The organism is Levilactobacillus sp. (assembly GCF_022646225.1).
GTDB lineage: Bacteria > Bacillota > Bacilli > Lactobacillales > Lactobacillaceae > Levilactobacillus > Levilactobacillus suantsaiihabitans.
Genome location: NZ_JALCJA010000001.1, coordinates 1 through 230,686, shown reverse-complemented (window position 1 = coordinate 230,686; position 230,686 = coordinate 1). Strand labels below are relative to the sequence as shown.

At 53.1% G+C, this 230,686-nt stretch carries 216 protein-coding genes, 18 tRNA genes, 2 rRNA genes, 1 other RNA gene, 3 pseudogenes, 1 CRISPR repeat array, 1 riboswitch and 2 other annotated features (1 of these 244 cut by a window edge); of the genes and pseudogenes, 52 read left to right on the top strand and 188 right to left on the bottom strand.

The window, feature by feature from the left end; genetic code table 11:
- Both xerS and LKH74_RS01185 read left to right on the top strand, forming a co-directional pair.
- On the top strand, positions 1-805 hold the 3' portion of the coding sequence (gene xerS, locus LKH74_RS01190; protein WP_287707913.1) for a tyrosine recombinase XerS. The gene continues 260 nt to the left of window position 1, outside the view; only the last 805 of its 1,065 coding nucleotides appear in the window; the start codon falls outside the window, past its left edge; it ends in the stop codon at positions 803-805.
- Positions 806-873: 68 nt separating this feature from the next.
- A complete protein-coding gene (locus LKH74_RS01185) occupies positions 874-1,851 on the top strand; it encodes an aldo/keto reductase (RefSeq protein ID WP_287707914.1) in 978 nt (325 codons plus the stop codon).
- 266 nt (positions 1,852-2,117) lie between these two features.
- Here LKH74_RS01185 and LKH74_RS01180 read toward each other — a convergent pair whose 3' ends face one another.
- Entirely contained in the window at positions 2,118-2,615 is a 498-nt protein-coding gene (locus tag LKH74_RS01180; RefSeq protein ID WP_287707915.1) for a cysteine hydrolase family protein, read from the bottom strand.
- Positions 2,616-2,950: 335 nt separating this feature from the next.
- Between LKH74_RS01180 and LKH74_RS11975 the strand changes: the two genes are divergently transcribed.
- Together LKH74_RS11975 and LKH74_RS11920 are read left to right on the top strand one after the other, a co-directional pair.
- Positions 2,951-3,184 (top strand): ATP-binding cassette domain-containing protein, encoded by a 234-nt coding sequence (locus tag LKH74_RS11975; protein WP_287707916.1) that lies wholly within the window; start codon positions 2,951-2,953, stop codon positions 3,182-3,184.
- Positions 3,172-3,786: an ATP-binding cassette domain-containing protein gene (locus LKH74_RS11920; RefSeq protein WP_434737628.1), complete on the top strand. Its 615-nt coding sequence runs from the start codon at positions 3,172-3,174 to the stop codon at positions 3,784-3,786. Before LKH74_RS11975 ends, LKH74_RS11920 begins: the two co-directional genes overlap by 13 nt.
- A gap of 181 nt (positions 3,787-3,967) precedes the next feature.
- On the opposite strand, the gene LKH74_RS01165 is transcribed toward LKH74_RS11920, so the two are convergent.
- Positions 3,968-5,131: an alpha/beta hydrolase gene (locus tag LKH74_RS01165; RefSeq protein WP_287707918.1), complete on the bottom strand. Its 1,164-nt coding sequence runs from the start codon at positions 5,129-5,131 to the stop codon at positions 3,968-3,970.
- Between the two features lie 224 nt (positions 5,132-5,355).
- Here LKH74_RS01165 and LKH74_RS01160 point away from each other — a divergent pair, with 224 nt between their 5' ends.
- The 3 genes from LKH74_RS01160 to LKH74_RS11915 all read left to right on the top strand — a co-directional run bounded on the left by LKH74_RS01160 (position 5,356) and on the right by LKH74_RS11915 (position 6,326).
- Positions 5,356-5,883 (top strand): TetR-like C-terminal domain-containing protein, encoded by a 528-nt coding sequence (locus LKH74_RS01160; RefSeq protein WP_287707919.1) that lies wholly within the window; start codon positions 5,356-5,358, stop codon positions 5,881-5,883.
- Between the two features lie 75 nt (positions 5,884-5,958).
- Positions 5,959-6,162, top strand: coding sequence for a hypothetical protein (locus LKH74_RS01155; RefSeq protein ID WP_287787931.1), 204 nt, complete (start codon positions 5,959-5,961; stop codon positions 6,160-6,162).
- 77 nt (positions 6,163-6,239) lie between these two features.
- A complete protein-coding gene (locus LKH74_RS11915) occupies positions 6,240-6,326 on the top strand; it encodes a hypothetical protein (protein ID WP_434737631.1) in 87 nt (28 codons plus the stop codon).
- A 216-nt stretch (positions 6,327-6,542) separates the two neighbouring features.
- Here the strand turns inward: LKH74_RS11915 and LKH74_RS01150 are convergent.
- The 6 genes and pseudogenes from LKH74_RS01150 to mazE form a co-directional block, all read right to left on the bottom strand.
- Positions 6,543-6,803, bottom strand: a pseudogene (locus LKH74_RS01150) (oxidoreductase); the annotation flags it as partial.
- 296 nt (positions 6,804-7,099) lie between these two features.
- Positions 7,100-7,564 carry an IS200/IS605 family transposase gene (tnpA, locus tag LKH74_RS01145; RefSeq protein ID WP_287707922.1) on the bottom strand — a complete coding sequence of 155 codons (465 nt, stop codon included), beginning with the start codon at positions 7,562-7,564 and terminating at the stop codon, positions 7,100-7,102.
- Positions 7,565-7,777: 213 nt separating this feature from the next.
- A pseudogene (locus LKH74_RS01140) lies at positions 7,778-8,123 on the bottom strand (type II toxin-antitoxin system YafQ family toxin).
- Between the two features lie 2 nt (positions 8,124-8,125).
- Positions 8,126-8,390: pseudogene (locus tag LKH74_RS01135) on the bottom strand (type II toxin-antitoxin system Phd/YefM family antitoxin).
- Positions 8,391-8,708: 318 nt separating this feature from the next.
- On the bottom strand, positions 8,709-9,053 hold the full coding sequence (locus LKH74_RS01130; RefSeq protein ID WP_135367881.1) for a type II toxin-antitoxin system PemK/MazF family toxin: 345 nt from the start codon (positions 9,051-9,053) through the stop codon (positions 8,709-8,711).
- Positions 9,047-9,292 carry a type II toxin-antitoxin system PemI/MazE family antitoxin gene (mazE, locus tag LKH74_RS01125; protein ID WP_287707925.1) on the bottom strand — a complete coding sequence of 82 codons (246 nt, stop codon included), beginning with the start codon at positions 9,290-9,292 and terminating at the stop codon, positions 9,047-9,049. The genes LKH74_RS01130 and mazE overlap by 7 nt, the downstream gene beginning before the upstream one ends.
- Positions 9,293-9,390: 98 nt before the next feature.
- On the opposite strand from mazE, the gene LKH74_RS11910 reads away from it, so the two are divergent.
- Both LKH74_RS11910 and LKH74_RS01120 read left to right on the top strand, forming a co-directional pair.
- Complete coding sequence (locus LKH74_RS11910) at positions 9,391-9,477, top strand: AraC family transcriptional regulator (protein ID WP_353845507.1); 87 nt, start codon at positions 9,391-9,393, stop codon at positions 9,475-9,477.
- Positions 9,478-9,842: 365 nt separating this feature from the next.
- The gene (locus LKH74_RS01120; RefSeq protein WP_287707926.1) at positions 9,843-10,346 is read left to right on the top strand and encodes an LURP-one-related/scramblase family protein; all 504 of its coding nucleotides are present in this window, start codon (positions 9,843-9,845) and stop codon (positions 10,344-10,346) included.
- 3 nt (positions 10,347-10,349) lie between these two features.
- Here the strand turns inward: LKH74_RS01120 and LKH74_RS01115 are convergent, their stop codons facing one another.
- The 3 genes from LKH74_RS01115 to LKH74_RS01105 are packed head-to-tail and all read right to left on the bottom strand — an operon-like array spanning position 10,350 to position 11,817.
- A complete protein-coding gene (locus LKH74_RS01115; RefSeq protein WP_287707927.1) occupies positions 10,350-10,970 on the bottom strand; it encodes a serine/threonine protein phosphatase in 621 nt (206 codons plus the stop codon).
- The gene (locus tag LKH74_RS01110) at positions 10,942-11,151 is read right to left on the bottom strand and encodes a hypothetical protein (RefSeq protein WP_287707928.1); all 210 of its coding nucleotides are present in this window, start codon (positions 11,149-11,151) and stop codon (positions 10,942-10,944) included. Before LKH74_RS01110 ends, LKH74_RS01115 begins: the two co-directional genes overlap by 29 nt.
- Before the next feature lie 15 nt (positions 11,152-11,166).
- On the bottom strand, positions 11,167-11,817 hold the full coding sequence (locus LKH74_RS01105) for an endonuclease III domain-containing protein (RefSeq protein ID WP_287707930.1): 651 nt from the start codon (positions 11,815-11,817) through the stop codon (positions 11,167-11,169).
- Positions 11,818-11,973: 156 nt separating this feature from the next.
- On the opposite strand from LKH74_RS01105, the gene LKH74_RS01100 reads away from it, so the two are divergent.
- Together LKH74_RS01100 and LKH74_RS01095 are read left to right on the top strand one after the other, a co-directional pair.
- Positions 11,974-12,414 (top strand): SRPBCC family protein, encoded by a 441-nt coding sequence (locus tag LKH74_RS01100; protein WP_287707932.1) that lies wholly within the window; start codon positions 11,974-11,976, stop codon positions 12,412-12,414.
- Positions 12,407-12,544, top strand: coding sequence for a hypothetical protein (locus LKH74_RS01095; protein WP_287707934.1), 138 nt, complete (start codon positions 12,407-12,409; stop codon positions 12,542-12,544). The genes LKH74_RS01100 and LKH74_RS01095 overlap by 8 nt, the downstream gene beginning before the upstream one ends.
- A gap of 142 nt (positions 12,545-12,686) precedes the next feature.
- On the opposite strand, the gene LKH74_RS01090 is transcribed toward LKH74_RS01095, so the two are convergent.
- A complete protein-coding gene (locus LKH74_RS01090) occupies positions 12,687-13,535 on the bottom strand; it encodes an alpha/beta hydrolase (RefSeq protein ID WP_287707935.1) in 849 nt (282 codons plus the stop codon).
- 129 nt (positions 13,536-13,664) lie between these two features.
- Complete coding sequence (locus LKH74_RS01085) at positions 13,665-15,194, bottom strand: endonuclease MutS2 (RefSeq protein ID WP_287707936.1); 1,530 nt, start codon at positions 15,192-15,194, stop codon at positions 13,665-13,667.
- Between the two features lie 704 nt (positions 15,195-15,898).
- Here LKH74_RS01085 and LKH74_RS01080 point away from each other — a divergent pair.
- Genes LKH74_RS01080 through LKH74_RS01070 form a run of 3 tightly spaced genes read left to right on the top strand, consistent with a single transcriptional unit; the run spans position 15,899 to position 19,293 of the window.
- Positions 15,899-16,639: a WxL domain-containing protein gene (locus LKH74_RS01080; protein WP_225428688.1), complete on the top strand. Its 741-nt coding sequence runs from the start codon at positions 15,899-15,901 to the stop codon at positions 16,637-16,639.
- Between the two features lie 36 nt (positions 16,640-16,675).
- On the top strand, positions 16,676-17,812 hold the full coding sequence (locus LKH74_RS01075; RefSeq protein WP_287707938.1) for a DUF916 and DUF3324 domain-containing protein: 1,137 nt from the start codon (positions 16,676-16,678) through the stop codon (positions 17,810-17,812).
- 14 nt (positions 17,813-17,826) lie between these two features.
- On the top strand, positions 17,827-19,293 hold the full coding sequence (locus LKH74_RS01070; protein WP_287707940.1) for an Ig-like domain-containing protein: 1,467 nt from the start codon (positions 17,827-17,829) through the stop codon (positions 19,291-19,293).
- Positions 19,294-19,609: 316 nt separating this feature from the next.
- Here LKH74_RS01070 and LKH74_RS01065 read toward each other — a convergent pair whose 3' ends face one another.
- Positions 19,610-20,443, bottom strand: coding sequence for a class I SAM-dependent methyltransferase (locus tag LKH74_RS01065; RefSeq protein ID WP_287707941.1), 834 nt, complete (start codon positions 20,441-20,443; stop codon positions 19,610-19,612).
- Between the two features lie 225 nt (positions 20,444-20,668).
- Here LKH74_RS01065 and LKH74_RS01060 point away from each other — a divergent pair, with 225 nt between their 5' ends.
- The gene (locus LKH74_RS01060) at positions 20,669-21,181 is read left to right on the top strand and encodes a VanZ family protein (RefSeq protein ID WP_287707942.1); all 513 of its coding nucleotides are present in this window, start codon (positions 20,669-20,671) and stop codon (positions 21,179-21,181) included.
- Between the two features lie 160 nt (positions 21,182-21,341).
- On the opposite strand, the gene LKH74_RS01055 is transcribed toward LKH74_RS01060, so the two are convergent.
- The 6 genes from LKH74_RS01055 to LKH74_RS01030 form a co-directional block, all read right to left on the bottom strand.
- On the bottom strand, positions 21,342-21,788 hold the full coding sequence (locus LKH74_RS01055; protein WP_135367892.1) for a GtrA family protein: 447 nt from the start codon (positions 21,786-21,788) through the stop codon (positions 21,342-21,344).
- 277 nt (positions 21,789-22,065) lie between these two features.
- Positions 22,066-22,608: a folate family ECF transporter S component gene (locus tag LKH74_RS01050; RefSeq protein WP_135367893.1), complete on the bottom strand. Its 543-nt coding sequence runs from the start codon at positions 22,606-22,608 to the stop codon at positions 22,066-22,068.
- 24 nt (positions 22,609-22,632) lie between these two features.
- A riboswitch (THF riboswitch) is annotated at positions 22,633-22,730 on the bottom strand.
- A 698-nt stretch (positions 22,731-23,428) separates the two neighbouring features.
- Complete coding sequence (locus tag LKH74_RS01045; protein ID WP_135367894.1) at positions 23,429-24,295, bottom strand: DegV family protein; 867 nt, start codon at positions 24,293-24,295, stop codon at positions 23,429-23,431.
- A 61-nt stretch (positions 24,296-24,356) separates the two neighbouring features.
- Positions 24,357-25,604 (bottom strand): MFS transporter, encoded by a 1,248-nt coding sequence (locus tag LKH74_RS01040; protein ID WP_287707943.1) that lies wholly within the window; start codon positions 25,602-25,604, stop codon positions 24,357-24,359.
- Positions 25,591-26,895, bottom strand: a complete 1,305-nt coding sequence (locus tag LKH74_RS01035; RefSeq protein ID WP_287708061.1) for an alkaline phosphatase family protein — start codon at positions 26,893-26,895, stop codon at positions 25,591-25,593. The genes LKH74_RS01040 and LKH74_RS01035 overlap by 14 nt, the downstream gene beginning before the upstream one ends.
- A 133-nt stretch (positions 26,896-27,028) precedes the next feature.
- Positions 27,029-27,457 carry a MarR family winged helix-turn-helix transcriptional regulator gene (locus tag LKH74_RS01030; RefSeq protein ID WP_287707944.1) on the bottom strand — a complete coding sequence of 143 codons (429 nt, stop codon included), beginning with the start codon at positions 27,455-27,457 and terminating at the stop codon, positions 27,029-27,031.
- Positions 27,458-27,656: 199 nt separating this feature from the next.
- Between LKH74_RS01030 and LKH74_RS01025 the strand changes: the two genes are divergently transcribed.
- Entirely contained in the window at positions 27,657-29,363 is a 1,707-nt protein-coding gene (locus LKH74_RS01025; RefSeq protein ID WP_287707945.1) for an NFACT RNA binding domain-containing protein, read from the top strand.
- A gap of 373 nt (positions 29,364-29,736) precedes the next feature.
- On the opposite strand, the gene LKH74_RS01020 is transcribed toward LKH74_RS01025, so the two are convergent.
- The 5 genes from LKH74_RS01020 to lspA all read right to left on the bottom strand — a co-directional run bounded on the left by LKH74_RS01020 (position 29,737) and on the right by lspA (position 35,476).
- Entirely contained in the window at positions 29,737-32,313 is a 2,577-nt protein-coding gene (locus LKH74_RS01020; RefSeq protein ID WP_287707946.1) for an ATP-binding protein, read from the bottom strand.
- A gap of 2 nt (positions 32,314-32,315) precedes the next feature.
- Positions 32,316-33,395: a carbamoyl phosphate synthase small subunit gene (locus LKH74_RS01015; protein ID WP_135367900.1), complete on the bottom strand. Its 1,080-nt coding sequence runs from the start codon at positions 33,393-33,395 to the stop codon at positions 32,316-32,318.
- A gap of 24 nt (positions 33,396-33,419) precedes the next feature.
- A complete protein-coding gene (gene pyrR / locus LKH74_RS01010) occupies positions 33,420-33,953 on the bottom strand; it encodes a bifunctional pyr operon transcriptional regulator/uracil phosphoribosyltransferase PyrR (protein ID WP_125576944.1) in 534 nt (177 codons plus the stop codon).
- A gap of 135 nt (positions 33,954-34,088) precedes the next feature.
- Positions 34,089-35,012, bottom strand: coding sequence for an RluA family pseudouridine synthase (locus LKH74_RS01005; RefSeq protein ID WP_287707947.1), 924 nt, complete (start codon positions 35,010-35,012; stop codon positions 34,089-34,091).
- On the bottom strand, positions 35,012-35,476 hold the full coding sequence (lspA, locus tag LKH74_RS01000; protein WP_135367902.1) for a signal peptidase II: 465 nt from the start codon (positions 35,474-35,476) through the stop codon (positions 35,012-35,014). The genes LKH74_RS01005 and lspA overlap by 1 nt, the downstream gene beginning before the upstream one ends.
- A gap of 234 nt (positions 35,477-35,710) precedes the next feature.
- On the opposite strand from lspA, the gene LKH74_RS00995 reads away from it, so the two are divergent.
- Positions 35,711-36,469 (top strand): alpha/beta hydrolase, encoded by a 759-nt coding sequence (locus LKH74_RS00995; RefSeq protein ID WP_287707949.1) that lies wholly within the window; start codon positions 35,711-35,713, stop codon positions 36,467-36,469.
- 586 nt (positions 36,470-37,055) lie between these two features.
- On the opposite strand, the gene LKH74_RS00990 is transcribed toward LKH74_RS00995, so the two are convergent.
- Positions 37,056-38,714: a formate--tetrahydrofolate ligase gene (locus tag LKH74_RS00990; RefSeq protein ID WP_287707950.1), complete on the bottom strand. Its 1,659-nt coding sequence runs from the start codon at positions 38,712-38,714 to the stop codon at positions 37,056-37,058.
- The gene (locus tag LKH74_RS00985) at positions 38,714-39,130 is read right to left on the bottom strand and encodes an EbsA family protein (protein WP_135367905.1); all 417 of its coding nucleotides are present in this window, start codon (positions 39,128-39,130) and stop codon (positions 38,714-38,716) included. The genes LKH74_RS00990 and LKH74_RS00985 overlap by 1 nt, the downstream gene beginning before the upstream one ends.
- Before the next feature lie 36 nt (positions 39,131-39,166).
- On the opposite strand from LKH74_RS00985, the gene LKH74_RS00980 reads away from it, so the two are divergent.
- On the top strand, positions 39,167-39,571 hold the full coding sequence (locus tag LKH74_RS00980) for a ribonuclease HI family protein (protein ID WP_135367906.1): 405 nt from the start codon (positions 39,167-39,169) through the stop codon (positions 39,569-39,571).
- Here the strand turns inward: LKH74_RS00980 and LKH74_RS00975 are convergent.
- The 4 genes from LKH74_RS00975 to LKH74_RS00960 all read right to left on the bottom strand — a co-directional run bounded on the left by LKH74_RS00975 (position 39,547) and on the right by LKH74_RS00960 (position 43,925).
- The gene (locus LKH74_RS00975; protein ID WP_135367907.1) at positions 39,547-40,671 is read right to left on the bottom strand and encodes an NAD(P)/FAD-dependent oxidoreductase; all 1,125 of its coding nucleotides are present in this window, start codon (positions 40,669-40,671) and stop codon (positions 39,547-39,549) included. The genes LKH74_RS00980 and LKH74_RS00975 overlap by 25 nt on opposite strands.
- Positions 40,672-40,939: 268 nt before the next feature.
- A complete protein-coding gene (locus LKH74_RS00970) occupies positions 40,940-41,542 on the bottom strand; it encodes a nitroreductase family protein (protein WP_135367908.1) in 603 nt (200 codons plus the stop codon).
- A gap of 103 nt (positions 41,543-41,645) precedes the next feature.
- Complete coding sequence (locus LKH74_RS00965) at positions 41,646-43,154, bottom strand: carboxypeptidase M32 (protein WP_287707951.1); 1,509 nt, start codon at positions 43,152-43,154, stop codon at positions 41,646-41,648.
- Between the two features lie 246 nt (positions 43,155-43,400).
- The gene (locus LKH74_RS00960) at positions 43,401-43,925 is read right to left on the bottom strand and encodes a TetR/AcrR family transcriptional regulator (protein WP_287707952.1); all 525 of its coding nucleotides are present in this window, start codon (positions 43,923-43,925) and stop codon (positions 43,401-43,403) included.
- Positions 43,926-44,115: 190 nt separating this feature from the next.
- On the opposite strand from LKH74_RS00960, the gene LKH74_RS00955 reads away from it, so the two are divergent.
- Positions 44,116-44,781: a CPBP family intramembrane glutamic endopeptidase gene (locus LKH74_RS00955; RefSeq protein WP_287707953.1), complete on the top strand. Its 666-nt coding sequence runs from the start codon at positions 44,116-44,118 to the stop codon at positions 44,779-44,781.
- An 85-nt stretch (positions 44,782-44,866) separates the two neighbouring features.
- Here the strand turns inward: LKH74_RS00955 and LKH74_RS00950 are convergent, their stop codons facing one another.
- The 5 genes from LKH74_RS00950 to LKH74_RS00930 form a co-directional block, all read right to left on the bottom strand.
- On the bottom strand, positions 44,867-45,211 hold the full coding sequence (locus LKH74_RS00950; protein ID WP_135367912.1) for a hypothetical protein: 345 nt from the start codon (positions 45,209-45,211) through the stop codon (positions 44,867-44,869).
- A gap of 133 nt (positions 45,212-45,344) precedes the next feature.
- Positions 45,345-45,818 (bottom strand): 8-oxo-dGTP diphosphatase, encoded by a 474-nt coding sequence (locus LKH74_RS00945; RefSeq protein WP_287707954.1) that lies wholly within the window; start codon positions 45,816-45,818, stop codon positions 45,345-45,347.
- Positions 45,773-46,891: an acyltransferase gene (locus LKH74_RS00940; RefSeq protein WP_287707955.1), complete on the bottom strand. Its 1,119-nt coding sequence runs from the start codon at positions 46,889-46,891 to the stop codon at positions 45,773-45,775. Before LKH74_RS00940 ends, LKH74_RS00945 begins: the two co-directional genes overlap by 46 nt.
- Before the next feature lie 141 nt (positions 46,892-47,032).
- Entirely contained in the window at positions 47,033-47,227 is a 195-nt protein-coding gene (locus LKH74_RS00935; RefSeq protein ID WP_135367915.1) for a hypothetical protein, read from the bottom strand.
- Between the two features lie 171 nt (positions 47,228-47,398).
- Positions 47,399-48,736 (bottom strand): ammonium transporter, encoded by a 1,338-nt coding sequence (locus LKH74_RS00930; protein WP_287707956.1) that lies wholly within the window; start codon positions 48,734-48,736, stop codon positions 47,399-47,401.
- A 409-nt stretch (positions 48,737-49,145) separates the two neighbouring features.
- Here LKH74_RS00930 and LKH74_RS00925 point away from each other — a divergent pair, with 409 nt between their 5' ends.
- The 3 genes from LKH74_RS00925 to LKH74_RS00915 are packed head-to-tail and all read left to right on the top strand — an operon-like array spanning position 49,146 to position 50,555.
- Positions 49,146-50,030 carry an AraC family transcriptional regulator gene (locus tag LKH74_RS00925; protein ID WP_287707957.1) on the top strand — a complete coding sequence of 295 codons (885 nt, stop codon included), beginning with the start codon at positions 49,146-49,148 and terminating at the stop codon, positions 50,028-50,030.
- A gap of 39 nt (positions 50,031-50,069) precedes the next feature.
- Entirely contained in the window at positions 50,070-50,354 is a 285-nt protein-coding gene (locus tag LKH74_RS00920; RefSeq protein ID WP_135367918.1) for a hypothetical protein, read from the top strand.
- Between the two features lie 24 nt (positions 50,355-50,378).
- Positions 50,379-50,555: a hypothetical protein gene (locus tag LKH74_RS00915; protein ID WP_167850159.1), complete on the top strand. Its 177-nt coding sequence runs from the start codon at positions 50,379-50,381 to the stop codon at positions 50,553-50,555.
- Positions 50,556-51,247: 692 nt separating this feature from the next.
- Here the strand turns inward: LKH74_RS00915 and LKH74_RS00910 are convergent.
- From LKH74_RS00910 to LKH74_RS00890, 5 genes are all read right to left on the bottom strand, one after another.
- Positions 51,248-51,637, bottom strand: a complete 390-nt coding sequence (locus LKH74_RS00910) for an HIT family protein (protein WP_287707958.1) — start codon at positions 51,635-51,637, stop codon at positions 51,248-51,250.
- Between the two features lie 4 nt (positions 51,638-51,641).
- Entirely contained in the window at positions 51,642-52,784 is a 1,143-nt protein-coding gene (locus tag LKH74_RS00905) for a THUMP domain-containing class I SAM-dependent RNA methyltransferase (RefSeq protein ID WP_135367920.1), read from the bottom strand.
- 213 nt (positions 52,785-52,997) lie between these two features.
- Positions 52,998-53,377, bottom strand: an RNA gene (gene rnpB, locus LKH74_RS00900) — RNase P RNA component class B.
- Between the two features lie 19 nt (positions 53,378-53,396).
- Complete coding sequence (gene gpsB, locus LKH74_RS00895; RefSeq protein WP_135367921.1) at positions 53,397-53,750, bottom strand: cell division regulator GpsB; 354 nt, start codon at positions 53,748-53,750, stop codon at positions 53,397-53,399.
- Between the two features lie 55 nt (positions 53,751-53,805).
- Entirely contained in the window at positions 53,806-54,375 is a 570-nt protein-coding gene (locus tag LKH74_RS00890) for a DUF1273 domain-containing protein (RefSeq protein ID WP_287707959.1), read from the bottom strand.
- A gap of 263 nt (positions 54,376-54,638) precedes the next feature.
- Here LKH74_RS00890 and recU point away from each other — a divergent pair, with 263 nt between their 5' ends.
- Together recU and LKH74_RS00880 are read left to right on the top strand one after the other, a co-directional pair.
- On the top strand, positions 54,639-55,241 hold the full coding sequence (gene recU, locus LKH74_RS00885) for a Holliday junction resolvase RecU (RefSeq protein WP_287707960.1): 603 nt from the start codon (positions 54,639-54,641) through the stop codon (positions 55,239-55,241).
- A gap of 43 nt (positions 55,242-55,284) precedes the next feature.
- Positions 55,285-57,612, top strand: a complete 2,328-nt coding sequence (locus LKH74_RS00880) for a transglycosylase domain-containing protein (protein WP_287707961.1) — start codon at positions 55,285-55,287, stop codon at positions 57,610-57,612.
- Positions 57,613-57,883: 271 nt separating this feature from the next.
- On the opposite strand, the gene LKH74_RS00875 is transcribed toward LKH74_RS00880, so the two are convergent.
- The 4 genes from LKH74_RS00875 to LKH74_RS00860 all read right to left on the bottom strand — a co-directional run bounded on the left by LKH74_RS00875 (position 57,884) and on the right by LKH74_RS00860 (position 63,252).
- The gene (locus LKH74_RS00875) at positions 57,884-58,588 is read right to left on the bottom strand and encodes a DnaD domain-containing protein (RefSeq protein ID WP_135368654.1); all 705 of its coding nucleotides are present in this window, start codon (positions 58,586-58,588) and stop codon (positions 57,884-57,886) included.
- A gap of 69 nt (positions 58,589-58,657) precedes the next feature.
- The gene (locus LKH74_RS00870) at positions 58,658-59,839 is read right to left on the bottom strand and encodes a pyridoxal phosphate-dependent aminotransferase (RefSeq protein ID WP_135368653.1); all 1,182 of its coding nucleotides are present in this window, start codon (positions 59,837-59,839) and stop codon (positions 58,658-58,660) included.
- A 20-nt stretch (positions 59,840-59,859) separates the two neighbouring features.
- Complete coding sequence (locus tag LKH74_RS00865; protein ID WP_135368657.1) at positions 59,860-60,363, bottom strand: cell wall elongation regulator TseB-like domain-containing protein; 504 nt, start codon at positions 60,361-60,363, stop codon at positions 59,860-59,862.
- A gap of 48 nt (positions 60,364-60,411) precedes the next feature.
- On the bottom strand, positions 60,412-63,252 hold the full coding sequence (locus tag LKH74_RS00860) for a helicase C-terminal domain-containing protein (protein WP_287707962.1): 2,841 nt from the start codon (positions 63,250-63,252) through the stop codon (positions 60,412-60,414).
- Between the two features lie 671 nt (positions 63,253-63,923).
- Here LKH74_RS00860 and mvk point away from each other — a divergent pair.
- From mvk to fni, 4 genes are all read left to right on the top strand, one after another.
- Entirely contained in the window at positions 63,924-64,871 is a 948-nt protein-coding gene (gene mvk / locus LKH74_RS00855; protein WP_287707963.1) for a mevalonate kinase, read from the top strand.
- Positions 64,868-65,839: a diphosphomevalonate decarboxylase gene (gene mvaD / locus LKH74_RS00850; RefSeq protein WP_287707964.1), complete on the top strand. Its 972-nt coding sequence runs from the start codon at positions 64,868-64,870 to the stop codon at positions 65,837-65,839. Before mvk ends, mvaD begins: the two co-directional genes overlap by 4 nt.
- 96 nt (positions 65,840-65,935) lie before the next feature.
- Complete coding sequence (locus tag LKH74_RS00845) at positions 65,936-67,009, top strand: phosphomevalonate kinase (protein WP_135368649.1); 1,074 nt, start codon at positions 65,936-65,938, stop codon at positions 67,007-67,009.
- A gap of 13 nt (positions 67,010-67,022) precedes the next feature.
- Positions 67,023-68,060, top strand: coding sequence for a type 2 isopentenyl-diphosphate Delta-isomerase (gene fni, locus LKH74_RS00840; RefSeq protein WP_287707965.1), 1,038 nt, complete (start codon positions 67,023-67,025; stop codon positions 68,058-68,060).
- Between the two features lie 87 nt (positions 68,061-68,147).
- On the opposite strand, the gene LKH74_RS00835 is transcribed toward fni, so the two are convergent.
- Both LKH74_RS00835 and LKH74_RS00830 read right to left on the bottom strand, forming a co-directional pair.
- A complete protein-coding gene (locus LKH74_RS00835; protein WP_287707966.1) occupies positions 68,148-69,173 on the bottom strand; it encodes a hypothetical protein in 1,026 nt (341 codons plus the stop codon).
- Positions 69,174-69,651: 478 nt separating this feature from the next.
- Positions 69,652-71,028, bottom strand: coding sequence for an RsmF rRNA methyltransferase first C-terminal domain-containing protein (locus LKH74_RS00830; protein WP_287707967.1), 1,377 nt, complete (start codon positions 71,026-71,028; stop codon positions 69,652-69,654).
- Between the two features lie 223 nt (positions 71,029-71,251).
- Between LKH74_RS00830 and LKH74_RS00825 the strand changes: the two genes are divergently transcribed.
- Positions 71,252-72,064 (top strand): Cof-type HAD-IIB family hydrolase, encoded by an 813-nt coding sequence (locus tag LKH74_RS00825; RefSeq protein WP_287707968.1) that lies wholly within the window; start codon positions 71,252-71,254, stop codon positions 72,062-72,064.
- 372 nt (positions 72,065-72,436) lie between these two features.
- Here LKH74_RS00825 and LKH74_RS00820 read toward each other — a convergent pair whose 3' ends face one another.
- The 4 genes from LKH74_RS00820 to LKH74_RS00805 all read right to left on the bottom strand — a co-directional run bounded on the left by LKH74_RS00820 (position 72,437) and on the right by LKH74_RS00805 (position 76,587).
- Positions 72,437-73,585: an ArgE/DapE family deacylase gene (locus LKH74_RS00820; protein WP_287707969.1), complete on the bottom strand. Its 1,149-nt coding sequence runs from the start codon at positions 73,583-73,585 to the stop codon at positions 72,437-72,439.
- 167 nt (positions 73,586-73,752) lie between these two features.
- Complete coding sequence (gene glpK, locus LKH74_RS00815; RefSeq protein ID WP_287707970.1) at positions 73,753-75,255, bottom strand: glycerol kinase GlpK; 1,503 nt, start codon at positions 75,253-75,255, stop codon at positions 73,753-73,755.
- Between the two features lie 175 nt (positions 75,256-75,430).
- Positions 75,431-75,655, bottom strand: coding sequence for a 2-hydroxymuconate tautomerase (locus LKH74_RS00810; RefSeq protein WP_263854501.1), 225 nt, complete (start codon positions 75,653-75,655; stop codon positions 75,431-75,433).
- Between the two features lie 35 nt (positions 75,656-75,690).
- Positions 75,691-76,587, bottom strand: coding sequence for a YitT family protein (locus LKH74_RS00805; RefSeq protein ID WP_287707971.1), 897 nt, complete (start codon positions 76,585-76,587; stop codon positions 75,691-75,693).
- 261 nt (positions 76,588-76,848) lie between these two features.
- Here LKH74_RS00805 and LKH74_RS00800 point away from each other — a divergent pair, with 261 nt between their 5' ends.
- From LKH74_RS00800 to LKH74_RS00785, 4 genes are all read left to right on the top strand, one after another.
- Complete coding sequence (locus tag LKH74_RS00800; protein WP_287707972.1) at positions 76,849-78,264, top strand: C69 family dipeptidase; 1,416 nt, start codon at positions 76,849-76,851, stop codon at positions 78,262-78,264.
- A gap of 56 nt (positions 78,265-78,320) precedes the next feature.
- Entirely contained in the window at positions 78,321-79,832 is a 1,512-nt protein-coding gene (yjeM, locus tag LKH74_RS00795) for a glutamate/gamma-aminobutyrate family transporter YjeM (RefSeq protein WP_287707973.1), read from the top strand.
- Positions 79,833-79,984: 152 nt separating this feature from the next.
- Positions 79,985-80,938, top strand: coding sequence for an alpha/beta hydrolase (locus tag LKH74_RS00790; RefSeq protein WP_287707974.1), 954 nt, complete (start codon positions 79,985-79,987; stop codon positions 80,936-80,938).
- A 358-nt stretch (positions 80,939-81,296) separates the two neighbouring features.
- Positions 81,297-83,165 carry a DUF5776 domain-containing protein gene (locus tag LKH74_RS00785; protein WP_287707975.1) on the top strand — a complete coding sequence of 623 codons (1,869 nt, stop codon included), beginning with the start codon at positions 81,297-81,299 and terminating at the stop codon, positions 83,163-83,165.
- Positions 83,166-83,501: 336 nt separating this feature from the next.
- Positions 83,502-83,896: a CRISPR direct-repeat array (repeat unit 28 nt; unit sequence GGATCACCCCCACACCTGTGGGGAATAC).
- Between the two features lie 171 nt (positions 83,897-84,067).
- Here the strand turns inward: LKH74_RS00785 and LKH74_RS00780 are convergent.
- Positions 84,068-86,056 (bottom strand): KUP/HAK/KT family potassium transporter, encoded by a 1,989-nt coding sequence (locus tag LKH74_RS00780; RefSeq protein ID WP_287707976.1) that lies wholly within the window; start codon positions 86,054-86,056, stop codon positions 84,068-84,070.
- Between the two features lie 170 nt (positions 86,057-86,226).
- Between LKH74_RS00780 and LKH74_RS00775 the strand changes: the two genes are divergently transcribed.
- Positions 86,227-87,051, top strand: a complete 825-nt coding sequence (locus LKH74_RS00775) for a helix-turn-helix domain-containing protein (RefSeq protein ID WP_287707977.1) — start codon at positions 86,227-86,229, stop codon at positions 87,049-87,051.
- Here the strand turns inward: LKH74_RS00775 and LKH74_RS00770 are convergent.
- The 21 genes from LKH74_RS00770 to LKH74_RS00670 all read right to left on the bottom strand — a co-directional run bounded on the left by LKH74_RS00770 (position 87,048) and on the right by LKH74_RS00670 (position 111,196).
- Entirely contained in the window at positions 87,048-87,332 is a 285-nt protein-coding gene (locus LKH74_RS00770; protein ID WP_287707978.1) for an LlsX family protein, read from the bottom strand. The two genes, LKH74_RS00775 and LKH74_RS00770, sit on opposite strands and share 4 nt — an antisense overlap.
- 283 nt (positions 87,333-87,615) lie before the next feature.
- Positions 87,616-88,071 carry a hypothetical protein gene (locus LKH74_RS00765; RefSeq protein WP_287707979.1) on the bottom strand — a complete coding sequence of 152 codons (456 nt, stop codon included), beginning with the start codon at positions 88,069-88,071 and terminating at the stop codon, positions 87,616-87,618.
- Positions 88,072-88,246: 175 nt separating this feature from the next.
- Entirely contained in the window at positions 88,247-88,603 is a 357-nt protein-coding gene (gene rplS / locus LKH74_RS00760) for a 50S ribosomal protein L19 (RefSeq protein WP_048736156.1), read from the bottom strand.
- Between the two features lie 112 nt (positions 88,604-88,715).
- Positions 88,716-89,495 (bottom strand): tRNA (guanosine(37)-N1)-methyltransferase TrmD, encoded by a 780-nt coding sequence (gene trmD / locus LKH74_RS00755; protein ID WP_135368634.1) that lies wholly within the window; start codon positions 89,493-89,495, stop codon positions 88,716-88,718.
- Entirely contained in the window at positions 89,495-90,013 is a 519-nt protein-coding gene (gene rimM, locus LKH74_RS00750; RefSeq protein ID WP_135368633.1) for a ribosome maturation factor RimM, read from the bottom strand. Before rimM ends, trmD begins: the two co-directional genes overlap by 1 nt.
- An 82-nt stretch (positions 90,014-90,095) precedes the next feature.
- On the bottom strand, positions 90,096-90,356 hold the full coding sequence (locus LKH74_RS00745) for a KH domain-containing protein (protein ID WP_135368632.1): 261 nt from the start codon (positions 90,354-90,356) through the stop codon (positions 90,096-90,098).
- A gap of 9 nt (positions 90,357-90,365) precedes the next feature.
- Positions 90,366-90,641, bottom strand: coding sequence for a 30S ribosomal protein S16 (rpsP, locus tag LKH74_RS00740; RefSeq protein WP_024525325.1), 276 nt, complete (start codon positions 90,639-90,641; stop codon positions 90,366-90,368).
- 87 nt (positions 90,642-90,728) lie between these two features.
- Entirely contained in the window at positions 90,729-91,019 is a 291-nt protein-coding gene (locus tag LKH74_RS00735) for a hypothetical protein (protein WP_287707980.1), read from the bottom strand.
- Complete coding sequence (locus LKH74_RS00730; RefSeq protein ID WP_287707982.1) at positions 91,016-92,338, bottom strand: vWA domain-containing protein; 1,323 nt, start codon at positions 92,336-92,338, stop codon at positions 91,016-91,018. The genes LKH74_RS00735 and LKH74_RS00730 overlap by 4 nt, the downstream gene beginning before the upstream one ends.
- Before the next feature lie 3 nt (positions 92,339-92,341).
- Entirely contained in the window at positions 92,342-93,517 is a 1,176-nt protein-coding gene (locus LKH74_RS00725; RefSeq protein ID WP_287707983.1) for an AAA family ATPase, read from the bottom strand.
- Positions 93,518-93,653: 136 nt separating this feature from the next.
- On the bottom strand, positions 93,654-96,302 hold the full coding sequence (locus tag LKH74_RS00720) for a cation-translocating P-type ATPase (RefSeq protein ID WP_287707984.1): 2,649 nt from the start codon (positions 96,300-96,302) through the stop codon (positions 93,654-93,656).
- 420 nt (positions 96,303-96,722) lie between these two features.
- Positions 96,723-98,168 carry a signal recognition particle protein gene (gene ffh, locus LKH74_RS00715; RefSeq protein WP_135368627.1) on the bottom strand — a complete coding sequence of 482 codons (1,446 nt, stop codon included), beginning with the start codon at positions 98,166-98,168 and terminating at the stop codon, positions 96,723-96,725.
- 19 nt (positions 98,169-98,187) lie between these two features.
- Positions 98,188-98,529, bottom strand: a complete 342-nt coding sequence (locus LKH74_RS00710; protein ID WP_125575166.1) for a putative DNA-binding protein — start codon at positions 98,527-98,529, stop codon at positions 98,188-98,190.
- Positions 98,530-98,736: 207 nt separating this feature from the next.
- Entirely contained in the window at positions 98,737-100,281 is a 1,545-nt protein-coding gene (gene ftsY / locus LKH74_RS00705; protein ID WP_287707985.1) for a signal recognition particle-docking protein FtsY, read from the bottom strand.
- Entirely contained in the window at positions 100,281-103,835 is a 3,555-nt protein-coding gene (smc, locus tag LKH74_RS00700) for a chromosome segregation protein SMC (RefSeq protein ID WP_287707987.1), read from the bottom strand. Before smc ends, ftsY begins: the two co-directional genes overlap by 1 nt.
- A gap of 12 nt (positions 103,836-103,847) precedes the next feature.
- Positions 103,848-104,543, bottom strand: coding sequence for a ribonuclease III (rnc, locus tag LKH74_RS00695; RefSeq protein ID WP_287707989.1), 696 nt, complete (start codon positions 104,541-104,543; stop codon positions 103,848-103,850).
- Positions 104,544-104,741: 198 nt separating this feature from the next.
- Entirely contained in the window at positions 104,742-104,993 is a 252-nt protein-coding gene (acpP, locus tag LKH74_RS00690) for an acyl carrier protein (RefSeq protein WP_125575170.1), read from the bottom strand.
- 117 nt (positions 104,994-105,110) lie between these two features.
- Positions 105,111-106,145 carry a phosphate acyltransferase PlsX gene (gene plsX, locus LKH74_RS00685; protein WP_287707990.1) on the bottom strand — a complete coding sequence of 345 codons (1,035 nt, stop codon included), beginning with the start codon at positions 106,143-106,145 and terminating at the stop codon, positions 105,111-105,113.
- An 858-nt stretch (positions 106,146-107,003) separates the two neighbouring features.
- A complete protein-coding gene (gene recG, locus LKH74_RS00680; protein ID WP_135369009.1) occupies positions 107,004-109,037 on the bottom strand; it encodes an ATP-dependent DNA helicase RecG in 2,034 nt (677 codons plus the stop codon).
- A gap of 72 nt (positions 109,038-109,109) precedes the next feature.
- The gene (locus LKH74_RS00675; RefSeq protein ID WP_287707991.1) at positions 109,110-110,801 is read right to left on the bottom strand and encodes a DAK2 domain-containing protein; all 1,692 of its coding nucleotides are present in this window, start codon (positions 110,799-110,801) and stop codon (positions 109,110-109,112) included.
- Between the two features lie 32 nt (positions 110,802-110,833).
- Positions 110,834-111,196: an Asp23/Gls24 family envelope stress response protein gene (locus LKH74_RS00670; protein ID WP_135369007.1), complete on the bottom strand. Its 363-nt coding sequence runs from the start codon at positions 111,194-111,196 to the stop codon at positions 110,834-110,836.
- Between the two features lie 232 nt (positions 111,197-111,428).
- Between LKH74_RS00670 and rpmB the strand changes: the two genes are divergently transcribed.
- The gene (gene rpmB / locus LKH74_RS00665; protein ID WP_125575175.1) at positions 111,429-111,614 is read left to right on the top strand and encodes a 50S ribosomal protein L28; all 186 of its coding nucleotides are present in this window, start codon (positions 111,429-111,431) and stop codon (positions 111,612-111,614) included.
- A gap of 246 nt (positions 111,615-111,860) precedes the next feature.
- Here the strand turns inward: rpmB and LKH74_RS00660 are convergent, their stop codons facing one another.
- The 11 genes from LKH74_RS00660 to gmk all read right to left on the bottom strand — a co-directional run bounded on the left by LKH74_RS00660 (position 111,861) and on the right by gmk (position 124,992).
- Positions 111,861-112,535 (bottom strand): thiamine diphosphokinase, encoded by a 675-nt coding sequence (locus tag LKH74_RS00660; RefSeq protein ID WP_135367929.1) that lies wholly within the window; start codon positions 112,533-112,535, stop codon positions 111,861-111,863.
- A complete protein-coding gene (gene rpe, locus LKH74_RS00655; protein ID WP_135367930.1) occupies positions 112,535-113,188 on the bottom strand; it encodes a ribulose-phosphate 3-epimerase in 654 nt (217 codons plus the stop codon). The genes LKH74_RS00660 and rpe overlap by 1 nt, the downstream gene beginning before the upstream one ends.
- A 12-nt stretch (positions 113,189-113,200) precedes the next feature.
- Positions 113,201-114,097 (bottom strand): ribosome small subunit-dependent GTPase A, encoded by an 897-nt coding sequence (gene rsgA / locus LKH74_RS00650; RefSeq protein ID WP_287707992.1) that lies wholly within the window; start codon positions 114,095-114,097, stop codon positions 113,201-113,203.
- Positions 114,098-114,909: 812 nt separating this feature from the next.
- Positions 114,910-116,946 (bottom strand): Stk1 family PASTA domain-containing Ser/Thr kinase, encoded by a 2,037-nt coding sequence (gene pknB / locus LKH74_RS00645; protein WP_287707994.1) that lies wholly within the window; start codon positions 116,944-116,946, stop codon positions 114,910-114,912.
- On the bottom strand, positions 116,946-117,692 hold the full coding sequence (locus tag LKH74_RS00640; RefSeq protein WP_287707995.1) for a Stp1/IreP family PP2C-type Ser/Thr phosphatase: 747 nt from the start codon (positions 117,690-117,692) through the stop codon (positions 116,946-116,948). The genes pknB and LKH74_RS00640 overlap by 1 nt, the downstream gene beginning before the upstream one ends.
- A 12-nt stretch (positions 117,693-117,704) precedes the next feature.
- Entirely contained in the window at positions 117,705-119,048 is a 1,344-nt protein-coding gene (gene rsmB, locus LKH74_RS00635; RefSeq protein WP_287707996.1) for a 16S rRNA (cytosine(967)-C(5))-methyltransferase RsmB, read from the bottom strand.
- Positions 119,048-119,992, bottom strand: a complete 945-nt coding sequence (gene fmt / locus LKH74_RS00630; RefSeq protein ID WP_135367935.1) for a methionyl-tRNA formyltransferase — start codon at positions 119,990-119,992, stop codon at positions 119,048-119,050. The genes rsmB and fmt overlap by 1 nt, the downstream gene beginning before the upstream one ends.
- Before the next feature lie 439 nt (positions 119,993-120,431).
- On the bottom strand, positions 120,432-122,849 hold the full coding sequence (gene priA, locus LKH74_RS00625) for a primosomal protein N' (protein WP_287707997.1): 2,418 nt from the start codon (positions 122,847-122,849) through the stop codon (positions 120,432-120,434).
- An 11-nt stretch (positions 122,850-122,860) separates the two neighbouring features.
- Complete coding sequence (coaBC, locus tag LKH74_RS00620; RefSeq protein ID WP_287707998.1) at positions 122,861-124,072, bottom strand: bifunctional phosphopantothenoylcysteine decarboxylase/phosphopantothenate--cysteine ligase CoaBC; 1,212 nt, start codon at positions 124,070-124,072, stop codon at positions 122,861-122,863.
- An 86-nt stretch (positions 124,073-124,158) separates the two neighbouring features.
- Positions 124,159-124,374: a DNA-directed RNA polymerase subunit omega gene (rpoZ, locus tag LKH74_RS00615; protein WP_061776946.1), complete on the bottom strand. Its 216-nt coding sequence runs from the start codon at positions 124,372-124,374 to the stop codon at positions 124,159-124,161.
- A gap of 3 nt (positions 124,375-124,377) precedes the next feature.
- Positions 124,378-124,992: a guanylate kinase gene (gene gmk / locus LKH74_RS00610; protein WP_135367938.1), complete on the bottom strand. Its 615-nt coding sequence runs from the start codon at positions 124,990-124,992 to the stop codon at positions 124,378-124,380.
- Positions 124,993-125,409: 417 nt separating this feature from the next.
- On the opposite strand from gmk, the gene LKH74_RS00605 reads away from it, so the two are divergent.
- Positions 125,410-125,736 carry a hypothetical protein gene (locus LKH74_RS00605; RefSeq protein WP_135367939.1) on the top strand — a complete coding sequence of 109 codons (327 nt, stop codon included), beginning with the start codon at positions 125,410-125,412 and terminating at the stop codon, positions 125,734-125,736.
- Positions 125,737-125,794: 58 nt separating this feature from the next.
- Here the strand turns inward: LKH74_RS00605 and LKH74_RS00600 are convergent, their stop codons facing one another.
- The 23 genes from LKH74_RS00600 to LKH74_RS00490 all read right to left on the bottom strand — a co-directional run bounded on the left by LKH74_RS00600 (position 125,795) and on the right by LKH74_RS00490 (position 146,171).
- Entirely contained in the window at positions 125,795-127,501 is a 1,707-nt protein-coding gene (locus LKH74_RS00600) for a SpaA isopeptide-forming pilin-related protein (protein ID WP_287707999.1), read from the bottom strand.
- A 171-nt stretch (positions 127,502-127,672) separates the two neighbouring features.
- Positions 127,673-129,388, bottom strand: a complete 1,716-nt coding sequence (gene recN, locus LKH74_RS00595) for a DNA repair protein RecN (RefSeq protein ID WP_287708000.1) — start codon at positions 129,386-129,388, stop codon at positions 127,673-127,675.
- A gap of 74 nt (positions 129,389-129,462) precedes the next feature.
- Entirely contained in the window at positions 129,463-129,918 is a 456-nt protein-coding gene (locus tag LKH74_RS00590) for an arginine repressor (RefSeq protein ID WP_125575189.1), read from the bottom strand.
- 92 nt (positions 129,919-130,010) lie between these two features.
- Positions 130,011-130,826, bottom strand: coding sequence for a TlyA family RNA methyltransferase (locus LKH74_RS00585; protein WP_135367942.1), 816 nt, complete (start codon positions 130,824-130,826; stop codon positions 130,011-130,013).
- Positions 130,827-131,729: a polyprenyl synthetase family protein gene (locus LKH74_RS00580; protein WP_287708001.1), complete on the bottom strand. Its 903-nt coding sequence runs from the start codon at positions 131,727-131,729 to the stop codon at positions 130,827-130,829.
- Positions 131,719-131,967 carry an exodeoxyribonuclease VII small subunit gene (locus LKH74_RS00575; protein ID WP_135367944.1) on the bottom strand — a complete coding sequence of 83 codons (249 nt, stop codon included), beginning with the start codon at positions 131,965-131,967 and terminating at the stop codon, positions 131,719-131,721. The genes LKH74_RS00580 and LKH74_RS00575 overlap by 11 nt, the downstream gene beginning before the upstream one ends.
- Positions 131,960-133,312, bottom strand: coding sequence for an exodeoxyribonuclease VII large subunit (gene xseA, locus LKH74_RS00570; protein WP_287708002.1), 1,353 nt, complete (start codon positions 133,310-133,312; stop codon positions 131,960-131,962). Before xseA ends, LKH74_RS00575 begins: the two co-directional genes overlap by 8 nt.
- A complete protein-coding gene (locus LKH74_RS00565) occupies positions 133,299-134,165 on the bottom strand; it encodes a bifunctional 5,10-methylenetetrahydrofolate dehydrogenase/5,10-methenyltetrahydrofolate cyclohydrolase (protein WP_135367946.1) in 867 nt (288 codons plus the stop codon). Before LKH74_RS00565 ends, xseA begins: the two co-directional genes overlap by 14 nt.
- 575 nt (positions 134,166-134,740) lie before the next feature.
- Positions 134,741-135,169 (bottom strand): transcription antitermination factor NusB, encoded by a 429-nt coding sequence (gene nusB, locus LKH74_RS00560; RefSeq protein WP_135367947.1) that lies wholly within the window; start codon positions 135,167-135,169, stop codon positions 134,741-134,743.
- Entirely contained in the window at positions 135,166-135,609 is a 444-nt protein-coding gene (locus tag LKH74_RS00555) for an Asp23/Gls24 family envelope stress response protein (RefSeq protein WP_125575196.1), read from the bottom strand. The genes nusB and LKH74_RS00555 overlap by 4 nt, the downstream gene beginning before the upstream one ends.
- 39 nt (positions 135,610-135,648) lie before the next feature.
- On the bottom strand, positions 135,649-136,209 hold the full coding sequence (gene efp / locus LKH74_RS00550; RefSeq protein WP_125575197.1) for an elongation factor P: 561 nt from the start codon (positions 136,207-136,209) through the stop codon (positions 135,649-135,651).
- A 76-nt stretch (positions 136,210-136,285) separates the two neighbouring features.
- Positions 136,286-137,350, bottom strand: a complete 1,065-nt coding sequence (locus tag LKH74_RS00545; RefSeq protein WP_287708003.1) for a M24 family metallopeptidase — start codon at positions 137,348-137,350, stop codon at positions 136,286-136,288.
- A gap of 98 nt (positions 137,351-137,448) precedes the next feature.
- Positions 137,449-137,742 carry a 50S ribosomal protein L27 gene (gene rpmA, locus LKH74_RS00540; protein ID WP_125575279.1) on the bottom strand — a complete coding sequence of 98 codons (294 nt, stop codon included), beginning with the start codon at positions 137,740-137,742 and terminating at the stop codon, positions 137,449-137,451.
- Positions 137,743-137,766: 24 nt separating this feature from the next.
- Positions 137,767-138,105 carry a ribosomal-processing cysteine protease Prp gene (locus LKH74_RS00535; RefSeq protein ID WP_135367949.1) on the bottom strand — a complete coding sequence of 113 codons (339 nt, stop codon included), beginning with the start codon at positions 138,103-138,105 and terminating at the stop codon, positions 137,767-137,769.
- A gap of 27 nt (positions 138,106-138,132) precedes the next feature.
- Complete coding sequence (rplU, locus tag LKH74_RS00530; RefSeq protein WP_011667708.1) at positions 138,133-138,441, bottom strand: 50S ribosomal protein L21; 309 nt, start codon at positions 138,439-138,441, stop codon at positions 138,133-138,135.
- A gap of 21 nt (positions 138,442-138,462) precedes the next feature.
- Positions 138,463-138,541: a sequence feature (ribosomal protein L21 leader region), on the bottom strand.
- A 48-nt stretch (positions 138,542-138,589) separates the two neighbouring features.
- Positions 138,590-139,261, bottom strand: a complete 672-nt coding sequence (locus tag LKH74_RS00525; RefSeq protein WP_225428693.1) for a TetR/AcrR family transcriptional regulator — start codon at positions 139,259-139,261, stop codon at positions 138,590-138,592.
- A gap of 377 nt (positions 139,262-139,638) precedes the next feature.
- A complete protein-coding gene (locus tag LKH74_RS00520; RefSeq protein ID WP_287708007.1) occupies positions 139,639-140,181 on the bottom strand; it encodes a dUTPase in 543 nt (180 codons plus the stop codon).
- A 10-nt stretch (positions 140,182-140,191) separates the two neighbouring features.
- Positions 140,192-141,133, bottom strand: a complete 942-nt coding sequence (locus tag LKH74_RS00515; protein ID WP_287708008.1) for a hypothetical protein — start codon at positions 141,131-141,133, stop codon at positions 140,192-140,194.
- The gene (locus LKH74_RS00510) at positions 141,126-142,004 is read right to left on the bottom strand and encodes an exonuclease SbcC (protein WP_135367952.1); all 879 of its coding nucleotides are present in this window, start codon (positions 142,002-142,004) and stop codon (positions 141,126-141,128) included. Before LKH74_RS00510 ends, LKH74_RS00515 begins: the two co-directional genes overlap by 8 nt.
- Positions 142,005-142,617: 613 nt before the next feature.
- Positions 142,618-143,958: a type I glutamate--ammonia ligase gene (gene glnA / locus LKH74_RS00505; protein WP_135367953.1), complete on the bottom strand. Its 1,341-nt coding sequence runs from the start codon at positions 143,956-143,958 to the stop codon at positions 142,618-142,620.
- A gap of 41 nt (positions 143,959-143,999) precedes the next feature.
- Positions 144,000-144,380: a MerR family transcriptional regulator gene (locus LKH74_RS00500; RefSeq protein ID WP_287708009.1), complete on the bottom strand. Its 381-nt coding sequence runs from the start codon at positions 144,378-144,380 to the stop codon at positions 144,000-144,002.
- A 109-nt stretch (positions 144,381-144,489) separates the two neighbouring features.
- A complete protein-coding gene (miaA, locus tag LKH74_RS00495; RefSeq protein WP_287708010.1) occupies positions 144,490-145,419 on the bottom strand; it encodes a tRNA (adenosine(37)-N6)-dimethylallyltransferase MiaA in 930 nt (309 codons plus the stop codon).
- A complete protein-coding gene (locus LKH74_RS00490) occupies positions 145,416-146,171 on the bottom strand; it encodes a glycerophosphodiester phosphodiesterase (protein WP_287708011.1) in 756 nt (251 codons plus the stop codon). Before LKH74_RS00490 ends, miaA begins: the two co-directional genes overlap by 4 nt.
- 844 nt (positions 146,172-147,015) lie before the next feature.
- Here LKH74_RS00490 and LKH74_RS00485 point away from each other — a divergent pair.
- On the top strand, positions 147,016-147,192 hold the full coding sequence (locus LKH74_RS00485) for a DUF3042 family protein (protein WP_125575207.1): 177 nt from the start codon (positions 147,016-147,018) through the stop codon (positions 147,190-147,192).
- Positions 147,193-147,388: 196 nt separating this feature from the next.
- On the opposite strand, the gene LKH74_RS00480 is transcribed toward LKH74_RS00485, so the two are convergent.
- From LKH74_RS00480 to LKH74_RS00450, 7 genes are all read right to left on the bottom strand, one after another.
- On the bottom strand, positions 147,389-147,799 hold the full coding sequence (locus tag LKH74_RS00480; RefSeq protein ID WP_135367957.1) for a rhodanese-like domain-containing protein: 411 nt from the start codon (positions 147,797-147,799) through the stop codon (positions 147,389-147,391).
- Positions 147,800-147,828: 29 nt separating this feature from the next.
- A complete protein-coding gene (locus LKH74_RS00475; protein WP_135367958.1) occupies positions 147,829-148,800 on the bottom strand; it encodes an ROK family glucokinase in 972 nt (323 codons plus the stop codon).
- Between the two features lie 4 nt (positions 148,801-148,804).
- Positions 148,805-149,035, bottom strand: coding sequence for a YqgQ family protein (locus LKH74_RS00470; RefSeq protein WP_135367959.1), 231 nt, complete (start codon positions 149,033-149,035; stop codon positions 148,805-148,807).
- A gap of 42 nt (positions 149,036-149,077) precedes the next feature.
- Complete coding sequence (locus LKH74_RS00465) at positions 149,078-149,758, bottom strand: rhomboid family intramembrane serine protease (RefSeq protein ID WP_135367960.1); 681 nt, start codon at positions 149,756-149,758, stop codon at positions 149,078-149,080.
- 15 nt (positions 149,759-149,773) lie between these two features.
- Positions 149,774-150,325: a 5-formyltetrahydrofolate cyclo-ligase gene (locus LKH74_RS00460; RefSeq protein WP_287708013.1), complete on the bottom strand. Its 552-nt coding sequence runs from the start codon at positions 150,323-150,325 to the stop codon at positions 149,774-149,776.
- Between the two features lie 58 nt (positions 150,326-150,383).
- The gene (gene rpmG, locus LKH74_RS00455) at positions 150,384-150,533 is read right to left on the bottom strand and encodes a 50S ribosomal protein L33 (RefSeq protein WP_081721478.1); all 150 of its coding nucleotides are present in this window, start codon (positions 150,531-150,533) and stop codon (positions 150,384-150,386) included.
- A 781-nt stretch (positions 150,534-151,314) separates the two neighbouring features.
- Complete coding sequence (locus LKH74_RS00450) at positions 151,315-153,426, bottom strand: peptidoglycan D,D-transpeptidase FtsI family protein (RefSeq protein ID WP_287708015.1); 2,112 nt, start codon at positions 153,424-153,426, stop codon at positions 151,315-151,317.
- A 678-nt stretch (positions 153,427-154,104) separates the two neighbouring features.
- On the opposite strand from LKH74_RS00450, the gene LKH74_RS00445 reads away from it, so the two are divergent.
- The gene (locus LKH74_RS00445; protein WP_287708016.1) at positions 154,105-156,738 is read left to right on the top strand and encodes a YfhO family protein; all 2,634 of its coding nucleotides are present in this window, start codon (positions 154,105-154,107) and stop codon (positions 156,736-156,738) included.
- Positions 156,739-157,304: 566 nt separating this feature from the next.
- Here LKH74_RS00445 and LKH74_RS00440 read toward each other — a convergent pair.
- The 9 genes from LKH74_RS00440 to LKH74_RS00400 form a co-directional block, all read right to left on the bottom strand.
- A complete protein-coding gene (locus tag LKH74_RS00440) occupies positions 157,305-157,613 on the bottom strand; it encodes a HesB/YadR/YfhF family protein (protein WP_135367963.1) in 309 nt (102 codons plus the stop codon).
- A gap of 220 nt (positions 157,614-157,833) precedes the next feature.
- Positions 157,834-158,310: a transcription elongation factor GreA gene (gene greA, locus LKH74_RS00435; protein ID WP_125575216.1), complete on the bottom strand. Its 477-nt coding sequence runs from the start codon at positions 158,308-158,310 to the stop codon at positions 157,834-157,836.
- A 99-nt stretch (positions 158,311-158,409) separates the two neighbouring features.
- Positions 158,410-159,093 (bottom strand): uridine kinase, encoded by a 684-nt coding sequence (gene udk, locus LKH74_RS00430; RefSeq protein WP_135367964.1) that lies wholly within the window; start codon positions 159,091-159,093, stop codon positions 158,410-158,412.
- A gap of 3 nt (positions 159,094-159,096) precedes the next feature.
- Positions 159,097-160,230, bottom strand: a complete 1,134-nt coding sequence (mltG, locus tag LKH74_RS00425; RefSeq protein ID WP_135367965.1) for an endolytic transglycosylase MltG — start codon at positions 160,228-160,230, stop codon at positions 159,097-159,099.
- 796 nt (positions 160,231-161,026) lie between these two features.
- Entirely contained in the window at positions 161,027-163,435 is a 2,409-nt protein-coding gene (gene pheT, locus LKH74_RS00420) for a phenylalanine--tRNA ligase subunit beta (protein ID WP_287708017.1), read from the bottom strand.
- A 9-nt stretch (positions 163,436-163,444) separates the two neighbouring features.
- On the bottom strand, positions 163,445-164,491 hold the full coding sequence (gene pheS / locus LKH74_RS00415; protein WP_287708019.1) for a phenylalanine--tRNA ligase subunit alpha: 1,047 nt from the start codon (positions 164,489-164,491) through the stop codon (positions 163,445-163,447).
- A gap of 332 nt (positions 164,492-164,823) precedes the next feature.
- Positions 164,824-165,192, bottom strand: coding sequence for a winged helix-turn-helix transcriptional regulator (locus LKH74_RS00410; RefSeq protein ID WP_125575221.1), 369 nt, complete (start codon positions 165,190-165,192; stop codon positions 164,824-164,826).
- Positions 165,193-165,225: 33 nt separating this feature from the next.
- A complete protein-coding gene (locus tag LKH74_RS00405) occupies positions 165,226-165,723 on the bottom strand; it encodes an HD domain-containing protein (protein WP_125575222.1) in 498 nt (165 codons plus the stop codon).
- Between the two features lie 291 nt (positions 165,724-166,014).
- Positions 166,015-166,785 (bottom strand): TrmH family RNA methyltransferase, encoded by a 771-nt coding sequence (locus tag LKH74_RS00400; protein WP_135367968.1) that lies wholly within the window; start codon positions 166,783-166,785, stop codon positions 166,015-166,017.
- Between the two features lie 113 nt (positions 166,786-166,898).
- Here LKH74_RS00400 and LKH74_RS00395 point away from each other — a divergent pair, with 113 nt between their 5' ends.
- Both LKH74_RS00395 and yidC read left to right on the top strand, forming a co-directional pair.
- Positions 166,899-167,171 carry an acylphosphatase gene (locus tag LKH74_RS00395; protein ID WP_287708020.1) on the top strand — a complete coding sequence of 91 codons (273 nt, stop codon included), beginning with the start codon at positions 166,899-166,901 and terminating at the stop codon, positions 167,169-167,171.
- Positions 167,172-167,277: 106 nt separating this feature from the next.
- Positions 167,278-168,192: a membrane protein insertase YidC gene (yidC, locus tag LKH74_RS00390; protein WP_135367970.1), complete on the top strand. Its 915-nt coding sequence runs from the start codon at positions 167,278-167,280 to the stop codon at positions 168,190-168,192.
- A gap of 557 nt (positions 168,193-168,749) precedes the next feature.
- Here yidC and LKH74_RS00385 read toward each other — a convergent pair.
- The 3 genes from LKH74_RS00385 to LKH74_RS00375 all read right to left on the bottom strand — a co-directional run bounded on the left by LKH74_RS00385 (position 168,750) and on the right by LKH74_RS00375 (position 171,720).
- Positions 168,750-169,154, bottom strand: a complete 405-nt coding sequence (locus LKH74_RS00385; protein WP_287708021.1) for a YxeA family protein — start codon at positions 169,152-169,154, stop codon at positions 168,750-168,752.
- A gap of 212 nt (positions 169,155-169,366) precedes the next feature.
- Positions 169,367-170,968: a HAMP domain-containing sensor histidine kinase gene (locus LKH74_RS00380; protein WP_287708022.1), complete on the bottom strand. Its 1,602-nt coding sequence runs from the start codon at positions 170,966-170,968 to the stop codon at positions 169,367-169,369.
- Positions 170,969-171,033: 65 nt separating this feature from the next.
- Positions 171,034-171,720 (bottom strand): response regulator transcription factor, encoded by a 687-nt coding sequence (locus LKH74_RS00375; RefSeq protein ID WP_020090053.1) that lies wholly within the window; start codon positions 171,718-171,720, stop codon positions 171,034-171,036.
- A 414-nt stretch (positions 171,721-172,134) separates the two neighbouring features.
- Here LKH74_RS00375 and adhP point away from each other — a divergent pair, with 414 nt between their 5' ends.
- On the top strand, positions 172,135-173,151 hold the full coding sequence (gene adhP / locus LKH74_RS00370) for an alcohol dehydrogenase AdhP (RefSeq protein ID WP_135367973.1): 1,017 nt from the start codon (positions 172,135-172,137) through the stop codon (positions 173,149-173,151).
- Positions 173,152-173,519: 368 nt separating this feature from the next.
- Here adhP and LKH74_RS00365 read toward each other — a convergent pair whose 3' ends face one another.
- The 30 genes from LKH74_RS00365 to LKH74_RS00220 all read right to left on the bottom strand — a co-directional run bounded on the left by LKH74_RS00365 (position 173,520) and on the right by LKH74_RS00220 (position 203,071).
- Positions 173,520-174,155, bottom strand: a complete 636-nt coding sequence (locus tag LKH74_RS00365) for a matrixin family metalloprotease (RefSeq protein ID WP_287708023.1) — start codon at positions 174,153-174,155, stop codon at positions 173,520-173,522.
- Between the two features lie 113 nt (positions 174,156-174,268).
- Positions 174,269-174,925 carry a matrixin family metalloprotease gene (locus tag LKH74_RS00360; protein ID WP_135367975.1) on the bottom strand — a complete coding sequence of 219 codons (657 nt, stop codon included), beginning with the start codon at positions 174,923-174,925 and terminating at the stop codon, positions 174,269-174,271.
- Between the two features lie 340 nt (positions 174,926-175,265).
- On the bottom strand, positions 175,266-175,442 hold the full coding sequence (locus LKH74_RS00355; protein ID WP_167850160.1) for a hypothetical protein: 177 nt from the start codon (positions 175,440-175,442) through the stop codon (positions 175,266-175,268).
- Positions 175,443-175,535: 93 nt separating this feature from the next.
- Positions 175,536-176,360, bottom strand: coding sequence for an HAD family hydrolase (locus tag LKH74_RS00350; RefSeq protein ID WP_287708024.1), 825 nt, complete (start codon positions 176,358-176,360; stop codon positions 175,536-175,538).
- A 494-nt stretch (positions 176,361-176,854) separates the two neighbouring features.
- Positions 176,855-177,043, bottom strand: a complete 189-nt coding sequence (rpmF, locus tag LKH74_RS00345; RefSeq protein ID WP_125575232.1) for a 50S ribosomal protein L32 — start codon at positions 177,041-177,043, stop codon at positions 176,855-176,857.
- Between the two features lie 66 nt (positions 177,044-177,109).
- The gene (locus tag LKH74_RS00340) at positions 177,110-177,661 is read right to left on the bottom strand and encodes a DUF177 domain-containing protein (protein WP_135367977.1); all 552 of its coding nucleotides are present in this window, start codon (positions 177,659-177,661) and stop codon (positions 177,110-177,112) included.
- A 73-nt stretch (positions 177,662-177,734) separates the two neighbouring features.
- Positions 177,735-178,883 carry a nucleotidyltransferase gene (locus LKH74_RS00335; protein WP_287708025.1) on the bottom strand — a complete coding sequence of 383 codons (1,149 nt, stop codon included), beginning with the start codon at positions 178,881-178,883 and terminating at the stop codon, positions 177,735-177,737.
- Between the two features lie 2 nt (positions 178,884-178,885).
- On the bottom strand, positions 178,886-179,629 hold the full coding sequence (locus tag LKH74_RS00330) for a class I SAM-dependent DNA methyltransferase (protein ID WP_287708026.1): 744 nt from the start codon (positions 179,627-179,629) through the stop codon (positions 178,886-178,888).
- Positions 179,626-179,982: a ribosome silencing factor gene (rsfS, locus tag LKH74_RS00325; RefSeq protein WP_287708027.1), complete on the bottom strand. Its 357-nt coding sequence runs from the start codon at positions 179,980-179,982 to the stop codon at positions 179,626-179,628. Before rsfS ends, LKH74_RS00330 begins: the two co-directional genes overlap by 4 nt.
- Before the next feature lie 11 nt (positions 179,983-179,993).
- Positions 179,994-180,602, bottom strand: a complete 609-nt coding sequence (yqeK, locus tag LKH74_RS00320; RefSeq protein WP_287708062.1) for a bis(5'-nucleosyl)-tetraphosphatase (symmetrical) YqeK — start codon at positions 180,600-180,602, stop codon at positions 179,994-179,996.
- A complete protein-coding gene (locus tag LKH74_RS00315) occupies positions 180,592-181,224 on the bottom strand; it encodes a nicotinate-nucleotide adenylyltransferase (protein ID WP_287708028.1) in 633 nt (210 codons plus the stop codon). Before LKH74_RS00315 ends, yqeK begins: the two co-directional genes overlap by 11 nt.
- Positions 181,225-181,239: 15 nt before the next feature.
- The gene (locus tag LKH74_RS00310) at positions 181,240-181,548 is read right to left on the bottom strand and encodes a YhbY family RNA-binding protein (RefSeq protein WP_135367983.1); all 309 of its coding nucleotides are present in this window, start codon (positions 181,546-181,548) and stop codon (positions 181,240-181,242) included.
- A gap of 18 nt (positions 181,549-181,566) precedes the next feature.
- Positions 181,567-182,709 (bottom strand): ribosome biogenesis GTPase YqeH, encoded by a 1,143-nt coding sequence (gene yqeH, locus LKH74_RS00305; RefSeq protein WP_135367984.1) that lies wholly within the window; start codon positions 182,707-182,709, stop codon positions 181,567-181,569.
- Positions 182,690-183,232, bottom strand: coding sequence for a YqeG family HAD IIIA-type phosphatase (locus LKH74_RS00300; RefSeq protein ID WP_125575241.1), 543 nt, complete (start codon positions 183,230-183,232; stop codon positions 182,690-182,692). Before LKH74_RS00300 ends, yqeH begins: the two co-directional genes overlap by 20 nt.
- A 776-nt stretch (positions 183,233-184,008) precedes the next feature.
- Complete coding sequence (gene rplT / locus LKH74_RS00295; protein ID WP_125575242.1) at positions 184,009-184,368, bottom strand: 50S ribosomal protein L20; 360 nt, start codon at positions 184,366-184,368, stop codon at positions 184,009-184,011.
- Between the two features lie 70 nt (positions 184,369-184,438).
- Positions 184,439-184,633: a 50S ribosomal protein L35 gene (rpmI, locus tag LKH74_RS00290; RefSeq protein WP_287708030.1), complete on the bottom strand. Its 195-nt coding sequence runs from the start codon at positions 184,631-184,633 to the stop codon at positions 184,439-184,441.
- A gap of 50 nt (positions 184,634-184,683) precedes the next feature.
- A complete protein-coding gene (gene infC, locus LKH74_RS00285) occupies positions 184,684-185,208 on the bottom strand; it encodes a translation initiation factor IF-3 (RefSeq protein ID WP_125575282.1) in 525 nt (174 codons plus the stop codon).
- 403 nt (positions 185,209-185,611) lie between these two features.
- Complete coding sequence (thrS, locus tag LKH74_RS00280) at positions 185,612-187,552, bottom strand: threonine--tRNA ligase (RefSeq protein WP_287708031.1); 1,941 nt, start codon at positions 187,550-187,552, stop codon at positions 185,612-185,614.
- A 579-nt stretch (positions 187,553-188,131) separates the two neighbouring features.
- Entirely contained in the window at positions 188,132-189,058 is a 927-nt protein-coding gene (gene dnaI, locus LKH74_RS00275; protein ID WP_287708032.1) for a primosomal protein DnaI, read from the bottom strand.
- 3 nt (positions 189,059-189,061) lie between these two features.
- Positions 189,062-190,423 (bottom strand): replication initiation and membrane attachment family protein, encoded by a 1,362-nt coding sequence (locus LKH74_RS00270; RefSeq protein WP_287708033.1) that lies wholly within the window; start codon positions 190,421-190,423, stop codon positions 189,062-189,064.
- A 3-nt stretch (positions 190,424-190,426) separates the two neighbouring features.
- Complete coding sequence (gene nrdR / locus LKH74_RS00265; protein ID WP_135367989.1) at positions 190,427-190,933, bottom strand: transcriptional regulator NrdR; 507 nt, start codon at positions 190,931-190,933, stop codon at positions 190,427-190,429.
- Positions 190,933-191,562: a dephospho-CoA kinase gene (gene coaE, locus LKH74_RS00260; protein ID WP_287708034.1), complete on the bottom strand. Its 630-nt coding sequence runs from the start codon at positions 191,560-191,562 to the stop codon at positions 190,933-190,935. Before coaE ends, nrdR begins: the two co-directional genes overlap by 1 nt.
- Positions 191,555-192,415, bottom strand: a complete 861-nt coding sequence (gene mutM / locus LKH74_RS00255; RefSeq protein ID WP_287708035.1) for a DNA-formamidopyrimidine glycosylase — start codon at positions 192,413-192,415, stop codon at positions 191,555-191,557. Before mutM ends, coaE begins: the two co-directional genes overlap by 8 nt.
- 21 nt (positions 192,416-192,436) lie before the next feature.
- Positions 192,437-195,097, bottom strand: a complete 2,661-nt coding sequence (gene polA / locus LKH74_RS00250; protein WP_287708036.1) for a DNA polymerase I — start codon at positions 195,095-195,097, stop codon at positions 192,437-192,439.
- Between the two features lie 386 nt (positions 195,098-195,483).
- A complete protein-coding gene (locus tag LKH74_RS00245; RefSeq protein WP_135367993.1) occupies positions 195,484-196,188 on the bottom strand; it encodes a Bax inhibitor-1/YccA family protein in 705 nt (234 codons plus the stop codon).
- Positions 196,189-196,341: 153 nt separating this feature from the next.
- Positions 196,342-197,079: a nicotinamide riboside transporter PnuC gene (gene pnuC / locus LKH74_RS00240; protein WP_135367994.1), complete on the bottom strand. Its 738-nt coding sequence runs from the start codon at positions 197,077-197,079 to the stop codon at positions 196,342-196,344.
- Positions 197,080-197,326: 247 nt separating this feature from the next.
- Positions 197,327-198,658 (bottom strand): UDP-N-acetylmuramate--L-alanine ligase, encoded by a 1,332-nt coding sequence (gene murC, locus LKH74_RS00235; RefSeq protein WP_287708037.1) that lies wholly within the window; start codon positions 198,656-198,658, stop codon positions 197,327-197,329.
- A gap of 137 nt (positions 198,659-198,795) precedes the next feature.
- On the bottom strand, positions 198,796-201,840 hold the full coding sequence (locus tag LKH74_RS00230) for a DNA translocase FtsK (RefSeq protein ID WP_287708038.1): 3,045 nt from the start codon (positions 201,838-201,840) through the stop codon (positions 198,796-198,798).
- Positions 201,841-202,077: 237 nt separating this feature from the next.
- Entirely contained in the window at positions 202,078-202,716 is a 639-nt protein-coding gene (ytpR, locus tag LKH74_RS00225; RefSeq protein WP_135367997.1) for a YtpR family tRNA-binding protein, read from the bottom strand.
- A gap of 22 nt (positions 202,717-202,738) precedes the next feature.
- Complete coding sequence (locus LKH74_RS00220; RefSeq protein WP_135367998.1) at positions 202,739-203,071, bottom strand: thioredoxin family protein; 333 nt, start codon at positions 203,069-203,071, stop codon at positions 202,739-202,741.
- Between the two features lie 263 nt (positions 203,072-203,334).
- Here LKH74_RS00220 and LKH74_RS00215 point away from each other — a divergent pair, with 263 nt between their 5' ends.
- Complete coding sequence (locus LKH74_RS00215) at positions 203,335-203,658, top strand: PepSY domain-containing protein (RefSeq protein ID WP_135367999.1); 324 nt, start codon at positions 203,335-203,337, stop codon at positions 203,656-203,658.
- 201 nt (positions 203,659-203,859) lie between these two features.
- Positions 203,860-204,801: a nucleoside hydrolase gene (locus tag LKH74_RS00210; RefSeq protein ID WP_287708039.1), complete on the top strand. Its 942-nt coding sequence runs from the start codon at positions 203,860-203,862 to the stop codon at positions 204,799-204,801.
- Between the two features lie 74 nt (positions 204,802-204,875).
- Here the strand turns inward: LKH74_RS00210 and LKH74_RS00205 are convergent, their stop codons facing one another.
- Positions 204,876-205,379, bottom strand: coding sequence for a universal stress protein (locus LKH74_RS00205; protein ID WP_135368001.1), 504 nt, complete (start codon positions 205,377-205,379; stop codon positions 204,876-204,878).
- Positions 205,380-205,404: 25 nt separating this feature from the next.
- Positions 205,405-206,805 (bottom strand): dipeptidase PepV, encoded by a 1,401-nt coding sequence (gene pepV, locus LKH74_RS00200; protein ID WP_287708040.1) that lies wholly within the window; start codon positions 206,803-206,805, stop codon positions 205,405-205,407.
- A gap of 230 nt (positions 206,806-207,035) precedes the next feature.
- Between pepV and LKH74_RS00195 the strand changes: the two genes are divergently transcribed.
- Complete coding sequence (locus LKH74_RS00195; RefSeq protein ID WP_287708041.1) at positions 207,036-207,869, top strand: NAD(P)H-hydrate dehydratase; 834 nt, start codon at positions 207,036-207,038, stop codon at positions 207,867-207,869.
- Positions 207,870-208,495: 626 nt separating this feature from the next.
- On the opposite strand, the gene LKH74_RS00190 is transcribed toward LKH74_RS00195, so the two are convergent.
- Positions 208,496-209,179 (bottom strand): 16S rRNA pseudouridylate synthase, encoded by a 684-nt coding sequence (locus tag LKH74_RS00190; protein WP_287708042.1) that lies wholly within the window; start codon positions 209,177-209,179, stop codon positions 208,496-208,498.
- A gap of 12 nt (positions 209,180-209,191) precedes the next feature.
- On the bottom strand, positions 209,192-210,832 hold the full coding sequence (locus LKH74_RS00185) for a putative polysaccharide biosynthesis protein (RefSeq protein ID WP_287708043.1): 1,641 nt from the start codon (positions 210,830-210,832) through the stop codon (positions 209,192-209,194).
- 224 nt (positions 210,833-211,056) lie between these two features.
- Between LKH74_RS00185 and LKH74_RS00180 the strand changes: the two genes are divergently transcribed.
- Together LKH74_RS00180 and LKH74_RS00175 are read left to right on the top strand one after the other, a co-directional pair.
- The gene (locus LKH74_RS00180) at positions 211,057-211,377 is read left to right on the top strand and encodes a hypothetical protein (RefSeq protein ID WP_135368006.1); all 321 of its coding nucleotides are present in this window, start codon (positions 211,057-211,059) and stop codon (positions 211,375-211,377) included.
- A gap of 386 nt (positions 211,378-211,763) precedes the next feature.
- A complete protein-coding gene (locus LKH74_RS00175; RefSeq protein ID WP_287708044.1) occupies positions 211,764-212,531 on the top strand; it encodes a flavodoxin family protein in 768 nt (255 codons plus the stop codon).
- 740 nt (positions 212,532-213,271) lie between these two features.
- Here LKH74_RS00175 and leuS read toward each other — a convergent pair.
- Positions 213,272-215,701, bottom strand: a complete 2,430-nt coding sequence (leuS, locus tag LKH74_RS00170) for a leucine--tRNA ligase (RefSeq protein WP_287708063.1) — start codon at positions 215,699-215,701, stop codon at positions 213,272-213,274.
- A gap of 63 nt (positions 215,702-215,764) precedes the next feature.
- Positions 215,765-215,965: a binding site (T-box leader), on the bottom strand.
- Between the two features lie 217 nt (positions 215,966-216,182).
- On the opposite strand from leuS, the gene LKH74_RS00165 reads away from it, so the two are divergent.
- The 3 genes from LKH74_RS00165 to LKH74_RS00155 all read left to right on the top strand — a co-directional run bounded on the left by LKH74_RS00165 (position 216,183) and on the right by LKH74_RS00155 (position 218,834).
- Complete coding sequence (locus tag LKH74_RS00165) at positions 216,183-216,818, top strand: phosphatase PAP2 family protein (RefSeq protein ID WP_287708045.1); 636 nt, start codon at positions 216,183-216,185, stop codon at positions 216,816-216,818.
- Positions 216,819-217,385, top strand: coding sequence for a class I SAM-dependent methyltransferase (locus LKH74_RS00160; protein WP_135368010.1), 567 nt, complete (start codon positions 216,819-216,821; stop codon positions 217,383-217,385). It begins immediately after the preceding gene.
- A 513-nt stretch (positions 217,386-217,898) separates the two neighbouring features.
- Positions 217,899-218,834, top strand: coding sequence for a hypothetical protein (locus tag LKH74_RS00155; RefSeq protein ID WP_287787887.1), 936 nt, complete (start codon positions 217,899-217,901; stop codon positions 218,832-218,834).
- Between the two features lie 132 nt (positions 218,835-218,966).
- Here the strand turns inward: LKH74_RS00155 and LKH74_RS00150 are convergent, their stop codons facing one another.
- Genes LKH74_RS00150 through LKH74_RS00140 form a run of 3 tightly spaced genes read right to left on the bottom strand, consistent with a single transcriptional unit; the run spans position 218,967 to position 221,617 of the window.
- Positions 218,967-220,292: a glycosyltransferase family 2 protein gene (locus tag LKH74_RS00150; protein ID WP_287708047.1), complete on the bottom strand. Its 1,326-nt coding sequence runs from the start codon at positions 220,290-220,292 to the stop codon at positions 218,967-218,969.
- 9 nt (positions 220,293-220,301) lie between these two features.
- Positions 220,302-220,814, bottom strand: coding sequence for a hypothetical protein (locus tag LKH74_RS00145; protein ID WP_434737629.1), 513 nt, complete (start codon positions 220,812-220,814; stop codon positions 220,302-220,304).
- Positions 220,814-221,617: an EAL domain-containing protein gene (locus tag LKH74_RS00140; protein ID WP_135368014.1), complete on the bottom strand. Its 804-nt coding sequence runs from the start codon at positions 221,615-221,617 to the stop codon at positions 220,814-220,816. Before LKH74_RS00140 ends, LKH74_RS00145 begins: the two co-directional genes overlap by 1 nt.
- A 781-nt stretch (positions 221,618-222,398) precedes the next feature.
- Here LKH74_RS00140 and LKH74_RS00135 point away from each other — a divergent pair.
- A complete protein-coding gene (locus tag LKH74_RS00135) occupies positions 222,399-222,827 on the top strand; it encodes a hypothetical protein (RefSeq protein ID WP_287708048.1) in 429 nt (142 codons plus the stop codon).
- 341 nt (positions 222,828-223,168) lie between these two features.
- Here the strand turns inward: LKH74_RS00135 and LKH74_RS00130 are convergent, their stop codons facing one another.
- From LKH74_RS00130 to LKH74_RS00120, 3 genes are all read right to left on the bottom strand, one after another.
- The gene (locus tag LKH74_RS00130) at positions 223,169-223,900 is read right to left on the bottom strand and encodes an adaptor protein MecA (protein WP_287708049.1); all 732 of its coding nucleotides are present in this window, start codon (positions 223,898-223,900) and stop codon (positions 223,169-223,171) included.
- 146 nt (positions 223,901-224,046) lie between these two features.
- Positions 224,047-224,454 (bottom strand): transcriptional regulator SpxA, encoded by a 408-nt coding sequence (spxA, locus tag LKH74_RS00125; protein ID WP_135368016.1) that lies wholly within the window; start codon positions 224,452-224,454, stop codon positions 224,047-224,049.
- A gap of 203 nt (positions 224,455-224,657) precedes the next feature.
- Positions 224,658-225,398: an MBL fold metallo-hydrolase gene (locus LKH74_RS00120; protein ID WP_287708050.1), complete on the bottom strand. Its 741-nt coding sequence runs from the start codon at positions 225,396-225,398 to the stop codon at positions 224,658-224,660.
- Positions 225,399-225,522: 124 nt separating this feature from the next.
- On the opposite strand from LKH74_RS00120, the gene LKH74_RS00115 reads away from it, so the two are divergent.
- Both LKH74_RS00115 and LKH74_RS00110 read left to right on the top strand, forming a co-directional pair.
- Positions 225,523-226,020 carry an antibiotic biosynthesis monooxygenase gene (locus LKH74_RS00115; protein ID WP_135368018.1) on the top strand — a complete coding sequence of 166 codons (498 nt, stop codon included), beginning with the start codon at positions 225,523-225,525 and terminating at the stop codon, positions 226,018-226,020.
- 131 nt (positions 226,021-226,151) lie between these two features.
- Positions 226,152-227,375, top strand: a complete 1,224-nt coding sequence (locus LKH74_RS00110) for a DUF2075 domain-containing protein (RefSeq protein ID WP_287708051.1) — start codon at positions 226,152-226,154, stop codon at positions 227,373-227,375.
- 95 nt (positions 227,376-227,470) lie between these two features.
- Here the strand turns inward: LKH74_RS00110 and LKH74_RS00105 are convergent, their stop codons facing one another.
- The 21 genes from LKH74_RS00105 to LKH74_RS00005 form a co-directional block, all read right to left on the bottom strand.
- Positions 227,471-228,631: a diaminopropionate ammonia-lyase gene (locus LKH74_RS00105; RefSeq protein ID WP_287708065.1), complete on the bottom strand. Its 1,161-nt coding sequence runs from the start codon at positions 228,629-228,631 to the stop codon at positions 227,471-227,473.
- Between the two features lie 98 nt (positions 228,632-228,729).
- Positions 228,730-228,804, bottom strand: a tRNA-Asp gene (locus LKH74_RS00100).
- 5 nt (positions 228,805-228,809) lie between these two features.
- Positions 228,810-228,883, bottom strand: a tRNA-Met gene (locus LKH74_RS00095).
- Between the two features lie 22 nt (positions 228,884-228,905).
- Positions 228,906-228,978 (bottom strand) — tRNA-Glu (locus LKH74_RS00090).
- 9 nt (positions 228,979-228,987) lie between these two features.
- Positions 228,988-229,075 (bottom strand) — tRNA-Ser (locus LKH74_RS00085).
- 4 nt (positions 229,076-229,079) lie between these two features.
- Positions 229,080-229,154 (bottom strand) — tRNA-Ile (locus tag LKH74_RS00080).
- Between the two features lie 6 nt (positions 229,155-229,160).
- Positions 229,161-229,231, bottom strand: a tRNA-Gly gene (locus tag LKH74_RS00075).
- Between the two features lie 21 nt (positions 229,232-229,252).
- Positions 229,253-229,325 (bottom strand) — tRNA-Phe (locus LKH74_RS00070).
- 53 nt (positions 229,326-229,378) lie between these two features.
- Positions 229,379-229,453 (bottom strand) — tRNA-Asp (locus LKH74_RS00065).
- Between the two features lie 3 nt (positions 229,454-229,456).
- Positions 229,457-229,530: transfer RNA gene (locus tag LKH74_RS00060), tRNA-Met, on the bottom strand.
- Between the two features lie 10 nt (positions 229,531-229,540).
- Positions 229,541-229,630 (bottom strand) — tRNA-Ser (locus tag LKH74_RS00055).
- Between the two features lie 31 nt (positions 229,631-229,661).
- Positions 229,662-229,735 (bottom strand) — tRNA-Ile (locus LKH74_RS00050).
- 14 nt (positions 229,736-229,749) lie between these two features.
- A tRNA-Met gene (locus tag LKH74_RS00045) sits at positions 229,750-229,823 on the bottom strand.
- Positions 229,824-229,851: 28 nt separating this feature from the next.
- Positions 229,852-229,925, bottom strand: a tRNA-Pro gene (locus LKH74_RS00040).
- 6 nt (positions 229,926-229,931) lie between these two features.
- Positions 229,932-230,005 (bottom strand) — tRNA-Arg (locus LKH74_RS00035).
- A gap of 36 nt (positions 230,006-230,041) precedes the next feature.
- A tRNA-Gly gene (locus tag LKH74_RS00030) sits at positions 230,042-230,113 on the bottom strand.
- A gap of 4 nt (positions 230,114-230,117) precedes the next feature.
- Positions 230,118-230,190: transfer RNA gene (locus LKH74_RS00025), tRNA-Thr, on the bottom strand.
- A gap of 48 nt (positions 230,191-230,238) precedes the next feature.
- Positions 230,239-230,311 (bottom strand) — tRNA-Lys (locus tag LKH74_RS00020).
- Between the two features lie 3 nt (positions 230,312-230,314).
- A tRNA-Val gene (locus LKH74_RS00015) sits at positions 230,315-230,387 on the bottom strand.
- A 6-nt stretch (positions 230,388-230,393) separates the two neighbouring features.
- Positions 230,394-230,510: ribosomal RNA gene (gene rrf / locus LKH74_RS00010) — 5S ribosomal RNA — on the bottom strand.
- 69 nt (positions 230,511-230,579) lie between these two features.
- Positions 230,580-230,686 (bottom strand): 23S ribosomal RNA (locus tag LKH74_RS00005); the annotation flags it as partial.

Genomic DNA, 230,686 nt, shown 5'->3' with positions numbered 1-230,686 from the left:
GAACCAGACCAAATTAACGGGCGCCCCTGGCAGTCGGACGCACCCTACCATCAATCGGTCGCTCAACGCCCTGTCCTCGCTGTTCAAGTACCTGACCGAAGACACCGAAGACGACAACGGCGAGGCCTACTTTGACCGCAACGTCATGCACAAGATTGCCCTGGTGCGCACCAGCGAGACCTACGCCACCCGGGCCGCCAACCTCAAGACTAAATTGATGCTGGGCAACACCGATCATGAATACCTGGCGTTTATTGATCAGAAATACGAATCCCTCTTGTCACCGGCCAAGAAACGCTACTTTCATCGCGACAAACGCCGGGACCTGGCCATCAACGCCTTACTGCTCGGCAGCGGGTTACGGGTCTCGGAAGCCGCCAATGCCGATTTGCGTCACCTGAATCTCAAGACCGGCACGATTGGCGTGATCCGTAAGGGCGGCCAGCGCGACACCGTGCCGATTGCGCCGTGGACGTTGCCATACATCCAGGACTACATCGACCACCGCGAGGCCACCTACCACGCCACCAACGCCGACCGTGCGCTCTTTCTCAGCAGTTATCGCGGCCAGGCCTCACGGATGCAGGCCAACTCGATGGAAAAGATGGTCGCTAAATACTCGGCGGCGTTCAAGGTCCGTATCACGCCCCACAAGCTCCGGCACACACTGGCCTCAAAACTCTACCTGGCTACTAAGAACGAGCAGCTGGTGGCCACGCAGCTGGGTCAAAACTCGACCAGCGCCACGGGGCTGTACACGCATATCATCGATGAGGAACAGCGCCACGGACTCGAAAAAATGTAGTTTCGACCATAAAAGATGTCGTATACTGGAGATATCAGCAAATCACCCATTAAAGGAGTTAACCACAGATGAATTATCGAAAATTTGGTAAAACCGGTTTTAATATCAGCGAAGTTTCTCTCGGCACCTGGCAACTCGGCGGCAAATGGGGCCTCCCTTTCAGCCAACAAGATGCCGAAGACACTTTAGCGGAAGCCTATGAGCGCGGGGTCAACTTCTTTGACACTGCCGATGGCTATCAAAACGGGGCCAGTGAACGCGCCGTGGGACAATTTATCAAGACCCACCCCGACGTGCATTTTACCACCAAGATTGGCCGCAAAGAAGAACCCCTGACCGCCGACCACTTTAGTCCGGCCAACATTGACCGCTACGTCGATGAATCCTTGAAGAATATGGGACTCGACGCATTAGACATGGTCCTGTTGCACTGCCCACCGACCCAAGTGTACTATCAACCCGAGACGTTCTTTGCGCTCGACCGCCTGCAACAACAAGGTAAGATTCGCAACTATGGCGTCAGTGTGGAAAAGGTTGAAGAAGGTATCAAGGCTCTCGACTACAACGTCGCCGGGGTCGAAATCATCTTTAACATGTTCCGCTTACGGCCGGCTAAGCTCTTCTTTGAGTTGGCCCAACAACACGACGTGGGCATCTTGGCCCGCGTGCCGCTGGCCAGTGGCCTGTTGAGTGGGAAGTACACCGCCGACACCAAGTTTGCGCCCGAAGATCACCGGACCAACAACCGGGACGGCCAACACTTTGATAAGGGGGAAACCTTCTCCGGCGTCGATTACCTCACCGGGGTCAAGGCAGCCACTGAACTCAAACAGCGGTTGGGCACGGAGCAGTTGGCAGCCACGGCATTGCGCTACATTTTAATGTATGACGCCGTTTCGGCCGTGATCCCCGGTGCCAGCAACCCGACGCAAATCGAACGCAACACCGCTACTGCCGATTTAGCGCCACTGACGACTGACCAAATGGCCATCGTTCAGGACGTCTATGACCGGTACCTGAAGAATCCGGTTGACTACTTGTGGTAATTTGCTAAACGCTAATTGCGTAAAAAAGCTCTCAGGACTATTCCTTCAAATAGCCTTGAGAGTTTTTTATTTCGCTACTCGATTCCGTAGCATGCACGACTCAGATAAACACAACTCGCGCCCCCCAAAACATAGATTGGCACCACTTCACTTAAGAAACCCTTAAGTTCCCCCATCAACCGGTGACAAATCCGCTCCCAATTTCGTTGGTATCAATAAAGGGGTGACTGACGCACGCTCGCCAGTCACCCCCCCTGTAATTTGCTTTAGTCTTGGTGCATCGTCACAAAGCGGCGGCTCCAGATACCCTCGTAAAAGGCAATGGTCTGTTCTGCCGTCATAAAGGCGTTGTCCACCGTAGTCGTCAGTCCGGGCGTCATTTCCAAATCATAGCCGATACCGTGGGCCACCTTGGTCGTGGTATCCACGCCATACTCGGTCTGGGCGCCACAAATTTCCAAAGATTCCGCCGCAAAATCGGTCAGTACCCGCCGCAAATTGGTGTGGTAAAAGGCGTTAGCGTGGGTCTTTTGGACGACCGTATCCGTTGGCTGGACGCGAAGAGCGGGGATGATTTGCCACGCCAGGCTGTCGGCCACCAAGTCTTCGTCGTTGTGCTGCACGAAAACAATCGGCCGCCCCAACTGACGGTAATGTGTGATGCGCTGCTGAATTCCCGCAATCACCTGAGCAGCATTAGCCACCCCCGGTTCACCAAAACAAACCCCATTTTGCATATCAATAATCAGTAACGCATCAGCCATTCTGCCATCTCCTCAACCGTATTTGTCCTTAAGTTTACACGACTTACTGTTGGGAGACAACCAAACCTGTGATGCTTAAGCTTAAAAAAAATCGACAACGTCATTCAATCGGCCATCAACTTGTCGCTATGCCAGGCGTACTTGTCAACCAGTCCCGCAACTGCTTCGATTACCGTCAAATCGCCATTTCGGTGGACTTGCGACACGCTCAGTTGCGCGAATAAGTCTTTCTATTTGCGGATTGACCGCACCGCCTTGCTTGTTTGTCACCTGCAGGCTGGCGCATAGTGAAGGTGGCTTCAAGACATCTTTATTAAGTTTAGGAGGTTTGTCCCATGCTTGTCATTCAATCCTTCACCACCTACATTCAGCACCACCCCATCGTCACCCATGCTAGCTTTCAGCTTCAGCCTGGGATGATTGCGGGTCTGATTGGCCCCAATGGTGCTGGCAAGACCACCATCATGAAAACCAGCTTAGACTTAACCCGGTTCACCGGGCGCATTCAAGTCGATCAACAGGCGGTCACCGAGAATCAGCACGCTGCTTTGCCCACGTGGGCGCGCTAATTGAGCATCCTGCCATTTATCCTTTCCTAACTGGGAAACAGAATCTGGCCCTTTACGCCATGACCCAGCGAACCTGCAACAACTCACGACCGCCCTGGGGATGCGCACCTACAACTCATGCTAAGACGAAGGGCCATTCCTTGGGGATGAAACAGAAGCCGGGCATTGCCATTGCGCTACTCAATCATCCGCAACTGGTGATTCTAGACGAACCCATGAATGGTTTAGATGTTGAATCGACCATCACGGCCCGCCGCCTTATTCAGCAATATGCAGCGGCCGGGACAGCCTTATTGATTTCTAGTCACATTCTCAATGAACTGCAGAAGGTCATGACTCAGGTCATTTTGATCGACCATGGTCAGATAATTGTGGACCAACCCATCAACACGTTCAATCAGCGCCATCAACGTGACTACCGCCTGATGACGACCAATCCGCAGCTTACCGCCCAACTACTCGCCCAATCGCATACGGCTTACCAGCAGGCCGATGCAACCTTTCGCGTCAAACGCACAGACATTCTGACCATTCAAGATCTCCTAATGGCCCACCACATCTATCTTCAGGAGCTCACACCGCTCAGGCCTATTCTGGAATGATTGGTCGTCTCGTTCTCAGAGCAGCAAGGGGGCGCATCATGAGGCATATCGCTCCTCTCCAAGCCCCTGAGAGTCCCTCGGTATCAGTATTTGATCCTGTGGCTAACTTGTTCTTACAAATTGTGATTATTTTTAGTGGGCAAATTTTATAATCAAGTTTGCTACTTGAAAAAGTTACACTTTATTTCTTGATACTCAGACCATCAATTTTCTTAGCATAATTACTCAGCAGACTGACTACTTCTTGCATGTTGATTCCATGATTAGCAAAAGGAATCTTAACTAGTTTTGCTTGTCCACCTGCCTGATTAAGCTTGCTGACGAATTTTTCAGATCCGGTAATACTTACCAAACTATCTTTTTGACCATGAATGATATAAACGGGAGGAAATTTATCGTTAATATAGTTTGTCGGTGACACTGACTTTAGTCTATTTTTATGTGCTGTTAAATTTCCACCGAGATACTTTTCAACAATTCCAGGAATAACATTGCTACTTAGATAACGCCCATTTTTAGCTGTCCACGTCATATCGATAGCTGGGTACATTACACCGACTGCATCTGGAATCGGTGCTTCTATCTTACCACTTGAAACTAGGCCAGCATAAAGCAATGCAAGTTGACCACCCGCCGATTCACCCGAAAGGAAAATGTGTTCACCATCACCACCATACTCAGCAGCATGACTTTTTATCCATTTGATTGCATCGACTACATCATCAGTTGCAGTTCGCCAATTTGGATGGTTACCTGTTGCTAATCGATAGTTGATGCTAAAAGAGACATATCCTTTGTCAGCCATTGAACGATGAAGCCAAGCTGATGATTCTGAATCGCCAGAAGCCCAGCCACCACCATGAATATAGATATAGACTGGCTGTTTTTGTTTTTTCGCTATCCCTTTATTTTTATAGACGGACACTTTCAAATCTTTACCTTCCCGATGAGCAAAACTAACTTGTGTATCCGGTTTTGCACTTGTAGAAATACTTTTATCTCCCATTAAACTGATCTGACCGCCATTTTCACGAACAATATTTCTTTCTATCAGCCATTCGGTTCCACCAGTAAAAAGTGCAATTATAGATACTAAAGTTAACGTGATTAAAAATTTTCCTGGCTTCCGTTTTTGTTTGATTATCCATCCAACGAATCCCAGTGACGCTAATGTTAAGAGAATCAACAAAACTAAAAGACGACCAGCAGCCAATGGGAAAAAAATACTACCAATTTGAGTTGTTAATAAGTGATTGGGACCTAAAACAAAGACAAACAATAAGAGGCACAATGAAGCCAATATGATCCCAAAAATTTTCACTACTATAAACATAATTTTTTTCATTTTGATTTCTATCCCATCCTCAAATTTTATCCAACCAGCTTTGACACTGTTTAAAGTAATTTCGAATAAAGAGCATGCTACCTATCGTGAATATTAAATTCCCTTATTCGATGTTACTATCTGTTCACTTACGACTTTACAAGTGTAACATTGTTTGGTAGTATTTTTAGAAAGTATCGCTCCAAATTGCTAAAATGAAACAATCAAAGGGGTTTTGTAAAGACATGAATAATGCAGAAAAACAAACCTTTGCCAAAGATGAATTGACAAAGGCCCTTTTACAATTACTTAAAGAAAAGGAATTAAATCAAATTTCCGTCAGCGAATTATCCAGAGTATCACAGATAAGTCGAGTTTCCTTCTATCGAAACTTCCAAGACATGGAAGCAATCTTAGCCAATTATTGCAACAAAATCATGATGGATTGGTACCTTGAGAACAAGGCCAGTTTCGATCAAGAGCGACAAGACTTTGGCCGAAATGACTCACTCTTGGCTGGCATATTTTGCCATTTAAACGATAATAAGGAATTTTATAATTTGCTAAATCGGCGCGGCTATTTACGGTTGATCGTCCCAGTTCTCAAAAAAATCCTCTTGAACAAACATGCTGACAACAATTATGAAATTTATTTAGAATCATTTTACCTATATGGAATGTATGGATGGATTAAGGAGTGGCTAGATAGAGGTTCGGTGGAGTCTCCTGAAGAAATAGAAACTTGGTTAAAAGCGAGAACAATCAAATTTTAGCGAGTCATCTTTATCTGACATGGATACTGAATCTAAACCTCCATTTTATGTACGAAAACAGCATATCGAAGTTTATTGCAAATTTATCGAGTAGTGGTAAACGCACCAACCAAAAAAGATAAAGTTGAATTCGAATACCATGCAGATGAAGAGAGCATTGATGTAGAAGATTTTAACAACAAACTTGATGATATCCTCGTTGATACTGAGGATTCAACAGTTGCTTACCTTAAAACTATTACTGTTGAAGAGCTGATGAATTCTGTGAAAATGATCTAAATTCACTTTTACGTAAAGTCAAATATTTTTAAACTAATCTTAAATTTGGATATTCTAATAACGAAATTGCTAGAAGAATGTGTTTGTCTAAATCGACAATCAGTTATGAACTCAAAAGCATTCAGACAATAAAAGGCATCAATGTGGACGTCGCCCAATCCTAACTAAAGATGATCCTACCTTGATTAAGCATCATCTGGAACTAACTTGGTCGCCTGAGCAGATCTCACGCAAATTCGGCTTTTGTATAAAGTCAATCTACAACTGGATATATGGCGGCTTGATTGACTTTAACGCATCTTTACTTCCAGATAAGTCCCGACGTAAAAATCAGAAACATGAAACTAGAGGGACCTTTACCGTTGATGAAACCATTGAGACTAGGCCTGACTAGTTGGGTAAATCGTAAACTCCGAAATATCTACATCTTCTGGTTGGTCAATCGCAAAATTTACGACTCGAGCAATCGCTTCGGGAGAAATACCATGTTGTTGATAAAACTTCTTCATATTCATCGCCGTTGTTTGATCACCGATATGATCCAATAGCTCAGTATTAATGGCTGCTGGATATAAAGTTGTTGTGCGAATGTTGGTACCTTCATTCGCACTTTCCATTCTAGTAACCTCCATCGCATTCTTGTTTGACTTGTACGATATCTGGTTTATCCATAAAAAAACCTCAGCAATTTATTTGATGAGGTAATCATACCGTGTTGTGGCCACCAATCATAGACGGTCAGTTATTAGGTGCTTACATTCAAGCCATGACTGAGTGGATTAACTTTTACAACAAGCGTTGAATCAAAGTAAACATCCACCAGCACAGCTGGTGGCTTTATAACCGCCCTAGAAGGGCTTATCACACGCAAAAAGCCCCTTAAAGGGGCCCAACAAAAGACTACCAATCGCTGACTCTCGTTGCCTTGGTAGTTTTTTTACTTCTTAAACGGATCTCGATATTCACGCTTCGTCATGCTGTCATTTACACGATCCTCAGCTTCCTGATTGCGAATATATTTTTCAATTGTCTTTTGGTTCAAGCCCACTGTACTCACGTAATATCCACGGGCCCAGAAACTTCGATTTCCATAATTATACTTTAGATTTGCATGACGCTCGTGAATTATCACAGCGCTTCTCCCTTTCAAATATCCCATAAAGCTTGCAACACTCATCTTGGGTGGAATCCTAACCAGCATATGGATATGATCCGGCATTGCATGTGCCTCAATTATTTCAACATCCTTTAACTCACAAAGTCTTCTTAGGATGTGACCAGCATCTGCTCTCAATTCTCCAAAAATAACTTTTCGCCGATGCTTGGGGCAAAAGATTATGTGGTACTTACAATTCCATCTAGTATGTGCTAAGCTACTATTGTCCTTAGACTTTTTAGACATGTAAAACACCCTTTCGATACTATTTTTTGGTTGGTAGCCGTTAAATAGTATATCGAAAGGGTGTTTTGGGCTAAAGCCTTTTTTCACCCCCACAAGTAAAACTTGTGGTTTTATTTAACCAATTAATAACAAATTAGGATTGAACTATGAGTTACGTTAGTTCAATCCTAATTTACGGCTCTTTGGCTGATGATAATTAAACATCTAATCATCTCATCTGTCAGCATGATTCTGTTTAAAAAACAACTTATCGTGCGTGCCTATGCGAATGCCAATTAGGATGAGGTCATCCATCTTCGTCAATCGCGTAAATGACCACGACACCGTTACGTTCACTAGGCTGTTGTCCCTTTGACGTATCGCGTAATTGAAACTCATGATAGCCAGCCAACCGGCGTTGAAGTTGGTGATCGCCAAACTCAGCTGGCAAGGCGCGTCCGGTTAATAAGATTTCAATGGCGGCACGAACTTCATCAACAATCTGATGATCAATTGTCGCCAAGTGCTTGAGATCAACATCAAACGTCTTTCTGGGTTTAAATCTCAGCTTTCGTTCCATTGCTAAAATTGGTTCCAATATTGATTGTCTGCCGTAGCAATCTCATCATCCGGTAGGACCCCGCGGCGAATCAGCTGATCACGAGCAATTGCATACTCTAAGGAGTCTTCCTTGGCTTTCAACGCAATCCATCTTCTCCTGTGAAACAATTGCCACAGCGCGATTATTAGAGCGAGCAACATAAACCGTTTCGTCTTCATCGTTGATTTGATCCAAGTAGTCTTTCATATGTATTCTAAATGCACTTTGTGTCGCAGCTAAAGCCATTGTTAGCACCTCATTTCGTACTTGTATTGTACGCGATTACGTCCTAAAAAGTGACCAATCTGCTTACCATTTTGAGTTAAGCTTAGCCATCGATGCTAACGGCAATAACACGGCAGTTTAGGTAACGATGACTTAGCAGCGCCACATCTATCTCCGCGGACTCACACCGCTCAGGCCTAATCTGGAATGATTAGTCGTCTCGTTCTTAGAGCAGCAAGGGGGCGCATCATGAGGCATATCGCTCCTCTCCAAGCCCCTGAGAGCCCCTCGGTATCAGTATTTGATTCTGTGGCTAACTTGCTCTTACAAATTGCGTACTCATTTTAATACCAAAACTGCCTTTTTCCTGATTTCATCAAATATATCACTAGGAAGATCTTCAACAAATTCCCAATTTCTAGCTTGGTAATCAAATGATTTCAACTGTTCAACATAAACATTTCCATCAATCTTTGTTCTGGAATCCAGTTTTACGTGCAATGGATAATCAACTCCGTTATACGTTCCATGTGAGATAGGCGCTACCCAGACAAAATCACTGGTTTTCATCAATATATTATTGCTCACAACGACTGCTGGCCTTTGCTTTACAATCTCACTACTGGCTGAAGGAGAAAAATTAATATAAATGATTTGCCCTGCTTTAGGAATTCTTTCTACCATATCTCTTTCCCCTCAGGCCTAGCGACATCCCAATCTTTCATCTCGGAATCAGTTTTATATTTACCATGCCAATCTTTAAATAATTCATCCATGGAGGAAGGAATTTCTTTGAACGGAATCAGTTCAATCGTCCCATCAGTCGATTTACGAACATCAAAAGTAGTCCCCTCTTCAATATTCAAGTATTTAGGTAGTGTTATCATTAAAGAGTTTCCTTGCTTACGTGCTTTAACTGTCATTTCAATTCCTCCCTTTCAAATAATTACATGTGCTCGATGATAATCCAAAGAACTCTGGTCAATTAAATTATTCCTACAAATTCGCCTTATTCCTATAAATATTTTTTCAATCTGCCAGTTATTTTGGAAAGAAATTCAAATCATTATTTGGGATGACACCAAAGCAATATCGCGCAAAGATTTAAAGATCTTATGCCACAGCTGATGTCAGCACATGAACGTTTTCCGTTTTGATTTATGCTCATTCTTCCTGTATAGTTGCCCTAACGAATATCGTCCAAAAGTTTAGCGTTGCAGAAAGCGTTTGACTAGTCGATTCAGTTGACCCACATCACTAACCACGGCAATTATGCAGTAGCATTAATAGTCGCCAGCTGTGCAACCGGTTGAAAGGAGCCACCCCATGACAACGGAAGCCGATTTACAAAAAAGGTATTGCCCAGGCCTCGGCAGCATTAGCCGGTGGCCATTTGCTACCCTAATCCTGGCGATGCGCTAAAAATGCCGGTATCACAACCCGCAACCCAACCACAAGATAGGAGCACACCTCATGCGTAAACTCTATTTAGATCAAAAAGTCTGGTCCGTCCGCGAGGAATTCACCATCTATGACGACCGTGAACAGCCGGTCTACCGCGCCCAGGGCAGTCTGTTTAAGATTCCCAAGCACTTTGACATCCTCGACTTACAGGACCACGTGGTCGCCAGCGTGACCAAACGGCCGCTCCACTTCTTGTCCAGCTTTGACCTAGAAATTGGTGGTCAGCTGGTGGCGACGATTCAAAAACAATTCAGTCTCGTAAAGCCACGTTACGAGCTGGTGGCGGCCGGCCTCAGCGTGACCGGTGATTTTTGGGACATGAACTTTACCGTCTCCCGCTACGGCCAAGTGATTGGCACCGTGGCCAAACGTTGGTTCAGCGTCGGCGACAAGTATGAGATCACCATTCAAGACGATACCGACAGTCTCCTGCTGGTCGGGCTGGTGCTGGCCATCGATTACGTCAAACGCCAGGCGCAAGCGGCCGCCAACTCATCCAGTACGGGTAACTAGGTCCTATTTAAAATGGGGTAAATTACCGTCAACGACTCGGCCATTGATCGCCCAGGTCTTGGCCAGGACGGTCCCGTCAGCGGCCAACGTCAGCGCAAAGATGCCCCCATTGGCCGCCCCAGAGCGACTGCCGGCGTCAATGAGGTAGCGCGGCGTGTCGTGGGCGGCGGCTTGCATCGTAATCATGCCATAGCCGTCGTCGCGCAGTGTTTGAACCGGCGTGTGTCCCGTGACGATGACCTGATTCGTCAGGTTACGGTGCCAGTGACCGGGACGGTCAAAGTAGTAGTCGTCACGGATCCACAAGAAGTCATCGCGCGCCTGAGTGGACAACGGCCGGTCCCAGTCTAATCCAGCGTGAATCGCCAACAACTCAGGCGTTGCCCAAAACAAGGGTAGCTGCTGCAAAAAAGCCGTGTAGCGCCGTAGCGGGTCGTGCGTCAGTGCGGCTTTCACCGCCGCAAGATTGCTCGAGTGGATGCCCAGTTGTCGCCAGGTCTTGGCCCCGCCGTTTAGTCGCCACGTTTGATAGCTGAGGTCATCGCCCGCGGCCGTTTGTACCCAAAAGTCATCGTGGTTGCCCAATAAGGCCACGTCACCGTGATCGGCCACCCGTGCCATCACGATGTCCAGTACGCCCAAGGGGGTCTAAGGGCGCCGGTTGCAGGGTCCCTGCCCGCGTCGCGACGCCGTCGATGTAGTCGCCTAAAAAGACCAGCCGCCCGGTCTGTAACGCGGGGGCCTGCAAGAGCACACGCAAATCATCAGCCGCCGCGTGGCAATCGCCAATCAATGTGACCGTCATCAAACCGCCTCCTCGTTAACCCAACGCCTCATTTTCCTCATTCAGCTGGTCGCAATCCTTGATCAGTTGGCAAACTTCTTGGTCCGGCGTCAGTTTCATGGAATATTTCCGACCGAATTCGATCATCGTATGGTGCGCCTGGTGCAGCTCTTCCGGCGGCAGGACCGCCACGATGCGTTTTTCGACCTGCAAGGGGGATGCGGACTGGTCAACGAAGTGCAGGCGTTTGGAAATAGCGGAAACGTGGGTGTCCACCGCAAATGTCGGCTGGTCAAAGACGTCGCTCAACACGACATTGGCCGTCTTACGCCCCGCGCCCGGCAAGGCCATGATGCCTTTACGGCTGGTCGGCACTACGTCGTTGAGGTCTTCGTGGACAATGCGGGCCGTCTTAATAATGTTGCGCGCCTTGTTGTGAAAGAGGCCGACGCTCTTGATGATGGCTTCCACGTCGGTAACGTCGGCTCCCATCAGGTCCTTGGGCGTCGGGTATTTGGCAAACAACACCGGGGTGACCTTATTGACGGAAACGTCGGTGGCCTGGGCACTCAAGATGACCGAGACCAGATACTGAAACGGCGTGCGTGAGTCCAGTGACGGCCCCACCGGCCCCATTTCCGCTTCCATCTGATGAATCGCCCACACAACTTGTTTGTCTTTTAACATCGTTTCCGCCTCCGTTAGTTTCATTACCTTTATGATACCCGAAGTCAGGCAAAAATAACACTCGCAGCTGAATCGAACAATTATCAAGATAGCGATTACCCACGTGGCCCGTATCGGGGTATGCTCAAGTCATCCTAATGAAAGCAGGTTTTACAGATGACTCAGACACCCTTGTTTCAAAATGCGCTAACCACGTCCCTTTCGCCCGCACAGATTCGCGCACGGTTGCTCGACCTGACCGACCTACCGCGCTGGAACCCGGCGATCACCCAGGTCACGCCGACGTCTACTGGTAGCCACCTCACTCGCCAGCAGCCGGCCCTCAATCACAGCGAAGACGTCACCGTCACCACCACCGCGACCCAGGTCCAGTACCACAGTGTCGGCGAGCACTTGGCCTACACCTTGACGTTCACGCTGATGGCTACGCCGACGGGAACGCACCTCACGGAGGAACTAACCCTAGCCAATTCTGCCGCCCTAACCACCCCCCTGCGACTCCTGGTGCCACTCACCCAAGCCGCCTTTGCCCGCAACCTGCAACTCCTGGTCGCGCCACTGCCGACAGAAGCCAATGCGGGGGCTGCGCATGACTAATTTACTAACGACTGATTGGCAACCACTCTTTCAGCAATTCCTGACGCTTTGGCTGATTGGCTGGGGGTTACGCGCCGGTTTGGTGGTCCTGTTGTTGGGCGGCCTGTACTGGTTCTGGCAACGGAAATAGTAAATCGTCAAGAGTGGACCCAAAGACGGTTAGCCTTAAGCGAAACCGGCTGCCTTTGGGCGCGCGTTTTGGCCATTTAAAGTTGAACACTAAGGGGTCTGAGATGTTTGTCCCAGACCCCTTAGTGTTTTTTAGTCTTGGCTTACCGCCCCCACAAAAACCGAATCAGCACCCGGTCCACCTGCGGATTTTCGTGGAGCTGACTGTGACGGGCCAACTTTCCGGTGAATTCGTGCGTCTGATACGACTTGGCCCGCGGCATCACCAGGTATTTGAGCGCCAGGCTGGAGACGTTGGGCACAGTGCCGTCCGTGTGATGGCCAATGTTACCGTACAAATTAAGCGCACGCACCTGATTCTTCGGCAACCCGCGCCGCAACCAGGTCATCTCTCGGTAGGTAGCGTTCAGGTGATTAGGTTTGCCGGCCGCATTGAGTGTAAGCCCCGCCGGTTGTTTGATGGCCGCGGGTACGTCGCGAAAGGCCAACCCGGCAAAGTGCCCGGCAATGTCGACTTGCTTACGAAGCTTGGGCAGGTGTGTGTTGCCCCGATTTTCCAGTGAATAATAGATCAGCGAGATATTGCCCAATGAATGGCCGACCATGTTGAACGACTTGATGTGGTACTGCGCCTGCAAGGCTTGGACCACGTGAGTCGCCCAAACACCGTGCTGATGGTAATCCAGTTGCCGGTTATTGGCGTAATTGACCTCAACAATGGGGTTGACGGCCCCCGGTTTGATTTGCCCCGCCAACCGGACTTGGCCGCGGCGGTCGACCATTGCGCGAATGATGGTGTTGGTAACGCCGGCCTTTTGCGCCGCCTGCGCCATGTGTTCTTCGGCTCGGTAGCTACTCCCACCGCCGTGAAAAAACAACGTAGGCGTCGGTGACTGCACGAACTTATCGGTGGCTAGCTGCCGTGCACAGCCGCTCAGTAGCCCCGTAACCAGAAGTAACGTTAGTAAACATTTGCTGGATTTAATCCCCATTTTACTTTCCCCGCTTCTTTGATAGCTTGATGATACCAGCTTCGAGTCAGTCGAGGGCAAGCAAAAAGCCTTGTCAAAATTAAAACGCCGGTGTCCCAACTGTCAGGGAAACACCGGCATTTATCTTTGTTACGACTCTGAAGTCTTCTTTTCCGCTAACCGTTGCCGTGCGGCCGCGATGATCGGCTGGGCCAAGCCTAACCGTTCTGCCAACCAGATGGCCTCACTATCCCCGACCTGGTGCAGCAACAAGCGATACGTCGGCTGCAGCGTCTGCGGGTCAAAGGCCATGGTGGCCGTCATGAAGGTCGGACAGTCCACCGCGTAAGCCTTGATGGCGCTAAAGTGGGTCGTGGCAATGATGGTGGCGTGTTGCTGGCGGAGGTACTCGATGATGGCAATGCTCAACGCCGAGCCCTCTTCTGGGTCGGTCCCACTGCCGATTTCATCTAACAGGACCAAGGCGTTGGCCTGGATATGATCGGTCATGTCGACCAGCGTCGTCATCTCGGCGGCAAACGTACTCAGCTGGGCCGTGATGCTTTGGTTATCGCCAATGTCGACCCAGAATTGACTGAAGACGGCCATCTGCGTACCAGCCGCGGCGGGCAGTTCCAAGCCGACCTGGACCATCAACGCAAACAGCGCGATGGTCTTCAAGACCACGGTCTTCCCACCGGAATTGGCCCCGGTGATCATAAGACCCTGTTGCGAGTTGAGTTCAATGTCCAGGGGGACCGCATCCTTAAGCAAGGGATGCCGGCCCGCGACGATCTTAATGTGCTGATCCGTATTTAATTCGGGGATGCGACTGGCCGTTTCCAAGCCGTACCGCCCGCGGGCCATAATCTGGTCAAATTGGCTCAATAGGTCCTGGTTCTTGGTCAAGTCGTCCCAGCTGTTCAAGACGTCGCCCGTCAAGGTGACCAGTAGCTGGTAGACCTCGGCGCTCTCATCGGCAACCAGACCGGCCAACACGGCACTCTTCTTGGCGACCGTGGCCGGTTCGAAGAAGACCGTGGAGCCGGTGGCGGACTGGTCAATGATTTGGCCACTGAAGCGGTGCTTTTCGCTGGCCTTGAGCTGTACGGACACCCGGTCGTTGCGCGTGATCAGTCGCGTACTGCGCACGGAATGGGCGTGTTTTTGGACAAATTGTGTCAGTGCCGCCTGGACCTGTTTACGCTGTTTGGCCATTTGCCGGCGAATCTCCGCCAGTTTGGGTGTGGCGTCGTCGGCAATCTTGCCGTGGACGATGACGTGCGCCAATTGTTCCTGCAGGCCGCCTAGGTGACTGGCCGGCTGGAGCGCTTCATCCAGGTGCGGTGCCAGCTCCTGGTGCGTGTGTAAGGTGGTCTTGAGCCGCTGCAAGTTGGTCAGAAATTCACTGATGAGCCCCAGTTGCGTGGCGTTTAACAGTAATCCCTGATCAAGCTTGGTCTGTAAGGCCGTCAGCTGATCTAGGTCAAAGTACGTAAATAAGACGTTGTGGGCCAAGAGTCGATGGGCCTCAGCCGTAAGCGTCAATTGGTGCTTTACCGCGGCCAGGTCGGTCTGATTCGAAGTCGCCTGCAAGGCGTCGGCCGCCCGCTGACTGTGGGTATAGGTCGCCACCGTTTTTAAGATTTGATTCAGTTGCGTAATTTCTTTTAGATCCAATTTTTTCTCCTTGCGTCAACAGCCAAAACCCGGTCATTCAGGCAACCGGCTGTTAGGCGAATGCTTGTCGCAAATTCTTGTGCGAAACGTTGCCGGACACCCCCCGGCGATGAGGCACAGACATAGCCGTCACTTCCTCGGTTAGACTTCCACTCTACCACAAGGGATTCGCTGCGGGCAAGGGGGCTAACACGACGGCTCACCGACCTCGACCAGGTTGATCGCCCCAGCTAACCTGCGCGGCCGTCCCTAGCTTTGCACATTATTAGCAAGGTGTCACAATTCACGGCTGCTATTAAAATAATTGACAGGTCAGCCAAATTGTGGCCAGCGATTAATGCAGCTGCAACCGGTTGTTTTTAAGCCCCAGCCGTGGCCCATCGCCACCAGCCGTTAACTACTAGACATAATCTCTCTAACTGTCCGGTCAATCTATCCGGCAAATCGCTGAGGCTCCCCCACTAGTGGTGACGATTCCGGAGAATTGTCAAAGTAAATATCTCACTATTAGCGGTTAGTATACAGACATCTCAAAATAAGCTAATCTCTCTAAGTCGCTGAATGGACCTGCTACTATAGAGTTGCAGAGAAGGAAATGGTTACTTAATCAAATACAATTAAGATGTTTTAATCACTGACTTGATGATTCATTGGACCGTCAAGTTGGCCGGTTCAGACTTGGCACAATTAGATTGGAGGAATTTATGATGATGAACATCAAGAAAATTATCAATCGTGCCGGCAGTAGTCTCGCTGTGATTGCTTTAGCTTTAGGTTTATCCCCAATGGTTGCCAACGCGGCTGGTCCTGGGACTGAAAGTAGTAACTTAACGACGGTTTCGACCGGGTACGCAGCAACTGCCACCAGCAACGCGGAGGCGATGTCTAACGCTCAATTCTCAGTGACAGGGGGGATGTTGACGCTGAACGCCGTACCAAACGTTTTACTGAGCAGTACGACTGTTAATGACCTGCAACAAACCACGCAGACCTTGAAGATGGCTTCTGGTAGTACGACTGTTGGGACCGGATACGATGGGAACAACAACGGTAACTTAAATGTTTCCGACTACCGGGGGACGCATGCCGGCTGGTCACTGACCGTTGGGATGGGACCCTTCACCTTACTGAGTGGGTCCGCATCGGCCATTACCAACTCTTCGCTGAACCTCTTCTTCACGCAGGGTGCCTCTGATAACACGGAGACCCCAGCACCAAACGCTGTCGCTTTGCCACAGGGTACTGTGACCAACGACTGGATTGCTAACCCAGAAACCGTTTGGAACGCTCCTGCTCAGACCGGTGAAGGTAGCAACACTGCAACTTTGAATTCTGACGAAACTGATCTGCAAATCGGTAAGCAATCCAATGTTTCTGCTGGGACCTACGACTCAACGCTGTACTGGGCTTTGCAAGATGCTCCAACCGCGACTACGGCTGCTTAACGTTGATGTGATTTGATGACTAAGGTGGTGCTGACAATGAATTTGAACAGGTTTAAATGGTGGCTCGTAGCATTTCTGGCGCTGATCAGTCTGGTGGGCGGTGGCTCGCTGGTTTCAGCGCACGCGGCTTCCGATCCAGAATCAGACTTCGGCGTTACCCCGTTGCTGCCGAAGGACCAGCTTTCTAAAAAAGCTAACTACTTCGATCTCAAGGTACAACCCGGCAGTGCGCGCACGATCAAAGTGTCCGTGACGAACCCCAACAAGGCGCCCCGGACGCTGGTGGTCAGTCCCATCAACGCCACGACTTCTGACAGTGGCCAAGCCGTTTATGTCCCATCGAACCGTACGGATTCTTCTGCGCAGACCACGTTTAAGGACATGACTTCTGGCCCCGTCACCTTGCATTTGGCGCCACGCCAAGGCAAGACCGTGACGTTTACCGTTCGGACCCCTGCCAGTGGCTTTACCGGCGAGGTTTTGGGTGGTCTCTTCGTCACCAACCCCAAGGCGCACCGTTCGACTTCTAGCGGTAACTTTACGCTGCAGAACCGTTATGCGGAAGTCGTCGCCGTTGCCTTGTGGTGTCAACCCAACCAGGTCTTACCGATCAATCTGAAATTGGCTAGCGTCACGGTGAAGAAACAAAATGGTCAACCGCAAGTCTTGGCCAAGTTACGCAACGTCACGCCAGCCCTCTTCGGCAAGTTTGACGTCCACGCTCGGGTCTTAAAGACCAGTAGTCACCAGCAAATGTTGACCAAGTCGTTAAAGAACGGCTCAATGGCGCCCAACAGTTGGTTCAACCTGGGCATTGGCTTGGGCAAGAAGCCGCTAGCTGCCGGTGAATACACGTTAAAGGTGCACGCCACCAGTGGCCAACGGGTTTGGAACTTCAGTCGTAACTTTACCATTTCGGCGAAGTTAGCCCGGGCCCACAATGAGACGTTGCATACGAAGCAACCGAACTACTGGTGGATTTGGTTGCTGCTCGCCATCCTGCTGGTAATTCTGTTATTGCTGCTGGCCTACTGGTTAGGCAAGCGTCGTTCTCAAGACGATGATGATAATGATGACGATGCAGATTTATCAGCCAACGATGCCACCACGACTGACACGGACACCACTGCCGCGAAGTCCGCAGACGAGGATCAATCCCATTTGAAGTCTTGACGGGAGGAATCATTATGCGAAATTGGGAAAGTTTCTTACGAGGCCTACTGATCAGTCTCGTCGCGTTGGTGGGCTGCTGGCTGGTTGCTGGTCCCACCGCCCACGCGGCGACCAGCGCCCCGCAAACACCAACGTCGCCTCCTACGTCGATTCTCGGGATCAACCTGACTGGTGGGTTTACCCAGCAACCCATTGATTCCAACGTCATTTCTGGACACAGCGTGACCCTTTCCGCAAAAGGGACGCGGAACATTTTGGAAACTACGACCAACCCACTGGGCAGTCGGAAGTACGTCTGGTGGGAATCTACGGACGGTGGCAGTACCTATCAACAGGTTGGCACCAACAGTACAACCTACACGTTTACCGCGCCGGAGGTCACGAAAGACACGCCGCTCATGTTCCAATGTGAATACGATTTTACCGGACTGGGCCTCTTTTACAACGAATGGTCACGCATTGCGACGGTCACCGTCACGCCCGACCGGGTCCCCACGACCGATATTCAAGTCTCGGCCGACAGTAACGCCTTATACAACGGCGAATCCACAACCGTGAACGCGACGTTAACGCCAGACAACGCGACCGACCCCGTCACCTGGACCAGCAGTAACCCCTCGCTGGCTTCAGTTGACGCCTATGGTAACGTGACGGCCGCCAACACGTCCAGCACCATGGACGGCACGGCTAACGACCACGGCACCGTCACCATCACTGGGACCAGCAATGGCCACAGCGATTCTACCAAGATTACCGTCGGCGCGCTGCAAAACGTCACCGTCAATGAAGGCAGTGACGCGACGTTTACGCTGAATAATCTGCCCGACGGCATGACCGTGGCAAACTGGTACAAGGTCGATGACGGCACCACCACGGCGCTCAACTCGACCGCATCGAGTTACACCGTTAGCAAAACCACTGTCGGTGGCGACAATGGCACCGCGTACTACGCAACGTTGAACTACACCGTGAATGGGAGTACCAAGACGGTCAATACCAACGCGGCACTCCTAACCGTCAATAAAAGTGGCCTGTTGTCACTGACGGCGGTGCCTAACTTCAACTTTGGGAGTACGGATGTTGCTTCAGTCAGTCAGGACAATACCACCCTGGAGAACTTAGATGAAGCCACTAGCGGGAGTAATTACGACGGCAATGATAACGGTGAGTTAAGCGTCATGGACAGCCGAGAGACCGGGGGTGACTGGACGTTAACAGCGAGCCTGTCACCCTTCGCCCTTAGCGATGGTGACACGGGGCAGCTGAGCGCCGTAATCCTCGATCTCTATGACCCGACTGCACGGCTGGATGAAAACATTCCAGCGACGAATACCGCCACCAAGATTTATACGTCGAGCGACTACGATGGTCAGACCTTCGACGTGACCGACAGCCAGCTGAGTTTTGCGGCTGACCCGAAGATCACTGCCGGAGATTACCAAAGCACCGTCACCTGGACGTTGTCAGTAGCCCCTAGCTAATCACTAGTTTCGGTATCACTAATAAAACGACCGCGTCAGTTGGTTGGTCAACTGGCGTGGTCGTTTTTTGGTGTTAATTGAGGGGGTGAAAGACGAAGACCAGCTGGAACAAGCATTATTATATGCCTCACAGCGTTAAAAATAGTCGTTTTCAGCCTCACAATTCGAGCTGGCCGCCTACCGTTCGCCAGGCGCTCAAGTGAACCGGAAGTCCGCCCCTCAGGCTGGAAGTGTTCCCCAGGACAGGCCCCACCCTAACCTGACGCAGGCGCCTGGTCTCACGAGTTTCAGTAAATAAGCCACCATTCCCGCGGCCTTACTTACGAACCACCAAGGCAAACGTCAACGGAATCTGTGGCGCCCCCGCGGGTAACTCGAACCAGTCGCCGCGTTGGACCAGGTCTGGTAATGCTGGCCACTCCGTTCGCGGATACTCGCCCAGAAAAGCGATGTGCAACCCAGCCTGTAGTAAGGCGCTGGTAATTTCCTGGAAATCATGATTCCAGTTGTGATTCGTGGTGTGTTTGATTTGACCGGCAGAATGGTCCGTGTACGAGCTATCACTCTCGTAGGTCGAGGCACCGGCGTTAAAGTAATCCGCGTGCACGTCCCAGGATGCAAAGTCCAACACGTTTAACAAGGGATGGTCGTCACGAATCAAGAAAGTCCCACCCGTCTTTAGCAGTGTCGCAATCGACTGGGCCCATTCCGTGAGCGCCGGCAGCCAGGTGATGGTGCCCATGCTGGTCACGATAACGTCAAATTGCCGCTGAATCACCCGGTCGGCAAACCGTGCGTCACCGGCCACAAAGGTCAACGGGGCCTGGGCCTTAGCCGCAATTTCACGGGCATAGGCCAGTGACTGCTCCGAGAAGTCGAGTCCCGTCACGTGTGTCGCTCCCAGGCGCGACCAGGATAGGGTATCCGTGCCAATGTGACACTGCAGGTGTAACAAGTCCTGTCCTTGAACACTTTGGTGTGGCAACCAGGGCTTGAGAACAGCTAAGTCATGCTGGACCGTCGCCGTGATTTGCCTGCTATCGGCCACCAGTCCGGGTACATCGTAAAAGTCCGAGTTCATGTGGACCCGCGCCCGGTCGTCCCAATTGGCTTGGTTGTCCGCTAAATCTCGTTGCGTCTCATCTGTCATTTTCCTCACCTCTTAGCTTCACAGTATACCCGATTTTATGGCGGCGTGGGGCAAACAACTTTGCCAAAACGTGTGATGATTTTGTGACGAACTTCTTAGGGTTTTCCTAATGCCGCCAAGAAACCTTAAAGCTCGCGGCAAAATGCCCCCCGGCTGCGCATTTAGGTGTAGGGTAGAACCATGTTAATCGACAGAACACTTGATCACACACTTGGAGGTGGTTCGATGCGTTGGGAACCCTTATTACTGATCATCTTAATGGCTGGACTCAGCGGCCTGCTCATCTTGGCTACCGGCGGCAAGCGACGTTGGTTGGCGCTCTTAGTCCTCGGCTATTTCACCGGTTTGGCCGCCATCCTCTTCACGCCCATTTCGTTTGACGGCAGGGCCATCTATATCATGCCCGTGGGCATCGGTCGCGTGAACCTAACGACGCTTGACGTCTTCAACCTCGGCTTTTTAGAAAACATCGTCTTAACGATTCCGTTGGGCCTACTGCTTAAATGGGCCCTGCCCAGACTATCACTACTGGGCGTTGGCTTTTCTGGGCTGTTCTTCGGCAGCAGCGTGGAAACGATCCAATATGTCTTGTCCCACCACTGGCTGATCAACCGCAGCAGTGACATCAACGACGTCTTGGCCAACGCGCTAGGCATCCTCATTGGCGGCTTAGCGGTCGCGGTCGTCTACCGTCTCACTGCCAAGCACCCACAACACGCCCATCGGGTCACGGCCTGATGATTTCAAGACAACCTCGCAGTATCAAGCGGAATCAGTTGCCTGGTGGCACGCGTTGCGGCTCAAAGCTCCCCAACCGTGCTCTGGTCCATTTTCGCCAGTCAACGTTACCAAAAATCCCGCATCACCCGGTTCAAAGACTGGATGGTGCGGGATTTTTTTAATCGCGTTCGTTAACGGATGAAGCTTTGCCCTTGTTTTTCTTGAACACGAACCATTTGCTAAAGAAATAATTAGCCAGGACCACGACGACCTGGTCGACCAGCTTGGTGAGCATCTCGTTTTGCTGCAACAGAGACACCCCGGTCCACATGATGGCCATGTCCATGATCAACGTGGCACCCCGGGCCAAGAAGAAGGAGACGGCCTCATTGAACAGCGCCTTGACCGTCGTGAAATGGGAATGAAAGACCCACACCCGGTTGGTGACGTAGGCAAACAGCACGGACAAGAACCACGCCCACACGTTGCCGACCTGGTAATTCCAGCCCCAGAGGGTAACCGTCACGTAGAAGACGACCAGGTTCACCACCGTGGTCAGCCCCCCGAAAATCAGGTAGGCTAAGATGTCTTGATACTTTTTATATAATCGTATAAGTTGTTGCATGTGTTGTTCCTCCCTGGATGCTTATCTTTCCTCGTTATAATCGAAAATCCCCATAGACGCAAGTCAAGTGGCCGATTCCCAAGAAAAAGTTAAAGGTTCGGCCACTGCCCTTACCCTGGTGACTAGTTTGACTAGCGATGCGGGTTTGTGTTGGGAAGTTGTTGAGGGGTTGTGTTGGTCGTTATAAGTTAAAGTAATTTATTTAATCTCCCCTGCAGCACCCCATTAAAAAACACCGCCCGGCTAACACCACGGCGGCGTTTGATCTATCAGTATTTTAACGATTTAAACGTTCTTGAATCTGCTGGATGATCCGACTATTTAACAGCCAGTACAGCAAGACGATTTGAATCGGTGTCACGATCAGCTGCTTGAGCAACCGTAGCGGCAACAGGCTCCAAAACGGCGTCTGGTACATGATGGTCACCCACAAGGTATTTAGTAAGGCGTTGACCACCACAGCAATGATGACCGCCGCTGCGGCAATCCGTAGCCATGAGGCCGGCTGTCGGTACAAGAACAGCGCGTAGATCAACGACCCCAAGATAGCTGAGAGCGTAAACCCGATGAAAAACGGCCCCCCGGTCATCAGCGTGCCGACCACGTCCACCACGGCCGCAGTCATCATCCCCCACCAGGGGCCAAACCACTTGGCCAGTAACGCTACGATCAGGAAGGTAAAACTAAACTTAATAAAGTTGTTCCCAATCGCGAACCGACTGATCACCAGTTGTAACGCCATCAACAGGCCCATGGTGACCATACTCAACGTATCCAGCTTCGGCAGCTGGGTTTTTGCTATCGTCTTCAATTCAGACATCTCCTAAGGGAGTTGCCACATTTCTGCGGTCAATGCGGAAATAAGATCGCGGGACACATTCCCTTCGTCCGGTGTTCACATTGCGTTCCACCAGCACTTGACGCCTTATTTCCTACTCCGTAATTTTAATTACAGAAAATAGCATACCATACTCACTGCCGACTTGCACGCGTTATGCGTCTGCCACCCTAATTAACCAAAGGTTGAAAGGCGAAAATCAACTGAAAGCATTGTTATCATGCGACTTATGACGTCAAAAATAGTCGCTTACAGCTTCACAACACGAACTGGCCGCCTACCGTTCGCCAAATACGGGTTGGAACGCTGGGGCGGACGGGTCGAGCCAAAGGGCGGTCTCGACGCCTCGCTTTGAGCCGCAGCCCACGTCTCAAAGACGCCAGTTGTCTAAGCGGCATAAACCGCGCCGCTAAGACAAATCCCACGGCTGAACCCATATTTGGCGAACTCTCGGCTACGGTAGTGCATGTCATAACAGTCGTCTTAACCCCCGATAGTAGCTGCATTGACGAATAGTCTTTCATTAACACCGTGTTGCTGATAGACGTCACCCCTGTCGGAGGCAACCAGGGATAGCCTCATCTGGGTCGGCGGTGTTGGCTGAAGGTGTTCCCCATAGCAGGCGAAATCCTGGCCGACGCAGGCACCTGGCTTTGCCAATTACAGTAAATCAACCACTGTCATTCCAGAAATCCCTGTGTTAATGCTTATTTTCGTCCCATGTGCATCCCCGATAACCCAAAAATGCGCCCCAGGACAGCCAGTCACTAAAGACTGATTGCCATCCTGGGACGCACGCTAATTAGGCACGGTCGAAATCTTTGATCCAGGCTAAGGCCAAGGCCTTTTCGCCTAAATGGGCCCCAATCACGGGACCGAAGTAGGATTGTTCTACCGGAATCGCCGGGTACTGGGCCGCAATCTTGTTCGCCCAGGCCTGACCGCCCTCCGGATCATTGGCGTTGATGACCAAGGCCCGTAGTGGATAGTCCACCTTGGCCTGGGCCTCCACGAAGAGTTGTTCCACGCGGGCCAACGCCTTTTTCCGGGAACGCACCTTTTCAAAGGCCACGATCTCGTGGGTCTCATCGTCAAACGTCAGCAACGGCTTGATCCGCAAGACACTACCGATGAACCCGGAGGCATTGGACAACCGGCCGCCACGCACCAAGTTTTGCAGATCGTCGACCACGAAGTACTCGCCAATCGTGGACCGCAAGTCGTCTAAGCGCGCAATGATGGCTTCGGGGTCTGCACCCTTGGCAGCCATTCGTGAGGCCTCTATGGCCAAATAACCCATCAATTTGACCGTGATCTGTGAGTCATAGGGTATCACCCGGATATTTTCAATCGTCGGGGCAATATTTTTCAGCTGATTCACAAAACCGGAGATGGTGCTGGCCAAATGGATACTGATCACCGCATCGTATCCTTCGGCAGCCAAATCGTTGTATAGGTTGATCATTTCCCCTAATGGCGGTTGGGACGTGCTGGGGAACGACTTGGAGTTTCTCAAGCGTTCGTAGAATTCACTGGTGGTAATATCAACATCTTCATCGTAGGAGCGACCATCCATGATCACCGGAATTGGGACAACGTGAATGTGATACCGCTCAACCTCTTCTGCGGACAAATAGCTGGTACTATCGGTGACCACAGCAATCTTCATTTTTACACCTACTTTATCTTTTCATTCGTTCACCTAGGATAACATAAAACTGGCGCAACGCCTAGGCATTGTCCACCGCGGACTGGGGAATCCGCCAGAAAATAACCAAACCCAAAATAAATAACAGCGACAAGGAAGCCGCGCCAATCCGGGACTGCCCGGTCCATTGGGTCACGATGCCGACCAGCACCGGCCCCAAAACGGCGGAAAATTTTCCTAAGATATTATAAAAGCCAAAGAACTCACTGGAACGCGCCTTAGGGACCAGTCGACCAAAGTACGACCGGGACAAGGCCTGAATCCCCCCTTGACTGGTACCGACCAGCACGGCCAACAGCCAGAAGCTGCCGACCGTCTTTAAGTTAAGCGCCGCGACACAAATCAATAAGTACATGATAATGGCAATCAAGATGCCCAGGCGCGTGCTGGTCTTGTCGGCCAACCACCCGTACAGGATGGAAAAAGGAAAGGCCACCAGTTGAACCACCAGTAAAACGACGATCAAGGTGGTACTGTCGATGCCGATGTCTAAGCCGATCGACGTGGCCATGGTGAAGATAGTATCGACCCCATCGATGTAACAGAAGTACGCGAGCAAGAACCAGGCCAGATACTTGTGCTGGCGAATGTGACCCAGCGTGTGCCAGACCCGCCGCCAGCTTTGCTTCAGTGGTGCCTGGGTGGCGGTCAAGGCGTGGCGTTGGTGGACGTTTTGTTGCAGCGGGATGAAGAACACCACCCACCAGATGGCGGCCAGAACAAAGCCCCAGCGTGCCACGGCGGTACTCGACAGCTGACCAAAACCGTGCGTTAGCTGTAAGACCATAAATAAAATAAAGGCAATCACACCGCCCAGGTAGCCAAAGCCATAGCCGACGCTAGACAACCGATCCATTTGCCGATCATCGCTAACGTCGGTCAAGAAACTGTCGTAAAACAGGTTGCCCCCGGAATAGCCCAGCACCGATAAGATGTAGACCACCAGCAGCCACTGCCACTGATCGGTGGGCAAGATGGCCAGGCCCAGCGTCATAACCATCCCCAACGAGGCAAACCCCGTCAGTAGGCGTTTCTTAAAGCCCTGATAGTCCGCTAATGCCCCTAAAAACGGCGCGAGCAAGGCGACTAGTAGCGTGCCCACACTGTTGGCATAGCCCCAGTAAGCCGTCGCATTGGCCGCAGTGACCCCAGCCGTTTCGGCGATTCCCTTGAAGTAGATTGGCAGAACGGCCGTGGTCACGATGATGCCGTATCCGGAATTGGCCCAATCGTACAAGACCCAACTCCACTGTTCCTTAGTCAGTTTCATGAGAGGCCCCCTTTAATGCCGCGGTCAACACGTGACCCGGCAACGGTTCGGGGAACTGCACCCCCAACAGCTTAGCAAAGGTCGGGGCCTCATCGATCAGCCGAGCCTCGTCGAGCGTTTGTCCCGCCACGACGGCCGGACCATTCAAGACCAACGTCGTGAAGTAATCCGGCTTGGCGGGATCGTAGCCGTGAACCCCGTGGTAGCGGTCCGGTTGTCCCAGACTCGCGGGATCCACCGCTTCCACCACGGCCGGCCGCCGGGTCTCATCCGTGAAGTAATATCCCGCCTGCGCCTCGACCATAAATTGGCAGTGTGGGTCCGCGCCCCGTTTCGCCGCTGTGGCCCCGTCAATGACCTGTTCGACGCCCTCGGTTGCCGCCAACAGGTGTCGCAGGGTCTTGGTATCGGCAAAGTTGCGGGTGTAAATGTACGTGCAGCCGTCACAGGACTTGGCCCACACGTGCCAGTCAGGCTTGACCGTGCCGTTAGCCGTTGGAGTCAACCACCCCTTTTGGGCAAAGGCCTGGTTCAAATGGATCATGTGATCGACGTTGATCTGGTAGTGGTCGCCCAAAATGGCAAAGTTGGTCTCGCCAAAGGTCCCGGCAGCAATCGTGGCATCGATCAATTGACCGACGCGCGCATCCAAGCGTTTCAAGGCCGCCATGGCCTCCTCGGAGCGTACGCCGTAGCGGTGCCGCATACTATCCATGTCGACCAAATGAATCAGCGTCAACCAGGGCTGACGGGTCTTTAAGGTGTCCACCGCGCACGCCGTAATGAAGTCGTCTAACTCGGGCTGTTGAATACCGCGCCGCAAGTGACCGTATTTTTGATTCATCCGCAAGAGAAAGGCCGGACTGCTGGCCTTCAAGGACACCAGCACCTGGTTGGTCCAAATGCGGTTCGGAAAGATCTCCGCTAGGTTATACGTGATCTTACTGCCGGCAGTCACGGGCCACAGGAAGGCCGCCGTCTTGCGGTGCCGTTGACGGACCAGGTCGTAGAGTGTCGGCACCTTCACGTCGCGTTGATACCAGTACCAATCGGGCGATGGCCGCTGGGACTGGAGCTTGGTGTTGTTGATGATGCCGTGCTCCCGCGGATACTGACCGGTGATGATCGTCGTGTGCGACGGGTAGGTCAGGGTCGGATAGATGCCCCGCACCCGCCGGACCCGCGTCCCGGTCGTGACCAAGCGGCGCAGGTTGGGTAACTCGTCGAGATGTTCATCCAGATCTCGACTGCCCAGTGCGTCTAATGAAATGATGACTAATCTGTGCTGAATAGGTGCTCACTCCTTAAAAATGCAAATTGTCAAACGGCCAGGTCGAAGCGGTGAGCGGGTAAAATTGGCAATCTCTTCTCCCGTCAATGACACCCGCCATTTTCACCCCGCGTCTTGGTAACCTCCGTGGAGATTATCCCTTGACCATCCGTTGCCGGTCCATACTCTTGTCCAGCCGGTTCAATAAAATCTGTAAGAGGTTGCGTTCATCCGTGGACCAGTGTTCAAAAACGTCGTCGGACAACGCCTCAAAGGCCGTATTGATATCTTCGGCCGTCGCCGTGCCCTGTTCCGTTATTGTATATACCAACTGACGTTTGTCCCGGCCAATGGCTTTCTTGGTGACCATGTCTTTGGTGACCAGGCCCTTAAGTTGACGACTCAAGGTTGAGGTATCTAAATTGGTTTTGGCGGCTAAAATTTCTTGGGTGTTTTCACCGCCACCGATATGGTCTAGAAGCTGCCATTCGGAAACGGTCAAGTGATGTTGCTTAGTCATGCGCTGGAGCAACGTTTGTTGAACCTTACTAATGCCAATCAAGGCTGCTAAACTTGACTTCATGGGGTCCTCACTCCTTTTGATTGTATTGTACAACGATTTGGTTGTTGACCACAAGTAGCAATCTGGTGATTTTGACCGATTTAATCGCGAAATCCGAATGATCTTCTTTGCACTTCCGCGATCAGGCCGGTATACTTTAACTTGTGCCGTTTTTTTCGAATTCAAAATAAATCTATTTATAGAAAGGTGTTGTTCCGCGATGTCATTTGATGGTTCTTTCACCCACGCCATGGTCCACGAGCTGAGTCAAACGCTCACGACCGGCCGGGTCAGTAAGATCAACCAGCCCTACGCCAACGAAATCGTGTTGACGGTGCGGGCTAACAGCCACAATTATCCCATCCTGTTGTCGGCCAATCCGACTTACGCGCGGATCCAAGTCACCCAGATCCCGTACGTCAATCCGCCGGTTCCCACGAACTTTACCATGATCCTGCGGAAGTATTTGCAAGGCGCCATCCTCAAGGAAGTCAGTCAGGTGGCCAACGACCGGGTCGTGCATTTACACTTCACGTCTCGAAACGAACTGGGAGATCAACAAGAACTCCTGTTGATCATTGAGATCATGGCGCGCCACAGCAACGTGATCTTGGTCGACAGCTCGTCCATGAAGATCTTGGATGCCATTAAGCACGTCGGTTCCGATCAGAACCGCTACCGGCTCCTGTTACCCGGGGCCCAATACATCCAGCCGCCTAAGCAAGACCTCAGCGACCCGTTTGCAGGGGCCCGTGATGACCTGGACCAAACGATTCGGGAATTCCCCAACCAAGAGGTCCTCGCCCACGCCCTGCAGCAGCAGTATCAAGGCTTAGGCAAGGATACGGCGGCCGCCTTAGCCGCCAAGCTCCACGAAACTGGCGACCACGCCACACAATTTACGGACTTCTTCGCTGGCTTCGATCAGCCGCAACCCACGCTGGCCATTTCGCCGAAGAATAAGACCAGTTTCACCGCCTTTCCGTACCCCACCGCCGGCACGCAGCAGTCTGCCGCCACGTTGAGCGAACTCCTGGACACCTACTATCAGGACAAGGCCGAACGGGACCGGGTCCAACAGCAAGGCAGTGTCTTGATTCGGGTCGTGCGTAACGAGCTCAAAAAGAACCGCACCAAGCTCAAGAAGCTCCAAAAGACGCTGGCGGCCACGGAGAATGCCGATGAGTACCGGATCAAAGGCGAGATCTTAACGACCTACCTGAACCAAGTCCAACGGGGGCAAACGGAAGTGTCACTACCGAACTTCTACGATGACAACAAGCCGCTTAAGATCAAGCTGTCCAACCAGTTATCCGCTAATCAAAACGCCCAGAAGTACTTCAAACGCTACCAAAAGGCCAAAAACGCGGTCACCTACGTCAACGAACAGCTCAAGATCACCCAGGCCGACGTGGACTACTTCACCAACATCATGGCCCAGATCGAACTGGCGGCGCCTAAGGACCTGGTCGATATTCGCTTGGAACTGCAGCAAGGCGGTTATTTGCGGGACCACGACCACCAAAAGAAGGCCAAGAAGCAACGCCGGCAAAAGGTCAGCAAGCCAGACCGCTTCACGGCCAGTGACGGCACCAAGATCTCTGTCGGGAAAAACAACCTGCAAAACGATCAGCTGAGCCTGCACACGGCCAAGCGTACCGACATCTGGCTGCACGTGAAGGACATGCCGGGATCACACGTGATCATTCACGCCGACCACCCCAGCGACGCCACCATTATGGAAGCCGCTAACCTGGCCGCCTACTTCTCCAAGGGGCGCGACTCCAGTAACGTGCCCGTCGACTATCTACCCGTCAAGCGGCTACACAAGCCCAACGGTGCCAAACCCGGTTACGTGATCTTCACGGGTCAGCGGACCGTGTACGTGACGCCGCAAAGCGATTTGGTCGAAAAATTAGCGGATTAAACCACTATTTGCTAGATACAACTAATTTCAATTCTAAAAAACGCGTCGCACCATTAAGTTGGTACGACGCGTTTTTGTTAGTTACAAGTTGTTTAATAGTGGTAAAAAGAGTCGCTTACCGCCTCACAAGGCGACCTGGCCGCCTGCCGTCCGCCAAAAATGAGTTGGAACGCTGGGACGGGTCAGCCACAGGACGGTCTCGATTCCTCGCCTTGGACCAAAGGGCACGTCCCTAAATGGCCTCGTGGCCGAAACGTGCACCGACAGGCAACTGGTTCCGCTTAACACTGTTAGGCAAATAATCCAGAATCGGGATTATCCACCTAACACCGTTAATGCTCGCCAGTTAACCGCCTGTTGGTGCACTCTTGCTTTAAATCGTCCGATTAATGATCTGGTCCAATTCGGCGGTGTCACTCAGGTTGGTCAGCGTTAACGCCTCGCTTGACCCAAAGGCGATGGTGGCGCCCACCTCCTGGTCCGTGCTGCCGGGGCGGTTCAAGACGTGCAGTTGGCGGAACGGGAAGGCCGCGTTCATCAGGGCCACGCGATTACTATTAATGTCGATGGTAATTTTGGCCAGCTCATCGTCATCCAGCGTGCCAATGTGTTGCCGCGTTAACATGCGGACCCAGTTGACGCCCGTGACTTTGCTCAAAAAGGCCATCTCCGTTAGCCGCGTCGGCCGCACGCCCACCACCTTGAGTTGCGCAGAATCGGCACTCTTGGGGGCAAACAAGACCTGGATCATCCCCGTCACCTGGCGCTCACTGACGGCTTGCTTGGCCGCCTCGACCAGGTTATTGCGCTTGGCCTTAGGCAGTTCGGCCGGCATGCGAAAGGCCGTGACCTGGGACAAGGCCTTGTTCATCCCCGGGGCGATCATGTCCATGACCCCGACGGCCACCTTCTGCTGACCATGAACGAACAGGCTGACGCCAATCGTCGCCATCTTGGGTGAAGGTTCACCGGTCTCTTGGTCCGGCGGCAAGACGTGCAGGTTCACGTCATCGAGCTTGCCCAATTCGCGTGTCAGGTAGTGCCGGTTGCCCGGGACAATCACGATGTCCGGGTGCTCCACTTGAATCACGTTGAGCACATCCCCCAGCTGAATCGGGTCGACGTATTGCTTGTCGGAAAATTCCGGTGCCACGCCCACCGCGTTGGGATTGGTGTTCATCAAAATCGTGTGATAACCGGCGCGCTTCAGCTGCTTCAACATTTCCGTGGTGAAGTATTCCGCCGCGGAATTAGGTCCTAACTGATTGCCACCACGGCCCAAGACCAGTGCGGTTCGGTCGCCCAGCGGCTGACTTTCGTTTTCGTACTCGAAGGTACTGTAGTAACCACTCAGGTCCTCGGGAAATTCCCCCGCGGTCGGTTCGATCATCTTGTAGGTCGGCATGATCTTGGCACTGGCGGACAATTGCCGAATCGCGGCGGTGTCCGTTTGCCAGATGCGGGCGATCATCCCGTCCCCAAAACCAAAGTAGCGGGCGCGTTGGAGCACGTCGACGTCCAGCGGATGGCTTTGGATCTGTTCTTCAATCGTTAACAAGTGTCGTAATTTGACGAAATAGTAGTTGTCGATCTTGGTCAATTCGCTCAGTTCGTCGGGCGCGTACCCCCGCCGCAGTGCTTCGATCAGCACCAAGATGCGGTTGGCCAACGGGTGGATCAGCTGGCGGATCATTTCACCGTCGCTAAGATTGCTGACGGACGGCAAGACGTCTCGCGGCGAGAACTGCGAGCTACGGACCGACTTGAGCATGGCCTCTTCTACGGAACGACCAATGCCGACCGTGGAGCCCACCGCCTTCATCACAGTGTCCAAATGCTGGTCGGCGTCGGGAACCTCTTGGAACGGCCACAGCGGGATGCGCACGCTGACGTGGTCGATCGTGGGTTCCATGATGGCCGTTTGCTTGGTGAAGCGGCTCGGCAATTTCACGTCGACCAGGCGTTGTCCCAGCAATAAGGCCCCGGTCACCAGCGCGATTGGGTAACCCGACGTCCGGGCCGCCAACGCCACACCTCGCGAGAAGTACGGCGCAATCTTGGTGACGTAGAAATGTTGATTATCCGGATTGAGGGCAAAATGGAGGTGTAAGACCCCCACGATACTCAGCTCCGCGGCGATGCGAAAGGTCACGTCGCGCAAGTCTTGGTACTCGCGGTCGTTGAGCGTCTGCGGGGGGGCCACGACGATGGAGTCCCCGGAGTGGATGCCGATGGGATCGACATTTTCCAGCCCGCTGATCAACACGGCGGTCCCGGCACCGTCGCGGACGGCCACCATTTCGATCTCCTTATAGCCGACCACGCTGCGCTCCAGGGTGCATTGGTCAAAGCGCGACTGCTGGAAGCCCTGGTTCAAAGCCGTCACCATGTCATCGACGTTTTCACAGATGGTCCGGTTGGTGTCTAGGCGCGGGGCGACCGGCTTGACGATCAGTGGGAAACCAATCGTGTCGACTAACCCCATGGCTTCGTCGACGGTCGCCACGATCTGGGCCTCGATGACCGGCTCGTGGATCTCCTTTAACGTCGTGTTCAAGGCGGCCGGATTGTTGATCTGACGCAGCGTTGACGCGGGCATCCCCAAAATCGTGATGCCGTAGCGGCCAATGTCGCCATTTTCAATCAGTTCTTGGGCGATACGAATGCCCAGCAATCCCCCCAGTGACGGCAAGATAGCGTCCGGCTGGTCTTTTTCAATGATGTGGCGGACGTTAGCCGTCGTGACCGCCTGGACGTACATATTGGTCGGCTGGATCTCTTCTAAGGCCACCGAAAACGGGTTGTTGTCGATAATCAGCGTGCGGACCCCGTGCTTTTTAAATTCGGTAATGATCTGCACGGTGGCACTGTCCAGCTCCGTTTCATGGCCAATCTCGGTTGGTCCCCCGCCGATGATCAAAACTTTTTGAATATCATTCAAATTTGGCAAGTTTATCCCTCCCGGCGTGCTGTCATAGCTTCCATAAATTCATCAAATAAGTCGCGACTCTCGTGGGGCCCCGGGGCGCCGTCCGCAAAGAACTGCACGGAAAATGCCGGGTAATCCCGGTGGCGCAATCCCTGCACGGTCCCGTTGATGAGGTCGACGTAGGTGGTGATCAGCCGATTGCGGTCAATGGACTTGGCGATGACCGCGTAGCCTTGCCCCTGCGTCGCATAGATGATGTCGTTGGTGATGATCCGGCGAATCGGGTGACTACTGCCGTGATACTCGACCGGCAGCATGGTCAGTTCCGCCCCGTTGGCCAGGGCAAATAATTCGTGCCCCAGCCCAATCGCAAAGAGCGGGATCTCGGCTTGGACCGTGCGGATCATGTCTAAGACCCCGTCACCCAAATCTAGCGGCGAGCCCGGTCCGGTCGACAATAACACCCCGTCCGGATCCAGGTTCAAGACGTCTTGGGCGCTGGCCGTCCACGGCAGGACCGTGACGTTGCACCGGCGCTCCGACAATTGCCGCAAGATCCCGTGCTTGAGCCCAAAGTCGATGACCACGACATTTTTACCGGTATCCGGGTTGGGATACGGCTTGGGCGTGGCCACCTGGTCCACTTGCCGGTTGGTCAAGACCGTGGCGTTCAGTTGGTCAAAGGCGTGCGCATCGGCCACGTCGACGATACTGCCCTTCATCGGCCCGTCGACGTCGCGGAGCTTGCGGATCAAATGCCGCGTATCGATGCCACTGATGCCGGGAATGTTGTGTTGCTGGAGAAATTCATCCAGTGATAGCCGCGACAACCGGTTGGTCGAGATGTTCGTGACGTCTCTGACGACCATCCCCTTAGCCGTGGGCAAAATGGATTCATAACTATCGTGGTTGATGCCCACGTTACCAATGGCCGGTTGCGCAAAGATAATGATTTGGTTGTGATAGATTTGATCGGTAATCGTTTCTTGATAGCCTAACAGATTTAAATTGGAGATGACCTCTCCGCTCGTAGTGGCGCCGGCACCAAAGCCTTCACCGGCGTAGGCCGAGCCGTCTTCTAAAATTAAATAGCGTTTTGCCATGCAAAATCGGCCCCTTTACCCGTTCTAAGCTTGTTGAATCTCCACGGCATCCCGGTCGTCGATCTCACTGACCGATACCTTGATCCGTTCTCGTTGCGAACTCGGAATGTTCTTGCCCACAAAATCGGCTCTGATCGGCAATTCGCGGTGCCCGCGATCGACCAAAACGGCCAAATTGATACTGGTCGGCCGACCGAGATCCATGATGGCACTCATGGCCGCGCGAATGGTCCGGCCGGTGTACAAGACGTCATCGACCAAGATGACCTTTTTGCCTTCGACCGAAAAGTCGATGTTGGTGGCCGTGACTTCGGGTTCGCCCTGGGCATCGTGATCGATGTCATCGCGATACGGGGTCACGTCTAAGTCACCCACTGGGACCGAGACGTTCTCTAGTTGCTGCAAGCGGCTAGCAATCCGTCGCGCGAGGTAGACCCCCCGCGTCTTAATGCCTAAAATGACGAGATCGTCGACACCCTTATTGCGTTCGATAATTTCGTAAGTGATTCGGGTCAGGGCCCGTTGCATTGCCATTGCGTCCACAACTACCTTTGCCATCTGTATTTCCTCCTTAAAATTTTCACGGCGTTAGCGTAAGTGCAGGAAACGGGCGCGTTTCTTCGGCAAAATGGTGAAGAAACCCGCCCGCCTGATTCGGCAAACCCGTTTATCTTTGTGTTTAGCTTAAAAAAACTAGATTGCTTTGTCAACCGGTAATCCGGCTTGTTGGCGTAAATGTCGGACCGCCTTGGCAAAGTTTTCCGGCACCGGGGCCCTAAAGGTCAGCTGCTCGCCCGTCGTGGGTTGCTTAAAGCCCAGTTCCCGTGCGTGGAGAAATTGCCCGGCGCCTTTCAACGTCTTCTTGGGACCGTACAAGGGGTCGCCTGCGACCGGATGGTTGATGTAGGCCATGTGGACGCGAATCTGATGCGTCCGACCCGTTTCCAAGCGACAGGCCACCAAGGTGTAATTACCGTAGCGTTCCAACACCCGAAAATGCGTGACGGCCGGTCGACCATCCGCCACAACTGCTTGTTTCTTGCGGTCCTTAGGTGAACGGCCCAGCGGCGCGTTGATGGTGCCATTTTCTTCCTTGAAGTTGCCGTGGACGATGGCCACGTATTCTCGCAGATTGGTCTTGGCCTGAAGCTGCGCCGACAGACTTTGGTGGGCGTGGTCATTTTTAGCGACCATCAGTAGGCCCGACGTGTCCTTGTCGATACGGTGGACGATGCCCGGCCGCAGCGTCCCGTTGATGCTGGACAGTGGGCTGTGGTACAGCAGGGCGTTGACCAACGTGTGGTTGGGGTGGCCCGGTGCGGGGTGGACGACCATCCCCTGGGGTTTATTGACCACCAGCACGTCGTCGTCTTCGTACACGATGTCTAACGGAATATTTTCCGGTTCTAAATCCAGCGGTTCCGGATCCGGCAAGGCCACGTGAATGGTCGCCCCAGCCTTGGGCTTGTCCTTGGGCTTGGCGGTCTGTCCATCCACCGTGATCTGCCCGGCCTCGATGGCGTTCTTTGCCTGGGAGCGTGAAATCGTGGCCACGTTATCCGCCACTAATTTATCCAACCGCTCCGTTGTCGTCACTTGAAATTCTGATTCTTGCATTAATGAGCCTCCCGGCGATCGGTCACATACACGCCGATCGCGATTAAAATCACGCCGACCGTCAAACAGCTGTCGGCAAAGTTAAAGATGGGGAAATTGATGAAGTCGAGCTGAAACATGTCGACCACGTACCCCTGCGTCAAGCGATCGATGAAGTTGCCCAGGGTCCCGGCCATCATCAAGGCCAACCCCAGTTCTTCGATCCAGTGGTCCCCCTGACGCCGATACTGCCAAAAGAAGTACCCCATGATGCCCAGGGCAATCACGGCGATCACCGTAAAGAACCACATTTGGCCCTGTAAAATGCTCCAGGCCGCACCATTGTTGCGCAAATGGGTCAGTGACAGGAGCCCGGGAATCAAGGGGTGCTCGCCCCCTAAGGCGATGTTGGCCACCACCGCGTGCTTGATCCACTGGTCAATGACCACCAGTAGCACGATTAAAAGTGTATCTGCAATCAGCATAAAGTCCGGAACACCTTTCCTATAAGTCGTTACCGAAAAGTATACCAGAAAATGGCGGCTTTCGGCGGTTTCTAGCTGAGAAAAATAATTTGGTGGCGGTGTTTTTTTAATTTTGCCTAAGTTCTGCATGCCGGGTCACTAAAGCTGGGGAGATTTCGTTCGTAACCGTCTTAAACCAGCTTGACAGCGCTGGCACAAAGTTTCATAGTGACCTTACAAACTGGAGGTCTTTTCATGGAATTTAACGTTCAACGCGACGGCTTAACTCTGGCCGGCATTTACGAACCCGCCGACCAGCCAACCGGCACCATCGCCATTTTGATGCACGGCTTTACCGATGACCGGGGCTACACGTCTTCTGCCCTATTGGTCCAGTTGGCGGCGCGGTTGCGAGCCATTGGCGTGGGCACCGTGCGGTTTGACTTCAACGGTCACGGCCACAGCGACGGCCACTTCGTCGACATGACCGTGTTAAATGAGATTGCGGACGCCCAGGCCGTCTTAACGGCGGTCCAAACGCGCTTGCATCCCCAACGCATCGATTTACTTGGCCACTCGCAAGGCGGGGTCGTCGCCAGCATGTTGGCCGGCTACGCAGCCGACGCCATCCACAAGCTGGTCTTGCTAGCCCCGGCCGCGACCCTAAAGGACGACGCCATTGCTGGTCACACCCGCGGGTTGGTGTATGATCCCCACCACATCCCGGCCACATTACTGTTGAGCGACACCCTGACGTTAGGCGGCTTTTACTTGCGCACGGCCCAGCTGTTGCCCATCTACGAAACGGCGCAGGCCTTCACCGGTCCCGTGTGCCTGATTCACGGCGACGCCGACCAGATTGTGGACCCCATCGCGTCAAAACGCTACCACGACGTCTATCAGGACAGTACCTATCACCTGTTGCCCGGCGCCAGTCACGGACTGGACGGCCAGGCGCGCACGACGGTGCTGGACCTGGCGACGGCCTTTGTTCAGGATTCGCGTCAAAACTAGTCGTTCGCAGCGTCGTAGCGAGAGCTGACCGCCTACCGTTCGGCAACTATGGGTTGGAACGCGGTGGGCGGACCGGCCGAGCCAAAATGCGGTCTCGTCCTCGCTTTGAGCCGAAGCCCACGTCTCAAAGACGCCAGTTGCCTAAGCGGTATGGCCCACACCGCTAAGGCAACTCCCACGGCTGAACCCATATTTGCCAAACTCTCGGCTACAGAACTGCTAACCAATAACCACAGCCTAGACGCCAATAGCCATTAAGTTGGCAACCAACACACGGCCCACACCCCATTGCCAAGTTCGTGTCGTCAATCCTCACCAATCCACGGACGGCTTGGGCAACTTATCGCTTTTACTAGTTGCAGCAGACTGGCGGCTCCTTTTAAGACCAGCGGCAGCGGACCACTGGCCTCACCCCAGACTGACGTAGGTCTCCGACGCCACTAAACTTAGTGACTCAAATACGTTGACTTCGGGGATCAACGCAGTAATTTGCGAGTAATTTGGCTTTCGACCTTTAGACCTAAAAACGGACCCGAGGAAAACTCCCCGAGTCCGTTTTGCGTCTTACATATCAGTTGTTATCAGTTTAGAACAACCCCGTGATCTTGCCATCGGCGTCGATGTCCATGTCTAGTGCCGCCGGGTGCTTAGGCAACCCTGGCATGGTCAACACGTTGCCGGTCAAAGCGACCACGAAGCCGGCTCCCAGCCGGGGCGCAAACTCGCGCACGTGGATCGTGAAGTCCGTGGGGGCTCCCAGTTGGCGGGCGTCGTCGCTCAAGGAGTACTGCGTCTTGGCCATGCAGACGGGGAGCTTATCCCAGCCGTGCTTAGCCAGCGTCTTGAGTTGCCGGCTGGCCTTAGCGGATAATTCGACCTTTGCCCCACCGTAGATCTTTTGGGTAATGGCCGTCATCTGGGTCATCAAGTCGGCTCCCGCGGGTGCCAAGCGGGTAAAATGCTTGGGCTGTTGGGTCGCCGCGACGACCTTTTCGGCCAGTTCCGTGGCCCCAGCGCCGCCATCGGCCCACACGGTCGTGGTCGCCACCGGCACGTTTAAGGCCGCCACCTCAGCCGTCAATGCCGCGATTTCGGCATCCGTGTCACTGGTGAAGCGGTTGATGGCCACGACGACCGGCACGCCGTACTGTTGCATGCTGGCGATGTGGCGTTTCAAATTGGCACTACCCGCCTGCAGGGCCGCCACGTTTTCGGTCGCGAGATCGGCGCGTTTGACACCGCCGTTGTACTTCAAGGCGCGGACCGTGGCCACGATGACCACGGCGTCTGGGGTTTGCCCCAAAACCGGCGTCTTGATGTCCATGAACTTCTCGCCCCCGAGGTCGGCCCCAAAGCCAGCTTCGGTCACAGCAAAGTCGCCCAGCTGCAGGGCCGTTTGCGTGGCCAGCACCGAGTTACAGCCGTGGGCAATGTTGGCAAAGGGCCCGCCGTGGATGATGGCAGGGTTGTGGGCCAACGTTTGGACCAGGTTAGGCTTGAGAGCATCCTTCAAAAGCAACGTGATGGCACCACCGACTTTCAAATCGGCGACCGTCACGGGTTCCTTGTCGTAGGTGTAGCCGATCAAGATGCGGTTGACCCGGCGCTTTAAGTCGCTAAGGTCCTCACTCAGACACAAGACGGCCATCAATTCACTGGCCACGGTGATGTCAAAGCCATCCTGACGGGGCGTGCCCGACGTCCGGCCACCCAAGCCGATCACGGTCTGGCGTAGCTCGCGGTCGTTGATGTCTAAGACGCGCTTCCAAACGATCTGCCGGGGGTCGAGGTTCAAGGCGTTGCCCTGCTGGATGTGATTGTCGATCAAAGCGGCCAGGGTGTCGTGGGCCTCGGTCAAGGCGTGCATGTCCCCGGTAAAATGCAAGTTGATGTCTTCCATGGGCACGACTTGGGCATAGCCGCCCCCGGTCGCGCCACCCTTCATCCCCATCACGGGGCCCATCGACGGCTCACGTAGCGCTAAGACGGTCTGATGGCCCAACAGGTTCAAGGCATCGCCCAAGCCGACCACGACCGTCGATTTGCCTTCACCGGCCGGCGTCGGATTGATCGACGTGACCAGGACCAATTTACCGGGCGTATGCTTACCGGCTAGTGGCAGGTCGATTTTGGCCTTGGTGTGGCCGTAGGGTTCGATCTGTTCGGGCGTTAAGCCGACCTTACCAGCAATTTTTTCAATCGGTTCTAACGGGGTTGCTTGTGAAATTTCAATATCGCTACTCACTAATTTTCCTCCTTCACACCATTGGCGGCCATGGCTTCGTGTAACAGGTTCGCCAGTTCAATCGCCGAGTTCCGTGGTAACAGGAACTGATAGATTCGCCCTTGGGCCACGATGCCCAGCCGGTAGCGCGATAGTTGCACGCTGCGGACCTTGTTCAGTGGAATGACCAAATGGCGGTGATTCAAGACCGTACTGACGGTCAAAACGCCGCCTGCCATGGTGATATTTCTGAAGTGAATCTCCAGCCAGCACAAAAAGGCAAAGGCCACGAAGAAGCCGAGCGTATACCAATTAAAGTGGGTGACCTCCAGCCAGAAGATGGCGCCCATGAAAAGCACCATCAGCGTCCAACTCCAGTTGATGATACTACTCAACGGATTGGGTTGATACAAAAATCGTCGTTCCTGGGTTATCATTAGTCTAAACACCTCGCAAAAGATTGGAGTGATTCTGTGTTTTCTCTGTATACCGATGCCGCCACGCAGCCGCAAACGGGCCTCAGTGCGGGCGGCATCCTCATCATTCAAGACCATCAGCAGACCCAACTCAAGCTGCCGCTGACGGCCACGACCAACCACACCGCCGAATTTGAGATCGCGCGGCTAGGCTTTGAACACCTGTTAACACTGACTGACCAGCCAGAGTCCACGACCGTGCTCTTTTACACCGACAGTCAAATCGTCAGTGACAGCGTGGCCAAACGTTACGCCAAGCATTATCAGCTGTGGGTCGATGCCTTATTGGCCGTTCAAGACCCCTTTCAATTGGTCTTGACGCAGTGGGTCCCAGAACGGGAAAACCGCGGGGCCCACACCCTGGCCAATCAGGCGCTTCATTCCGCCGAAGACGTTAAATAAGTCGTCAACGGCAGTTCGTATTCGCTCCAGTCGGGCGTGCCGCCATACAAGGCGGATCCGGCCAAGAGCCGACCGATCTCGGGTCCCGTGGTCAAGCCCGAAGAGCCCAGACCGGAAGCCGCTAAGATGGCCTCGTGTTCGGGGATCGGACCGAAGAACGGTGCAAAGTCCGGCGTGTAGGCCCGTGTGCCGACCCGTACGGCGGTGATGTTATCGGCCGTCACGCCGTGCATGAGTCGTTGGGCACTGGCCAACAGGTCCGCCGTTACGGCCGGATCCACGGCCAGGTCGAACTTGCCATCGTCTTCGTGGGTCGCCCCCACGATCAGCTTGCCGTGGCCAAACGGCACAAAGTCGCGTTCACCCTCGGGCATGACGACCGGCATGTTTTCTTGAAGCGGGTAGTCCTTAACGTTTAACTCGATCAGCTGGCCCTTTTGTGGCCGGACCGCCGCAACGACGCCTAAGGGCGCCACCACTTCTTTGAGCCAGGCGCCGACAGCCACGATGACCCGGTCAAAGTGCCGCGGTCCCATGGACGTGACCACCTGACCGTCGGCGGTGAACCGCACGCGTTCGCGCCGAATCGTTAAGTTCTTCGCCGTGGCTTGAGCAAGCAAGCCCTGAACCAGCGCCGCGCCGTCGACCCGGGCCCCACCGGAAATGAAGACGCCGGGTTGTGGGGCCGTCAAGAGGGGCACGCGTTGCTGCACTTCGGCGGCCGACAGCGTTTCGATCTGGCCCATGGTCGGCGCACTTTGGCGACGTTCGTAGGCCAAGTCGACCAGCGTTTCCAAGTCCGTGGGGACCTCACGCGTCACGATGGTCCCGGTCTGTTGATAAACGTCCGTTCCCAATTGAGCGCGGCGCATGAGCTCGGGAAAAAGAGCCGCACCGGCCTTGGCCAAGCGATACCAGCGTTGGTTGCGCCGTTTGGACAGCCACGGGGAAATGATGCCGGCCGCCGCGGTGGTCGCCTGTCCCGTGCCGTCATCAAATAACGTGACCTTAGTCTGTTCACTGCCGGGTAAGATACTCAAATAATAAGCTGCGGTCGCCCCGACGATGCCGCCGCCAATAATTGCAATCCGTTTTTCCATAACGCTGCCTCCTCGTGCTAATAAGCGTGGACCAACGGATGGTCCGTCGGTGCACGCTTTGGCTAGATAAAGCCGGTGTGCCAGTAGCTGGAAATGACGCCCCGACCCCAGTCGCAGTCCTGGCCCCGTGTTTCCACCGGGCATGAGACCCGCTTTCATTTTAGCATAACTCATCGCCTGAAAACGGTGGGAAAGACTTTGAAATCACAAAAGCGCCCCGCATCCGCCAATTGACGTGATGCGAGGCGCTTTTGTGATTTTGTTAAACTTACTTAAAGACCATGAACCGGTCGTTGTCGTCCATGTAATCCTTGTCGCCGGCCGGACTCTCGATGGAGCCAAAGTCCATTTCAGCCCGCAGATGCCAGCTAGCTGGCAGATTGAAGGCGGCGCGAACTTCGTCGTCGATCAGTGGGTTGTAGTGTTGCAGGTTGGCCCCCAAGCCGTTTTCGGCCAGTGCGGTCCAAACGGAGAATTGCGCACTGCCTTGGGCTTGTTCGGACCAATCCTGGAAGTTGTCCGCATACAAGGGGAAGTTGTCTTCGAATTCCTTGACCGTCTTGGTTTCGGTGAAGAACAGGACCGTCCCAAAGGCTGCCTTGAAGCTGTTGATCTTAGCGGTCGTCTTGGCAAAGGCGGCTTCGTCCGGCACTTCTCGCTTCAGGCGGTCGATGACGATGTCCCACAGCTTTTCGTGAGACGCCCCGAACAAGATCACGGCCCGCGTCGTTTGGTTGTTAAACGGCGTTGGGGCATTCTTCACGTTGTCCTTGACCAGCGCGACCAACTCGTCTTGAGACAAGTTGACGTTGCGCCCTAAGGCATAGATGCTCCGACGTTGCTTGGCTAAATCACTAAATTGCGTTTTCATAACTTAAATAACCTCACTTTTAAAAATTTTCCCGGTAATGGGTGCTGATAGTTTCCTTAAAACTGACTATCACTAGTGTACCACTTACTTTTAGGAAGTAAAGTTATTTGTCAGTCACCTGATACGCCGTCTCAAAGGTCTGGGTCATCCAATCCAGCCAATACTGCGGGTTCAGCGGTTCGCCCGTGACCTGTTCACACAATTGGTTCGGCGTCAAACTGGCCCCCAACCAGTGGATCTTCTCGCGGCGCCACTGGGTGATGGGCTGATAGTCACCACTGCGCAGAATCGCCGTCACTGGCAGTTCTTGACACATGGTGTGGTAAAACTGTGCCGCGTAAAGCTGGCCCAACAGATACGTGGGAAAATAGCCAAAGTCCCCACCGGCCCAGTGGATGTCTTGTAAGATGCCGTCCGTGTCGTTGCCCGGTTCGATCCCCAGGTAATCGTGATACTTCTGGCGCCACAGGTCGGGCAGTTCTGCCACCGTAGTGTCGCCATTGAACAGCCCCTTTTCCAGCTCGTAACGCACGATGATGTGCAGCGGATAGGTCAGCGGATCGGCCTCGGTCCGAATCAGCGTTGGCTTAGTGGTCATGAAGCCGCGATAAAAGGTCGGCTCATCGATGTCGGCAAAAATGTCGCCCGTGGCCGCCTGAAACCGGGGGTATTCGCCCTGCCAAAAGGCCGGGTTGCGTGCCAAAAAGATCTCATTAAACAATGACTGAGATTCGTGTAACCCCATCGACGGGGCATCCGCCAGCGGCGTGTAGTCGTAGGCCGGGTTAAAGTTTTGCATGTACAACCCGTGGCCCGCCTCATGGATGCCGCCCAAGAAGGCCATCTGAAAGGCGTGCTCATCATAACGATTGGTGATCCGCACGTCGTTACGGTCGAGTGAGACCGTAAACGGGTGCGTGCTGCGCGACAGGTCGCCCTTGGAAAAGTCATACCCCAGGCGTTGGACTACGGTGCGCACCAACTGTTCTTGCACGTCCTCGGGCACGGCGCGACTCATGAAGTCGGCGCGAGGCGTGACCCCTTGTGCCTGCAGGCGCTCACGTAGCCGGTGGATCCCCGCCTTGAGCGTCGCCATGATGGGGTCGAGTTGGGCCACGGTCATCCCCGGCTCGTATAGGTCGAGCAACACGTCATAGTCCGTCGCCTGGCCGTGCCGCCACTTGGGGATAAAGTCCTTTTGTTGGGCCACGATTTTAACCAAGTCCGGCTGTAACAAGGAAAAGTCCTGGGCGGCACGGGCGGTCTCCCAGACCCCCTGCGCGTGTGTCAGGGTCTGTTGATAATCGGCGTAGTCGGCCGGTGCAATCTCGTGATTTAACTCATAGTCGCGTTTGACCAGGCGCAAGACCTGCTGGGACTGGGTGTCCAATTCGTCGGGATGGGCCGTGAAATACGCCACGAATTCGCCCATTTCCGGCCCCGCGCTCAACGCCAAGTCCTGGGCACTGAGTGTGGCCGTCAGTTCGCCGCGAAAATCCGTTCCTGCCGGTGGCAAGTACGTCCGCGCGTCCCACCCCAGTAAGGTGAGATTCATCCGCACCAGGCTCACTTGCTTCACCAGCGCTAAAAATGCTGCTTGTGTCTTGACCATATGGCCGCCCCCTTTTGGTTGGTGATCTTAGTTTAGCATGACTGAATCTAAATGTCTTGTCATTTTTCTCATTATAATTTAATTTATTGAAAAATGGAATCCCTCATATTTGAGATGACTTTAATTGATGATTTGTTGATATTAAGGGCTTATACCTTATTAGTGAAATAATCACAAATTTGTCACGTCTATTTGCTCATAATTCACAATCGAACCTCTGATGCATCGTCTCATTAATCTCTTCTTTTATGCCTCCCCGAGCAAACGATCAACTTGGGCCGCAATCCAATCGACCGTCAGTTGGGCATCCGGCAGTTGGCACAACACCCCCACCAAAAAGGTCCACACTGCGGTCGCATCAGCTGCCGTTCCTACCAAGCCTCGTTGAGCCCTGACCAACGTCAATACGGTGGTCAAGCTCTGGGGGGCCGCTAGTGGCGTCGTCAGGATAAACCGCACGGCTCGGGGATGGTCGGTCGCAAAGGTCACCAGGTTCGTGATCATCTGTTGCAGCATGGCCGTGGCATCGGCCGAATCCAAGACGTTGTCCCGTAAGGCAGCCGCCAGTTCCGCTGTAATCTCCTCGCGCAGTGCCGCCAGCAAGCTCGCCTTATCCGGAAAATGGCGATAGACGGCGGCCGGCGTTACTGCCAAGAAACGGGCAATTTGGCGTAGTGAGAGGTTGGCCGCCCCCTGCTCTTCTAATTGTTGCCGGGCCTGTTGCTGAATCAGCACGGCCAAGTTTTGTCGATGGTACGGTAATTTGGTCATCGTGTGTGCTCCTTTCCAATACGCTTTCCTCTTATGTTATCACTGATTACATTTAAAGTAAACACTGATAACATCAGGCTGTGAACACCGCTAACCCGGCAGCTGACGAATCCTTAAAGAATCTTTACCCTTTCTCCACTCAACTTGTCTTAAACTTAACTTAACCTATCTTAAGAGAGAAGTGTGCTGTATGTCAGAACCCGTATCAAATCGTCGGCTGGGTGGGCAATTCGTGGTTTTTTGGCTCATCTGGCTCATTGTACAAATCGGTCTCAACACTCCCATCGAACACCACCTAAGCGGCTGGCCGCAGGAGCTGTTACTGGACGCCATCAAGTTACTGGTCTGGCTCGGGGCCGCCTGGTGGTTGCTCAGACACGCCCAACCGGGCAACCTCAGCCTCAGCAATGCCGAACAGTGGCGACCAGCGTGGCGGTTTGCGGCCGGCTACCTGGTCTGGGGCATTATCGTGGTCTACCTGTTGGCCCAATTTTGGCTGGTCCATCACGGCTTGACCGTGGCGGCTAATTTTAAGCCGCAATTCTGGGGCCGCTATTTTCTGGTCGTCGGGGTCACGGAAGAATACCTGTTTCGCGGGTACTTCTTCAACGCCCTGCTACAGAAATTTTCGTTAGGCAAGGCCAACGTCATCCAGGCCCTGGCCTTCGCTAGCATGCACATCCCCCGCTACCTCACGACCGTTCCGGCCATGAGCGTGGGCGTTTGGATCAGCAATCTCCTGTCCGTCTTCATTTTAGGCCTGCTGTTTGGCTGGCTGTACGCCCGGAGTCGCTCGCTGTGGCCCGGCATCGTCACCCACATGACCTGGGATATTCTGGTCACCTTGTTTGGGTAAACGGAGTGTGCAATCCATTTTAGACCAACAAAAAACTGGTTCTTGGACGTCTCATCCAGGAACCAGTTTTTTATCGCTCACGCCATCAAGCGTGGACGCGCCGTTTCAGGTAACCTAATAAAACACTTAAAAATGCAAACGGTAAAGCAAAGCTGAACAGTGCCGTCAATAAGACCGGTGCCACCGTCAGTGCCAAGGCCACGTCAACGACCCCAACAACTAGGCTAGCCACCAGTAACAGGCGCCACCAGCCACGCTTCAGCTGCGGTTGGTAGGTCAGACCGTACACCAGTAGGGTCAACGCCGTGGTCAGCAGTAAGGCCCGGTCGATCAGCGGCATTGCCAGCAGGCCGGACAGTCCCAAGGCCACAACACTCAGCCCGATAAAGAAGTAACCGTACCAGCGTTGCGTTTGAACAGTTGATTTCACGATTATCGCTCCCTTTATCACAATCTTTACACCTTTAGTTTACACGTTTTTGTAACCGCTTACAATAGATAAACACTAGTCACCGCTTTCACTCACGAAAAAAGCCAGCGACGACTCGCTGACTTCACCCGTTCTATTGGTCATCGTGCAAGGGGCCGTTCCAAGCATCGCTCACGACCGCTGGCACCTCACGATTGAAGACCCGCAGCAGTTCCGCCATGCTTTCGGCACTCTTTTCTGGGGTCATCTCACTCAAAGGGAGCCAACTCACCTGGCCCTCGGCACTGGCCTTGAGGGTCCCCGTGAAGTCGTCGCCGCGGTACAGCAGGCCCAGCTTGCGTTTCTGCCGCGTGGTATCGAACCATTCACAGGTCCCACAAAAGCTCACGGCCTTTAGCCGCAGTCCGGTTTCTTCGAACACCTCGCGGATGGCGGCTTGCGCACAGCTCTCACCGATTTCCACGTGACCGCCCGGAAAACTATGCCCTGCCTTCCAAGGGACGTTCACCTTATCTTCTACTAAAACGCGTTTTGTCGCCGGGTCCGTGACCATGATCATCGTTACCAATTCGACCGGTTGCGTGCGGTCCGTCTTGTTTGTCGCCATTTTCTCACCATTCCCTTCAGTCGTTGTCCGAGTAAATGTAAGCCGTAGGTCGCTGCAAACGACCAGCACCACGTCGCCAAATAACAGCCGACGATGCCCAGCACCGGGTGGATTGCCATTAAGGTGCGTCCCCCCAGCAACCAGATCAGCTCCAGCCAAAACACGTTGGCCAAATATGACGGGTAGGCGTAGGTCGCCAGCCAGTGGATGACCGGCAGCCACCGGGAGTGGTGGGCTTGGTGCCACTTGGCCAGGCTGACCACCAGTAAGATCACGCACAGGCTATAGCCGACCGTGGCCGGCAGGTAGTAGCTACTGCGATTGAGGTCGATGGGCGACCCGGTCGTGCGTAACTGGCGGTACTGGGCCAGCCAAGTGCCCACGCCGAGCAGTGCCCAGCCGAGCCACCGGTACCCCCGTAGCCAGCCCGTCCGCGACGTCGCCAAGCCGATGCCCACGATCGCATACACGGCAAAGCCCCACCAGACGCGATCCAGGCCGTACCAGCTCGCCGCTTGCCCACTGGGGACCGCTACCCCGTTGTACCAGGCCAACCAGCCGAGCAGTAACCCGGCCGTGACCGCAACGATCGCCCAATGGTGCCGGGGCCAGCCACGGCGCAACGCCCACCACAACGGCATCAACAAAATAATCTGCAGCATCATCGTGTTGTACCACAGATGAGGCGCGGCATTACCGTTGATCAACTGCCACCCGAACTGGCCTAGACTGTGAAATGACGTGTGCTGCTGGAGTTGCGGCAGCAATAAGAGGTAGGCCAACGACCAGGCCAGCGTGGGCAGCCCCAGTGCCGACCACTGTTGGCGCAGGTAAGCCCCGTAGTGCGGGTGCGCCGGGCTCACGCGCATCGTAGTCATGACGATGCCGCAGATAAACGCGGGGGCGGTAAACTTGATGGCCAGATACACCCCCGCAATGCCCGTTTGTAAGGCCCGCCCAGCCGGCACGGTCAAGGCCAAACTCAAGACCGTCTGGGCCATGACCGCCGTGCAGGCAAACGCCTTTAGATAATCCCCGCTATCGGCAACCGGGGATGTTTGTTGTTGAATCACCTGTCATCATCGCCTTTGTCTTCTATTTTAGCAAGACGCCTCGGGCGGTGTAAACCCCGGGTCCCCAAAATCAGCGCGGGGTGGCAGGCGCTGTTACGCCAACAAAAAAGACGGCTCACTGGCCGCCCATTATTTTTGCAATTACGCTTCACGATGATTGTTTTTCGTCATTTTGGTAAAGGCTTCTTCGATCCCGTAGCACGCTGCGCCCAGGACGGCGAAGGCTAGTGGAAAGCCAAACGCCCAGACTGGTGATTTCATCAGCAGTAGGACCAAACTCAGCCCACAAACGGCCAAAATGGCCAAGGCAATGACTGCCCAACGATCTTTTTTCATGATAATTCCCCCATTTTTGAAAAACTGGTGTCCCCTAAACACACACTTAGTCTAACAAGTCCGCCGGCAAACGGCAATCATCTCGCCCAATCTTAAGAAAGAACTTAACCTTTCCCTATTTGACTTAACTTTCTGCTGGCACAACTGCTGACCCACTAAGGGATTGGGGAATCAATGACCGCTCAGATGATTGGCCTGGGGATTTTCGAGGTGCTGCAGCTGTCCCTTGAATTCCTGGGCGTAACGTTCCTGATCCGGTTGAAAGGTCGTCAAGCGTTCGCTCAAGCCCACGGTGTAATCGACCTGTTCGCCATGTTCACCCTTATCCAGGCCCATGGCTTCCTCGGCTGCGTCGACCCGCATTGGCGTCAATTGCCGCAAGATCACGATCAAGAGACTGCCGACGACGGCGACCAGCGCAATGGTGATGCCAGTTGCCAGGATCTGAATCCCTAACAAATGCCAGCCGCCACCGTAGGCCAACCCATTTTCGGCAATCGTTGGGTTGATAGTCTTGGTCGCAAAGACCCCGGTCAAGATACTCCCCACAGTGCCGCTGACGCCGTGGCAACCAAAGGCATCCAGCGCGTCATCCACGCCTAATTTCGGCTTCAGTACTTGAATGAATCCGTAGCTAGCTAACGTGGCCACCGCGCCAATCGCAACGGAACCCAAGACCGTGACGTAACCCGCAGCCGGTGTAATGCCAACCAAGCCGCACAACGTCCCGGTGCAGACCCCGACCAACGTGGGTTTCCCCGTGGTCCAAATGTCCAAGAACATCCACACGACCATCGCTGTGGCCGTGGCCACGGTACTGGTAATGGCCGCCTGCAGGGCCACGCCATTAACGGCCAAGGCACTGCCGGCATTGAAGCCGTACCAACCAATCCACAGAATCGCTGTTCCTAATAAGACCCACGGCAGATTGTAGTGTTGACCCGGATGATCCTTGGCCAACCGTGGTCCCAACCAAGCAGATAAGACCAGCGCCGTGACCCCGGCATTGATGTGGACCACAGTCCCGCCGGCAAAGTCCAGCACCCCTAATCTTGCCAGTAGACCCATGGGACTCCAAACCAAGTGGACCATGGGATAGTAGATGCAAACGGACCAAGCAATCAAAAACAGCAGTAAGAACTTAAAACGAATCCGGCCAACCACCGCGCCCACGAATAAGGCAGGGGTGATGATGGCAAACATCATTTGAAACAAGGAGTACGCACCCAAGGGGATGTGGGTCGCCGTGACGCTGGCCCAATTGACACCCGCCATGAAGACGTGATGGAGATTGCCAATGATGCCGGCCACGTTACCCGAAAAGGCCAGTGAATAACCGAGAAAGACCCACAGTAAGATGGCCACCCCCGTCATGATGAAGACCGACAGCATGGTGTTGACCACATTTTTCTCTGAGACCAGGCCGCCATAGAAAAAGGCTAGGCCTGGTGTCATAAACAGAACTAAGATACTCGCAACCAAAATAAATGCCGTGTTCGCAAGATTCATCGACGCCGCCCTCTTTACTTTTTATGTAAGAAATCCTAACACTGGTTTTCAGAAAAGTCACGTGCTATTTTCCGTCAGGCGGCGGTTAAATACGTCGTTGAACGAACTAAATGGTTGATTGGCGGGTGTTTTCAGCCGTTAATCATCTTTTGAAAGCTATGTGATATTTTCTAACATCAGACTAATTTATGATGTCTGATCCGCCAAAATATGTCCCACCTCAAATATTCCTGACTCTGACGACCGCTACCGGCCACGCCCCTTTTGACCCCATGGCAGACGATTAGCCAACCAATGTTGTACACTAAAGGTACCGGGTCCCAGCGACCCGATTAAACCTGACTACCAATTATCAAGTCCGCCGGCTAGTTAGCGGCTAGACTAGAACTTGAAATGAAGGAGGCGCTCCATGCAACCACTCAATCAGTTAATTGACTACCTCGAAGACCACCTGACCGACGACCTCTCGTTTGCGGCCATTGCGCATCAACTCGGCTTCTCGGAATACCATTTACGCCGGACATTTGCCTTTATTGCCGGAATGTCGCTGTCCGATTACGTCCGCAACCGGCGGCTGGCTGCGGCTAACGGCGAATTGGTCAACGGCCAAGCCGTCACCACCGTAGCCTTTAAATACGGTTACCAATCCGTTGAGGGCTTCTCCCGGGCCTTTCGGGACTGGAGCGGCTATTTGCCGTCTGAAGTGAGTCAAAGTGGCTGGCAAAAGACCTTCCCTAAGCTTTCATTTCACTTAGAAATCAAAGGAGGCAGTCCCATGCACTTTAAACTCGAACAAAAACCCGCCTTTAACCTGGTCGGCGTCACCCAGCGCGTTCCCATCCAGTTTTCCGGGCAGAACCCCGCCATTCAAGCACTGGCGCAAAGCATCACGCCGGACCAGCGCGCCCACATGCACGCGCTAGGCGATCTCTACCCGCACCAGGTGTTGAACGCATCCTACGCCTTTGACGACGGCCGGTTAGCCGAACAAGGTCAGCTCACGCAGCTGATTGGCTTTGCCACCACGCAGGAAAATCCCTACGCCGACCTGACCCAACTCGCGGTGCCCCGCCACACCTGGGCCATTTTCCCCAATCACGGGCCCTTTCCGCAACAGCTCCAAGAAACTTGGGGCCGTATTTACAGCGAATGGCTACCCACCTCTGGATATGAACTGGTCGATGCGCCCGAAATTTCCTTTTCTCAGTTCGGCGGTACCGAGGTCGCTAGTGAGATCTGGATCGCCGTGACCCCGCAGTCGTCAGGTCCCGTTGGTTTTTCTCCCGCCAGATAGTATAATGAATTTGTATCTGATGGCCAAAGGAGGTACAACATGACCCAATATTTTCTGGTGAACCAGCAGGACTACTTTGCGGCGGGCTTCATGATTCACAACGGTAGCGTGTCCGTCGATACGGTCGCCGGGTTGGACGTTGCCGCCGCGGTGAACAGCGACTCGCCAGCTAGCGCCAAGACGGCACTGTACCAACAGGTAGCGGTGCATCCCGCGGCCGGTAGTGAGCGCACCCAGCTCACCGCAGCGGAACAAGCCCAGCTGACCCAAAAACTCGCTGCTCAGTTTACCGTTACCGGGACCGATGACTTGGAAGGCTGTTAACAAAACGACTAGGAGACGATCAGCATGACTGAAGAACCGAAAAAGACCACAGCGAAAACCGAAGACAACCCCTTCTGCCACGCGGGGATGACCTGCGCGCCCGGATGCGGCTGCGCCAGCGCCGATGGCATTTGCCACTGCCCGATGATTTCCGAGCGCAAGTGTGCTTGCGACGGATTCTGCGGTGCACCGAAGCATTAATGCTATCAAAAACTGAAAATGACCCACCATCATGAGACTTAATGATGGTGGGTCGCTTTTTTTGCCGCTAAAGGTTGAATCTAAAATTGATGAGACCAGACGCCTGCGTCATCCAGGGTTCCACCTGCTCTGGGGAACACCTCCAGCCTGAGAAGCGGTCTTCCGGTTCGCTTGAAAGCCTGGCAAAACCGGCCAGTCTCTCAAGTCGTCCCGCGCTGTAGGCTGAGAAAAAACCTCAGCCAACACCGCCGACACAGCTGGCTCCACCCTGGCTGTCTCCGGCAAGTTGCCGTCTATCAGCAGCACTGTGTTAATGAAAGACCAGTCGTCAATGCAGTTACTGCTTGGAGCTAAGAAGATAGTTACTAACACACACTACCGTAGCCGAGAGTTCGCCAAATATGGGTTCAGCCGCTGAAAAGAGTGGGCCAACAGGCGGTTAACTGGCGAGCATTAACGGTGCTAGGCGGATAATCCCGGGTTTGGATTATTTGCCTAGCAGTGTTAAGCGGAACCAGTTGCCTGTTGGCGCACGTTTCGGCTATGTGGCGGACATAGACGTGAACTTCGGCTCAAAGTGAGGCGTCGAGACCGCCTTTTAGCTCGGCCCGTCCGCCCCAGCGTTCCAACCCATATTTGGCGAACGGTAAGGCGGCCAGTTCGTATTGTGAGGCCGAAAACAACTATTGTGCTTATTTTCGTTTATTCCTTAATTGTTGCACGGCTCGCGGGATCATCTTACGAATGCCACCCCGCGGATCCTTGACATCCCCGACGTAGCGCGGAATCAAATGGATGTGCGCGTGCATCACGGTCTGCCCGGCCGCCGCTTCGACGTTGATGCCGATGTTGTAGCCAGCCGGCGCAAATTTTTCATCCAACAACTGTTTAGCATGAAAGGTCAGGTCGTCCATGGCCGCACGGGTAGTCGCCGGCACATCGAAGTACGTGGCGTAGTGTTGCTTGGGCACGATCAACAGGTGGCCCTTCCGCACGGGATGGTTGTCCCAAAAGGCCTTGGCCAGGTCGTTTTCTAACACAATCGCCGTCTTCTGACAAAAAACGCAATCCGCTTTGATCATGGGCTTACTCCCGGTGCCGCGGTTGGCGCTTGGCCCAGAACTGGAAGTAATCCGTCCGCAGCGCCCCGTTGTAGAGTTTCCGCGTCTTCGTCGCCTTTTGGCCGTAGAAGTGTTCAAATTCCAAATCGGCGGTCAAAATGTACTTCGACCAGTCCGTCAACGGCTTGAAGACCTGACCCATTTGCTTGTAGAGTTCCCGAACGGAAGCCTGGTCGCTCAACCGTTCCCCGTATGGCGGGTTGGCCACGATGACCCCGTGCTTCAAGTCCGTCTTAAAGTCTTGAACCGCCAGTTGGCGGAAGGTCACGTCTTGGGACAGACCGGCTTCTTGGGCGTTACGCTTGGCAATGGCGACCATGTTCTCGTCGATATCGGTCCCAAAGATCTGTAGCGGCGTATCGTAATCAGCCTTGGCATCGGCTTCGTCACGTAGCTTGTCGCCCAGTTCTTGGGGAACCCAATCCCAACTTTCACAGGTGAAGTCGCGGTTAAAGCCCGGCGCCAGGTTGCGGCCGATCATGGCTGCTTCGATAGGAATCGTCCCGGACCCACAGACGGGATCCCAAAACGGCATGTCCTTGTGCCAGCTGGTCAACGCGATCAAGGCGGCGGCCATGTTTTCCTTTAACGGCGCGCCCCCCTTGCCGACCCGGTAGCCACGCTTAAAGAGACTGGCACCGGTCGTGTCCAGCGTTAACATGACATGGTCCTTGTCGATCATGACTTCCAGCGGGTACGTGGCCCCGGTTTCGGGCATCCGCGTCCGCCGGTGATAGACGGCCGCCAGCTTGGTGGCCACGGCCTTCTTGACGATGGCTTGCGCGTCCGGCACACTGTGCAATTGCGACTTCTTGGAGCGGCCCTCAACGGGGAACGCCGCATCCATTGGCAACAGCTCATCCCAGGCCACGGCCTTGGTGGCTTCAAACAGCTCATCAAAGGTCACGGCGTCAAATTCGGCCACGATGATCCGCACCCGGTCGGCCGTCCGCAGCCACAGGTTGGCCCGCAACACGTCTTCAATCGTGCCGTCAAAGCGCACCCGGCCATTTTCGACTTGGGTCTCGTACCCCAGGTCCCGTAATTCACGGCCCGCAATGGCTTCGATTCCACTGGCGGTCGCCGCGTATAAATGAAATTTCTTCATGTAAGTTGTACTCCTTCGATTTGGCTCTTTTAAGCCGGTCAGTTAACTTTCTACCTAGCCTATTTTACCATCTTATCTGGTGAGCTGATACCACTCTGGCAAAATAGTTGCGGATTGGCGGGTCACGCTGGCTAAGTTGGTCACTCACTCTTCCTAAAAAATTGTACAAAAAAAGGCGGGAGCAAGCTCCCACCCACCTGACATGGTGCAAATCCCTGTAAGCCATGTTTTGTACCACCCAACCGTTTCAGGCAAACGATTGACTGGCAGTAATCATCTATCTCGAGAGTTTCCTCTCCCCCCACATTTCGTTCATTTCCATATGTGAAGCGCCCCTACCAAAAGTTTGGGTTGCCCGCTCGAGGGGTTTACCGCGTTCCACCGCCTAAGTTTCCTTAGACGTATCGTCACTGTGGCACTTTTCAGGGATACTAGGGCATAGCCGAAGCCGTAGCCGTGTTTTCCCGCCGTAACGCTATTGCTAACGTCCCCCGGCTTATTTTTTCACCGAGCACGAACACTACAGACATCGCAGTCTGTGCGAGCATGGACTTTCCTCAGCCGACTTAAGCCGACCGCGATTACTCAGGATTTACACCAGTCTTTATAATTCTACAAACGATGTGACTCGTTTGGATCATTATCTAATTGTGAACCGAAAACGTGCCGTTCCAGGTTGGACAGCCGCTTCAAAATGTCCATGTTCGTGACACTTGAAGTTGACTGACTCGTGGTCGTTGCGGCTGGCTGACTTGCGCCCACCTGAACTTGGCGGGTCAGTTCGTCGACCTTAGCCAACAACCGTTCGTTTTCGTCTTGAAGCCGTTGATTCTCCTTCACAAAAGTATCATAGTCCTTGATGACGTTGTCCAAGAAGCTGTCCACGTCGTCAGGGTCATAGCCGCGCATCTTTTGGCGGAATTGCTTTTGTAAAATCTCTTTGGGAGTGAAATTAACGTTATCCATCGATCATTACACCTCGTTATCGTAATCAAACCGGCGATATCTATAATACCAGTTTTTATTCAATTTGGGAACCATTATTTAAATTTTCTTGATATTCATTGGCACTTTCTTGTAACCAATCCATATCGATCAGCGTCAGCGGGTACGCGTGACGCTCTTCAAACCGCTGAATGGCGCGATAATCATACTGTGGTTTGCCCTCATGTTCTAAATCATAAACCATGACGGCCTCGTCTGTATGGGTTAACATAAATTCTTGATAGTTTCTTAACTGTTGGGGTCCATGATAAGGTTGTTCGCTAACGGACTGGTGAAAATCAACGCGGCTGGCCAGTTGGGCGTACAAACTGCGGTTGGTCTCGTTCCAGTTGCTGCCAAATTCCGCAAACGGCGTCATGATGGCGATTTTCAGTTCCGGGTAGTCTTTTTTCAGGTCCAAACCCACTTCGGCGGACCACTGCTCGACGCCCAACTGACCACCCGTGATCAGCCAATCCGTGCCATTTTCAACCTTATTAGCCAACAACTTTTTTAACGTATCCTTGATGACCAGGAGTTTGGGGTCTTGACTGCCAAAGATTCCCAGTTCGTAACTGCGATAACCTGTCAACCATAACCGACTCATATCCTGACCCCCTTTTAGCTGTTCCTATCTAGTGTAGCGAAAAAAAAGGCCCGACGCAATTAAATTACCGTTAAATTCGGCCAAATTGACCAGTTATAGACCAGTTAGAGTTTTTATTTCTCAGTCAGCTTGGTATAATATCAATAACTGGGCCACCAGGCCTGGCAATTCACCGTCGCGCCAAGCACGGTCATGTCCCGTCAGTGCGGCGATTTGCCGGTGAATTGCGGGGACGTTTTTCAGGCAAGGAGTGTGAGGAGTCAATGACTATTCGGTATCCCAATGGGAATGCCTATCAAGCACCAGCAACATCAGCGGGGCCCAAATTTCCCAGTACCTACACCAGTTATGGCAAACGGGGAATGACCTTGGAAGAGGAATTGAACGAAAGCAATACCTACTATGAAGTCACCGGGCAAGCAGTCGTTCATAAAAAGCCGACCCCCATCAAGATCGTCAAGGTCGATTACCCCAAGCGTAGTGCCGCGGTGATCAAGGAAGCCTACTTCAGTACGGCCTCGACCACCGATTACAACGGCGTTTACCAGGGGCATTACCTGGATTTTGATGCCAAGGAGACCCGTAACAAGTCGGCGTTTCCCCTCAAGAACTTTCATCAACACCAGATCGACCACATGCGGGCCTGTTCCGCGCAAGGCGGGATTTGTTTTGCCATTATTAAATTTGTCACGCGCCAAGAAGTCTTCCTCTATCGTGCGACAGACCTGTATGCTTTTTGGGATGCGCAACAACGTGGTGGGCGCAAGTCCATCCCCTACGCCGATATCGCGGCCAAGGGAATCCGGCTCACCGCGGAACTGCAGTTGCCCATCCCCTATCTCAAAGCCGTGGATCAACTGCTCTAGCACTTTGAGCAGTCACACACGTTAAAACGCAAAGGAGATTACCATGTCTAGTAACAATCAAACCCGACAGACGCGGATGAGCCGCAACGCCGAGCGTAAACCCAGCGGCCCCAAACAGCCGCATACGGGTTGGCGGACCTTCCGCCGCATTTTATTTGTCATCGTCGCCATCGTCGTCTTGGGCCTCTTGGCCGGGGCTGGCCTGTTCTTCTTCTACGCCCAAAGCGCCCCGAAGATCACCGCTGGCGCCTTGTCCAGTGATACCTCGACGCGAGTCTACGACGCTAACGGCCAGGTCATTTCCCGACTGGGCGCGCAAAACCGGAACTACGTCAAGAACAAAAACATTCCGGATACCTTGAAAAAGGCCGTCGTTTCCACCGAAGACCGGCGCTTCTACAAGAACAACGGGGTCGACCCGATCCGGATCATGGGGGCGGCCTTCGCCAACGTCACCGGCTCTTCGCTGGGGATGCAAGGGGGCAGTACCCTGACGCAACAACTGGTCAAGCTGTCCGTCTTCTCGACGGCGGCGTCCGACCGAACCTTGAAACGTAAGGCCCAAGAAGCCTGGTTAGCGTTAAAGGTCGATCACGATTACTCCAAGAATCAGATTCTGGAATACTACATTAACAAGGTGTACATGGGTAACGGCGTCTATGGCATGCAAACGGCCGCGCAATATTACTACGGCAAGACGCTCAAGCACTTGAACCTCGCACAACTGGCCTTATTGGCCGGCATGCCGCAGTCACCGACCAACTATGACCCCACGACCTACCCCGCTTTAGCGAAGAAACGACGGGACCTGGTCTTAGAGGCCATGGCCAAGAACAATGTCATCACCGAAGCCCAGGCCCAACAAGCCGAGGCCACCAGCATCACCGCTGGGCTGACCAAGACGCACAAGTCGACCAGCACCAACCCTAAGACCACCAAGGTGATCGACGCCTACCTCAAGCAGGTCTACGCCGAGTTGAAGTCCAAGGGCTACAACACCACCACCGGCGGCTTGAAGGTTTACACCAACCTCGACATGGGGGCGCAAAAACGCCTGTACGATATCGTCAACGGCACGGCTTACGTCAGCTTCCCGTCCGACAAGTTCCAGGTCGGCTCGACCATCGTCAACCCGAACAACGGTAAGGTCGTCGCCATGATCGGTGGCCGGAAGACCGGTAACGTGACCTTCGGGTTGAACCGTGCCGTGCAGACCGACCGTTCCAGCGCATCGACGGCCAAGCCACTGATGGACTACGGGCCGGCCATCGAGCACCTCTACTACCCGACCTATGAACCCGTCAAGGATACGGCCTTCACCTATCCTGGGACCAACAAGAGCCTCTATGACTGGGACCGGCGCTACCAAGGGACCATCACCATGCGCAAGGCGCTGGTCGAATCACGTAACATCCCCGCCGTGCGGACGTTACAAAACGTCGGTATCAAGCGGGCCACGTCCTTCTTGGCTGGCTTAGGGATGACGTTTGACAAGACCCTGACGTTGCAAAACGGGATCGGCCTGTATATCTCCTCCGAACAAGAAGCCGCGGCCTACGCCGCCTTCGCCAACGGCGGGACGTACTACAAGCCTTACCTGGTCTCCAAGGTCGTCACCCAAGACGGCAAGGCCCACAAGTACAGCTCGACCGGTAAAAAGGCCATGTCCGCTGCGACGGCATTCATGCTGACGGACATGATGAAGGGCGTCATGACCAGTGCCAATGGTTCCGGGCGTTCAGCGGCCATTTCCGGGCTCTATCAGGCCGGGAAGACCGGGACGGACTCCTACCCTGACGATTACGCGAACAAGGTGCCAGACGGCGCTACCATGGACTCCTGGTTCACGGGTTACACCAAGAACTACGCCATCTCCGTTTGGACCGGTTACGACAAGCAATTTGAGACCGGCCACTATGTCAGTGAGACGCAGACGACCATTGCCCAAGAGATCTACAAGTACGAAATGTCCTACCTGGCCAGCAAGTCGACCAACACGGACTGGACGGCGCCTAGCACCGTGACCGAAACGACCCAAAATGGGACCAAGGAATACTACATCACGGGTCACGCCGGCACGGTCGCCGACACCACGGCCACGAGTCAATACGGCTCGACCAACACCACCAGTTCGTCGGCCTACAGCAGTAACAGTCAGGTCACGACCAATTCCAACACCACGCAGGCCAGCTCCTCGACCACGGAATCCAGCACCAGCAAGGAATCCTCCAGCACCGAGCAGACCCCGGGTGGCGGCAACGCGGGTGACGATGACGACAACACGACTAGCAACTCCACGTCGACTACGGAGTCCTCATCGGCCACCACGACCACGCAAAAGAGCACCAAGACTAACGATAATGATGATTAACTGAATGACAAACGCGCCCCCGCACCGGTCGATGGACCTGGTGTGGGGGCGCGTTTTTTCTGGTGATTTTTATTCGAGACTGGCAGCACGCATCACGCGATCAAAGGCAGTTTTCCACCCCGGCTGACGCAAACGCCTAGTTTCACCGATTTTCGGTGTCAGAACACCGTAGTTACAGCATAACGCGTTAATTTTGATTTCAACCTTCAGTTAAAAATAGATCAAAAAAACGGGCCTGGGACAAAACCTCCCAGGCTCGTTCGCGTCACCACTACCGATCCGTCAGCTTAAAAATCGGCACGTCCGGCACCTCGCCGCCACCAGTCCCGTTACCGTTGGTTGGGTTGGTGCGCCGCGGTTCTTGGCGTTCCTTTTCGCGTTGGACCTGGGCGGCCGTCTTCAGATTCTTGCGTTCCCAGCTCAACAGGATGCGGTCCATGTACTTCAGGCTGTACGCCTGACTGAGGACGGCTTCCTTTAAGGCCAGTTGAATCAGCTCGGGCCGGTAATGGTCCTGATCCAGCCACTGGGTGATACTCTCCATTTCTAGCGGTGACAGTGGCCGACCGAATTCCGTTTCGATTTGGTTAAACACGGCGGAGCGGTCATTGCTGACGGTCGCTTGGGCCTGTTGCTGGGTCTCTTGGACGGCCAACTGGCTGAGTTTCTCAGTCAACAAGCGGAAATCATAGGCGTCTTGTTTTTGCCCTTGACTATCGGTCACCGTGGTAATCGTCATTAACTTATGCGTAATCAATTCGTGTAGCAGTTGATAGACCTTTTGCTTATCCCAGCCCAGGTGCGCCGCGATTTCGTCGGCGTTGGGCAGTTGGCGACCACGGTCCATGTACCGCCGCAGTTGAAAGTAGACCAGCAGTTGGTCGGTGGTCATCCCCACCTCGCGAAAATGATCCAGCAGGTAGTTGGCCACGCTAGTCTGTCCCGCCTGCACGTAACGTTGGATAAAATCCTCCATGTGAAAGCCTCCTGATTTGAATGAAAACGACCGAACCCAACGTTTGCGGTCCGATCGTTAAAAAGTTGTTTAATCTGTGGTCATAAAGGTCTGTAGCCGCGCCATGGCTTCCTGCAATGAAGCCAGGTCCGTGGCGTAGCTCAACCGGATGTGGTGCGGTAGCCCAAAGGCCTCACCAGTCACCACAGCCACGTGGGCCTGATCCAAGACGGCCGCCACAAAGTCCGCCGTCGTGGTCAATCCCTTGCGTGCCATCGCACCACTCACATCGGGGAAGAGATAAAACGCCCCCTGCGGCTTGTGGTCTAACCGAAAGCCTGGCAATGCGGTGACCAGCGGATAAATGGTGTCCAGCCGCGTTTGAAACGCCGCACGCATCTGCTCGACGGGGGCTTGATCGCCGGTCAATGCGGCTAAGGCGGCCGCTTGACTCACGGCCGCCGCGTTGCCCGTCACGTGTGACAGGACCGTGGTCAGCGCGGTCATGAGGGCTTGGGGCCCCACGGCGTACCCGATTCGCCACCCGGTCATCGCGTAGGTCTTCGAGACCCCGTTGACCAACACAGTGTGACTCGCGATGTCGTCGCCCAACGTCAACATGGACGTGGCTGGCCGTTGCCCATCGTAGATCAGATCACCGTAGATCTCATCGGCCACGATCAATAAGTCGTGACTCACGGCCCACTCCCCGATGGCCCGCAGTTCGGCCGGGGTGTACACCAGGCCGCTGGGGTTTTGCGGTGAGTTCAAGATAATGGCCTTGGTCGCAGGTGTCACGGCGGCCTCTAGCTGGGTCGGGGTGACCTTTAGACTCGCCGTGGGCGCCACTTCAATCGGTACCCCGCCGGCCAATTTGACCTGTTCGCTGTAGCTGACCCAGTAAGGCGCCGGCAACAGCACGGCATCCCCGGGGTCCAAGACCACCTGGCACAATGCGTAGAGCGCTAATTTGGCCCCGGTCGTCACCACGACTTGTTCGGGAGCGACCGTCACGTGTTGGGTGGCCTTTAAATGGTCGGCTACCGCCTGGCGCAGCGGCAAGATGCCCGCCGTGGCCGTGTAACCGTCGACCTGGTTGGCCCGAATTGCCGCCACGGTGGCGTCCTTAATGGCCGTAGGTGTCGGAAAGTCCGGCTGGCCGACACTCAGGTTGATCACATCGACTCCCGCGTCCCGTAGTTCTTGGGCTCGTTGCCCGGTCTTTAAGGTTGCGGAAGGTTGGACTGCTAATGCGCGTTTGGCTAGTTGCATCGTTATCCCGCCTCCAGTTCTTAAATATTGGAAATCTGTTGTAGCATTTTACCCGTGCTGTACTGGTAGGTCACGTAGCACAATTTGCCACTCTGATTCAGGTAGCTGACCTGCCACGCGGGCTTGCCATTGAAAATGCACAGTGCCGCGGATAAGACCTTCTTGGGGTTCTTTTGCCAGACCCGCTGTAGCACCGTGTTGCGCGTTAACCCAGCACTTTGCTTCAAGACCGTCACGTCATTGCCGGTCTTGGGCACAATCGCGTAAACGCTTTGCTTGGCCTTGTTCTTGCCCGCCACGGTGTAGTAGGTCGTATCCAAGTTGGTCCAGTAAAACTGACTGGTACTGGTCAAATGACCGGATTTTTTAGCGACGGCTTCTGCATGCGCTTGGTTTTGCGTCAGGGGCTTGGTGGCCTTATTGACCATCACCGCCGCACTGATCAGAATCACCAAGATCACCAGCAGCACACTCAGCAGGACCCAGTGACGCGGCCGCTGACGTCGTTGATACTGTTGTCTCATCAATTTCCATCGGTCTCCCTTGTCGAATTTCAATCTTTTCCAATTATATCAGACTTCGGGTGGCGTCACCGAATCGTTCGTCTTTTTTTCAAAAAAATTAACTAATCCCTGGGCAATCGCACTGGTGTCGCCCGTGGTCTGCGGCAGATCTGCCGGCAAGGCCCGTAAGATGCTTTGCCCGTAGTGCCGTTCGATCAGGCGTTGGTCCAAAATGACAATGGCGCCACGATCGTGCGGTGTCCGAATCAACCGGCCGATCCCCTGACGCAGCTTCAACGTCGCCGCGGGTAAGGCCGCACTGTAAAATGGATTCTTGCCAGCCGCCTCGAGCCGCGCGTAGTTGGCCTTGACGAAGACGCGGTCCGGTGAATCAAACGGCAAGCGCGTCACAATTAGTAGTTCCAGTTGTTCGGCGGGCAAGTCGATACCTTCCCAGAAGCTGGCCGCTCCCAGTAAGATGGCGCCGTGGCTGGTCGCAAAGCGTTTGGCAATGCGTTCACGACTGCCGCTGATGCCTTGGGCGAAGATCTCGCGTTGGGCAAATTCAGGTTGCGCGCAGAGCTTTTGATAGACCTGCTCGATCACGGACAGCGAATTGAACAGCACCAGTGTCTGCTTGTTGACCGCCCCGGCGATCTGACTGATGGCCGCGGCCAAATAGGTCACGTAATCGGCGGGCGCGACTCGACTAAGGTTGGGTCCGGCGTCACTGATGAACAGCTCGGCTTGCTGGGCGTAATCAAAGCTGGAGCGCATCCGGTGCGTTGCCGTTTGGTCGCGGTCCAAGTCGAACTGGTCCAAGACGTATTGGGAACGCCCGGAAGAAAATAGCGTGGCCCCCGTCAATAAGACCGGCTGAAAGCCCGCGTACAAGTGATTGCGCAAGAATCCCTCGGTCGCTAGCAAACCACTCGCCAGCTGCAGACTGTTGCGGTCGCCGACGTGATTGATGGTCAGCCAAAACAAACTGGCGGGCGCCTGATCCACGACCTGCCGCAAGATCGTCAGAAGCTGACTCATTTGGTCATCAAATAAATGGATCCGGGTGTCGACCTGTTCGAACAAGTAACGTTCGGAAGCCGCAAACCGGTCGGCCTGGCGATCAAAGCGCTGGCGTAAGGCCCGCAATTCGGCCAACAGGTCGTCGGTGGCGGTAGTCGCCTGGGCCACTGCATCCCCGCGGTCCAGTTCCGCCGCCAGGTCTGCGGCCGGAATCAGTTCTTCAATGATCTGGTTGTGGTTGTTGGGCCGTTTAGCCGCTAAGAACCGCAAGAACAACTGATTGACCAAGGCCTCCAGTTGCGTTTCCAACGTTTGGCTGGCGGTTAAGATGCGATGCAAGGCCCCCACCGCCGCGGCATCGTCGTGAAAGAGGCTCAAGAGGCTCGGGCCGGTCTCGCGGCTAATGTCGCGCTGAACGTGATGGAGTTCGTTGACCAACTGGGCAAATTTGACCTGGGTCCGCCGCTGCTTGAGCGTGCTATCCGGCAGGTGTTGGGCCTCATCGATCACCAGATACGGGCGATGGAGCCGTTCACCCAGGTCTAAGGCGTGTTCACTCAGGTAAGCGTGGTTGACGATGACCATCTGGGCCGTCTCCAACCGTTGATCCCGGCGGCGCAAGAAATCATCCGCGTAAAACGGATTATCCGCCGTCACTGCCCCCTCGTGCATGATCTCTTGAAAGTACGGTGCCCGGTACGTCGCTAGGTGCAGCTCATCTAAGTCGCCCGTGGTGGTCATGGTCAACCAAACCAGCAAGCGTAATTTCAACAGCTGCGTTTGCTTAGACGTCTCGGCCACCTTGAGCGTCGTGGCAAAGCGCTGGAGGTCCAGATAATGCCGGCTGCCCTTGACCAACACCGCATTGACCGGAAACGGCACGATGGCGTTGAGTAAGGGCAACGTCTGGTCCAACAACTGCTCTTGCAACAAGGTGGTCGCCGTACTGATGACCACGGGCCGCCCCGTTTGGCCCAGGTACGCCATCGGCAGCGTGTACCCCAGGCTCTTACCGATTCCGGTGGGCGCCTCCACGATCATCTGCTTAACGGGATGCTGGTCGGCGTTGGCGTAGTTGTTGTAAATGTAATTCATCATCTTCGCCTGTTCCGGCCGCCATTCCAAGTTATCCGGCATCAATTTTTGCTTTTGCTTCTTGGTCTTGGGGTACTTGCTGGGAGCCGCCAACGTGGTCGTGGCCGTCGCTTCGGGTTTGCGCAGCGCCAGACCATTCTTGATGTACAGGTAGTCCGGTAGCTTGCGCGGCTGTTGCTCGTTTAGCCGGCGGGCCACGTCAAAAAGTGCCGCCGTTTGGAGCGGTAGATCAGGGTGTAAGTCGATCATTTTTTGCAGCGTGACTTGCGGTAAGGCCCGTAACCGCCGAAATAGGAAAATGAATAATTCGGCCGTGGCACTGGCATCGCTGTCCGCGGAATGCGGGCTGTCATGTTCAATGTTGAAGTAGCCACTCAAATCCCGTAGACGAAAGCTGGGCGATGTCGGCAAGAGAATCTGACTCAAAGACACCGTATCCAACGCCTCGATCGTCAGCTCGGGATACCCGACGCGACTGAATTCCGCGTTGATAAACGGCAGGTCAAAATTGACGTTGTGGGCCACAAAGACCGTATTGGTCAAGAGACTGTACAGCGTCCCGGCAACGTCATCGAAGAGCGGCGCGTGCCGGACCCGCTGATTGGAGATCCCCGTCAACCGGGTAATCCCGGCCGGAATCTCGCGTAACGGGTTCACGTCCGTTTCGAAATGATTAATAATTTGATTATGCTGGACGAAGACGCACCCAATCTGGATAATGCGGTCGCCATCTGTCACACTGGTTCCGGTGGTCTCAATATCCACCACCGCGTAAACCGTGTCTTTATCCATAATATGCTCACCAATTTCTGCACGATTGCGATAATAACTGGCACTATGATACACCACTTAGCTCGCTAACGCTACGCCTGACTAGCCGGTCTCTGCCGCCTTTTGCGTGCGAATGCTAGGCCCGTGGTGGCGCGCTGGCGTCGAAAAAAGTTTGCGGCCTGACGCGGTGGGTGCAAAAATTTTTCGCTGAAACATTTACCATCGCAATTCCGGTCTGGTATGATAGTTAGGTTGTCCTTGATTGTGACGCAGACTTTACCGGTCGCCCTACCGTTAGCCAGTGCCCGTGGCGGCCAGGGAATCTGCCGGCAAAATTGCTGGCGGATTGCATCACAACGATTGGTGTGGCAATACTCCCCCAGCCTTTCAACTAAAGGACAGCGTTAGACGTACCGATTAACATTACGGACAATTGTTGCTGGTAGTCATCAGCGACACTAAGGTTGTTAATCAATCGGCATGGCTAATTGCTCTCAGCGTGTCAACCGATTACTAGCGACCAGCCCCCCACCACCCCAGATTGTTTAGTCAATTATCGCCGACTTTCTATAGAAAGGGTTAATTTTTGCGTGAATCCGGGATTTTAAAGGTCAAAGCTAGCGCAACGCCAATCAGTAGAGTATGATATTTTTTGGTAAGTAAAATTCGACAAGGAAAGTGAGCGAGGAAACTTGGGTCAAACGGCAATCGGCAAAAGTAACGCGAAAATCATTCTTATCGGGGATCACAGCGTGGTGTATGGCCAACCAGCCATCGCTTTGCCCCTGCCTTCAGTGACGACGCGGGTGGTGATGGCCCCAACTGTGAGCGGCCAGACCATTTCTAGCCGCTACTTTGACGGACCCATCGCCCAAATGGGGCAAAACCTGGCCGGCGTGGCCGCGTTGATAGCGACGCTGTTAAACCGTTTTGACGCCCAGGACACCCCGTTTGCCATGACCATCACCAGTGATTTACCGGCCGAACGGGGGATGGGCTCGTCGGCCGCCGTGGCCGTGGCCATTACGCGCGCGATGTACCACTTCTTTGACCGTCCCCTGACGCGTGATTTGTTGCTGGCAACAGCGGCCATCGCTGAAAAGATCACCCATGGCAACCCCAGCGGCATTGACGCTGCCACCGTGAGTTCCGACGTGCCCATCTGGTTCGTGCCGCACCAAGAGACCCTCCAGATTCCCTTTACGTTACGCGGCTACCTGGTCATCGCCGATAGCGGCATCAAGGGTCAAACGGGTCAAGCGGTGGCGGCCGTCGCCCGGCGCAAGATGGCCTTTCCACAAGTAACGACCCAACAGATCCAGCGTCTGGGCGAACTGAGTCACCAAGCCCGCACCGCGTTGGCCGCACCGGACCTGATGCATTTGGGCCAGATCATGACCGATGCCCAGGACCAGTTACGTGGCCTAGGCGTCAGCTCAGAAGAACTCGACCAGTTGACCCAAGTCGCCCGGCAAAACGGTGCTCTCGGGGCTAAATTAACTGGTGGCGGCATGGGCGGTTGCTTGATTGCTCTGTGCCCCGACCTAGCCACCACGCACCGCGTTCAGGCCAGCCTACTCGCCGCGGGGGCGACGCAGACCTGGACCGAAGCCTTTAACTTAGAGGAGGAACCCCAATGACCGCCGTGACCGCACGCGCCCACACCAACATCGCCCTCGTCAAGTACTGGGGCAAGGCCGATACCGACTTGATCATCCCGCAGACCAGCAGTCTGTCGTTAACACTCGACCAATTTTATACGGATACCACCGTGGCCTTCGATGCGGACTTCACCGCCGACACGGTGATCCTAAATGACCACCGCCTGAGCCGTGACGCCAGCCAAAAGGTACGGCATTTTCTCGACTTGGTTCGCCAAATGAGCGGCGAGACCCGTTTTGCGACGGTGACTTCGACCAACCACGTGCCAACTGCGGCGGGACTGGCGTCATCTGCCTCGGCATTTGCGGCGCTGGCTGGTGCGGCGAGTCGAGCGGCTGGTATGGAACTGTCGCGCGCCGACCTATCGCGCTTAGCCCGCCGGGGGTCTGGTTCGGCGACCCGGTCCATCTTTGGCGGCTTTGTCGAGTGGCAAGCCGGTCACGATGATCACACCTCCGTGGCCGTGCCGTTTCAAGAACAGGTCGACTGGCCCATCGCCATGGTCGCCTTGTTGCTAGACCCCCACGAAAAGAAGGTCAGTTCGCGCCAAGGCATGCAAAGTAGCGTCACCACCTCGCCGTATTACCCGGCCTGGAAACAAGTCGTTGCCGCAGACCTCGCTGCTATCAAACCCGCCATTTTGGCCCATGACTTCACCACGACCGGTGAGATCTTAGAGGCCAACGCCATGCGGATGCACGCGTTGACGCTGAGTGCCAACCCGCCGTACAGCTACTTTAATGGTGACACTTTGACGGCCATGCAGACGGTCCGTGACCTACGTGCTGCCGGCGTGGCGTGCTACTACACGCTCGATGCGGGGCCAAACTTAAAGGTCTTTTGCCAAACGCCCGATCTGCCTGCCGTCACGACCCAACTGGCCGCACAATTTGGTGCCGACCGCCTCGTCGTGGCCCATCCCGGTCCCGGCATTCAGTTTCTATAGGTCCCGGTGACCTGAACTACATAGTGGTTGATTTCCAGCCACACCAATAAAATTTATCGTTAAAAACGTTAGTGAGACAAGAAGGGACCTGATTTATTGATTTCCGCGCAAGCACCCGGAAAACTTTACATTGCCGGCGAGTACGCCGTGGTGGAACCCGGTTACCCGGCAATTATTGTTGCCCTCAACCAGTTTGTGACCGTGACGATTACCCCCAGCCAAGACTACGGGCGGATCGCGTCCAAGCAGTACCAAGAAAATTCACTGTACTGGCAACGCCAAGGAACGGAATTGGTCTTTGATAACCGTGACAATCCCTTCCACTACATTCTGTCAGCCATTCGCTTGACCGAACAATATGCCCAAGCCCTGGGCAAGCCGCTGGCCATTTACCACTTAAATGTCAACAGTGACCTCGACAGCGCCGATGGCAAGAAGTACGGCCTCGGTTCTTCAGCGGCTGTCACTGTCGCCACCGTCAAGGCCTTGTGCCAGTTCTACGACATCAAAATGAGCAAGGACCGCCTCTTCAAATTAGCCGCCATTGCCCATTTAGACGTCCAAGGCAACGGGTCACTCGGCGACATCGCGGCTTCCGTTTACGGCGGCTGGATCGCTTATCAGGCCTTTGACCGCGACTGGCTGGCCTCGGCACGCCGAGAATTATCCCTGACCGAGCTGCTAGACGCCGACTGGCCGGGCTTACAAATTGAATTGTTAACGCCACCGGAATCGTTGCGCCTGATGATCGGCTGGACCGGTACGCCGGCTTCCACGTCGCATCTGGTCGATAAGATCGCCCTCTTCAAGGCCACGCGCCGACAAGACTACCACGCCTTTTTGCGCGAGAGTCGCGAGTGCCTGCAACGCATGATCCAAGGCTTCCATGACCAAGACCTGGACGCCATTCAGCGCGAAATCGCCGTCAACCGGCAGCTGCTGAACCGGCTGGCTTGTCTAAGCCACGTTACCATTGAAACCACCCTGTTGAAGACCATGTGTGACATCGCCGTACACATCGGCGGGGCCGCCAAGTCTTCCGGGGCCGGTGGTGGTGACTGCGGTATCGTCATTATCAATGCCGCCAAAGACCTGGCCCACCTCTTAAAGGAATGGGAAGGCCGCGGCATCGAACCGTTGAAGCTCAACGTTCATCACGTTATCGAGTAAGGAGTGAGATCCCATGGATGTGACCCGTCACGCCCACCGCAAAGACGAACACCTGTCATTGGCGGAGAAATTTTATCAACCTGTTGCTACCAGTCAATTCGACCAGCTCCGTTTCATTCATCAGAGTCTGCCCGAAATTGCCATGGCCGATGTCGATTTGACGACCCAGCTGGGACCGTTACAGCTCCCCGTGCCATTCTTGATCGAGGCCATGACCGGCGGCAGTCCGCGGACGGGGCAGGTCAACGCCCAATTGGGACGGATCGCTGCGGCGACGGGGATGACCGTGGCTAGTGGCTCGCAAAGCATTGCGCTCCAAGATGCCAGTACGGTCAAGACCTTTACCCCGCTGCGGGAAAATAACCCCGCTGGCATCGTCTTGGCCAACATCGGCGCCGGTCACACGGTCGCCCAGGCGCAACAAGCCATTGACATGCTGGCGGCCAACGCCTTAGAGATCCACGTCAATACCGCCCAAGAGCTCGTGATGCCCGAGGGCGACCGCGATTTTTATTGGCTCGATAGTATCGGCCAGACCGTGGCGGGAGTCAACGTGCCGGTCATCGTCAAGGAAGTTGGCTTCGGCATGGCCCAAGAGACCTTACGCAAGCTGGCCAGCGTGGGCGTGAAATACGTCGACCTCGGGGGCCGCGGCGGCACTAACTTCGTGCAGATTGAAAACTTTCGCCGCCCCCAAAAGGAACTCGGCTACCTCGCTGGTTGGGGCCAAACGACGGTGGAATCCCTGCTCGAAGCCCATCAGGTTCCGCAGCTACAGGTCATCGCCACGGGCGGCATTCGCCAACCCCTAGACGCCGCCAAGGCCCTGGCACTGGGCGCGAATGTCGTTGGCAGTGCTGGGCAGATCTTACACAGCCTGATCAAGACGGACGAGTCCACCACGACAGCGATGTTGCTGAACTGGCAAGACGGTCTCCGCGATATCATGACGTTACTTGGTACCCCCAACTTGGCGGCACTAAAGGCCCAGCGGCTCTTGTTATCCCCGAGCTTAGAAAGCTATTGCCGCCAACGGTGCCTACAGTATTAATCCTTTAAAATCAACTTCTTGTTAACTACAATTAAAAATACCCTTTGACGCTACGCCAGATTTGGCGGGTCAAAGGGTATTTGTGTATCACTGCAGACTCTGGATATATTCTTTTGCCACTTTCTCATTAAAAGAAGCATTATCAGTATTTTCACCAGACAAATCATATGCATACGACTCTGCAATATTGCCCAAGTTTACATAGAATGGCTTACTTCCAACCATAACAGTAATTCGGAAACCATCTGCGTCGCCATTGTTATTTTCATAGGACTGGAAAACATGGCCTAGCGACATATTTAACTTATACATACGTTTACCCGACACACTGACTTTATGAGTACCAAAACCTTTCAGCGGCTTTGCCAAGTAATATGTATAATTTGATTTTCCTCGGACAAATTTTTTAATTTTAATTGACTGCGAAACTTTTGTATAATTAGGAGTCCCTGACTTGGTGGCATAATTGCTGTAGTAATTCAAATAATTATCAGCAGTTACCACTAGAAATGCATTATTGCCTCTGTCCTGATCAAGATACGATTGCGCATTTTTCTTTTGAAGCAACGGCAAATTTGAGTACGCTCCATACGCAAATGCCGTCTTAGGTTTATGTTCGGTTAAGAACTCGTTCTTTGCAACAGGACTCTGTTTGGTCATAGATACAGCCGATGACCATTTATTTCCAATTACTTTAAAAACCTTTTTCTGGTTCTTTTTTGAAAGGGTAAGGGTATTTACATTTGCAAAATTCCATGTGTTAATATTCCCAATCACCACTGAATGTTTGCCTAAAGATACACCATGCGTACGATTTTGGTTACCAATTTTTAATGAATGTCCAATTGTAAACACATCCGGTTGAAACGGCTCTACAACTGAACTACTCATATTGATATGAGCTAGTCTAGTCAGATTACGCATACCAACTTTGTCAAATTCACTATCTAGCCTCTTACTAGTCTTGGTAACCTTTTTATCAGTCTTAGCATAGGCTTCCAGCTGTGCCTTCTTGCTTTTACTCATAGCTGACGCGTTAGTTACCGCCATACTCCCCGCCGCAGCGCCTAGCAGCATTAGTAATACGGCGCCCTTGTTTTTTATTTTGAACAATCCAATTACCCCCTAATATAATTCCCATTATGCCATTATAACTCAGCTAAAAGCACATTAAAAACCACCCTATTAACCAGCAGGGTGGCTTATTATTACTCGTTCACAGCAGCTTCTTGTTGAGTTATCAACTTTCTGAGTTTTTGGCCTCCATAGTCTTTGTTCGGATAAAGCTACGGGCGCTAGACCTGGCATCTAAATATCTGATTCTTTCTCTGTGATTCTCGTCCCACTTCTCGTTGGCTCTAGCTCGTGCCTCGGTGTACTCATTCTTAACCACGTTAGACTCTCCCTGATAATCTCAGCAGCCAATAGCACAAGTTGAATCCAAATAGTACCACTGCAATTGCCCAATAGACTGCATCCGCTTGCGCTTTACTGCTGCCCCAAGAACACTTGCCAGGTTGTTGCTACCACTTGGAGGGTAAACAACACAAATCTGGAAAATGAATTCTGAAGCTTCTTTGTGTTATTTTAATTAGTTGGCCGCAGACACGTCATCATCGTAGACCGTAAAGCGCAAACCTTTCGGGAAGAAGTTCTTCACGGTCGTCCCGACGACCTTACCAAAGCCTACTGGTTGCCCGGCACAAACCAACAGGTACCAGCCCTTCTTGGGCGCCGTCGTCAGGGTAAAGGTCTCCCCATGGACCCAAGCGCGCCACTGTTGATCCGTAATGGCCAGCGTCTGAGCGACTTGTCGCGGATCACTGGCTAACGCCAAGGCGTAGGCTGGTTCGAAGCGGTTCTTCTTAAAGGTTCCCAGGTGGAGACCCGGCCGGAAGACGTGCAATTTCTTCAAGTTAGGCAGCCCTGCTGGTACGGCAAACAACTGGTCCTTGACCGTGACGAGGTTGGCCCAGTCCGAGCCACCCACGACAGTCTGGGCAAAGTCTTGCCAGAGCTTGCGTTGGTCACCGGTCAACGGCGTCCCTAGCTTAGCGGTCCCCCGCGGTGTTTGCGCATCACCGGCGTCACGTTCGAGCTTGGCGACAAAATGGCCCTCGCCTTGCATCAAGTGTGGGAACAGCCGTGCCGCCTTCTTCAGTTCTGGATTGCCATCGGCCCAGTCCGGCCGGGCATCGATCACGCCACCGACCTTGGTGATGGGGACCAGATGAAACTCGGGATAGTTCTTCAGCACCCAAGCCATCATCTGTTCGTCTTCTTCCGGCGCAAAGGTGCAGGTCGAATAGATCAATTGGCCACCAGGTTTGACCATCTTGAGGGCCTCGGTCATGATCTCGCGTTGCCGCGCCGCACACTCTTCGACGTAATCTAAGGACCAATAGTCCATGGCTGCTGGGTCCTTACGAAACATGCCCTCACCGGAACATGGCGCATCGACCAGCACCTTGTCAAAGAAGTCCGGGAAAATGGGGCTCAGGCGATCAGGCGACTCATTTAAAATGACGGCCTCCCGTACGCCGAACCGTTCCACGTTTTCCGCCAAGACCTTGACCCGCTTGCGGTTGATCTCATTGGTCACCAGCAAGCCGGTGCCCTGGAGGTAGCTGGCCAAATGGGTGGTCTTACCGCCGGGAGCGGCACACAGGTCTAAGATCGTCTCGCCTGGTTTGGGAGCGGCCGTGGCCCCCACGAACATGGCACTGGGTTCTTGGCTATAGACCGCACCACTTTGATGCATCAGTGTCCGCCCACCAACCGTGCCAAAGTGGCCGAGCGGTTCGTAGGGTACGGTGGGAGCCGCCGTCAACTGGTCCGGCAAGTCGTGATGAGCCGGGTTCGTGCGGTAGCCACTGAGACTGGGGGTGTCAAAGCTGGCGAAGAAATCCGTCGCATCGTCCCCCAGTAATCGCTGATATTTTGTCTTAAAGTCCTCAGGTAAATTCACCGTTATGCCTCCATCTTGTTAGATACAATTTTGAAATTGCTATATACAGAATGCTTCAAATCGTTCATTTCACGTTAACCATTATACCCGTTTCTAGGGGGAAGCACTACCCTTTCTTCTCAGCAAAATAGTCGTAATTTTTCGCGACTTGTGTTACATTGAGAGGGCTAGTTTATTTTTGAACGATAATCCAATCAACCAACGAAATGCGAGGTGTCTCTCTTTGGAAAGAAAATTAATCGCCATTGACTTAGATGGCACGACCCTAAACGCGGATGCCCAAATCTCCGCCAAAACCAAGGCCGTCCTAACGCAGGCCCGGGAAGCCGGCCACATCGTCAGTATTGTCACCGGCCGACCGAATCGGATTTCCGCCAACTTCTACGACGAGCTCCACTTGGACGGACCAATGATCAACTTTAACGGTAGCCTGGGGCACATCCCCCACCAGCAATGGGCCAGTGAATACCAATATACCTTTAATAAAGAGGTCGCCTTCGACCTGTTGGCGCACCGCCAAGAGCTCGGCATCAATATGATTGCGGCGGAAGGTAAGAATCTCTTCTTGGCCGTCCGCGACCAACCCGTGGAAGTCGGCTTCTTCCCCTCCGTGCTTCAAAGCAATCAGATCTTAAATCAAAAGACCTTAAAGGAAAACCCGACCAGCTTAACGGTAGCGGTCGACCGCAGCCATCAGGAGCACCTGCTGAGCTACCTGCAACACAACTTCAGTGATGAGGTCGACGCCGCCCCTTGGGGTGGTCCTAACTCCGTGGTCGAACTCGGCGTCAAGGGTGTGCAAAAAGCCACCGGCGTGGAAGTTTTGGCCCACCACTATCACGTTGAACGCAAGAACATCATTGCCTTTGGTGATGAACACAACGACACCGCCATGATCGACTACGCTGGCTGGGGCGTGGCCATGCAAAACGCCACGACTGCCATCAAGGGCTTGGCTCAAGACGTTACCCCACTGGACAATGATCACGATGGGTTGGCAACCTACCTGCAAGATTATTTAAAATTGGCTGAATAAGATTGGTGCACGTTGCGACCAGTTGAATTTGGATAAGGAAGGGTCTGGGAAAAAACATCCCAGACCCTTCCTTTTTGTTTACCCCGGTTGGAATTCAGCCTGGGTCGCAGTTTTCTACTTTACATAACATTAATTATCTATAGTCAACCAATTGCCCACCATTGTGACCTAAAAACCAGGAAAAATGCGCGGTACCCCCGTCATTCTTCCTGGTCCTATCAAGGCGTTAACTCCCGTCCTCATTAATTCTTGCTAGTGACAATTAATTTAATCTACTAGCAAAAGGCCGTCAAAATCAGCTTTTCGCCCTGCAACTAACTTCACTGACAAATTTCTCGTAGATTTCAAGCTTGCTATCACGCTTTTTGTCCCCTACAAGTTCAAATATCCTGGCAACAGCTGCTGGTACAACATAATGAAGTCCAAGAACATCTGCCGGTCCACGTGTTCATCAACCTGGTGTGCCGTTTGGTTACCGGGGCCAAAGACGATGAATGGAAATTGATGGCCCTTGTCCTTCAACAGGTTCGAGGCATCGGTCACGGCTGGCAGTGGCAACTTCGGAATCGGCTGGCCAGCAAACGGTTCGCCGAGCTTAGCGGCCAAATTACTCAGGGGATTGTCCTGGGGTTCTTGAACCGGCCACTGATCCATGTAAATGTCCATACTGACCTGGGCACCAGCCTGATTTTGCTGGGCAACTAGCTGCGTTAGAGTCGCCCGCACCGCCGCGTTATCAAATTCCGGAATCGTCCGCACGTTCATCTCAGCCGTAGCCAATTCTGGAATCGAATTGACCTGATTGCCGCCGTTGAAGATGGTCGTGTTAAATGCCAATTTCCCCAACAACGCATTTTCCTTATCCGTGTGGCGAAAGACTTGGTTGGCCTGCGTCAAAATGGCCAGCAGTGGATCGATAGCGTTGGCGCCGAGTTCGGGCATTGAGCTGTGCGCCGCCTGTCCCTGCGACGTCAACCGGACATCCATCGAACCTTTGTGGGCCGAAAAGAGATTGTAGCCGGTGGGTTCGCCGATCAACAGCGCATCCACATCGTTCATGGCGCCCTGGTCGTAAAAAGCGCGCGACCCAGTCTCACCGACCTCTTCGGCAATTGTGGCCATCAAGCGAATCGTCCCGTGTTGCGGCTGACCCGCCGCGTGCAGTTCGATCAGGCTGATGACCAGCGCTGCCAACCCGGACTTCATGTCAGCCGCCCCACGACCATACAATTGTCCGTCACGTTCGGTCAACGTAAATGGGTCACTTTGCCACTGCGATACGTCGCCGGGTGAGACTACGTCCATGTGCCCCGAGACCGCCAGTACCGGGTGCCCGGTCCCAATCTCGGCAACCAGGTTCGTCCGCCGTTCAGCAACTGGCAACAACTTCGCTGAAATATCATGTTCGGCTAAGAGCTGCTGCAGATAAGTGGCCACGGCAATTTCATTGTCGTTGACCGAGTTGATTGCCACCAAATCACTGAGAATCTGGACCTTCTGTTCATCTGAAAAGACTGCCATCGCTGACTCCTCCTTTAGTATTACATCCATTGTAACCCGAAACCAGTTACAAGATCGCCAATTTCCACTTAAAAATTTGATCATCCCCAGCATCGACGAAGCGAAACGTAAAAAGTGAAGCCCGTCAAATGGCCTGACAGGCTTCACTTCATTTATTTTAAATTAATTTAATCCTGATGAAAGGCTTGCGTCGCCTTGATGGCTGCTTGCCAGCCGTTGTAGCAACGTTCACGCTTGTCTTCGGCCATTTGGGGCACGAATTCGTCGCGTGACTTGTGCATTTGCCGAATCGTGTCCATGTCAGACCAGAAGCCAACGGCCAAGCCGGCCAGGTAAGCTGCACCCAGCGCCGTGGTTTCGTTGATGGCTGCCCGTTTGATCGGCGTATTCAAGATGTCAGCTTGGAACTGCATCAAGAAGTTGTTGTTGGCAGCGCCCCCGTCGACGCTCAGTGACTGGAGATGTAAGCCGGTCTCTTTGGTCATGGTGTCGACCACGTCGCGAGTCTGGTAGGCAATGGCTTCAACGGTGGCCCGCACGAATTGTTCACGCGTGGTCCCGCGGGTCAAGCCAAAGACGGCCCCCCGAGTCTCTTGGTTCCAGTAAGGTGCCCCTAATCCGGTAAAGGCCGGAACCACGTAAACGTCGCCGGTCGTTTGGGCATCGACGGCCATCTTTTCGGATTCGCCGGCGTGCTCAAAGAACCGCATCCCGTCACGTAGCCATTGCACCGCAGATCCGGCCACGAAGATCGAGCCTTCCAGCGCATAGGTCACCTTGCCGTTTAGCCCATAGGCAATCGTCGTCAACAGGCCGTTGTGTGACAGCGTCGGTTCTTCCCCCGTGTTCATCACGATGAAGGCCCCGGTGCCATAGGTGTTCTTGATCATCCCTTTGTCAAAGGCCGTTTGGCCGAACAAGGCCGCCTGTTGGTCCCCAGCGATTCCGGCGATAGGCACTTGGACTCCACTAAAGGTGTAGCCGGCCGTGTAGCCGTAAATTTCGGAAGACGAACGGACCTCTGGCAACAGCGATTCTGGAATGTTGAGCCAGCTCAAGATTTCCTTATCCCAGGCCAGGTCGTGAATGTTATACAGCATGGTCCGGCTGGCGTTGGTGTAGTCAGTGGCGTGTACGCGCCCGCCAGTCAGCTTCCAGAGGATCCAGGTGTCAATGGTCCCAAATAACAATTCACCGCGTTCAGCGCGCTTCTGAGCCCCATCCACGTGGTCGAGGATCCAGCGAATCTTGGTGGCGGAGAAATACGAGTCGATGACCAAGCCGGTCTTTTCGTGAATGGCATCGGTGTGGCCATCCGCCTTCAGTTGATCGGCGATTTCACTGGTCTGCTTGGATTGCCAAACCACCGCGTGATAAATCGGTTCGCCAGTCTTCTTGTCCCAAATGATCGCCGTTTCCCGTTGATTGGTGATCCCGATGCCGCGGACCTTGTAAGGCTGGACATCGGAATCAATTAACGCGTCGGAAATGACGGATTGGACCGCGTTCCAAATTTCATTGGCATCGTGTTCGACCCAACCTGGTTGCGGGAAGTACTGGTGAAACTCCCGTTGTGCCTGTCCCGCAATTTGGCCGTGCCGGTCGAATAAAATAGCCCGGGTACTCGTCGTCCCTTCATCAATTGCCATCATGTATTGTTGATCACTCATCGTTCAACTCTCCATTCATTCGTTCGTTAGCGACGGCCTAATCTTGCCGTGATGTCGCACTTGTTACCAGTATACCTAAAAGGCGCGGTTTAGCCAAACGTTTTTCAAAATGAAACCGCCACCAACACCGGTATACCAGGGTTGGTGGCGGTTTATAAGTTTTCGCAAATATTTGCTACTTCTCGTCACTCTTTAAAACGCCGGCCACGCCGTAGCGGTTAGGTTGCATCTCGCGTAAGATCACGTGGACGTGTTCCGCAGGGGCCCCGGTGTTCTTGGTGACCGCCGTCGTGACGTCTTGAACTAAGGCTTTCAATTGGTCTTGTGAACGACCAGCAATTAAGTCGATGTTTACGATTGGCATTTCTCTCGTTCCCTTCTTCTTGTTGAATAGTGTTATTATACCGGTTCGCACGGGTAAGGGCAATCCTGAACCTACTTTTGTTGCGTGGTTTGCCGTAATTTCAACTGCTCCGTCTCATTATAGAAGTTCCCCTCGATATCCACGGTGTTGACCAGGTTGACGAAGGCCCCGGGATCGATGTCCTTGACCGCGTGCTCTAATGCATAAAGTTCATACCGTGATATAACGGTCATGAGGACCACGCTGTCCTTTCTGGTGTAGGCGCCAAATGATGGCATCACCGTGATACCCCTAATCAAAGTCTTATTTAGCTCCGCAATAACCTCATCTTGGCGGGTCGTCACGATGAAGGCTGTCAATTTCTGGTGGCGGGTGTGAATGCTGTCAACCACCCGGGACATTGCATAAATCGAGATGATGGTGTATAAAGCGCTCTCCCAACCAAAGAGGAAACCGGCCAGGATCACGATGCTGAAGTTGATCATCATCATGAGCGTCCCAATCGTGCGACCGGTCGTCTTCTCCAAGACCACGGCCACGATGTCCATGCCCCCGGTCGAAAAGCCGTTCTTAAGCGGATAAGCCACCCCGACACCGGTCAAGATGCCACCGAAGAGTGCGGCTAACAGCGAATTATTAGAAATATTATTAACGGGCACGATAATGGCCAGCACCGAGGTCAACCCGGCCACCATGATGGAATAGATGGTAAAGCTGCGGCCGACCTTGAACCAGCCCAGTAGCCCAATGGGAATGTTGAACAACAGGATGAACCACCCAGTGCTCAGGTGGACGCCCGTCATGGCGAGCAAGGTGGAAATAATCTGAGAAATCCCATTGATTCCGGCACTAAAAATCTTACCAGGTACTAAGAATTCGTTCAGTGCTACCGCGGTAATCACGGCTGAACCGACTAGAATCATGAGATGTTTACCCAGTTCACGTTCATTTTTTAATTTAGTTCTCATTTTATACTCCTCTCGTGGAAAGCTGCTGTTCTTTATTTAACCACATCCCCCAACCGTTGACCAGCGATACCACGGGCTTGGCTGGGTCAATTAACTGGCAAAGCGCCGTAAAACTTACATTTTTCCTGTATAAATATTTATTTTGATGAGAAATATAAACAAAATAATTAAAAACGCCCCGAAATGAATCGTACCGAAACTAAACATGCTAGAATGAACACTGAACGTTTTTTAACCTAAATCTTGAAAGGAGCGCTCCCATTGAATTATTCCGCTTGTACCAGCATTTTAGTTGGTCGAAAAGCCACGATGGACGGGTCGGTCATCATTGGCCGCAACGAAGACGCCAAGGCTGCTTGGCCCAAGCATTTCGTGGTTCACCCCGCCCAGAGTGCGACCACCCCGCAACAATTCGTTAGCACGGACAACGGGTTTACCATGCCCCTGCCGCAAACGGCTGCCAAGTATACGGCCACGCCCGAATGGACCGACAAGTACGGCCTGTTCGAAGAAGACGGTATCAATGAATACGGTGTGGCCATGAGTGCCACGGAGAGCACCTACTCCAACGAACGCGTCTTAGGCGCCGATCCGTTGGTCAAGGATGGTCTCGGCGAAGAAGCCATGGTCACCGTGGTCTTACCCTACGTTAAGACCGCTCGTGAAGGCGTCTTGCGCCTCGGCCAGTTGGTCGAAACGTACGGCACTTCCGAGTCCAACGGGATCCTCTTTGCCGACCAGCAGGAAGCCTGGTACCTGGAAACGGGCGCCGGTCACTACTGGGTCGCCCAACGGATCCCGGACAACGGGTACGCGGTCGTCGCCAATCAAATGGCGATTCAAGCCGTCGATTTCAACGACGCCGACAACTTCTTGTTTGCCCATGACCTGCAGGCCTTCGTGGCGGAGAACCACCTGAATCCGCACAGCGACCGCTTCATCTGGCGCGACATCTTCGGGACCCAGGACCAATCGGATCTGTACTACAATACGCCGCGGGTGTGGTACGGCCAGCGCCGCTTCACCCCACAAGTCGTTCAGCAGCCGCAATCATTTGATTTACCTTTTATTCAGTACGCTGACCACTTGTTGTCCGTGGACGACGCGCAGGGCTACCTCAGTAGTCATTTTGAAGACACGCCCTACGATCCCGTGGGTGCCGGCAGTGACGCCGACCGCAAACGGTTCCGGCCCGTCAGTTTAGCCAAAACCCAGGAATCACACGTCTTACAGTTACGCCCGGACATGGACCCGAGCCTAGCCGGCATTCAGTGGCTGGCCATGGGGGTCGCCGCCCAAAGCGTCTACGTGCCGTTTTACGCGGGCATCGACGAGACGCCGGCCGCCTATCATTTGGGCGCCGAAACCTACGACAGCCAGTCAGCCTACTGGGTCTACAAGCTGGTCAGCGTCTTACTGGACGCCCACTACCACGACGCCTGGCCTACCGTCAGCGCCGTGCAAAAGGACTTGCGCATCGCCTTCAAGCAATCCGTTAAGGAAACGGACGCCGTGGGCCAGCACCTGTCCGGCATCGAATTGAACCATTACTTAACGCAACAAGCCGCAGCCAACGCCGCATTGGGAATTCGGCGTTACCGCGAGCTAGCGGCGACCTTGATCACACAGGCCACCGACTTGGGCCCACTGAACTATCACCAGGACCTGAATTTATAACTAACGCTGAGCTTAGCCGCCATGACTAAGCCTCACCAATTTTGGGAGATATCAAAATGAATAAGCAAAAAAAGATTGGGTTATTTAGCCTGATCTTAATGATTTTCACGGCCATCTATGGCTTTGCCAACACGACCGTTGCCTATGACCAAATGGGTTACGCTAGTATCATCTGGTATGTGCTGGCCGCCCTGTTGTTCTTCTTGCCTAGCGCCTTGATGCTGGCAGAATACGGGTCATCGTTTAAGGAAGCTAAGGGGGGCATTTACTCCTGGTTAGCTGGCTCGATCGGTGAAAAATGGGCCTTCATCGGGACCTTTATCTGGTTATCCTCTTGGATCATCTGGATGTTGTCCACCTCGACTAAGGTCTGGATCCCGCTGTCAACGCTGATTTCCGGGTCCGATCAAACGCAGACTTGGTCCTTTCTGGGATTGAGTTCTACGCAAACGGTCGGCCTACTGGGGATCTTTTGGATCTTAGCCGTCACCTTCTTTGCGACGCGTGGGGTCAACTCCATCGCCAAGATTTCCTCATTAGGGGGCATCTTCGTGATGGTCTTGACCGGGGTCTTCTTCGTAGCCAGCATCGTCATCGTGATCTTGAATCACGGCCAACTGGCAGAACCCATCAACGGCATTCACAGCCTCATCGCCTCGCCTAACCCACAATTCTCCTCACCGATGGCCCTCTTGTCCTTCGTGACGTACGCGGTCTTCGCCTACGCCGGGATGGAATCCATGGGGGGCATCACCGATAGTATGGACAAGCCGGAAAAGACCTTCCCTAAAGGGTTGATCATTTCCACGATTGCCATCACTATCATGTACTCCCTGTCGATCTTCTTATGGGGGATCAGCACCAACTGGAGTCAGGTCTTGGGTAAGAGCCAAGTCAACCTGGGGAACATCACGTACGTCTTGATGAACAACTTAGGGCTGGTCTTGGGTAAAGCCATGGGGTTGAGTGGTGCCGCATCAATCACCATCGGCCACGTTTTGGCCCGTTTGACCGGGTTGAGCATGTTCATGGCTTACCTGGGCTCGTTCTTCGTGTTGGTCTACTCACCACTGAAGTCCTTCATCGTCGGGTCCTCACCTAAGCTGTGGCCCGCCAAGATGACCCGGTTAAACAAGGCCGGCATGCCTGGCTTTGCGATGTGGATTCAAGCCATCGTAGTCGCCGTCTTCATCTTCTTAGTAGCCTTTGGGGGCAGCGCTGCCAACCAGTTCTACCTGATCTTGACGGATATGGGGAACGTGTCCACGTCCTTCCCTTACCTCTTCTTGATTGGCGCCTTCCCGTTCTTCAAACGGCGGACCGACCTGGAACGGCCATTTGTCATCTTCAAGAGTCACCTGTGGACCAACGTCATTGTGACGGTCGTCTTAGTCATCTTGGTCGGTGGGATTGGCTTCACCTGCCTGCAACCTATCCTGGATCACGACTACATGACCGCCTTTTGGACCATCATCGGCCCCATCTTCTTTGGTGCCGTGGCCTGGATCTTCTACCACAACGCCCAAAAGCGTTCGGCTAAGGAAGAAACACCAGCCAACGAAAACTAAGCACCTAGGACCATTTCGGGAAACCTTTAATCTTAAGGTTTCCTTTTTTATTGCCCAACAGTTTGCACGTTAAGTCATTTATCTGATACGCTTGATTGGCTCTGATTTAAAATTTTCGGTAACATGAATGGTAACAGGAGGGGGAGATTACGATGCGAAGCCTGTTGAAATGGGGTTGGGGAACCCTACTCATCTTTAGTGTGCTCTTGGCCGGTTGCGCAGCCGTTGATGGCCAGCATTCCGTGGCCCACAGTCGCGTCAAGACGCAGAAAATGATTCGTTTGGACCGAAAAAAAGCGGCCGCGGCCCGCAAAAAGACGCAGGCCAAAAAGACCAAGACCCGCCGGCGGACACACCAGGCCGGCTACGCCACACCGACGCTCTTTATGCACGGGTTTGGCGGCAATGCTGGGTCAACCAATAACTTGATCGATAGCGCTCAGGCAGACGGCTACGCGACCCGGACGCTGCTGGCGACGGTCACGCCCAACGGTCACGTCAACTGGAGCGGCACTTGGCCTAAAGGCACCCGCCATCCAGAGATTCAAATCGTCTTTCGCGATAACCGCAACCGCAATTACCACCAAGATGCACGCTGGCTCAAGCGCATTATCAAGCAGCTGCACCGACGCTACGGCATTACGGCTTTCAACTACGTCGGCCATTCCATGGGCAACACGGATATCATGATGTACGAAACGCTCTTCGGTCAGCGCAAACGCCTACCGCAACTACAGAAGTACGTGGCAATCGCCCCACCCATGCTGGGTAATATTGTCATGAACCCCTGGTCGGTCCACACCACCAACGCGGCTAACGGACGGCCAAGCCACTTCTCACCGACCTTCCGCCAGTTGGTCGATCACCGACGAAATATTCCGAATAATCAGCTCCAGGTCCTCAGCATCTACGGTGACCTGGGCGATGGCGCCAACACGGACGGCACCATTTCCGTCGCCTCGGCCCGCTCGCTTAAGTTCCTCCTTGCCAATCGGGCCAAGTCCTTCAAGGAAATCGAGCTCACCGGTCAAGACGCTGCCCACGGCGCCCTACCGCGGCGGAACCCTGAAGTGGTACAGGATATGGAAACATTTTTGTGGGGATAGTTTAGAGATATAGGAAAAGACCCACCTGGCCTTGGTTGGCTGGTGGGTCTTTTCTTATGCATCTTAGTTTTTGGAGAGATGTGGTGACGGCTTGGGATCACCCCCACACCTGTGGGGAACACTCTAAACAAATACCGTCACAACGGGATTGTTAAAAAGTCAAAATCCTATTTTCATTTAGTTTCTCTTTTAGAGTACACTAGCAAGTCAACTTTAGCAATTCATTTTTAACAATGAACATTTTGTTTAACGCAAATAATCAAAAAGTAGAAGTACTTCGTATAGAAATACCCACCAAAAAGTATATACTATTAGTATAGGGTAGCTTTGACATGATATAAAAAGGAGAGTAATCAATATGCGGAAACTTAAAGCGACAGTTCTAACCTCTATTATTCTACTTAGTTTCGGGATCACTCACCCCTCATCGATTAAAGCTGATGAAGGGGGACCTTCATTAACCATACAAGATGATATGTCAGAGCAAAAAGCTCCTACAACCGACCAATCAATTGCGGACTTTACCGACCAAATTAATCAATCAGTGGATATCACAGAAAAGATCAAAAACATATTCCCAGATCCAGTATTAGCACAAGCAGTTGCCGATTCGCTTAGCACAGATGGGACGGTTGATGGATATATTGATACAACTAAATCTAACTATCTAGACAATTCGGTAGACTTAGAAGTATTAGAACTTGTTACGGATTGGACTGGTATGAGTGTTTTCAAGAACAAAATCGGTGGAGTGAACGTTGTTAATCAAGGAAAGAACTTCAATAAAAAGGCCCTTACTTTATTAAAAATGGTAGCCAATAAGGATAAGTTATACAAAGTATCATTCATCGGTGATGGTATCACCGATGAAACTTTTAATGACTTCATCGAGTATTTTAATGACACACTTAACGATGGTATCAACCTTAGTATGGATTCTAACTACATCCACGACCTTAGACCTTTAACCAACTACAAATATAATGGAGATCATATCTTCATCAACAATCAATTTGGTGCTGGAACGGCGGACAAGTACTTAACTGTAAAAGACAACAAGATTACTATAAATAACGACGAATTAAATAACTACCGACAAATGCCCACTGGGCAAACGTCATCGTATATAATAACTAAAAGTCAAATGTTCGATACGGACAATTCGAGATCTGTATACGAGTATTCATCAGAAACTAGAAAATTTCTTAAAAAGGGGGAAATCGCGCCTACACCAATATATGAAGTAGACCACTCGCAGGTAACAACTCAAAATGTCGAAGATTACTTCAATAATCTTGTGGCTCATAATATAAATATACAGGATCCATTCTGGGGTAATTATGGAGAAATTCATCATGATGGTATGGTTGTCGATGATTATGGGGTTTTCGTTTCAAGCAACATGATAACACAAGAAGATGCTGATTATGTCAATACTACATTTGGTACCAATATTAAAATGGAAAATATAAGCACAGAAGTGAATAATGATACCACAACCATATCTAATATTCCAAAGAATGCCAGTTCGATTACCTTACGAACTAATTATGCAGTTATGGCATCATATGCAGGTGGTTATGGCAACACTATTGATATTCCTATCAAACACGAATCCGAACAAACCTCATCCTCATCCCCTAATACGCCGACTGATCATTCCTCCTCAAGCACGCCAACCTCAGTCGCCAATAGCACGTCATCAACCGATCATTCAGCTTCAGCGCAAACCCCAACCTTAAGCGATGGATCCGCCGCCGGTAAAAACGGCCAAGCGGTTTACGCAACCAAGAAAGTTGGGCTTTATAAAAAAGTCAACTTCACGAAGAAAAACCGTAAACATTTCTACGCTAAACAACCGCGGACAAAGCGCCCGCAATTTGTTGTGACTGGCTATGCCCGCACCAAAGCCGGTACCTTACGCTATCGGGTGCGCGATGTCAACCATACCCGGAAAACTGACCGTTGGACCGGCTATCTGACGGCGAATCCTAAGTATGTCACCAATACGTATTACCGAGTTAATCCGAAACGAATCAAAGTGATCAATCGTCGCGGCATCAACACCTACCGCAAGATTAACTTAAGTGGTAAACTGGTCAAGCATTATCAACGTGGCACAATGCTGAAGGTCAAGCGGATCAAAGCCCATCATCTAACGACGCGCTTACAATTAAGTAATGGCACTTGGATCACGGCGAACAAGACACTAGTTATTAAAAAATAAAACCAATTTTATCGAGGCGTATCAAATAATGAATGAATTGGTAAAAAGTATCTCCATTACTATCGAGCTACTGAAAGAGTAGTCTTTCTAACAAAATTCTGACTTGTTTATTAAAATAGGGCTTCAAATCTAGGAAAAAATCAGATTTGAAGCCCTATTTTAAGCACCAAATAACTGACCGTACTGAATTATAGATTATAAAATGGCCCATACTAGGTGGATCTTTGCAATTCCGTCTTAATCTTTGGAGAATACAAATACAGCGAAGACTTGCCGGCCTTACTCCACATCTGTGGGGAATACGCTTAGTGATAGTCAACGAGTGGAAATGACAGAGAATCACCCCCACACCTGTGGGGAATACAAACTCCGGCAGGGTGTATCGGGCGCAAAACAAAGGATCACCCCCACACCTGTGGGGAATACACCGTAGTCAACAAGGCCGGAGACATGATGTTGGGATCACCCCCACACCTGTGGGGAATACTACGGCCCATTTGGTCAAGTTGCCTGATATTAAGGATCACCCCCACACCTGTGGGGAATACTAAGCTACGTCAAACCCGCGGAACACACTCAAAGGATCACCCCCACACCTGTGGGGAATACTTTTGGACAAAGACTTGAGCACGGCCGATGAGAGGATCACCCCCACACCTGTGGGGAATACATCCGAATGCTCTTTCACGGCCCAACCCTGTCGGGATCACCCCCACACCTGTGGGGAATACACTTACCAAACGCCGTCACACCGGGATTGTGAAAATGAAAACACTCGTTTTTCATTTAACTTGGTTTTAGCATACACTAGCAAATCAACATTAGCAATTCATTTTTTAGTCGCATTTTAGCCGTAACAAAAAGCCAGTTGGAATTCCAAATCAAATTCCAACTGGCCTTCCTTATTTCCGCTGCCGCAAACTCCGATCCGGATGCTGGCCGATGAACAGCGGTACCCGTTCCTCGACGACATCGCTGAAGGCTAGGCCGTACCAGCGCTGGGGCGACAGTGAAATACGCTGCAGTAGCAGTCGACCGCCAATCAATAAACGGTATAACACCGGCAAGTCCTCCTGAGCGCCTAGGTCTTGGAACTGCTGATTCAACATGACGAACTTGAAGTTCCCAACTCTTCGTCCCGGGATGCTGGAGTAGCGTGGCGTCTGGTCATCCAGCGCTCCCGCCTTTAGCAGATCATTCACAATTTGCCGCAAGTACACGTTTAATCTTTGGGGTTTCTTGAATCCCAGGTACAGCTGGACGTCCATGACACTGCGCGCCAGCTGTTGCACGGTATAAGTACATTCATAAGGCGTGTCCGTTTCGTTGACCGTCACGAACCAGTAGACCTTAGCGCGCTTGGGCTGTTGATCCAAAATCGAGTAGACCGTCGCCCGTTTGACGGCGTAGTCCGCGCCCACGTAGCCGATGTACACCAGATTTGTGGCGAATGGTGGCACCTGGTCGTCTTGGCTCAACGCCGCCAACTGGGGCACGAAATCCAAAAGCGAGACATTTTCCGTGTTAGCCAAATGGGCGTCTCGCCGCAGGTTGCCGACGTGCCAGAAGACCATGACCGTCAGAATCGCCAGCGTGAGCAGGACCGTGACGTAGCCGCCGTGGACAAATTTGGCCAGACTGGCGAGCAGAAACAAGCTTTCCAACAGGCCAAATGCCGTGACGTAAACGTTGGCCAAGACTCGGTGGCCGCGCTGCTGGAGAAACGCGCGCAACAATAACGTCGTCATCAGCATGGTGATGGTAATGGCCAGGCCGTACGCCGCCTCCATGTGCATCGAGGTCCGGAAGTACCATACGATCGACAGCGTGATGCCACACAACAGCCAATTGACGGCACCAACGTACAGCTGACTCTTGACGCTACCAGGAAATTTGATCCGCAACCGCGGCAACAGTTTCAGCCCAATGGCCTCGTGGACCAGCGTGTAGGAACCGGTGATCAACGCCTGAGAGGCAATGATGGCCGCAATCGTGGCAATCACGATGGCAAACATCCGCCAGTGCACGGGCACCATGGCGTAAAAGGGATTGACCGGTCGCGTCAAGGCCGCCCCGTGACGAATGACCCAAGCCCCCTGACCCAGATAACTCAGCATTAACATGGCGTAGACAAACGGCCAGGTCCCATAAATATTTCGTTTGCCGACCTGCCCCATATCCGAATAAAGGGCCTCGGCCCCGGTCGTTGCCAAAAAAATGCTCCCTAAAATAAAAATCCCCTGGTGATTGGCTGGACTCACCAAGAAGCTGACCGCGTAGACCGGCGATAACGCCCGTAACATGGCCGGCGCGTGCAACAGATTACTGAGACCGACCAGCCCGATAAATGTGAACCAAATCAGCATCAACGGGCCAAACGACCAGCCAATCATCTGCGTGCCGAATCGTTGAATCAAGAACAGCACCAGTAAGATACCGGTCACAACCAATAAGACCCAGCCCTGCGTCGTGCTAAAGTGCAGTGGTCCGATGGCTTGACCCTTTAAGCCTTCAATCGCCGAGGTGACGGTCACAGCCGGCGTCAGCGTGCCGTCCGCTAAGATGGCGGCCCCACCGATCAGGGCTGGCATGATCAACCATTTCGCCCGGTTGCGGACCAACGCATACAACGCGAAAATGCCGCCCTCGGCGCGGTTGTCCGCTCGCATGGCCAACAGAATGTATTTGACCGTCGTAATCAACATCAACGTCCAAAAAATCAGCGAGATACTGCCCAACATCATGGGGGTCAGCTCAGCCGATTTTTGTGGGCCAGCCGCATCGATAATGGCATTCATCACGTAGAGCGGTGAGGTCCCAATGTCGCCGTAAACGATGCCTAGGGTGATGAGCATCCCCAGTCCTGATAGCGTTCGTGTCGTGGTTTTCATGGCTTGAGCCCCCTTTGATTCTGCGACCCATGATAGTCGCTTTCGGCCGTCCTGCCAACGAATACGCCGTGATTCAGTAAGTCATTAACCGAATTAATGGGTAATACGATAGTTCTAGGCGAACACGCTGGTTATCTGGTATCATCAAGGGTAACTTAGGGGGGACGAACATGGACAATCAGTTGGGGACCATTTTAAAGGAAACGCGCCTGCAGCAGCACCTGTCACAACAGGCAGTGGCCACAGGAATTTGTGCGCAGTCAATGCTGTCGGCAATTGAAAACGGGCAGACGATGCCCAATGCCAAATTGTTGATCCACCTGTGCCAGCGACTGCAGATCAGTCTCAACGACATCACGTTGGCCGCAGACTTTGCCGTCAGTGGCCGGGACAATTTTAATGCGCACGTCAGCACGCTGTGTCGGCAACACGAGTACCGCCAATTACGCGACTACCTCAACGGTGAAGCCGTGCTCTCTGCCATTGAAACAGCCGACCAAACGCAGGCGTATTACTATTACCTGGGCGTCACCGACTATCAATTGGGGAGCCTGACCGCCGCTCAACAAAACTTCCGCTTGGCCTTGGCCAGCGCAGCCACGAAACGGCCCACCGCGTTGACGCGGCTGTGTTACGGCTCACTGGGGCTAGTCGCCGCCCAAGAAACGCAACGCCAAACGGCCACGACCGCGATTCAAGCAGCACTGGCCTATCTGGACGAAACACCCTACGAGGAAAATCTCAACTGTCTGTTTTACCTAGCCGCCTTCGCTCACGAAAAGCTCGGTGACTCAGCGATTGCGGCCACCTACCTGAATCAGGGCATCGCCTTTGCCAGCGAGCACAACTCCCACTACATGCTAGCCAACGATTATCACTTGCTCGCGATTCTAAGCACCCAAGTCGAAACGGCTACGACCCCGCTGATGGCCAAACAATATGAGACCATGTTAACGACCCTCTTTCACGAAAAGGTCTATGACGACGAGACCTAAGGAATCAGGTGGTGTCGGGCTTCCAGCAGGCCAAATAACAACAGACTACCGCCCAACCACACCGCTCCCATCCCTTGATTTAGCGTTTGGCCACTCACTTGACCGGCCGTACGGGTGAGTTGGTAAAAGGCCAGGCCAAAGACCCGGAGATCCATAACCGACGCCCGGCCCATATGCATCCAGGCATTGGCCGACGAAATGATGATCGATAATAAGCCGGCGGTGACCACCAAACTGATCAGCCCTTCCAGGCTCCAGCGACGCAGATTTACCTTTACCATCACGATGACCCCCTCTTTTGGCGCTAATTCTAGCACAGGCCGTTGCCAGGCATGCGGTGGGCAAGCAGGTTCCGTCGTTGGCTTAACTAAAATCAGTTCAAAAAAATCACGCGCCATTCTTTTGCATGTGCGCGTGATTTTTTAGCTTTGAACAGCTTGAATCTATGAGCCAGCATACTGGCCTTTTTTAAACGCTGATCATTAACTTAGAAAAAAACATTTTTTGAAATTTCAACAGTCGATGCCGCTTTTCTACATCAATTTCTCGCCACAAAGTTCTATGCTATCTGACGTGCTTCCATGAATGATAGAATGTTCCGCCGTTAACATTTTTCATCACGCGAACTTTCTTTCCTTTGATCCGTTTTGTGGTCAAGTAATTAAAGTCGGCATCATCTTGATTGGCTGAATAAAATCCAAAAATTGCTTTCTGATGCTTGCCAACTTTCAGCCGATCATGCAAAACAAAGAGTTGCTTGTTTTGCAAATGCCGGGTCTTTTTCCAAACTTCTGAACGCTTGTCTTTTTGATACCAGGTAACCGCATGTTTTCTAATGATGAGTTTTTCATAATGCACATAGGGTCTACGACTATACCAGATTCCTCGCGACTTTACTGGCGTTGCCCGTGTGTAATTCATGCGTCTGGCATTGGCTGTCGACAGCATTGATAGCCCAATTACTGTCCCCACAAACAAACTCATTATCAGCAAAAGACTCTGTTTAATTCGCTTTGGCATTCCGCTTCTCTCCTTTTCAGCGATACATTTTTAATCGGCTACCAATAGTAACCAGAGTTAGTATACAAAATGTGGGTGCCATAGTCTGTCACTTTAACTGTAATTAGGGTAAAAGCGTCAATTTTTTCGCACAAAAAAAACCAACCACCGAAGTGATTGGCCTTTAAAGTGCAAACTAGTTGCGACGGCGTTCTGGGATCCGCGCTGCCTTACCGTTAAGTTCACGGAGGTAGTAGAGCTTAGCACGACGTACACGACCTTGACGAATAACGTCAATCTTAGCAACACGTGGGGAGTGTAATGGGAAGATCCGTTCCACACCGACACCGTTACTGATCTTGCGTACCGTGTAAGTTGCTTGGATGCCAGCACCCTTACGCTTGATAACGACACCTTCGAACAACTGGATACGTTCGCGGGTACCTTCGACGATCCGGGCGTGAACCCGAACAGTGTCTCCGGCACGGAAGTCTGGTACATCGTCCCGTAATTGTTCTTGGTTGATCTTAGCAATTAAATTGTTTTGGCGCATAATCTATTCTATCCTTTCGCCAACATTCATTCTCAGATTCGACAGCGGAATGTTGTTTCTGTGGCTAAACAGCCAAAAGTAAGTGTACCATATCTAAAAATGCCTGTAAAGGTTATTTTCTTGACTCCTGTTCAGCGGCCTGGCGTTCCTCTTCTTCGATCCGCACGTCAGCCAATAAATGCTTCTGTTGGGCGGTCAATTTGTGATGGTCGATCAGGTCTGGCCGCCGCAAGTAAGTCCGCCGCAATGCCTCTTTTTGCCGCCACTCGTCGATTTTGCCGTGGTTGCCGCTGATCAAGACATCCGGCACCTTCATCCCCCGGAACTCAGCTGGCCGCGTGTATTGTGGGTACTCCAGCAGGCCCGACGAGAACGAATCGCCCGGCGCCGACTCCGCGTTGCCCAAGACCCCAGGCAAGAGCCGCACCGTCGCATCGATCATCACCATAGACGCCAATTCGCCGCCCGTTAAGACGAAGTCGCCCAAGGAGACCTCATCCGTCACCAGCGTCCGAATCCGCTCGTCATAGCCCTCATAATGGCCACACAGGAAGGTCAGATGTTCTTCGTGGGCAAATTCCTCGGCGACGTGCTGATCAAAGGTCACCCCAGCGGGATCCAACAAGATGACCCGGCCCTTGGGCAACCCCTCTGCGGCGGCCTGTTCTTCGGTGGCCTTGAGCGCATCGAAAATGGGTTGTGGCTGTAACAGCATCCCCGCGCCCCCGCCAAAGGGATAGTCGTCCACGTTGCCGTGTTTGTTGGTCGAGTAATCGCGGAAATTAGTCACGGGCATGGTCAGATGCCCATTTTCAATGGCTTTACCGACGATCGAGTCGTGCATCGGCCCGGAAAACATATCGGGAAATAAACTTAACACATCGATTCGCATTACTCGAGTCCCTCCATTAATTCGACCGTGACCTGACCGGCGTCCAAATCAACCTTTTTGACCACGTCATCGATTTTCGGCAGCAGCAAGTCGTCCTTGCCCGGCCGCGCCACGACCCACACGTCATTGGCCCCCGGCGACAAGATCTCCTTGATCTCGCCCAATTTTTCACCATCAACCGTCACGACCTGTAAGCCCACGATTTGGTGGTAGTAATATTCACCCGGCTGCAGGTCGCTAGCTGCCAATTCGTTGTCCGTAACCTTGAGCGTGCTTTGCTTGTAGATCTCCACGTCGTTGATCGACGGCTTGTCCACGAAGCCCAACAGATAAAAATTCTTGTGTTTGCGCATCGTGGCGACCGTCAGCTGCGTTGGCTGGGTCTGGCCCTTTTGAAAGGCATACAGCGTGGAACCGACCGCAAAGCGACTCTCGGGAAAGTCCGTGGTCGCAATGACGCGGACCTCGCCTTTAATGCCGTGGGTGTTGACGATGGTACCGACCGTATAATAAGCCATCTTGGTGCCTCCTTTTGTCATCGTAATTTATTTAAAATTTCGTATTTAGTGGTCACAAAAAACTCGAGGAAACGTTGCCGCCTCACTCGAGTTTCTTTGCTGGGCGGTCATCAATGATGAGCCGGACCCGTTTGTTGCCTTGCACACGCACGCTATAGACAATCGTCCGGATAGCCTGTGCGACACGGCCTTGTTTACCGATCACCCGTCCGACGTCATCGGGGTGAACGGCTAACCGATATTCGTAGAAGCGCTCCGTTTCGACCGGTGTGACCACCAAGTCGTCGGGATGCTCCACGAGGGGGCTAACAATCGCTAGAATTAATGCCTTAAAATCGGTCATTGCTAATCACTACTTTTTAGTGTACTTAGCTTCGTGGTATTGCTTCATGATCCCTGCGTTAGAGAGCAAAGTCTTAACCGTATCTGAAGGTTGAGCACCATTGTTCAACCAGTTCAAGATAGATTCTTCCTTTAACGTCACTTGGGCAGGTTGGGTAACTGGGTTGTAGGTCCCAACTTGTTCGATGAACCGACCATCACGAGGGCTCCGTGAATCGGCAACCACGACCCGGTAGAATGGGCGCTTCTTAGAACCCATCCGCTTTAAACGAATCTTAACTGACATGTAGACACCTCCTGTATTTCTTTCAACGTGTAATAATATACCAGTTTCTGGATATGATGTAAAGGGTTTTTTCTTTACACCTTGAAATTATTCAAAATTCCGTTGCAACCAGGCAATATCGTTCGGCGTTAATGACTGCCGATGTGCCCCGATCCACGCCTGCACCGCCGCATAATCCGTAAAGTCAACGGCGCTGTCAGCCACCCCCGCCGCTTGCAGGTCCAAAGCGAATTTAAGATCCGCAATCGTCATTGGCGCCTGAAACAACGGGTTTTCTGCTGCGCGTGCGGCCCACTCGTCGGTCAAAATGGCCCGGGCGTTGCGAAAGGCCGCATCTTGTTTGAGTAATGATCGTAATTCACTGGGTGTTAAGGTCATCTACGAGTCCTCCTTAAAGCTTGCCACTGCGGATCTGTCGTTAGGCTCACGACGGTCCCTGGGGCATTAACCACGGAAAATTCAGCCACGGGACTGGTCAGTAACCACACCACCGTCACCGGCAACGTGGACTGGACGCGCTCCTCACCGTAGCCATCCGTCAAGATCACGACCAAGGGCTGGTCGCTGCCTGCCAGTAGCCGGGGGAGCCGGTCAAATACCGCCTGGAATCGCGTACCCCCACCACCCGTGCGTGAGAGGTGCTGAGGTCGCTTCTCCAGGCGAAAACTGGCCGCCTCATCCACGGTCGTATCAAACGGGTAAACGGTCACCTGCGCCGGATAAACGGCCAATGACGTGGCCATTTGCCCCAACAGATAGCTGATTTCTTGATTGCCCATCGAACCCGACTCATCAACAAACACCGCCACGCGCTGCCAGGTCCGCACGATATTGCCGGGAAGCTCCATGCGCACGGGCTGGCGGCGATTGAAGCGGCCATAAGCGGCTTGTCGTCCGGCCGGCACCTGACCGAGACCGCGTTTTAACACCGCCCGCCAATCGAGCATCGGGCGCGCCATGACCGGCTGTAAGGCGGCCTGTACGTGCCCCGGTAACGTCCCGCGTTGCTTGGCAGATAACGTTGACGCCACGGTTTGAAAGAGTTGGGTCCGCCACTGTTCGCGCGTCTCCGCGGCCGCGTCGGTGGCTGTTTGCCAGCCCACATGACCATCGGCTACAGGCGCGGTGTCAACACCGGCGGGACCCCCTGGTGCCAGTGACTGATCGGTCGCGTCCTGTTGTGCCTGCCAGCGACGCAATTGTCGCAAATAGACCGCCGAATCCTGGCGTGGGGCCACGGGTGCTTTTAACAACTCGCCTAGTCGCCGACTGGTCACGGCATTGTGCGGCAAATCGGTCAAATAGTCATTGACGGCCGCATCCGTCGCCCAACGGACCAAGCCCGCCTGCGCTACGGTCTGCACGGCCGTCGCATAGCGTTGCGGGTGACGCCACAGCAGGTGTAAGACCGTGTGGCGTAACATGGCCAAGAACTGTGCGCCCGTCCAATCGGTCTGGGCCAAGACCTGGGGCTGGACTTGCAGTTGCCACTCACGCGCCGTCGGGACCAGTCCTAGTGGGGCGCGTTGTAACGGCGCCGTGACCGTCACATTCAATCGACTGAGGACGTGGCCGTAAAACGGGTCGTGCTGCAACAGATACAATACGCTATGGCGATACAGCGTTTGGGCCAGTTGCGGCTGGTCCGTGGTGCCCGCTTGCCGCAAGCGCTCAAGGTCACCTGTCAAACTGGTCATGGGCTACACCTCGATTTCACTACTACGTTTGCCGATCAGGGTCAACTGCTGATACAGCTGCGCCACGGCCGGCCGCTCGGCTTGCACTGCGTCTAAGTCCTCTAAAACGTGCGCCTGATCGGCCAGGCGTTGGGCAATCGCAAACTGACCGTCCGGCGGGCAAACCGCCAACAGCTCACCGAACCGCGCGGCCGTGGTAGCCGTGGTCAGCGGCCAATCTTCGGCTGCCAGGCAATTTTGTAAAATCATCTGCTGCTGGGCGGGCGTTAAGGCCCGAAGCGTCGTGACAGCGTCTGGAGCACTGAAGGCCTGTTCCACCGTAAGCCCTGGGTGTTGGCGTAAGAGGGCACTCGCAAATGCGCTCCCCACGCTCACGCCCAAATTGCCCTGCATCAAAGCGGTCACCACCGCCGTTTGGCCCCACAGCTGTTGGCGGGTCAATTCGCGGATTGCCCGCGAGACCCGTTCCCAGGCCCGTGGCGTCGGCTGGAGGTCATCATCCACGGCGTTGGCCGTCGCCGTGACCTGTAAATCGTCCGGATGGTCGCGCAGATACGTCGTGACCAGTGGGTCGATCCGGGGATGTCCATCCACGGTCGCCGTCGCCCAGGTCAACCAAGTCGGCGTATCAGCCTGCAAAATCAGACGAGTCGTCCGATCGGCAATGGCCGCATCCCCCGGGGTCACCCCGTAATGGCTCTGTTCAAACCCGGCCATCGTGGCGTCCGGATTTTCCGCCAGAATCAAGTGGACCTGCGGCGGGAGCGTCAACGTATTGATCTGTCGTTGCAAGACCAGGTTCATCAGCTCGCTTTGCACGGCCTGGGTGCCCCGGTTGAATTCGTCTAGAAACCAAATGATCTCTTGATCCGGATGGGCTTCGGCATAGCGCACCATCGCCACCAACGTATGGGAATAGCCAAACTGCACGTCGGCCAGTGAGCCGTACTGGGCCGTTTGGACGAACGAGTCGCTGGTCAACGGCGGTACTGGAATAACCAGGTCACCTTTTTCGACCAGACTGACCACGGTCGTGAATAGCTTGGCTTGCCGCCGCTGTGCCAATTCGGCGACCAGCGCGGACTTGCCAATGCCGGCTTCCCCCACGATGGTGGGCACGGCGCCACTGGCCAGGACCACCTCAGTCGCCTGTAAACACGCTTGATACGTTAGTGCCATGCACGATTCCTCCTTTTTACCTAATAAGAAAGAGCTTGGACAAAACATCCAAACTCTTGTTCACTAACTTCAGATAGTCGAAACGTGCGCCAAAGGGCAGCCGCCCTTCGTCCCACTCTTAGCTCGCAAGTTAGTCTTATTTTAACATGCGACGCTGGAAGAATTTAACAATTTCCACAATGACGATCATCATCAGTGATGCCGCCAAGACGATGCCCCATTGGAACGCATCCAAATGAGCCACGTGGAACATGCTGTTTAAGCCAGGGACCAGAATCGTCATTGCCAGTAAGGCAAAGGCAATCAGGATGGCCCAGTTGAAGAATTTATTCTTAAATAAGCCGACGGTAAAGATCGACCCGTGAATTGACTTGGAGTTAAAGGCGTGGAACAACTGAATCAGTCCCAACGTTGCAAACGCCATGGTCAAGGCATCGGCGTGCATCAAGCTACTGGTGGTGTGCACGGGGTACGTGATGGCCAGCCAGTAGACGAACAGGGTAATGCCCCCTTCCAGCAGGCCTTGATAGATGATGCCGCCCAAGACACCGCCGGAAAAGAAGTTCGACTGCCGCCCCCGGGGTGGTTGTTTCATGATGTTACGCTCCATAGGCTCAACCCCCAGCGCAATCGCTGGTAAGGTATCGGTCACCAGGTTGATCCATAAGATGTGGACTGGCGCCAAGATCTGCCACCCCAGCATGGTCATCATGAACAGCGTGAGGACTTCCCCCAAGTTGGCGGACAACAGGTACTGGATGGCCTTTTGGATGTTGGCAAAGACCTTCCGTCCCTCTTCAACGGCTACCACGATGGTGGAGAAATTATCATCGGCTAAGACCATATCACTGGCCCCCTTGGAGACCTCGGTCCCGGTGATCCCCATCCCAATACCAATGTCGGCGGCCTTGAGGGCGGGGGCATCGTTGACCCCGTCGCCGGTCATGGCCACGACCTTCCCGCGTTTTTGCCAAGCGTTGACGATACGGACCTTGTGCTCAGGCGCGACCCGGGCGTAAACGGCGTAATCACTGACCTTCTTGGCAAACGTGGCGTCGTCCATGGCATCCAGTTCAGCCCCGGTAATGACCGAAGCCGTCTCACCCTTCTCAATGATACCCAGTCGTGCCGCAATGGCCGCCGCCGTATCCCGGTGGTCCCCGGTGATCATCATTGGCCGAATCCCGGCAGATTTAGCATCCGCCACGGCCTGGGCCACTTCCGGCCGTTCGGGGTCGATCATCCCGACCATCCCGGCCAAGATCAGGTCATTTTCCACAGCCTGACTGGTCATATTGCTAGGCACTTGGTCTACGATGCGGTAGGCAAACGCCAAGACCCGCAACGCCTGCACGGCCATGTCGTGGTTGGTGGTTAAGATCTCTTGGCGGTCGTTATCGCTTAACGGGACCACCCCATCTGCTTGCGCCAGACGGGTGACGCGCTTAAGCAGTTCGTCCGGCGCCCCCTTCACGGCGATCAGAAAACGACCGTCGGCTAATGGGTGGACCGTAGACATCAACTTCCGTTCGGAATCAAACGGGATCTCGGCGACTCGGGGCATGGCCGTCAGCGTCTGTTCGACTGGATATTGCCGGTCCAACTGGTACTGGACCAACGCCGTTTCGGTCGGGTCACCGGCCAAGCCGTCTGGGGTCACCTTGGTATCGTTACTCAAAATCATGACCTGCGCTAAGCGATTCTCTGGGTCAAAATCAACCGTGTGAGCGTCGACCAGTTGCAGGTTCTGGTACACCTTTTCCACAGTCATCTTATTTTGCGTCAACGTCCCGGTCTTATCCGAGGCGATGATGTCGGTACTGCCCAGCGTTTCCACGGCCGGTAACTTGCGGACGATGGCGTGGCGCTTGGCCATCCGTTGGGTTCCCAGCGCCAGGGTGATGGTCACGATGGCGGGCAGGCCTTCTGGAATGGCCGCCACGGCCAAGGAAATCGCCGTTAACAGCATGTCGATCAGACTCTCGGCCTGCCGCCACATGCCCATCCCAAAGACGATGGCCGCAATCACGAGAATTAAAATGGTCAACGACTTGCCTAATTGCGTCAAGTTGGCCTGCAGTGGCGTGGTCGTCTCGTCTGCGGCTTCGATCATGCCAGCAATGCGACCAACCTCCGTTTGCATCCCCGTGGCCACCACGACCCCGGTTGCCCGACCATAGGTGACGTTAGAATTCATAAAGGCCATGTTGTGGCGGTCCCCAATCGGCAGGTCGCTACCGGTCAGGGTCCCCGCCGCCTTTTCAACCGGCACGGACTCCCCGGTCAACGCGGATTCTTCGACCTTCAGTGAGGCCACGTCGATCAACCGCAAGTCGGCAGGGATAATATCACCGGCCTCTAACAAGACGATATCGCCCACGACCAGCTCGTCGCTCTTGACCGTCATGACCTGACCGTCACGGCGAATCGTGGCGTTGGGCGCCGACATTTCCTTTAAGGCATTGATGGCTTCTTCGGCCTTGGCCTCCTGAAAAACCCCGAAGACGGCGTTTAAGACCACCACGATCAAGATGATCACGGCGTCGACAACTTCTCCGGTCAGCCCGGCAATCAAAGCGGCGACCAGTAAAACGATGATCATAAAGTCCTTGAACTGGGCAATGAACTTTTGCAGCAACGAGGTCGTCTTTTGTTGATTCAAAGCGTTGCGTCCGTTTTGGACGAGGCGTTCTTGCGCAGTCGCCGCACTCAATCCCTGTTCCCCCGTCTGCAACTGTTGATACAGCGCTTCGACGGTTTCCTGATAAAACGGTATTTTGGCCATTAGTGCTTTCCTCCTATGATGTGCCGTGTAGCCCATCTTCAACCATTCAGGGGTCAAAAAAGAGACTTACGCGTGCACACAAATAATTGTGCTCACACATAAGTCTCACTATTTAAGACAATCCCGGATTGACCCCACTGACGGGTCAAAAGCATCTTGCTGACGGGTATTGTCGCAGAAACATTCTGCTAGTTACTCCCTTATGGTTGCTTTAGGGGTAGTATACCGGATAAATTGCGCGGCGTCTACCCAAAAGCCATCAAAAAGTTAATGGTATTAGTAAGTTTTTGCTAAATTCACAAGTGGGGGTAACGGGAAGCTAACCGGTTCAACTGTTTAATTGCCTGCCATTTTTCAGCACGGACAGAGCCGTAAACGTGCGCTAAAAGGCAGCCTCTTTAGCCCATTCTTTTTTTACGACTACCGCCGCTTCTTGCGCTTTAGACGTTTCTTTTTATTCTTCTTCATTTGCCGCGTCATCCGGTTCATGGCCATCTTTTGCATCCGACCACCGATACCGCCACCCATGCCAGCGTTGCCCATGAGTTGCTCCATGCCGGACATGTTGCCCTTGGAGACTTGGTTCATCATTTTCTTCATCTGGTTGAACTGCTTGATCATACGGTTCACTTCATGAATCGGACGCCCGGAACCAGCCGCAATGCGTCGCCGCCGTGAAGGATTCAACACGTCGGGATTGGTCCGTTCCTGGGGGGTCATCGAGTACACGACGGCCTTCAAGTGGTTCATATCCTTGGGGTCGACCTGAGCGTTCTTCAACGCCGGATTATTGGCCATCCCCGGGATCATCTTCATCAATTCATCCATGGGCCCCATCTTTTGAATCTGTTCGATCTGGTCCAAGAAGTCGTTGAAGTCAAAAGAATTTTCCTGGATTTTTTCGGTCAATTCCTTGGCTTGCTTCTCGTCGTATTCCTTTTGGGTCTTTTCGATCAGGGAGAGCATGTCACCCATCCCCAGGATCCGTGACGCCATCCGGTCAGGGTGGAAGACGTCCAAATCGGTCATCTTTTCGCCTTGCCCGATGAACTTGATGGGTTTACCAGTGACGGAACGAATCGACAAAGCGGCCCCACCACGGGTATCGCCATCCAACTTGGTCAAAACGACCCCCGTCACGTCAAGCTTGCCGTTGAACCCTTCGGCAGTGGCCACGGCGTTTTGCCCAGTCATGGCATCGACCGTCAAAAGGATTTCATCGGGGTGGGCCAATTCTTTGATGTTCGCCAGTTCGTCCATCAACTGTTCGTCGATCTGCAGGCGCCCGGCGGTATCAATGATGACATAATCGTTGTGGTCCTTTTCCGCTTGGGCTAACCCTTGGCGAACAATTTCCACGGGATCCACATCGGTCCCCAGTTGAAAGACGGGAACGTCAATGCCGGCAGCCACTTGGACCAATTGGTCGATGGCGGCTGGCCGGTAAACGTCGCCCGCAATCATTAAGGGACGCGCGTTTTCCTCATTTTTTAACTTCAAGGCCAGTTTGCCGGCCGTCGTCGTTTTCCCGGCCCCTTGGAGCCCAACCATCATGATGATTGTCGGAATCTTAGCGGACTTGTTGAGCGGAACGGCTTCGTCCCCCATGGTCTTGGTCAACTCTTCGTCAACGATCTTGACGATTTGTTGAGCGGGGTTCAACCCTTCTAAAACGTCGGCGCCCATTGCGCGGTCGCGGACCTGCTTGACAAAGTCCTTGACCACCGTAAAGTTAACGTCGGCTTCCAGTAAGGCGAGTCGAATCTCTCGCATCGTTTCGCGCAGGTCACTTTCGGAGACTTTTCCTTTGCCCCGAAGCTTGCGCATTGCGTTTTGTAGTCGTTCAGTTAATCCTTCAAACGCCATTCGTATTGCCACCTAACTTTCATTGTTCTTCTAGATTTTCGAGTCCCGCAACCAAGCGATTTAACTTGGCATCCTGTGGGTAATTGGCCGCCACGTAGGCCTGAATTTCATCAGCCTGTGCGTTGCGGGCCGTAAATTCTTGATAGAGATGCAACTTGGCTTCATAATCTTCCAGAATCTTTTCCGTGCGGCGGAGGTTGTCGTAAACAGCCTGCCGACTCACGTTAAATTCCTCCGCAATTTCACCTAAGGAATAGTCATCACCGTAGTACAGCTGCATATAATTATTCTGTTTTGCGGTCAGTAGCGGCTGGTAGAACGCAAATAAGGAATTAATCCGATAATTTTTTTCAATTTCCATTGCGAGTCCTCCAGTTCATGTCACACTCTACCAGAATACCGATTTTTCGCGGTTTCGTCAATTTTTTTCGCTGATTTTACCGGTAAACGGGAAATCGGTTGGCATAGTGCTTGCCGGCCGCCTGCGTGCGCTAGAAGCGGTATCCGCCACATCAACGAAAAAAGCGACCACCCGCCAATAACCGCGTTGGTCGCTTCCCCTAAAAGATTAAGCCTTTTTCTCTAAAGCATTCACATCAATTAAGCCCTTGAACAACCCGTAAACGAATTCGTTCGGGTCAAATGGCCGGAGATCTGAAATTTGTTCGCCCAGACCGATGAACTTCACCGGCACGTGGAGCTCATTGCGAATGGCCAGGACGATCCCCCCACGAGCGGTCCCGTCCAGCTTGGTCAAGACGATCCCGGTGACGTCCGTGGATTCCTTAAACAACTTGGCTTGCGTCAAGGCATTTTGTCCGGTCGTCGCATCCAAGACCAACAGGACTTCATGCGGTGCATCCGGAATCTCGCGCGTGATGATCCGTTTCATCTTTTCCAACTCGTTCATCAGGTTGACCTTGTTTTGCAGCCGGCCGGCCGTATCGACGAAGAGAATGTCGTAGTCTTCTTTCTTCGCCTTTTGCACGGCGTCAAAGACTACCGCGGCTGGATCCGATTGCGGCTTACCGGTCACGATGTCCACGTCGGCGCGCTTGGCCCAGACGTCCAGTTGCTCGGTCGCTCCGGCTCTGAACGTGTCGGCAGCGGCCAACAAGACCTTCTTGCCCGCTTGATGGTAACGGTTGGCCATTTTCCCAATGGTCGTGGTCTTGCCGACACCGTTGACCCCAACGAACAGGATCACGGTCGGGCCGGTAGTAGCCATGTTCAACGCGGTGCTTTCGTTATTGCCGGCTTCGTCGTAAATCTCAACCAGCTTTTCGACCACCACGTTTTGCACGTCCGCGGACTTCTTGGCGTTTTGCAGCTTGACCTCGTCGCGCAACTCGTCACTGAGTTCCACGGCCATGTCAAAGCCCACGTCGGCGCCGATCAGCGTTTCTTCCAAATCATCGAAGAAGCTCTCATCCACGTGCCGGAAGTTCGCCAGCAAGGCGTTTAACTTCTGTCCAAACGTGGTCCGGGTCTTCTCCAATCCCTTGTCGTAGAGCTGCTCATCCGTCTTTTCTGCGGGAGCAGTCGGTGTGTCGACTGAGTCTTCAACTGGTGTTGCCGAGCTAGGTGCAACCGGCGTTGCCTCAGCGGCGGACGTCGCGGCTGCGCTAGACGGTGCAGCTTCCGGGGCGACACTGGTCGGTGCCACCGAAGCAGGTTCTGTGGCCACACTGGCAGCTGCCGAACTCACCGGCGCGGCACTTTCCTCGGTAACCGGTGCTTCACTGGCGACCGAGGCTGGCGCGGCTTCCGGAGCCACAGCGGCGGCTTCACTGGTTGCTGCCTCGCTGGTTGCCGGGGCCACAGAGGCCGCCGTACTCTTTTCAGCAACCGGTGCTTCTGCGGCGGACGATGGCGCGGCACTTGAAGCTGGCGCTACCGGGGCCTGTGACGGGGCCGCACTGGCAACTGATTGGGCGCCGGATTCCAGTGCAGCGCTACTGGCAGCACTGCTAGGCGCCTCACTGGCCGCCGCACTGCTGGCAACGGGTGCAGCACTGCTAGTAGTCGCTTCTTCAGCGGCCGCGCTACTAGCCGGCGCCGTGCTGGTCGGTTCCTTTTTGGCACGCCGACGAAAAATATCAAATAATCCCATTAGGATTGCTTCCTTTCCTGAGTGGTTTCTTGGTCCAAATCAACGGCGACCATTTTTGAGACGCCGGATTCTTGCATTGTGACGCCGTAAAGGATATCGGCCTGGACCATGGTTTCCTTGCGGTGAGTGATCACGATAAATTGGGTCTGATCTTGAAACTGGTGGATGTAGCGGGCAAACCGAGTCACGTTGGCCGGGTCGAGCGCCGCTTCCACCTCATCTAAAATACAGAATGGTACGGGTTGGACCTGTAAGATGGCAAACAACAGCGTGATGGCCGTCAATGCCCGTTCGCCCCCGGAAAGTAAGCCCATGTTTTGGAACTTCTTGCCTGGTGGCTGGGCCATGATGTCCACGCCGGTCGTCAACAGATCGTGCGGATCGGTCAACACCAGTTCGGCCTTACCGCCGCCAAACATCTGCTTGAACGTGGCGGTGAATTTCGCTGCGACCTGATCGAAACTGTCCTTGAACCGCCGCTTGACCTGACCATCAAGTTCGGTCATGGTGGTCGTCAACTGCTCCTTAGCCGTGACCAGATCGTCGCGTTGCTGGGTCAAGAAGTCATAGCGTTCCTTGACCTCGCGATACTCGTCGATGGCGTTCACGTTGACCGCCCCAATCTCGTCTAAGCCCTTCTTCAAGAGCTTCAACTGCACGGCCAGTTCGTCAGCCGGCAAATCACTGACGTCTTGTTCCGCGGCTGCTAAGCTCAACTGATACTTCTCGGCCAACTGGTTTTGCTGCTGATCAATCAACGCAGCCAAGCGGGTCTGTTGGACCTGGGCGGCCTGGAAATCGTCGTTGGCCAGCTGCAATAACCCGCTGGTTCGTTGATTGGCCGTTTCGGCTTGGGCTAACTGATCATTGACCGTGGTCAACTGTTCATCGGTCGCCGTCAACGTGGTTTGGACCTGTTGCCGGTCGGATTGCGCCTGAGCCAACTGTTGCTTGGCCGCAGCCGGCGTCAGGGCCGTTTGTTGGGTCAAGGCGGCCAACTGGTCGGAAACGGTCGTGACCTGCTGTTGACCGGCAGTAATGTCAGTCTGCAGGCCCGCTACCGTGGCTTGGTGTTGCTGATGACGTTCCTTGGCACCGGCCAGCCACGTTTGCTTAGCCGTCAGGGCCGCTTGTTTTTGCGACTGCTCGGCCGTGACCATACTGATCTTTTGTTGTAAATCAGCGATGGCCTGTTCCGTGTCGGCAACTTGGGCTTCCCCCGCCTTGATCTGCTGAGCCAACTGACTGCTTTGGTCGTCGGCATCGCTGGCCTGGGCCTGCTGGATTTCGAGTTCAGCGGCCTTGACCTGCCGATTGGCCTGCTCCAGCGTCGTCTTGGCACCGGCCAGTTGGTCGTCTAATTGTCGACATTTTGGCTGTAATTCATTGATGGTGCTCTGCAACTGTTGACTCTTTTGCTCACTGGCCGCCAGAGCCGCCCGTTGTGCCTTGATCTTGGCTTCCTGAGCGGTCAAGGACTGCTGCATCTGGGCAATGTTGGCCTGCAATTGCTGGAGCTCTTGTTGCTGACGGAGCACGCTACTGTGGTTCTGGCGCGTTTGTCCCCCGGTGATGGCCCCGCTAGCGCTGACCACGTCGCCGGCCAGGCTCACGACCCGGTAGCGGTGGTGGATGCGCTGGCTGATGGCCACGGCCGTCTCCAGGTTCGCCGCAAAGAGCGTGGTCCCTAAGAGATGGCCTAAAATCGGCGTGGCGGCTGGATCGATTTTGACCAGCTCACTCCCGACTCCTAAGAAACCGGCCAGACTGCGGACCTGTTGCAACGTTTGGTGGTCCACTTGCCGACCGCGGATCGTGCTTAACGGCAGGAAGGTCGCCCGCCCAGCACGGTGTTCGCGTAAATAGCCGACCGCGGCCTTGGCCGTGGTTTCATCATCGACCACAACCTGTTGCAATTGGCCACCCAAGGCGTATTCCACCGCGGTGGTGTAGCGCTCGGGTACCGTCAGCAGTTCGGAGACCGCCCCGAGTAAGCCCCGGAAATGGTCGCGCTGCTTCAAGATGGCCCGCACGCCTTGATAGAACCCCCCGTATTCGGCGGAAGACGCCTGTTGACTGGCCGCCTTGGTCTGCGCCCGTTGGTAGACCTCAAGGGCCGCTTGCCAATTGTGCTGCAAGGTTTGGTACTGGCGCTGGTGTTGTTGGTACGCGCCGGCCTCGGTATCGAGGGCCTGTTCGGCTTGGTTCAGGGCCGTCTTTTGGGTCGTGGCTTGCTGATCCAATTTTGCGACGGTTTGTTGGGCCGTTTGTGCCTGTTCCTGCAGTGTGGCCAATTGTTCGGCGACACGCTTGCCTTGTTGCTGCAGGCGCTCTTGGTTCTGTTGTAAATATTGACGTTGATTGCGCCAGTTAGCGACGGCCTGCTTCTGGTCAAAATAAGTGGCCCGCTGGTCTTCCAACTGTTGGCGCAGAGCCGCAATCGTCTGCGGATCCGTGGCGGCCGTCAGTTCTTTGGCTTCGCGTTTGGCCGTCTTCATCGCCGCGGCCAGTTCATCCACGGATGCCTGGGCCTGCGCCAAGGCGTCCTGGTTGGCCGTCAGTTGCGTCTTGAGTGCCGCCAATTGGTCTTGAAGTTGTTGGCGTTGTTCGTCTTGGTGTTTCTGTTGTTCGCCGGACAAGTTGACCTGCCCTTGACGCTGCTCGACTTGTTGCGTGGCCTGAACCAGTTGATCTTGCAGATCATCTTTTTGGGCCAGTAACTCGGTCTGTTGGCGTTTTAAGGCCGTGACTGTTTTGGTCTGGTCCTTTTCAGCCGCTTGATGCTGGACCACCTGTTGTTGCTTGGCGGTGACCTGCTCGTCAGCCGTTTGCTTCTGCGTCATTTCAGTGTGGAGCTGGCGGACCAATTGCGTCCGGTCCAACCGGGCAAACTTTTGCTGCTGATCCAAATAATCTTGTGCCAGGTTGCTCTGCTCTTCTAGCGGTTGCACGCGGCCTTCCAGCTCCGCGATGATGTCTTCGACCCGGTGGAGATACGCCATAGTGTCGTCCAGCTCACGTTGGGCCTTTTCCTTGTGCTTGCGGTACTTGTAAACGCCAGCGACTTCCTCAATGATATTGCGCCGGTCTTCGGGCTTACTGTTGAAAATGGCCTCGACGCGCCCCTGTGAAATGATGGAGAAGGAGTCTTGCCCCATCCCCGAATCCATCAGGAGTTCCGTAATATCCTTGAGCCGGCAACTCTGCCCGTTCAGCTGGTAATCCGAATCACCCGACCGGTAGAGAATCCGGCTAATGGTCAGCTCCGTGTAGTCGCTTTTTAAATAGTGATCACTGTTATCCAGCGTGATCGACACGGCCGCCCGATTCAACGGGTGCCGGTCGGCCGAACCCGCAAAGATCACGTCGGGCATCTTACTGCCCCGCAGACTTTTGGCAGATTGTTCCCCCAAGACCCACCGAACGGCTTCGGAAATGTTACTCTTACCGCTCCCATTTGGGCCGACGATGCCAGTCATCCCCGGCAAAAAGTCAATCCGGGTTTTATCCGCAAAGGACTTGAACCCGCTAATTTCTAATGTCTTTAACCGCATCGTTAGTCATCCTTACTCTTCTTTCAAATTCGCCAACGCGTGGCGCGCGGCATTTTGTTCCGCGTGTTTCTTCGAGTGGCCGTGGCCCTCGCCCAATAGCTTGTCATCCACGTAGACGGCAACCTTGAAGGCCCGGTCATTGTCGGGACCCTCTTCGTCGAGCAGCCGGTAGTCGATGTCGACCGGTCCGTTTTGTTGGACCAATTCCTGCAGCTCCGTCTTGTGGTCAAAGAATTCGTCAAAGCGGCCCTCATCTAGCTTAGGGAAGACGACCTTGGTAACGAACGAAACGACCTTATCCAAGCCTTGATCCATGTACAAGGCCCCGATGAACGACTCAAAGATGTCACACAACAATGAGTCTCGTTGGCGGGCTTGTGCCTTTTCTTCACCCTTGCCCAAGCGAATGTACTTGTCAAAATGGCATTCGCGAGCAAAACTGGCAAAGCTCTGTTCATTGACCATAGCGGCCCGCAGCCGCGTCAACCGGCCCTGCGGCATCTTGGGATAACGCCGGAAAATGTAGTTAGACACGACCAACTGCATCACGGCATCCCCTAAGAATTCGATGCGCTCGTAAAATTTCAACCCCTGATTGGGGTGTTCGTTCACGTACGAAGCTTGGGTAAACGCTTCGTCTAACAACGATTGATCTTTAAAATGAATATCAAAATTTTCTGCTAACTCTTGATTTAATCCAACAATCACGCGCTAATTCCCTCATTTCTGCTCTAATCTGCTTGGTAACTGGCAAACTTTCTCGTCTGATTTTAGACACACAGACCTATTATACCTGAACCCGACCCAATCCACGTCAAAATGCGGCAAAATTTTCACTTCGTTGGGTGGGGTAAAGCGTGAAAGAGCCCGGGACGTAGTAATCGACGGCCCGGACTCGCTCAGTGGTTATTTTTCTTGGTTTTGGTGAGCGTCGATGTAATCAACGACTTCGCCAATCGTGTTCAGCTTTTCAGCGTCTTCATCGGAAATCTCAGCGCCAAACGTGTCTTCCAGTTCCAACACAAATTCCACGAAATCAATGGAGTCGGCGTCCAGGTCCTGTTTGAAGTTCAGTTGGTCGTTGATGGCGTCGCGGTCCGTTTCAAACCGGTCGGCGATGATGTCCGCAATTTTGTCAAAAATTTCTGCTTTTGTCATTGTAATCCCTCACTCACAGTATTCAATAAGTAGTCTAACCGTTTTGCCAGTCCTTGTCTAGCCCATTATGTGCGTGGACCCCCGGTTGAAGATTTTACGCAAATTCATTATAGCCGGCTACTTCAGAGATTCCTTCAGGGCCGCCATCTGGTCGCCGTGTTCGGCAAAATACGTGACTAACTGGTCGGCACTCTTGCTGGCGAGCAATTCGCGAATCTGGCCAATCGTGTTTTTCACGGTCGGTGCCTTGGTCGACCCGTGCGTCTTGACCACGGGCGCCTTCAAGCCCAGCAAGACCGCCCCACCGTACTGTGAGTAATCCATGGCGCTTTGGACATTTTTGAAGACAGGTTTTAAGAGTCCCGCCCCCAACTTACCCCCGAGGCCGCCACTCATGATCTCGCCCTTGATCAGCTTCAACATGGACAGCGCCGTGCCTTCAATGGCCTTGAGCGTAGCGTTACCGGTAAAGCCATCGGTCACCACCACGTCAGCGGCCCCATTTAACAGTTCACGTGATTCAACATTACCGACAAAATTGATTTCGTCCATCGCTGACAAGGCGTCGTGAATGGCCCGGTGCGCCTTGTCGCCTTTGTCGGCTTCGGTCCCGTTGTTCAAAAGGCCGACGCGCGGATTTGACACGTGCATCACGGATTGGGCGTAATACTGCCCCATGATGGCGTATTGGACCACGTTAAAGGGCTTGGTGTCGGCGTTAGCGCCCACGTCTAACATGACGAAGCTGGATTGGTCCGGCTTGCGCAAGACGGGCAACGTCGTGGTCAAGCCGGGCCGATCGATCCCCTTGATGCGGCCAACGATCAGCAATCCCGCGGCCAACACCGCCCCGGTATTGCCGGCCGAAAAGAAGGCGTCGGCTTGGCCCTCGCGTACGGCCGTAGCAGCCAGTACGATGCTGGATTGTTTCTTGCGACGAACGGCCCGCACCGGTTCGTCTTCCATGGCAATGACCTCTGGTGCGGAGATCAATTCAATGCGCGTGCTGTCCTGCAGCAGGGGCTTGACCTGTTCTTCTTGACCATAGAGTAAAAATTCCAGGTCCGGGTAAGCATCCCGGGCCAATTCGATGCCCTTAACGATTTCTGCGGGGGCGTAATCGCCACCCATTGCGTCTACGGCAATTTTCATGAGTACCCTTCCTTTGCATCACGTCTACGTGCTCAGACGGTATTTTTGGTTTACTTATTTTTTAAATGGCTGACGGGATTGGTGGGAGCTGGTCGCCTGCCGTTACGTGAAATTCTAGGCTGGAACGCTGGGGAAGGACCGCCCCGAGCCAAGGCCCGGTCTCGGTGCTTGCTTTGAGCCAGAAATTCACTGTCTCAAAGTCACCAATTTCGTCGCAAAAAACACGACGAAATTCCCCGGCTGAGCCTAGATTTCACTTCACTCTCGGCTTAGATTGTGCTTGCCAGTAATACTGACTTAAACCAATATCTACCAGTAAAGCCGAGCGGTTGCTACCGCCCAACGAACACGAATGGGTAGCCAGGCCCCCACCACCATAGCCGATAGTTCAGCAAATGTGGGCTCAGTCACGGGCGTTCACTTAGCGGACTCACGGCTACGATGGTGGTTCAACCGCCACAACGGTTAAAAATAACCACCAAAGTACAGCACCGCTGACAGTACCCATTTCAACCGTGAGTGTAGAACTGGGACATTTATGCCGTGGTCTTCGGCTCAGTAACAATTGGAAATCAACTCCAACACGGCATCGCGGACAACCCGCATCGGTGAGCCCTAAACACAACCATGATTCACAACTAATAGTTGCGGACCTCCACCACGTCAGCCGTGAGTGGAGCGAAACTAGGCTCAGCCGGGGAACTTGTCAGCGTACTTTGCTGGCAAGTTGGTGTCTTTGAGACGTGTTCTTCGGCTCAAAGCAAGGTCCGAGACCGCTTTTTGGCTCGGACCGTCCTCCCCCAGCGTTCCAGCCTAGTTTCGCGGAACGGCAAAGCGGCCAGCCAAGCACACCACTGCCTAGTCCATAGTCGTGTTCTGGTGGGCGGTGGTGCTGAGGAAGGCGGCGAGGGCCAGGTTGGCGTCCTTGTCGGCCCAATCCGGCGCGGCCACCGTTTCCTTAGCCGCCTGTTGGGCAGCGCTCAAGATGTTTAGGTCCGCCACGGGATCGCCCACCTTGAAGTCGGGCACCCCGGATTGCTTTCTTCCTAGAATATCACCTGGGCCTCGTAATTCCAAATCCTTTTGCGATAACACGAAGCCATCGTTGGTACTGGTCATGGTCGTCATCCGTTCCACGGCCAGTTGATTCTTGGGGTCCGCAATCAAAATGCAGGCCGAGGCCCGTGTGCCCCGACCGACCCGGCCACGCAACTGGTGAAGTTGCGCCAAGCCAAAGTGGTCGGCGTCATAGATCATCATCAACGTAGCGTTGGGCACGTCGACCCCGACTTCGATAACCGTCGTGGCGACCAGGACTTGAAATTCGTTGGCCTTAAAGGCTGCCATGATGGCGTTTTTCTCATCGTCCTTCATGCGCCCGTGCAAAAGGCCGACCTTGTAGTCGGGTTCGAACTCTTCTTTGAAGCGGGCGTAAATGGCCTCGGCATTTTTCATGTCCACGGCCTCCGACTCTTCGATCAAGGGCGTGACAACGTAGGCCTGCGACCCGGTGCTCAATTCCGCCTTGACCTGCCGCAGTGTGGCGTCGACCTGATTGCTGCGAATCCAGGTGGTCTTGATGGGTTGACGCCCGGCCGGCAGTTCGTTGATGACCGACACGTCCATTTCACCGTAGGCCGTGATGGCCAGGGTCCGGGGAATCGGCGTGGCCGTCATCGCCAAGACGTCGGGCTGTTGGCCCTTTTCGCGCAAGGCTTGGCGTTGGTTGACTCCAAAGCGGTGTTGCTCATCGATCACGGCTAATCCCAGCCGGTGATAGGTCACTTCCGGCTGAATCAAGGCGTGCGTCCCGATCAACAGGTCCACACCGCCCTTGGCAATCTGCGGCAATAACGTCTTGCGGGCGCTGGCTTTGGTCGCTCCCGTCAGTAAAGCCACATTGACGGGAAAATCGGCGAACAGCTTGGCCAAATTGTTGGCGTGCTGCTCAGCCAGGATTTCCGTAGGCGCCATTAAGGCCGCCTGAGCCCCAGCCGTAATCGCGGCATACATAGCGATGGCGGCGACCACGGTCTTCCCACTACCAACATCTCCCTGTAACAGGCGATTCATGTGGACCGGCCGTTTCAAGTCAAAACAGATCTCGTTGACGACCCGTTTTTGTGCACCGGTCAATTCATAGGGCAGCGAGTCGATGAAGGCCTTGAGCTTGGGCAAATCATAATGCAGCGCTTGGCCATGAAGCGTATGGTCTTGTTGACGCACGATTTGCAGACGCAACTCAAACAGGTAAAACTCCTCAAATTTGGCCGTTCGCCGGGCTGCCTGAGCCGCCGCCCCATCCGCCGGAAAATGCATGTCGTGGATCATCTGCTTGCGGTGTAACAGGCGGTACTGCTCGCGCAACGGCTCGGGAATCAGGTCGACGATCACTGGCGCATAGGTCTCGTAGGCCGACGTCACCAATTTTTGAATCGTGCCCTGACGAATCTCCTTATTGGCCGGGTAGATCGACCCCATGCCACTGTCGGCACTGGCCAAAATTTTCATCCCCGCCAGCGATTGGCGTTTCGCGTCGAACCTGCCGTAGACCACGATTTCGTTGCCGACTTCTAGCTTGTCCTTCAACCAGGGTTGATTGAAAAACGTCACTGGAATCACGGTGTGTTCATCCAACAACAACCGAAAATTCAGCCGATTTTTCTTGCGGCCAAACCGCGTCAAGACGGCCGCTCCGGCCACGGTTCCCTTCAACGTGACCTTGGCCTGGTCGGTCAATTCCGCGGGGTCCTTGGCCTGCAGATCTTCGTAACGGAAGGGAAAGTACGTCAAAAGGTCATTGATATTTTCAATCTCTAGGCTGTTTAATGCCTGAACCCGCTTGGGACCGACTCCCGGCAAGGCTGCCACGCTGTCACTTAAACTTGTCATTTTGTTCCCTCCCGTCAGTTAGATAGCGAAAAAAAGACTGGACAGTCAGCCCAATCTTTTTTCGTTTACCGGTTATTCAACCGAGATCAAGAATGGGTAAACCGGTTGGTCCCCTTCATGAACTTCTGTTTCTAAGTCGTCATCCAATGCAGCGACCTGTTGTTGCAGCTGTTCAGCCACTTCAGCCGTCGTATCGGCACCATAAATAATCGTAATAATTTCACTATCATCATCTAACATGGCCTTAACGGTCGCCACGGCGGTCGTCAAGAGATCGGCGTCGGTCACCTTGATGGTGCCGTCGACGATGCCCATGTAGTTGCCTTCCTTGATGTCAAAGCCATCAAGCTGGGTGTCGCGAATGGCGTGGGTAACTTGCCCACTCTTCACGGCGCTCAAATTGTCTTCCATGGCCGATTGGTTTTCGTCCAATTCGGCGTCCGGATTGTACCCGAGCATCGCGGTCATCCCTTGGGAAACCGTCTTCGAGTGAACGATTACGGCCGGAATATCCGCAACCTTAGCGGCTTGTTCGGCAGCTAAGAAGATGTTCTTGTTGTTGGGCAACACAATCGCGCGCTTGGCCTGGCTTTGGTTGATGGCGTCCACAATATCTTGGGTGCTAGGGTTCATGGTCTGACCCCCGTTGACGACGTGCGTCACGCCCAGACTCTTAAATAACGTGCCTAAGCCTTCGCCGGCCGCAATCGCAATGATCGCCGTGTCAGCGGGTGCTTCGTCAGTTGCCGCAGCAACGGGCGCGTTACCGGACTCCTCGTCGTGTTCCATGATGGTTTCTTGTTGCATCCGCATGTTGTCGACCTTGACCTTGGCCAGGTCACCAAATTCTTGGCCCCAGGCAATGACCTTGCCCGGATGTTCCGTGTGGACGTGGACCTTGACGATCTCTTCGTCGTTCACGACCAGCAACGAGTCACCGAGGCCGGCCAGGTAGTTGTAGAAGGTATCGTAGTCAAAGTCATGCTTGACTTGCTTGCCACGGCCAATGCGGACCATGATTTCAGTACAGTAACCGTACTTAATGCTGTCAGGATCGAGCTTGCCTTGCACACTTTGGTGGTGGGTAGCTTCGATCATTTCATCCATTTCGGCGTTGTCTGGTTGGTAGTCGCCTTCTTCGGCCACGCGACCGTTCAGTGAATCATTAAAGGCTTCCAGCACAAAGGTCAACCCTTGGCCACCGGAATCGACCACGCCGACTTGCTTCAAGACGGGCAGAAGATCTGGTGTCTTGGCCAAAGCAGCTTTAGCGGCCTCAAACACGGCATCCATCACGACCAACACGTCGTCGGATTCCTTAGCGGCATTTAAACCGGCCTGAGCCCCTTCACGGACCACCGTGAGGATAGTTCCCTCGGTTGGCTTCATAACCGCCTTATAGGCCGTTTCTGCGCCAGCTGCGAAGCCATCCGCTAAATCTTGAGCGGTCAAAACTGATTTGTCGGCCAACTTTTTAGAAAAACCGCGGAAAATTTGGGACAAGATGACCCCGGAGTTTCCCCGGGCACCCATCAGTAAGCCTTTAGCCAAGGCTACGGCTAAGACCCCGACCGCCGTGCTATCCGCATCGCGTTCGTATTTGGCCCCGCTTTGTAGCGACAAGCTCATGTTGGTTCCCGTATCCCCATCTGGGACTGGGAAGACATTGAGTGAATTGATAAAATCAGCGTTTTGGTTTAGCTTTTGCGAGGCGGCTTGGACCATCTTACCAAACTCAAGATTAGTAATTTCTGTTACTTTCAACTAAGTTTCCTCCTTGATTTCAGTACGTCTGGCTAATCAGCCAACACCCGCACCCCTTGGACAATCACATTGACTGAGTTTGCGGTAACCCCCAGCATGGTTTCCAGGTTATATTTGACTTTGGCTTGCACGCTACGAGACACTTCGGAAATCTTCGTGCCATAGCTGGCAATAATGTACACGTCGATGGCCACGCCATTTTCTTCTTGGCGAACGACCACCCCACGGGCATAATTTTCCCGTCGTAAAATGTCATTAACATTGTCACGAATCTGATTCTTACTTGCCATGCCCACGACACCATAATTATCAGTCGCGGCACCCCCAACTACGGTCGCAATTACTTCATTGGTAATATCAATTGTTCCGTACTGAGTCTTAATCTTAACGGCCATGGAAATAGCCTCCTTGTCTGGAAATAGAATCTTAACAGAAATTAATCTTACCACAACCCACGCAAAAATAGAAATAGGAAGACCAAAATGCGTGTTCTGACGGTAAATAAGTGTCAAGCAAAATTACTTGAAAGAAAACATTGCGTTCGACAAAAGAGTATGGTAAATTAGTCAGGTGAGTAAAAAGCACTGCTTTTTAAAAGTAATGAATCCATAAAGGAGGGTTTACGCCATGGCAAAGGATTTTATCAACGGTAAGCGGACGCGCTTCGGTAACAAGCGTTCTCACGCTTTGAATTCAAGTCGTCGCGCTTGGAAGCCGAACTTGCAAAAGGTTCGCATCTTAGTGGACGGTAAGCCAAAGAAGGTCTGGGTTTCAGCTCGGACTTTGAAATCAGGCAAGGTCACTCGCGTCTAGTTAACAGACACGATAATCTTAAGAGCACTAACCAGTCTTGCTGGTCGGTGCTTTTTTATTTGCCCATAGCAAAATTTCCTTTAATTTTTCGTATCTAGTCACTCATTGGTTAAACAAATCAACCATCTCTTCCATAAGACAGTTTACCAGAAGACCGCCAACTTTGCTGGCCTCGGTACCTCACTTCGCCCAGCTAAAAAAGCGTCACGACCATCCCCACCGGATCATCGTGACGCTTTTTTGTGGCTATTCATGCCGCGCTTCGTAGGTATCGCAGCTTTGAATCACACACAATACCCCGGTGTCGAACTGAAATTCCCCCGTCTCGCCCGTAAATTCATTGCTGGCTAATGAGATGGGATAAGGAATCGGTTCGTCATGGAGCTGATATTTTTCATCTAACAAACTCAGATGGTCGATGGACGTCAGTGGGATAAAGGCCAGATAATTTTTATCCGGTTCTTTACGTAGCTGATAGTGCCCCGGCAGGTAAAACGAAATCGTGTTTTGCTTGTCGATCAAGCGAATGCGGTTGGCATAACGCTTGTACTGGGGCTCCAAAACGATAAACAGGTTCGCTAAAAAGTGGTCGAGGCGACCACCCGTGGCCCCGTAAATATCGACTTGTTCGGCGCCGTAGTCCCCAAAGGCCACGGACACCGCCATCTGCGTATCAGTAAAATCTTTTTCGGGTTGCGACTGCCGAATATCTTTGACATTGCGCCGGACCCGTTGCAGTTCTGGGGCCGCCAGAGAATCGAAATCCCCAATGGCCGCCACCGGTTGTACATTGTGTTCGATCAACCGCAGGGTCCCTCGATCAACGCCAATCCAGGGGCCAACGATTTTCTCAGTGAGGTCCGCCGGCCAATTGGCCTTAGGGCCCCCCACTAACAGATTAAACGTTCCGCCCCGGGGCATTATTTTGTCGCGTCCTTCAGGGCTTGAATCCGCGCAGCTGGGTCGTCGGCGTTGAAGACGTATGAACCAGCTACAGCAACCGTGGCACCGGCGTTTGCGCAGTCAACAACGGTTTGATCGTTGACCCCACCATCGACTTCGATATCAAAGTCGTAACCCTTGGCCTTCTTGATGGCATCCAGTTCGGCGATCTTAGCGACCGTGCTGTGTAAGAACTTCTGACCACCAAAGCCAGGGTTGACCGTCATCACTAAGACTTGGCCGACCATGTCCAAGACCGGTTCGATCATGGCAACGGGCGTCCCCGGGTTGATGACAACTTCTGGCGTTGCGCCAGCGTTTTGAATCATTTGTAAGGCCCGGTGAATGTGCGGCGTCGCTTCGACGTGCACACCGATGATGTCGGCGCCGGCCTTGGCAAAGTCTTCAACGTAACGTTCTGGGTTTTGGACCATCATGTGTACGTCTAAGACCATCTTAGTGATGGGACGAATGGCCTTGACCCAGCCGGGACCGTAAGACAGTGCTGGGACGAAGTTGCCGTCCATGATATCGATGTGTAAGACTTCGGCTCCTGCTTGGTCCACCTTTTCGATATCTGGTTGTAAGTTCACGTAATCGGCACTTAAAATTGAAGGCGCTACTTTAATCATAAATTCTCTTCCTCATTTCTTCTTGTTATAAATTGGTTTTTGATTCTTTAACAACGTGAGTAATTGTAAATAATTGTCGTAACGGCTCTGCATGAGCTCACCGTCGGCCAGCGCGGCCTTCACGGCACACCCTGGCTCATTGACGTGCACACAGCCCCGGAAACGACAATCACCGGCCAACGCCACGAATTCTGGGAAATAATGACTCAGCTCCCGGTAATCCAGTGTCAACGTTTCGTACGACGAAAATCCCGGCGTATCGGCCACTAACCCGCCAGCGATAGGCATCAAACTGACCTTTCTGGTGGTGTGACGCCCCCGGTTCAACGCGGTCGAAATCTCGCCGGTGGCCAGGTCCAAATCGGGCGCGATGTGGTTCAACAAGGTCGATTTTCCGGCCCCGGTCTGTCCCATAATCACGGTTTCCTTGTCGGCCAAGGTCGCCTGGAACTGGTCTAAGCCGTCCTGTGAAAATGGTGCCCGACTCAAGATTACCGGATACCCAATCTTGCGGTAACCCGCTGCCAGCTGTTCAAAGTACTGGTAACGGTCATCGTCGATCAGATCGGTCTTCGTGAAGTAGATGACGGGCGCAATCCCGCTGACTTCTAAGGCAATCAGTTGCCGGTCCAACAAGCCCGTCGAAAATTCCGGCTGGGCCACGGCGGTCACAACGACCCCCTGGTCAATGTTGGCCACCGGCGGCCGGGTCAACGCGTTGTCCCGCGGTAAAATCTCTAGAATATAGCCTTCCTGCGGCGTCGAGCTCTCAAAAGCCACTCGGTCCCCGACCAACGGCGTAATCTTACGTTTCCGAAAGTTTCCCCGCGCGCGGGTCCGGTACAGCTGACCGTCGCTAAAGACATCATAAAAGCCACTGAGCGATTGACGAATCTGTCCTTCTGTCAATGCGCACCTCCTTTATGGGTTTGTTTCCAGTTTACACTAATTTGCAAATTGACACTAGTTTTCCTGCGGTTGTGTTAAATATCACAACTAAAGCAGTCGTCTCGCTACCCTTCCACTAGGACTTGTCTGCCGCCTACCGTTGCCAAATATGGGACTGGAACGCGGTAGGTGACCGGTGTGCGTGTGCCAAGAGACAGTCTCACCCTAACTTTGAGCCGATAGCACGCGTCTATATCCGCCAGCCGAAATGTGTGCCAACGGACCTTGTCATCACGCTCTTGTTCAGCGGCTGAGCCCATATTTGGCGATCTCCCAGCTACGTGCGTGATATCCGGCAACGACACCAGTAAGATCAGCAATGACGTGACGATTGGTCTAATAATCACTCATGATTACCACGACTACATTCAGATTTGTTCGTCTAGACTTTCTGTAGCCAAGGATTGGACCAATGACCGGTAACCTGCCGGACGGCAAGCGTTGGCCATTTTTATCGATAACCAGTCATCTTGCCGGAGGCCGCCAGGGGTGGAGCCAGCTGTGTCGACGGTGTTGGCTGAGGTTTTGTCTCAGCCTACAGCGTGGGACGACTTGAGAGCCGGGCGGGTTTTGCCAGGCTTTCAAGCGAGCCGGAAGACCGCTCCTCAGGCTGGAGGCGTTCCCCAGAGCAGGCGGAACCCCTGGCGGCCGCAGGTAACTGGCGAGTACAGTGTTGCCAGTTGGCGAACGGTAGTCGGCCAGTTACTTGCCACCAGACAAAAAAAGCCCAATTCCCATTATACAGAGAATTAGGCGCAAATTGCAGATTTTTCTTAATTTTTCGTGACGTGACTGTCCGACGCAATCACGTGGCCGTCGCGGACCACCTTGTAGGCCCCGGACTTGCCGGAAGCCACGGTGAACGGCAACGTCACGCTGGTGTCTGACGTGATCGTCATTTGCTTATAGATGGTGCTGAGCGAATGGTCCTGGTCGCGCAAGTAGATCTGAATCAGATTGGAGGCCGACGAGCTACTGCTACTACTGCTGTCGTCATCACTATCGTCTTCACTCGAACTCTCGCTGGCACTGTCATCGTCAAACGGAATCTTCACGTTCACGCTGAATTGATCGACACTGGAGCTGCTTTCACTCTCCACGCCGCGCGACATGGTCAACGTGACCTCGTCGCCTTCCTGGACCACAGCACCTTCACCAGGGGACTGCTTGATGACGCGGCCCTTGGCCACATCATTGGAATAGGCGTAGTCAAACGCCAGGTTCAGGTTGCGGTTGGTGGCGTAGCTTTGTGCCTGGGCCTTGGTCTTGTTGGTCAGATCAGCCAGCGTGACCGTTTCCGACCCCGTGGAGACCGTAAACGTGATATCGGTCTTCGCTGGGACGACCTTTTGGCCCGCCTGGACACTTTGCTGCATGATCCGACCGGCCGGGACGCTGGTGGAGTGCACCGATTCGCGGTGGACCTTAAAACCCAGCGCCTCTAACTTAGCGGCGGTGCTGGCGTACGCATCCCCCAGGTAATCGGCCAGCTGATAACGCTTCGGTCCCGTACTGATCCACAGATCCACGACTGTCTGGCGTTTCAACTGGGTCCCCGACCGCGGCTCGGTCCGCACGGCACGATGGACCTTGACCGTGGCACTAGCCGTCTTGTGGACCTTGCCCACCGTCAAGTAGGCGTTGGTCAGGCGACTCTTGGCCACCTGTTCCGTCCGCCCAGCCACGCTCGGCACACTGGTCATCTGCGGCCGAAAGAGCGCCATACCGATCAAAATGCCCGCGACCAGCAACAAGACGACTAGCCCGGCCAGCAGGAACTTGCGGCGACGGGGATGACGGGTCTTCTTGCGGCCCTTTTTCCCCGCTGCTTTAGCAGGCGCCGAATCGGTCGCCGTTTTTTCCTGTGGTGTGGTCTGAGTCGCCGCTGCGGCCGTTTCCGGCGTCAACGAACTTAACGCACTGAGAGGCAGGACCTTGGTCTCGCCATCGTCGTCTTGGGCCGGGGTAAATTTGACTTCCCCCGCCCGCTTCGGCGATAACGAGGTCTTCAGGTCCGCCGCCATACTCGCCGCGTCGGTGTAACGGTCCTCGGGGCGCTTGGCCGTGGCCTTGAGCACCACATTTTCCAATGCCTGCGGGATCCGCGGGTCGATCTCTCGTACCGATGGAATCTCCGATTGGAAATGCTTCAACGCAATGGAGACGGCCGTTTCCCCCTCAAAGGGTACGGTGCCCGTCAGGAGTTCGTAGAGGATGATCCCCAACGAATAGATGTCGGACTTTTTGGTCGCCATCCCCCCACGTGCCTGTTCCGGCGACAAATAGTGCACGGACCCCAGCACCGTGTTGGTCTGCGTTAGACTGTGTTCGGACAAGGCCACGGCGATCCCAAAGTCGGTGATCTTAGCGACCTTGTGCTGGTCGATCAAAATATTTTGCGGTTTCAAATCCCGGTGAATGATATTGTGCTCATGCGCCGTTTGGACCGCACTCAAGATCTGTTCCATGATGTGGATGACTTCTTGATAGGCGATTGGGAAATGGGCCTTGATGTACGCCTTGAGGTCGGTCCCCTCGACGTATTCCATGACCAAATACTGCATGCCATTTTCCTCACCCACGTCATACACCTGGACGATGTTGGGATTGACCAGTTCGGTTGCGGCCAGCGCCTCTCGCTGGAACCGGCGAATCGTGCTGGGGTCATCCCGCAGATCAAGTCGTAACAATTTTACTGAAACGTCACGGTCTAAAATCAGATCGTGCGCCAAATACACGTTGGCCATCCCACCTTCGCCGAGCGCGCGAATGATGCGGTACCGGCCACTTAAGGTATAACCCGTCCGCATTAGTCTGCCACCTCCCGTGAGAAGTTGGTCAGGAGTAACACGGTAATGTTATCGAGTCCCCCGGCATCGTTGGCCAGTTCGATCAGGTGATCACACTTTTCTTCGGCCGTGCGTTCACTGGTCAACACGGCTTGAATCGTCTGGTCATCGACCATGTTGGTCAACCCATCTGTACACATCAACAGCTGGTCGTTTAGCACCAACGGGTAGGTGTTGAGGTCAAAGCGCGCATCGTCAGAAATGCCCAGCGAGCGGATAATGACGTTTTTTTGGGGATGGTGCCGAGCCGCTTGGCGACTGATCTCGCCGCGCTTGACCAGTTCATTGACCAACGAATGGTCCTCGGTCAGTTGGCGCAGGTTGCCATCGCGTAATAGGTAGGCGCGTGAATCCCCGATGCTGGCGATGACGACTTCTTCCGTGAAGTATAACGCCGCCACCAGCGTCGTGCCCATGCCGTTGAGATCCGCAAATTGATTGGATTTATCAATGATCGATTGGTTCTCGGCGGTAATCTGGCGCGTGATCCACTCACTGGCCGTCGCTGGCGTGGTGAGCTTGGTCTGTTCGAATTCGTGTCCCAGATGGGAAACGGCCATGGCACTGGCCACGTCGCCCCCCTGGTGTCCGCCAATGCCATCCGCGATGATGGCCAGGTGTTGACCCGCTAAGTTCGTGAAAACATCGACATAGTCCTCGTTGTCATTGCGCTGTTTGCCAATGGACGTGCGGTATGCCACTTTCATGACGACTCACCCCTACTTTTTCTTCCGAAAGGCACTGACGAAGAACCCGTCCGAATCAAAATCATCCGGATAGATGTTCAACGTATCCGTGGTCCGGTCGGCCTTGACGTCTAAGGCCGTCTTGACCCGCATGGACTCGAAGTCCGGATGGGCAGCCAAGAACTTCGCCGCCACGTCCGCATTCTCCGTGTCCAAAATCGTGCAGGTACTGTAGACCAAAATGCCGTTTGGCTTTAATTTTTCACTCACGGTAGCCAAGATGTCCAACTGAACGCGTTGCAGTTGCTGGATATCTTGGGCCGATTTTTCGTAACGAATCTCTGGTTTTCGCCGGATCAGGCCCAACCCCGAACATGGGGCGTCGACTAAGATGCGGTCGAATTGCTTCTTCGGGAACTTGTCGTTGATCTTGCGGGCATCTAAGGCCACCGAGTCGACCCGGTCGGCAACGTGGAGCCGTTTGGCGTTGGCTTCGATCAAGTTGACCTTCTTTGCGTGCAGGTCTAAGGCCGTCACCTTCCCACCAGAATGGGCATCGAGCAACGCCGCAATCTGGGTGGTCTTGCCGCCAGGGGCCGCACAGGCATCTAGGACCTGATCGCCGGGCCGGACTTGTAAGGCCTCGACCGGTAACATGGCGCTTTCGTCTTGAATCGTCAGTTCACCGGTCTCAAAGACGTTGCTTTGATTGGCGGCCTTGTCGTCTAACCGAAAGGCATTGCTAGCCACCACGCTGGGCGTGACCGTGTAGCCTTGATCCGTCAGGGATTGGGCCACGGTTTCTGGTGTGGCCACGGCCGTGTTGACCCGTACGGATTGCGCGGCCGGTTGGTTGATGGTTGCTAAAATGCTGAGCGCCTTGTCGTCACCGACCTGTTGTTGGATGGCCGTCACTAGCCATTCTGGCACGGAATACTCCAGGCTCAACCGCTTGGTCGGGTCCTTGATCTGACTCAAGTCAGGCAAGCCTTGGCGGTCAATGGCGTGTAAGACCCCGGTCACGAACCGGCGAATACCTTCGTGGCCCCGGTCCTTGGCCAATTGAATGGCTTCATTGAAGATGGCCCGCTTGGGGACCCGATCCAAGTACAGTTCTTGGTAAAGGGCCACCAGCAAGGTCATTTTGACCCACGGCAGGACCTTTTGGTTGGGCTTGATAAACCCGTCCAGGTAGTATTCCAACGTCAATTGGTGTTGGATGGTCCCGTAAACCAAGTTCGTCACAAAGCGGCGATCCACGTCGCTCAAGTTGTGGCTTTCCAACGTCTGTTCCAGTTGTAAATTCGAGTAAGCCCCGTTTGCGACACGGGTCAATGCCTCGACCGCTAAAGCCCGCGGTGTTGTGTTTTTTGTCATTATTCAGCCACCTGTTCGCCAATTGTCAATGCGTCGCTCGTCCCGTTCAGAAAGTCCGTAATGCTTAATTTGGGCTTGCCGGCCGGTTGAATCTCGTCTAATCCTAAAACGCCGTGTTCGCCGGTCGCAATCGCCAAGTGGTGCTTATCATGGCTGACCAAAGCGCCGGGCTTGAGGTCGGTCGTTTGGTCCAAGACCGTCACCCGCCACAGCTTGGTGCGCACGCCGTTCAAGTAAATGTGGGCGATAGGCGCTGGCCGCAGTGCGCGGACCTTGCAGTCAATCAAATGGGCGCTGAGGTTCAGGTCGATCCGTTCCTCATCGGACTTGATGGTTGGTGAGAAGGTCACTAGCTTTTCATCCTGCGGTACCGGGGTGATCTCACCCGCCAGGAGCTTGGGCAAGGTCTCTAAGAGTAGGTCACGACCCAGGTCACTGAGCTTGTCAAACATGGTACCGACATCGTCTTGATCCGTGATGGGAATGGCGCGTTGGGCCAAGACATCCCCGGCATCCATCTTCTTTTCCATGAACATGATGGAGACCCCGGTTTCCTTGTCGCCATTCATGATGGCATAATGCACGGGCGCGCCACCGCGATACTTCGGCAGTAACGACGCGTGCACGTTGACGGCAGCGACCTTGGCCGCCTTTAACAGCTTGGTCGGCAAAAATTGCCCAAAGGCTGCCGTCACGATCAAGTCCGGTGCCAATTCAATGGCCCGCGCCATTTCGGGGCTACCGGAGATCTTTTGGGGTTGGAGCACTTCGATGCCGTGTGCCACCGCCACTTCCTTGACGGGCGACGCGGTCAACACGTGCTTGCGTCCCACCCGGCGATCCGGTTGGGTCACCACGGCCAATACCTCGTAGCCGTGGTCGATTAAACTGCTGAGAATGGGGGCCGAAAATTTCGGCGTGCCCATAAAAATTACTGAAGTCATGTCTTGCACCATACTTTCTGATAGGTTTACTGATTGTTGGTTTGCTTTAAAAAGGGAGCTGGTGGTTGGCCTGACCGTTCCGAGGCGTTCTCGGGACTTAGCGGTTAGCCGCCGAGCGTCCACCAAATCTTGGTTGGCAGGTGGTCGACGAGCCAAGCCCGGTAAGTGGTCTGGGCCTCGCTTGGAGCTGGAAACCACGGTTTGAAACGGCCTGATGGCCGAAACGTGTGGCAACTGGCAACTGGTTTCACTGGCCCCCCACCTTTGCCGAAACGTGCACCCAAAGGCAGCCGGTTCCGCTGGCCCCCCCAACATAGCCGAAACGTGCGCCCAAAGGCAACTGGTTCCGCTTAACACTGCTAGGCAAATAATCCAAACTCGGGATTATCCGCCTAGCACCGTTAATGCTCGCCAGTTAACCGCCTTTGGGCTCACTCTTTTACATAAAGTTCATCGGCTCGGGGTCGATGGTGATGGTCAGACCGTGGCGGGCGGGGATTTGGGCCGCCTGCCGGATCTTTTCCAAGACCGCTTTGAGTTGCGGCTCCCTTTTGTATTTGATCACAACTTGATAATAATACTTCCGCTTGACCCGCGCAATCGCCTTGGGCGTCGGGCCTAAGATAATTGCGTTGTCGCTTAAGCCTTTTTGTAACTGGCCGACGATCTGGTACATCGCCTTAGCCGCCTTGGCCTCTTCTTCATGGCTGGCCGTCAGTTGGACCGCAAAATAATACGGCGGGTAGTTGCCCTGATGGCGCATGTGCATTTCCGTCACGAAGAAGCGCTCGTAATCCTGTTGTTGGGCGAGCTCGATGGCGTAATGCTCGGGGTTAAAGGTCTGGATGAACACCTCGCCTGGCTTTTCGGCCCGGCCGGCACGCCCACTGACCTGGGTTAACAGCTGGAAGGTCCGCTCACTGGCCCGAAAGTCGGGCAAGCCCAGTGCCGTGTCGGCATTTAAGACCCCGACCAGCGTCACGTTGGGGAAGTCCAGCCCCTTGGCGATCATCTGCGTCCCCAGCAAAATATCGGCTTGGTGTTGGCCAAATTGCCGCAGGAGCTTTTCATGTGCCCCCTTACGCCGCGTGGAATCCACGTCCATCCTTAAGATACGCGCCGTCGGGAATTCCTTTTGCAGGGCCGTTTCGACCTTTTGCGTCCCCGTGCCGTAGTAGCGAATCTTGCGGCTATGACAGTTGGGGCAAATGTGGGGGATGGCCTCTTCATGGCCGCAGTAATGGCATTTCATCGTGTGCGTATCCATGTGCAGCGTCAAGGAGATGTCACAGTTTGGGCATTTCAACACGAACCCGCAGTCCCGACACATCACAAACGACGAGTAGCCCCGCCGATTTAACATCAAGACCATCTGTTCCTGCCGGTCCAACCGTTCCTGAATGGCCGTCAACAGGGGTTGGGAGAAGTCGCCTTCGCTGTGTTGCTTGACTTCTTCACGCATGTCCACGATGTGTACGGCGGGCAAGGGATGATCGTTGACCCGCTTGGCCAAGACCAGCCGGGTGTACAGACCCTTGGCGGCCCGTGCCCGCGTTTCTAGTGACGGCGTGGCACTTCCCAAGACCACGGGACAGTGATTGTACCGCCCCCGCCACAAAGCCACGTCGCGGGCGTGGTAGCGCGGATTTTCGTCTTGTTTATAACTACTTTCATGTTCCTCATCCATAATAATGATCCCGAGGTTGCGCACCGGGGCAAAGACAGCCGAGCGGGCCCCCACGACCACGGTCGCTTCACCGCGGTCGATGCGCCGCCACTCATCGTACTGTTCACCCTTGGACAGGCCGCTGTGGAGCACGGCGACCTGGTGGCCAAAGCGCGCCTTGACGCGGTTGACCATCTGCGGCGTCAGCGCGATCTCGGGCACTAACATCAACGCGGTGCGGTGCTGTTGTAAGGCGACCGCCATGCTTTGCAGGTAGACCTCCGTCTTCCCACTACCGGTGACGCCTTCCACCAAGAAGTTCTCCGTGCGTTGTTCGTCAACGGCACTGGTGATGGCATCCACCGCGGTCTGTTGCTCGGCATTGAGCCGTAGCGGTTGCGTGGGCTTGACGGGTTGATGAAACGGATCGCGGTACACTTCCAGCGGCTGTTTCACCACCCAGCCCTTGTCCGCAGCGGTCGCAATGACGGCCGTGCTGACGTCGGCAGCGTGAGCGACTTGGCTTTGGGCTACCAATTTATCCGGGGCCATGGTCTGCAGGTACCCCAGCAGTTCGGCCTGTTTAGGCGCCTTTTTGGCCACCGTTGCCTGGATCTCTTGGAGCTTTGCGACCGGTAATGCCGGCTTGATGCCCGTCGTGGTCTTAGCGGCGGCCTTGCTGGTCACCTGGTAGACGACCTCGACCTTGCCCGCCCGTTGCAGGCGCAAGAGGCCAGCCAGCGTCGACTCATCTAATTTGGCCGTGTCAAAGTCACGCGGCGCCCCCTGAGGAAAATACGCCTGCATCTCATCGGCCGATAGCGGCTCGGTCGGTTGAATCTGCCGTTCCGTTTGGGCCTTCAATAGGTTGGGCAACATGGTTTGAATGCAGGTGATTCGAAAGGCGTAGGTCGTATCGGCCAGCCATTTAGCCAGCTGTTGGAGCTCGTCATCGAGCACTGGCGCCAAGTCGAGCACGCTTTGAATCGGCTTTAAGTCCCCGTCAAAGTTGGTGTCGTCACTCAGGCCAACCACGACGCCAGAAACGACGCGGTGGCCGCGACCAAACGGTACCGTGACCCGCATCCCCACCTGAACTTGGTGCGCTAACGCCGCGGGAATGGCGTAAGAATAAGGCTCATTCGTCTGCATGGTTGGCACGTCCACAATAATTTGGCCAATCTGGGCCATGGTGTCTCACCTCACTTTTCTGCTAATAACTGGGCCACGCGGTCAACTAAGGCCCGCGCGATCATTGTTTTACTGGTCTTGGGCGTCTGGTCGGTCACGCCGTTCGGAGCGATGAAGGTCACCTGATTGTCATCGCCGTTGAAGCCGATGTCGGCTCGGGAGACATCGTTGGCGGCTAACAGGTCCAAGGACTTGCTGACCAGCTTCTTTTGGCCGTTAGCCAGCAAATTTTGCGTTTCCGCGGCAAAACCCACGGTCACCTGACCGGGCTGCTTGATGGCCGCCACTTGTTTTAAGATATCCGGCGTTTTCTTGAGTTTTAAAATCAATTCGTCATTGTCCGCCGTCTTCTTGATCTTCTGATCGGCAGTCACGTCCGGTTGAAAGTCCGCAACGGCCGCGGCCATCACTAAGGCATCCGCCTGGGGAAAGGCCGCTAACACCGCTTCGGACAGGTCCGTGGTGCTTTGGATGGGCACCACGGTGACGCCCGCGGGCGCGGTGAGCTTGGTCGGCGCCGTGATCAACGTGACGTCCGCTCCGGCCTGTTTGGCGGCTGTAGCCACGGCGTAGCCCATTTTACCGGAGGAGTCGTTGGTCAAAAAGCGTACGGGATCCAAGCGTTCGCGCGTCCCCCCAGCCGTGACGATGACCCGTTTGCCGGCCAAAGTCTGCGGGGTAAAGAGCCCCAGCGTCATCAAATCGGCCACGATGTCGGTGGGCTCGGGAAACCGCCCCGGCCCCGAGTAGCCTTCTGCCAGTTGGCCCGTCGCCGGGGTCAAGACGTGGACACCATCGGCTTGTAAATGCTGGACGTTACGTTGAGTTGCCGGGGCCTGCCACATGTGGCTGTTCATGGCCGGTACTACGACCTTAGGCGCGGCGGTCGCCAACCACGTGGCACTCGCGGCATCATTGGCCAATCCGTTGGCCAGTTGTGCCATGAGATTGGCCGAGGCCGGGGCCGCGATGGCCAGGTCCGTCCAGTCGGCCAGCTCCACGTGGGCAATCTGCCCCTGAGCCTGCCACCAGGTGTCATCCGTCAGCACCGAGGCCTTGGTCAACGCCGCAAACGTCGCCGCCGTCACAAAATGCGCGGCCCCCGCGGTCAACACGATCCGGACTTGGGCCCCCGCTCGTTCCAGTTGGCGCGCCAGCAAGGCCGCCTTGTAGGCCGCCACACTGCCACTGACCGTCAAAGTGATGTGTTTGTCTTCAAACATTGCGTTTCCTCCAATTCAATAGCGCCGTCTTGATAAAAAAAGCCAGATTACCCAACGGCAACCTGGTCTTTCCTGAACCGCCAAACTTAGGCGTCCAGATCCTTTTCGTCCGGATCGATCATTAAAGCACCGGCAGCGATTTCTTCCAATGCCCGACCAATCGTCTTGGGCGACTTGTAATCGGTCAAAAGTGGCTTGGCACCGGCATCCAATTCATGGGCCCGCTTGCTAGCCAACATAATCAAAGAGTAACGGGAATCAACTTGTGCTAATAAATCATCAACTGAGGGATAAAGTAACATCTTTTATTCGTCTCCAATCATTTGTTCGTAATCCGGCATGACCCGGGTCACCCGTAAACGTTCACTGCGAATGATCATTTGAATCCGCTCAACGGCCTTGCTAACCTCGTCGTTGACCACGGCGTAGTCGTAGTTGCGCATCATCCGAATCTCACCAACTGCTTTTTTGATGCGCTTGTTGATGACATCCATGGCATCCGTGCCCCGACCAATCAGCCGGTGCTTCAATTCCATTAAGTCCGGTGGCGTTAAGAAGACAAACACAGCGTCTGGGCAGTTGGCCCGCACCTGCATGGCCCCGTTGACTTCAATTTCCAAGAAGACATCTTTGCCCTGATCTAAGGTCTCATTTACATATTTTAACGGGGTACCGTAGTAGTTGTCAACATACTTGGCATACTCCAGCATTTCACCGTTACGAATGTTTTCTTCAAATTCTTCCTTCGAGACGAAGTAATAGTCGACCCCATTGACTTCGCCTTCCCGCGGTTTCCGAGTGGTCATCGAAATGGAGTACGAAAAGTCGGTCGCCCCCGTTTCAAACAGCGCCTTACGAACCGTTCCCTTACCAACTCCGGAAGGACCCGAGAGCACAATGAGCATTCCACGTTTAGCCATCGTTTAAAAATCCCTTCATCACAAAATTTAATTAAGCCGCCATCCCCAAAACGAGTTGGCGGTCAGCACCAGATTGCTTGGCGCGAACTATAATCTATAGGATACTATATTACCACTATTCAGCGATAAATACTGCATATCGCGCCTATTTGTCGAAAAAAACCGGTGAAATCGGGTTAATCCTGCCTGATCACTGGCGGTTAGCCGGCCGTGCCACCACGTTCCGTGTTCTCCCAGACCCCGTCAGCCGACCGGCCGTAAAAATAATGCCGTCGACCTGCACACGAGAACATGCGTCCCCCAACGGTTAGACGGCCTTTACCGTCACAGGCGGCAACCCAATCGAACAAAAAGGCTTGCAATCTCAAACAAACGTTCGTATAATAAAAATACAAACAAACGTTCGAGGTGATCAGCATGCAAAATTCAATCGCAAAACGTGTGACCCTGTCTGATCGGGTCGCCACCCTATCACAGGAACTCTTCAGCCCGCTACCGGTCATTGATGGCCAAGTCGTTTACGCCCAGATGCCTGACTTCCAGTTGACGCTTTTCATCCAACAAGCCCTGGACCGCCACTACCTGGTTCGGCTCCAGTTCAAGGCGGCCCCCGACGTGGCGCCCACGACCGTCATTGGTCAGTTGAAAGAAGACGCCGCTGGTCACCTCATGTTAAAACAAAACAAACAGCTTGCCACCATCGTGACCCCCGCCCTTTTGCGGTCAATCCAACGCGTGAAGTAAGCCAAACGACCATGACAGAATTCTGACGTTCTACCATGGTCGTTTTTTTTCCTGAATTTTAGTTCTTCCGGGTGCGGCGATATTGCCAGAGGCTTAGGCTACTGCCAAGCAATAGCAACCCACCAATCGCGGCGTAAATAGTCTTGGCTTCATTGGTTTTAGGCAACAGCTTGTCAGCTAGGCCACGGTGATGCTGGCTTGGTGTCGACGTTTGTTGGGTTGGGGTGTGGCTAGAATTGCCAATCCTTCCAACAATGGGTTGCGATAACGTACTCGTTGATAACTCTCCTTGATTAGCACTCCGACCAGTCGATTTGCTGGTCGAGTTCCTTTTAGACTCTGTCTTCTTTGTCGAACTGGTTTGCGTTGAACTTATCGAGGATGACTCTGAATAACTGGTTAAATGTGAGCTCGACTCAACGACTTGCGAACTCCCCTGACTTTGACCACTATCAGTATTAGATCCAGGTATTGTGGATGAACTACTACTCGTCTCCACAACATCATCTTCCTGGGTTCGGCTGGCAGTCGGCTCTTTGCGTGTAATAGAAAAAGAAATTGGTGTTTTACTCAAAGCATAGCCCGCTGGTGCCTTCGTCTCGATGAATTGATAATCACCCACCCCTAATCCTGTATCAATAAACTCACCTTGCAAATTTGTACGCAAATTAGTCTGATAGTTTTCATATTTATTTTCAGTATTCTTTTTCTGGAGCGTGTACTCCGCACCTGGCAGAACAACACCCGTACCAGCAGCTAACTTAGTCAGTGTCACTTTTCCAGCGTAGCCATTTAGCAACCCATCACCTGCATCGCCACCCCAGGTGAAATCCTTATTAACTGAGCCAATTGATGAAGAACCTGTTCCTGAACCTGTTCCAGCACCACCTGTATCCCCACTTTGAGCAACAAGTTCAACTCGATTACTCAATACCCCCGTTGTTTGACCGGTGAAATCTGCACTGGCTACGGATACAAGATAGGTTAGCGAAATGTTTTTCGTAACTTTAAAAAAAGTCATCGTTACTGTTGATCCAGACGCGGTCACTTTAAAATCTGAGTTTTCTGTTAACTTGGTCTCAGGATTTTCTCCCTCAGTGGCATTAACACTACCTGGAATAAACGTTTGATGAGCCCCTAAAGTATCAGTTAACGTCACATCTCCAAGATCCTTTGATTTCGGATTAAACGCAATGTTCCATGCAGCCTGCGATGGCAACTTTGCATCGTTCATACTGGCCACCCAACCATTCTTAGTAATGAATGGAATTTCACCACTTCCGCCAGTAGTCGTTCCCCCTGTCACTTTATTTCCAACAACACTGAGATGAAGCGTCCCTTGTTCAAACATCGTGGCACTAGCCAATGTCCCATTAAAGACAATCTCTGCTGTGTTATCGGTATTCTCAACCAACTTTGCAACTTTTTCCCCTTGATTATTCTTAATATCAACGTCAGGTCCCACAGCTAACGAGGCTGTATTGGGAAGGGTGACTCGTGCCGTATCACCGTCCACAATTTTAGTGCCATCTTTGGGCTTCCAAGAATAAGTTAGCCGGTAGTTTTGCCCTGATTCCAGTTGTGCATCTGTAGAAACTTCCTCCAATTTTTCTGCGATTCTTTCTTCAATTTTTGCTGGTTTATCTAACCCATCAATTTCGGATGTAATATCAGCCGCTTGCGCTTGGACCACTTGTTGAGTACTTCCAAATACGCACAGAAACATTAATAACCCAAATATCCACATACCAATTTTCTTCCACATCAAAAACACCCCATACTTCAACGTTATTTAAGTCAAGTATAACGCAAGTCAACGAATAAACTCGGAATAAATGTAAAACGGTAAACTTATTCTTGATGAAATTATTCCACTGGAATTAAGTTTGCTGCAAAAATAAAACGACTACCCGTCAAAGTTCAGGTAGTCGCTTTTTTATTTCCGTTTCTTAGCGTGCTTTTCCTTAACCTCATCAGCCAACCCCAGCAACTCATTAGCGTGTTCCAACGCCAATTTTGTGACTTGGGTGCCGGCCGACATGCGGGCAATCTCGCTGATACGGTCCTTTTCAGTCAAGCGCGTCAGCTTGGTTTCGGTCCGCTCACCGACGATTTCCTTGGCAATAAAGTAGTGGTGATCGGCCATGGCCGCAACCTGAGGCAAATGCGTGATACACAGCACCTGTGAGGCGCGGGCAATGCCGCTGATCTTTTCGGCAATTGCCTGGGCGACCCGACCGCTGACTCCGGTATCCACTTCGTCGAAGATGATCGACGTGATGCCTTGCGACTCGGAGAAAATGGTCTTTAACGCCAACATGATCCGCGACAATTCCCCACCGGAGGCAATCTTGGCCAACGGTCGCATGGCTTCACCGGGGTTGGTCCGCAGGTAGAATTCCACGTGGTCCAACCCCGTGCTCAAAATCGGCTGGGACTTGGAGCGGGTGAAGTGCACCGCAAAGACCGTCTTGTCCATGTACAGATCCGCCAGCTCGCCGTGGATCGCCGCCTCCAGCTTCTCGGCAGCTTGTTGGCGGGCCTTACTCAGCTGTTCGCCCAGCTTTAACAACGTCGTGCGTTGGGTGGCCACTTGGCCCTCCAAGTCGTCGGCCGTTTCATCGGTGGCCTGCATTTGCTTCAATTCGGCGGCAATCTTGTCGAAGTACTTCAAGACTTGGGCCTCGGAGTCGCCGTATTTGCGCTTCAATTGGTTGATGACTTCCAAGCGCCGTTCAATCTCGTCTAAACGCCCTTCGTCCCACTCCAGCAGGTCCAACTGCGAAGACACGTCGCCCACCGCGTCGCTCAAGGCGTAATAGGCCGTCTCCAGGCTACTGGCAATCTGCTTGAAGGCCGGGTCGAAATCGGCAATGCCCTGCATCGCCTGCATGGCGCCACTGATCTGGTCGGTCGCCCCGGGGGCGGTATCCTCCCCCGTCAGTGTGACCTGAACCAGCTGCAAGGCATCGTTGATCTTCTGAAAGTTATCCAGCCGGTCGCGTTCGGCCACCAGACTGTCCTCTTCACCGGGTTCCAGTTGGGCCGACTCGATTTCGTTGACCTGGAACTTGAGCATGTCCAGGTGTTGGGCCCACTCCTTTTCGTTGGCCCGCTTATTTTCCAGCGTCGCTCGCAACTGGGTGTACTGCTCGTAGACCGCCTGGTACCGCTGTCGCAGCTTGGCGACCGTGGCTCCGGCAAATTCGTCGAGCATCCCCAGGTGTTTTTCCGGCTGCATCAATTCCTGGTGTTCATTTTGGCCATGAATATCTACGGCCGTTTCACCAATGCGCTTGAGCGTACTGGTGTTGACCAGCATCCCGTTGACTCGACAGGTGTTGCGCCCGTTTTGATGAATCTCGCGTTGTAAAATGACGCTGCCGTCATCGTGGTCGATGCCCAGGTCGTCTAAGACCCGATACGTGGTGCCCCCCTCCGGAAAGACAAAGCTTCCCTGGATGATGGCTTTGTCGGTCCCGGTCCGCACGAAACTGGCCGATCCGCGACCGCCGGCTAGTAGCCCCACGGCGTCAATGATGATGGATTTCCCGGCACCCGTTTCCCCAGTAAGGACGGTCATGCCATTTTTAAATGCCACGTCGAGTTGGTCGATGATGGCAAAATTTTTAATAGACAGCTCTTGTAACACGTCTGGACCCCCTAAAGAAAAGACCACTGCTGCTTCGTCAGCTTTTGCTGGTCGTCAGTCGTGGTCTGGTTTACCTAATCCGCAAGCATGCGGTCAATCGTCTTTTCTAATTGTAAGGCACCCTGGTGCGAAACACAAACGGTCAAGACCGAACTGTCGTCGCCCACCGTCCCAAAAACAAACTCATATCGCATCTGGTCCAACAGTGACGCAATGACTGGGCCGTTGCCGGGTAAGACCTTGAGAATCGTGAACTGGTCTTGCACCGCAAAGGATATGTAAGCATTTTGTAAGGTCCGTTGGAGTTTCTTTTGGGTGTCGATCTTCTTTTGGACAGGCAGACTGTACCGGTAACCGCCAGATTCTGCCGGCAGTTTGACCAGTTGCATCTCCTTGATATCCCGCGAAATGGTCGCTTGCGTCACGTGGATACCGTCCTCTTCTAATAGCCGGACAAAATCCTCTTGCCGCTCAATTTCTCGCGATGTCAGTAATCGCTTGAGTAATTGTTGGCGTTCCTGCTTCTTCATACCTAGCCCCCCTTATGTGATAAAAATGCATAATCTTATCATATACCAGACCTAAGTATTTGGAAAGTAAATTCTCATAAATTTCTCATAATCTATTGTTTTAAGCCTTTGTAGGCAGCGTCAATGGTGTCTGCCACCGAGACCGAACTTGCACAAACTGCATGTTTATCAACTGAGCGTAAATGCACGAGGAACTCAATATTCCCTTCACCCCCGCGAATCGGCGAGAAATCCAGGCCTAAAACGCTATACCCCGTGGCCACAGCAAAGTCGATAATCATCTGAACTACTTGCGTATGCACATCACGGTCACGGACAATGCCGTGACTGCCCACGTCTTCGCGGTCGGCCTCAAATTGCGGCTTGATCAGCGCCACCACGTCGCCGTTCAGGGCCAAAATGGCCTTCAAAGGCGGCAAGATCATTTTCAGTGAAATAAAGGAGACATCAATGGAAGCAAAGGTGGGCTGGCCCTTGGTGAAGTCAGCTAACTTACTGTACCGGAAATTGGTGTGCTCCATGACGATGACCCGTGGATCTTGGCGCAACTTCCAGACCAACTGGTTACTGCCGACATCCAACGCGTAACTGAGCTTGGCACCATTTTGTAACATCACGTCGGTGAAGCCCCCGGTCGACGAGCCGATGTCGAGGACCACCCGATCGGTGACATCGATGTCAAAGGCCTTTAACGCCTTGGCCAACTTGAATCCGCCCCGCGAAACGTAGGGTAAGGGATGGCCCTTCAAATGCAGCTCCGTATCCACGGGGATCAAAGAACCCGGCTTGTCCAACCGCTCTTCGTTCGTTCCCAAAATCTCACCCGCCATCACGGCGCGTTTGGCATCATCTAACGACGTGTACAAGCCCTGTTCGACTAAGAGGTCAGCGACCCGTTTTTTCTTCATCTATTTCACCCGTTTCGTATCAAAATAACTAAAGAACGCGGCTAACAGCTCGGTATCCACTGATGCCGGTACCGCTTGCAGGGCGGCCTGCCCCTGAGCAATCGTCTGGATCAAGGCCTGATTGGCCCCGACCAGCCCCAGCTTGCCCGGATAGGTGTTCTTGGCCTCGCCCGCATCCTTTTGGGTCGCCTTGCCCAATTCGGCCGGCGTGCTCACGACATCCAAAATGTCATCGTAGATCTGAAAGGCCAGCCCAAAGGCATCCGCAAATTGGAGATACGGTGCCCACTGCGTTTGCGGTGCTCCGGCCAAGATCAACCCGGCCTGGACCGCGTAGTGCAGCAAAGCACCGGTCTTTTCGCGGTGCAAGACCCGCAATTGGGCCATCGGCAGGTCCACGTGTTCGTTTTGGACATCCTTGGCCTGACCAGCCACCATGCCGTGAGGCCCCGCGGCGACGGCCAAAGCTTGAACCAACGCTGCCTGCGTAGTCGCCGGTAGGTCGGTTGCCGTTAGCCATTGAAAGGCCAGCGTTAACAGCCCGTCACCGGCCAACGTGGCCATCCCCGCCCCAAACTTCATGTGGTTGGTGGGCTCGCCCCGCCGCAAGGCATCGTTATCCATCGCCGGCAGGTCGTCGTGAATCAACGAATAGGTATGCAACAATTCTAGTGCCATGACCGGCCGCCAGTCGCGCTCGTCGTCAAACGTCGCGCCTAGCGTTTGCATCGTCGCTACCGTCAACAGCGGCCGCAACCGTTTGCCCCCCGCCAAAACGGAGTAGCTCATGGCTTCGGCCAACCGCGCATCGCCACTATCGGTCGCAATCGCGTCTGCCAGGGGCGCGTTTAGCCGCGGCACCCAGGTCGTTTCAAAGGTTTGGAGCCGTGAATCAATCGGCATCCCCATTGCCCCCTTGTGGCGTTTCAAAGGCGACTTCTTGGTCTGAATCGTTCATCATGGTCGTCAACGTCTTTTCGGCATCTTGCAAGGTCGCTTGCAGGCTCTTGCTCAACGCCACCCCTTTTTGAAATTGGTCCAGGGCTTGTTCCAAAGGAATGTCGCCTTGTTCCAACTGCGACACAATGGTCTCTAAAGTGGTCAAATTCTCTTCAAAAGTTGGTTGTTTTTCATCACTCATGGTTAGCCTCCGTTGCTGGTGTGATTGTCTTGATCTCTGCTTCTGCCGTGCCGTCGCTCAAATGAATCGTGGCGGTAGTGGGCTTAAGGTCCGTGACACTCTTAACCACGTGGTCGTTTTGCGTCACGTAACTGTACCCTCTGCCCATGATCTTCAGGGGACTCAAATAATCCAATCCATTGATCAATTGGGCCACGTGTTCTTGGGTCGTCGTCAAGTAGCGCTTGGCTTCGGTGTTCAGCCGCGCCGTCGTTTGGCTCACGGTCAATTGGTCACGGTGGACCCGCTCCAACGGCGATTGGCTCCGCAAGCCCTGTCGCGCCAACTGAAAGCGTTGCTCGCGTTGGCGCAATTGCGTCTGCATACTTTGTCCCAAGGCCTGTTGGGCCCGATCGAGCCGCTGCACGTAGGTTTCGTACAGGCGTTGTGGTTGGCGGAACACGTAGGCTGTCATCAATTTATTCAAGCGCTCTTGCTGGAACGTAATGCGGTTGTTCATCGCATTAAAGAGCCGCGTACGCTGCTGGCTCAGTTTCAATAGTTCCTCGCTCAAGACTGGCACGGCCAGTTCGGCCGCCGCGGTCGGCGTTGCGGCCCGTACATCGGCCACTAGATCGGCAATCGTGGTATCCGTTTCGTGGCCGACCGAGGAAATGATCGGCAACCGACTGGCAGCAATGGCCCGGGCCACGCTTTCTTCGTTAAAGGGCCAGAGGTCTTCAATCGACCCACCGCCCCGGCCAATGATCAACGTGTCAAAGGAGCCATTGGCGTTGGCCCGTTGGATTTGACGCACGATATCGGGAGCCGCCGCATCCCCCTGGACCACTGCCGGATACAACACGATCTGGGCAATCGGATAACGCCGCCGCGTGGTCGTGATGATATCCCGAATGACGGCCCCACTGGGACTGGTAACGACCGCAATGCGCTTGGGAAAGCGCGGTAACGGCCGTTTGGGCGCCGTAAAGAGGCCTTCATCGGCCAATTTCTGTTTCAACTGTTCATAGGCTTGATATAACTGACCCACGCCGTCCGGTTCCATCCGTTCCACGTAGATCTGATAATTTCCGGTCGGTTCGTACAGCGAGATGCGGCCGGTCACCAGAACCTTCATCCCGGTCTCCGGCGTGAATTTCAGCTTCTCAAAAGCCGACTTAAACATGATCGCGCTGATCTTGGCGTGGTCGTCTTTCAAGCTAAAGTATTGATGGGCGTGCGGCCGCAGGCGAAAGTTGGAGATTTCCCCCGTCAGGTAGACCTTGCCCAAATACGGGTCCACGTCGAATTTGCGCTTTAAATACTGGGTCAGCGCCGTAACCGTTAAATAATCAGTTTGTGCCACGTTCCTCACTCCACTCACAAAGGTCAACCGTCTGTTGCATTAACGTCGCAATCGTCATGGGCCCGACACCTCCGGGAACCGGCGTGATGGCCCCCGCCCGTTTCACGACGCCGTCGAAGTCCACGTCACCGGTCAATTTGCCGTTCTCGTCGCGATCCATCCCCACGTCGATGACGATAGCTCCGGGTTTGACGTCCGTCTCCTTGATCAAATGTGTGACGCCGGTCGCCACGACCAATACGTCGGCCTGTTGGGTCAACGCGCTCAGGTCCTTGGTGTACACGTGCGCCACACTGACCGTCATGTCGGCGTTTAGCAGCATCGAGGCCATGGGCCGGCCCACGATCATACTACGGCCGACGACGACCGCGTGTTTGCCCCGTAAATGGGTGTGTAGCGAGTCCAGCATGGTCATAATCCCCCGCGGCGTGCACGAAACGGGGTGATGGCCCGGTAAGTTGGCAAAGAGCCGACCGACGTTTAATGGATGGAAGCCATCCACGTCCTTGGCCGGGTCGATGTGGGCGACCACTGCTTGTTCATCCAAGCCCGCGGGTAAGGGTGACTGGACCAGGATGCCATGAATGGCTGGGTCCTGATTGTATTCGGTCACGACTTGTAACAGGTCCGCTTGTGAAATCGTTGCGGGAAGTTGCCGCACCACTGAGTTGATGCCCAGTTGGCCGGCCTTCTTGTGCTTGTTACGCACGTAAATGGCGCTGGCGGGATCGTCACCCACAATAATCACTGCTAAGCCGGGCACGATGCCGCGCTGGGCTAAACTTGCCACCCGGTCCTTAGTTTGGGCGTTGAGGTCCTTGGCCAGTTGCTTACCGTCAATAATGGTCGTCATGAAGTACTTCCTCCCGTAAATTTCAAGTTAACTTCCATTTTAGCATAGTTGACCTGAAAACGGGACTGCATCGTAGCGCAAAATGACCCGGAAGCTACCCGTTAAATGGGTTAACCTTTTGTCAGTAGATAGGGCCTGGTGAAAGAAAAAGAGTGTGACGACAGGCGGTTAACTGGCGAGCATTAACGGTGTTAGGCGGATAATCCCGGTTCTGGATTATTTGCCTAACAGTGTTAAGCGGAACCAGTTGCCTGTTGGCGCACGTTTCGGCTATGAGGCCACTTTGAGACGTGGTCTTTGGCTCAAAGCGAGGTGTCGAGACCGCCCTCTGGCTTGGCCTGTCCCAGCGTTCCAACCCATATTTGGCGAACGGTAGGCGGCCAATTCGTATCATGTGACTGTAAACGACTATTTTTGACGTCATGAATCGCATGCTAACAGTAGTTCCAGCTGATTGCCGGCTTTCAAGCTTCAGGTTCACTCTGGATTCGCCCGCACCCCGAGCTGGCGAGACATCTGACTTGAATAACCAAAAAAGACTGGCCGCTAAATACTAGCAGTCAGTCGATTTGTGACTAGGATTGTGAATCCAAAGGTTCGTCCAACGTGTGCGCGAGCACCCCGTTGATGAACCGACGAGACCGGTCATCGCTGAAGTTCTTGGCCAATTCCAAGGCTTCGTTGACGGCGACTCTATTTGGCACGTCTTCCACGTAGTCAATTTCATAAAAAGCGATCCGCATGATCACCAAGTCAGTCTTGGCGATCCGCTTGAGTTGCCAGCCAGTGCTCAGGTACTGGTCGATTTTCGCATCCAAGTCAGCTTGGTGTGCCAAAACGCCAGTAACCAGCGTCTGGAGGTATTCAGGCACCGGAACGGTTTGGTCGGGGTCATCCGTCAAAACACGTTGATACAACGCATCGTGATCGGCATCAGGATTAGCGTTCAATGCAAAGAGCATTTGAAATGCGCGTTCCCGAATTTGATGTCGTGTAAGTGTCACTTTTGGTCACTGTCTCCTTCATCGCTCTGGTCAAACAGGTTATCAGGGTCGACCTGTTGCGCCGTCTTTTCGGGAATGACGCCCTCAACGTGTACGTTAACTTCACGCAACTTCAGGTCCGTCATGAACAACAATTGTTGCTTCACGTTATCTTGAATGGCCAAGGCAACCTTCGGAACCGCTACCCCGTAGTTCAAGTAAACGTAAACGTCAACTGCTAATTCGTCGCCGTCAAAGACCAGCTTCACGCCCTTACCGTGTTGTTCCTTACGACCCAACAGTTCGGTGACGCTATTCGCTAAAGAACCCCGCATCCGAGCGACGCCTTCGGTTTGGCTAGCCGCAATGCCGACGATGATTTCGAGGACTTGCGGTGCCACTTCGATTTTGCCCAAAGCAGGTTCCTTGGATTCTAAAATAATATTAGTATCTTCTGCCATTCGTTGACCCTCCCTTACTGATTCAATGGATCGTAAAACCTAGGCGCGAGAAATGTAAGTCCCATCGGTTGAGTTGATGGAGAGCTTGTCGCCTTCGTTAACGAAGAATGGCACTTGAACAACCAAGCCCGTGTTCATGGTAGCTGGCTTGGAACCACCAGAAGCGGTGTTCCCCTTGATGCCAGGTTCCGTCGCAACGACTTCCAAGACTACCGTGTTTGGTACTTCGATTCCCAGCACTTCGGAACCGTATTGAACCAAGTCAACGTTCATGTTTTCTTGTAAGTAAGGCAGTTGGTCCTTGATCTGTTCGCCAGGCACTTCGATTTGTTCGAAGTTGTCGGTGTCCATGAAGACCCGATTGTCGCCATCTTCGTACAGGTATTGCATGGAACGCGTTTGGATGTCCGCTTGTTCCATCTTAGCACCGGCACGGAAAGTCTTTTCTTGAACGGCACCCGTCCGTAAGTTCTTCAGCTTTGAACGAACGAAAGCGCCACCCTTACCAGGCTTAACGTGTTGGAATTCAATGATGCGCCAGATTGCGTGATCGACTTCAATTGTTAAACCATTTTTAAAATCAGCAGTAGAAATTGCCATAATGTGTTAGCCTCCTAAAATATGTCCTCTTTATAATATCAATTCTTACCCATAAAAAGCAAGATTGGCGTGCCACTTACAGAATAATTAAATTTCGCGGCACGGTCGTCAGGATTTCATGACCGGTCTGGGTGACCAACAGATCATCTTCGATCCGAATGCCCCCCTTGCCCGTGAAGTAGACCCCGGGTTCAACGGTGATGACCTCATTGGGGGCCAAAACGTCCGGCCACCCGCGGCCAATGTTGGGGCCTTCATGGATATCCAAACCAATCCCGTGACCAGTACCGTGGATGAAGGCGGGACCGTAGCCCTGATCAGTTAAGTATTGCCGGCCAATCACGTCCAGCTCATCGCCAGTCGCGCCGGGACGAACCGCCGCCATGATCTTTTCTTGAGCCGTTTGCACGGCGCGATAGGCCGCCGTTAGTTCTGCGCCGGGATCGCCCAAGGCCACGGTCCGGGTCAGATCCGAGGTGTAGCCGTCTACGTAAAAGCCACAGTCAATGGTGACCAATTCGCCGGTTGCTAAGACCTTGTCACTAGCCTGCCCATGGGGCCAAGCGGACCGCACGCCACTGGCCACGATGGTCCCAAAGCTGGGGCCGGTCGCGCCGTGGTCTTGCATCCACCGTTCTAGCCACTGAGCCGCCTGCCGTTCGGTCATGCCCGCGTGCAGCACTTCCAACAAGGCCAAGACGCCCTCACTGGTCAATGCCGTCGCCCGGCGAATCGCGGCCACCTCGGCGGGTTCTTTGACTTGACGCAACTCGTCGATCACATTTTTCAGTGGGACGATGTCCGTCATCAAATGCTCATCTAGCCACTCAAACTCGGCTAAGGTTAAACTATCTTCAATTCCCAGTACCGTGGCCCCAGCGGCCTCTAAGGCATCATCTACGGCTTGTAAGTAGTCGCGGGTGATGGTTTTCGGCACCGCTGGCATCGTGCTGGCCAACTCGGCCTCATAACGCGCGTCCGTAATGAACACGGCGTCATTTTGCGTGACCAACAGATACCCGTCACCGGATTCGACACTGGTCCCCACCAGATAACGTTGATTACTAGGGGAAGACACCAAAAAACTATCAATACTCAGTCCTGCAAACTTGGCCTGCAGGCGTTCGATTCTAGTCGTCATTTAACCTCAGCCTCCTTGAAGATTGGAAGAAAAAAGAAGAACTCAAAGCGAATTGGTCTCGCCTCAAGCTCTTCAGTCGTTACGAGGAAAACCTCGTGTTATTTAGCTGCTTCTTCTGCAACTGGGTATACGGATACTTGGCGCTTGTCACGGCCCAGACGTTCGAATTTAACGACGCCAGCAGCCTTAGCAAACAACGTATCGTCACCACCGCGGCCTACGTTCAAGCCTGGGTAGATGTGCGTCCCACGTTGGCGGTAAAGGATAGAACCAGTAGTAACCGTCGAACCATCAGCAGCCTTCGTCCCAAGACGACGACCAGCAGAGTCACGACCGTTAGCAGTGGACCCACCACCTTTATGGTGAGAGAAGAATTGTAAGTTCATGTTCATCAGCATAAGTTTCACCTCCGCAATTTAGTCTTTGATTTCAGCGAATTCAACAAAATCCGCGTAATTTGTGGCGACATCTCTTAACCCATCCGCAAAACTCTGGAGGAGTGTTTGTCCCTTAAGTTCGGTCGATGCTTCCAGCTTTGGTGGCAGGTGAACTTCCAGAAAGCCCCCCGCCTGATCACGATTGTCGACTGACACCGGAATCTTGGCGACCCGTTGTAAGCCATTAACTGTCGTAATCGCAAGCACCGAAACCGCAGCGCAAACAATGTCTTGACCATACTCACCTGAGTCAGCGTGGCCAGTGATTTGAAATGAGTTGATTCGCTTCGCACCGTAGTGGATTGTCGCGTGAATCATCGAGATCGCCTCTCTTATTCGTTAGGCTTAAGCGTTGATAGCATCAACGACAACCTTAGTGTATGGTTGACGGTGACCCTTCTTCGTGTGTTGGCCCTTCTTGGCCTTGTACTTGAAAGTCACAACCTTCTTTTCCAGACCCTGCTTTTCAACAGTCCCAGTTACGGTTGCACCAGCAACAGTTGGCGTCCCAATCTTAGGCGTGTCGCCACCGACAAAGACAACTTGGTCAAAAGTAACCTTTTCACCAGCTTCAACGTTCAACTTTTCGACGTAAACAGCTTGGCCTGCTTCGACCTTGTACTGCTTGCCGCCAGTTACGATAATTGCGTACATGTATGTGCACCTCCTTCATATTTTTAGACTTAGACTCGCCGAAAACGAGTGCTCCGCAAGCGGAAAACTTAAAACTCGTCCCGAGCGGTTGCAGCTGTGGAAGTCCACAAATACAACATGAAAATTGTACTTGATGGGGCCCTTCGTGTCAAGCTTTTTCTGCATTGGCAAATGAATCGACACCGACCGGGGCGAACCAGGCCGCCAGGGGCGTGGTTTCCGGCGCCAGCAACTGACAAAAAGTTCGGGCCAAAAATTCGGGTCGGTAACGCCGATTGTCATTTAGCCAGTGATGAACCAGCCCGGTAAAGGCTGTGGCCAAAAAGGCTGCCTGGACGTCGACTGGCGGTTCATCCCCCGCCGGCGCTGGTAATTGCCGACCGTAAGCCGTCAACTCGCGTTCAAACCGCTGCAAGAGCCGCGGTTGAAACTGCGTGAACTGTGGGTGGAGCAAGACCAACAGAATTTGGTGATGCTCATCCACGTAACGCAGGGCCGGGCCCAACGCAAAGCCGGTGGTGGGCTCTCCTTGCGGTGTGATGACGGTCGCCTTAGCGGTCGCAAACCACTCATCGATCACCTGCTGTTCTGTCTGTTCTAAAAAGTCCAATTTATCCTTGTAATGAAGGTAAAAGGTCCCTCGAGTAATCTGTGCTTTTTGCGTCAACTTCTGCACGGAAATCTGCTTCAACGACTGCTGCTGCAACAGGATGCTCAGCGCCTGTCGCAGGCGTTCATTGGTCCGTACGACGCGTGGGTCTTTTTGACTGATAGGTCTCGCTCCTTCCCTGCTAGAAAGGGGCTGTGCCAGCTTGTACACAGTCCCTTAGTCTCACCAATTCATCGCGTTGAAATTAGTCGTTTACAGTCTCATATAGTGAAAAATGCCCGCCTACCGTTCTCAGCCGACCTATCCCCAGTTAGTGGCCACTATTGGTGAGTGACACGTTCTGCCGGAGACGGCCGGAGATGGAACCAGCTGTATCGACACCGTAACCTGACGTTACTCAGTCAGGTTACAGCGTGGGCGCCTTGGAAGACTTGCGCATTTGGCAAGGCTTCCACGCGAGGTGAAAGCCCGCCCTTTGGCTGGAACCGTCCCCTATAGCCCCCTATAGCAGGTGGAATTTCCGGCCGTCGCAGGCCTTGTCATGCAGCCTAGTTTTCGCGCAACGGTAAGGCGGCCCGAGCGATCAATCAGTAATTGTTTGCTTGACGGTCCAGGTTGACTTGGCGCTTGGCTTCGTAAGCGGCTTGGATCTGGTCTTGGCTGAAGCCGAAGTCCACGAACCCCCACTTCAGGAACAACCGCCAAGCATGGCGGAAGTCCTCTTGTCGGTGGGCGAAATGGCTGTTGAACAGCATCCGCTTTAAGATCAAGTACTGTTGGTCCAAGTCCTTGGCCGGTCGGCTGTTGGCTAACGTGGTCAGGTCTTCTTCCGTCAACATGATCAGATGCGTCCAGGTCTTCTTGGCTGATACCAAGAAGAAAAAGTCCATGGCGTCCGTGTATTCCGTTAATAGCGTCTCTTCCGGCGTTTGCCCGTCGTCAGACTTGCCGCGGTGCGTCTTCCACACCTTGAACCACTCCGAGGTGTTGGCCACCTCAGCGAGTTCCACGTCTAAAGCCACGTAGGCATTTTCAATCTGTGACTGCCGGGACATTTCAATATCGCGATCCCGGGTGATCTGCTCATCTAGGGCGATCGATTGTTGAACTAACTTTGCTAACTCTAACACGTGTACCCTCCTAGCCGAAAATCAGGGGATCAGATTTAATTTCAAGGTCCGTCAAGTTTTCTAAGTACCAGTCACGCATGAACGGGTACTTGAGTAAGACGTCGAACCACGATACCTTCTGGTCGTCATCGTGCACGGTCAAGACCCACTCTGGTTGCCCTTCCAATTGGTTGTTGAAAATATCGACCACAACGCCGTGCTCCAACGCAATTTCCGCGCCGTTGCCGTTCACACCGTTGGTCAACATGTAATCTTCCTTGGCCGCCATCACGAATAAACGGTCGACGACGCCGGCTGGTAAATCAGCGGCCCGCACGGCATAGTTTTGCCGGTTGGCAGCGTCGAGTAAGTTGAAGTCCACGGAGTAGCCGTAGTCTTCTTTTAAGTACCGGGCAAAGTCCACCAGGATCTGGACGGACGTTTTGACCGTTTCGGCCGGCACCGTATCGTGGAGGTCGATGATAAATAATTGTGTCAGAGCGTGGCTGTTAAACCGGAACATTTTACGTTCTAGGTTCAGGTAAAACAGGGATTGGCCCGTGGCCCGTTCGCGGTAGTAGACCCCACCGTTTTCGGACGTTTCGACGCGGAAGTTAAAGGTCCCCCGGTCGCCCAGTGGTGTTAATTGCTGGGTCAATTCCTCGTGGTGGTCCCGCGATTGTAAGATCACGTTTTTGCCTTGGTCGTGTAATTCCAGCATCCGGGACATAAACAACAGGTAGTAATCTGCGTTGCTGTACTGGTGCGGGAAGGTCACGTAATCGGAATCCAACTTAAAGTCCGCCAGTTCCGTTGCCGCCGCGACCAATTCGTCTGGTTCCGTGGTCTTGATCAACTGATCCATCAGCTTGGTGAACCGCAGTCCCGTTTCCAGGCCGTCCTTGATGGCATCGTTGTAGTTGAGCAACCGGCCACTAGTCGTCAAAGTCGAGGGGTCATTTTCGTTAATCATTGTTTAGCACCTCGCCCTCGCTCTTGCCTAAGAGACTGTTCAAGTAATCCGCATACAGACTCGCATTGTGCGCTTCAAAGTGTTCGAAGTCATCAAAGGCATCGCGGATACTTTGCTTTTCGTAATTCAAAATCGTGTCTTCTTTCGACAGCACCAAAATCTTGTCATCGTTTTCCTTGATGGTCTTGTGGGCGTTCAAGGCTTGTTCGTCTTCGTCCGCCAACTTGGTCAGCTGGTCGATGATATTTTGCCGTTCGTCCTTGAGCTTGCCGGAATCCCAAGGCATGCTACTCTTGGAACTGTTTTCCTTCAGCTGTTCGCGCAAGTCCGCCTTTTGGTTGTCCCGCGTGGTTTGGGCATCCACCAGCCGTTGGAGCTGTTCACTTTGACCGGAAATGGACTCGATCTGGGCGGTGTTCAACCGTTGACCGTGGGCTTCTAAGGCAAAGGAGTCCTTGAGCTTTTGGTATTCCTTTTCGTCGAACTTAAACTGCACGTTGATTACGTCTAAGTCGCCGAATAAACGCCGGTCCCACCAGTTCCCAAAGTAAATGTGGAACAGTCCCGTGGTATATTCTTCGTAGTAGAAGAACGGGTAGATGTGGCCTAAGTAGTCAATCAATTTGTCACTTAAATAGTGGCTGATTTCTGGGTGAATATTGTCGACCAGTTCGGCCAGATGATTGACGCTGCGAGTCGAACGGGTCTTTTTAACTTCTTGGTAGTAGCGCACTTGGTCCAACAGTTCGTAGACCTGGCGATCATCGCCGTGCTGAACCGCCGCCTGTAAGGTGCTTAAGTAATCGAGCTTGTTGGCGATTGCCTGTGTTAAGGTATCGGCGGCACTAGCTTGTTGTTCTTGATTTTCCATGGATTATCCCTCATTATTCTGATGTTCCCTAGCGCTTGCCGTGAACATTTGGTTATATCTTCATGTTACCAAAAATTCTGTGAGAAAAAAGCAGTTTGCCCGAAGTTTTAGGGGAAATGCAGGAATTTTTCCTTATCGCCGGACTTCGGTCGGGGTTTCGTTGGTGACACTGGTTGTACTGGCCGCCTTACCGTTCGCCAAATATGGGACTGGAACGCGGTGGGCGGACCGTTTCAAGCCTGAGAGACGGTCTTGAAACTCGCTTTGAGCCGAAGAACACGTCTCAAAGACGCCAGTTGCCTAAGCGACAAGCCCAGTCGCTAAGGCAACTCCCACGGCTGAGCCCATATTTGCCGAACTCTCGGCTACGATAGTGGCGTGTCACCAACACCCCCGTTGACCTCGTTCACCAGCAGTTGCGCCGCAAAAAAGCAATCGGACTTCCCACAGATAATTCCACCAAAACAGCCAGAGAGAACATTCGCCCGCCATGGCAAGCCAATGACTCGATCCGCGTTCCCAATCCTCGCTCACAGTAAGGCTTTTGGCGTTTCAAAAAGAGAGCCCGGACCAGCAGTCCTGAGCTCTCCCATGATGTTTCATTAACCTGCGTTTAGTACAGTTCCAGGTATTGATCCCGTTCCCATTCGGAAACTTGGGTCCGGTAAGAATTGTATTCCAGGTTCTTGGCTTCAATAAAGCTTTGATACAGATGTGGCCCCATGGCATTGCGCATCACGTCGTCGGCTGCCAAGTCCTTTAAGGCGTTGTGCAGCGTGTCTGGCAAGTTGGTGATGTGGTTTTCTTGCCGTTCTTCGGCATCCATGCGGTAAATGTTGCGGTCGATGGCTTCTCGTGGTGCTAACTTGTTCCGCAAGCCATCCAAGCCGGCTTCCAAGACCGCCGCAATGGCCAGGTATGGGTTAGCCGCCGGGTCAACACTCCGCAGTTCCAACCGCGTAGACAAGCCACGAGAATTTGGTACCCGAATCAGTGGTGAGCGGTTAGAGCCGGACCAAGCCACGTAAACTGGGGCTTCGTAACCTGGAACCAGCCGCTTGTAACTGTTGACGATTGGGTTGCAGATGGCGGTAAAGCTACGGGCATGCTTCAACAGGCCGCCCAGGAAGTGGAAGGCGTCTTCGGACAATTCCATTTCCCCGTTCTTATCAAAGAAGGCGTTGCCTTGATCGTGGAACAAAGACATGTTCAAGTGCATCCCAGACCCGTTGATGCCGGCCAATGGCTTAGGCATGAACGTCGCGTACAGGCCGTACTTGCGGGCGATGGTCTTGACCACCAGCTTGAACGTTTGAATGTTGTCGGCCGCAGCCAAAGCGTCGGCATACTTGAAGTCGATTTCGTGTTGGCCAGGCGCCACTTCATGGTGAGCGGCTTCGACGTCAAAGCCCATTTCTTCCAGCGTCAAGACGATTTCGCGCCGGCAATTTTCACCCAAGTCCATGGGAGCCATATCGAAGTAGCTCCCCTTGTCGTTGAGTTCCGTGGTTGGCTTGCCATTTTCATCCATCTTGAACAGGAAGAATTCAGGTTCCGGTCCAATGTTAAAGTCCGTAAAGCCCGCCTTGCGCATGTCGCCCAAGACCCGAATCAGGTTGTTCCGTGGGTCGCCTTCAAATGGCTTGCCATCGGTGGTGTAGACCTCACAAATGACCCGCGCAATCTTGCCCCGTTCCGTGCTCCAAGGGAAGATCATCCACGTAGAGAGGTCAGGGTACAGGTACATGTCACTTTCTTCGATCCGGACGAAGCCGTCGATAGAAGACCCATCAAACATTAACTTGTTATCCAGTAACTTACCGAGTTGACTGATGGGAACTTCCACGTTCTTAATGGTGCCAAATAAATCGGTGAACATTAGCCGCAAGAACTTGACGTTTTCGTCCTTGGCCATTTGACGGATCTCATCCTTGGAATATTCCGGTTTTGCCATGAAAATCGCTCCCTGCTATTTTTTAGAATCCAACATCTGTCTTAAAGGGGTCGTTGCATCCCCGGCGTCGGGTGACCCAACCCACCCTGGCGAATGAATTCATCCTGCAAAATGCGCCGGACATCCTCATCCGTCAAGGGCTTTTGTTGCGCCGTAGCCTTCGCCTGGGCTGCCCTTTGTTGCTGGTCGTAAATGGCTTTGATGCCCGCCACGTTGACCCCGTCAGCCAGATAATCCTTGATCTCCAAGAGCCGGTCGACGTCATTTAACGAATACATCCGCCGGTTCCCTTCGTTACGTTCGGGAAAGACCAACTGCTGGGCCTCGTAGTAGCGAATCTGGCGCGCCGTTAGACTGGTGAGCTTCATGACCGTTCCAATCGGCAAAACTGCTAGTGAACGACGTAATTCTTTTTCCTTCATCACTACTGGCCCCCTTCAACTATGAGGCTATCATACCACCCTGAAAGCGGTAGTCAAGCATTCATGTCAGAAAATCTAACATCGGCGTCAAGCCTTAACTATTCCTTAATTAATTGTGAGAACTAAGTCCCGCCCACGTAGCGACCTGTGACTGAATCTGGGCGTACGTTTCCGGGTGTTGGACCAGGTCATACCAGGTCGCCGTGGTCTGATTGCGAAACCAGGTCAGCTGGCGTTTGGCATAGTGCCGCGAGTCTTGCTTTACCTGCGCAATGGCTGCCGGATAGGCCGCGGGCTGATCGATCACCGGCAACAATTCCCGGTAACCGATGCCGGTAGCGGCCGGTAGCTGGGTGCCGCCCTGTTGGTCCAGCCAGCGGACCTCATCGAGCAAGCCGGCTTCAATCATTTGGTCCACGCGTTGATTGATTCGTTGATACAACAATTGGCGGTCCGTGTTCAAGGCGACATACAGCTCGTCATACTGTGGGCCACCATTGTCTTGCCGCGAGAACGGCTTTCCCGTGACCTGGATGACCTCTAGCGCCCGCACCGTGCGCCGAACGTTGGTCGGGGGAATCTTCCCCGCCGCCACAGGGTCTAGCTGTTGCAGGCGTTGCCAGAGGGCCTGGGGTCCATTGGCTTGAACCTGCGCGCGCAATTGCTCGCGAATGGCCGGGTCACCGGGTGCATCGGCCCCTAATTTCAGCCCATCGAACAAGGCCTGCAGGTAAAAGCCCGTCCCTCCGGCAATGATAGGCAAATGCCCCCGGTCTGTGATCTCTCTGATCAGTCGTTGAGCCGCTGCCACGAATTGGGCGACCGTAAACTGCTGGTCCACGTCACAAATGTCGATCAGATGATGGGTCGCGGCAGCCTGTTCCGCCGGGGTCGCCTTGGCCGTACCGATATCGAGGTGGCGATACACCTGCATCGAATCCCCGGAAATGATCTCCCCATCAAACGCCTGGGCCAACCGAATGGCCAACGCCGTCTTGCCGACCGCCGTCGGACCGACGACTGCTAAAACTTTTGTCATGCTTCGTTGCCTCCCTGAATTTTCGTCCGTAACGCCACGGCCCGGGCCGGGTAGTCCGTGATCAGCCCGGCAAAGTGGTGGCGCAAGCAATACGCCATGTCGGCGGGACTGTTGACGGTCCACGGCCGTAGTTGCACGTGCGGCAGCCAGAACCGGTGGGCCTTGACCCAGCGAATGTCCGGATGCAAACCGCCGACCAGGTGTTGCCGCTGCATGCGCCGCGCCTGGCGACCGGCCGTCTTGAATAATTTGGCATACTCGGCCTGCGGGTACAGGCTACGCAAGGTGATGATCGACTGGGCCCGAAAGCTGGAGAAGACTAGTCGAAACGGCACCGGTTGCCGCGTAAAGTAATCCGCTAAGGCCTGTTCGATGCCATCATAATGAATCTTATTGGTTTTCAGTTCCAGGTTAAAGACGCCCGTGAACTCATCGCGAATCAACAGCTGAATCACCTCATCGAGGGTCGGTATCTTGGCCCCGGCAAATTCACTGCCGAAGTGACTACCGGCGTCAAGGCGCTTCAATTCGGCCAACGTCTGATCCTGGACCAGTCCGGTGCCATTGGTGGTCCGGTCGACCCTTTCGTCATGCATGATGACTAATTGCTGATCCTTGGAAAACTGGACATCCGTCTCAATCCCATCGGCGCCAGCATCCAGCGCCGCTTGAAACGCCAGTAGCGTATTCTCCGGGCGCGTGCCCTTGCTGCCACGGTGGGCAATAATCTGTGTGGGTTGTCTCTTAAACACGAATCCCCATTCCTTTCACGTTCAGACTTCTGTAGTAAGGGTACCACAGAACGGCCGGCTTGCCGCTTAATTTTGTGAGAAAACCACAACGACCCTTCAGTAGAAGAATCCCCCTTAATCGGGTAAATCGCTAGCAATTTCGGCTAAAAACAAGCATAATGGAAGCGGATAACTAAAAAGTTGAAGGCCAAAAGTGAAATTAACGTACTGATTGCCGTAATGACGGTGTTCTGACACCTAAACTGGTGAAACCAGGCGCCTGCGTCAGCCAGGGTTCCGCCTGCTCTGGGGAACACCTCCAGACTGAGAAACGGTCTTCCGGTTCGCTTGAAAGCCTGGCAAGAATCGCCAGTCTCTCAAGTCGTCCCGCGCTGTAGGCTGAGACAAAACCTCAGCCAACACCGCCGACACAGCTGGCTTCACCCTGGCTGCCTCCGGCAAGGTTGACGACTATCAGCAGCACTGTGTTAATGAAAGACTAGTCGTCAATGTAGCTACTACCTGGGGTTAAGGCAACTATTACTGGCATGCACTACCTTAGCCGAGAGTTCGCCAAATATGGGTTCAGCCGTGGGAGTTGTCTTAGTGGCGCGGTTCATGCCGCTTAGACAACTGGCGTCTTTGAGACGCGACTTTCGGCTCAAAGCGAGGTGTCGAGACCGCCTTTTGGCTCGACCCGTCCGCCCCCGCGTTCCAACCCATATTTGGCGAACGGTAGGCGGCCAGGTCGCTTCGTGAGGCTGAAAACGACTATTTTGACGCTATGAGTCGCATGATGACAATACAGTTAATTTTCGTCTTTCAACCTTCAGCTAAAAATCTTACATGATGGGAGTCGGATACGATGAAGCACTTTACGAAAGGTTTCTTATTTGGCGTTGTTGCTACTGCTAGTGCCGTTGCTGGTGCTGTCTTTTCTTTCAAGAAAAAGGTCGTTCAACCAATCGAGGACCAAGAAGCCCGGTTTGAAGAAAACCGTAAGCGGGCCAACCGCAAGAGCCACGCCGCCCACCACGGTTAAGTTTAAACGCAAATACGTAGCGACCAGGACGCAATGCCCTGGCCGCTTTTTTGTTAGTTTGTGCTCGCTGTCCGCCTACCGTTCGCCAAATGTGGGTGGACGGCTTGAGACGTGGTGAGACTGGCGCTTGATCGTAAAAAAATAGAGCCCGGGCGGCTTGTCCCTGGCTCATTTTTTGATGAAAATGTCACATCAATTACTCTGATTTTTTAGTCTTTCCCTGCCAACGGGCGTAACCCGTCTTCAGGATAGAAATATCTTTGTACCCTTCCTTACCCAACATTAGCGCGGCACGGGTGCTGAGTGCCTTACCTTGATCGTACAGGTAGACCGGTAAGTCAGACCGGATACCGGTATGGTAAGTTCTAAACGTTGAATACGGAATGTTGCGGGCCCCTAAAATGTGACCTGCATCGAAGTCTTTCTTTTCACGCAAGTCAATGACCTGCGCCTTACGCATGCCTGCTTGGAAGGTCTCCTCGTCAATGACAGTGGAAACCTGATTTCGCCGAACCACGGTGATGAGTTGCCATGCGGCCCACGCGATAATCAAGACTAGCAAAATGATGGTGTAGACCGTCATTCCTGAAATTGCTGCAATTACCAAACTAAATCGTCCTTCCTAAACCACAAGTTCTAGTTACTCTTTTGGAAACGCAAAGCTAATGAAGCGGCACCAATGACCCCGGCATCGTTCCCTAATTGGGCTAAGCGTAACTTAGTTGAGTCACGAACGGCTGGGAAGGCATTTTCTTGGAAATACCGCGTCGTTGGTTGTAATAAGGTGTTGCCGGCGTTGGAGACCCCACCACCAATGATGATGTTGGCCGGGTTCAAGATGTTGGCCACGTTAGCTAAGGCTAAGCCTAAGTAGAAGGTCACCCGATCGACCACTTGGTTGGCCAAGATATCGCCGTTGTCGGCCAAGTAGAAGACCATCTTGGAGGTCACACTTTCTTGATTGTCTTCCATTTCCTTCAGCCGTGACGTGCCCATGAAGTCCTTGGCCATGTCGTTGGCGACGTGGACGACCCCGGTCGCGGAAGCGTATTGTTCCAAGCAACCGCGTTTGCCACACGTACATAAGTACCCATTTGGTTGTACCGTGACGTGGCCTAATTCGCCGGCGCCACCGTTGATTCCGTGAAGCAGATGGCCACCAGCAATCACACCGCCACCGACACCGGTCCCCAACGTGACGAAGACGACATCGCTGTCTTTTTCGCCGGCACCCTTCCAGTATTCACCGAGGGAAGCCACGTTGGCATCGTTGTCCAAGATAAATTGTAGCCCTAAGCCGGCCTGAATCTGGTCGCGTACTTGTTGACGCTTTTTCCAGTTCAAGTTGAAGGCGCCAATAACCGTGCCGTTTTCAATGTCGACAGAGCCGGGCGTCCCCATCCCGATCCCCAAGAAGTCATCCTTGCTGAATTCGGAATTGGTGATGTGTTGACTGATTGAGTCAATGATATTTGGCACAATGTGGCTACCTTCGTCGGTAATATCCGTTGGAATGCTCCATTTCGTCAAGATATCCCCTGCCAGTGAGAGAAAAGCCATTTTCGTGGTCGTCCCACCTAAATCGATTCCAATTAAATTCCGTGCCATAACGCTAAATACCTCCAATGGATTGGTGATTATTTTTTGCTCGTTGTTCCTCTAACCGGTGCTCATGTGTCAAAACAATCTTGGCCTGGACAAACGTCGAATCGTCCACCACTCGGGCTTGACGGAGGTGGTCCAATTCTAATGCCATGACTTCGATGTCAAACAGGCGTCTGCCGATATACACATAAATACCAAACTTTTTAAGTAGCTGCTGAACATCATATAACGTTTTCATTGTGCCACAACCTCCATGAAATTGCACGAGACTTTTCGGGGTTTACTGCGCCATGCCGTGTAAATACAACCAGACCAATCCACCAATTAAGACAATGGTTGCTACCACTCTTTTAATTGGACTAACCTTACCAATTCTGGGAACACCAACTGTATACGCTACCAGAAATCCGGTCACCAGTCCGCCTAAATGCCCGGCCAAATCGATACCGGGCGTAAACAAATCAAAGGCGATGTTCATGACGACAAAGGCCAGAAAGGTCCGTGCCAATTGACGAATCACGGGATTTTGCCAGAAGGATTCCCCCAACATCAGAAAGGCGCCAAACAGGCCAAAAATCGCGGTGCTGGCACCGGCGGATAGACTGTCCGAGAAACAAAACGAGGCAATGTTACCGCCGATTCCCGCGACCAAAAACATGGCCAGAAACCGAGTGTGCCCAAAGGCCGCCTCAATTTGCATCCCCACAAAGTACAGGGTCACCATGTTCATCAAGATGTGCGTGAACCCAATGTGCAGAAACATTGGCGTAAACAGGCGCCACCATTCTCCTTGTTGAATCAGTGGATTAAGCTTGGCCCCAAAGGTGATCAACACGTTCACGCTGGTACTGCCACCGGCTAGCGTCATGGCCAAGAAGACCAGCACCATGATCACGATCAACCCAACCGTCATAAAGGGCGTCTGGTCCAATCGCCGCAACCGGTATTTAAAATTCGTCACCGCAAGGCTTCCTTTCTATTCGACGGGTGCCTTTAACACGGCATCCAATAAGACATCAAATGGTTCAACCGACCAACTGGGCTGGCGTGTCTGCTGCGCGGGCAGCGCCAACGCCACTTTAAAGCCAGTCGTCTGGGGTAAATAGCGGTCGTAATAGCCGCCGCCAAAGCCCAATCGTTCACCGGTGTCCGCAAAGACCAGTCCGGGGACCACAATTAAGTCAAACGCCGCTGGTTCGATAATCGCACCATTGACCGGTTCCTGCAAGCCAAACGAACTGGTCGCAAAAGTCGTCTGCCGATCTACCACGTGAAACGCCATCTGGCGATGTGGTAAGGTGGCCGGCACGGCAACGGTCTTCCCGGCGGCGTGGGCTTGGTCGATGATGGGTTGCGTCGCTAATTCAAAGCCACCACTGATAGTCGTGGCCACACGTTTGGCATTTTGCCAGGCTGGCAAGGCAAAGAGCTGACGATAGAGATCCGCCGATGCTCGTTGCCGAAGTGCTGCGGGCATCGTGTTCAACGCCTGAATGGTTTGTTGCCGAATTACTGCTTTAGTTGGCATCATTTACCCCCTCGGTCGATTTTTTCAATAAAAAAAGGTGCGGACTCTCGCCCGTACCTTACTTAGTTTCACGATGCAAAGTTACTTTCCGTTCGCGCGGGCAGTACTTCTTAAATTCAACCCGGTCCGGGTTATTACGCCGGTTCTTGCTGGATAAGTAGTTGCGTTCGTGGCATTCCGTACATTCTAAAGTGATGTGTACACGCATTGTGGGTAACCTCCCAACTTGTTTATAATTACAGGCTAGAGCCCTTAACTCGTAATATATTACCATTAATCCGCCGCAATTACCAGGGATATTGCCAAATATGTTAAGGAAAAATACTTAACAGCTGGTTTTCGCCGGTAAAACTAGTGGTTTCTGGCAAAGTAGTTGTAGCTGGCCGCCTTGCCGTTCGCTAGAGATGCGTTGGAACGCTGAGGGCGTCGGCCCGAGCCAAAGAACGGTCTCGGACCTCACCTTGGAGCCGAAAAATCACGTCTCCAAGCTGCCAGTTTCCTAAGTGCCGTGGACCCTGCCGCTAAGGAAACTCCCACAGCTGAACGCATCTCTAGCGAACTATCGGCTACCGTAGTGCTTGCCAAAACAACGCATTCCGGACCGCGGCTACCAGTACCCATCGCCATCCTTAAAGCATTCGGTTTAGGTCCCCTGTGTCACCACCCCGCCTGACAGCTACGTGCAATTCAGTCATGGGGGCTCTTCAATTTTCATTATCGGCTCAGCGCGTTCATCACATGCAAGCAGCCATGCACCGTCAAATTCAAGCACCAATCTCGTCGGAACCACCAGCGTGATGTGAGGCGAAAGACCGCTTTTCAGGCCGAAGCCGGCCCCCTAGCAAGCGAAATGGTAGTGCTGGTAACGGGGACGCTGACTAATGTCATTTGCCCGCAGCGGGTCCGTCTCGGGGTGAGCCGGCAAAGTGCCATTCCACTCAAATAGCCGTCGCAACCTGCAACGGTCACAACGGCTATTTTACCAACGACTATCCATTGGTATTCTGAGCGGCACCAGCCTTGGTTGCCTTGGTTGGGTTCGTCAACGTTGAAGTTGATTGTACCGACTTCCAGTAGGCAGCGTAGATCTGTTTTGCCAGCTTCATGTTATTGTCTTCGGCACTCGTGCTCAGGTTTGGCATCGCTAAGGCCACGACCACTTTCGGATCGTTAGACGGCGCGTAGGAAGCCAAACTCAAGGTGACCGTTTCGTTCCCCTTGTAGTAGGTTTGCGCGGTCCCGGTCTTGGCGGAGATACCTGGCGAGATGGAGGCTAATTCGGCCCCCGTCTTGTAGGTGTTGGTCCCGTGAACCACGTCGTAGAGCCCTTCGGTAACCAATTTCTTTTCTGCCGCCGTCATATCGATGCGGTTCAAGACCTTGGGAGTGACTGTGGACTTCACAGCGCCCAGCGTGCCGTCTGACTTGGTTCCGCGGATGGATTCCACCACGTGAGGCGCGATCCGTGTTCCCCCGTTGGCAATCGTGGACATGTATTGGGCAACCTGCAAGACCGTGTAGGCATCGTAGTTCCCAAAGGACAAGTCCAAGGCATTCCCAATGTGGGCCTTACTGCTGGACCCTTGTAACCCGGTACTTTCGCCTGGTAAGTCAATCCCGGTGGCAACCCCCAACCCGAATTGGTTGAAGTAGCCCCGTTCCTTGGCGAAGATGCTGGTCCCCATGGTCAGGGCCCCTCCGGAAACGTAGTTGAAGTTCGCTTCCTTCATGGCCAGCTGCATCATGTAGGAGTTAGAAGAAACTTCCAGCGCGGTCGACGCGTTGACGGCCATGTTGGCGCCACCGTTAGCGTTGAACCAAGAAGCCTTCTTGACCCCGCCGACCGTGATCGGCTTATCGGTCAGGGTGTTGTTCGTTGGTGTGATCACACCATCCATCAAAGCGCCAGAAACCATGGCACCCTTGACGACAGACCCCATAACGATGTCACTGTTCATGGCCCCTAAGGCGTTCGTGGTGATCTTACCCGTGGATGGGTTCCGATCGACTCCGGCCATCCCGATGATGCCCCCAGTTTGTGGGTTCATCACGATGGCGTAGGTCCCGGTCGAGACACCCCCAGCGCTAGATTCAGCGGAGTGGACTAAGGACTGCAGCTTCTTTTGGAACGTGGAGTTGATGGTCAATTGGAGGTTATCCCCCTTAGAGCCACCATACTTCTTCACTTCCTTGGTCACCGTGGTCCCGGACACTTCGACCTGCTTCTCGGCCTTGGTACCGCGCAAGACGGATTCGTACTCTTGTTCCAGGTAAGACTGACCCACACTGTCGTTTCGTGAGTAGCCTTGCGCCAAGAGTTCGTTGACCCGGTCACTTGGTAGCCCGGTCTTTTCGGATGAAACCGTCCCGATGATCGACTTGATCGACGACCCGTTAGGATAGTTCCGCGACCAGCTCGTCCCGACTTGTACCCCAGGCATTTCGGACAAATGCTCACCGATTTCCGCAATTTCCTTGCTGGAAACGCCGGAGTCCTTGATGTAGGTGGTCGATAACGAGTAGGCCCCACTCATCTTAGCGAAAATGGCTGCGGCGTTCTGTTGTTTCTTGGTCAGTTTGAACGAGGAGTCATTTTCCAAATAAGACAGTGCCTTGTTGTAAAGTCCCGTCGTTGACAAGCCCTTGGTCCCGGACAGCTTGCTTTCCACTGCTTTTAACCGTTTCGCATCGGTCAAGTAGTAGTCGATCGCCTGGCGGGGTGTCAACGAACTGGTTGAGACAGTTAAGTAATTGCCGAGCTTGTTAGCGATGTCATACATGCTCGATGACAGTACGCTCACGCCCTTGGTATAGGTGATGGCTTGGTGCGCCTTGTTGCCAACCAACACCTTACCGTTCGAATCGTAAACCATCCCCCGTTGCACGTTGGTGGTTTCAATCGTGGTATCAGTCGAATTGACCTCGGCCTTAAATTGCGACCCATAAATTACCTGCAAATACGCCAACTGACCTATCAGCGCTGCAAATAACAGGGCCACAATAATGAAAAGAATATTCAACCGAAACGGGATCTCTGACTTAATGGGACCGCCACTAGATCGCCGATTACGGTTGCTAACGCGATTATAAAAATTCTTCACAATCTCTGCTCCTTGTTGTACAGCTACTATTTTACCAAATTTCGTTGCCGGTCACTATCCCGCTTCCGAAATTTAAACAATCTATGCTATTCTAGAGACCGGAATTAAATGACGCTCACTTGGTATTCTAGCATACTGTGATTCGACGCCAAGCGGCCTGTTCCCCATTTTACCAAAAATAAATAAAATATGGGGCTTTTCGCTAGAATTCCCGTCAGTTCCGTCACTGAATTACCACGAATCGTCACAAAGTTAGTTGAGTTCTGAATTATCTTTAAAATTGTTTAAGCGGCCAACCAGGGCGACCACATTATAGTATGATGGTAAAAGCGAGGCTCAGGGAAACTGGCCGCCTACCGTTCGCCAAATATGGGTTGGAACGCTGGGGCGGACGGGTCGAGCCAAAGGGTGGTCTCGACACCTAGCTTTGAGCCGAGGAGCACGTCTATATCCGCCACATAGCCGAAACGTGCGCCAACAGGCAACTGGTTCCGCTTAACACTGCTAGGCAAATAATCCAGAATCGGGATCATCCGCCTAGCACCGTTAATGCTCGCCAGTTAACCGCCTGTTGGCACACTCTTTTCCAACCCACAAGGCAGCGTCTGGGTTTTCTAAGCCAGTCGGCACCCGCATCAGCACTTATTTTTAAACTTTGGAAAGATTGAGGTGGCTTCCTTGCAAAAAAAGAAACAGCGTTGGGCCCTCACCCGACGACAGTTAACCTTACTCGGGGCGTTTTTGACCCCCTTCTTATTGATGACGATCTACTTCATTTACCGGCAAATGGCACCGTTTGGGACCAATAGCTTGTTGACCGTGGATCTGGGCCAGCAGTACATTGATTTCTTCGCGTATCTGCGGCGGGCCATTTTACACGACCCCAGCAGCATCGTGTATTCCTTCGCTAACGGCCTCGGTGGTGAAATGCTGGGGACTTGGGCCTACTACCTGTTGAGTCCGCTCAACTGGCTATTGCTGCTGTGCCCCGGGGCCAGTCTGACCACCGGTGTCTTCTTGTTGACCGTCCTCAAGTACGGTCTGGCCGGGTTGACCTTCGCTTGGTTGCTGGACAAGACCACCCAACAAACTGGCTTTCAAGCCGTCACCTTTGCGACCGCCTACGCCTTGATGGGCTGGTCGATCGCCAATCAGCTCAACATCATGTGGCTGGACGCGGCCTACCTGTTGCCGTTGATTTTCTACGGGCTGTACCTGCTGATGCACACGGGCAAATGGCGGACCTACGTGGTCTGGTTGACCCTCATGCTCATCGTGAACTACTACATGGCCTACATGATCTGCCTGTTTATGATTTTAGCCTTCATGTGGCTTGCCGTTGATCAATTCACAAATTGGCGCCACTTCTGGGGCCAGGCCGCTAAGTTTGCGGCGACCTCCGCCGTCAGTGGACTGCTTGCGGCCGGCATCCTCTTGCCGACGTGGTGGTCCCTGGCACAAAGCAAGGCCCAATACACCGTCACGACCTTTAAATGGAAATTTGAATTCTTCCCGCCGAAGATGATTGCCAAGTTTTTCATGGGCGCATTCAATTTTGACCAAATGCCGAGCGGCACGGCCAACCTGTTTATCGGCGCCATCGCCTTGTTGGGGAGCCTCTTCTTCTTTGGCGACCACCGGATTCGCTTACGTAGCCGGATTGCCGCAGGCATTGTCACGGGATTTCTCGCCCTGTCCCTATGCGTCCAACCCTTGGACCTGCTGTGGCACGCGGGCCAATTTCCCGTTTGGTACCCCTACCGCTTCTCCTTTGTCGTCAGTTTCTGGCTGATCTGGTTAGCCGCGCAAACGCTGACCGCCGACTTCGAGCCCGGCTGGCTGGCCATTGCCGTGGTCACGGTGATCATCGCCATCGGGGCGGCCTACGTGGCCCTCAACCTCAAGTCCTTCAAATTCCTGCAGCTCAATCTCGTCTTGTTGGGCATCTTCTTTGTCGTCTTAGCCCTGGGCTTGACGACCTTGCCCGTCAAACACCACTGGATCTACCCGTTGGCCTTCTTCGTCATTGGGGTCACCGAGATCTCGGCCAACGCCTTCGTCTCGTTAAACAACATCAGTTACGTCTCTCAGGGCGAGTACGGCAACTACACCAACGAGCTCCAGCGGCTGGTCAATCGCGTGCAGAAGCGCGACGACAGTGCCTACCGCATCGGCAAGACCTTCTTACGGACCAAGGGCGATGCCTTTCAAACGGGCTATGCCGGCGGCGGCGTCTTTTCCTCCGTTCTACCCAAATCCACGCCCGCCTTTTACGGCCACATCGGTAGCCCGGACGGCGACGGTTTCGTGGAATACAGCAACGGCACGCTGGTCACCGATTCCTTGTTGAACATGAAGTATTACTTCCAGCAAAAGCAGTTATCTGGCGCGTTGAGTGGTACCAGCATGCTGCCCGCCTCCACGAACAAGGCGGATCTAGCCAGCTACCGTGCGATTGGCCAAGACCACTGGGCGACCACCTACCAAAACCCATACGCCCTGCCGATGGGTTACGCAGCGAGCGACCAAATCTTGACGCTAAAAAATAAGACCGCGGATCCCGCCCAGTACCAAGCCAATTGGCTGGCGGCACTCACGGGTAAGACCACGGATCAAAAGCTCTACACGGCCAAGAATTTCGATCAAGTCACGTTCCAAAACATCGCCCAACAAACCAAGATCACGGGGGCGGTCCTTCAGCGTAAGAACCTGCTGAAGCCGGCCAAGATCACATTGACCTTCACGCCCACGACCAACGACGCTTACTACCTGACCTTTGGTTCCACGGTCAATCCGGACAACGCCACCTTCATTTTGAACGGCAAGACGCTGGATCAGTACAAGACCTACCGGAATACCATCATGGTCAGTGCGGCCGACCACGCCAAGGGCGAGCAACAGAAGCTGACGATTCAGCTGAAAAAAGGGTCGCTGTGGCTGGAAAACTTCACGCTCTATCAGTTGAACACGGCGAAGTTCCAACGCGCCGTCGCTCAGCTCAAGCAACAGCCTTGGCAGTTGACCAAGCACTCGAGTCGCTACTTCAGTGGCACCATCACCAGTCGCCACGCCAATCAGGTGCTCAACACCTCCATTCCGTACTCGGCTGGCTGGCACGCCACCGTCAACGGCAAGGCCGTCAAGACCTACAAGACGATTGGCATGTTTACCGCCATCAAGCTCCCGCAAGGCAAGAGTACCGTGACCCTGGCCTACTGGCCACCGTTGCTGAACGTTGGCCTATTGATCAGCGGTCTGACGCTCATCGGCCTGACCGGCGGCTGGTGGTTCGTTCACCGGCGCCGTCCCTAATCTCACGCATTAGCAACCCCCATCGCAGGCATCATCGGCCTGCGGTGGGGGTTTTGTGTGTCTGAGGTGAGTTGTTTTGTGGCGACATAACTAGAACTTTCCGCCTACCGTTCGGCAACTATGGGACTGGAACACGGTGGGCGGACCGGTCGAGCCAAAGAACGGTCTCGCCCTCGCTTTGAGCCGATAACCCACGTCTCAAAGACGCCAGTTTCCTAAGTGGGTAAAGACCACCCACTAAGGAAACTCCCACGGCTGAGCCCATAGTTGCCGAACTCTCGGCTGCGGTGGTGATTCGCCCAACCACGTGTTTAGCCCAGCTACTCCCGTGATACTAGCTAACGTCTAGCTGCTGGAAACAACTCCTGACTCCCCTTAGAAGTGACACTTGCTTTGTCGTCCCAGCCAGCTGACGTTTAGGGTCCGTTCACTGCACGAGGTCGTCAGCGCTTTGCCGGCACCGCTTTTCAGCGCACGCAGAACCCAGGCTAACGCAAGTATTGAACTGGCTAGTAGCCACCATAGAAAAAACCACCAACCCAAAGGTCAGTGGTTAGCGGTAACCGTTATTTATCCAGTTCACCGTTGTCATCATAAATATAAACTGGGCCATCCGTCTTGGCGTCGTAGTCGATCGTTAGGTCGTAGCCGACGAAGAACCATTGGTCGCCTTCCGTGATGTAGTAAGTCACGTCATCTTTCTTTTCCGCTACGACTGGGTGGCGGGGATGATCGTCTGGTGTCATGCCTAATGAGAACCCTTCATGCACAGGCGTCTTGCCGTAAACCTTACCAAAGAAACGGACACCGTGGCCGGCCATACCCATGCCTTCACGGAACCATTTGCTTGCTGCATCAGTCACATTAATTTTCATTTGTAAGACTCCTCTTTGACAGTCTATGAATCCGTTTTCATACCCATTTATACCACGCCAAGTAGGGTCTTGGCAAGTATCATTTCACTAACTACATGATACACAATTAAATTGTTGCCCGCAAATTAACTGCTCAAAAGTAAGTAAAAGGGCGCCCCGACCGCAGTCAGTGCACCCTCACCTGATGACCACCAGTGGTCGCCATCCGCAAAATTTTTTCTTAGTCGACCGCTAAAATCTTGACGGTCATGTCGCCACCTGGCGTGTCAAACGTCACTTCTTCACCGTTACGGTGCCCTAACAGGCCCTTGGCAATTGGTGAATCGTTGGAGATCTTACCAGACATTGGGTCGGCTTCAGCGGCCCCCACGATGGTGTATTCTTCGGGTTCTTCGTCTGGTAATTCCTTGAACGTCACCTTCTTACCCACCGTGATTTCATCCTTATCAGAGCCATCGTTGTCGATGATCTGCGCGTATTGCAGCATCCGTTCAACGGTGCTGATCCGCGTTTCCAACATACTTTGTTCGTCCTTGGCTGATTCGTATTCTGAGTTTTCAGAAAGGTCACCGTAAGACCGGGCGATCTTGATCCGGTCAATCACTTTTGGCCGTTGAACCATCTTTAAATCTTCCAGTTCGGCTTCGAGCTTCTCCTTACCTTCTTCAGTCATTGGATACATTTTATCTTGTGCCACATTGGCCACCCCTTTAGCGTATTTTGATTTGTGGAATTCCACAACTTAAATTTAATTTGATAGAAAAGGCTAGCCGTTTACCAGCTAACCTGTCCTATTCTATATGGTTGTATCTGGATTGTCAAAAACTTGGTCATTGCCACTAGCTTCGAGGATCGCCCGAATCTTAGTCACCAGCAGGTCGATAGCCACTTGGTTCTCGCCACCTTCTGGCACGATCAAATCAGCGTAACGCTTCGTTGGTTCCACGAATTGATGGTAAGTTGGCTTAACCGTTGCCAAGTACTGTTGGATAACGGACTCCAACGACCGGCCCCGTTCGTTCATATCCCGTTGAATCCGCCGAATGATCCGAATGTCATCATCGGTATCAACGAAGACCTTGATATCCATGAGGTCCCGTAAGCGTTCATCATCTAAAATCAGAATTCCTTCCAAAATGATGACGTCGCGCGGTTCCTGGTGAATCGTTTCCTTACTACGCGTGGACAACGTGTAGTCGTAAACGGGCTTTTCGATTGGTTCGTAGTTCAACAACTGCTTGAGTTGTGAGATCAACAAGTCGGTATCAAAGGCCAGCGGGTGGTCGTAGTTCACGGCGGCCCGTTCCTCCATCGTCATGTCGTCTTGGTTGTTGTAGTACGAATCTTGTTGCAAAATCATGATTGAGTGCCCAATCAATTGATTGAAGATTGCCCGACTAACCGTCGTTTTCCCGCTACCGGAACCCCCGGTAACCCCAATGATAATCGGTCGCTTTTTCTTTGCCAACACTGTCGCCATCCTTTATTTATTATCGCTAGCTAATGAACTGGTTTTTTCTTGATGTTGCGCGTAAGTCTGTGAGAAGTAAACCTTCCCCGTCTTGGTGTTCGCGATGAAGTAGTAGTACCCCTTCTTGCGGTCCTTCGGGTGTAATACCGAATGGATCGACGAGGTGCTAGGACTGGCAAACGGTCCAGGACCGTACCCGGTGTGGATATACAGATTATACGGCGACTTGACCTTCAAATCCTTGTAGGTCAACGTCGACTTCGTGGTCTTTAAGGCATACTGGACAGAAATATCGGACTGCAAGGCCATCCCCGCCTGAATGCGGTTCAAGAAGACGCCCGCAATCTTGTCCCGGTCGGTTTGGGTCACCCCTTCACGTTCGACCAAAGAAGCCAGCGTCAACGTTTCTTGGACCGTCAACTTTTGCTTCTTGATCGTAGCGTAACTGCTTTGCAAGTTCTGATCCATCTTGGCCACCATTTGGGTGATCAATTGTTTCAAGGTCATCTTCTTGCCAGCCTGATACGTCGCGGGGGCTAAATACCCTTCCAACCGATACCGGACGTGCTTGGCTTTCTTGGCCGAGCCTAACAGTTGTGGATATTTCGCCGCCAACTGATTGAAGAAGGCCTGATCCTTAATCAGACTCATGAATTCCTTTTTGGTAAAGTCCGTTTGAATCGGGATTTCCGCGGCCAACTGGTCGATGGTCTCGCCTTCACGCACTAACACCTTGCCGGCCGTACTCTGGATGGGTTCTGCCGAGCCACCCTTTTGTAATTGCCGGGCAATTTGTTTCAACGTCATGGACGGTTTCAGCTGGTAGTACCCAGCTTGGAAGTTCGTGAACTTATTCGATTTGACGTAGTAGTTAAAGACCATGCCGCTCTTAACCACTTTCTTGTCCTGTAGGATCTGCCCAATCTTATTGGAAGTCGCTCCCATCGGAACGTGAACCTGAACCACGTCGTTATCGCTAGAATCCAGCGGCTTTAAGGCTGACTGAAAATAGTGATAGCCGAAGAAGCCAATAATCACGGCCAAGACCACCAGCAAGCTGACCACGCCAATCATAATGCGGCGGCCAAACGACCGTTTCTTCCCCGACTCTTGCCGCGACGGGGTCGGATTTGTGCCATTATCCAACTTATTTCCTCCGTTCTAATGCCATAGTCTTCTCTATTATACAGAAATTCCGGGCGAGCGGGAACCTGAAATGGGGATTTGGGAAAATTGTAATAAATAGAGTGTGGCGCGAGCCGGTTAGGTCCTGAGCATTAGGGAGATTAAGGGCTGCTGTTCGGCCTCGCCGGGCAATAGTCCTTAATCTTGCTAAGCGCAGGGACCTGGCTCGCGCCACACGTTTCGAAGGCCGCCAGTTTTCGGATATACCGGGAACAGACTAACTTAAAGCCCTAAGCTAGAATTAGTTCAAATAACTATCCTGGGCTTGGGGTATTTACTTAGCGGGGTTAAGCGCAACCAGCTGCCCGGTAGCCACACGTTTCAGAAGCCGCAAGTTTCCGGATATTCTAGACGAGCACCTACCTAACGCTCCAAACAAGTGCAAAAATTAAAAACACTCGCCGGGCAGTAGCCCTTAATCTTGCTAAGCGCAGGGACCTGGCTTGCGCCACACGTTTCAGAGGCCGCCAGTTTTCGGATGTTCTAGACGAGCACCTGGCTCGCGCCACACGTTTCAAAAGCCGCCAGTTTTCGGATATACCGGGACTAAACTAGCTTAAAGCCCTAAGCTAGAATTAATTCAAATACTTCTGGCAAGCATTACTAACCAATATGACCAGCCTTCCCCTAGCACGCTACACCCAACTCCCGACCATGACGTTTGATTCTTAGCTCACCTAACCAAAAACACGCCCACCTCCCCCATGGGAAAGTAGACGTGCGTTAATTTTACAACTTTCAAGAACGCGCTAATGCCCTAACGAATCTCAGCACCGAGGTCGTCTTGCAGCCGCTTTTCAACCTTTTCAAAGGCTTGGGTGACCGCGTCATCGACCAACGTGGCGTGCTTGTCTTGGTACGTCAACGTGTAGGCCAAGGACTTCTTGCCCTTAGGTACCTTCACGCCATCGTAAACGTCAAACAGCTTGACGGATTGTAAGGACGCCCCGCCACGCTTTTCAATCAAGGCCACAATTTGTTCGTTGGTGATGTCATCGTCGACCAGCATCGCCACGTCACGGGTGATGGCTGGGTAACGGGAAATCACATCGTATTGATTTTCTTGCTTAGGCATATCGATGATGGCCTGCAAGTTCAATTCAAAGACGTAAGTGGCACCAATCTTGAATTGTTTGGCAATCGTCGGGTGAACTTGACCCATGAACCCGATGCGGTGCCCGTGAACCAAAATGTCCGCGGTCCGGCCTGGGTGCATTTCTGGCATGTCGTGGTTGGCCACGTAGGTGACATCCCCGTTGACCGCCATATCCTTCAGGTAGGCTGCCACGATCCCCTTAACTTGGTAGAAATCGACCGGTTGTGCTGGTAGGTCCCAAGCCGTGGGCAACAACGTCCCAGTAATCGCCCCAGCAATGTGTTCCTGTTCGCTGGGCCGGTCCACGCCGTCTTCACGGTAGAAGACCCGTCCCTGTTCGTACAAGGCCACATCCTTGACCTTACGAGCGCTGTTGTAAGCAATGTCGTCCAGTAGCCCCGTGATGATGTTCATCCGCAAGACCGCGTGATCGACGCTCATTGGCCAAGCCAACTTGGTCGTTTCACTGGCCTGCATCATAAACATCTTGGCCTTGTCTTCAGTCGTCAAAGCGTAAGAAATGGCTTGGTTCAGGCCCAGCCCTTCCAGTGAATGCCGCGTTGCTCGCATTAATTTTTGGGCCGTCGTCAACTCACCCATGGTCATGCGACCGGTGGGTAAGGTGGCTGGCAATTCATCGTAACCGTAGATCCGGGCGATTTCTTCCAGCAAGTCGGCTGGAATGTGAATGTCGTTGCGCCGAACCGGTACCGTGACCGTCAACGTTTCCCCATCAGCGGTAACCTCACAGCCCAACGTGGTCAGGATGTGGGTCACTTGGTCTTGGGACAATGCTGTCCCCAAGACGGCGTTGATGTGGCTCATGGTAATGGTAATCACTGCGGGAGCGGGCACGTTATCCGTGGCCACGACCGTCCCGGCTTGGACTTCGCCACCAGCCAGGTCCGTCATCATCTCTGCGGCGGCGTCTAAGGCTTCTTGAACGCCGGCTTGGTTCACACCCCGTTCGAAACGTTGGGAAGCGTCCGTGTGCAGATTGTGGTGTTGGGCGGCCTTTCTGATGTGGTCGTGTTCAAAGACGGCGGCTTCAATGGCTACGGTGACGGTCCCGTCAGCGATGGCCGTATCTAAGCCCCCCATGACCCCGGCCAAGGCGATTGGCTTTTGGTCGTCCGCAATCACGATGTCGTGGTCGTCTAAGTCATGTTCCCCTTCATCTAGGGTCGTGAGCTTTTCACCGGCTTTAGCAGTCCGGACGTAAACGTCTTGCCCGCTAAATTTATCATAGTCAAATGCATGTAACGGTTGACCGTACTTCAACATGATGTAGTTGGTGATGTCGACCACGTTGTTGATTGGCCGGTAACCGGCGTTCCACAGGCGAATCTGTAGCCACATGGGACTGGGAGCCAATTTGACTTGCTTGACCAGACGCATCCGGTATTGTGGTGCCAAGGCAGCATCGGCGTGGACCGTCAATTGGTCGGCGATGGCCGCACCCGTCTCCTTGACGGCGGGTTGGTCGAACTTCACGGGCAGATCGTAAATGGCGGATAAATCATGTAACGTCCCGTACAGGCTCAACATGTCCCCACGGTTTGGCGTCACGTCCAAATCGATCAGGCTGTCGTTCATGCCCAGGTAATCGTAAACGGCGTCACCAGGCGTCGCATCGGCAGGCATCACGTAAATCCCATCGGCATAGGCCTTAGGCACAACGTCTTCAGGGAAGCCAATTTCCTGTAAGGCACAGATCATCCCGGCAGACGGCACACCGCGCATCTTGGACTTCTTGATCTTGACGTTGTCTGCGATGCGTGATCCCGGTAAGGCCACGATCACCTTTTGGTCCTTGGCGATGTTCGGCGCACCACACACGATCTGTAGCGGTTCGTCTTCACCGACGTCCACTTGGCAGATGTGCAAGTGATCGGAGTCTGGGTGGGCTTCAACGGACAAGACGTGGCCGACCACGATCTTCTTTAAGCCGTCGCTAGGCTTGATAACGTCATCGACTTCCACGGAAGTCCGTTCGATCTTTTCCGCCAAGTCGGCTGGTTCAACGTTTAAATCCAAATATTCTTTAATCCAATTGTATGAAATCTTCATGGTTGGCGGTTATCCTTTCTTCGTGAATTGCTTGAGGAAGCGAACATCATTTAAGTAGAAGTTCCGGATGTCATCGACGCCGTACTTCAACATGGCGAACCGGTCAGGCCCGACCCCAAAGGCAAAGCCGCCGTAAACGTCGGGATCCACGCCGGCCATCTTCAAGACGTTCGGGTGAACCATCCCGGCCCCTAAGACTTCGATCCAGCCGGTGTTCTTGCAGACCTTGCAGCCCTTACCGCCACAGTTAAAGCAGGTAATGTCGGCTTCAACGGAAGGTTCCGTGAATGGGAAGTAGCTGGGCCGCAACCGCACGTCAAATTTGTCACCAAACAGTTCGTGGGCCAAGACCTGCAGCGTCCCCTTCAAGTCAGCCATGGTGATGTGCTTGTCAATGACCAGGCCTTCCACCTGATGGAATTGGTGGGAGTGGGTCGGATCATCGGTATCACGCCGGTAAACGACTCCGGGCGAGATCATCTTGAGTGGGCCTTGACTAAAGTCGTGGGTCTCCAGTGTCCGCGCTTGCATCGGTGAGGTTTGCGTCCGCATCAAGATTTCCTTGGTGATGTAGAAGGTATCTTGCATGTCGCGGGCGGGGTGGTTCTTCGGCAGGTTCATCATTTCAAAGTTGTACTTGTCTTCTTCGACTTCGGGACCACTCAAGACCTGGTAGCCCATCCCCAAGAACAGGTCTTCGATTTGGTCGATGATCTGTTGGATCACGTGCGGTTCACCCTTGGCGACCGGCGTGCCGGGTAACGTCACGTCGATGGCTTCGTTGGCCAGCTTGGCGTTCAACACGGCATTTTCCAATTCCTCACGCCGCTTGGCCAAAGCCGCGGTCAAATCATCACGAATCTCGTTGGCAAACGCCCCGACCTTGGGCCGTTCTTCGGCGTCTAGGTCGCGCATCCCCCGTAAGACCTCGGTGATGGGACCCTTTTTCCCTAACAATGACACCCGAACCTGATTGACGTCCTTGAGGTCAGCAGACTTTTTAATTTCCGCCAGACCGCGGTCGTGCAGTTCGGTTAATTTATCTTTTAAAGACATACGTCATCCTCCATTTTCTATTTTGACAACATCCGGGCAAACAAAAAAGCCCCGTCCCATAACTAGGGACGAAGCTTCGCGGTACCACCCTGATTCAGCTAAAAGTCGAGACTTCTAGCCACACTCAGAAATGATAACGGTCATTCACCGGAAAATCATTCATCGCTTTCACGAATCCCGATTACAACTCAAGAACTGAATTCACCCAGTAATTTGAAGTTTGCTTCCAGTCTAGGCAAACTCTTCCTGACAAATTGCACCGGCTACTGCTTTTCTATCATCGTTTTTAACTATTACCTTCATAGCCTAGCGGATTTCTCAGCGCCTGTCAACTACTTCTGGTTGACTTCGGTCGGACAATACCATTTATCCGACCAGGCGTGAACGGCGGCCATAATATCTTTGAATTCTTGGCCCTTTTCCGTCAGCTCGTATTCGATCAGCGCGTTGTCCGGGAACGTCCGGCGCACGATCACGCCGTTTAATTCCAATTCCTTGAGCCGTTCCACCAACACCCGGTCACTGCACCGGGGGATGTTGTGGGCCAGGTCACGGAAACGTTGTGGTCCCTCCTGTAAGAGAACGTCAATAATTAAGCCGTTCCACTTCTTACCGAGAAACGAAAAGGTCTGTTCGAATCGGGGGCAGAGTTCAAAATCCACCGTCGATTCATCTTGGGCCTTTGGTGACATCATTTGCATGTTATCTTGCCTCCCATCCAGGTTTCACTGAAACTAGGCGTTCGGCGTTACTTTGTTCATGAGGGCTTCGACTCGCTTACGAGCGGGACCACAGAATTCGTGGACCGCTTCATAATCATCGACCAGAGAAACAATGGCACTTTCCCGGTATTTCGGCATAGCGAGCGTGGCGCCCCACATGTGCTTCAAGATAATATCCTTTTCCATGGGGCTTAAGTCGGTCAGCTTTTCAGCATTGCGCAAAGCGACCCGTGGATGGATAAACGCGTGCGAACCCAGATTGAACTTCGTCGTCCGCCAATCATAATAAAACAAATCATGCAACAACCCACCCCGCGCAGTGGCCCGGGTATTCAAACCAAGTTTCTTCGCAATCAAATAACTGTTGTAGGACACTGAAATACAGTGTGTTAATCGGTCAGAATGATGGTGCTGGGTATAATTCGCCAGGCGTTGGACCGGCTCCTTGGCCAACAAATCAGAAACTAAAGCAAGGTACTCGGGGTCATCACGCCAAGTAAGTTTGGTCATAGAATGCTTCCTTTTCATTTAAAATTATGATATTCAGTCATCTTATCCTTATATGATACTTGGTTTTGGCCAAATTGCAACCATCTTGCTTGATTTTTCAGTGGGTTTACCTTTTCTTTAGCTTTTCTCGCCACCACCGGGGTAAATCGTTGACCGCTCCAAGGGTGAAACCCCAGTGGACGGACCGGACCTGCTCGCCGAAGAAAGGCGCGGCGTCACCCCTGTTCGTTGATGTTCTGGAGCGCATCACCTGCAGAGCAGACCGTATTTCCGCCTGACGCAGCCTCAGCTCTAGCTCACCAACCGGAACATCACGACGCCCGCTGCGACCGCGACGTTGAGGGATTCTGCTTGGCCCTTGATGGGGATGTAGAGGTTGCGCGTGGTCATCTGCTGTAGGTCGGGGGCCATGCCGTTGCCTTCATTGCCCATGACAATGGCTCCAGCCGTTAATGGCGGGACGTCGCGGTAACTCTTAGCGTTGCGGTCCAAATTGGTGCCGTAGACTGGCAAATGCCGCGCCGTAAAGGCACTGATCCAGTCGTGCAGGTCCGCCTCGACCAGTTGGATGTGGAATTGACTTCCCTGCATCGACCGCAAGACCTTCGGCAAGAAACGACTCGCGGTCCCCTTACCGAAGACCACGCCCGTTAGTCCGGCAGCGTCGGCCGTCCGCACCATGGTCCCGATGTTACCGGGATCTTGGACGTAATCCAAAAACAACCAGACCCCATCAGCCGTTTGCGGGTCGCCCGCGGTATCCTTGGGCAACGGGACCGTGGCAAAGATGCCCTGGGGCGTCCCGGTATCCCCAATCGTTTGGGCGATGCTGTCGGTCAGTTCGTAGGTGGCCACCCCCGCGGGTAATTCCGCGGCGTGATCGGCCAATTGTTCGGCCGTGCCCATGATGGCCGTTAAGTCATGATGGGCCTTGATGGCTTCTTGGACCAAATGCCACCCTTCTAATAGGTAAGTTTGGGTCGCCTTGCGCCCTTTTTTCGTGGTCAGTGCCCGCCACTGCTTGACCTTTTTATTTTGTCCCGACGTAATTTTTTCTGTCACGGTATCCTTACTCCCATCTGAATTCTTTTCCTAATTCTACCATATCCCTAGGCAGCACCGGCGACTCGCGGTATGATTAAAGTGAATTTTTTTGAAGGGAGGCCTGGGTAGTCATGCAGACCCAACAGATTCTGGTCAGTGGCCTGGTCCAAGGCGTCGGCTTTCGCTGGTCAACCAGTAAACTCGCCCATCAACTCGGCATTACTGGCACCGTGCAAAATCTCGCCAACGGCCAAGTCGTCATTGTGGCCAGCGCGTCGGCCGCACTGCTTAGTCAATTTACCGATCAGCTCCAACACGGATTATCCCCCTGGATTCAGGTCACCGACCTCACCATCACTAACTTACCCGTCAAACATTTCAGTGACTTCCGCATAATCAATTGAAAAAGCCCGCCAAATCAAGTAAGATGGTTGATGTTAACGGCGATTTTGCCGCTGGGGGCGTCTACGCTCTACACGTTTAAAATCATAAAGGGGTTCAAAATAGCATATGAAAATCTCCAAGAAATTCTCGGTTACCGCGGCCCTCGCGGCACTGGCACTGGTCCTCAGTGGCTGTGTCCAGACCAAAAACGGTAAACCCTACGGCTTCGTGTACGATTACCTAGCCGTGCCTGGGCAACACGTGATGGACTGGCTGGCACACATCTTTGGTGGCAGTTACGGCTGGGCCATTATCGTTTTGACGGTGATCGTGCGAATGGTCCTACTGCCCGTCATGGTCAAGCAAATGCGCAACGCCACCGTCCAACAAGAAAAGATCTCCATGATCCGGCCGCAGATGACCGCGCTGCAAAAGCAACAAAAAGCAGCCTCCACGCCAGAGGAACAACAAGCGGCTAGCCAAGCCATGATGGCGCTGTATCGCAACAACGGCATCAGCATGACCGGTGGGATCGGGTGTTTGCCATTGTTGATTCAAATGCCCATCTTCGCCGCCCTGTACGCCGCGATTCGTTATTCACCTGAGCTCTCCAAAGCAGTGTTCATGAACATCCCGTTGGGGAAAGCCAGCTGGATTTTAGCCCTGCTCTCCTTTCTGTCCTACCTGCTACAAGGATACTTATCCCTGCTAGGCATGCCGGAAGAACAAAAGAAGCAAATGCGCTTTACCCTGCTGCTCTCACCCGTGATGATTCTGTTCTTCACGATGAGCTCCCCAGCCGGATTAGGGTTGTACTTCTTCGTCGGTGGACTGTTCGCCTGCCTGCAAACGTTGATCATCAACTTCTACCGGCCACGGATTCGCCGTGAGATCCAAGAAAAAATGAAGGATCAACCGGCACCCGCTGCACCTGTCGTTCCGAAAAAGGTCGTAACACCTGCTGCCAAGCAAGCCACGGCCAAGAAGGTCAGTCAGAAGAATCGGAATCGAAACGCTGGTAAGCAACAACATCACAAGTAATTACGCACTGACAAATAAGCTTCGATGATTGGACGTTCGTGTCGCCCACTATCGTCTGTACGCATTAGGGTTCCTAGATCGAAGTGACAATAGTAAAGAGATGGCCCAATCCTCAAGACTTGAGGACTGGGCCATCTTTTTGACTTGCACGATATCTGGTTTATTCATAGTAAAAACCTCACCAATTTATTTGATGAGGTAATCATATCTTGTTGTGACCATCAATCATAGATGGTCAGTTATTAGGTGCTTGCCTAAAGGATATCGCCAATAAAAGCTATAAGGCCACGAAATGGGCCTACTACCATGGTTCAAAGCTGCATGCCGTCATGGGCAATGATGGCCACTTCATCGATTAGGAGCTAACGCCAGCCGCAGTAGATGACCATAAAGTCACAATCGCTAGTTCAATACGGCCCGTGATTCGGTACTTACTTTTCCCAAAACTGTTGTATGCCCTGCCGTCTGCTAGTTGGCATTAGCCAAAAATATTCTCAGGCAATTGAGACAACCACGCAGACTTGGTAAGCGACTCCCCTGATGTGGTCCACTTGGCGCTAATCCACCATCAAATTCTGCCGCACACCACTGGGGACTGCGGCCCGGTCGACCTTTTCCCAATTTTCGACATTCTGGCCCTTGGTGGTGATCTTCAGGAATTTATTGGGCTTCAACCGCCACTGCGCGTCAAAGGTCAACGTGCGGGCCTTCCCCTGATCGTTGTAGGTCAACAGCTGGTACACGTACTCGTCCTCACCGCCACCACCGATATAGTGACGCACCGGCTTAGCGTTGGTCGAGGCGTAGACGGTTTCCGTCTTGACCAGTGGATTGACGTTGTCGGCGGCCATCGCCCACTCACTGTGCTTATTCTTGGTCACACCGGGCAAAATAACAGCCCCGACGATACCCAAAACGGCTAAACCAGCCACGACCGCGATTAACTTACTTAAAATTTTCATCTTGAAAGATCCCCCCTATGTTGGTTAGTTACTCATGTAATTAACTAGTTACCATAGGATACTGAACTTTCGTGGCGTTGTCAATCCTCATTTCTTAAGGTTTGTTAAAACGCAAAAAACTGAGTGGGTTACTGTGACAACCGTAAGCCGGGCGATTGTTTCCAGAATCAAAAAAGGACTGCTTCGCCACTAGGCCGCAGTCCTTCAAAGTTTTATGATTTTGGTGTTTCATCCGTTGGTTGGTCCGTCATTGACGTATCCGCTAACAGTTCTGACTTGATTCCCGGCACATCATTGGCCGCTTGGGCCTGTTCCTTCTTTTCCGTCAAGAGCTGGGCGTCTTTGTCCGACAAAATCGGCAGGGAGATGCGGAAGACGGAGCCTTGGCCCAGCGCGCTTTCAATGGTGATGCGCCCGTGGTAAGCCTCAATCAACCGCTTGGCAATGGCCAGACCTAGCCCGTTGCCCCCCTTGGTGCGAGAACGCGCCTTGTCGACCCGATAGAAACGGTTAAAGACGCGGTCCCGATTCTCCTGCGAGATTCCTTCCCCAAAGTCTTGCACGGCCACCTCCAAGCTGCGCGAATCGCTCTCGTAGCTCATGTGAACCTCCTTGCGCGACTGGGAGTACTTGACCGCATTATCCATCAGAATAATCAGGATCTGTTCCAAATGATTCCGGTAGATCTGTGCTTGCACCGGTCGCTGGACGTCATTGTCTAAGATAAAGACGTAATCCGGATGAATCATCTTGAAGTTGTCAAAGACTTGTTCAACCACTTCACTGACATCCGAGACCTCATTGGGGTAGTTGACCTCAATCTGCTCGGCTCGCTGCAGGTCCAACATTTCCTGGACCAGACTCTTCATGCGTTTGGTCTCTTGTAAAGAAGCCTTGATCGATTCATTCAAGACCTCCGGATCATCCTTGCCCCAGCGATCCAGCATTTCCATGTGGCCCTGGATAATGGCCACTGGCGTCCGCAATTCATGGGAGACATCTTCCACGAACTGTTGTTGCTGGTCCATGTAGCGTTGCGTCGTGTCTAACATGTCGTTAAACAGGCCGCCCAAGTCACTGAGTTCATCTTGATGATGCATTTCCGGCACCCGGCGATCCGTCTTGGGGTCCTCACGCATGGCGTGAATCGTGTCCCGAATGGCCTCGACCGGCCGTAACAGGAAGGTCGCCAGGCTATAGCTCAGCACGGCGGCGGCCAAGACCGCCATCATGCCGAGGACCAGATCAATCTGTAATAACTTGACCTGGGTGGCACGATAGTCGCGGAGATTGTCCGTGACCTGCACGTAACCTAAAATCGTATCGCCCTGCTTAGCCCGGATCGGCGCGATGCCGACCAGGTTCTTGCGGCCGTTGATTTTTCTAGTCGAAATGCGCTGCTTCTTGGACTTCTGAAATGCCAAGGGACTCTGGCGTGTCGCAAACAACGGGTGCCCTTTTTGGTCATAGACCGTGACGGTTTGACTGTCGCGCGCCAGGCTGGTAAGTACCGCGTTGTTGTACGGACCCGTGGGCTTTTTGGTCTCTGACAAGACCGTCCGTGGTCGCAGTAGTTGATTGACCTGAGCGCCCGTCAATGGTTGCTTTTGGGTATTGAGCTTTTCGACCACTACGTTCATCGTATCTGCGACGTGGGTCTTTTCTTGACGCATCAACACCGTCATGAAGCTGTTAAAGATCAGCAGGACGATGACCGCGAAAATGACCAACACGCCAAAGGCCGTTGACAAGGCCCATTCCCATTTTAACGAGAACCGAAACCCGGGCTTCTTAGCTTGATCATCATCTGCCACCGTAGCCGCTACTGGCGGTTCAGGGACCGCTGGTTTTTCAGGAACTTTAGGTTCTTCTGGCGATTTCACGAACGCATCACATACCCTGTCCCCCGAACCGTCTGGATGTAACTCTTCTGGCCGGCGACATCAATTTTGTTCCGCAAGTAACGGACGTATACATCGACCACGTTAGTCTCAACCTCAGACTCGTAGCCCCAAACCTTGGTCAACAGGACGTCCCTGGCCAAGACCACGTTGATATTTTCCATCAACGCCAGGAGTAATTCGTATTCCCGCTTGGTCAGGTTGATCACCTCGTCGCCACGGCGGACGATGCGGTTTTCCTTTTCAATCGTTAAGTCTTTAAACTTCACGGTCGTTTGCTTGGTGTTCTTCTGTTCGCCTTCCAGGTGAATCCGCCGCAGCAGGGCCCGGACCCGTGCCAACAATTCTTCAATCGCAAATGGCTTGACGATGTAATCGTCGGCCCCGTGGTCTAACCCGGAGACCCGATCGATCACGGAATCGCGCGCCGTCATCATGATGATCGGCGTACTCTTCACTTCACGCACCCGCCGGGCCACTTCGATCCCATTCAATTCAGGTAACATCAGATCCAATAAGATGACATCAAAGTCTTGGGATAAGGCAGCTTCCAAGCCGGTCCGTCCGTTAAATTGGACGTTGGTCTCATAACCTTCATGCTTTAGTTCTAGTTCGACAAAGCGGGCAAGGTTTTTTTCATCTTCAATAATTAAAATTCGACTCATTACACTTTAACTCCTCTGGCTATTTCACGGCGGCACCACCAGTTAAAGCCTCACTGGCAGTGGCCGTCCGATATTCATTTCAACATTTAATTTTATCATATTTCCTCTTACTTGTATGCAAATCCGCGTGGCTTCTCACATTTAGTTTAATCTTAAGCACCTAAACCGGCAAAAAATCCTTCACTTGTAAAATTCAACCGGTTGCATTCGATAGTTAAGTTAGCTTTTGAAAACGGTTATGTCGTTTGCTTCACATTGTTAAATAGCTTATGATGACAATGAATAGGCGTCATAGTGCCACTTATCAGTCATCTTGAGTAAATCTTAATAATTTTTGTGCAAAATTTCACTTGAAACTGACAACTTTTGCAGTATACTGAGTCTTGTAGATAAAAAGAAAGAGGGATTGTTTTCATGAAAGCAGCAGTTATTCGCGATTCAGTTGATGGTTACGTAGATATTAAGGATGTTACCCTGCGTCCCATTACGCACGGTGAAGCCTTGGTAAAGATGGAATATTGTGGTCTCTGTCACACCGATTTACACGTCGCTGCCGGTGACTTCGGTAAGCAACCCGGCCGGATCATTGGTCATGAAGGTGTCGGTAAGGTTATCCAAGTTGCCGATGATGTTAAGAACCTGAAGATTGGCGACCGCGTTTCTATCGCTTGGTTCTTCAAGGGCTGTGGCCACTGTGAATACTGCTTGACTGGTCGGGAAACCCTTTGCCGCAACGTCAAGAACTCTGGCTTCACGGTTGATGGCGCGATGGCTGAAGAATGCATCGTGGACGCCAACTACGCCGTTAAGGTACCAGATGGCTTGGACCCAGTTGAAGCCACTTCCTTAACTTGTGCCGGTGTGACCATGTACAAGGCTCTGAAGGTCGGCGAAACCAAGCCTGGTCAATGGGTTGAAGTCGTTGGTGCCGGTGGTTTAGGCAACTTGGCTATCCAATACGCCCACAACGTCTTCGGTGCCCACGTGGTTGCCGTTGATGGGAACCCTGACAAGTTGGCCGCTGCTAAGGCTAACGGTGCCGAACTGCTGATCAACCGGCATGACGGTGACGTTGCTGAACAAATCCAAGAAAAAGTTGGCGGCGTGGACAATGCCCAAGTCACGGCTGTGAACAAGGATGCCTTCACGCAATCCGTCAACGCCTTGAAGCCAGATGGCAAATTGGTTGCCGTGGCCTTACCACAAGGTGACATGGAATTAAACATTGCTAAGACGGTCTTGGATGGGATCTCCGTTCGCGGATCCTTAGTTGGGACGCGGCAAGACCTAGCCGAAACCTTCCAATTCGGTGCTGAAGGCAAGGTTCACCCAATCGTGCAAACCCGTCGTCTTGACGAAGTTAATGATATCATTGATGAAATGAAGAATAACCAAATCGTTGGCCGGATGGTTGTTGACTTTACTAAATAAGCCACTGATTTGATCTAGGGGTTGTCGTTCGCTCAGGCGGACGGCAACCTCTTTTTTGTCTTGCTCAGATGGCTTTTGGGTGTTCACTGCCACTCAGTCTGAGCTGCTCGGCTACTGTAGCAACACCACCTAAACCAGCCGTTTAACCCACTGACTGCGACTGACCTGATAGTTGCCATCCACTTAATTAGCGTTGACTGACCGACGAAACTCTTCTAGTTAGAGAACCCCCCATCTGGCAATCGGAACTACCAGCTCTGAAGCCAACCACTAGTGAAATTTTCTTCAGTAACGCTGACGCTATTGATTGTCTTCACAGCATCACAAGCCTAATCACCTTCAGCGCCCCCTCCCAACCTCACCAAAGCCTAAAACGACCGGTACAACAGCCGCAAAGCCGCCAGATCTGGTGCCGTCAGGTGTTCTTGTTCCTGGTCCATGGCCGTCATCACCGATTTCGGATTGTCACTGTGCGCTAAGCCGACCGCATGGCCGATTTCGTGGACCGCGACTGACAGACGGATGCGTAATTCCGGATGTGCCAAATTCAAGCCCGCCTGCGCGTGATTAACCGTGGGCATTTGCCAACTGGGACGACGAATGATGTGGGGGCCACCCTTTCCCAGCTCGGCCACCGCCGAATGTTTCAGTGCCGAGTCTCGGTAGGTAAAGAAACGTACCGTGTTGTGGTGATCGGCCGCTGATCCCGGAAGCAGTCGCACGATGCCCGTTTGATTAAAAATGGCCACGGCTTGTTCAAACACTTGGCGAAATTCCCGGGCTTCTGCGTTTGCAAAATAATAGTGATACGTTGGTTGCAAGGGATGCGCCCGGGCCACGGCGTCAATGGGCGTTTGTGCGTGGGGACTGTCAATCCACATAGCCAAATGATTGACCCAGCGATCTTGGCGTAACGCCACCGTCGCCAACGATTGCCCCCACCCACTGACCACTAACCCGATGCCCAACACGATCAGCAGCCACCAGTGATGCCATCTCTTCACGTTAACCGTCCCCTTTCTGATTGCCAAGGACTAGTTTACCTGATGGCACCTAAGTATGCGATTAATCTGCAAAAGATTGGTCAAAACTCACCGGCAATTCTCCGAAAATTGCCTCATGCGTATAGATTGCGCAAAGTTTTAATATCCGCAGCCGAAAGATGCGTCTTGCCCTGATCAATGGGGTACATGACCGAGTGGCGACTCTCGCTGTGATCGAGCCCCAAGGCGTGTCCCACTTCATGAATCGCCACGGAAACTTGGCGACTCTGGGCATAAGTCAAATTGAGCCCGGCCTGAGCGTGATTGGCGGTATAGCCTTGAAATCCGGTGACTGTTTCAATCTCGGGTCCCCCTTTGCCCAGCTCCAGATACGCCGCTTGTTTCTTCGGCATGGTCATCCGATAGGCAAAAATCGTCAGGCCGTTTTGCCGCTCCGTGGCATCGCCCGCGACCAGATTGACGATCCCCGTCTCATTGTAGACGGCAATGGCCTGCTCAAACGTCGATTCCAGGTCATTGGGCACACTGCCAGCAAAGTGATAGTAATAAGTTTTCTTTAGCGTTCGCGGCTTGACGATGGACTCAACGGGGGTCGCGGTATCTTTATCCTGACGCCCCATCAATGGCAATTGCGTCTCCCATTCGTGCGTTGCTTGGGCGGCCATCGTCTGTGACATTGCAACTATTCTAGGTAGCGTCCCTTGCAGACTTGGTAGCAAAAACCAGCCACCAATGAGAACCACCAGTAAGAGACCCAATCGTTTACGCATGCTCTCGGCTCCTATTCCAAATGATTACTGTTAGTCTACCGGGAATTCACAAGCTTTACCACAAAATCCGCAAATTCGGGGGTAATCCCAAGACTTTCTTAACATTTGATCGTCGATAAATGAGATCTCTAATCTTAATTTCACCGTAAAAGCCTGATATAAAGGAATTTATAACACGTCCAGCGGAAGCTTTATCATAATCAATTGGTCCAACCAATTCTTCAAGACTTGCAGGCCACTTTGTGAAATTTTCAAATCTGACCGCGCTTTTTCCGAAAAAAAAGTCCGATCCGCTTGAAATAGCCGACCAGACGTATCGTTTTTAGCTTAAATTTCACCCTTACCATTTCCCCTGTTGCTGGACCAATGTCACCGGCACCCGGTCGTCGATCTCGCCGTGCGCGGTACTCCCAGCTAGTTGCCGGGAGCCACTGACTGCGGCGACCAGCTCGAAGCCGTCCACCAGCAGTGCGATACTGAGAACCAGTACCAATACGTCACGTCTCAAGGATTTCATCTGCGTCCCTTCCCTTTTGTTCACAGAAGAGTATACCGCAGTTGTGCCAGCGACGATGCCCCTAGCCTCGGGTAAGTTAAGTCAGCAACGTGTTTAGTCCGCTGACGACCCTAAAACTTGCGTCAAGATGGTCTGCAAGACCCCATCTTGTTCGTTGTCCCACTGGGTCACGCCCGTTGCCACGGCTTGAATCTGCGGGTCAGCGTTTTGCATGGCTAGCCCCTGGGCCGCATACTGAAGCAAGGGCACGTCGTTAGCGCCGTCGCCAAAGGCCATAATGTTCGCCGCTGAGAGGCCCAAACGCTGCGCTAGCCACTGAATGGCGGGAAGCTTGCCTACGTTAGCGGCAACCACGTCGATCACGCCATAGCCGCTGTCATGCGCATGCAAGCGACCGTCAAAGTACGTGTTCAGCTGTTCGACCAGTTGGGCCGCTTGATCCGGCAGTGTGGAAATACTGATCTTTTTAATCTTATCCGTCACAGTCCGTAAGCTCGTGACCTGTTGCAAATTATCATAATAGGCACTAGCGGCATCCAACAGCTGCTGCGGCGCCCCACTTTCCGTGTACGACCCTTGTGCCCCGGTCAAAATCACATAGGCGTGCCGCAAAAAGTCCTGTTGCCGATCGACCGTGACGAACTGGGTCACAGCTGCCGGCGATAAGCTACCGTCAAAAATCAATTGGTCTTGTTGGTAAATAGATGCGCCATTTTCCGCGACCAAGACCAAATTGTCCGCCAACGCATCCGCAAACAACTCGCGCAAGTGGGCATATTCATTTCCAGAAGCTAACACCAACGTCACGCCCCGTGCTTGCAGCTGACGCAGCACTTGCTTGAACAACGGCCGATTATAACTCTGATCATTGTGGAGCAACGACCCATTCAAATCAGTCGCAATTAATTTAATCGTCACGAGATCACCTCTCCTATTCGTGTAGTCTTATTATACGTGAAATTTGTTAAAGTTCCGGGTTTTAAAATCGCTAACTGGCTAAAATGCCCCTGACCACTAAGCGATACTGCCACGGGAAGCCGGCGCAGTCCACCAGTAGCGTTTGTTCTTAGACAAATGGCCATTGACAGCCATCAAATCAACCAGCGCTGCTGCCAACCACCACCGTAGTTGAGCGTTCGCCCGTGGGTATGGCCAGCGCCCATCCAATCTAGCTGACGGCCGAGCCTGGGGCAAAACCTTCCAGATTCTTCGCGTCACTTTTACATAGCTGAAACGTGCGCCAAAAGGCAGCCTGGTTCCGCTTAAAACTGCCAACCAAACAAGCCAAGCCCAGGATTATTCTGTTAGCAGCCTTAATGCTCGCCAGCTAATCGCCTTTCCCACTCTCAACGGCCGCAAAAAAACTCCCAGAAGCCGCGGACTTCATGGGAGTTTCATTTGACTAATTAAAATTAGTTGTTTGCGTTCTTAACCGCAACGACCTGACGGCCATCGTAGAAACCACAACTTGGGCAAACCATGTGGGCCTTACGCAACTCACCACAGTTAGGGCAAGGAGTTAAGTTCAGGGAAGCCAACTTGATGTGACCCCGACGCATACGCTTTTTCGTCTTAGACGTTTTCCGTGCTGGTACAGCCAAAGAAAACACCTCCTTTAAATAAATTATATCCACTAGTGAAAAAATTTTTAAGGCTTACAAAGGCGATTATTGATCATCCTGATCAGGGAAGAAATCCTTTAACTTTGCAAGACGTGGATCAACTGATTGATTTTCCTTCTCCACCTTTTCCAGGTCAGCCTCGGCAACGACTTCCCAGTCATTACCAGTCGGCATCTTTTCGCCCTGTTCTTCGGCTTTCGAAAGAATGTGCATCGGAATTTGTAAAATAATGTTGTCACCGACGGCCTTATCGAAATCGATTTGGTCATCTTTGACCACCATCACAACGTCGGTCTTCTCAAACCGTTGCGTCGCAGCGGCGTCAGCAACATAAAATTCCGTCATTTTGAAATCTACGGGTAAGTCTACCGGCGCTAATGACCGACTAGACGGGACCGTCAAGTCCGCGGTTACCTGTGCATCGACCACAACGTCACCGTCCACCACGGAAACCATTCCCTGGGCATGAACGGGGCTTAAATCCAAGACGTCATCGCCGTAGCGTTCCATTAAGTCAGCCTTCAAATCCAACGTTTCGTCGAACGAAAGTGGCTCATTTCGGTAATTCTTGCGGAGCTCGGTCAACGACCATTTCATCGCAATCCCTCCAATGCAACGTGATAAATTATACCTGTCAAAAAATGTGATGTCAAGGTAATTTCCTTGATAGTCATTCAGAATCGTCTTTTTTTACCGGAATTCGGCCGTAATCCTGGTCGATACCCGTCAAAAGTGTGCGAATGGCGCCGGCTCGGTCGTCCAATTCGCCGGGACCCTTTTGCCAATCCCGGTCGGCCCGACTGACCAGCGGCAGGGCCACCTGCTTTTTGATCTGATGCAAATACGCCTGGCCGGCCGCCGAATACCCCAACACGCGCAGGTATTGCGGTCCCGCCAACATCTCTGCTGGTTTGGCCTGCAACAAGATACCTGCCGCTTGGCGTTGAATCCGGGTGTACGTATACCGCTTGGTCTTAGCCGCATGCATGAATGTGGCAAACGTCGAACTGGCCAAGGCCGCACGCTTGAGGCGATACTCCACGCCTTCCGTGATCTGATACAGTTGGCGTAAATCGGCGACATCGCTGCTGACCAGCTGATAACGCAACCACGGCCAAAAATCCGGCCAACTGGTCAGTTGGGTCTGCTGCAAGCGTGTCAGGGTGCTGGTCGGCACCACCGATTCGATGGCGGCCCAATCCCCCGCCAAGGCGGCCGAACGAATGGCCGTGGCGCTGGCAAAGGCCGTGTCCGCCGTAATCGTCGCATCATTGTGCTGACTGCCCCGCCGCGCCAAAGGCAACAGCGTCAGCGGCCGGTCCGCCCGTCGATTGGCCAAGGCATAAAAGAAGCCCAGGATATCGTTGGCGGCATTCAACGTGATGCCCGTTTGCTCGCGCAGATAACCCTGAAAGAGCGACGCGTACGTTTGGTCAAAGCGTTTGAAGGTCGCCGGATTCGTGGGTAAATGCGCCATTAAGCGCTGATAGTCCATGTCCGGGTGTTCGGTCCCAAACGCCAACCAATGGCACTGTAGGGCCGCTAAGAGCCGGACACCGCCCGCTGCGAACAAATGCGCCGGCTGCAAGGCACTCGCCGTGGGCAATTCGACGACCAGGTCGACCCCACCGGCTAAGGCAGCCGCAGTCCGTTGCCATTTATCCATCAGGGCTGGTTCGCCCCGCTGGACCCAGTTACCACTCATGGCGGCAACGACCACATCGGCGCCCGTTCGTTGGCGCGCCTGGTCGATCTGGTAGGCGTGCCCATTATGAAACGGATTATATTCCGCGATGATGCCGACTGCCTGTAACGTCATGTCTACGCCTCCCGTGTCACCTCAAAGAACCACCGAGTCGTGTCGGGTGCAACCTCATGTTCACCGAAGTCGGCGCTGACGCGTTTTACGGTCAACCCCGCGGCGGCCAAGGCGCGTTGGTAATCTGCCAACGGATAGGTCCGTTCATGATGCAACTCCGTCACCTTGCGATACTCGCCCGTTTCTTCATTCTTCGTGAAGAAGGTCAAGTCGTGTTCAGCGGCATGGGTCTCGTCTTCGATTCCGTAACTGGTCCAGACGAACGCCCGGGTCTCATCCACATAATTGTACATGTACCCGGGGTAAACGTCATCCGTTTGGTGCGGCGTGATGACGTCAAACAAGAACTGACCACCCACAGCCAAGTGATCGTGCACCTGAGCAAAGGCCTGGGTCACCTGATCCAAGTCGCTCAGGTAGCAAAATGAATCCGCAAAACACGTCACGGTTTGGTATTGCCCAATGTCACTGAGATCCAACATGTTGCCCGCCATCAACGGCATGGTCACATCGGCTTCTTCGGCGTGCTTGGCGGCCAACGCCAGCATCTCTTCACTCAGATCCAAACCACTGACCTGATAGCCGTGCTGGGCCAACAAGACGCCTAAGCGGCCACTCCCACACGCCAGGTCCAGTAGCTCCCCACTGGTTGGAGCCACCCGGTTAGCGACAAAATCCAGCCATTGGTCATACATGGCTGGATCAAAAAGTTCGTCGTAAAGCTCTGCAAAGGATTGATAGATCATGCTTCAACCCATTGGCCCAGATCAATCTCTGGGGCGTCTGACCAGAGCTTTTCTAAGTTGTAATGGCTGCGTTGGTCCTTTTGGAAGACGTGAACGACCACGTCGCCCAAGTCGATCAGGATCCATTCAGCGCTGTTCTTACCTTCGACGTCGCGAATGGCCACGTTGTTGACGTTCATTTGGTCAACGATCTCATCAGCAATGGCTTGTACTTGCCGGTTCGAGTTGGCTTCCATGATCAAGAAATAGTCGGCCATTAAGCTGACCTTGGTCATATCTAAAGCCACCATGCCTTCTGCACGCTTGTTTTCTGCAGCCTTCACTGCGATTTCTAAAATTGCTTTACTTTCCATAGTTTCCCCTCTCAAATAGTCGGATATTGTGGCACCCACGCGTTGTAGGTGTCGATCGACTTAGGATAGACTGGCTTGCCGTTTTCGACCAAATACTCCAGCGTGTGCTTGGCTTGAAACGCCACGCTTTTCGCCAGGTCCGTTTTCGCCAATTGCCGCGCCTCATCGACTCCCGGGAAGTCCCGTTGCGGTTCGATGTAGTCGGCCATGTAGACGATTTGTTCCAAGGGCGACATGTAGACCGCCCCGGTCGTGTGGTGACGCACGGCATTCAAGATATCTTCATCGTAAATGCCCAGCTCATGCTTGATCAATTCAGCCCCCACGACCCCGTGCCAAATAGCGTTGCCGTAGTCCAGCAACATGGGATCCAAGTGGTACTGCTTGATGGCCGTGATGAAGTCCTCGTCTGGTCGTTGCTTGGCGTAATCGTGAACCAAACCGGCAATGCTGGCCTTTTCCAGGTCGACAGCATTGCGCTTGGCCAATGTGATGGCCGTTTGTTCCACGCGTTGCACGTGCTTAAACCGTTTGGGCTTCAACTGTTGACTGATTTTGGCCAACAGTTCCGCGCGCGTCCCAGCAAAAATATTTTCAGTGTAGGTTAGTTCAGTCACGATATAATAGATGCTCCTTAATGTAGAGATCGACCATGGTCGGGACCAGGTAACGCACGGATTGCCCCCGGCGCACCTGTTCTCTGATCATCGTTGAACTGATCCCGATTTGCGGGACGTCGACCCACAAGACGGGGTACGGCGACTCGCGATTAAATCCCTGACGACAAACGCCGACGAACTGGACCAATTTGACCAGCTCGTCAATGCGGTACCACTTCGGCAAGTAAGCGACCATGTCGCCACCAATAATGAAGTAGTACTGGTTTTCCGGATGGGCCTGCGTCAGCTGTAACATGGTGTCATAGCTGTAGCTGCGGCCGCCCCGTTGCACTTCCGTGAGTTCCAAGTCGAACCGCGGATTGTCCTTGATGGCCGCCTTGACCATCGCCACGCGGTCCTTGGCGGGAATCGTCAACTTGCGATCCACGTGCGGCGGCTCGGCATCCGGCATGAATAAGACTTTATCCAGCCCCAACTGGGTCGCCACTTGATCCGCAATGACCAAGTGTCCCAAATGCGGTGGGTTAAACGTCCCACCCAGGATACCAATTCGCCGTTTCTCAGCGGTCGCCGCTAATTGGGTCGCCACTTGTGTACTCGTTCGTTCTAGGATCTTCACCACGACTGCCAGACCTCCCTACATGTTTTCCACGATTGGTGAAATCTTTTGGTTTTCTGCCTCGGTAGCGACCCGGTATAAGACCAAGACGCGCCCGATAGTTTGAACCACCTGAATGTCGGTGTTGTCTTCGATAAAGGCCTTGGTTTCGTCAACGGAAACGTCGGCGCTTTGTTGCAGATTGATTTTGATCAATTCCCGATTTTCTAAAGCACCGGTCAGTTGATCCAACCAGGTCTGGGTCAGCCCATTTTTACCCACGGAAAAGAGTGGGCGCATGGCATGGGCGTGGGCCCGTAAATAACGTTTTTGTTTTCCTCGTAGCAAGTTGTTGTCCTCCAATTTTTAAATCATTGCTCGGCGAATCAAGACACCGACACCCGCGGGCGCCCAGCCAGTCACATTGACTCCGGCTGGCACGGTGATCCACCCCAGGCCCTCAAAGACCAGGTCACTCTTGACCGTCGTCTTAAATTCGTGAGCCACGAGCGGCGGGAAGTCATCCTTCGTGTCGGCATGCGGTGGTGTCAACAGCTGGCCCAATTGCCGCGCGTAAAAGTCGTCAGCGTTTTCCAGCTTGGTGCGGTGAATGTAGAGATTGTTTTCAAAATAAGCCGTGAACCCGTTCTTCGGGCCCTTGGTGTAGTCAAACCGCGCAATGCCGCCCAAGAACAGGGTTTGTTGATCATTGAGTTGGTAATTCTTGGGTTTGATTGGCTTTTGCGGCGTCACAATCTTGAGGTCCTTGCCGTCCAGGTAGTGCGCCATTTGTTGGTTTTGAATGATCCCGGGCGTATCGACCAACACGTGGTCATCGTCCAGTGGCAGTTCAATCTTATCCAACGTGGTCCCAGGGAACCGTGACGTGGTGATCAGGTCTTGCACCCCGGTATTTTGTCGAATCACCTGGTTGATCAGCGTGGACTTCCCCACGTTGGTGACCCCGACCACGTACACGTCTCGGTCGCCCCGGTACTTGTCGATCAATTGTAACAGGCCATCCACGGATTGGTTGGTCTTGGCACTCAGCAGCGTCACGTCGATTGGCCGCAGCCCCTCTTCGTTGGCGCGTTGGCGCAGCCAGTCCCGTAACTTACTGCGTTTCAGTGAGCGCGGCAAGAGGTCTTCTTTGTTGCCGACCAGTAGGACTGGATTATCACCGACAAAGCGGTGCAGTCCCGGAATCACACTACCGTTAAAGTCGAAGATGTCCACCACGTACACGATCAAGGCGTTGGCGTCTTGAATCTGCGTCAACAGGCGTAAGAAGTCATCATCGGTCAAGCCGACGGGCACGATTTCGTTGTAGTGCCGGAGCCGGAAACACCGTTGACAATAGACTTCTTCTTTTTCGATACCCTTGTCGAGCGCGGATTGCGGGGTGTACCCCGGTGCCGTCTTATCCGTGGTTTGCACGACCGCTCCACAGCCAATGCAGTGAAGTGGCTCGCCATCAATGACGACCGGTTCAATGTGTTTTTCGTTCATTAAGATCCTCCTGCCAAGTTAATTCGGGGTAGTTGTGCCGCAAGCGCCACATGACTACCTTTTCCAATAACCGATTGCCCTTCGTGATCCAGGCATCTGAGCTTAAAATGGGTTTGACTAAGACGCTTCTGACACCGCTATGATGCGCGGCCCAGACGTCCGTCAACAATTGATCACCCACCATGACGACCTCGTCGCGGCGTAAATGCCAGCGACGTAAGGCCCGATTCAATCCCCAAGCCAATGGTTTGAGCGCCCGGTGAATGTAGGGCAGGTTAAATGGTGCCACAGCGCGGTCAACCCGAGCGCGACTGTTGTTAGACACCACAATCACCTGAATCCCTGCCAACTCCAACAAATTGAGCCAATGATGCAATTCTGGCGTGCCGTCTGGGTTATTCCACGCAATCAGCGTATTATCCAGATCGGTCATGACCGCCTTGATGCCGTTGGCCCGCAAATCTGTTGGCGTCAAATCGTATATGTTCGTAACCATCCACGTGGGTTTGAATCCAGAAACCATGCGGGTGACTGCCCCCCTTCGTTCGTTTGCCAGTATTGGCATGTCTAGCTTTTTATTATACGCAATTTTGGCCGATTTTACCACCATCAGCCGTCGAGAATCCCCAACTGTTTTCTGGTGGCGTTACCATTTTCTGTGCTGTCCGCCTTGCCGGTTGTCCCATACGCCACTCATAGCGTTGGGATTAGCTGTTGACCGCATCATAGTGGCAACTGGCCGCCTACCGTTCGCCAAATATGGGTTGGAACGCTGGGGCGGACGGGTCGAGCCGAGAAACACGTCTATATCTGTCACATAGCCGAAACGTGCGCCAACAGGCAACTGGTTCCGCTTAACACTGCTAGGCAAATAATCCAAGACCGGGATTATCCGCCTAGCAGTGTTAATGCTCGCCAGTTAACCGCCTGTCGTCACACTCTTGTTAAGCGGCTGAACCCATATTTGGCGAACTCTCGGCTACAATGGCGCTACCGCTAAAAATTGTCTTAGTCGCAACTAACTTGTCTACTCGCTGCGACCAACGCGGCATCACTGATAGCCGCCAACCTTGCTGGAGTCAGCCAAGGATGGTCCCATCTGGAACCGAAAGACCGTTCCTCATGCTAGCGGTGTCCCCTGAGCAGGCGGAAATCCTGACTGATGCAGACAACTGGTTTCACCAATTTCAGGCGTCAGAACACCGCCGTTTCAGCAATTAAAGTGTCAATTCTAATTTCAACCTTCAAATCGTAATAAAAAAGACCCCGCCGCAGCGAAGTCCTTTCAAATTGACTGAATTAAGCAGCCAAAGCTTCCTTAGCTTGGTCAGCTAAGGCCTTGAATGCAGCAGCGTCGTTCACTGCTAAGTCAGCTAACATCTTCCGGTTAACGTCGATGTTGGCTAACTTCAAACCGTGCATCAACTTGCTGTAGCTCAGACCGTTCATCCGGGCTGCGGCGTTGATCCGGGCAATCCAAAGCTTCCGGAAGTTACGCTTAGTGGCTTTCCGGTCACGGAAGGCGTATTGACGGCCCTTCATGACTTGGTCCTTGGCAACCTTAAATAAACGGTGCTTTGAACCACGGTAACCCTTAGCTAACTTTAAAACCTTCTTGCGACGTGCGCGTGTAACAGTACCGCCTTTAACTCGTGGCATAATCTTTTCCTCCTAAATCAATTCAAACATTATGTCGACATTTCGTCGACCCGAAAAATTTCCGACTAGCTTACTTTTGTAATAAAGAATGGTAAGTCTTAACAGTCGTTTCGTTCATCATCCGGGTACCACGAAGGTTCCGGCGTTGCTTCTTGGTCTTACCGTGGAAACGGTGAGACGTGTATGCGTTGGCACTCTTGATACCGCCCTTGGCAGTCACTTTGAAACGCTTAGCTGCGGCGCGGTTAGTCTTCATCTTTGGCATAATACGAAATTTCCTCCTTAAATCGGCAGCTAAAGCTACCCAATCAATTCTTACTTAGTCTCAGCGATAGGCGCCAGCATTAAGAACATGCTCCGTCCATCCATCTTAGGCCGTTGTTCAACCGTAGCGACTTCAGAAGTCTCCTGAGCCATCCGGTTGAGCACCTCGCGACCAATGTCTTTATGCGTAATTGCCCGACCCTTAAACCGGATTGAGACCCGGACTTTTTCACCCTTGGCCAAGAACTTCTTAGCGTTCTTCAGCTTGGTGTTAAAGTCGTTGGTATCAATGGTAGGACTGAGCCGTACTTCTTTGACACTGACCACTTTTTGCTTCTTCCGTGCTTCACGTTGCTTCTTTTGCAACTCAAAACGGTATTTCCCGTAGTCCATGATGCGGGCTACTGGTGGTTTAGCTTTCGGTGCAACCAGAACTAAATCGAGGTTAGCGTCTTCAGCGATCTGTAAAGCTTCACGCTTGGACTTAATACCCAATTGTTCACCGTCGCCGGCAATCAATCGAACTTCGCGTGCGCGAATCCCCTCGTTGACAATCGTGTCGTTTGCTATGGTAATCCACCTCCAAAATAATCTCGAGAACTGCAGAAATCTCACTCAATAAAAAAATGCGGGAACCTTTGATCAAAAATCAAACAGCTCCCGCATGAAATCCAATCCAAAGATCGAACTAACGTGCCTATCTAGCCCGGCAGCGTTAGCCACGGGGCGAGAAGCGGAAGCCTCTGCTTAATTTCTCAACTTAATCATCATACCAGCTAGTCCAGCACATGTCAACAGTGTTTCGTGATTAAAATGTTTGGCTACCAGCAAGCTGACTGGTTCGTCGCAACACGGACAGACGAGAAACCGTCTCAGCACAGGTGCCGCCGGGTCAAGACAACAAAAGGGCCGAGGCAAGACCCCGACCACCTTTGCATCAACACTCTTCTATTCTCTGGTTACTCGCCAGAAGCCTGATTTAGTCTTCACGACTGTATGAGGCGATGTCGGCTAAGATTTCCTTAACAAAGGCATCACTGCTCATGGATTGGCTATCGTCTTCCCCGTACTTGCGGACGGAGACCGTGCCGTTAGCCATTTCGTCTTCACCCACGACCAACGTGTATGGAATCTTGTGGGTTTGGGCATCCCGAATCAGGTAACCCATCTTTTCACCACGCTTGTCGACGTTGACCCGTACGTCAGCGACCTTTAATTCAGCGGCTAACTTGTCCGCGTAGGCACCGTGCTTTTCTTCAGAAACCGGAATGATGGTAACTTGCTTAGGTGCCAACCAAGTTGGGAAGGCGCCCTTGTAGATTTCAGTCAGGTAAGCGGTGAACCGTTCCATCGTGGAAACCAACCCACGGTGAATCATGACTGGACGGTGTTCTTCACCATCGGCACCGATGTAATGCAGGTCAAACCGTTCTGGCAACATGAAGTCCAATTGAATGGTGGATAACGTTTCTTCGTTCCCCAGGGCCGTCTTGGTTTGGACGTCCAACTTAGGACCGTAGAAAGCAGCTTCCCCTTCGGCTTCGACGTAAGGTAAGCCCAGGTCATCCATGGCACCCTTCAACATCGTTTGGGCGTTGTTCCACATTTCATCATCGTCAAAGTACTTTTCCGTGTTCTTAGGATCACGGTAGCTCAAACGGAACGTGTAGTCCTTGATATCAAAGTCACGGTAAACCTTGACCATCAAGTCCAAGATGCTCTTGAATTCGTCTTGGATTTGTTCTGGAGCCACGAAGGTGTGACCATCGTTCAGCGTCATTTCCCGAACCCGTTGCAGACCACTCAGGGCACCGGACTTTTCGTAACGGTGCATCATCCCTAATTCGGCAATTCGCAATGGCAATTCGCGGTAAGAACGGATGTGGTGGTTGTAGATTTGAATGTGGCTTGGGCAGTTCATTGGCCGCAATTCAAGTTGTTCGCCATCCCCCATGTCCATTGGTGGGAACATGTCTTCACGGTAGTGGGCCCAGTGACCGGATTGCTTGTACAGATCCAGGTTGGCCAGCACTGGCGTGTAAACGTGTTGATAGCCGTTGGCAACTTCTTTGTCGATGATGTAACGTTCGATGGTCCGCCGAATCGTGGCCCCGTTTGGCATCCAGTAAGGCAAGCCGGCGCCGACCTTAGGATCCACGAAGAACAGGTCTAATTGGTTCCCGATAACCCGGTGGTCGCGTTCACGGGCTTCTTGGCGCTTAGCCAAATCAGCGTCCAGGTCAGCTTGCTTGTAAAAGGCCGTCCCGTAAATCCGTTGGAGCATTGGGTTAGAGGACTTACCTTGCCAGTAAGCACCGGCAACAGACAGCAACTTGAACTTCTTCACGTCACCGGTGTTGGCCAATTGGGCACCGTCACTTAAGACTTGGTAATCGCCAATCTTCAAGAAGGAAACCGCATCCCCGTCAACCGCGTTGATCAGGTCCGTGCTGTAAGGATCATCCTTGACCAAGGCCAAAGCGTCGGCCTTCGGTAAGCTGGTCCGTTCGATAGCTAATTTATCACTCACTAATTTTTCAACGATCACGCTCAAGGCGTCTAATTCATCAACGCTGACTTGTTGGTCGTCCTTGTCGGTATCCACGAAGAACCCGTCTTCATCGGCACTGACTTCACCCAAGCGGATAGCTGGGAATTGCTTCTTCAAGGCGATCCGCAATAAAGCAGCGGTCGTGTTCCGCAGAACGCTCAAGCCTTCAGCGCTATCCTTGGTGACGATTTCGATGGCCCCATCGCCGGCTAATGGCGTTAAGTAGTCGACCAATTTGCCGTCTAACTTAGCGGCCACAGCCTTCTTAGCCAAGCTGATTGAAATCGACTTGGCCACGTCAGCGGGCGTCGTACCTGCTGGAAAGTCCTTGGACTTACCATCAGGGAATTGAATTGAAATATCTGCCATAATGATGATCTCCCTTATAGAAATTTGGGTAAACGACGCAAAAAGTCCCCAGCACCTAAGAAGGTACTGGGGACGTCAATAACGTGGTTCCACCCGATATTTTTCACGAGACTGGTCCCGTGAACTCTAGTCGTTGATAACGGGACGGACCGGCCGAAAATTTCCTCTCGACAGCTGATAGAAAGTGGTAATGTTTGCGGTCGCTAAGTCGGCTTCCAAGCTAGGCCAACTCTTCCTGTGAACGATCCCGTAAACACCATGTCTTTCGTCATAGCTCTTTTGGTTTCACAGACTATTAAACACTTGCCGGCAGCGATTGTCAAGGATTTCTCTTAAGATTTAGTGGCTGCTCAGCGGGATTTTTAGTCAAGTTTTGCCAGGTTTTCAAGCGAACCGGAAGACCGCCCCCTCAGGCTGGAAGCGTTCACCAGAGCAAGCCCCATCCTAGCCTGACGCAGGCGCCTAGTTTCACCAATTTCAGGTGTCAGAACGCCGTCATTACGGCAATCAGCGCGCTAATTTTAGGTTCAGCCTTCAGATGATACTCGCCCCGCGACGCATCAAGGCCAGATGATGTGCCTACTGCGGACGCCGGTTCACTCCAACCATCGTGATTTCCCGGGCCAAGAAACGAATGCGTTGCATCAGCCGCTGAGCCTTCAACGGTTCGTCATCCCCCCGCGTGGAGATTCGCAGGTGTTCTTTTTCCAGCTGTTCCATGGAGAAGTTGGAGCTAAAGAACGTTGGCAGTTCTTCTTGCATCCGGTATTCCAGGATCACGCCTAACACGTCGTCACGCACCCACGCGGACATGGCATCGGCCCCGATATCATCAATCATGAGGACCGGCGACTTCTTCAAGGCGTCCAGCTTTTCCGCCACTCCATTTTGCGCGATGGCGTTTTTCATTTCCACGGCAAAGCTGGGAAAGTGAACTAACGTGGTGGAGAACCCATCAGCGGCTAATTGGTTGGCGACGGCGGCCAGCAGGTAGGTCTTACCGACACCAAAGCTCCCCGCCAAATACAGGGCCTGGTGACGCCGTTTAGGACTGGCCTCGTAAGCATCGACGAAATCTAGCGCGGCCATTAAGGCTTCCGCGCGGTCCGGATCTTGGTCAAAATTTTTCAAATCAGCCTCGCGAATGCTCTTGGGCATGGCGATAGACTTCACCCGTTGCCGCAATTGCTGCTGGGCCTGTTTTTCCTGCGTTTCCTTGGTCGGCACGTAGGCCACGTCGATCAGGTGGTTGGAAACGATCAGCTGGGGTTCATAGCCCGTCGCAAAGGTCGTCCCCCCGTTGGCCAATTTTTCGCGTTCACTGACGAATTCGTACAGCTTGGCGGCCGAGCGCGTCAAGACGTCGTCGGCCAACTCATCACGGTGTGCCTGATAAAAGGCCGTTACCGTGGGGTCATCGTAGACCTTCGCCATCAACTGCCGGTAATTATCGTTCAAATGCCGCTGATTCATTAACTGTTGCATGGTCTTACTCAAGTCTTCCATCGGTTATGCCTCCTTCCCATCGTTACTGTGTGCTTGGAGCTTGGCGATCCGCGCCTGCAACTGCTTTTGTTGCTGCTCGGATAGCTTGGCTTGTGTCGCGGACGGCTTGGCAGCGGGCTTTTTGGCCCAATCCGGCAGCGTCTCCTTGACGGTCGGTTGCCGGCGACGAGATTGCCGCGGCTGTTGGGCCGCCTGTTGCCGTTCACGAATCTTCTTGATGGCCAACTGCGGCGTCGTCACTTTGCTCTTACTCCAGTCGTTTGCAATCGTATCCATCAAGTTTTTGTTCAACGTCGGCCGTTCTTCATCGACCAACACGTGATAGATCATGAGATTCAAGACGGCATCGGGAAACAACTGACGACTGACCAGGTCGCGGACGATTCGCTGTTCGCCATCCGTCACGAACCCGCCGTTCTTTTGTTTGATGCCTTGCAAAAATAAGGCGGGCACGGACTTGCTGGCCACGGTGATCAACGTTTGCTCGGCCGAACTCAGCCGCTCACCAGTGGGCTGGGTCGTCGTTGGGGATGTGGCCGCTGGCTGACCCCGGTGTTGCCGCGAGAAGTCTTGGGCAATCACGCGTTTGAACTGCTCAGGGTCAAATTGATTGGTCGCCAGATCCGTGGCATCCCCCACGTATCTGGCCATGGTCACCTCATCCAGGTTATAGGTGGCGTGCTCCGTCAAGAGCAATTGCCGGTAGCTACGCAACGCCTTGGTGTCGATGAACGAATGTTCCAAGATTTCCCCCAGCAATTTGAAGTCAAAATCCTCGTGGGACGTCGGCGTCAATGCCGGCGCGGCGTCGTCATTGGGGAGGTCTTCGCGTGTGGCCGTAATGGCGGCCGGTAAGCGGTTGAGTTCCTGACCATCCACGTGAAAGACGTCGAGAAAGTTCTTGGTAATGTCTTGTTCATCTGACGCAGTTTGCGGTTTCACGGTATTGACGGTCACCAGCGTCCGGTAGGCCTCTTCGCCGATTACACCGAGCAGCTGCACGCTCAATAAATCATCGCGGAAAAAATCTGCCGGAGCTAAGGGCGCCTGCAATTCGTAAACGAAACTGGTCAGCTCCCCTGACGTTTTGACCTTGGTCGTCAGCAAGCCGGTCGCTTCCAGCCGCAAGCGCGCCTCGTAGAAATGTGCCAGGTCCATCCCCAGCAACCCCAACAAGGTGGCATGGCGCTGGTACTCCCCGCGTTTGGGAAGCCAAAAAAGGGCCGAGTACAGCCCCGCGGCACTCGGTCCCACAATCGGCTGGTAAAGCTGGGTCAACGTTTGCCAACTCTGATCGGTCAAGCGATCCGCTAACCGCACCAAAAAGCCCGTTCGTGGTTTTAATTGGTGCCAGGAATTTTCCATGCTTTACTTCGCCTCACTTTGTCCCTGGTCTGATTCATGCTTTTTTTCTTTTTGTTTGTCTTTGGCCAGCATATCCTTCAACTCGTTGAAGAAGACACCGGTATCCTTGAATTGCCGATAAACGCTGGCAAAGCGAATGTAGGCGATTTCGTCAACGTCGACCAGACGATTCATGACGTATTCCCCAATCAACTGACTGGAGATCTCATTGACGCCTAACGCGCGAATCTTGTTTTCCACTTCGTCGACGATATTGGTCATGACATCCATGCCCACTGGGCGTTTTTCAGCGGAACGAATGATGCCTCGCAGGATCTTCTCCCGATTGAACTCTTCTCGCGTCCCATTTTTCTTGATCACTAGCAGCGGCGTAACTTCAACCCGCTCAAACGTCGTGAACCGAAAACCACAGTTCTCGCACTCACGACGGCGGCGAATCACGCGCCCGTCGTCGGTGGGTCGACTATCAACGACCCGCGATCCATTATGATGACAGTGTGGACACTGCATTATTGTTCACCTCGTTTTAAATGGTTACTGTTGCCAAACTTATTGGCGTCAAGCCATTTTACCACTTGTTGGCGTGTTTGGGCAATCGTTCCCCCGTTATCAATAACCACGGTGGCCTGCGCGATTTTCTTAGCAAGCGGCCACTGCCGATCCATTCGCGCCTGTGCATCCGCCGCCGAAAGCCCGTCACGCGCCATTAACCGCTGCTTTTGTGTTGGCACATCGGTCGCTACGACCATGACGTGATCGACCAGATGAATCAGGTAACCTACCTCAAAAAAAGTTGGCGCGTCGATCATGACGACCGGCACTTGTTGGGCCTTGGCCGCCGCTAATTCTCGGCGAATCTGCGCTTGAATCAACGGTGCCGTAATGGCTTCCAGCTTCTTCAATTCGGCCGGCTGGGTGAAGACCCACTGGCCCAATTTCTTCCGGTCCAAGCCCGCTTCCGTCACGAAGTCCGCCCCAAAGGTCTGCGCAATCTGCTGCAGACCCTGCGTTTTGGGCGCAACGACTTGCCGGGCAATGATGTCGGCATCGATCACGGGAATGCCCGCCGCGCGCAGCCACGCGCTCACGGTCGATTTTCCCGTCGCAATGCCCCCGGTCAATCCCCATACCTCAGTCATCTGTCAACGCCTCCAATGCGTCTAGCGGCACCGGCTGACACCGCGGGCAATAGTGCGTCCCTCGCTGGGCCACCTTGATTTTCACGATTTCGGTCCCGCAACGCTCACAGGGTTCCCCCTCGCGGCCATAGACATGCAGGTGGTTTTGAAATTGCCCCGCTTCGCCAAAGGCCGTGGAAAACGAATGCACGGTGGTCCCGTGACCCTGAATGGCCAGGCCAATTTCCGTAATAATACTTTGCCGTAGCGTCTCTAACTGGTCATCGGACAGTTCGTCGGCCGGCGTTAAGGGATTGATCTTCGACAGCCACAGCACCTCATCAGCATAAATGTTGCCCAACCCCGCGATTTTCGACTGATCGAGCAAGAAGGGCTTGACCACCTTGTGTGACTTGTGAAAGATCTGTTGCATATACGCCAGCGTCAGCGTGGCTTCGGTGGGTTCTGGTCCCAATTTGCCCAATGATGGTAAGGCCGTGCCTTCCGTTCCCGTCGGCACCAGACGCATGCGGCCGAACTTACGGGTGTCCGTGTAGCGCAGGTCGCGCCCATCGGTCAGATGAAAGACCACATGGGTGTGCTTGGTAATGGGACTGCCGGTCGGTTGCACGTCATATTTGCCTTCCATCCGCAAATGCGAGACCATCGTCAGCTCGCCACTAAAGCGAAATAACAGGTACTTGCCCCGCCGGTCGATACGCTCGATCTGCCGGCCAATCAACTCCGCGGTAAACACTTCGGCTTCCGGCGTGACCATTTTTCCATAATAGACGTCAACGTGGTCGATCGTGGCGCCTTGAACCAGGCGGGTCAATCCCCGTCGAACCGTTTCAACTTCAGGTAATTCTGGCATCGCTTATCGTCTCCCTTACCGCTATTTCGCGTCGTACCAGGTCGGACCGTAGTGGCTTTCCACCTTCAGCGGGATCTCCAGCTTAACGGCTGAATCCATCACGCTAGGCACCAACTTGGCCAACGTCTCAATCTCTTCGGCAGGGGCCTCAAAGATCAGTTCATCGTGGACCTGCATCAACATCGTGGCCTGCAGATCCTTGATGGCATCTTCCATCTGGATCATGGCAATCTTAATAATGTCGGCGGCACTTCCTTGAATTGGCGTGTTCATGGCCGTCCGTTCAGCAAATGACCGCTGATTGAAGTTACGCGAATTGATGTCTGGCAAATACCGCCGCCGATGGGCAATCGTCTCCACGTATCCCTGTTCCTTGGCCTGTTGGACCATCCGATCCATGTAGGCCTTGACGCCAGGATATTCCTCAAAATAAGTATCGATGAAAGCCTTGGCTTGTTTACGGGTAATACCAATGTTTTGGGACAGGCCAAAGTCACTGATACCGTAGACGATGCCAAAGTTGACCGCCTTGGCTTGGCGCCGGATGTTCGGGGTCACCTCTTCGTCGGGACCCATCTTAAAGATTCGCCGGGCCGTGGCCGCGTGAATGTCTTCACCCTCGCGGAAGGCCTCTTGCATGTTGGCGTCATGACTCATGTGCGCGAGGACCCGCAACTCGATTTGCGAATAGTCAGACGAGAAGATCTGCCACCCCGGATGACGCGGCACGAAGGCCTTCCGAATGGCTCTGCCCTCTTCGTTACGCACCGGAATGTTTTGCAGGTTCGGGTCGACCGAAGACAACCGTCCCGTTTGCGTCAACGTCTGCAGGTAACGCGTGTGCACCTTGTGATCGTCGGGATGAATCACCTTCAACAGGCCCTCAACGTAGGTCGACTGAATCTTGGCAATCTTGCGGTATTTCAAAATGTTTTCGGCAATCGGTGCCTCAGCCGCCAGCTTTTCCAGCACGCCGACCGCCGTGGAGTACCCGGTCTTGGTCTTCTTGATGACCGGCAAACCCATCTTTTCAAACAGGATGTGCCCCAATTGCTTGGGCGAACCAATGTTAAATTCCTCGCCGGCTTCGTTGTAAATGGTCTGCTCGATCTCGGCTAGCTGTTCGGTGAACTTACTGCCCATGGCCTCGAGTTCACTGGCCTCCACCGTGATCCCAGCGATTTCCATCCGGGCCAACACGAACGCCATGGGCAATTCGATATCACGGTACAATTGCGTTTGTTCATTATCGGCCAGTTCCTTGACTAATTGCGGCCGCAGCTGTTCAATGGCCCGCGCCTTGCGTGCCAGATGCGAGAAGAAGTCCACGTCGTCGGCTGGAATGGCTTCCTTGGCGCCCTTGCCGTAAACGTCTTCGTCAGTAGCTACCTGGTGATAGCCGTGTTCCATGGCCACCCGTCCCAGGTCATTGCTGTTGTCATAGGTGTTCAACAAATAGGACACGATCAACAGGTCACAGTCAACTCCCGCTAACGTGATGCCTAAGCGATTCAAGGCCACGTAAGTCCGTTTGGCGTCAAAGACCTGTTTGGCCACGTCAGCGGACTCTAACAACCCTTTTAACGGGGCCTGCTGTAAGAGGCTGGCGTCGCGGCTGACCCACCAATGATCCTCGTGACCGATCACGAAGCCATCGAAGTCGGCCAGATGGTAGTTGTCCCCCAACATTTCCAAGTAGAATTCACAGCCATCCGCAAAGGCCGGCAGTGTCTGGAGATTGTCGGCCTTCAAGACCGTAAAGTCCACGTCTTTTAGACCGGGGGTGGCAGTTGGTGCCTCACCATCAATGCGCATTTTGCTCAAGAATTGGTTGAAGTTCATGCGTTGGTAGAATTCGACTAATTTTTCCTGGTCGTCTCCCTGATACGTCAGGTCGTTTACCTGCTTGGTCACTGGCGCATCCCGGAGAATCGTCGCCAATTTTTTCGACAGGAGCGCCTCGTCGTGGTCCGCGACCAAATGTTCCTTGAGCTTCTTCGCAGTGATCTCGTCGATGTGATCGTACAGGTTTTCAATACTGCCGTACTTGCCAATCAAATCCACGGCGCGCTTGGGACCCACGCCAGTCACGCCAGGGTAATTATCCGAATTATCCCCCTGCAACCCCTTGATATCAATGATCTGACTCGGCGTCACGCCCATCTTTTCCTTCACGTAGGCCGGCGTGTAGTGCTCAATATCCGTGACCCCGCGTTTAGAAATGGACACCGTGGTGTGGTCATCGGCCAGTTGCGTCAGGTCCCGGTCCCCGGTCACGATGGTCGTGGTAAAGCCGTTTTCCTCAGCCTGCTTGGCCAAGGTCCCAATGATGTCATCCGCCTCATAGTTGGGCAGTTCATAAGTCTGAATGCCCCGTGCCGCTAAGAGTTCCTTGACATACGGGAATTGCTCGGACAGTTCCGGCGCCGTCTTGGCCCGGCCGCCCTTGTAGTCGTCATACATTTTCGTCCGAAATGTCGTCTTGCCCGCATCAAAGGCCACCAAGGCGTGGGTGGGCTTGACCTTGTCCAACATGATCTCTAGCATCGTGTTGAAGCCGTAAATGGCGTTCGTGTGCAGCCCCTCGCTGTTGGTGAACTTACCCAACGCCGTGTACAACGCGAAGAAGGCCTTAAACGTGACACTGTTTCCGTCAATCAATAATAATCGTTTTTCCGCCATGTTACGCTCCTTTCGAGCCGCGGTCAGCCGGGCTCGAGTATTCTAAATCTATTTTACCAAAAAACCAGGTAAACCCGAAAAGAAATCTCTGAAAAGCATGGAAGCACTTGCTGCTCGGTCCCATAGTCCGCGCTGGCCGCCTACCGTTCGCCAACCTGTCAGCGTCAGCCAGAGATGGGCACCCTTTAGCAACTGGAAGTGTCAGGCTTCATAGTCAACCACCAAGCTATTTCTCGAGCCGGCCGCATTTCCCAATCGCTGCTTATCGCAGGATCCCAATCTCAGTGATTTTTTAGGCATTAAGACGCCGTCGTTTTAGCTATGTCTCGACTTCCGGTGACACAAAAAGCCTGGGCGCTTTCGTCCCAGGCTTTTCTGCGTAACCTTTAGTCGTTGTTGCCACCAAAGATTCCGAAAATTTGTAAGAGTTGTAAGAATAAGTTAACGAAGTCCAAGTACAGTTGTAAGGCCCCGTTGACGGCCAACCCAGTCGTGGAGACTTGGTCACCGTATTGCAGATACATCTTCTGCATCCGTTGCGTATCCCAGGCTGTCAGTGCTGAGAAGATAATGACTGCGGCGAAGGATAAGATCAAGGACGCCAATGGCATCCGCAAGAACATGTTCACGATCATCGCCACGATTAACCCGATCAAGGCCCCCGTAGCTTGGGTCCCAATCTTGGTCAAGTCTTTCTTGGTGAAAGCCCCGATACCGGCCATCGTCACGAAGACTGCCGCACTGGAGACAAAGGCCGCGGCCATCGTATTGATGCTGAAGACCATGGCGTAGGTCGAAATGACCCCACCGGTGATCACCGCGTAAACAAACAACCCGACTAAAGCGACGGTTGGTCGTTTCATCGATTGTCCACTAATGACGAACGGTAAAATAAACCAGACGATAATAGGTAACCAAAGACCGGCACCGTGTAAGCCCTGGGCTTGACTTGCCATTGGGATCATCAAGTACGCCGTCACTGCAGAGACCAACACGGCCGCAGCCATCCAGCCAAACATTTTAGTCATAAAGCTGTTGAGGCCGACCTCAGTGTTTACTGTCGTCCGGGGTTGCTGATCATAGTTGTTCATTGAAACGCTCCTTCTTTTTCAAATCAATTCCTGCCTTAGCCATCACAATTGATGAACCAGCCACAGGGTTATTAGAGTATATTTTACCAAATCTAATAGTAAACACAAGTAATGTGTTCAGAACTGGAAAAGAATTGTCGCGTAATGGCCACGTTACTTAGCCGCAGATTGACCGGCACCCCCTTCGTTATCGGCCTCGCCACTTGCCCACACCTTATTGGCGTAAACGGCGTTAAATAATAGGGCAATCTGCAAGGCCACCTGGGAAAGGTTGGCGCCCAACGTCCCGACGTTGGTGGCTCCCGTGAGAATCTGGAAGGTCAGAATACTCCAATACAAGACGTTGACCACGTTGACCACGATCCACAGGGACCAATTTTCCTTGAACTTCATGATGTAGAGCAGTTGGGCAATCAAACTCACCACGAAGTTGACCGAATCAAAGTATGGCAATTGACCGTGCAACAGGGACAAGACCAACCAGCCAAGGGCCCAAGCGACAAAGGCCGCCGCAAAGATCCAGTTTCTGGTCGTTTTCTTAAAGGACCGGGTCGCTTCGTCATGCCCCCACATGTACCAGCCGATGGGTTGGGAAATAACATAAATAATATCCATTGCAAAAGACCCGTAGGCATGGCTGATCCAGGCCACATACGTCATGGCGACACATTGAATGAACCCAAAAATAAACGAAATCTTACGTCCCTTCATCCCGTAGACCAGGCACAAGACCCCGCCGACACCGGACACCATCCCAATCACGCTGTCGGGCACGATCACATAGACCACGACCTGCAGCAAAATCAAGATCGACACGTAAATAACCTCAAACTTCTTCCAATTGGTGAATAACTGGTTATACCACCAATTGTGTTGTGTTCCAACTTCCACTAGCACTCGCTCCCCTGAAAAAAATTAAGGACGATACGCGTCCTTAATTTACTAGAATACAGATTCTTCAGAAAAGTGCAACTCATATCTAACGAATGGGTTAAGTGCGTTAAATGCCCGTTGTAACAGTGATTCATCCGGATAGTCATTTCGACAAAAATCCGTTTACCCGATTAGCGGTCCAGACCAATCAGCCGATCAAAAAGGGCACCGATCAGCGACGATTCGCCCACCAGTGCCCATAAATTTAGTTATTTTTCAGTGATAAATGACTTAATAATTCTTCGTAAGCCCGTTCGTACTTCTGCACGTCGCCGGCACCCATGAAGACCACGACCGCGTCATGGAAATCCAATAATGGGGACATGTTATCAACCGTCAAAATGTCGCCACCCTTAGCGATTTTTGCGGCTAAGTCCTTACTGGAGACCGCCCCGGCAGTTTCCCGTGCGGAGCTGAAGATGTTGGTCAAAAAGACCCGGTCGGCCAGGTTCAAACTCTTGGCGAAGTCGTCCATCAACGCAATCGTTCGACTGAACGTATGCGGCTGGAAGACCGCAATGATTTCCTTGTCCGGGTACTTTTGCCGAGCAGCATCCAAGGTGGCCTTGATTTCGGATGGATGGTGGGCGTAGTCGTCAATGATGGTCATGTCGGCCAGCTTACGTTCCGTAAACCGCCGCTTAACACCCTTGAAGTTGGCCAGTTCACGCTTGATTTCGTCCATGTTGACCTTTTCAAAGTAGGAAACGGCAATGACAGCCAGGCTGTTCAAGACGTTGTGTTCACCATACAGGTGAATTTCAAAGTTGCCTAAGAATTCATCACCATGGTAAACATCAAAGTTGGAGCCGGTCGTCGAACGTTTGATATTTTTAGCTTGGAAATCGTCGCGGTCCTTGGTGCCGTAGTAGTAAACCGGCACGTCGGTCTTGAGCTTACGCAACTCAGGGTCATCCCCCCAAGCAAAGATACCCTTCTTGACCTGGTTGGCCCAGGTTTCAAAGGCACTGTAAACATCATCGATGCCCGTGTAGTAGTCGGGGTGATCGAAGTCGATGTTGGTCATGATGGCGTAGTCTGGCTTAGTGGCCAGGAAGTGGCGCCGGTACTCATCGGCTTCGTAGACGAAGAAGCGGGCATTAGGCGTCCCCTTCCCCGTTCCATCACCAATCAGATAAGACGTTGGCGCTACCCCACTCAACACGTGGGATAACAGGCCAGTCGTACTGGTCTTCCCGTGCGCACCAGCCACCCCAATACTCGTGTAGCCTTCAATCAGGTGACCTAAGAATTCATGGTAACGGTAAACGGGCAGACCCATTTCCCGGGCCTTCTTGATTTCTGGGTGTTCATCCGTAAAGGAGTTCCCCGCAATGACCGTCAAGCCCTCGTGAATATTGGCTTCATCAAAGGCCATGACGTCGATCCCGGCTTTTTCCAGTCCCCGTTGTGTGAACGTGTACTGGGTGATATCTGAACCTTGAACCTTAAAACCCTTATCGTGCAAAATCAGGGCCAGGGCACTCATCCCTGATCCTTTAATTCCAACAAAGTGGTAAACCGTTGCGTTATCCATTAAATGATCCTCTTTTCTACTCTTTCGGTCAGGCCACTACTCCCCCAAACCGTCTGAGTGACTCTTTTCTTATTCTAGCATATCCCCCACCCGCTTAAAAGAAATCACGGGGAGAAAGGCAGTGAGGCCTCCTCAACCTAGGATGAAAATGGTGCACCCTGGTCATGAGGCTCTGGCAAGTCCTTACCCAAGTCATCGGGCGTCAAGTAGACCTCCCGGGGTTTGGACCCGTGCTGCGGTGACACATAATGGTGCTGTTCTAAGTCGTCGATCAGGTTGGCAGCGCGGTTGTAGCCAATCGAGAAGACCCGTTGGAGCTTGGACGTCGAAACCGTCTTTTCTTGGGAAATGTATGCCAGGACCTTCGGCAATAGCTCGTCTTGATTCTCCTCGGCCGTTTCCCGTTGTAAGAGTCCCTTGGGTGAAAAGGCATACTGCGGCTTGCCTTGTGTCCGCACGAAGTCGGTGACGCCATCGACTTCAGATTCGACGAAGGCCCCTTGCAGCCGCATTGGTTGACTGGCCCCGTTGCCCAGGTACAGCATGTCCCCGCGACCCAACAGGTTTTCAGCCCCGGCCGTGTCCAAAATGGTCCGCGAATCGATCTGACTGGAGACCATGAAGGCGATTCGCGTCGGGATGTTGTTCTTGATGGTCCCGGTCACGATGTCGACACTTGGCCGTTGTGTGGCCACTAACAAATGGATTCCAGCGGCCCGTGCCTTTTGCGTGATGCGGACGATGTAATCTTGTACCTCACTGGCCGCCATCATCATCAGATCGGCTAATTCGTCAATGATGATCACGATGTATGGCATCTTCAGCCCGGGTTCGTCATTGGCGTCGGCCCGGTCGTTAAATTGTTCAATGTTGCGGACGCCCGCCGCGGCGAGCTTTTCGTAACGCTCGTCCATTTCCGTGACGACCCACTTGAGGGCTGCCGCGGCGGCCTTTGGATCAGAGATCACGGGCGACAACAGGTGAGGCAACCCATCGTAAGGCGCCATTTCCACGGCCTTCGGGTCAATCAGTAAGAGCTTGACCTGTTGCGGCGTGGCCTTGTACAAAATCGACAATAGCAGTGAGTTAATGAACACACTCTTCCCGGAACCCGTAGCCCCGGCGATCAAACCGTGCGGCATCTTGCGCAAGTCCGTGACCTGGGGTTGGCCAAAGAGGTCGACCCCTAAGGCCACCGTCAACGGTGATTCGCTCTTCTTAAAGGCCGCCGAGTTCAGGATTTCCGAGAGCATGACGGGGCGTGATTTCAGGTTCGGAATTTCAATACCGACCGTCGTCTTCCCGGGAATCGGTGCCTCGATCCGAATGTCCTTGGCTGCCAGGGCAAGCTTCAAGTCATCGTTTAGGTTCGTAATCTTATTGACCTTGACCCCCAGTGCCAAACTGATCTGAAACTGCGTCACGGTCGGCCCCACCGTCCAGTCCGTGACGTGGGCGTCGACGTGAAAGGCACTCAACGTGGCATCGAGCACCTCGGCTTGGTGTTCGATCCACTCGTCCAAGGCCTCTTCATCCGGCACGACCGGTTTCGGCAACAGCGCCAGATCTGGGAAATGATAACCGCGCGCCGGCGTCGTGTCGGCCGGTTCCGCGGGCGCCGTCGGTCGGTCAAACAAGGCCAGATTGCGCTGGTCGTTCCCCTCTTCTTGCATGATGTCGCCTAAGGAATGTCCCAGGCCGCGACTCGGCTTGGCCTTAGGCTTCGGTGTTGGCTTGGCAGCCGCCGATTGTGGTGCGGCAGTCGACGAAGCAGCCGGCCCAGTGGTATTTGTGGCTGCCGTTGCCCGGTCCAGCAATTGATCGACCTCGGCTGGGCGCTGATTGGTTGCGGCTGAAGACGGCGCGCTCACTGAAGGGGTAACCGCAGATGTTGACTCGGCAGTTGCCGGTGATTCAGGTGCTGTGACCTCTGCAGGCTCTGTTGCTTTTTCCGTTGGTTCATTGGTTTCGGTTGTTTCATTGGTTTCAGCTGATTCTTTGGTAGCGGTTGATTCAGTCTTGTCAGGTGTATCGCTCGTTTCCGCAACTTCGGCTGTCTCAGTAGGTTCACCGGTTGCGGTCGTCGGTTTGAGTGTGTCAGCAGGCGTTTCACTAGCCACCGGTTGGGTCGGTTGAATGACCACCGTTTCACCGGAGTGCGCTGACTTGGCGGCTGGCGTAGCGGACGTTTCACTGGCAGCCGAGTGTGCCGGTACTGGATTATCGACTGGCAAATAAGCTCCGCTATCCGTCGATGTTTGCGCCTGCGGTTCTGGATAAAAGACCTCCGTTGGGCCCACGACCGCTTGCTTGCTTGGGGCAGCGGCTGGCGTTTCATCCCCAGCGGATGCTGGCGCTACAGTAGTCGCCGCAGTGGTAGTGGTTACAGACGACGCGGTACCTTCATTAGCCGGAGCCGCCGAAGTGGCGATTGCGGCCGCTGAATCGACGGTGTCGTCCGCTACAGAGGCTGCAGAGGCCGGTTGTTCAGGTGTTGGTTCTGCTTCTTGCGGTTCTGCTTCTTGCGGTTCTGCTTCTTGCGGTTCTGCTTCTTGCGGTTCTGCTTCTTGCGGTTCTGCTTCTTGCGGTTCTGCTTCTTGCGGTTCTGTGTCCGTTGCCGCAGGCTTTGCTGGCGTTGCCACTGCGTCCGTGGTAGTCGCCGGAGCCGCCGATTCGTCGGGCAAAAAGACTTCCGTTGGCGCCGGTTCAGGCTGGTCTTTTAGGGAGTCCTGTGCGGCTAAAGCGGCTTCATCCGCCGCCGTTCCCAATAACAGGAAGCTGTCATTTGACTTCCGTAACTTAACGACCAGTCTTTGATAGCGCTGCCGAATCACGGACGGTTGCCACACCCGTTGCCGTTGCTTGGGTACCGGGGTGACCGCAAACGGCCGGTAATTGGCACTGGCTGCGGCTGCGGCCTGTTCCGGCGTTTTCGCCGCCGTGGCGGGCGTTGATGCCGCAGACTGACGCCGTTGGGTGTGGTGCAAAACCTCTTGGGCTGCGCTTTGAGCCGCCGATTCGCGCTTTTCTTCCCGCTCCTGGCGAATCCGCAGGCGATCGTTACGTTCTTTACGGAGCTTGACCTGTCGTTGTGACCGGTCATCCGTGGTATCTTCCATTTGATCAGGGGTCGGTTTTACCGGAAATTTGCGATAAAATGCCGGTCCATCATAGTGCTCCATGTGTTTCTTCCTCCTTGACGAGCGCACCCGTCGACTTTCACGACTCTTGGGAGGAGACGCCGCCAACTTGACGGCCACTTAACTCATTCCCTGAATCTCTCTTTTTATTATTTTTTAATTCCAGACGCTACTTGCCATCCGTTCTGGTGACAATCCATTGCCAAATTGGCAGTCTCCCCTATTGTACACAAAAAAGCAGGCAACCGACAAGGGTTCACCTGCTTTGTAATAATCTTCTTAATTTTTGAAAATACTTTGACCGCGTTCGAAGTCAAACGGTTCACCGACCGTGTAGTCGTCCGGCAAGATCAAGGCGCCTGGTTTCTGCGGGGCATTGGCAAGCTTGAGCTCACGACCAGAACAGATCATCCCGTTGCTGGCAACGCCGCGGAGTTCACCGGGCCAGATGATCAGACCGTTGGGCATCATGGCCCCAACTTTGGCCACGACCACCTTGATGTCAGCCTGCATGTTCGGTGACCCACTCACGATTTGCAGGGACTCGTCGTTATCCACGACGGTCTCCGTCACCAGCAAGTGATCGGAGTCAGGGTGCGGTTTGGCCGATTTCACGTAGCCCACCACGAAGCGCGAACTGGTCTCTGCGACCAATTCACCAGCAAAGCCAGCGTCCTCCAAGGCGGTATTCAATGCCGCCACATCATCAGCCGACAAATCGACCTGGCCGTTGCCACTGATCTCTGGCAAGATGTCAGAGACTTTCAAGAAGTTGTAGCCTAAGGTCTTTTCCGTCGCTGCATCATAGATCCGCGCGATATTGTCCCGTACCGTGTGGGCTTGGGTCGCTGAATCCTGCGCAACAACAACAATCAAAGTATCCCCTAATTCTTTAGGGTTGTAACTAGCAATTAACATGTCTGAATCCTTTCCAACGGGTTTAGTTGGCGTTGGTCGTCAAAGAATTGATGAATTCTTCTACCTCTGCTTTAGTCTTACGATCCTTGTTCACTAACCGACCAATTTCTTGGCCATCGGCATAAGCAATGAAACTAGGAATGCCGAAAACGTTCAGCTCTACCGCCAGGTCGATGTTTTCATCCCGGTCGACGGCAATAAAGGTGTAGTCAGGATATTCTGCTTCGATCTCTGGCATTGCGGGCTTGATAAAGGCGCAATCTGGGCACCAGGTCGCTGAGAAGAACAACATGGTTTTGCCTTCTTTAACAACGTCCTTTAAATCCGCAGCAGACATCTTGGGTAATTGTTCCATGAATGAGCACTCCTTTTTCAGTTAGTTTTAAAAGTTAACATCAACCATTATAGCATGACTGGCTAAATATACACGGTTTTTGTTTGTAAACCGGCCACAGTGGGTTTACCGGCCCGTTGGCACGAGGAAAGTGCGCCAATTTACCCACTAATCAAGAAATTTGCGAAAAATCTGCCTTTTTACGGGAACTTCCGCGCAATCATTGCTATACTAGGGGCAAGAAGTGATGGGAAGCATGCCCACAGAAATTAGGAGGCGGTAGCATGGCTGCTAAGAACGGACAATTGTATCAACTAAGTCTCACCGGGGTACTCGGGGGCTTAATGGGCGTTTTCATCACGCGCTTTTTCGGCGCTAACCGGCTCAACCCAGACGATATTTTGGAACAGGTCAAACGCCAATTCCGGCAAGAATCTCCTATCGAGGGTGCCTGGATTGAAAAGCACGCGGTCCCGTTTCAAAAGTTTGCGGTCAAGTCACGCGTCTACTACGGCGGCATTACCCGCTATGAAGACGACCAGCTGGTGCAATACCAGTTCGTGGCCGATGCCGAAACCGGCAGTGTCTTAGATATTCACCGACTTTAACTTTAATCAGAATAACTTGTTGCGTTAGTCCCTCAGGGCTGGCGCTTTTTTTCTGCCCGTAAAGATGCGTAAATCGGTTTATCGTTCGTGTTTATCGTTTTACGTTATCATAAAAATAAAAATATCGCCGATGTCCCTACCAAATTATTAACATTCATGCTATACTTTTTAAAATTTGATATTGATTAAGGGGTGCTCGTTTTGCAAAATGTCTATTTTAATCACGATGGTAACGTCGACGACTTGGTCTCACTGTTATTACTGCTCCAAATGCCCGATATCCATTTGACCGGAGTCAGTGTGGTGGGTGCGGATTCATACGTCGAACCTGCCGCGGCGGCCTCACGCAAGATCATCGACCTGTTTGGCGACCCACAGCAACCGCTCAGTGTGGCTGTATCTGATTCCCGGCCCGTGCATCAATTCCCGCAAAACTGGCGGCTGTCGGCCTATTCATTTGACAACTTCCCAGTGCTAAACGAACGTGGCCACGTCACGACCCCGCAAGCTAGCGCCCCGGCCCACCTAGACCTGATCGACAAGCTGCAAGCCACCCCAGGCAAAACGACCCTGGTGATGACCGGCCCGCTGACAGACCTCGCCCGGGCACTGGCCATCGACCCCACCATCACTGATAAGATCGACAAGCTCTACTGGATGGGCGGCACCATGAACAACCAAGGTAACGTCGGCGAACCCGACCAAGACGGCACCATGGAATGGAACGCCTTTTGGGACCCCGAAGCCGTCAAGACCGTTTGGGACAGTCCCCTAGACATCGTCATGATTGGCCTAGAAAGTACTGACCAGATTCCACTGACCGCCGAGCGCCGCCAGCATTGGGCCAGCCTTCGCAAATACCCCGCCATGGAACTGATTGGCTACGGCTATTCGTTAGTCATGGCCTTCGAAGCCGATTCCACCTACTACCTCTGGGACGTCTTGACCGCCCTGACCAGTCGCTACCCGGAAATCGTCACTAGCAAAGTCGTTCACGGCGACGTTCTGACCACTGGCCACGGCGCCGGGCGAACATTTCTGACGCCGAACGGTCGCCCCATCACCCTAGTGACGCAGGTCGACCAGGCCCAATTCGACGCCCATTTTGATGCGTTGGCCAAGTCGGCGACCCGTAATTTTTAATCTTCAATTACCAACCAAACCTACAACAAAAGGGACTATGACATTTCGCCACAGCCCCTTTTGTGTCAGTGCAATTATTCTGCGATTTTTTTCAAACTCTGCGCCTGGTTGTGAATATCCGTCCGGACGATCAACACGTCACAGATGGCATTGGCCACGACGTAACTCGCCGTCGACCCCATCAACATGCGCTCCACCACGTTGACCCCGGTGGCGCCTAGCATGATCAGGTCGGCCTGATATTCCTCGGGCAATGTTTTTGCCAAGTCAACCTTCGCGTGACCGTAGAAGACAGCGGTAACCACCTGTTCGACGCCCGCATCTTGGGCCCGCCGCCGGTATTTATCGACCGTCGCTTCCAATTTTTGCCGCGATTCGTCCATCACCCGTTGGTCAACGTAGCCGAAGCCCACCTGGGTATCGCTACCCAGGCCGACGTAATCGCCGCCACTCATGACGGTAACGATGATCAGCTCAGCCTGGTTACGCACGGCCACCGCAATGGCTTTGTCCAATGCCCGACGTGCCTGCCGCGACCCATCGACGCCGACTAAAATATGCTTATATTCTGCGGCCATCATTCTCACTCCTTCGCCGATCAGCCTACTTGGTCAATTCATAAATGGCCTGACCGTAAATCGCCATGGCCTTCAACAAGTCGGCTGCCGGTTGAAATTCATCGGCCTGGTGCATGGTGTCGGCCGTGCCGGGGAACAAGGCCCCAAAGGCGACCCCACGCTTCATCAACCGACCGTAAGTTCCACCACCCACAACTTCGGGTTGGGCGGTCATGTCGCCAGTCTGTTGCCGGTAAACGTCCATCAACGTGGCCACGATTGGGTCACTTGGGTCAACGTAATGGGGCACCATTTCGCGACCCTGCTTGATGGTCGCCGCCATGTTAGCTGTCGCCTTGGTCAGTCCGGCTTTAATGTCGGCCGCCCCTGTCCCAGTTGGGTACCGGAAGTTGGTGTTGATCAACGCCCCTTGGTCGGCCTTAAACGTTTGCACACCCACGTTCATGGTCAAATCACCCATCACTTTATCCGTGAAGGCAATGCCTAACTTGTGCGCGCGTGAATCATCGTGCAATTCGTTAGCTAGCAGGCTCAAGAAATCGGCCGCATCGCCTCCGAAATTGTAGTCGTTCAAGAAACTGGCCAGATAAGTCCCCGCGTTGATGCCGTTTTTGGGTTCCATCCCGTGAGCCGCTTTACCGATCACTTCAAAATGCAAACCTTGCGCGTCAACCGTCGTTTCCCCGGTAACGGGCACTTGGTCTAAGAATTGTTTGAATGCCGCAACCAATTGGTCATTGTCGGCGCCCGTCACCGTGGCTTCGGCATCACGCGGCACCATGTTTTCTCGCAGACCGGATTCAAAATCGACTAAGGTCAATTCCCCACCGTTGGTCCCGGCAAAATTGGTCGTGAAGGTCACGTTCCCTTTTTCACCGTTGATCAGGGGGAATTCAGCATCCGGTGAGAAGCCCAGCGTTGGTGCTGGTTCCAAGTCGAGGTAATGGTTCATCCCCGTCCAGTCGCTTTCTTCGTCGGTCCCAATAATGAAGCGGATCTTGATCTTAGGGTCGATGCCTTGATCTTTCAACATCTTTAACCCATAGTAAGCTGCCAAGGCAGGCCCCTTATCATCTGAGGTCCCCCGGCCGTACAAGTTACCGTCTTTTTCCGTCAGGGTAAAGGGATCTGTGTGCCACCCCTTGCCTGCTGGCATCACGTCGGCGTGCCCCAGGATTGCCAGCGTGTCTTCACCCGAACCGTATTCGACGTAGCCGGCTAAATTATCCAGATTCTTGGTTTTAAAACCGTCGCGTTCCGCCAAGCCTAAAAATGCGATCAAAGCTTTAGCTGGACCTGGTCCCAAGGGATACTCATCGGTGGCCTTTGAGTCATCACGAGAACTGTCGATACCGACCAAGGTGGTCAGATCAGCGATATAGTCCTCCCGGTAGTGTTCAGATAGCTTTTGCCAATCAATTGCCATGATTGGACCTCCTTCATTTATTCGGACCTCACGTCCGGTTTATGGTCACGCGTTTGTCATCGCCCGCGGTTCTCCGCGTCAAAAGCGTTTTCAAACTAACCTTAGCATAATTCTAGCATATCGCCCGCCAAATGTAAGCCGATTTCACTGGCAAAATCACAATTCACCTGAGACGGCCGGGTTTTCCAGTGGCGTGCTATACTGAAAGAGAAAATGAGGAGGCTTTTTTCATGGAAACCTTAACGGATAAAATTCTCACGAGCACCATCCGCCAGCGTCCGGCCGATAGCTACAAGGGCACTTATGGTCGCGTCACACTGATTGGCGGCAACCGCAACTTCGGTGGCGCCATTCTGATGGCCAGTGCCGCTGCCGTGTACGCCGGTGCCGGGCTGGTCACCACCATCACCGACGCCAGCAATCAGGGAAGCCTGCACGCCCGCCTACCCGAAGCCATGTTTGCCGATATCGCCGACGTAAGTCAGACCCAGGCGTTGGTCCAAGGCACCGATGTCGTGGTCATTGGTCCCGGCTTGGGGACGGACGAGGCCGCCCTACAAGTTCTGACCGACGTCTTGCGGACGGTCACGCCCAACCAAACGCTGGTGATCGACGGCTCCGCCATCACGTTGGTGGCCAAACACCAGTTAGCCTTACCCCAGGCCCACTTAATCTTTACGCCACACCAGATGGAATGGCAACGACTCAGTGGCATCGCAATTGCCGAGCAAACACCGACGGCTAATCGCCAGGCCGTGGACCGATTGCACGCCACCGTGGTGGTCAAATCCCACCGTACCGAGATCTACACGGCTACGCAGACCTACGTCAATCCATTAGGGACGCCCGCCCAAGCCACCGGTGGCATGGGCGACACGCTGGCGGGGATGATTGGCGGGTTCACCGCGCAATTCACCCCGCAAGAGCAAGCCGTGTGCGCCGCCGTCTACACCCACAGCGCCATTGCCGAAGAATTGGCCCAGACCCAATACGTGGTCTTGCCTAGCCAAATCGCCGCTGACCTGCCACGGTTCATGAAGGCACATGAGGGCACACAAGCTTAAACCAATGGTTACCACCTAACTCATGACGTCAAAAATAGTCATTCTCAGCCTCACAATAAGAACTGGCCGCCTACCGTTCGCCAAATATGGGTTGGAACGCTGGGGCGGACGGGTCGAGCCAAAAGGCGGTCTCGACGCCTCGCTTTGAGCCGAAGAACACGTCTCAAAGACGCCAGTTGTCTAAGCGGCATGAACCGTGCCACTAAGACAACTCCCACGGCTGAACCCATATTTGGCGAACTCTCGGCTACGGTTGTGCGTGCCAGTAACAGCCGTCTCAACCCCAGATAGTAGCTGCATTGACGACCGGCTATCATTAACACAGTGTTACTGATAGCCGTCAATCCTGCCGGAGGCAGCCAGGGTGGAACCAGCGGAATGACTTGAGAGACTGGTGAGCTTTGCCGGGCTCTCAAGCGAACCGGAAAACCGCTTCTCAGGCGGGAGGTGTTCTCCAAAGCAAGCGGAACCCTTGGCTAACGCAGGCACCTGTTTTACCAATTTTAGGTGTCAGAACACCGCTGTTACGGCAATCAACGCGTTAATTTTAGATTCAGCCCTCAGATAGTAACCAAAAAATCCCTTGATGAACCGCCAACACAGCGGCTCATCAAGGGATTTGTCAGTTACTCTGTTTTCAAGTCGAGTGGTCCGTTCAACGCATCAATTTCGTTGGCGAATAGCCCCCTGTAGGTACCCACCGCTAGATCGACTGGCAAGGCCACGGGGCCAAACTGGGCACGCACCACCGGCTCATTAGCATGGGCCAGGTTGCTTAACGCACTGACGCCGGCCGCCACATCGGTGGTCGTCAATGCCACCGTCACGGTCTGGTGGACCGTATCCACTCGGCTGGTCACATCTTGAAAGGCCACGTTTGCCGGCAGGTCTGGCACCGTCGTTCCCGCCAGGACGATCTGCAGGATGCTCCGCCAATTTTGCCGGGCGACGTCCGCTAAGAATCGTTCGTCGTCGCTGGCCAGAACAAGTCCGATTGCTTCTTTCGGCAGATTGGCCAATGCCTTGAGCGACCGCTGCTGATCCAAGGGATTCAAGAGGCTCCCCAAACTCCGCTGACTGGTCGGCTCCAGGTTCAACACGAAGCCGACGGGTTTATTAAAGAGCAAATATTGGGGTTGGCGACCCGTGACGGTCAAGCCGTCCACCCGCACCTGTTGGTCACTGGTGACGTCGGTCCGCGGCGAATCCACGACTTGGTCATCGACTGTGACCCGTCCTTGGCGTAACAACCGGAAAATCTGTCCGGGTGTCCCCTGCCGATGGGCCGTTAAATAACGTTCGATGTTCATCACAAGTTCCTCCTAACGAATGTGCAACCGGCGCCGAATCCCGGCGACCCGCGGCCCTAAGATGGCATCGGCTAAGCGCGTCCGCAACACGACGTAGACGTAAAAATATCCAGCCACGATGACCGCAACCATCACGATCAAGAAGTTGACCACCCGGCCTTGACTACCGCTGAAGGCGCCGATCCAGGCCACCAAGCGAGCCAGTGCGTAGGTCCCCAATGAGACCAGTAGGATGCCATTGGTCTTCTTGGCGATGTGGGCAAAGTTGATACCAAATTGTTGATCCAGCGAATGGATGATCAAATAACAGGTCACGGTAAACCCGATGCCCGTGGCAATCAGCGGCCCAAAGGCCCCGAGGAAGTAAACCAGTGGCCATTGCACCACAAATTTCACTACGGTCCCGACCAAGAAGTAGCGGACCGCCCGCTTATTTTGCGAAATCCCTTGCATCAACGCCGAGACCACTGTGTACAGGCCCAGTAAGATCGACAGGTACGACGAAAAGGCCAGAATCGAGGCGGCCAAGGCGGCGTGTGACCGGCCGTAAAAGACCAGGTTCAGTGGACTGGCGATGGCGGCCATCCCCAAGGCACTGGGAATCATGACGAATTCAAACATCAAGAACGCGTTGGATAATTGTGCCGAGATCTCTTGTTTATTGCCCCGCGTGTAGGACTCGGACAGTAACGGCACCACAGTGACGGCCAACGCCGACGACAGAGAAATCGTAATCATAATTAATTTGTTCGCATTGACCCCGAATAACGCGAATAAGTCGTTCAGGTGCGCATCGGTATAGGTCCCCGCCAAATGCATGATGGGCGCAAAGGTGTACTGGTCGATCAGTTGGAAGATCGTAATGCCGGCCCCCAACACGATAAACGGCACGGCCTGGGCGATGATTTCTTTATACAGCTGGTTGGCTGGCACCACCAGTTCGTTGTTACTGTTGGCGACTAAGCCGCGGAAATAGTGCCGACGCCGCCAGTAGTAGACGCCTAAAATCAGTAACCCGGCCAACGCCCCAATGGCTGCGGCGAAGGTCGATTGCGACACCGCGGTGACCCAGTTGCCCTTTAAGACCCGCATGATCACGAAGGCCGTCAGTAACATGTAGAGGACCCGGACCAATTGTTCCACAAACTGGGAGATCGCGGACGGCGCCATTTGCTGGAAGCCTTGGAAATACCCCCGCGTGAGACTCATCGTGGGGATGATCAAGATGGCCCAGGCCAAAGAATGCAGCACCGGAATCAGATGTTGGTCGCCCCCGGTAAAGAGCGGCGCACCAAAGAACATCAGTAACGCGATTGAAATCCCCGTGACCAGGGCAATTTCTAGCCCCCGTTTGTACAAGCGCACGCTAATACCGTATTCATTCAGGGCGTTGTAGTGCGCCACCTGTTTGGCAATCGCGGAAGGCACCCCCGCAATCGCCGCAATCAGGAAGAAGCTGTAGATGTTATAGCCCTTCCCATACAACGCGTTACCTTGCAGGTAGAAGGCGCCGAACCAAATGTTCCAGGGAATAATGTACACTGCACCGAGGATCCGAGAGAAAATACTCCCGGCCGTCATCCACGCCGACCCGGCAACCATTTGGTCCTGCGCGCTACCTTGATTACCAGTTTGATCTGACCTTGTCGCCATTTGACACCCTACTTTCACTTTCTAAATTCAACGAATCCGTGCTTGTTCATGACAAGCTAATCAAACAAACATTATAACATAGGATTTCCGTTCTATTTCTCAGGTTTCGGTAAAGATTTACCCTTTTTAAGCAAAATGTCAGCGTCCAGCTTAACGGAACTTGTGAAACAGTGGTATGCTGGAGGTAGTCGAGAAGCAACAAATATTCAAGGAGGAATGCCAATATGACGCAAGCAACAGCTGGTTCCACCGTAGCACCTAAAATGCAGATGTCACCAGAACGGGCAAAGCAAGTCGTGACGATGACCAAGAGTATCCGAGCACATTTTCCAGAGTTAGCCGCGATTCCTAATGCCCAACTCATTTATTCAACGTGGCGGAGTTTTAAGCGAATCGATCAGACCAACGATAGTGATTATCAGACGATGGCTGGCGTCTTCTTCCACGAATTCGACCGCCATCTGTTGCACTACCAACTTTCGAAAACGGGTCAAGAAGCCGTTATTCGACAGCGCTTCTTTGCCATTTTAACTGAAATTTTGTAAGTCCCACTTGTCTTTAGCAGCGGTTACCCCAGCGGAACCGCTGCTTTTTTGCGTCTTATAGCACTCACCACAACGGCTGAGTCCTCGGTCATCTGGCGCCCCGCCTTTCGCTCACGCTGTGCCAAAAACCATGACACCAATTCACCGGCCGTCAGTCGCTAACCACTCCACCCAATCTGTCACGTTTCCCTGGCCTACCGGCAATGATTGCAACTGGTTTTGCGCTAACTTCAGCTCGCTTATCACCCGCTAAATTAGGCTTGTCAGCGTTTTTCACCAACAGTTTGCGTTATACTTGAGGTATCAACCAATTGGGGTGATGGGCGGTTTACAGCTTGCGTATTTTGCGCTGGCCGTCCCAAACTGAGATAAGCGAGGCGATTCGTTTGCGTTATTTGGCATTGTTGGGGAGTCATGAGCGCCACGGCATCACGGCCGGCTATCTGGATGCCGTGATTGCGGCGTTGCCAGACACCGCCGAGGTCGATACGGTCTTTTTGCGGGACTACGATATTTATCCCGATACCAAGGAACAGCCCTGCCCGGCGTTAGATGAAATTGAGGCCAAGATGGCCGCCAGTGACTTTTGGATCATCTGCGTGCCGACTTACTGGGGCGGCATGGCCGGTGTCATGAAACAATTCTTCGACTGCATGCGTTTCCGGTTAGTCCGGATGAATTCAGTGGCCGACACGCTACCTGGCAAGTACAAGGACAAGCACTACCTGAGCATGACCACTTGTTTCATCAGCTCGACCGAAAACTTCTTCACTGGCATCACCGACCAGACCTTCGTCACCATCGACCGGATCCTCACTGGGGCCGGTCTGATCAAGGTCGGCGAATTTGTCGGCACGGGCACCTGGGGCGGCGACCACACACCGCGGCCCGAAAAGCTGGCCGAATGTCAGCGCTGGGGGCACAAAATTGCCGACCGACCACGAAAGGATGATAATACCTTGAAACGTTACATATTGCTCTTCTTCATGATTGCGGTCATGGCCTTGATCACCATGGGCCTGCAAGCCTGGTGGTTCGGCGTCTTTGCGGCTGGTAAATTCTGGCTGACGTACGCCACGTTTGTGGTGATTTTCTACGTCTTGTTGGCCAGCATCCTGCACTTCTTCACGTTCGTCCGGCACCGGCGCCGCTAATGGCAATTTAGTTGAAGGTTGAACCTAAAATTAACGTGTTGGTTGCGTAATGATGGCATTTTGACACCTAAAATTAGTGAAACCAGGCGCCTGCGTCAGCCAGGGTTCCACCTGCTATGGGGAACGGCTCCAGCCTGAGGAGCGGTCTTCCACCTCGCTTGAAAGCCTGGCAAAACCGGCCAGTCTCTCAAGTCGTCCCGCGCTGTAGGCTGAGAAAAAACCTCAGCCAACACCGCCGACACAGCTGGCTCCACCCTGGCTGCCTCCGGCAAGGTTGAAGCCTATCAGTAACACTGTGTTAATGATAGACGAGTCGTCAATGTGACTACTACCTGGGGCTAAGACGACAGTTACTAACACGCACTACCGTAGCCAAGAGTTCGCCAAATATGGGTTCAACCGCTTAAAAAGCGTGTGTCCACAGGCGCTTAACTGCCTAGCAGTGTTAAGCGGAACCAGTTGCCTGGTGGCGCACGTTTCGGCCATGAGGCCACTTTGAGACGCGACCTTTGGCGCAAAGCGAGGCGTCGAGACCGTCTTTCAACCTTCAGCAGTCTAACAGAAGTCGTCATAAAATCGTGCCGACTACCCTCACGTAGCCAGCACGATTTTTTTGAACCGTCAACGTGAGTCACCCCGCCAGATAATCCCATTATGCCGCCAACCATCAACGCATCCAATCAAAAAGTGCCAGCCCCTTCCCGTTAGGAAAGTGACTGACACTTTTAACTTAAACCAGCTTAGTTGGCAACAATGTTGACCAGTTTGCCAGGAACGACGATTACCTTACGAATCGTCTTGCCATCCGTATGGGTCTTGACCGTCTCATCGGCCAATGCTTGCGCCTCGATGTCATCCTTGGCAGCGTCCTTGGCGACCTTTAAGTGCGCCCGAACCTTGCCGTTGACTTGAACGACCATTTCGACCACGTCTTCGACCAATTGCTTGGCGTCATACGTTGGCCACTTGGCGTAGGCAATCGTGTCGTCGTGACCCATCAAGGACCAGAGTTCTTCCGCGATGTGCGGCACGATTGGCGAAATCAGCTTGACGAAGCCTTCCATGTAGATCAGTGGCAGGCTGTCGACCTTGTAAGCTTCGTTGACGAAGACCATCAGTTGAGAAATGGCCACGTTGAACCGCATGGCTTCTAAGTCCTCGCTGACCGTCTTGACCGTCTGGTTGTAGATCTTATCCAACTGACCATCGTTGATCATCGTGACCCGGTCACGCAGGTGGTTGTTGTCATCGATCATCAGGCGCCAAACGCGGTCGAGCCAACGTTTGGACCCATTGATTCCTTCCGTGCTCCACGGCTTGGAAGCTTCCAGCGGCCCCATGAACATTTCGTATAAGCGCAGGGTATCGGCCCCGAACTTTTCGACGATTTCATCGGGGTTGATGACGTTGCCCTTAGACTTCGACATCTTTTCGTGATTGGTGCCCAAGATCATCCCTTGGTTGACCAACTTCTGGAAGGGTTCCTTGGTTGGGACGACACCTAAGTCGTACAGGAACTTGTGCCAGAACCGCGCGTACAACAAGTGCAAGACGGCGTGTTCCGCCCCACCGATGTACAGGTCGACTGGCATCCAGTACTTCAGCTTCTCGGGATCAGCAATGGCCTGGTCGTTGTGCGGATCAACATAACGCAAGAAGTACCAGGAACTCCCTGCCCATTGCGGCATGGTGTTGGTTTCCCGTTTCCCCTTGCGGCCGTTTTCGTCCACAACGTTGACCCAGTCATCCAGGTTGGCCAGTGGGCTTTCCCCGGTCCCGGAAGGTTCGAGTTGCTTGGCTGCGGGCAGCTTCAATGGCAATTCATCTTCAGGAACCAGCGTCGTTTCGCCATCTTCCCAATGGATAACCGGAATGGGTTCACCCCAGTAGCGTTGCCGAGAGAAGATCCAGTCCCGCAAGCGGAAGTTGACCTTCTTGTGGCCGGCGTGGTGGGCTTCCAACCAATCGATGGCCGCTGAAATGGCATCCTTTTTGTTCATGCCATTCAAAAAGTCGGAATTGATGTGTTCGCCGTCGCCGGTGTAAGCTGCTTTTTGCACGTCCGTGTCGTCGTCACCCGCGATGACTTGAACGATAGGCAGGTTAAATTTCTGAGCAAATTCGTTGTCCCGGTCATCGTGAGCGGGCACGGCCATAATGGCCCCGGTCCCGTAAGATGACAGCACGTAGTCACCAATCCAGATAGGCAGCTTCTTGCCGCTCAGTGGGTTGATGCCGTATGCGCCGGTGAAGACCCCGGTCTTGTCCTTGTTCAAATCAGTCCGTTCCAAATCAGACTTGCTGTCGATGGCCTTTTGGTAAGCCTTGACTTCGTCGACATGGTCGGGCGTCGTGATTTGATCGACCAGTGGGTGTTCAGGGGCCAAAACCATGTAGGTCGCCCCAAACAACGTGTCTGGCCGCGTCGTGTAGACTTCGACCTTGGTGTCTGCTTGGCCGTCAACTGGGAAGAAGACGCTGGCCCCTTCAGAACGACCGATCCAGTTGCGTTGCATTTCCTTGATGCTATCGGGCCAGTCTAAATCGTCCAGGTCATCGAGCAGCCGGTCGGCGTACGCCGTGATCTTTAAGACCCATTGGCGCATGGGTACGCGGTAGACGGGGTAGCCGCCCCGTTCCGTCTTGCCATCAACGACTTCTTCATTGGCCACGACGGTCCCGCCCATGAAGTCAGGCGCCCAGTTGACCATGATCTTGTCTTCGTAAGCCAGGCCCTTCTTGTACATTTGTTCAAAGATCCATTGGGTCCACTTGTAGAAGGATTCGTCGGTCGTGTTGACCTCGCGGCTCCAGTCATAAGAAAAGCCCAGTGAGCGGATCTGGCGCTTGAAGTTCTTGATGTTGTGCGCGGTGAAGTCCTTGGGATTGTGCCCCGTCTTCAAGGCGTACTGTTCGGCAGGCAGACCAAAGGCGTCCCAGCCCATGGGATGCAAGACGTTAAAGCCTTGCATCCGCTTCAGGCGGGCCATAATATCCGTGGCCGTGTAACCTTCCGGATGTCCCACGTGTAAGCCTTGACCGGATGGGTATGGGAACATATCCATCACGTAATACTTCGGTTTTGCCTGGTTGTCAGCGGTCTTAAATGTCTCGTTGACCCGCCAGTAGTGTTGCCACTTGCGTTCAATAATTTGGTGTTCGTATGCCAAATTCTTCGCTCCCTTTCTCATTGTGTCCACAAAAAAAGCCCCCAGAAGCCCAAAAATCAGCTTCTGTAGGGCGTGTCAGCGCGGTACCACCTACATTTCCCCGGTCTTGTACCGAGGCTCATTCCGGCTGATAACGTCGCCAAACGCCCACTTTGCAGCGGAGAAGACTCGGAGACAAGTTCGTTTGACCAGGCAACGGATTCACAGCGACCATCCGCTTGCTGAATGCCTTGTCAAACTACTACTTCTCGTCAATGTCTTGGTTTAATCAGATTGTTTTCATCTTAGCAAACCCCCTAGTGAAAAGCAAGGGGCGGGCCCCGGTTTTTGGAAAAAAGAGTGGACCCACTGGCGGTTAACTGGTCACCGATAGCCCTGCATTTCCTAAGTAAGCCTAACATCTCTCCCCGTTTGCCGTTATGGTATCCCCCCTGTGCTATACTGAAATTATTAAAATCATGATATAGGAGGTCACCATTTGATGACCATTTCACGAACACGGTGGCGTTTCACCTGGGCCGCGGGAATTTTCTTTCTAATTGACTTGCTGGGAGTCAGTTTTCAGCAAGGCTGGGTCCATGCGTTGGACCGACTCGTTATTGGCTGGGTACGTCAGCCGCTGCCGACCGGCGTCACGCAAACAATTATTGGGATTACCCATTCCGGCGACCCCAAGCCAGTGACTTGGGTGACGCTGTTGTTGGTAGCCATCCTGGTCATTGCGCGGCGCTACCGCGGGGCCTTGTTTTTGGCATTTAACGTGCTGGTCTGGGCCGGCATTGGTAACAGTCTGATCAAGCACCTGGTCCAACGCCCCCGACCGACCGTTAACCGCCTAGTTGCGGCCAGTTCCTACAGTTTTCCCAGCGGCCACTCCATCACGGCCATGTTGCTGTGGGGCTCACTGATTGTGCTGCTGGGCTGGTCGCTACGACAACGGCCATGGCGGCGCCGGTTGGTGGTCGTGGTCCTCAGCCTGTGGATCGTTTGCATCGGCCTGTCCCGCATTTACGTGGGCGTGCACTACCCCACCGACGTGCTGGGCGGCTGGTCACTGGGCTTTTGCCTGTTAACTTTGAGTCAATGGTTCCTCACTCGTTATGGAGATGTGTTATAAATGAATTTACCCAATGCCTTAACCTATAGCCATACGCTTTTAGCCGAAATCGTCGGCCCAGGCGCCACCGTCGTGGATGCGACCGTGGGCCAAGGCCATGACACGCTGTTTCTCGCCAACCTGGTCGGTAAGACCGGCCGGGTCATCGGCTTTGACATCCAGCAGGCCGCGTTGGCCGAAACTAAACAGCAGCTCCAACTGACCGGCCTCGGCCAACCAGTCGAGTTACACGCCACCGGCCATGAACACGTGGCCGAATACCTCGCGGCCGACGAACCGGTGACCGCAGCCATCTTCAACCTCGGCTACCTCCCCGGCGGTGATAAATCCGTCATCACTCGCCCAGAAACCACCCTAGCCGCCGTGAAGGCCCTATTGCCACATCTACCCCGCGGCGGGCGTATCATCCTGGTCGTTTACGCCGGTCACCCCGGTGGCGCCACCGAACGCAACGCCGTGGTCGACTTTTGCCAGCAATTGCCGCAAAAAACTTACCAGGTTCTGCGCTACGGCTTTATCAATCAAATTCACACGCCACCGTTCTTGCTGGCGATTGAGCGCAGATAAAAAGAGTGGCCCTACAGGCGGTTAACTGGTTAGGATTCGTAACATCGCCAATCAACTTAGGCTACTCAATCTGGAAGGGCCAGGGACACTAGAAAGCAGGCGGGGCGACCCGCCTACTTATTGTGTCTTCGTATTACTATGGTATTGCATAAAATAACAAGTGGAGGGATTTAAATGAGTAAAAAAACGATTAACGTGGCTACAATTGCCATTTTCATGCTTGCATTTTTAATCTTAATTGTAAAAGATGTTATGAAGTGACAAAAGTGGGAAAACGTACAGATCTAAATGACCCTGATATTATGGCTTCCCAAGAAGCGGCATGGCGTTGGGGAAAGACAAAAGACTATGTCAGGCAAATTGTGGTAACTAGGGAAGTTATGGAAGCCGTGACAGGCCACGAGGAAGTGCGAGAATAACAGTAAACCACCCTGCCGATTAATGGGTGGTTTTTTATGTGCTTCGGACTGCGTTATAATAGCATAACAGGAATTATATTAGGTGGTAATTGGATTGTTCAAAATCAATGGAAAAGGCACTGCATTACTAATGCTGATAGGTGCCGTGGCGGGGAGCATGGCCGTAACTAACGCGTCGGCTAAAAGTAAATTGGATAAGGAAATTAGTAAGATAGATATTAGTAATTTGTCAAATCTGAGTTCTGAATATACGTATGGTGCTAACGCCAATAACAATAGTGTGAATCACTATAATCTTTTTCAAACGTATAAAATTAAGTCTAAGTTAGTATTAACAAACGAGTTTAGGCATAAAAAAGTTATTTTGCCCAAGGGTTCCGTGGTAACAGGTAATAGTGATGGTCAGGGAAACTTAGTTAACGTGGATAATACAACGTTAAGTATCAAGAATCAGAAAAAGGTTTTCAAGAAGTTGGGTAATTGGCATTATAGTAAGACTTTTTTGAAAGAAAATGGGGCTGCTAAGTATCCATATGTACGTACAACGGCGTTTTCCAAAAACTCAGTAGCTGCCTTTCCAATGCTATATGCAAGAAAAGAAACATCTAATTCTGATAATGAGACGACATTTCCGTTCATTTCGGTAACAGCGGATAGCCAACTTGCATATCATTCAAAAGGTCAAGTGTTCAGGGCTACGCGCTATGCAAAAATCAAAAAAGTTAAGCGTACTCACGCAAAAATCACATACTATTTGTCAAAGAGACTGGCTGGGGTGACTACAAAGAAAGTTAGAGTTGGAAACGCATATCGTTATAGGGTTAGTCTAAGGATTGGGCATGTGTTCCAGCCTAGTTTTGCTAGTGACACAGGCTCATATCATGTAACGATCAGCAACGGAAAGCAAAAGTTTTATTTCGTAATTTTCTCGCCTAGCCCGGTTGAGTCGTATCTTGATAATTTAAACGGTAAATATGTAACTCCACATGAGCAGAGAATATCTTCTGATTATATCCAAAGTTTGTACTAAAAAAAACGACATCAAGTCCCGGAAAATCCGTTTCCGCGAGACGCGATGCCTTTTTCATTTCTAAAAGAATTCTAAAGATACGCCCAGCCCCGGTTACCAATTCCCGCGCCCGTTCGTTAGTAACCATAGACGCTACTTTTTTTGCAGCGACTTGCGTTTGGGACTGACCCAAGTGCCGGAACCGAAGCCCAGGATGGTCTTTAGCGCCGGAATAAAGGTCATCACCACCGTGACCGGATTGACCATCCAGTAAAACAGCATGTATAGCGGCGCAAACAGCATGTATTTCAGCTTGATGCCGTGATGGTCCAGTAGCAAGGCCGTCAACAGCTGCATGAAGCCCGCGAACAGCTCAAACGTCACGAAGATAAAGGAAATAACGAGGCCATGTATGACACGCTCGAAGTCGCCGGTCACCAGGAAATAGCCCATGGTCGCCAGAAATGCGATCGATGTCAACGTGAAGAAAAACGACCAGATGATCGACAGAGTCGAGTCGGCAAACATGGAAATTTGGTAGCGGTGTTCAATCGGGTGTAACAAGAACTTTTTAATGTTGGTCAACCAGACCTCGGTACCCCCTTGGGCCCAGCGCTTCCGTTGCTTGTACAGGTCGCGGATCGTTTCGGGGACGTTCATGTGAAAGATCACGTTGGGCGCAAACCGTGGCACGGCTCCAATCATCTGGTGGTCCCAGGCGATACTGATGTCCTCGGTGGCCCGATTTTGCCGGAAGCCGCCGACGTCGATCAGAAAATCCTTCTTGTACAGCGTGTTGGCCCCACTGTACGCGTACATGGAATCATTGATGGCCGTTTGACTGCGCTTGATGACACCCACAATGCTGGTGAACTCGACCGTTTGCGACTTGCCCAACAGGCTCGAGCGGTTCTGCACGTCCATGTTGGCGGTCACGGCCGAGGTATTCATGTCACGGTCGCGCATGAAGAAATTCATATACTTCATCAAGGCGTCCGGCTCGGGAATCGTGTCGGCATCGTTGCTGAGAATGTACTCCCCCTTGGCAAAGTACATGCCGATGTTAAACGCGTGGGCCTTCCCCTTGTTCTTCAGGATCTCGACCGTACGCAACCGCGGGTATTTTTCCTGCAGGCGGGCAATGATGGCACCGGTGTCGTCGGTGGAGCCGTCATTCATCACCAGCACCTCATAATTGCTGTAATTCAACTGGTCAAACAGGTAGGTGATGGTCTCTTCGATCATGACCTCCTCGTTGTGCGCGGGAATCATGATGGTGATCATCGGCTGCTGGTCGACCGGAATCTCATGCCAGTCGGTATCGCGCTTGTTGGTCTTCAAGAACCGATAGGACAATGCCCCTGCGAACCAGAAAAACGACCCGATGACCGGATACAAACACAGAATCAACAAAAAGATGTTCAGGAGCGTCTGGCCCAGCGTGGCCTTTAAAATGCTGTCAATAAAAACGTTAAGCATGCGCGCCTCCTATTCATCCAAATCGTTCAAATCATGCTTGCGGTATAAATTTTGAATCTGATCCGTATCCAAGTTTTGTTCCGGCTGGACCTGATACGTCCGAACGTTGTGGCGGAAGTCCTCATCCCCAAACCGGTCGTCCATGAACTTTTCCAGCTCAGTCTCCCGTTTCTTTTGGTTGATCGGATTAAACGTCGGCCACTGTTCCACCACCCGGTCACGCTTGCGGTTCTGGATGATGGTCATCCCCACCGCAAATAACGACACCATCACCAGCGAGAACAACAGGATGATGCCAATGAATTTGATTTCGAAGATGCCTTCGGAATACGACCACAAATGCGGCACCCGCGGGTCATAGACTGCCCAAAAGGCCGTGACCGTGATGACCACGGGCACCACCACGCAGATCCAGCCGAAAATGGCCACCAGGGTCTGCCAAATTTTCAATCCCCAGTGACCTTTTTCAAAGTACGCATCTGTATATAATTGTTGCTTCGGTTGTTTGGCTTGTTTTGCCACTATTGTCTAGCCTCCTGCGGGTTCATTGGCCGCCCGAACCGGTAGCCTTGCCGGACCCGAATCTTTAATTGCTCGGCCAATTGCTCATCGGCCTCATCTTCGACCCCCATCAAAATCAGTTGGATGTCGTTGTCCTGGGACAACCGATTCCAAAATTGCAGGTTCAAATCCAGCCACACGGACGGGTCCTCCTTGCGAAAGCTGCGCATGGAACATTTCAGCGAATCCACTTCTGGCAGCAGCCACTCCACGCTCTTCAGGTTGGCCAGAGTCGACCCTACGTTATCGATATCAAACCGCATGCCATACGACCGGGCCTCACGCACCCGGCGACGGAGTAACCGCTTGTTGATATGGTCCTGGTGATTGGCCGTATACTCCACGGCCAGCGACATCGGGGTAATCTTGGAAATGGCCCAGCGCACGAAATATCGGAAATCCGGGCTAATGATCTGGTCGTATTCCAGGTTGATGGACAACGTGATGGGCTCGGTCGGCAACGACTTGAACGTGTCCTCCAGTAAAAAAATCACCCGCTGTAAGGGCAAGGAGTCCAACTGTCGCGGCAACGACCAGGAGCCATCGGCGTTGTGCTGGCGTAACAGGCACTCGTACCCCGTGGTGTGGCCCCGAAAGTCGACCTGCTTTTGGATAAAGTAGCGGAGTTCAATTTCATGATTTTCCAAATAGTTATTGGAACTTTTGCGCGAATACCAAAAATAAATGGCAATAGTGGCAACCAAGACGACCACGGCCACGCCGGTGATTCCTAACAACACCGTTTCCAGCTGCGCTAACGTCATTTTTCTGCCCACTCCATTTCATAAACTTAACACCCCTAATTTTAATATTTGACGGGGGAAATTCAAGCGATTCACCTAGTGGGTGTCACAGCTGGTCAAAATTGGGTGGGCCCCTTCGTAGAGTTATCACACCCGGCTACCGTCAAAATAACGATTGACGAATCCAGAGACTGGCGGCGGATTCGCTCCTGTCGCGATAAAGTGGGATTGGTCCTATATTGTCCACTAAGCCATTCAGGGTTTAAAATATTCTTTTGTTTATTAAAAAACGCCGAGAATTTCGTTGATAGCTTGTGTGGTTTTTAAGTTGTGATCCATCAGTCTCTGCGTCTCCACCGGCCCTTCTCCTGCACCACCACTTAGCTACGCTCTAGCCTTCTTTCACAGTGCTATACTTAAATCGGAGGTGAAGTCATGAACCAATTCATTACGGGAACCATTGCGTTAACTAGTCTTTCACTAGCTCTATTTAGTATGCCAACTTCTGTTCAAGCGTCAGCCTGGCATACCTCTGCTATTCCAAGCAAGTTACGCGGTCATTGGTACGCTCGCGATAACCATCACCAAGGCGTCCGTATTCATAAACATACAATTCATTACAGTGGCGAAAAAAGTACCCGAGTAAAATGGCGGTACGTTGGTCATAAGTCCTATCGTTTCAAATACGCCCATTCAGCTGATTTTATTATCCATCTAAAATATTACAATCAGCACAAAATTACTATGAATTCGTTCTGGCATAGTTATTATCGCTAAATTACTTTTTATCGGAGGAAAGAATATGAACAAGAATATCTTGATGGTCAGTCTAGCGACGGTCTCACTTGGTTTAGGGCTGTCTGCTACACCCGTTACAGCTAATGCAAAGGTTTACTCAACCTTGCCTAAGGTCTTACGAGGAAACTGGAAAAAGCACATCGGTTGGGAACACGCTAATGGAAAAAGATGGGAACGCGCATACACCTACGTCGGCTATAAGCATAGCTTTTGGACAGGAATGACCGGATCAGATACATATCCAGAAACAGTTCGTTACGTTATAGGAAAGGGGCACGGTATTTATAAAGTCCATACAAAAACAACCATAGGTGGAACCCAATATCATATCGTAACAATGAAGCGCACCAAAAAATCGCTCCGACTCACCAGATATTGGGGCGGGAAAAAATCATTGGCCCGCTATACCAGCCATCACAAAGCCATCGAATAACATAAGGGCCTGGGGCAGCCACCCCAGGCCTTTTGCGTCCAACTCTAAATAGTCTAAACGTGTGCCAGAAAGCAGTCTTAATACTCACCGGCTAACTGCCTATCCACTCTTTATTCGGTCTCTCTATTATTCAAATTCAATTACTCATTTTCTGAAAAAAACAAAAAAATCTCCAAACCCCTTGTACAAGAAGAGGTTCGGAGAAAAATGCACAGTATTTATATGAATATCGTAAAGTTGTGCTTTTATTGGGCATTTTACAGGAAAACATAGGAATTGATAGGAAAAGTTAAAAACGCAAATACTGTTATATCAACGTTTCAGGCTCCTACTAGTTCCGATTAGTCACTCAAAAAATGAAACCGTGTGAGCTCAAGTGCAGAGTGTTCCATAATCAACTTCCCGTGTTCCGCTAACACATCTGGGGCCACCTTGGTCCGGTCGGCGTATTCGTACGCCACGGCCAATTCGTCCTTGATGGACTCGAAGGATGACTCGTTGGTGAAGAAGATCAATTCCAGATAGTAGTCGTGATTGTAAAGATACAGGTTGGACGCCGCGTTTTCCAAACGCAAGACGCGTGCTACGCTGATCATGTCTTCAAATGAATGTAACTTAACCACGCGAGTCGTCGTTGGCTGGCCCTTGTCGTTCAAGTAGTCTTCAATATCGTTGGAATCGCTGGTGGTCGTCGCTGACTGCAGGTGTTTCATATAATCCCGTGGGTCATCCGTTTCCATCAAGCGCTCCTTAATCTGATCCGACACTTGATCGGGGTGAGCACTATCGACACTAGCATCGCCCTGGTTGTTGTCAGTCGAGGCATCATCCTCGTCTGTATTCTTACTGATAAACAACTCCAGACCGTTACGGTTCGGCAAAACTTGGAAGGTTACCGCGTCGTTGTCTTGGAATTGGTGATCAACGTCGACTTCCTCCAAGATACTGTAGAAGAAGCCTTCGATTTGTTTGTGGTTACCGAGCAGGTCTAAGACCGTAATGCCGCGTTCACTTAAGTCGTCATTACCAATAACCACCCGAATCGTGTTTTCATTGATTCGTTCCATTTCCATGAATAACACCCCTTTCTCGTGGGTTTTGGGTATTGTCCTTGATACTCATTTTAGTCTATTTTACCGGCTTGTAAAGTCATCATACCAAAAAACCGGACTGCAAGTAACATTTTCTCACAAATCCGGTCAGATGCAACTAATTAAGCTTAATTTGCGCCATTTACCAATCGCTGAGCGCGTTGAAGTTCTAATGCGCGGACTTGCCGGGGTAAGAAGCGCCGAATCTCCTCTTCATTGAAACCCACTTGCAGACGTTTGTCGTCGACCATAATCGGCCGCCGCAAGATGCCCGGATGGGTTTGAATCAAGGTAAACAGGTCACGGAGCGGTAAATCATCTAAGTCAACGGTCAGTTCCTGATAAACACGGGAACGCTTTGACACGATTTCCTCCGTGCCATCTTCGGTCAAACGCAAGATGGATTTAATTTCGTCGATCGTCAAGGGTTCGGAGAAGATATTCTGTTCACGGTACGCAATACCATGTTCTTCGAACCACAGACGGGCTTTGCGACAAGAGGTACAACTAGGCGAGGTGTAGAGCGTAACTGTCATATTCTTTTCCTCCTTCACGGTCAATAGATTTGTTTGATTAGCTCTATTATACCGATTTTATGAGAAAAAGAAAGACCTTTCTTAAAAATATTTAATTTACAATTTTACCCCATCTGCCTATTATTGTATTAACTTGTTACCTAACACCACCGTTTTGACAATTAATCAGTTTTAAGCAATTAACATTTCTCGAATAAAAAGCATTAGATTTCATAAATAGACCCTGCTGAAACGACACTGACCTTCGTGGCCGCACCAGCCGCTTCCTGTGCTTCATTGCCCAGTTGTTGCAAGTCACCCGTTTGCGGCAAATGCGTCAGCAACAGGCGTTTGACCCCGGCTTGCTTCGCCAATTGACCGGCCTGCGTGGAGGTCAAATGCCAAGCGGGCCCCTGGTGATCGGCGTAGAAATTGGTGTCGGCCAGCAGCACATCGACGCCGGTCGCCCATTCGGCCAGCCCCGCAAAGGCCGCCGTGTCCGCCGTAAAGGCCAGCGTGGCCCCCGTGGCCGTTTCCGTGATGCGGGGCGCATAGGCGGGAACGGGATGATGGGTCGGCAAGAAGTCAATAGTGAATGGTCCCAGGTTCAGGGTCTGGGCCGGATCGTACGCCTGACCGACCGTGGCGTTGGGCCAGGTCAAGGCGCCAAAATTCAACGGATCGGCGGTGTGTCCATAAATCGGCAAGACCGGTTCGGCCCGTTTGCCCGCTTTCAACTGCCACAAATACTGTAAGACCCCGACGTCGGCGGTATGGTCGTGGTGATAATGCGTCAGCAACACCGCATTCAATTGTAAGGGGTCTAAGACCTTCTCTAAGGCCAACAACGCCCCACTCCCACAATCGACCAGCAACCGGTAATCACCGCTAGTCAGCAGGTAACTACTGGTTCCTACGCCATTGTGGGGGTAACCCCCGTAGCAGCCTAACACAGTTAATTTCACAAGAATCATCCTTTCCTAAACGTTTTATCTTCAGTTTAGCGCGGCGGTTCAAAAGTGTAAACGTTTCGCTTTTTTTCAGAAGAACCTTATAATAAAGGTAACAAACTAGTCAGGAGGGATGAGCATGCTTCATGAATTAGCAACAACTTTTGGCAGTAAGGATCTGTTAGACAAGATCATGGCGGACAATCCGGACCGCAAGATGGTCTTGTTAGCCGGTTCCGATGCCGATGAAGGTCTCCAATTGGTGGATGCCTCCGGGAAACCGTCTGTTTTCAACGGTGGTTTAAACTATCGTGTCCAGCTCCACCAAGGGTCATCTGAATGGCAAGGTTTCTTCAGCTTCAAATACTTCACGTTCGATCAGGACACGGCCAAGGTCTTTGACGCCAAGGCCAATCGCCTGGCCAGCAACGGCCTCCCCAGTGGGATGACCGCGATGTACGTCTTGACCAAGGAGAAGAACGCCAATGAATACGTTCTCCTGACCATCTGGGCAGACAGCGATGCCTACGCGCTGTGGCGCCACTCACCGGCCTTTGCGCCGTTTGACCCGTACGCCGTCAGTGCCAACCATTTCCACAGCGCTTCTTATCACCAAGTGACTGCGGACGAAAAATAAAAAATGCTTCACACCAGCTGGGACGTGGTCGTTCCGGCTTTTTTGTGCCCGCTTGCCTGGCCCACCTGGGTTTTCTCGATCACCCATTCGCGGTACAATGGGCGTATTCTGTTTAGAAAGGTCGTGGTGATTTGTTCACGACACCATCCAACGCCGCAACGGCGAAACTTTCTCCACTGTTGCCGCTAACGCCGGCCCAGACCCAGCTGGTCGACCGCATTTTTACCTTTACCACGACACACCTCAACCAACCTGGTCCCGCTATGTTTGCCCTCTACGGCGATGCGGGAACTGGCAAGAGTGTCGTTTTGGCCCACCTCTTCAACCGCATTCAAGAGGCCGCCAGAACCCAAGCGACGAGTCCCTTGGCTGGTACGGAGAACTACTTTTTAGTCAACCATCCGGAGATTCTCAAGGTCTATCGTGAGATTGCGGGGCACCAACCTCACCTCTTTAAAAAGGACATCCAGCGACCGACTTCGTTGATCAACCAAATCAGTCAGGGCAAGCGTCACGCCGACGTGCTGGTCATCGACGAGGCACACCTCTTGCTCTCGCAGCCGGACCATTACAATAATTTCTATGGTCACAATCAGTTAGCATCCTTGATGGCCACGGCCAAGGTCATCATCGTGGTCTTTGACGAGACCCAGGTCCTGCGCCTCAAAAGCTACTGGACGGAACAACGTCTGGAAGCGTTGATGGCCCCGGTCCCTCACGAGGTCTATCGCCTGACCCACCAATTTCGGATGCAGGCCAGCGACGACCTCGTGCGCTGGATCAATGACTTTACCCACCAACGACTCCGCCCGCTACCTTCATCCGGTGGAACTAACTACGATCTGCGCGTCTTTGCCGACGCCGAAAAAATGCGCCAGGCCATCGTCGCCCGTAACCAGGAAGTCGGCCTGTCCCGCATCGTCTCGACCTCCGGCTACCCGTCCACACTTGACGGGGGCAAGCACTACATCACGGAGGGCGCTTTTCACCTCCCCTGGGACCAGTACAACTACACCGCAACGCCCTGGGCGGAACTGCCACAAACCATCAACGAGGTCGGCTCGATCTACACCTGTCAGGGGTTCGATTTGAACTACGTCGGCATCATCTTAGGGCCACCGATTGGCCTAGATGAGCACGATCATCTGGTCATCCACCTTGACCGCTACACGGACGTCGAGGCGTTCAAGCGCCGCGATGACCTGACGGATCCCCAAGAGCTCACCGTCATTAAGCAACGCCTAATCTTAAATTCCATCAACGTTTTAATGAAACGTGGGGTCAAGGGCCTCTACATTTACGCCCACGATCCCCGTCTCAATCACTATCTCCAACAGGGCCGTCACCTGGCCTGAAACAAAGAGGACCATTACTAGCCAACATGTGCTTAGTAATGGTCCTCTTTTTAAACTGATGCGTTCGTTTATGACGCAATTAATGGTGGTCAACGTTAGCCAACAATCTCTTGATACACCTGCTCATCCGTATCTCCCTCGGTATTAATCACTAACACGCGAGATGCAGGACCTAATTTCAGTTGTTGCCGCAAAGTCTGGTCCCGTAAAGCGGCATTAACAAAGGCAAATGCAGCAACCCCCGATTCACCCGCAACAATTCGCGGATCACCTTCCTGAGGTCTCGCTAGTACGCGCATGCCGATGCGGGCCGTCTCGTCAGAAAGGGTCCCGTAGTAGCTCGCCGTGTCACGAATGACTGGAAATGAAATCAGGCTGGGTGTCTGGCAATTTAAGCCCGCCATGATCGTTTGCGGGGACCCGGGAACGGTCTGTCTGTCACCATCGGCCCGTTGCGCGGACAAGTAATAACACGCGACCGTTGCCGGCTCAACGATGGTCACTAGCGGTCGTTGGGCCGGTGGTAGAAAGCTAAACAACGCGTCGATGATGCCCGCCGAGAGCTGACCAACCCCTGCTTGTAAAAACAGATGTGTTGGATACTCGTCTGCTGACAACTGCTTAAGGATCTCATCAACGATAATGCTGTAACCACTAGAGATTTCCTGTGGAATTTTCGTATAGCCCGGCCAGGCCATATCCTGAATCAAAATGCCATTGGGATCTTGATCAGCCAGTTTCGTGACCAATTTCACGGTATCATCATAATTTTTCGTCGTAATTTCTACCGCCGTCTGATTAAACGCAGCAATATGCTGGGCCCTGGTCCGCGTAGAGCCTGCCGGCATTTTAACAACTGCATGCGTGCCCAATTGGTCGGCAGCCCAGGCAACACCGCGACCATGATTGCCATCCGTTGCCGTGTAGAACGTGATCTCATCGGCGATCCGTTTCACTGCCGGTGTTTGAAGTTGCGAATACCGCAACTGCGCAATCGGCAACCCGGCCTTTTGGGCAATACAACAAGCCATGGCATAAAGACCACCAGTAGCCTTAAATGATTTTAACCGGTCACTAAAACGTTGCGATTCATCCTTAACCAATAAGCTACCGATATGCTGATTTCGGGCATAATTTGCCAATCGGGTTAACGGTGTTGGCCGATAAAAGGGCACCGATTGGTAAAATTGTGCGACCTGTTTAACCACCCCTGAATCATTAAAGGCGCGCTCCCCAAGACAAAAAGGGCTATCCATTAACTGTATATCAGCCATCACGTCGTATCTCCTTTTTTCCATAGATCTTTTCTCAACAGATACCAAAAAAGCCTCCCCCACAGGAAGACTCTCATGGACGGTCCGTACGAGACTCGAACTCGTGATCTCCTGCGTGACAGGCAGGCGTCCTAAACCAACTAGACCAACGGACCAAATATTGCGGGAGTAGGGTTTGAACCTACGACCTTCGGGTTATGAGCCCGACGAGCTACCAGACTGCTCCATCCCGCGATAATATGAAATTGTGAAACAATGACCCGTACGGGATTCGAACCCATGTTACCGCCGTGAAAGGGCGGTGTCTTAAACCACTTGACCAACGGGTCATAACTAAACGGAGAAGGAGAGATTCGAACTCTCGCGCCGCTTCCGCGACCTATACCCTTAGCAGGGGCACCTCTTCAGCCACTTGAGTACTTCTCCATAATGGGCCTAAATGGACTCGAACCATCGACCTCACGCTTATCAGGCGTGCGCTCTAAACCAGCTGAGCTATAGGCCCATATAAAGCGGGTAACGAGAATCGAACTCGCGACAACAGCTTGGAAGGCTGTGGTTTTACCACTAAACTATACCCGCAATATAATGAGATATATTTAATGGCGCGGGACGGAATCGAACCGCCGACACATGGAGCTTCAATCCATTGCTCTACCGACTGAGCTACCGAGCCATTTAACCATTTAGAAGTTATGAATACCATACTCAGCTAACCAAATATGGTAACGGTCCGTACGAGACTCGAACTCGTGATCTCCTGCGTGACAGGCAGGCGTCCTAAACCAACTAGACCAACGGACCAAATTGCGGGAGTAGGGTTTGAACCTACGACCTTCGGGTTATGAGCCCGACGAGCTACCAGACTGCTCCATCCCGCGATAATATAAAAGGAGGATGAGAGATTCGAACTCTCGCGTGATTTTACTCACCTGACGGTTTTCAAGACCGTTCCCTTCAGCCAGACTTGGGTAATCCTCCATAAATAACACATACAAGTGCCCTCTGGTGATGGACCTTGTAGGACTCGAACCTACGACCGAACGGTTATGAGCCGTTTGCTCTAACCAACTGAGCTAAAGGTCCAGTTCAAGTCTAAATCGCGGCGGGGGGGATCGAACCCTCGACCTCTCGGGTATGAACCGAACGCTCTAGCCAGCTGAGCTACACCGCGAAGTGTTAAATAAAATTTATTTATTTAATCGGGAAGACAGGATTCGAACCTGCGACCCCCTGGTCCCAAACCAGGTGCTCTACCAAGCTGAGCTACTTCCCGTTAAAATGCACCCAGTAGGAGTCGAACCTACAACCTTCTGATTCGTAGTCAGACACTCTATCCAGTTGCGCTATGGGTGCAAAATGATAATTCATGCTTAGTACCTCTCGGTACGAAGCGGAAGACGGGATTCGAACCCGCGACCCCCACCATGGCAAGGTGATGTTCTACCACTGAACTACTTCCGCAAAATGCCGACTAGAAGATTCGAACTTCCGACCCCCTGTTTACAAGACAGGTGCTCTACCAACTGAGCTAAGTCGGCATAGCCAGTATCCGTTCAATATCTAATTGCCAAACGCCCGAAGGCGAATGAGCCGTGACAGTCTCGAACTGTCGACCCTCTGATTAAAAGTCAGATGCTCTACCAACTGAGCTAACGGCTCAAATGGAGGATACAGGGCTCGAACCTGTGACCCTCTGCTTGTAAGGCAGACGCTCTCCCAACTGAGCTAATCCTCCAAAACCGCGTAGCGACGTCCTATCCTCGCAGGGGGCGATCCCCCAACTACTATCAGCGTGCTGAAGCTTAACTTCCGTGTTCGGCATGGGAACGGGTGTATCCTTCAGGCTATCGCCACTACACTTTGAAAGAACTTCTTCTTTCAAAACTAGATATTATCAATTCATTTTCTTTGAGAACACCAATTCTACTTGGTTAAGTCCTCGACCGATTAGTACTGGTCCGCTTCACGTCTCACAACGCTGCCACTTCCAGCCTATCTACCTGATCATCTCTCAGGGGTCTTACTTCCATATAG

Bases quoted from the DNA above. Each gene is read 5' to 3' on its own strand.
- LKH74_RS01185 (WP_287707914.1), top strand. From the start codon at position 874: ATGAATTATCGAAAATTTGGTAAAACCGGTTTTAATATCAGCGAAGTT.
- LKH74_RS01180 (WP_287707915.1), bottom strand. From the start codon at position 2,615: ATGGCTGATGCGTTACTGATTATTGATATGCAAAATGGGGTTTGTTTT.
- LKH74_RS11975 (WP_287707916.1), top strand. From the start codon at position 2,951: ATGCTTGTCATTCAATCCTTCACCACCTACATTCAGCACCACCCCATC.
- LKH74_RS01165 (WP_287707918.1), bottom strand. From the start codon at position 5,131: ATGAAAAAAATTATGTTTATAGTAGTGAAAATTTTTGGGATCATATTG.
- LKH74_RS01160 (WP_287707919.1), top strand. From the start codon at position 5,356: ATGAATAATGCAGAAAAACAAACCTTTGCCAAAGATGAATTGACAAAG.
- LKH74_RS11915 (WP_434737631.1), top strand. From the start codon at position 6,240: ATGTGTTTGTCTAAATCGACAATCAGTTATGAACTCAAAAGCATTCAG.
- tnpA (WP_287707922.1), bottom strand. From the start codon at position 7,564: ATGTCTAAAAAGTCTAAGGACAATAGTAGCTTAGCACATACTAGATGG.
- LKH74_RS01130 (WP_135367881.1), bottom strand. From the start codon at position 9,053: ATGGTAGAAAGAATTCCTAAAGCAGGGCAAATCATTTATATTAATTTT.
- mazE (WP_287707925.1), bottom strand. From the start codon at position 9,292: ATGACAGTTAAAGCACGTAAGCAAGGAAACTCTTTAATGATAACACTA.
- LKH74_RS01120 (WP_287707926.1), top strand. From the start codon at position 9,843: ATGCGTAAACTCTATTTAGATCAAAAAGTCTGGTCCGTCCGCGAGGAA.
- LKH74_RS01110 (WP_287707928.1), bottom strand. From the start codon at position 11,151: ATGACGGTCACATTGATTGGCGATTGCCACGCGGCGGCTGATGATTTG.
- LKH74_RS01105 (WP_287707930.1), bottom strand. From the start codon at position 11,817: ATGTTAAAAGACAAACAAGTTGTGTGGGCGATTCATCAGATGGAAGCG.
- LKH74_RS01100 (WP_287707932.1), top strand. From the start codon at position 11,974: ATGACTCAGACACCCTTGTTTCAAAATGCGCTAACCACGTCCCTTTCG.
- LKH74_RS01095 (WP_287707934.1), top strand. From the start codon at position 12,407: ATGACTAATTTACTAACGACTGATTGGCAACCACTCTTTCAGCAATTC.
- LKH74_RS01090 (WP_287707935.1), bottom strand. From the start codon at position 13,535: ATGGGGATTAAATCCAGCAAATGTTTACTAACGTTACTTCTGGTTACG.
- LKH74_RS01080 (WP_225428688.1), top strand. From the start codon at position 15,899: ATGATGATGAACATCAAGAAAATTATCAATCGTGCCGGCAGTAGTCTC.
- LKH74_RS01075 (WP_287707938.1), top strand. From the start codon at position 16,676: ATGAATTTGAACAGGTTTAAATGGTGGCTCGTAGCATTTCTGGCGCTG.
- LKH74_RS01070 (WP_287707940.1), top strand. From the start codon at position 17,827: ATGCGAAATTGGGAAAGTTTCTTACGAGGCCTACTGATCAGTCTCGTC.
- LKH74_RS01065 (WP_287707941.1), bottom strand. From the start codon at position 20,443: ATGACAGATGAGACGCAACGAGATTTAGCGGACAACCAAGCCAATTGG.
- LKH74_RS01060 (WP_287707942.1), top strand. From the start codon at position 20,669: ATGCGTTGGGAACCCTTATTACTGATCATCTTAATGGCTGGACTCAGC.
- LKH74_RS01055 (WP_135367892.1), bottom strand. From the start codon at position 21,788: ATGCAACAACTTATACGATTATATAAAAAGTATCAAGACATCTTAGCC.
- LKH74_RS01050 (WP_135367893.1), bottom strand. From the start codon at position 22,608: ATGTCTGAATTGAAGACGATAGCAAAAACCCAGCTGCCGAAGCTGGAT.
- LKH74_RS01045 (WP_135367894.1), bottom strand. From the start codon at position 24,295: ATGAAGATTGCTGTGGTCACCGATAGTACCAGCTATTTGTCCGCAGAA.
- LKH74_RS01040 (WP_287707943.1), bottom strand. From the start codon at position 25,604: ATGAAACTGACTAAGGAACAGTGGAGTTGGGTCTTGTACGATTGGGCC.
- LKH74_RS01030 (WP_287707944.1), bottom strand. From the start codon at position 27,457: ATGAAGTCAAGTTTAGCAGCCTTGATTGGCATTAGTAAGGTTCAACAA.
- LKH74_RS01025 (WP_287707945.1), top strand. From the start codon at position 27,657: ATGTCATTTGATGGTTCTTTCACCCACGCCATGGTCCACGAGCTGAGT.
- LKH74_RS01015 (WP_135367900.1), bottom strand. From the start codon at position 33,395: ATGGCAAAACGCTATTTAATTTTAGAAGACGGCTCGGCCTACGCCGGT.
- pyrR (WP_125576944.1), bottom strand. From the start codon at position 33,953: ATGGCAAAGGTAGTTGTGGACGCAATGGCAATGCAACGGGCCCTGACC.
- LKH74_RS01005 (WP_287707947.1), bottom strand. From the start codon at position 35,012: ATGCAAGAATCAGAATTTCAAGTGACGACAACGGAGCGGTTGGATAAA.
- lspA (WP_135367902.1), bottom strand. From the start codon at position 35,476: ATGCTGATTGCAGATACACTTTTAATCGTGCTACTGGTGGTCATTGAC.
- LKH74_RS00995 (WP_287707949.1), top strand. From the start codon at position 35,711: ATGGAATTTAACGTTCAACGCGACGGCTTAACTCTGGCCGGCATTTAC.
- LKH74_RS00985 (WP_135367905.1), bottom strand. From the start codon at position 39,130: ATGATAACCCAGGAACGACGATTTTTGTATCAACCCAATCCGTTGAGT.
- LKH74_RS00975 (WP_135367907.1), bottom strand. From the start codon at position 40,671: ATGGAAAAACGGATTGCAATTATTGGCGGCGGCATCGTCGGGGCGACC.
- LKH74_RS00970 (WP_135367908.1), bottom strand. From the start codon at position 41,542: ATGAAAACGCAATTTAGTGATTTAGCCAAGCAACGTCGGAGCATCTAT.
- LKH74_RS00965 (WP_287707951.1), bottom strand. From the start codon at position 43,154: ATGGTCAAGACACAAGCAGCATTTTTAGCGCTGGTGAAGCAAGTGAGC.
- LKH74_RS00960 (WP_287707952.1), bottom strand. From the start codon at position 43,925: ATGACCAAATTACCGTACCATCGACAAAACTTGGCCGTGCTGATTCAG.
- LKH74_RS00955 (WP_287707953.1), top strand. From the start codon at position 44,116: ATGTCAGAACCCGTATCAAATCGTCGGCTGGGTGGGCAATTCGTGGTT.
- LKH74_RS00945 (WP_287707954.1), bottom strand. From the start codon at position 45,818: ATGGCGACAAACAAGACGGACCGCACGCAACCGGTCGAATTGGTAACG.
- LKH74_RS00935 (WP_135367915.1), bottom strand. From the start codon at position 47,227: ATGAAAAAAGATCGTTGGGCAGTCATTGCCTTGGCCATTTTGGCCGTT.
- LKH74_RS00930 (WP_287707956.1), bottom strand. From the start codon at position 48,736: ATGAATCTTGCGAACACGGCATTTATTTTGGTTGCGAGTATCTTAGTT.
- LKH74_RS00925 (WP_287707957.1), top strand. From the start codon at position 49,146: ATGCAACCACTCAATCAGTTAATTGACTACCTCGAAGACCACCTGACC.
- LKH74_RS00920 (WP_135367918.1), top strand. From the start codon at position 50,070: ATGACCCAATATTTTCTGGTGAACCAGCAGGACTACTTTGCGGCGGGC.
- LKH74_RS00915 (WP_167850159.1), top strand. From the start codon at position 50,379: ATGACTGAAGAACCGAAAAAGACCACAGCGAAAACCGAAGACAACCCC.
- LKH74_RS00910 (WP_287707958.1), bottom strand. From the start codon at position 51,637: ATGATCAAAGCGGATTGCGTTTTTTGTCAGAAGACGGCGATTGTGTTA.
- LKH74_RS00905 (WP_135367920.1), bottom strand. From the start codon at position 52,784: ATGAAGAAATTTCATTTATACGCGGCGACCGCCAGTGGAATCGAAGCC.
- gpsB (WP_135367921.1), bottom strand. From the start codon at position 53,750: ATGGATAACGTTAATTTCACTCCCAAAGAGATTTTACAAAAGCAATTC.
- LKH74_RS00890 (WP_287707959.1), bottom strand. From the start codon at position 54,375: ATGAGTCGGTTATGGTTGACAGGTTATCGCAGTTACGAACTGGGAATC.
- recU (WP_287707960.1), top strand. From the start codon at position 54,639: ATGACTATTCGGTATCCCAATGGGAATGCCTATCAAGCACCAGCAACA.
- LKH74_RS00880 (WP_287707961.1), top strand. From the start codon at position 55,285: ATGTCTAGTAACAATCAAACCCGACAGACGCGGATGAGCCGCAACGCC.
- LKH74_RS00875 (WP_135368654.1), bottom strand. From the start codon at position 58,588: ATGGAGGATTTTATCCAACGTTACGTGCAGGCGGGACAGACTAGCGTG.
- LKH74_RS00870 (WP_135368653.1), bottom strand. From the start codon at position 59,839: ATGCAACTAGCCAAACGCGCATTAGCAGTCCAACCTTCCGCAACCTTA.
- LKH74_RS00865 (WP_135368657.1), bottom strand. From the start codon at position 60,363: ATGAGACAACAGTATCAACGACGTCAGCGGCCGCGTCACTGGGTCCTG.
- LKH74_RS00860 (WP_287707962.1), bottom strand. From the start codon at position 63,252: ATGGATAAAGACACGGTTTACGCGGTGGTGGATATTGAGACCACCGGA.
- mvaD (WP_287707964.1), top strand. From the start codon at position 64,868: ATGACCGCCGTGACCGCACGCGCCCACACCAACATCGCCCTCGTCAAG.
- fni (WP_287707965.1), top strand. From the start codon at position 67,023: ATGGATGTGACCCGTCACGCCCACCGCAAAGACGAACACCTGTCATTG.
- LKH74_RS00820 (WP_287707969.1), bottom strand. From the start codon at position 73,585: ATGGCAGTCTTTTCAGATGAACAGAAGGTCCAGATTCTCAGTGATTTG.
- glpK (WP_287707970.1), bottom strand. From the start codon at position 75,255: ATGAGTGATCAACAATACATGATGGCAATTGATGAAGGGACGACGAGT.
- LKH74_RS00805 (WP_287707971.1), bottom strand. From the start codon at position 76,587: ATGAGAACTAAATTAAAAAATGAACGTGAACTGGGTAAACATCTCATG.
- yjeM (WP_287707973.1), top strand. From the start codon at position 78,321: ATGAATAAGCAAAAAAAGATTGGGTTATTTAGCCTGATCTTAATGATT.
- LKH74_RS00790 (WP_287707974.1), top strand. From the start codon at position 79,985: ATGCGAAGCCTGTTGAAATGGGGTTGGGGAACCCTACTCATCTTTAGT.
- LKH74_RS00785 (WP_287707975.1), top strand. From the start codon at position 81,297: ATGCGGAAACTTAAAGCGACAGTTCTAACCTCTATTATTCTACTTAGT.
- LKH74_RS00780 (WP_287707976.1), bottom strand. From the start codon at position 86,056: ATGAAAACCACGACACGAACGCTATCAGGACTGGGGATGCTCATCACC.
- LKH74_RS00775 (WP_287707977.1), top strand. From the start codon at position 86,227: ATGGACAATCAGTTGGGGACCATTTTAAAGGAAACGCGCCTGCAGCAG.
- LKH74_RS00770 (WP_287707978.1), bottom strand. From the start codon at position 87,332: ATGGTAAAGGTAAATCTGCGTCGCTGGAGCCTGGAAGGGCTGATCAGT.
- LKH74_RS00765 (WP_287707979.1), bottom strand. From the start codon at position 88,071: ATGCCAAAGCGAATTAAACAGAGTCTTTTGCTGATAATGAGTTTGTTT.
- rplS (WP_048736156.1), bottom strand. From the start codon at position 88,603: ATGCGCCAAAACAATTTAATTGCTAAGATCAACCAAGAACAATTACGG.
- trmD (WP_135368634.1), bottom strand. From the start codon at position 89,495: ATGCGAATCGATGTGTTAAGTTTATTTCCCGATATGTTTTCCGGGCCG.
- rimM (WP_135368633.1), bottom strand. From the start codon at position 90,013: ATGGCTTATTATACGGTCGGTACCATCGTCAACACCCACGGCATTAAA.
- LKH74_RS00745 (WP_135368632.1), bottom strand. From the start codon at position 90,356: ATGACCGATTTTAAGGCATTAATTCTAGCGATTGTTAGCCCCCTCGTG.
- rpsP (WP_024525325.1), bottom strand. From the start codon at position 90,641: ATGTCAGTTAAGATTCGTTTAAAGCGGATGGGTTCTAAGAAGCGCCCA.
- LKH74_RS00735 (WP_287707980.1), bottom strand. From the start codon at position 91,019: ATGACCTTAACACCCAGTGAATTACGATCATTACTCAAACAAGATGCG.
- LKH74_RS00730 (WP_287707982.1), bottom strand. From the start codon at position 92,338: ATGACCAGTTTGACAGGTGACCTTGAGCGCTTGCGGCAAGCGGGCACC.
- LKH74_RS00725 (WP_287707983.1), bottom strand. From the start codon at position 93,517: ATGGCACTAACGTATCAAGCGTGTTTACAGGCGACTGAGGTGGTCCTG.
- LKH74_RS00720 (WP_287707984.1), bottom strand. From the start codon at position 96,302: ATGGCCAAAATACCGTTTTATCAGGAAACCGTCGAAGCGCTGTATCAA.
- ffh (WP_135368627.1), bottom strand. From the start codon at position 98,168: ATGGCGTTTGAAGGATTAACTGAACGACTACAAAACGCAATGCGCAAG.
- LKH74_RS00710 (WP_125575166.1), bottom strand. From the start codon at position 98,529: ATGGAAATTGAAAAAAATTATCGGATTAATTCCTTATTTGCGTTCTAC.
- ftsY (WP_287707985.1), bottom strand. From the start codon at position 100,281: ATGGGATTATTTGATATTTTTCGTCGGCGTGCCAAAAAGGAACCGACC.
- smc (WP_287707987.1), bottom strand. From the start codon at position 103,835: ATGCGGTTAAAGACATTAGAAATTAGCGGGTTCAAGTCCTTTGCGGAT.
- acpP (WP_125575170.1), bottom strand. From the start codon at position 104,993: ATGACAAAAGCAGAAATTTTTGACAAAATTGCGGACATCATCGCCGAC.
- plsX (WP_287707990.1), bottom strand. From the start codon at position 106,145: ATGAAAATTGCCGTAGACGCAATGGGTGGCGATTACGCCCCCGCAGAA.
- recG (WP_135369009.1), bottom strand. From the start codon at position 109,037: ATGACAAGTTTAAGTGACAGCGTGGCAGCCTTGCCGGGAGTCGGTCCC.
- LKH74_RS00670 (WP_135369007.1), bottom strand. From the start codon at position 111,196: ATGGCCGTTAAGATTAAGACTCAGTACGGAACAATTGATATTACCAAT.
- rpmB (WP_125575175.1), top strand. From the start codon at position 111,429: ATGGCAAAGGATTTTATCAACGGTAAGCGGACGCGCTTCGGTAACAAG.
- LKH74_RS00660 (WP_135367929.1), bottom strand. From the start codon at position 112,535: ATGCCCCGGGGCGGAACGTTTAATCTGTTAGTGGGGGGCCCTAAGGCC.
- rpe (WP_135367930.1), bottom strand. From the start codon at position 113,188: ATGATTAAAGTAGCGCCTTCAATTTTAAGTGCCGATTACGTGAACTTA.
- pknB (WP_287707994.1), bottom strand. From the start codon at position 116,946: ATGCGGACGGGTTATACCTTAAGTGGCCGGTACCGCATCATTCGCGCG.
- LKH74_RS00640 (WP_287707995.1), bottom strand. From the start codon at position 117,692: ATGAAAGTGGCATACCGCACGTCCATTGGCAAACAGCGCAATGACAAC.
- rsmB (WP_287707996.1), bottom strand. From the start codon at position 119,048: ATGACAAAAAACACAACACCGCGGGCTTTAGCGGTCGAGGCATTGACC.
- fmt (WP_135367935.1), bottom strand. From the start codon at position 119,992: ATGACTTCAGTAATTTTTATGGGCACGCCGAAATTTTCGGCCCCCATT.
- priA (WP_287707997.1), bottom strand. From the start codon at position 122,849: ATGGCCCAGATTGGCCAAATTATTGTGGACGTGCCAACCATGCAGACG.
- coaBC (WP_287707998.1), bottom strand. From the start codon at position 124,072: ATGTTTGAAGACAAACACATCACTTTGACGGTCAGTGGCAGTGTGGCG.
- rpoZ (WP_061776946.1), bottom strand. From the start codon at position 124,374: ATGTTACTTTATCCCTCAGTTGATGATTTATTAGCACAAGTTGATTCC.
- gmk (WP_135367938.1), bottom strand. From the start codon at position 124,992: ATGGCTAAACGTGGAATGCTCATTGTGCTCTCGGGTCCTTCCGGAGTT.
- LKH74_RS00605 (WP_135367939.1), top strand. From the start codon at position 125,410: ATGCAAAATTCAATCGCAAAACGTGTGACCCTGTCTGATCGGGTCGCC.
- LKH74_RS00600 (WP_287707999.1), bottom strand. From the start codon at position 127,501: ATGTGGAAGAAAATTGGTATGTGGATATTTGGGTTATTAATGTTTCTG.
- LKH74_RS00590 (WP_125575189.1), bottom strand. From the start codon at position 129,918: ATGAAGAAGCAGGAACGCCAACAATTACTCAAGCGATTACTGACATCG.
- LKH74_RS00585 (WP_135367942.1), bottom strand. From the start codon at position 130,826: ATGAAGAAAAAACGGGTCGCTGACCTCTTAGTCGAACAGGGCTTGTAC.
- LKH74_RS00580 (WP_287708001.1), bottom strand. From the start codon at position 131,729: ATGCCGATTGATTCACGGCTCCAAACCTTTGAAACGACCTGGGTGCCG.
- LKH74_RS00575 (WP_135367944.1), bottom strand. From the start codon at position 131,967: ATGAGTGATGAAAAACAACCAACTTTTGAAGAGAATTTGACCACTTTA.
- LKH74_RS00565 (WP_135367946.1), bottom strand. From the start codon at position 134,165: ATGACGACCATTATTGACGGTAAGCAACTGGCCAAGGACCTCAACGCC.
- LKH74_RS00555 (WP_125575196.1), bottom strand. From the start codon at position 135,609: ATGGCAGAAGATACTAATATTATTTTAGAATCCAAGGAACCTGCTTTG.
- efp (WP_125575197.1), bottom strand. From the start codon at position 136,209: ATGGCAATTTCTACTGCTGATTTTAAAAATGGTTTAACAATTGAAGTC.
- LKH74_RS00545 (WP_287708003.1), bottom strand. From the start codon at position 137,350: ATGACGACTAGAATCGAACGCCTGCAGGCCAAGTTTGCAGGACTGAGT.
- rpmA (WP_125575279.1), bottom strand. From the start codon at position 137,742: ATGAACATGAACTTACAATTCTTCTCTCACCATAAAGGTGGTGGGTCC.
- LKH74_RS00535 (WP_135367949.1), bottom strand. From the start codon at position 138,105: ATGATTCACGCGACAATCCACTACGGTGCGAAGCGAATCAACTCATTT.
- rplU (WP_011667708.1), bottom strand. From the start codon at position 138,441: ATGTACGCAATTATCGTAACTGGCGGCAAGCAGTACAAGGTCGAAGCA.
- LKH74_RS00515 (WP_287708008.1), bottom strand. From the start codon at position 141,133: ATGATTAACGAAAATGACCCCTCGACTTTGACGACTAGTGGCCGGTTG.
- LKH74_RS00510 (WP_135367952.1), bottom strand. From the start codon at position 142,004: ATGGAAAATCAAGAACAACAAGCTAGTGCCGCCGATACCTTAACACAG.
- glnA (WP_135367953.1), bottom strand. From the start codon at position 143,958: ATGGCAAAACCGGAATATTCCAAGGATGAGATCCGTCAAATGGCCAAG.
- LKH74_RS00500 (WP_287708009.1), bottom strand. From the start codon at position 144,380: ATGAAGGAAAAAGAATTACGTCGTTCACTAGCAGTTTTGCCGATTGGA.
- miaA (WP_287708010.1), bottom strand. From the start codon at position 145,419: ATGACAAAAGTTTTAGCAGTCGTCGGTCCGACGGCGGTCGGCAAGACG.
- LKH74_RS00485 (WP_125575207.1), top strand. From the start codon at position 147,016: ATGAAGCACTTTACGAAAGGTTTCTTATTTGGCGTTGTTGCTACTGCT.
- LKH74_RS00475 (WP_135367958.1), bottom strand. From the start codon at position 148,800: ATGGCACGGAATTTAATTGGAATCGATTTAGGTGGGACGACCACGAAA.
- LKH74_RS00470 (WP_135367959.1), bottom strand. From the start codon at position 149,035: ATGAAAACGTTATATGATGTTCAGCAGCTACTTAAAAAGTTTGGTATT.
- LKH74_RS00460 (WP_287708013.1), bottom strand. From the start codon at position 150,325: ATGCCAACTAAAGCAGTAATTCGGCAACAAACCATTCAGGCGTTGAAC.
- rpmG (WP_081721478.1), bottom strand. From the start codon at position 150,533: ATGCGTGTACACATCACTTTAGAATGTACGGAATGCCACGAACGCAAC.
- LKH74_RS00440 (WP_135367963.1), bottom strand. From the start codon at position 157,613: ATGAAAATTAATGTGACTGATGCAGCAAGCAAATGGTTCCGTGAAGGC.
- udk (WP_135367964.1), bottom strand. From the start codon at position 159,093: ATGGCGACAGTGTTGGCAAAGAAAAAGCGACCGATTATCATTGGGGTT.
- pheT (WP_287708017.1), bottom strand. From the start codon at position 163,435: ATGAAGATTTCATACAATTGGATTAAAGAATATTTGGATTTAAACGTT.
- pheS (WP_287708019.1), bottom strand. From the start codon at position 164,491: ATGTCTTTAAAAGATAAATTAACCGAACTGCACGACCGCGGTCTGGCG.
- LKH74_RS00410 (WP_125575221.1), bottom strand. From the start codon at position 165,192: ATGCAAATGATGTCACCAAAGGCCCAAGATGAATCGACGGTGGATTTT.
- LKH74_RS00405 (WP_125575222.1), bottom strand. From the start codon at position 165,723: ATGACCAAACTTACTTGGCGTGATGACCCCGAGTACCTTGCTTTAGTT.
- LKH74_RS00395 (WP_287708020.1), top strand. From the start codon at position 166,899: ATGCAGACCCAACAGATTCTGGTCAGTGGCCTGGTCCAAGGCGTCGGC.
- yidC (WP_135367970.1), top strand. From the start codon at position 167,278: ATGAAAATCTCCAAGAAATTCTCGGTTACCGCGGCCCTCGCGGCACTG.
- LKH74_RS00385 (WP_287708021.1), bottom strand. From the start codon at position 169,154: ATGAAAATTTTAAGTAAGTTAATCGCGGTCGTGGCTGGTTTAGCCGTT.
- LKH74_RS00375 (WP_020090053.1), bottom strand. From the start codon at position 171,720: ATGAGTCGAATTTTAATTATTGAAGATGAAAAAAACCTTGCCCGCTTT.
- adhP (WP_135367973.1), top strand. From the start codon at position 172,135: ATGAAAGCAGCAGTTATTCGCGATTCAGTTGATGGTTACGTAGATATT.
- LKH74_RS00360 (WP_135367975.1), bottom strand. From the start codon at position 174,925: ATGCGTAAACGATTGGGTCTCTTACTGGTGGTTCTCATTGGTGGCTGG.
- LKH74_RS00355 (WP_167850160.1), bottom strand. From the start codon at position 175,442: ATGAAATCCTTGAGACGTGACGTATTGGTACTGGTTCTCAGTATCGCA.
- LKH74_RS00340 (WP_135367977.1), bottom strand. From the start codon at position 177,661: ATGAAATGGTCGTTGACCGAGCTCCGCAAGAATTACCGAAATGAGCCA.
- LKH74_RS00335 (WP_287708025.1), bottom strand. From the start codon at position 178,883: ATGACGTTACAGGCAGTCGGCATCATCGCGGAATATAATCCGTTTCAT.
- LKH74_RS00330 (WP_287708026.1), bottom strand. From the start codon at position 179,629: ATGATCTATCAATCCTTTGCAGAGCTTTACGACGAACTTTTTGATCCA.
- rsfS (WP_287708027.1), bottom strand. From the start codon at position 179,982: ATGGAAAGTAAAGCAATTTTAGAAATCGCAGTGAAGGCTGCAGAAAAC.
- yqeH (WP_135367984.1), bottom strand. From the start codon at position 182,709: ATGAACGAAAAACACATTGAACCGGTCGTCATTGATGGCGAGCCACTT.
- LKH74_RS00300 (WP_125575241.1), bottom strand. From the start codon at position 183,232: ATGGTTTCTGGATTCAAACCCACGTGGATGGTTACGAACATATACGAT.
- rplT (WP_125575242.1), bottom strand. From the start codon at position 184,368: ATGCCACGAGTTAAAGGCGGTACTGTTACACGCGCACGTCGCAAGAAG.
- rpmI (WP_287708030.1), bottom strand. From the start codon at position 184,633: ATGCCAAAGATGAAGACTAACCGCGCCGCAGCTAAGCGTTTCAAAGTG.
- thrS (WP_287708031.1), bottom strand. From the start codon at position 187,552: ATGGCAGATATTTCAATTCAATTCCCTGATGGTAAGTCCAAGGACTTT.
- dnaI (WP_287708032.1), bottom strand. From the start codon at position 189,058: ATGGAAGACTTGAGTAAGACCATGCAACAGTTAATGAATCAGCGGCAT.
- LKH74_RS00270 (WP_287708033.1), bottom strand. From the start codon at position 190,423: ATGGAAAATTCCTGGCACCAATTAAAACCACGAACGGGCTTTTTGGTG.
- nrdR (WP_135367989.1), bottom strand. From the start codon at position 190,933: ATGCAGTGTCCACACTGTCATCATAATGGATCGCGGGTCGTTGATAGT.
- coaE (WP_287708034.1), bottom strand. From the start codon at position 191,562: ATGACTGAGGTATGGGGATTGACCGGGGGCATTGCGACGGGAAAATCG.
- mutM (WP_287708035.1), bottom strand. From the start codon at position 192,415: ATGCCAGAATTACCTGAAGTTGAAACGGTTCGACGGGGATTGACCCGC.
- polA (WP_287708036.1), bottom strand. From the start codon at position 195,097: ATGGCGGAAAAACGATTATTATTGATTGACGGAAACAGTGTCACGTTT.
- LKH74_RS00245 (WP_135367993.1), bottom strand. From the start codon at position 196,188: ATGAACAACTATGATCAGCAACCCCGGACGACAGTAAACACTGAGGTC.
- murC (WP_287708037.1), bottom strand. From the start codon at position 198,658: ATGGATAACGCAACGGTTTACCACTTTGTTGGAATTAAAGGATCAGGG.
- LKH74_RS00230 (WP_287708038.1), bottom strand. From the start codon at position 201,840: ATGGAGCACTATGATGGACCGGCATTTTATCGCAAATTTCCGGTAAAA.
- ytpR (WP_135367997.1), bottom strand. From the start codon at position 202,716: ATGTTAATTGCTAGTTACAACCCTAAAGAATTAGGGGATACTTTGATT.
- LKH74_RS00220 (WP_135367998.1), bottom strand. From the start codon at position 203,071: ATGGAACAATTACCCAAGATGTCTGCTGCGGATTTAAAGGACGTTGTT.
- LKH74_RS00215 (WP_135367999.1), top strand. From the start codon at position 203,335: ATGGCTGCTAAGAACGGACAATTGTATCAACTAAGTCTCACCGGGGTA.
- LKH74_RS00205 (WP_135368001.1), bottom strand. From the start codon at position 205,379: ATGGCCGCAGAATATAAGCATATTTTAGTCGGCGTCGATGGGTCGCGG.
- pepV (WP_287708040.1), bottom strand. From the start codon at position 206,805: ATGGCAATTGATTGGCAAAAGCTATCTGAACACTACCGGGAGGACTAT.
- LKH74_RS00195 (WP_287708041.1), top strand. From the start codon at position 207,036: ATGGAAACCTTAACGGATAAAATTCTCACGAGCACCATCCGCCAGCGT.
- LKH74_RS00190 (WP_287708042.1), bottom strand. From the start codon at position 209,179: ATGAACATCGAACGTTATTTAACGGCCCATCGGCAGGGGACACCCGGA.
- LKH74_RS00185 (WP_287708043.1), bottom strand. From the start codon at position 210,832: ATGGCGACAAGGTCAGATCAAACTGGTAATCAAGGTAGCGCGCAGGAC.
- LKH74_RS00180 (WP_135368006.1), top strand. From the start codon at position 211,057: ATGACGCAAGCAACAGCTGGTTCCACCGTAGCACCTAAAATGCAGATG.
- LKH74_RS00165 (WP_287708045.1), top strand. From the start codon at position 216,183: ATGACCATTTCACGAACACGGTGGCGTTTCACCTGGGCCGCGGGAATT.
- LKH74_RS00160 (WP_135368010.1), top strand. From the start codon at position 216,819: ATGAATTTACCCAATGCCTTAACCTATAGCCATACGCTTTTAGCCGAA.
- LKH74_RS00150 (WP_287708047.1), bottom strand. From the start codon at position 220,292: ATGCTTAACGTTTTTATTGACAGCATTTTAAAGGCCACGCTGGGCCAG.
- LKH74_RS00140 (WP_135368014.1), bottom strand. From the start codon at position 221,617: ATGACGTTAGCGCAGCTGGAAACGGTGTTGTTAGGAATCACCGGCGTG.
- LKH74_RS00135 (WP_287708048.1), top strand. From the start codon at position 222,399: ATGAACAAGAATATCTTGATGGTCAGTCTAGCGACGGTCTCACTTGGT.
- LKH74_RS00130 (WP_287708049.1), bottom strand. From the start codon at position 223,900: ATGGAAATGGAACGAATCAATGAAAACACGATTCGGGTGGTTATTGGT.
- spxA (WP_135368016.1), bottom strand. From the start codon at position 224,454: ATGACAGTTACGCTCTACACCTCGCCTAGTTGTACCTCTTGTCGCAAA.
- LKH74_RS00115 (WP_135368018.1), top strand. From the start codon at position 225,523: ATGCTTCATGAATTAGCAACAACTTTTGGCAGTAAGGATCTGTTAGAC.
- LKH74_RS00105 (WP_287708065.1), bottom strand. From the start codon at position 228,631: ATGGATAGCCCTTTTTGTCTTGGGGAGCGCGCCTTTAATGATTCAGGG.